This window comes from Pontibacter litorisediminis, assembly GCF_029360645.1.
Lineage (GTDB): Bacteria > Bacteroidota > Bacteroidia > Cytophagales > Hymenobacteraceae > Pontibacter > Pontibacter litorisediminis.
Map to the genome: position 1 here is coordinate 572211 of NZ_JARDUA010000003.1, position 230686 is coordinate 802896.

198 protein-coding genes, 3 tRNA genes and 1 pseudogene (2 of these 202 only partly in view) are annotated in these 230686 nt (G+C 53.0%); 122 read left to right on the plus strand and 80 right to left on the minus strand.

What is annotated here, in order from left to right; all coding sequences use genetic code 11:
• Both PXG97_RS12415 and PXG97_RS12420 read left to right on the plus strand, forming a co-directional pair.
• Nucleotides 1-880, plus strand: partial view of a vWA domain-containing protein gene (locus PXG97_RS12415; RefSeq protein WP_276498068.1) — the 3' portion only. 218 nt of this gene lie to the left of the window's left edge; 880 of the gene's 1098 nt are visible here — the last part of the coding sequence; its start codon lies off the left edge, out of view; it ends in the stop codon at nt 878-880.
• A gap of 254 nt (nt 881-1134) precedes the next feature.
• Entirely contained in the window at nt 1135-2655 is a 1521-nt protein-coding gene (locus PXG97_RS12420; protein ID WP_276498069.1) for a sigma 54-interacting transcriptional regulator, read from the plus strand.
• Nucleotides 2656-2784: 129 nt separating this feature from the next.
• On the opposite strand, the gene PXG97_RS12425 is transcribed toward PXG97_RS12420, so the two are convergent.
• The 5 genes from PXG97_RS12425 to PXG97_RS12445 all read right to left on the minus strand — a co-directional run bounded on the left by PXG97_RS12425 (nt 2785) and on the right by PXG97_RS12445 (nt 5409).
• Complete coding sequence (locus tag PXG97_RS12425) at nt 2785-3048, minus strand: hypothetical protein (protein WP_276498070.1); 264 nt, start codon at nt 3046-3048, stop codon at nt 2785-2787.
• A gap of 208 nt (nt 3049-3256) precedes the next feature.
• Nucleotides 3257-3748 (minus strand): hypothetical protein, encoded by a 492-nt coding sequence (locus PXG97_RS12430; protein ID WP_276498071.1) that lies wholly within the window; start codon nt 3746-3748, stop codon nt 3257-3259.
• 60 nt (nt 3749-3808) lie between these two features.
• Complete coding sequence (locus PXG97_RS12435; RefSeq protein WP_276498072.1) at nt 3809-4390, minus strand: hypothetical protein; 582 nt, start codon at nt 4388-4390, stop codon at nt 3809-3811.
• 91 nt (nt 4391-4481) lie between these two features.
• On the minus strand, nt 4482-4925 hold the full coding sequence (locus PXG97_RS12440) for a hypothetical protein (protein WP_276498073.1): 444 nt from the start codon (nt 4923-4925) through the stop codon (nt 4482-4484).
• A gap of 295 nt (nt 4926-5220) precedes the next feature.
• The gene (locus PXG97_RS12445; RefSeq protein ID WP_276498074.1) at nt 5221-5409 is read right to left on the minus strand and encodes a hypothetical protein; all 189 of its coding nucleotides are present in this window, start codon (nt 5407-5409) and stop codon (nt 5221-5223) included.
• 211 nt (nt 5410-5620) lie between these two features.
• Here PXG97_RS12445 and PXG97_RS12450 point away from each other — a divergent pair, with 211 nt between their 5' ends.
• Nucleotides 5621-6355, plus strand: a complete 735-nt coding sequence (locus PXG97_RS12450; protein ID WP_276498075.1) for a hypothetical protein — start codon at nt 5621-5623, stop codon at nt 6353-6355.
• On the opposite strand, the gene PXG97_RS12455 is transcribed toward PXG97_RS12450, so the two are convergent.
• Together PXG97_RS12455 and PXG97_RS12460 are read right to left on the minus strand one after the other, a co-directional pair.
• On the minus strand, nt 6333-7637 hold the full coding sequence (locus tag PXG97_RS12455) for a dicarboxylate/amino acid:cation symporter (protein ID WP_276498076.1): 1305 nt from the start codon (nt 7635-7637) through the stop codon (nt 6333-6335). The genes PXG97_RS12450 and PXG97_RS12455 overlap by 23 nt on opposite strands.
• Before the next feature lie 316 nt (nt 7638-7953).
• Nucleotides 7954-8412 (minus strand): peptidylprolyl isomerase, encoded by a 459-nt coding sequence (locus PXG97_RS12460; protein WP_276498077.1) that lies wholly within the window; start codon nt 8410-8412, stop codon nt 7954-7956.
• Nucleotides 8413-8550: 138 nt separating this feature from the next.
• On the opposite strand from PXG97_RS12460, the gene PXG97_RS12465 reads away from it, so the two are divergent.
• On the plus strand, nt 8551-9222 hold the full coding sequence (locus PXG97_RS12465; protein ID WP_276498078.1) for a fasciclin domain-containing protein: 672 nt from the start codon (nt 8551-8553) through the stop codon (nt 9220-9222).
• A 78-nt stretch (nt 9223-9300) separates the two neighbouring features.
• Here PXG97_RS12465 and PXG97_RS12470 read toward each other — a convergent pair whose 3' ends face one another.
• The 3 genes from PXG97_RS12470 to PXG97_RS12480 form a co-directional block, all read right to left on the minus strand.
• On the minus strand, nt 9301-10002 hold the full coding sequence (locus PXG97_RS12470; protein WP_276498079.1) for an SDR family oxidoreductase: 702 nt from the start codon (nt 10000-10002) through the stop codon (nt 9301-9303).
• Between the two features lie 746 nt (nt 10003-10748).
• Entirely contained in the window at nt 10749-11672 is a 924-nt protein-coding gene (gene rsgA, locus PXG97_RS12475) for a ribosome small subunit-dependent GTPase A (protein ID WP_276498080.1), read from the minus strand.
• Nucleotides 11669-12919 (minus strand): 3-deoxy-D-manno-octulosonic acid transferase, encoded by a 1251-nt coding sequence (locus tag PXG97_RS12480; RefSeq protein ID WP_276498081.1) that lies wholly within the window; start codon nt 12917-12919, stop codon nt 11669-11671. The genes rsgA and PXG97_RS12480 overlap by 4 nt, the downstream gene beginning before the upstream one ends.
• A gap of 219 nt (nt 12920-13138) precedes the next feature.
• On the opposite strand from PXG97_RS12480, the gene PXG97_RS12485 reads away from it, so the two are divergent.
• The 7 genes from PXG97_RS12485 (at nt 13139) to crcB (ending at nt 17978) form a co-directional block, all read left to right on the plus strand.
• Complete coding sequence (locus PXG97_RS12485) at nt 13139-13753, plus strand: hypothetical protein (RefSeq protein ID WP_276498082.1); 615 nt, start codon at nt 13139-13141, stop codon at nt 13751-13753.
• 78 nt (nt 13754-13831) lie between these two features.
• Nucleotides 13832-14287, plus strand: coding sequence for a DinB family protein (locus PXG97_RS12490; protein ID WP_276498083.1), 456 nt, complete (start codon nt 13832-13834; stop codon nt 14285-14287).
• A 154-nt stretch (nt 14288-14441) separates the two neighbouring features.
• Nucleotides 14442-15320, plus strand: coding sequence for a dimethylarginine dimethylaminohydrolase family protein (locus PXG97_RS12495; RefSeq protein WP_276498084.1), 879 nt, complete (start codon nt 14442-14444; stop codon nt 15318-15320).
• 97 nt (nt 15321-15417) lie between these two features.
• Complete coding sequence (locus tag PXG97_RS12500; RefSeq protein ID WP_276498085.1) at nt 15418-15900, plus strand: GNAT family N-acetyltransferase; 483 nt, start codon at nt 15418-15420, stop codon at nt 15898-15900.
• Nucleotides 15897-16523 (plus strand): class I SAM-dependent DNA methyltransferase, encoded by a 627-nt coding sequence (locus PXG97_RS12505; protein WP_276498086.1) that lies wholly within the window; start codon nt 15897-15899, stop codon nt 16521-16523. The genes PXG97_RS12500 and PXG97_RS12505 overlap by 4 nt, the downstream gene beginning before the upstream one ends.
• 399 nt (nt 16524-16922) lie before the next feature.
• Entirely contained in the window at nt 16923-17354 is a 432-nt protein-coding gene (locus PXG97_RS12510) for a VOC family protein (RefSeq protein WP_276498087.1), read from the plus strand.
• A gap of 252 nt (nt 17355-17606) precedes the next feature.
• On the plus strand, nt 17607-17978 hold the full coding sequence (gene crcB, locus PXG97_RS12515; RefSeq protein WP_276498088.1) for a fluoride efflux transporter CrcB: 372 nt from the start codon (nt 17607-17609) through the stop codon (nt 17976-17978).
• 3 nt (nt 17979-17981) lie between these two features.
• On the opposite strand, the gene PXG97_RS12520 is transcribed toward crcB, so the two are convergent.
• The gene (locus PXG97_RS12520) at nt 17982-18296 is read right to left on the minus strand and encodes a winged helix-turn-helix transcriptional regulator (RefSeq protein ID WP_276498089.1); all 315 of its coding nucleotides are present in this window, start codon (nt 18294-18296) and stop codon (nt 17982-17984) included.
• 120 nt (nt 18297-18416) lie between these two features.
• Here PXG97_RS12520 and PXG97_RS12525 point away from each other — a divergent pair, with 120 nt between their 5' ends.
• Together PXG97_RS12525 and PXG97_RS21495 are read left to right on the plus strand one after the other, a co-directional pair.
• The gene (locus PXG97_RS12525; RefSeq protein ID WP_276498090.1) at nt 18417-19328 is read left to right on the plus strand and encodes a ClpXP adapter SpxH family protein; all 912 of its coding nucleotides are present in this window, start codon (nt 18417-18419) and stop codon (nt 19326-19328) included.
• Between the two features lie 206 nt (nt 19329-19534).
• Nucleotides 19535-19786 carry a DKNYY domain-containing protein gene (locus tag PXG97_RS21495; protein ID WP_476745345.1) on the plus strand — a complete coding sequence of 84 codons (252 nt, stop codon included), beginning with the start codon at nt 19535-19537 and terminating at the stop codon, nt 19784-19786.
• 69 nt (nt 19787-19855) lie between these two features.
• Here the strand turns inward: PXG97_RS21495 and PXG97_RS12530 are convergent, their stop codons facing one another.
• The 4 genes from PXG97_RS12530 to PXG97_RS12545 all read right to left on the minus strand — a co-directional run bounded on the left by PXG97_RS12530 (nt 19856) and on the right by PXG97_RS12545 (nt 23248).
• Entirely contained in the window at nt 19856-20485 is a 630-nt protein-coding gene (locus PXG97_RS12530; RefSeq protein ID WP_276498091.1) for a peroxiredoxin, read from the minus strand.
• Nucleotides 20486-20517: 32 nt separating this feature from the next.
• The gene (locus tag PXG97_RS12535; RefSeq protein WP_276498092.1) at nt 20518-20973 is read right to left on the minus strand and encodes a Fur family transcriptional regulator; all 456 of its coding nucleotides are present in this window, start codon (nt 20971-20973) and stop codon (nt 20518-20520) included.
• A gap of 161 nt (nt 20974-21134) precedes the next feature.
• Nucleotides 21135-21908: an enoyl-CoA hydratase-related protein gene (locus PXG97_RS12540; RefSeq protein ID WP_276498093.1), complete on the minus strand. Its 774-nt coding sequence runs from the start codon at nt 21906-21908 to the stop codon at nt 21135-21137.
• A gap of 65 nt (nt 21909-21973) precedes the next feature.
• The gene (locus tag PXG97_RS12545; protein ID WP_276498094.1) at nt 21974-23248 is read right to left on the minus strand and encodes an aspartate kinase; all 1275 of its coding nucleotides are present in this window, start codon (nt 23246-23248) and stop codon (nt 21974-21976) included.
• 85 nt (nt 23249-23333) lie between these two features.
• Here PXG97_RS12545 and fbp point away from each other — a divergent pair, with 85 nt between their 5' ends.
• Nucleotides 23334-24341: a class 1 fructose-bisphosphatase gene (gene fbp / locus PXG97_RS12550; RefSeq protein ID WP_276498095.1), complete on the plus strand. Its 1008-nt coding sequence runs from the start codon at nt 23334-23336 to the stop codon at nt 24339-24341.
• An 83-nt stretch (nt 24342-24424) separates the two neighbouring features.
• Here the strand turns inward: fbp and PXG97_RS12555 are convergent, their stop codons facing one another.
• The 4 genes from PXG97_RS12555 to yihA form a co-directional block, all read right to left on the minus strand.
• Complete coding sequence (locus PXG97_RS12555; RefSeq protein ID WP_276498096.1) at nt 24425-24733, minus strand: hypothetical protein; 309 nt, start codon at nt 24731-24733, stop codon at nt 24425-24427.
• A gap of 139 nt (nt 24734-24872) precedes the next feature.
• Nucleotides 24873-25373, minus strand: a complete 501-nt coding sequence (locus tag PXG97_RS12560; RefSeq protein ID WP_276498097.1) for a DUF5606 family protein — start codon at nt 25371-25373, stop codon at nt 24873-24875.
• 20 nt (nt 25374-25393) lie between these two features.
• Entirely contained in the window at nt 25394-25798 is a 405-nt protein-coding gene (locus PXG97_RS12565; RefSeq protein WP_276498098.1) for an energy transducer TonB, read from the minus strand.
• A gap of 75 nt (nt 25799-25873) precedes the next feature.
• Nucleotides 25874-26482, minus strand: a complete 609-nt coding sequence (gene yihA, locus PXG97_RS12570; RefSeq protein ID WP_276498099.1) for a ribosome biogenesis GTP-binding protein YihA/YsxC — start codon at nt 26480-26482, stop codon at nt 25874-25876.
• Nucleotides 26483-27048: 566 nt separating this feature from the next.
• Here yihA and PXG97_RS12575 point away from each other — a divergent pair.
• The 4 genes from PXG97_RS12575 to PXG97_RS12590 all read left to right on the plus strand — a co-directional run bounded on the left by PXG97_RS12575 (nt 27049) and on the right by PXG97_RS12590 (nt 31388).
• On the plus strand, nt 27049-29040 hold the full coding sequence (locus tag PXG97_RS12575) for an OmpA family protein (RefSeq protein ID WP_276498100.1): 1992 nt from the start codon (nt 27049-27051) through the stop codon (nt 29038-29040).
• Between the two features lie 156 nt (nt 29041-29196).
• Entirely contained in the window at nt 29197-29919 is a 723-nt protein-coding gene (ubiE, locus tag PXG97_RS12580; RefSeq protein ID WP_276498101.1) for a bifunctional demethylmenaquinone methyltransferase/2-methoxy-6-polyprenyl-1,4-benzoquinol methylase UbiE, read from the plus strand.
• Nucleotides 29868-30632, plus strand: coding sequence for a type IX secretion/gliding motility protein PorT/SprT (gene porT, locus PXG97_RS12585; protein WP_276498102.1), 765 nt, complete (start codon nt 29868-29870; stop codon nt 30630-30632). Before ubiE ends, porT begins: the two co-directional genes overlap by 52 nt.
• 3 nt (nt 30633-30635) lie before the next feature.
• Nucleotides 30636-31388, plus strand: coding sequence for an SDR family NAD(P)-dependent oxidoreductase (locus PXG97_RS12590; RefSeq protein WP_276498103.1), 753 nt, complete (start codon nt 30636-30638; stop codon nt 31386-31388).
• Nucleotides 31389-31508: 120 nt separating this feature from the next.
• Here the strand turns inward: PXG97_RS12590 and PXG97_RS12595 are convergent, their stop codons facing one another.
• Entirely contained in the window at nt 31509-33137 is a 1629-nt protein-coding gene (locus PXG97_RS12595; RefSeq protein WP_276498104.1) for a hypothetical protein, read from the minus strand.
• 51 nt (nt 33138-33188) lie between these two features.
• Nucleotides 33189-34781, minus strand: coding sequence for a hypothetical protein (locus tag PXG97_RS12600; RefSeq protein ID WP_276498105.1), 1593 nt, complete (start codon nt 34779-34781; stop codon nt 33189-33191).
• A 297-nt stretch (nt 34782-35078) separates the two neighbouring features.
• Between PXG97_RS12600 and PXG97_RS12605 the strand changes: the two genes are divergently transcribed.
• Complete coding sequence (locus tag PXG97_RS12605; RefSeq protein WP_276498106.1) at nt 35079-37565, plus strand: DUF5686 and carboxypeptidase-like regulatory domain-containing protein; 2487 nt, start codon at nt 35079-35081, stop codon at nt 37563-37565.
• Between the two features lie 127 nt (nt 37566-37692).
• On the opposite strand, the gene PXG97_RS12610 is transcribed toward PXG97_RS12605, so the two are convergent.
• The 5 genes from PXG97_RS12610 to typA all read right to left on the minus strand — a co-directional run bounded on the left by PXG97_RS12610 (nt 37693) and on the right by typA (nt 46115).
• Nucleotides 37693-38796: a PepSY-associated TM helix domain-containing protein gene (locus PXG97_RS12610; protein WP_276498107.1), complete on the minus strand. Its 1104-nt coding sequence runs from the start codon at nt 38794-38796 to the stop codon at nt 37693-37695.
• Between the two features lie 4 nt (nt 38797-38800).
• On the minus strand, nt 38801-41143 hold the full coding sequence (locus tag PXG97_RS12615) for a TonB-dependent receptor (protein WP_276498108.1): 2343 nt from the start codon (nt 41141-41143) through the stop codon (nt 38801-38803).
• A gap of 215 nt (nt 41144-41358) precedes the next feature.
• Nucleotides 41359-42567 carry an OmpA family protein gene (locus tag PXG97_RS12620; protein ID WP_276498109.1) on the minus strand — a complete coding sequence of 403 codons (1209 nt, stop codon included), beginning with the start codon at nt 42565-42567 and terminating at the stop codon, nt 41359-41361.
• Nucleotides 42568-43004: 437 nt separating this feature from the next.
• Nucleotides 43005-43967: an aldo/keto reductase gene (locus PXG97_RS12625; protein WP_276498110.1), complete on the minus strand. Its 963-nt coding sequence runs from the start codon at nt 43965-43967 to the stop codon at nt 43005-43007.
• Between the two features lie 336 nt (nt 43968-44303).
• Nucleotides 44304-46115, minus strand: coding sequence for a translational GTPase TypA (gene typA, locus PXG97_RS12630; RefSeq protein WP_276498111.1), 1812 nt, complete (start codon nt 46113-46115; stop codon nt 44304-44306).
• Between the two features lie 216 nt (nt 46116-46331).
• Between typA and msrB the strand changes: the two genes are divergently transcribed.
• From msrB to PXG97_RS12645, 3 genes are all read left to right on the plus strand, one after another.
• Entirely contained in the window at nt 46332-46886 is a 555-nt protein-coding gene (gene msrB, locus PXG97_RS12635) for a peptide-methionine (R)-S-oxide reductase MsrB (protein WP_276498112.1), read from the plus strand.
• Nucleotides 46887-47046: 160 nt separating this feature from the next.
• A complete protein-coding gene (locus tag PXG97_RS12640) occupies nt 47047-47316 on the plus strand; it encodes a hypothetical protein (RefSeq protein ID WP_276498113.1) in 270 nt (89 codons plus the stop codon).
• A 241-nt stretch (nt 47317-47557) separates the two neighbouring features.
• Nucleotides 47558-47881, plus strand: a complete 324-nt coding sequence (locus PXG97_RS12645; protein WP_276498114.1) for a hypothetical protein — start codon at nt 47558-47560, stop codon at nt 47879-47881.
• A gap of 56 nt (nt 47882-47937) precedes the next feature.
• Here PXG97_RS12645 and PXG97_RS12650 read toward each other — a convergent pair whose 3' ends face one another.
• Nucleotides 47938-48168 carry a hypothetical protein gene (locus tag PXG97_RS12650; RefSeq protein ID WP_276498115.1) on the minus strand — a complete coding sequence of 77 codons (231 nt, stop codon included), beginning with the start codon at nt 48166-48168 and terminating at the stop codon, nt 47938-47940.
• A 141-nt stretch (nt 48169-48309) separates the two neighbouring features.
• Here PXG97_RS12650 and metG point away from each other — a divergent pair, with 141 nt between their 5' ends.
• Complete coding sequence (gene metG, locus PXG97_RS12655) at nt 48310-50349, plus strand: methionine--tRNA ligase (protein ID WP_276498116.1); 2040 nt, start codon at nt 48310-48312, stop codon at nt 50347-50349.
• A gap of 96 nt (nt 50350-50445) precedes the next feature.
• On the opposite strand, the gene PXG97_RS12660 is transcribed toward metG, so the two are convergent.
• Complete coding sequence (locus PXG97_RS12660; RefSeq protein WP_276498117.1) at nt 50446-51630, minus strand: Pycsar system effector family protein; 1185 nt, start codon at nt 51628-51630, stop codon at nt 50446-50448.
• Between the two features lie 181 nt (nt 51631-51811).
• On the opposite strand from PXG97_RS12660, the gene PXG97_RS12665 reads away from it, so the two are divergent.
• The gene (locus PXG97_RS12665) at nt 51812-53797 is read left to right on the plus strand and encodes an adenylate/guanylate cyclase domain-containing protein (RefSeq protein ID WP_276498118.1); all 1986 of its coding nucleotides are present in this window, start codon (nt 51812-51814) and stop codon (nt 53795-53797) included.
• Between the two features lie 40 nt (nt 53798-53837).
• Here the strand turns inward: PXG97_RS12665 and PXG97_RS12670 are convergent, their stop codons facing one another.
• The 6 genes from PXG97_RS12670 to purL form a co-directional block, all read right to left on the minus strand.
• Entirely contained in the window at nt 53838-55100 is a 1263-nt protein-coding gene (locus PXG97_RS12670; RefSeq protein WP_276498119.1) for an MFS transporter, read from the minus strand.
• Nucleotides 55101-55235: 135 nt separating this feature from the next.
• Nucleotides 55236-55799 (minus strand): aminoacyl-tRNA hydrolase, encoded by a 564-nt coding sequence (gene pth / locus PXG97_RS12675; RefSeq protein WP_276498271.1) that lies wholly within the window; start codon nt 55797-55799, stop codon nt 55236-55238.
• Between the two features lie 283 nt (nt 55800-56082).
• Nucleotides 56083-56670: a 50S ribosomal protein L25/general stress protein Ctc gene (locus tag PXG97_RS12680; RefSeq protein WP_276498120.1), complete on the minus strand. Its 588-nt coding sequence runs from the start codon at nt 56668-56670 to the stop codon at nt 56083-56085.
• A gap of 116 nt (nt 56671-56786) precedes the next feature.
• Entirely contained in the window at nt 56787-57716 is a 930-nt protein-coding gene (locus PXG97_RS12685) for a ribose-phosphate pyrophosphokinase (RefSeq protein ID WP_276498121.1), read from the minus strand.
• A 167-nt stretch (nt 57717-57883) separates the two neighbouring features.
• A tRNA-Gln gene (locus PXG97_RS12690) sits at nt 57884-57956 on the minus strand.
• A gap of 108 nt (nt 57957-58064) precedes the next feature.
• Nucleotides 58065-60281 (minus strand): phosphoribosylformylglycinamidine synthase subunit PurL, encoded by a 2217-nt coding sequence (gene purL / locus PXG97_RS12695; RefSeq protein ID WP_276498122.1) that lies wholly within the window; start codon nt 60279-60281, stop codon nt 58065-58067.
• 240 nt (nt 60282-60521) lie between these two features.
• Between purL and PXG97_RS12700 the strand changes: the two genes are divergently transcribed.
• The 6 genes from PXG97_RS12700 to PXG97_RS12725 all read left to right on the plus strand — a co-directional run bounded on the left by PXG97_RS12700 (nt 60522) and on the right by PXG97_RS12725 (nt 66468).
• Complete coding sequence (locus PXG97_RS12700) at nt 60522-60758, plus strand: hypothetical protein (protein WP_276498123.1); 237 nt, start codon at nt 60522-60524, stop codon at nt 60756-60758.
• 124 nt (nt 60759-60882) lie between these two features.
• Nucleotides 60883-61353: a hypothetical protein gene (locus PXG97_RS12705; protein WP_276498124.1), complete on the plus strand. Its 471-nt coding sequence runs from the start codon at nt 60883-60885 to the stop codon at nt 61351-61353.
• Nucleotides 61354-61553: 200 nt separating this feature from the next.
• Nucleotides 61554-63065 carry a F0F1 ATP synthase subunit beta gene (gene atpD, locus PXG97_RS12710; protein WP_276498125.1) on the plus strand — a complete coding sequence of 504 codons (1512 nt, stop codon included), beginning with the start codon at nt 61554-61556 and terminating at the stop codon, nt 63063-63065.
• 92 nt (nt 63066-63157) lie between these two features.
• Nucleotides 63158-63403: an ATP synthase F1 subunit epsilon gene (gene atpC, locus PXG97_RS12715; RefSeq protein WP_276498126.1), complete on the plus strand. Its 246-nt coding sequence runs from the start codon at nt 63158-63160 to the stop codon at nt 63401-63403.
• Between the two features lie 335 nt (nt 63404-63738).
• Nucleotides 63739-65154 (plus strand): S8 family peptidase, encoded by a 1416-nt coding sequence (locus PXG97_RS12720; RefSeq protein WP_276498127.1) that lies wholly within the window; start codon nt 63739-63741, stop codon nt 65152-65154.
• A gap of 183 nt (nt 65155-65337) precedes the next feature.
• The gene (locus tag PXG97_RS12725) at nt 65338-66468 is read left to right on the plus strand and encodes a trans-sulfuration enzyme family protein (protein ID WP_276498128.1); all 1131 of its coding nucleotides are present in this window, start codon (nt 65338-65340) and stop codon (nt 66466-66468) included.
• Nucleotides 66469-67229: 761 nt separating this feature from the next.
• On the opposite strand, the gene PXG97_RS12730 is transcribed toward PXG97_RS12725, so the two are convergent.
• Nucleotides 67230-68423, minus strand: a complete 1194-nt coding sequence (locus PXG97_RS12730; protein WP_338088607.1) for a DegT/DnrJ/EryC1/StrS family aminotransferase — start codon at nt 68421-68423, stop codon at nt 67230-67232.
• 184 nt (nt 68424-68607) lie between these two features.
• Between PXG97_RS12730 and ispE the strand changes: the two genes are divergently transcribed.
• A complete protein-coding gene (gene ispE / locus PXG97_RS12735) occupies nt 68608-69414 on the plus strand; it encodes a 4-(cytidine 5'-diphospho)-2-C-methyl-D-erythritol kinase (protein ID WP_276498129.1) in 807 nt (268 codons plus the stop codon).
• On the opposite strand, the gene PXG97_RS12740 is transcribed toward ispE, so the two are convergent.
• The 3 genes from PXG97_RS12740 to tgt form a co-directional block, all read right to left on the minus strand.
• Nucleotides 69370-70314, minus strand: coding sequence for a DMT family transporter (locus PXG97_RS12740; RefSeq protein ID WP_276498130.1), 945 nt, complete (start codon nt 70312-70314; stop codon nt 69370-69372). The two genes, ispE and PXG97_RS12740, sit on opposite strands and share 45 nt — an antisense overlap.
• Nucleotides 70315-71391, minus strand: coding sequence for an LptF/LptG family permease (locus tag PXG97_RS12745; RefSeq protein WP_276498131.1), 1077 nt, complete (start codon nt 71389-71391; stop codon nt 70315-70317).
• Nucleotides 71392-71518: 127 nt separating this feature from the next.
• The gene (gene tgt, locus PXG97_RS12750; protein WP_276498132.1) at nt 71519-72649 is read right to left on the minus strand and encodes a tRNA guanosine(34) transglycosylase Tgt; all 1131 of its coding nucleotides are present in this window, start codon (nt 72647-72649) and stop codon (nt 71519-71521) included.
• A 357-nt stretch (nt 72650-73006) separates the two neighbouring features.
• On the opposite strand from tgt, the gene PXG97_RS12755 reads away from it, so the two are divergent.
• The 5 genes from PXG97_RS12755 to PXG97_RS12775 all read left to right on the plus strand — a co-directional run bounded on the left by PXG97_RS12755 (nt 73007) and on the right by PXG97_RS12775 (nt 76364).
• Complete coding sequence (locus PXG97_RS12755; RefSeq protein ID WP_276498133.1) at nt 73007-74107, plus strand: glycosyltransferase; 1101 nt, start codon at nt 73007-73009, stop codon at nt 74105-74107.
• Nucleotides 74098-74706 (plus strand): RNA polymerase sigma factor, encoded by a 609-nt coding sequence (locus PXG97_RS12760; RefSeq protein ID WP_073853209.1) that lies wholly within the window; start codon nt 74098-74100, stop codon nt 74704-74706. Before PXG97_RS12755 ends, PXG97_RS12760 begins: the two co-directional genes overlap by 10 nt.
• 161 nt (nt 74707-74867) lie before the next feature.
• The gene (locus tag PXG97_RS12765) at nt 74868-75089 is read left to right on the plus strand and encodes a hypothetical protein (protein WP_276498134.1); all 222 of its coding nucleotides are present in this window, start codon (nt 74868-74870) and stop codon (nt 75087-75089) included.
• 36 nt (nt 75090-75125) lie between these two features.
• Nucleotides 75126-75776 carry a 16S rRNA (guanine(527)-N(7))-methyltransferase RsmG gene (gene rsmG / locus PXG97_RS12770; RefSeq protein ID WP_276498135.1) on the plus strand — a complete coding sequence of 217 codons (651 nt, stop codon included), beginning with the start codon at nt 75126-75128 and terminating at the stop codon, nt 75774-75776.
• 18 nt (nt 75777-75794) lie between these two features.
• Entirely contained in the window at nt 75795-76364 is a 570-nt protein-coding gene (locus PXG97_RS12775) for a DUF4269 domain-containing protein (protein ID WP_276498137.1), read from the plus strand.
• Here PXG97_RS12775 and PXG97_RS12780 read toward each other — a convergent pair.
• Nucleotides 76342-77298, minus strand: coding sequence for a YheT family hydrolase (locus PXG97_RS12780; RefSeq protein ID WP_276498138.1), 957 nt, complete (start codon nt 77296-77298; stop codon nt 76342-76344). The two genes, PXG97_RS12775 and PXG97_RS12780, sit on opposite strands and share 23 nt — an antisense overlap.
• A gap of 132 nt (nt 77299-77430) precedes the next feature.
• Between PXG97_RS12780 and PXG97_RS12785 the strand changes: the two genes are divergently transcribed.
• Both PXG97_RS12785 and rpsT read left to right on the plus strand, forming a co-directional pair.
• Nucleotides 77431-77850, plus strand: coding sequence for a hypothetical protein (locus PXG97_RS12785; protein ID WP_276498139.1), 420 nt, complete (start codon nt 77431-77433; stop codon nt 77848-77850).
• Between the two features lie 269 nt (nt 77851-78119).
• Complete coding sequence (gene rpsT / locus PXG97_RS12790; RefSeq protein ID WP_266050887.1) at nt 78120-78377, plus strand: 30S ribosomal protein S20; 258 nt, start codon at nt 78120-78122, stop codon at nt 78375-78377.
• 1009 nt (nt 78378-79386) lie between these two features.
• Here the strand turns inward: rpsT and pyk are convergent.
• Nucleotides 79387-80814: a pyruvate kinase gene (pyk, locus tag PXG97_RS12795; protein ID WP_276498140.1), complete on the minus strand. Its 1428-nt coding sequence runs from the start codon at nt 80812-80814 to the stop codon at nt 79387-79389.
• Between the two features lie 2 nt (nt 80815-80816).
• Nucleotides 80817-81245 (minus strand): IPExxxVDY family protein, encoded by a 429-nt coding sequence (locus PXG97_RS12800; RefSeq protein ID WP_276498141.1) that lies wholly within the window; start codon nt 81243-81245, stop codon nt 80817-80819.
• A gap of 154 nt (nt 81246-81399) precedes the next feature.
• Here PXG97_RS12800 and PXG97_RS12805 point away from each other — a divergent pair, with 154 nt between their 5' ends.
• Genes PXG97_RS12805 through nadE form a run of 5 tightly spaced genes read left to right on the plus strand, consistent with a single transcriptional unit; the run spans nt 81400 to nt 85805 of the window.
• A complete protein-coding gene (locus PXG97_RS12805) occupies nt 81400-81636 on the plus strand; it encodes an acyl carrier protein (protein ID WP_276498142.1) in 237 nt (78 codons plus the stop codon).
• A gap of 58 nt (nt 81637-81694) precedes the next feature.
• Nucleotides 81695-82948 carry a beta-ketoacyl-ACP synthase II gene (fabF, locus tag PXG97_RS12810; RefSeq protein ID WP_276498143.1) on the plus strand — a complete coding sequence of 418 codons (1254 nt, stop codon included), beginning with the start codon at nt 81695-81697 and terminating at the stop codon, nt 82946-82948.
• On the plus strand, nt 82948-83688 hold the full coding sequence (gene rnc / locus PXG97_RS12815; protein WP_276498144.1) for a ribonuclease III: 741 nt from the start codon (nt 82948-82950) through the stop codon (nt 83686-83688). The genes fabF and rnc overlap by 1 nt, the downstream gene beginning before the upstream one ends.
• A 37-nt stretch (nt 83689-83725) precedes the next feature.
• A complete protein-coding gene (locus PXG97_RS12820; RefSeq protein WP_276498145.1) occupies nt 83726-83881 on the plus strand; it encodes a hypothetical protein in 156 nt (51 codons plus the stop codon).
• A gap of 37 nt (nt 83882-83918) precedes the next feature.
• The gene (gene nadE, locus PXG97_RS12825; protein ID WP_276498146.1) at nt 83919-85805 is read left to right on the plus strand and encodes an NAD(+) synthase; all 1887 of its coding nucleotides are present in this window, start codon (nt 83919-83921) and stop codon (nt 85803-85805) included.
• Between the two features lie 51 nt (nt 85806-85856).
• On the opposite strand, the gene PXG97_RS12830 is transcribed toward nadE, so the two are convergent.
• Nucleotides 85857-86186, minus strand: a complete 330-nt coding sequence (locus tag PXG97_RS12830) for an SdpI family protein (RefSeq protein ID WP_276498147.1) — start codon at nt 86184-86186, stop codon at nt 85857-85859.
• Nucleotides 86187-86293: 107 nt separating this feature from the next.
• Here PXG97_RS12830 and lgt point away from each other — a divergent pair, with 107 nt between their 5' ends.
• On the plus strand, nt 86294-87133 hold the full coding sequence (gene lgt, locus PXG97_RS12835; RefSeq protein ID WP_276498148.1) for a prolipoprotein diacylglyceryl transferase: 840 nt from the start codon (nt 86294-86296) through the stop codon (nt 87131-87133).
• Nucleotides 87134-87204: 71 nt separating this feature from the next.
• Here the strand turns inward: lgt and PXG97_RS12840 are convergent, their stop codons facing one another.
• A complete protein-coding gene (locus tag PXG97_RS12840; protein WP_276498149.1) occupies nt 87205-88047 on the minus strand; it encodes an NHL repeat-containing protein in 843 nt (280 codons plus the stop codon).
• A 115-nt stretch (nt 88048-88162) separates the two neighbouring features.
• On the opposite strand from PXG97_RS12840, the gene PXG97_RS12845 reads away from it, so the two are divergent.
• Nucleotides 88163-88561, plus strand: coding sequence for a VOC family protein (locus tag PXG97_RS12845; RefSeq protein WP_276498150.1), 399 nt, complete (start codon nt 88163-88165; stop codon nt 88559-88561).
• 104 nt (nt 88562-88665) lie between these two features.
• Nucleotides 88666-89880 (plus strand): sensor histidine kinase, encoded by a 1215-nt coding sequence (locus tag PXG97_RS12850; protein ID WP_276498151.1) that lies wholly within the window; start codon nt 88666-88668, stop codon nt 89878-89880.
• A 9-nt stretch (nt 89881-89889) separates the two neighbouring features.
• Here PXG97_RS12850 and PXG97_RS12855 read toward each other — a convergent pair whose 3' ends face one another.
• Nucleotides 89890-90537, minus strand: coding sequence for an alpha/beta hydrolase (locus tag PXG97_RS12855; RefSeq protein WP_276498152.1), 648 nt, complete (start codon nt 90535-90537; stop codon nt 89890-89892).
• 155 nt (nt 90538-90692) lie between these two features.
• On the minus strand, nt 90693-91175 hold the full coding sequence (gene cdd, locus PXG97_RS12860; protein ID WP_276498153.1) for a cytidine deaminase: 483 nt from the start codon (nt 91173-91175) through the stop codon (nt 90693-90695).
• A 128-nt stretch (nt 91176-91303) separates the two neighbouring features.
• On the opposite strand from cdd, the gene PXG97_RS12865 reads away from it, so the two are divergent.
• Both PXG97_RS12865 and PXG97_RS12870 read left to right on the plus strand, forming a co-directional pair.
• Entirely contained in the window at nt 91304-92653 is a 1350-nt protein-coding gene (locus PXG97_RS12865) for a saccharopine dehydrogenase C-terminal domain-containing protein (protein ID WP_276498154.1), read from the plus strand.
• Nucleotides 92654-92732: 79 nt separating this feature from the next.
• Entirely contained in the window at nt 92733-93119 is a 387-nt protein-coding gene (locus tag PXG97_RS12870) for a nuclear transport factor 2 family protein (RefSeq protein WP_276498155.1), read from the plus strand.
• 46 nt (nt 93120-93165) lie between these two features.
• On the opposite strand, the gene PXG97_RS12875 is transcribed toward PXG97_RS12870, so the two are convergent.
• From PXG97_RS12875 to aroQ, 5 genes are all read right to left on the minus strand, one after another.
• Complete coding sequence (locus PXG97_RS12875; protein WP_276498156.1) at nt 93166-93882, minus strand: tRNA1(Val) (adenine(37)-N6)-methyltransferase; 717 nt, start codon at nt 93880-93882, stop codon at nt 93166-93168.
• A 158-nt stretch (nt 93883-94040) separates the two neighbouring features.
• A complete protein-coding gene (gene rnhA, locus PXG97_RS12880; protein WP_276498157.1) occupies nt 94041-94505 on the minus strand; it encodes a ribonuclease HI in 465 nt (154 codons plus the stop codon).
• A gap of 84 nt (nt 94506-94589) precedes the next feature.
• A complete protein-coding gene (locus PXG97_RS12885; RefSeq protein WP_276498158.1) occupies nt 94590-95150 on the minus strand; it encodes a MarC family protein in 561 nt (186 codons plus the stop codon).
• Between the two features lie 118 nt (nt 95151-95268).
• Nucleotides 95269-96330 carry an aminotransferase class V-fold PLP-dependent enzyme gene (locus PXG97_RS12890; RefSeq protein WP_276498159.1) on the minus strand — a complete coding sequence of 354 codons (1062 nt, stop codon included), beginning with the start codon at nt 96328-96330 and terminating at the stop codon, nt 95269-95271.
• A gap of 80 nt (nt 96331-96410) precedes the next feature.
• Nucleotides 96411-96857, minus strand: a complete 447-nt coding sequence (gene aroQ / locus PXG97_RS12895; RefSeq protein ID WP_276498160.1) for a type II 3-dehydroquinate dehydratase — start codon at nt 96855-96857, stop codon at nt 96411-96413.
• Between the two features lie 174 nt (nt 96858-97031).
• On the opposite strand from aroQ, the gene xerD reads away from it, so the two are divergent.
• The 17 genes from xerD (at nt 97032) to PXG97_RS12980 (ending at nt 114150) form a co-directional block, all read left to right on the plus strand.
• Nucleotides 97032-97931 carry a site-specific tyrosine recombinase XerD gene (gene xerD, locus PXG97_RS12900; RefSeq protein ID WP_276498161.1) on the plus strand — a complete coding sequence of 300 codons (900 nt, stop codon included), beginning with the start codon at nt 97032-97034 and terminating at the stop codon, nt 97929-97931.
• Between the two features lie 248 nt (nt 97932-98179).
• Nucleotides 98180-99157: a YjgN family protein gene (locus PXG97_RS12905; protein ID WP_276498162.1), complete on the plus strand. Its 978-nt coding sequence runs from the start codon at nt 98180-98182 to the stop codon at nt 99155-99157.
• Between the two features lie 8 nt (nt 99158-99165).
• Nucleotides 99166-100233 carry a M48 family metallopeptidase gene (locus PXG97_RS12910; protein ID WP_276498163.1) on the plus strand — a complete coding sequence of 356 codons (1068 nt, stop codon included), beginning with the start codon at nt 99166-99168 and terminating at the stop codon, nt 100231-100233.
• A gap of 202 nt (nt 100234-100435) precedes the next feature.
• On the plus strand, nt 100436-101467 hold the full coding sequence (locus tag PXG97_RS12915) for a quinone-dependent dihydroorotate dehydrogenase (protein ID WP_276498164.1): 1032 nt from the start codon (nt 100436-100438) through the stop codon (nt 101465-101467).
• 75 nt (nt 101468-101542) lie between these two features.
• A complete protein-coding gene (locus PXG97_RS12920; RefSeq protein WP_276498165.1) occupies nt 101543-104161 on the plus strand; it encodes an FtsK/SpoIIIE family DNA translocase in 2619 nt (872 codons plus the stop codon).
• 28 nt (nt 104162-104189) lie between these two features.
• Entirely contained in the window at nt 104190-104834 is a 645-nt protein-coding gene (lolA1, locus tag PXG97_RS12925; RefSeq protein WP_276498166.1) for an outer membrane lipoprotein periplasmic chaperone LolA1, read from the plus strand.
• A 185-nt stretch (nt 104835-105019) separates the two neighbouring features.
• A complete protein-coding gene (pyrF, locus tag PXG97_RS12930) occupies nt 105020-105847 on the plus strand; it encodes an orotidine-5'-phosphate decarboxylase (protein ID WP_276498167.1) in 828 nt (275 codons plus the stop codon).
• A 138-nt stretch (nt 105848-105985) separates the two neighbouring features.
• The gene (locus PXG97_RS12935) at nt 105986-106486 is read left to right on the plus strand and encodes a hypothetical protein (protein WP_276498168.1); all 501 of its coding nucleotides are present in this window, start codon (nt 105986-105988) and stop codon (nt 106484-106486) included.
• Between the two features lie 109 nt (nt 106487-106595).
• Entirely contained in the window at nt 106596-107048 is a 453-nt protein-coding gene (locus PXG97_RS12940; RefSeq protein WP_276498169.1) for a hypothetical protein, read from the plus strand.
• Nucleotides 107049-107139: 91 nt separating this feature from the next.
• Nucleotides 107140-107481, plus strand: coding sequence for a zinc ribbon domain-containing protein YjdM (locus PXG97_RS12945; RefSeq protein ID WP_276498170.1), 342 nt, complete (start codon nt 107140-107142; stop codon nt 107479-107481).
• Nucleotides 107482-107511: 30 nt separating this feature from the next.
• Complete coding sequence (locus PXG97_RS12950) at nt 107512-107922, plus strand: VOC family protein (protein WP_276498171.1); 411 nt, start codon at nt 107512-107514, stop codon at nt 107920-107922.
• Between the two features lie 45 nt (nt 107923-107967).
• Nucleotides 107968-108435, plus strand: a complete 468-nt coding sequence (locus PXG97_RS12955) for a YehS family protein (protein ID WP_276498172.1) — start codon at nt 107968-107970, stop codon at nt 108433-108435.
• A 169-nt stretch (nt 108436-108604) separates the two neighbouring features.
• Nucleotides 108605-109885 (plus strand): DUF2851 family protein, encoded by a 1281-nt coding sequence (locus tag PXG97_RS12960; protein WP_276498173.1) that lies wholly within the window; start codon nt 108605-108607, stop codon nt 109883-109885.
• The gene (locus PXG97_RS12965) at nt 109882-111177 is read left to right on the plus strand and encodes a hypothetical protein (protein ID WP_276498174.1); all 1296 of its coding nucleotides are present in this window, start codon (nt 109882-109884) and stop codon (nt 111175-111177) included. The genes PXG97_RS12960 and PXG97_RS12965 overlap by 4 nt, the downstream gene beginning before the upstream one ends.
• Before the next feature lie 59 nt (nt 111178-111236).
• Entirely contained in the window at nt 111237-111866 is a 630-nt protein-coding gene (locus PXG97_RS12970; RefSeq protein WP_276498175.1) for a NeuD/PglB/VioB family sugar acetyltransferase, read from the plus strand.
• A 232-nt stretch (nt 111867-112098) separates the two neighbouring features.
• Nucleotides 112099-113067 (plus strand): oxygen-dependent tRNA uridine(34) hydroxylase TrhO, encoded by a 969-nt coding sequence (gene trhO, locus PXG97_RS12975; RefSeq protein ID WP_276498176.1) that lies wholly within the window; start codon nt 112099-112101, stop codon nt 113065-113067.
• Between the two features lie 225 nt (nt 113068-113292).
• The gene (locus PXG97_RS12980) at nt 113293-114150 is read left to right on the plus strand and encodes a nucleoside phosphorylase (RefSeq protein WP_276498177.1); all 858 of its coding nucleotides are present in this window, start codon (nt 113293-113295) and stop codon (nt 114148-114150) included.
• 106 nt (nt 114151-114256) lie between these two features.
• Here the strand turns inward: PXG97_RS12980 and PXG97_RS12985 are convergent, their stop codons facing one another.
• From PXG97_RS12985 to PXG97_RS12995, 3 genes are all read right to left on the minus strand, one after another.
• Nucleotides 114257-114556, minus strand: a complete 300-nt coding sequence (locus PXG97_RS12985; RefSeq protein ID WP_276498178.1) for a hypothetical protein — start codon at nt 114554-114556, stop codon at nt 114257-114259.
• 131 nt (nt 114557-114687) lie between these two features.
• On the minus strand, nt 114688-114987 hold the full coding sequence (locus PXG97_RS12990; protein ID WP_276498179.1) for a hypothetical protein: 300 nt from the start codon (nt 114985-114987) through the stop codon (nt 114688-114690).
• An 84-nt stretch (nt 114988-115071) separates the two neighbouring features.
• A complete protein-coding gene (locus tag PXG97_RS12995; RefSeq protein WP_276498180.1) occupies nt 115072-116082 on the minus strand; it encodes an acyl-CoA reductase in 1011 nt (336 codons plus the stop codon).
• 115 nt (nt 116083-116197) lie between these two features.
• On the opposite strand from PXG97_RS12995, the gene PXG97_RS13000 reads away from it, so the two are divergent.
• The 3 genes from PXG97_RS13000 to PXG97_RS13010 all read left to right on the plus strand — a co-directional run bounded on the left by PXG97_RS13000 (nt 116198) and on the right by PXG97_RS13010 (nt 119965).
• Nucleotides 116198-116548, plus strand: coding sequence for a 4Fe-4S dicluster domain-containing protein (locus tag PXG97_RS13000; RefSeq protein WP_276498181.1), 351 nt, complete (start codon nt 116198-116200; stop codon nt 116546-116548).
• Nucleotides 116549-116628: 80 nt separating this feature from the next.
• A complete protein-coding gene (locus PXG97_RS13005; protein WP_276498182.1) occupies nt 116629-117201 on the plus strand; it encodes a pentapeptide repeat-containing protein in 573 nt (190 codons plus the stop codon).
• 130 nt (nt 117202-117331) lie between these two features.
• The gene (locus tag PXG97_RS13010; protein WP_276498183.1) at nt 117332-119965 is read left to right on the plus strand and encodes a valine--tRNA ligase; all 2634 of its coding nucleotides are present in this window, start codon (nt 117332-117334) and stop codon (nt 119963-119965) included.
• Between the two features lie 82 nt (nt 119966-120047).
• On the opposite strand, the gene PXG97_RS13015 is transcribed toward PXG97_RS13010, so the two are convergent.
• Nucleotides 120048-122780 (minus strand): S8 family peptidase, encoded by a 2733-nt coding sequence (locus PXG97_RS13015; RefSeq protein ID WP_276498184.1) that lies wholly within the window; start codon nt 122778-122780, stop codon nt 120048-120050.
• Nucleotides 122781-123215: 435 nt separating this feature from the next.
• On the opposite strand from PXG97_RS13015, the gene PXG97_RS13020 reads away from it, so the two are divergent.
• The 10 genes from PXG97_RS13020 to PXG97_RS13065 all read left to right on the plus strand — a co-directional run bounded on the left by PXG97_RS13020 (nt 123216) and on the right by PXG97_RS13065 (nt 130206).
• Nucleotides 123216-123974 (plus strand): ThuA domain-containing protein, encoded by a 759-nt coding sequence (locus PXG97_RS13020; RefSeq protein ID WP_276498185.1) that lies wholly within the window; start codon nt 123216-123218, stop codon nt 123972-123974.
• A gap of 132 nt (nt 123975-124106) precedes the next feature.
• On the plus strand, nt 124107-124559 hold the full coding sequence (locus PXG97_RS13025) for a hypothetical protein (protein WP_276498186.1): 453 nt from the start codon (nt 124107-124109) through the stop codon (nt 124557-124559).
• Nucleotides 124560-124568: 9 nt separating this feature from the next.
• Nucleotides 124569-125039, plus strand: coding sequence for a hypothetical protein (locus PXG97_RS13030; RefSeq protein ID WP_276498187.1), 471 nt, complete (start codon nt 124569-124571; stop codon nt 125037-125039).
• A gap of 25 nt (nt 125040-125064) precedes the next feature.
• A complete protein-coding gene (locus PXG97_RS13035) occupies nt 125065-125889 on the plus strand; it encodes a carboxypeptidase-like regulatory domain-containing protein (RefSeq protein ID WP_276498188.1) in 825 nt (274 codons plus the stop codon).
• A gap of 146 nt (nt 125890-126035) precedes the next feature.
• Nucleotides 126036-126120, plus strand: a tRNA-Leu gene (locus PXG97_RS13040).
• A 226-nt stretch (nt 126121-126346) separates the two neighbouring features.
• Nucleotides 126347-127336 (plus strand): enolase C-terminal domain-like protein, encoded by a 990-nt coding sequence (locus tag PXG97_RS13045; RefSeq protein ID WP_276498189.1) that lies wholly within the window; start codon nt 126347-126349, stop codon nt 127334-127336.
• Nucleotides 127337-127476: 140 nt separating this feature from the next.
• On the plus strand, nt 127477-127926 hold the full coding sequence (locus PXG97_RS13050; protein WP_276498273.1) for a MarR family winged helix-turn-helix transcriptional regulator: 450 nt from the start codon (nt 127477-127479) through the stop codon (nt 127924-127926).
• Between the two features lie 28 nt (nt 127927-127954).
• On the plus strand, nt 127955-128605 hold the full coding sequence (locus tag PXG97_RS13055; RefSeq protein WP_276498190.1) for a YceI family protein: 651 nt from the start codon (nt 127955-127957) through the stop codon (nt 128603-128605).
• Nucleotides 128606-128655: 50 nt separating this feature from the next.
• Nucleotides 128656-129321 carry a YceI family protein gene (locus PXG97_RS13060; RefSeq protein WP_276498191.1) on the plus strand — a complete coding sequence of 222 codons (666 nt, stop codon included), beginning with the start codon at nt 128656-128658 and terminating at the stop codon, nt 129319-129321.
• A 123-nt stretch (nt 129322-129444) separates the two neighbouring features.
• Nucleotides 129445-130206, plus strand: a complete 762-nt coding sequence (locus PXG97_RS13065) for a DUF6503 family protein (protein ID WP_276498192.1) — start codon at nt 129445-129447, stop codon at nt 130204-130206.
• 275 nt (nt 130207-130481) lie between these two features.
• Here the strand turns inward: PXG97_RS13065 and PXG97_RS13070 are convergent, their stop codons facing one another.
• Nucleotides 130482-131027 carry a hypothetical protein gene (locus tag PXG97_RS13070; RefSeq protein WP_276498193.1) on the minus strand — a complete coding sequence of 182 codons (546 nt, stop codon included), beginning with the start codon at nt 131025-131027 and terminating at the stop codon, nt 130482-130484.
• 331 nt (nt 131028-131358) lie between these two features.
• Entirely contained in the window at nt 131359-133524 is a 2166-nt protein-coding gene (locus tag PXG97_RS13075) for a S9 family peptidase (protein ID WP_276498194.1), read from the minus strand.
• A gap of 230 nt (nt 133525-133754) precedes the next feature.
• Between PXG97_RS13075 and PXG97_RS13080 the strand changes: the two genes are divergently transcribed.
• The 7 genes from PXG97_RS13080 (at nt 133755) to PXG97_RS13110 (ending at nt 142203) form a co-directional block, all read left to right on the plus strand.
• On the plus strand, nt 133755-134042 hold the full coding sequence (locus tag PXG97_RS13080; RefSeq protein ID WP_276498195.1) for an ATP-dependent Clp protease adaptor ClpS: 288 nt from the start codon (nt 133755-133757) through the stop codon (nt 134040-134042).
• 19 nt (nt 134043-134061) lie between these two features.
• Nucleotides 134062-134670: a recombination mediator RecR gene (gene recR / locus PXG97_RS13085; RefSeq protein ID WP_276498196.1), complete on the plus strand. Its 609-nt coding sequence runs from the start codon at nt 134062-134064 to the stop codon at nt 134668-134670.
• Nucleotides 134671-135091: 421 nt separating this feature from the next.
• Entirely contained in the window at nt 135092-136963 is a 1872-nt protein-coding gene (locus tag PXG97_RS13090) for a T9SS type B sorting domain-containing protein (protein WP_276498197.1), read from the plus strand.
• A 15-nt stretch (nt 136964-136978) separates the two neighbouring features.
• Nucleotides 136979-137980: a PorP/SprF family type IX secretion system membrane protein gene (locus tag PXG97_RS13095; RefSeq protein ID WP_276498198.1), complete on the plus strand. Its 1002-nt coding sequence runs from the start codon at nt 136979-136981 to the stop codon at nt 137978-137980.
• A 209-nt stretch (nt 137981-138189) separates the two neighbouring features.
• Nucleotides 138190-139404 (plus strand): pyridoxal phosphate-dependent aminotransferase, encoded by a 1215-nt coding sequence (locus tag PXG97_RS13100; protein ID WP_276498199.1) that lies wholly within the window; start codon nt 138190-138192, stop codon nt 139402-139404.
• Nucleotides 139404-140423, plus strand: coding sequence for a bifunctional heptose 7-phosphate kinase/heptose 1-phosphate adenyltransferase (locus PXG97_RS13105; RefSeq protein WP_276498200.1), 1020 nt, complete (start codon nt 139404-139406; stop codon nt 140421-140423). The genes PXG97_RS13100 and PXG97_RS13105 overlap by 1 nt, the downstream gene beginning before the upstream one ends.
• Complete coding sequence (locus PXG97_RS13110) at nt 140404-142203, plus strand: TrkH family potassium uptake protein (protein WP_276498201.1); 1800 nt, start codon at nt 140404-140406, stop codon at nt 142201-142203. The genes PXG97_RS13105 and PXG97_RS13110 overlap by 20 nt, the downstream gene beginning before the upstream one ends.
• A gap of 77 nt (nt 142204-142280) precedes the next feature.
• On the opposite strand, the gene PXG97_RS13115 is transcribed toward PXG97_RS13110, so the two are convergent.
• The 4 genes from PXG97_RS13115 to PXG97_RS13130 form a co-directional block, all read right to left on the minus strand.
• On the minus strand, nt 142281-143381 hold the full coding sequence (locus PXG97_RS13115) for a porin (RefSeq protein ID WP_276498202.1): 1101 nt from the start codon (nt 143379-143381) through the stop codon (nt 142281-142283).
• A gap of 8 nt (nt 143382-143389) precedes the next feature.
• Nucleotides 143390-144430 (minus strand): uroporphyrinogen decarboxylase, encoded by a 1041-nt coding sequence (hemE, locus tag PXG97_RS13120; protein WP_276498203.1) that lies wholly within the window; start codon nt 144428-144430, stop codon nt 143390-143392.
• Between the two features lie 168 nt (nt 144431-144598).
• Nucleotides 144599-145225 (minus strand): MarC family protein, encoded by a 627-nt coding sequence (locus tag PXG97_RS13125; protein ID WP_276498204.1) that lies wholly within the window; start codon nt 145223-145225, stop codon nt 144599-144601.
• 133 nt (nt 145226-145358) lie between these two features.
• Entirely contained in the window at nt 145359-146180 is an 822-nt protein-coding gene (locus PXG97_RS13130) for an NYN domain-containing protein (RefSeq protein ID WP_276498205.1), read from the minus strand.
• Between the two features lie 258 nt (nt 146181-146438).
• Between PXG97_RS13130 and PXG97_RS13135 the strand changes: the two genes are divergently transcribed.
• Nucleotides 146439-147437 carry a DUF1028 domain-containing protein gene (locus PXG97_RS13135; RefSeq protein WP_276498206.1) on the plus strand — a complete coding sequence of 333 codons (999 nt, stop codon included), beginning with the start codon at nt 146439-146441 and terminating at the stop codon, nt 147435-147437.
• Nucleotides 147438-148316: 879 nt separating this feature from the next.
• Nucleotides 148317-149744, plus strand: a complete 1428-nt coding sequence (locus PXG97_RS13140; protein WP_420851783.1) for a M20/M25/M40 family metallo-hydrolase — start codon at nt 148317-148319, stop codon at nt 149742-149744.
• Nucleotides 149745-149941: 197 nt separating this feature from the next.
• On the opposite strand, the gene PXG97_RS13145 is transcribed toward PXG97_RS13140, so the two are convergent.
• The 3 genes from PXG97_RS13145 to PXG97_RS13155 are packed head-to-tail and all read right to left on the minus strand — an operon-like array spanning nt 149942 to nt 152171.
• Entirely contained in the window at nt 149942-151153 is a 1212-nt protein-coding gene (locus PXG97_RS13145) for an S-adenosylmethionine:tRNA ribosyltransferase-isomerase (RefSeq protein ID WP_276498207.1), read from the minus strand.
• A 57-nt stretch (nt 151154-151210) separates the two neighbouring features.
• Nucleotides 151211-151612, minus strand: a complete 402-nt coding sequence (locus PXG97_RS13150) for a DUF2721 domain-containing protein (RefSeq protein ID WP_276498208.1) — start codon at nt 151610-151612, stop codon at nt 151211-151213.
• Nucleotides 151613-151625: 13 nt separating this feature from the next.
• The gene (locus PXG97_RS13155) at nt 151626-152171 is read right to left on the minus strand and encodes a hypothetical protein (protein WP_276498209.1); all 546 of its coding nucleotides are present in this window, start codon (nt 152169-152171) and stop codon (nt 151626-151628) included.
• A gap of 801 nt (nt 152172-152972) precedes the next feature.
• On the opposite strand from PXG97_RS13155, the gene PXG97_RS13160 reads away from it, so the two are divergent.
• Both PXG97_RS13160 and PXG97_RS13165 read left to right on the plus strand, forming a co-directional pair.
• Complete coding sequence (locus PXG97_RS13160; protein ID WP_276498210.1) at nt 152973-161675, plus strand: T9SS type B sorting domain-containing protein; 8703 nt, start codon at nt 152973-152975, stop codon at nt 161673-161675.
• Nucleotides 161676-161701: 26 nt separating this feature from the next.
• Nucleotides 161702-162649 carry a PorP/SprF family type IX secretion system membrane protein gene (locus PXG97_RS13165; protein WP_276498211.1) on the plus strand — a complete coding sequence of 316 codons (948 nt, stop codon included), beginning with the start codon at nt 161702-161704 and terminating at the stop codon, nt 162647-162649.
• Nucleotides 162650-163310: 661 nt separating this feature from the next.
• Here the strand turns inward: PXG97_RS13165 and PXG97_RS13170 are convergent.
• Nucleotides 163311-165908 carry a M14 family metallopeptidase gene (locus tag PXG97_RS13170; RefSeq protein ID WP_276498212.1) on the minus strand — a complete coding sequence of 866 codons (2598 nt, stop codon included), beginning with the start codon at nt 165906-165908 and terminating at the stop codon, nt 163311-163313.
• Between the two features lie 696 nt (nt 165909-166604).
• On the opposite strand from PXG97_RS13170, the gene PXG97_RS13175 reads away from it, so the two are divergent.
• Nucleotides 166605-174491 (plus strand): Ig-like domain-containing protein, encoded by a 7887-nt coding sequence (locus PXG97_RS13175; RefSeq protein WP_276498213.1) that lies wholly within the window; start codon nt 166605-166607, stop codon nt 174489-174491.
• Between the two features lie 543 nt (nt 174492-175034).
• Nucleotides 175035-176810 (plus strand): T9SS type A sorting domain-containing protein, encoded by a 1776-nt coding sequence (locus PXG97_RS13180; protein WP_276498214.1) that lies wholly within the window; start codon nt 175035-175037, stop codon nt 176808-176810.
• 955 nt (nt 176811-177765) lie between these two features.
• Here the strand turns inward: PXG97_RS13180 and PXG97_RS13185 are convergent.
• Complete coding sequence (locus tag PXG97_RS13185) at nt 177766-179655, minus strand: CocE/NonD family hydrolase (RefSeq protein WP_276498215.1); 1890 nt, start codon at nt 179653-179655, stop codon at nt 177766-177768.
• Between the two features lie 184 nt (nt 179656-179839).
• Here PXG97_RS13185 and PXG97_RS13190 point away from each other — a divergent pair, with 184 nt between their 5' ends.
• The 3 genes from PXG97_RS13190 to PXG97_RS13200 all read left to right on the plus strand — a co-directional run bounded on the left by PXG97_RS13190 (nt 179840) and on the right by PXG97_RS13200 (nt 181337).
• Nucleotides 179840-180094, plus strand: coding sequence for a hypothetical protein (locus PXG97_RS13190; protein WP_276498216.1), 255 nt, complete (start codon nt 179840-179842; stop codon nt 180092-180094).
• 216 nt (nt 180095-180310) lie between these two features.
• Nucleotides 180311-180463: a hypothetical protein gene (locus PXG97_RS13195; RefSeq protein ID WP_276498217.1), complete on the plus strand. Its 153-nt coding sequence runs from the start codon at nt 180311-180313 to the stop codon at nt 180461-180463.
• Between the two features lie 85 nt (nt 180464-180548).
• Entirely contained in the window at nt 180549-181337 is a 789-nt protein-coding gene (locus PXG97_RS13200) for a TerB family tellurite resistance protein (protein WP_276498218.1), read from the plus strand.
• 61 nt (nt 181338-181398) lie between these two features.
• Here PXG97_RS13200 and PXG97_RS13205 read toward each other — a convergent pair whose 3' ends face one another.
• Nucleotides 181399-181995: a DsbA family oxidoreductase gene (locus tag PXG97_RS13205; protein ID WP_276498219.1), complete on the minus strand. Its 597-nt coding sequence runs from the start codon at nt 181993-181995 to the stop codon at nt 181399-181401.
• Nucleotides 181996-182107: 112 nt separating this feature from the next.
• Between PXG97_RS13205 and PXG97_RS13210 the strand changes: the two genes are divergently transcribed.
• Nucleotides 182108-182740, plus strand: a complete 633-nt coding sequence (locus tag PXG97_RS13210) for a hypothetical protein (RefSeq protein ID WP_276498220.1) — start codon at nt 182108-182110, stop codon at nt 182738-182740.
• Between the two features lie 12 nt (nt 182741-182752).
• Nucleotides 182753-183292: pseudogene (locus tag PXG97_RS13215) on the plus strand (serine hydrolase domain-containing protein); the annotation flags it as partial.
• Nucleotides 183293-183407: 115 nt separating this feature from the next.
• Here the strand turns inward: PXG97_RS13215 and PXG97_RS13220 are convergent.
• On the minus strand, nt 183408-186710 hold the full coding sequence (locus PXG97_RS13220) for an amidohydrolase family protein (protein ID WP_276498221.1): 3303 nt from the start codon (nt 186708-186710) through the stop codon (nt 183408-183410).
• A gap of 209 nt (nt 186711-186919) precedes the next feature.
• Here PXG97_RS13220 and PXG97_RS13225 point away from each other — a divergent pair, with 209 nt between their 5' ends.
• Nucleotides 186920-187657 (plus strand): SDR family oxidoreductase, encoded by a 738-nt coding sequence (locus PXG97_RS13225; RefSeq protein WP_276498222.1) that lies wholly within the window; start codon nt 186920-186922, stop codon nt 187655-187657.
• 61 nt (nt 187658-187718) lie between these two features.
• Here the strand turns inward: PXG97_RS13225 and PXG97_RS13230 are convergent, their stop codons facing one another.
• From PXG97_RS13230 to rpsF, 5 genes are all read right to left on the minus strand, one after another.
• Complete coding sequence (locus PXG97_RS13230) at nt 187719-189785, minus strand: thioredoxin domain-containing protein (RefSeq protein ID WP_276498223.1); 2067 nt, start codon at nt 189783-189785, stop codon at nt 187719-187721.
• A gap of 190 nt (nt 189786-189975) precedes the next feature.
• Nucleotides 189976-190956: a GSCFA domain-containing protein gene (locus PXG97_RS13235; protein ID WP_276498224.1), complete on the minus strand. Its 981-nt coding sequence runs from the start codon at nt 190954-190956 to the stop codon at nt 189976-189978.
• A 93-nt stretch (nt 190957-191049) separates the two neighbouring features.
• Nucleotides 191050-191493 (minus strand): 50S ribosomal protein L9, encoded by a 444-nt coding sequence (gene rplI, locus PXG97_RS13240; RefSeq protein WP_276498225.1) that lies wholly within the window; start codon nt 191491-191493, stop codon nt 191050-191052.
• A 12-nt stretch (nt 191494-191505) separates the two neighbouring features.
• Nucleotides 191506-191757, minus strand: a complete 252-nt coding sequence (gene rpsR / locus PXG97_RS13245; RefSeq protein ID WP_007652662.1) for a 30S ribosomal protein S18 — start codon at nt 191755-191757, stop codon at nt 191506-191508.
• Nucleotides 191757-192125, minus strand: a complete 369-nt coding sequence (gene rpsF / locus PXG97_RS13250) for a 30S ribosomal protein S6 (protein WP_276498226.1) — start codon at nt 192123-192125, stop codon at nt 191757-191759. The genes rpsR and rpsF overlap by 1 nt, the downstream gene beginning before the upstream one ends.
• A 560-nt stretch (nt 192126-192685) precedes the next feature.
• Here rpsF and PXG97_RS13255 point away from each other — a divergent pair.
• The 18 genes from PXG97_RS13255 to PXG97_RS13340 all read left to right on the plus strand — a co-directional run bounded on the left by PXG97_RS13255 (nt 192686) and on the right by PXG97_RS13340 (nt 216547).
• On the plus strand, nt 192686-193966 hold the full coding sequence (locus tag PXG97_RS13255) for a c-type cytochrome (protein ID WP_420851787.1): 1281 nt from the start codon (nt 192686-192688) through the stop codon (nt 193964-193966).
• 44 nt (nt 193967-194010) lie between these two features.
• Nucleotides 194011-196998, plus strand: a complete 2988-nt coding sequence (locus PXG97_RS13260) for a TAT-variant-translocated molybdopterin oxidoreductase (protein WP_276498228.1) — start codon at nt 194011-194013, stop codon at nt 196996-196998.
• A 20-nt stretch (nt 196999-197018) separates the two neighbouring features.
• Nucleotides 197019-198449, plus strand: a complete 1431-nt coding sequence (nrfD, locus tag PXG97_RS13265; protein WP_276498229.1) for an NrfD/PsrC family molybdoenzyme membrane anchor subunit — start codon at nt 197019-197021, stop codon at nt 198447-198449.
• Nucleotides 198442-198966, plus strand: a complete 525-nt coding sequence (locus PXG97_RS13270; RefSeq protein ID WP_276498230.1) for a DUF3341 domain-containing protein — start codon at nt 198442-198444, stop codon at nt 198964-198966. Before nrfD ends, PXG97_RS13270 begins: the two co-directional genes overlap by 8 nt.
• Entirely contained in the window at nt 198966-199631 is a 666-nt protein-coding gene (locus PXG97_RS13275) for a c-type cytochrome (protein WP_276498231.1), read from the plus strand. The genes PXG97_RS13270 and PXG97_RS13275 overlap by 1 nt, the downstream gene beginning before the upstream one ends.
• A 25-nt stretch (nt 199632-199656) precedes the next feature.
• Nucleotides 199657-200928, plus strand: coding sequence for a quinol:cytochrome C oxidoreductase (locus PXG97_RS13280; RefSeq protein WP_276498232.1), 1272 nt, complete (start codon nt 199657-199659; stop codon nt 200926-200928).
• A 24-nt stretch (nt 200929-200952) separates the two neighbouring features.
• Entirely contained in the window at nt 200953-202026 is a 1074-nt protein-coding gene (locus tag PXG97_RS13285) for a cytochrome c oxidase subunit II (protein ID WP_276498233.1), read from the plus strand.
• A 20-nt stretch (nt 202027-202046) separates the two neighbouring features.
• Nucleotides 202047-203873 (plus strand): cytochrome c oxidase subunit I, encoded by a 1827-nt coding sequence (locus PXG97_RS13290; protein WP_276498234.1) that lies wholly within the window; start codon nt 202047-202049, stop codon nt 203871-203873.
• Between the two features lie 8 nt (nt 203874-203881).
• Complete coding sequence (locus PXG97_RS13295; protein ID WP_276498235.1) at nt 203882-204955, plus strand: COX15/CtaA family protein; 1074 nt, start codon at nt 203882-203884, stop codon at nt 204953-204955.
• Nucleotides 204956-204957: 2 nt separating this feature from the next.
• Nucleotides 204958-205854, plus strand: a complete 897-nt coding sequence (cyoE, locus tag PXG97_RS13300) for a heme o synthase (protein WP_276498236.1) — start codon at nt 204958-204960, stop codon at nt 205852-205854.
• A gap of 3 nt (nt 205855-205857) precedes the next feature.
• Nucleotides 205858-206448 carry a cytochrome c oxidase subunit 3 gene (locus PXG97_RS13305; protein ID WP_276498237.1) on the plus strand — a complete coding sequence of 197 codons (591 nt, stop codon included), beginning with the start codon at nt 205858-205860 and terminating at the stop codon, nt 206446-206448.
• A 23-nt stretch (nt 206449-206471) separates the two neighbouring features.
• Nucleotides 206472-207218, plus strand: coding sequence for a cytochrome c oxidase subunit 3 (locus tag PXG97_RS13310; protein WP_276498238.1), 747 nt, complete (start codon nt 206472-206474; stop codon nt 207216-207218).
• A gap of 69 nt (nt 207219-207287) precedes the next feature.
• Entirely contained in the window at nt 207288-207629 is a 342-nt protein-coding gene (locus tag PXG97_RS13315) for a cytochrome C oxidase subunit IV family protein (protein WP_276498239.1), read from the plus strand.
• 14 nt (nt 207630-207643) lie between these two features.
• Nucleotides 207644-208303: an SCO family protein gene (locus PXG97_RS13320; RefSeq protein ID WP_276498275.1), complete on the plus strand. Its 660-nt coding sequence runs from the start codon at nt 207644-207646 to the stop codon at nt 208301-208303.
• Complete coding sequence (locus tag PXG97_RS13325) at nt 208281-208835, plus strand: DUF420 domain-containing protein (RefSeq protein ID WP_276498240.1); 555 nt, start codon at nt 208281-208283, stop codon at nt 208833-208835. The genes PXG97_RS13320 and PXG97_RS13325 overlap by 23 nt, the downstream gene beginning before the upstream one ends.
• Nucleotides 208836-208863: 28 nt before the next feature.
• On the plus strand, nt 208864-209130 hold the full coding sequence (locus tag PXG97_RS13330) for a hypothetical protein (protein ID WP_276498241.1): 267 nt from the start codon (nt 208864-208866) through the stop codon (nt 209128-209130).
• Nucleotides 209131-209358: 228 nt separating this feature from the next.
• Nucleotides 209359-213069, plus strand: coding sequence for a sensor histidine kinase (locus tag PXG97_RS13335; RefSeq protein ID WP_276498242.1), 3711 nt, complete (start codon nt 209359-209361; stop codon nt 213067-213069).
• A complete protein-coding gene (locus PXG97_RS13340; RefSeq protein ID WP_276498243.1) occupies nt 213059-216547 on the plus strand; it encodes a hypothetical protein in 3489 nt (1162 codons plus the stop codon). The genes PXG97_RS13335 and PXG97_RS13340 overlap by 11 nt, the downstream gene beginning before the upstream one ends.
• Here PXG97_RS13340 and PXG97_RS13345 read toward each other — a convergent pair.
• From PXG97_RS13345 to rfaD, 4 genes are all read right to left on the minus strand, one after another.
• Nucleotides 216544-217281 (minus strand): LytR/AlgR family response regulator transcription factor, encoded by a 738-nt coding sequence (locus PXG97_RS13345; protein ID WP_276498244.1) that lies wholly within the window; start codon nt 217279-217281, stop codon nt 216544-216546. The genes PXG97_RS13340 and PXG97_RS13345 overlap by 4 nt on opposite strands.
• A complete protein-coding gene (locus PXG97_RS13350; protein ID WP_276498245.1) occupies nt 217278-218336 on the minus strand; it encodes a sensor histidine kinase in 1059 nt (352 codons plus the stop codon). The genes PXG97_RS13345 and PXG97_RS13350 overlap by 4 nt, the downstream gene beginning before the upstream one ends.
• A gap of 479 nt (nt 218337-218815) precedes the next feature.
• Nucleotides 218816-219274, minus strand: coding sequence for a YciI family protein (locus PXG97_RS13355; protein WP_276498246.1), 459 nt, complete (start codon nt 219272-219274; stop codon nt 218816-218818).
• A 123-nt stretch (nt 219275-219397) separates the two neighbouring features.
• Nucleotides 219398-220363, minus strand: a complete 966-nt coding sequence (gene rfaD, locus PXG97_RS13360; protein ID WP_276498247.1) for an ADP-glyceromanno-heptose 6-epimerase — start codon at nt 220361-220363, stop codon at nt 219398-219400.
• Between the two features lie 76 nt (nt 220364-220439).
• Between rfaD and PXG97_RS13365 the strand changes: the two genes are divergently transcribed.
• The 5 genes from PXG97_RS13365 to PXG97_RS13385 all read left to right on the plus strand — a co-directional run bounded on the left by PXG97_RS13365 (nt 220440) and on the right by PXG97_RS13385 (nt 224165).
• Nucleotides 220440-221333 carry an ABC transporter substrate-binding protein gene (locus PXG97_RS13365; RefSeq protein WP_276498248.1) on the plus strand — a complete coding sequence of 298 codons (894 nt, stop codon included), beginning with the start codon at nt 220440-220442 and terminating at the stop codon, nt 221331-221333.
• Nucleotides 221330-222340 carry a FecCD family ABC transporter permease gene (locus tag PXG97_RS13370; protein WP_276498249.1) on the plus strand — a complete coding sequence of 337 codons (1011 nt, stop codon included), beginning with the start codon at nt 221330-221332 and terminating at the stop codon, nt 222338-222340. The genes PXG97_RS13365 and PXG97_RS13370 overlap by 4 nt, the downstream gene beginning before the upstream one ends.
• Nucleotides 222341-222763, plus strand: coding sequence for a 6-pyruvoyl trahydropterin synthase family protein (locus PXG97_RS13375; protein WP_276498250.1), 423 nt, complete (start codon nt 222341-222343; stop codon nt 222761-222763).
• Between the two features lie 68 nt (nt 222764-222831).
• Entirely contained in the window at nt 222832-223953 is a 1122-nt protein-coding gene (gene lpxB, locus PXG97_RS13380) for a lipid-A-disaccharide synthase (protein WP_276498251.1), read from the plus strand.
• A gap of 83 nt (nt 223954-224036) precedes the next feature.
• Nucleotides 224037-224165 (plus strand): hypothetical protein, encoded by a 129-nt coding sequence (locus tag PXG97_RS13385; protein ID WP_276498252.1) that lies wholly within the window; start codon nt 224037-224039, stop codon nt 224163-224165.
• 84 nt (nt 224166-224249) lie between these two features.
• On the opposite strand, the gene clpX is transcribed toward PXG97_RS13385, so the two are convergent.
• The 4 genes from clpX to PXG97_RS13405 all read right to left on the minus strand — a co-directional run bounded on the left by clpX (nt 224250) and on the right by PXG97_RS13405 (nt 228105).
• Nucleotides 224250-225473: an ATP-dependent Clp protease ATP-binding subunit ClpX gene (gene clpX, locus PXG97_RS13390; RefSeq protein ID WP_276498253.1), complete on the minus strand. Its 1224-nt coding sequence runs from the start codon at nt 225471-225473 to the stop codon at nt 224250-224252.
• Between the two features lie 355 nt (nt 225474-225828).
• Nucleotides 225829-226527 carry a ClpP family protease gene (locus PXG97_RS13395; protein ID WP_276498276.1) on the minus strand — a complete coding sequence of 233 codons (699 nt, stop codon included), beginning with the start codon at nt 226525-226527 and terminating at the stop codon, nt 225829-225831.
• A gap of 91 nt (nt 226528-226618) precedes the next feature.
• Entirely contained in the window at nt 226619-227941 is a 1323-nt protein-coding gene (tig, locus tag PXG97_RS13400; protein WP_276498254.1) for a trigger factor, read from the minus strand.
• A gap of 82 nt (nt 227942-228023) precedes the next feature.
• Nucleotides 228024-228105, minus strand: a tRNA-Leu gene (locus PXG97_RS13405).
• A 256-nt stretch (nt 228106-228361) separates the two neighbouring features.
• Between PXG97_RS13405 and PXG97_RS13410 the strand changes: the two genes are divergently transcribed.
• Both PXG97_RS13410 and PXG97_RS13415 read left to right on the plus strand, forming a co-directional pair.
• Nucleotides 228362-230554 carry a RelA/SpoT family protein gene (locus PXG97_RS13410; protein WP_276498255.1) on the plus strand — a complete coding sequence of 731 codons (2193 nt, stop codon included), beginning with the start codon at nt 228362-228364 and terminating at the stop codon, nt 230552-230554.
• A 30-nt stretch (nt 230555-230584) separates the two neighbouring features.
• A protein-coding gene (locus PXG97_RS13415) for a Fur family transcriptional regulator (RefSeq protein WP_276498256.1) crosses the window boundary here: on the plus strand, nt 230585-230686 show its beginning. Its footprint extends 399 nt past the window's final position; the window shows 102 of its 501 coding nt (coding positions 1-102); it begins with the start codon at nt 230585-230587; its stop codon lies beyond the right edge, outside the window.

Sequence of the window (230686 nt, forward strand, 5' to 3'; positions counted from 1 at the left end):
GGACGAGAACCCGCAGGAGCGGGGCGCCTTCCAGCTCACGGCCAAGAGCGAGCAAAGCATACGGAGGAGTGCGCTGGAGGAGATTTTCGGGAAGCTGAAGAAAGGTGGCAAGGGCAGTCATGCCACACCCCACACCGGCATTGGCGATGAAGCCAGCACCGACCGCCGCGAGTACCGTTTCGGAGACACGCTGGAGCAAATCTCCATGACCGAGTCGCTGCGCAATGCCCAGATCAACCACGGCATCGGTGACCTGCGCTTGACCGAGCAGGATTTGGAGGTAACCGAAACCGAGCACAAGACGCAGGCCTCCACGGTGCTGATGATCGACATCTCTCATTCCATGATCCTGTATGGTGAGGACCGCATCACACCCGCCAAGAAGGTTGCCATGGCCCTGGCCGAACTCATCAAGCAGAAGTACCCGAAAGACACGCTGGACGTAATTGTGTTTGGCAACGATGCCTGGCAGATCGAGATAAAGGACTTGCCATACCTGGAGGTAGGGCCCTATCACACCAACACCGTAGCGGGCCTGGAGTTGGCCATGGATATTCTGCGCAAGCGCAAAACGCCGAACAAGCAAATCTTCATGATCACCGACGGCAAGCCAACCTGCCTGAAGGAGGGGCTGCGTTACTACAAAAACAGCTTCGGACTTGATAGAAAGGTGGTGAATAAAACACTGAACCTGGCAGCCCAGTGCCGCCGGATCAAGATTCCGATTACCACCTTTATGATCGCGTCAGACCCTTACCTACAGCAATTCGTAGACGAGTTCACAAAAGTAAACAACGGACAGGCCTACTACAGCTCCTTGAAAGGACTGGGCCACCTGGTGTTCCGCGACTACGGAAGAAACCGCAAGAAAAGCTTTTAAACAGCGCTGTCCCCTTAAGTGGACTATAAGGACGCTTCATACTAATAAGATGGGGAAAAGGCCCCTGTCATGCTGCTAAGAAACTTGTTTGAAGGAAGCTCAAACTATCAGCTACCAGGACCCTTCCAGGATGACAAAAAAAGTATGACTACACCCTTGTAGTTCCCTCAAGAGGAAAGTTGTTAGCAAAAATGAAACTCAACTATCATCAATTCAACTGGTTGCTGATAATTGTTAACTGATAACTGTAACAAATGAATTATAGAGACATACCAGCCGAAAAGCTGCAGCAGATAAAAACACTGGGCCAACTGAAGGCCGCCGGATACGAGCCGGAGAGCGTAAAGCAGGAGCTGCGCCGTAACCTGATCAAAAAGCTGCAGCACAAGGAGGAGGTGTTCCCCGGTATCTGGGGCTATGAGGAGACTGTGATCCCGGATATGCAGCGGGCCATCCTTTCGATGCACCATATTAACCTGCTGGGCCTGCGCGGGCAGGCCAAAACCCGCATCGCGCGGCAAATGATCGACCTGTTGGATGAATTTATACCAGTACTGCAGGGCTCTGAGCTGAACGACGACCCGTTGCACCCGCTCTCGCGCTATGCCAAGGACATGGTGCACGAACACGGCGACGACACGCCGATCACCTGGCTGCACCGCTCCGACAGGTATACCGAGAAATTAGCCACACCCGATGTGTCAGTAGCTGACCTAATCGGGGATGCTGACCCTATTAAAGCAGCTACGCTCCGGTTGCCTTACTCTGATGAGCGCGTGATTCACTTCGGCCTGATTCCTCGCTCGCACCGCGGCATTTTTGTGATTAACGAGCTGCCCGATTTGCAGGCGCGCATCCAGGTGGCGCTGTTTAACATCCTGCAGGAAGGCGACATACAGATTCGTGGTTTTAAGGTACGCATGCCACTGGATATTCAGTTTGTGTTCACCGCCAACCCAGAGGATTATACCAACCGCGGCTCTATTGTAACGCCGCTGAAAGACCGCATCGACTCCCAGATCATCACGCATTACCCGAAGACCATTGAAACCGGTAAGAAGATCACACAGCAGGAAGCGCGCTTGAAAGATGGGCAGGGTAATCTGGTGCAGACGAACGACATTATTGGTGATCTGATCGAGCAGGTGGCCTTTGAGGCTCGTGAGAGCGAGTACGTGGACCCTAAAAGCGGTGTATCGGCCCGACTGACGATTTCTGCCTATGAGAACCTGATGAGCGCTGCCGAGCGGCGCGCCCTGCTCAACGGCGAAAGCAAAACGTATGTGCGCGTGTCGGATTTCCTGAACACGATCCCTTCCGTAACCGGTAAAGTGGAACTGGTGTATGAAGGCGAGCAGGAGGGAGCGGGCCATGTGGCGCAGGTGCTGATGGGTAAGGCTATCCGGACGCAGTTCCTGAACTACTTCCCTGACCCTGATAAGGCCAAGAAAGCCAAAACAGGTAACCCCTACAAAAAAATAACCGATTGGTTTGGCGATGGCAACACGATAGACATCCTAAACGACGCGCCTGCAGGTGACTACAAAGCAGCCTTGCAGCGCATACCCGGGCTTGCAGAACTGGTAGAGAAGCAGCTGCCAAACACCAAAGGCGACGAGAAACTGTTCATGATGGAGTTTGCCCTGCACGGCCTGGCCGAGCACAGCCAACTTAGCAAGAGCCGCCTCAGCACTGGGCTGCAGTTCAAAGACCTGCTCAGCGGCATGTTCTCCATGCCGAGCTTCGGAGATGAGGACGAGGACGAAGACTTTTAGGAGGTAAAGAGTGGAGGAGTAAGCGAGTTTAGGAGTTATTTCATCCAGGAGAGACGCAATTCGTTGCGTCTCTTTTCTTTTGGTATACCTGGGTTATACTTCCTCCAAAAAGGCCTTGGCTATACTTTGCTATTCTTCCTCCAGCGTTTGCTGTGGCCGTTTCTTGCCTGCGCGGCGGTACCAGTAGTCTGCGTTCCACGTGTCTCCTTCCTGGCGGTGCAGGTAGGCGTGTATCCAGGCGGCGTTCTGGTCGGGCAGGTCTTGTATAAGCACATGCGCTTTGTCCCAGTTGCCCTTCGCCTCGTGCCACAGCGCCTGCAGGTAAACATTGGCTTCCGGTGGAGGAGTGGGAGCAGAGAGGCTGGCTTTGAAAGTGGTGAGGTTGAGGTTCATGGTTGTTAAACGGGCTTGTGTAGACGATGTGCAAGGCATAAGCCGAAGCATAAAGTATACATGTGTTGGCAGAAGTTATTCTCTTTTTAGTTGATTTTCAAATAAACTGACGATTGTGACGTAATCCTTCAACTCTTGCACATCGTCGTAGAAGTCAGAATAGGTTTTAGGGTTGTGGAATCTGTAAATTCGAAATTTATCTCTAATCTTAAATTCCACAGCATAGCTTTATCTTCTGCTCTGCTCTTCCCCTTACAGTATCAGTATACTTCTTCATCTTTGGTTCAAGCTCTGCTTGGTTGGGCAAATAGGCCAAGTTGTGATTTAGAAGCAACCGCATTAATGACCTTAGCTGACCTTGCTCAGCTTTAAGCTTGTACTTCTTTATTTTCACTGGCTTATTCTGCTCGGCATACTCTACTGCTGTCCATACAGAGTCTTTAACAGCAATTATTTTCAGATTCCTTGTCCCGCTTAATTCATCCAGCTTATAAAAACGGACTTCAGTAGCATTTGCAGATTTGTTAATTGGTGTTAGCCCTACCTTTTTCTCAAAGTCGCTGTTGGGAGATAAGTTGGTGCTGTCAGACGGTATGTTGTCTGTTTTTGAGAGTTGTATATCTAATATTTTCCTTCGCTGTGCATAACCACACATGCTGTAGAGAAGAGTGAAGATTATCATCAGACTATACCTTTTCATTGTTTACACTTACACACAAGGGCGTAGCTACTTTATAGGTGTTGCTGGCAGCAGTAGTTTTTATTTTCTGTATAAGCTGTCGTAAGGTACACTCACTGGAGCAGGAGGTGGAGGGAGCAGTACATCTTCAGTAGTGCTAAAATGCCTGTTCTCACTCTTAGTTAGATTCTGCTTGTCGATTAGCATAAGGAGCTTATATACTTTCTTCCAATAGTCATCGGGTAAAGTGCCTTGCATCTTCGCCTCTCCATCAAGGAAAACAAACTGCAGGGAGAACCAAGCTGCGTCTTCAGTGTCGTAATAAAAATTCTTCAAGCTGTTAAAGTCTGTAGAATCAAGAAAACCGTAGACTCTCCCCATACCAACAGAATCAAGCTTTGCTTTATAATTTTCGACTACAGTTCCGCTTTGCCTCTCTCTTAAGCGATAGTAAAGTACACTGTCTGGAGTAATTTCAACATCTTTTGCATACTTATCTCGGCTCCACTCAGGCTGAACAGAAAAGTTAATTTTTTTAAAACTAATGTCCTCCTTTTCCGCAGGAGCTTCTTCTGGAGTCATTACTGCTAACTGTTGGCCCTCTTTTCGACTTCCACATGATATAAGTAGCACCAGAAGTATCAGTAAAAAAGAACTTTTCATAGTTTCTATTGCTGTCAACGTTACTCGTGCAGCCGAAGCCCTAAGCGTAGCTTGGGTTAAGGCTGAACTTTGTTAGGTGATTTTGTTCTTCTTATTCTTCGCTACCAATACGCTGAAAAGTGTCTCTTGCTTCAATGGCTTTTTGCCTGTTGATGTTTTTCTCCAGGCATTCTTCCCAAAAGTCAGGCGCGTAAAAACTTAGAACCTTAACACTTCCTTTGGTAATCAAGTAGAATGTGCTTGTGTTACCGTGTTCAATCATACAGCTGCCAATAGACTTCAAGGTATACCTATCGTCTTTGAGCTCCCATAGCTTTGATGCCTGCAGTTCATCCCAGTGCTTGCTTAAAGTTGTGTGCAAAATTCTTTTAGGGAGGAAATAGCGGTTTGTGTCAGGCACCGTTCTGTCAAACTTACTTTCTTCTTCCCTGAATTTCTGCGAAAGATTTCCAGGGAAAGGTCTTCCAAACAAATTCTTGTAAGGACTTGTGTAAGTGAAGAAATAGAGCTTATCCTTCTCCTTTGCTAGTATCATATAGTTCGGTGCGCTATACGAATTGGACCAGCTGTGGTAAATGATGGTGCTATCATAGTTTACTTGAAAGAACTCGTGCAAGGGTGTGATTCTTTCATTCTGTTGCGCAATGATTGGATGGCAAAAAAAGAGTATACTCAAGGCTAATAGTAGAACACCTTTCTGAAGTTTCATCGGCACTTGAGTGAATCTCATTTATTCTTTTTCTTAATTAGCAATACCACCTAACAGTAGATAAACACAAACATACGCTTATCTGCACTATATGCGAAGCTACAGTTTTCTACTTACACCATCACACCACCAACCTCTCCTTTATACTTCCCTTCCGCTTCCACGCCAGCACAACGGTTAGCACCACCAGTGCGCGCACAATGGTAAAGATCAGCGCACCGGTGGGGGCCAGGTTGGTTGGGGAGGCCGTGTTGGCGAGTAGGTGCAGGACGATAGCATTGGGAGCGTTAGGCTGGGAGGCATAGGTCAAAAGAGCATGGCGCCCCACACCACCCATGAGAAAACAAAGCTTAGTGTAAAGACCCCCAAATACTGGTCTGCCAGTTCTGCTGTATTGCTGCTGGTGTCATGGTTATACTTTGATAAACCCTTAGAGCAGTGCTACTAGTTTTAAATATACCTATTTCTATATATAAAATGCAACCACAACTTGTATGCTCCAAACATAGTAGCTCCTATGTATGGAACATCATGTATCGATCTGGCCGGTGTTAGTGCTGGCTGTCATTCATTTCTTTGGTACGCGCCTGCGGTTTCTGGGCGGCGTACCGCGCAGTGTGTGGTTGTCGGCGGCGGGGGGAGTGTCGGTGGCTTACGTTTTCTTGCTCCTGTTCCCGGAGCTAAGCGAAGGGCAGGAGCACGTGGAGCAGCTAAACTGGGCAGAGGCCTTCTTAAGCCACCACGTATACTTGATGGCACTGATCGGGCTGGCCGTTTTCTATGGTCTGGAGCGCGTTGTGGTAGAGGAAAAGCATAAGCAAAAGAAAGAGGCGCTTAAAGAGGAGCCCCATCAGCAGGGCGTTTTCTGGCTGCACATCGGTTCGTTTGCCATCTATAACGCGCTTATCGGTTACATCCTTTTTCAGCGGGAAGAAGGTGCGCTGCAGAACTTGCTGCTGTTTTCCATTGCCATGGCCCTGCACTTTATTGTGAACGATTTCGGTCTGCAGGAGCACCATCACGACAGCTACCGCCGCATAGGCCGCTGGGTATTGGTGGTTGCCCTGGTGGTGGGCTGGGGCGTAGGATATGTGGTAGAGCTGCCCGAGGCGCTGGTCGTGCTGGTAATGGCCTTTGTGGGCGGGGGCGTTATAATGAACGTGCTGAAGGAAGAACTGCCCGAGGAGCGCGAAAGCCGCTACTGGGCCTTCACGCTCGGGGCAGGGCTGTATGCTACCTTACTGTTATCTCTGTAGGGGGGTGTAGTTGCCCCTCTGTGCGGGCCACCATCATCGACACAGTGGCGTCGCCGGTTACGTTTACGGTGGTGCGGAGCATGTCCAGGAGCCTGTCCGGGGCAAGTATAAGCGCAATGCCCTCTATGGGAATGCCTGCCTGCTGCAGCACTATCACTAGCATCACAATGCCGGCGCCCGGTACGGCCGCCGCACCAATAGAGGCCAGAGTGGCCGTCATCACGATGCCCAGCTGGGCCGTCAGGCTTAGGTCGATGCCATAGGCCTGGGCAATGAACACAGCGGCTACGGCTTGGTACAGGCTGGTGCCATCCATGTTGATGGTGGCGCCCAGCGGCAGCACGAAACTGGTAATCTCTTTGTTGATACCCAGGTTTTTCTCGGCGCACTCCATGGTAGCCGGCAAAGTGGCGGCGCTGGAAGAGGTAGAGAAAGCCAGCATCTGCGCTGGGAAAATTCCCTTCAGGAAGTGCCCATACTTTGTTTTGCCCACCGTCATGACAAGGACAGGGTACACCACAAAAATCATCAGGGCAAGGCCAAGTGCCACCACAATGCAGTAATAGCCCAGCACCAGCAGCAGTTCTACGGCCGCGCTCGGGTCGTTACCGGCAAAATCGACCACCAAGCCTGCCAGCAGGGCAAAAACACCATAAGGGGCAGTCATCATGATGATATCCACGATCTTGAGTATGGCCATGTTCACGCCCTCGAAAAAGTCGTTGACGGGTTGGGCCTTATCGGGAGGGATGAGGATGAGCGCGATGCCGAAGAGCAGGGCGAAGAAGATAACCTGCAGCATGCTGCCATTGTCGGTCATGGACTTGAAGATGTTGGCAGGCACGATGTCTACGAGTGGCTGTAGCGGGCCCTGCTGCTCCACAGCGGCAGCGGCAGAAGACCTTTCGGTGGTGGTGGAGGCAAACTGTTCTTTAAACTCCTCCCGCTTTTCAGGTGAGAAGGCTTTGCCAGGCTCAAACACATTGACTAGCACCAGGCCCAGCATTACGGCCAGCACCGTAGTGCCCAGGTAAATGCCTATAGTTTTGGAGCCGATGCGCGACAGGCGGCTAATATCACTGAGGCTGGCTACCCCCGTTACCAGCGATACCAGCACCAGCGGCACGGCAATCAGTTTAAGCAGGTTGATGAAAATGGTACCGAAGGGGCTTATCCAGTCTGTGGTAAAGCTGTTGAGGCCAAGAGAGCTGGCCGTCATCCCCCAGGCTACGCCAAGGGCCATACCAATTAGGATTTGCCAATGTAGAGCGAGTTTCTTCATACGTAATCGTGCGGGCGGGTGTGGGTGCAAAGCTCCGCCTGAGTTATTGCTGTAAAGTGTTTATGGCGTTGCTGAAGCGGCATAGGCTGGGCAGCGAAACTTCAGCTGGCGCAGTTGCCGAACAGGTGTTAGGTAAAAATAAGCATAATTTATGCAGGATAGGTGGTTCAGCCGCGAAAAATAGGCGCAAAGCCTTTAATTTTTAGAGGTTAACCTTGGTCTTGCCTGCAAAATTAAGTGCAATTTAACGAAAAAAGCCGGCCCCACGCATAGGTGGGGCCGGCTTTATACTGAGGCAGCAAGGCTGTAAAAGGGCCTATTCTTCGTTCACCACGATTTTTTCGATACGGTCGTTAGCGCGGATCTGGTCGATCACGTCCACGCCCTCCACCACTTTGCCGAACACAGTGTGGTTACGGTCCAGGTGAGCAGTGTTTTTGCGGCTGTGGCAGATAAAGAACTGCGAGCCGCCGGTGTTGCGGCCGGCATGCGCCATGCTCAGCACGCCACGATCGTGGTACTGGTTCTCGCCTGTCAGCTCACAGTCGATCTTATAGCCCGGGCCGCCTGTGCCAGGCACGCCTTTAGCGCCCTCACGGGTATTAGGGCAGCCGCCCTGAATCACAAAGTCAGGAATGACACGGTGGAACGTAAGGCCGTCGTAAAAGCCATCCTTGGCCAGCTTTATAAAATTGTCTACGGTTTTAGGAGCGTCTTTCTCATAAAACTCAACTTTCATTACACCTTTGGGAGTATGGATTTCTGCGGTTCTCATGTACGGTTATGGTTTAGCTTAAACATTGGTACAGATAACAAAAGTACGCAAAATATAGTTTAAGAGAGCAATACGGCTGGCTTTGAGGCCGGCCGTTGTTGATAACCATAAATCAAGCACAAGTTTAAAACTAAGACTATGATAGCAATAAAGAGAATAGGATATGCGCTGGCCCTGTGCTGTAGCGTGATAATACTGGCAAGCTGTGGTACAAACGACGAGAACGCGAGCAACGAGATGCAAGATGAGGCCGGAACCAACCTGCGCGAGGAGCCCGGTGCTAGGGGCACCGACCAGAATACGCCTGGAAGACAGGCCGGGGAAGGGCAGTTAGGGAATGATGATGTGGATGCCGGGATGACCGGCTCCAGGATCGGCGGCGAAGAGATGACGCCTTCTCAGAGTGTGGTGGAAAACATCAGCGCCAACAATAACTTAACGGTGCTGATGGGAGCGCTGCGCCAGGCAGAGCTTATAGAGGCGCTGAACGGCACCGGCCCTTACACCGTGTTTGCCCCTACCAATGAGGCTTTTGAGGCCCTGCCGGAAGGCACCCTGGATAATCTGATGCAAACCGAGAACAGAAAGCGCCTTGTGGAGCTGCTGAATAACCACGTTGTGGCGGGCAAGTTAACCGCCGCCAATCTTACTGACGGGGCCACCTTAAAAACAGCTTCTGGTAAGCAGTTGAATGTTACCAAGAGAGGGAACGATGTGATGGTGAACGGCGCTAAAGTACTGCAGGCAGATATAGAGAGTAAGAACGGGGTGATCCATATAGTTGAGAAAGTGATGGTCGGTGAAGGGTAACTCCCAGCTAGCATCCCCAAAAAGGCAGGTACTATTTACAGTTTACAGTGCCTGCCTTTTTGCGTTTTACCGGATGCTTTAGAAAGGATTTGTGGCCCAGACGCTCAACTCCGGAACAAAGCCGCGGTCATCCATCTGCAGGGCGCTTTTAATGGCCCAGGCAATTTCCTCGCTGCGCAGTTTGTTGGGCCGGTTCTCTCGCTCCTGCCGGTCTGCCTGGCCGAAGGCGGTGGTCACCTCGCTAGGGTTTATCAGCATCACACGCACGTTATACTTGCGCAGTTCGGCCTGCCAACTCTGTGTCATACTTCGTAGTGCCGCCTTCGACGAGGCGTAGACTGAACCACCCTCATAGCCCTTAAGCGCTGCCGTAGAGCCAATGTTAACAATGTTGCCGTAGTTTTGCTTTTTAAAAATCTCAGCTGCGCGTGCGCCCATCATGGCAGCGCCAAACACGTTCACGCTGTAAATGCGCTGAAAGTCCTCTACCGTCAGTTCCTCTACCCGCTTCGAAATGCCAATGCCGGCGTTGTTGATCAGCACATCTAACCGACCATACTCGTTCATGAAAGTTTTGAACGTATGCCTCACATCATCCGGGTTAGCCACATCGGCCGTGATGGGCATGGCGCCCAACTCGCGGGCGGCTCTGTGTGTGCGTTTCTCATCGCGGCCTGTGATGGCTACGTTTGCGCCGGCATTTACAAGGATTTCGGCGGTAGCCCGCCCGATGCCCAGCGTACCGCCGGTAATCAGGATGTTCGCGTTTTCAAGTTTCATAGTTATGCGGCGTTTGATAAGGAGAAGTATAGCCTGTGTAACGGAGCGGGTACGGATTGGTTGGAAGCTGGATAGGGCAGGAGGTTATTCAACCACCCCTGCCCCTCGGAGCTGCGCTCGCTACCTTCAAACCCGCATTCTCGGTAGTCCAGGGAGGGGAGCCTGTAAATGCTGTAGCCCAAGTACAAGTATAAGATCTATTGCTGTTGGGGCAGCATCAGCAGAAGTGCAAACCCATCCCAACCCCTCCCAGGAGGGGAATCTCCGCAGGCGATTGCATCCCTATGGTCCCTTCAAAAGGGGACTATAGGGAAAGGCGAGGCTATCGAACCAGATCCCAGTCTTTGGGTTGAGCGCCTATGCGAGTTTTTCCGGTGCCGAGCGCCAGTGAGGTAGCCCGAGGTACGAGGGCAGGAAAAGCTCCCAGCGCGATGCCCTGATCGAGGGCCCCTACCCCCACGACGAGCCCTCTCGGGCTGGAGAGTACCAAAGCCAGAAATGAAAAGAGCCGCTCGTAAAGCCGTGGATGAACGGCAGCTAGCAAAGACAGCTTGTGTCGAGTTGCGGGAAGCAGTAGCGATAGGGAAAGTACGAGCTATAAGCTCGCACTAGCGGGGGGCATTTGTAAGAAGCTAAAGCTAAACGAAAGCACAAGCGGACGCTTGCGCTAAAGATTCGCCAATCCGGTGGCAAAAGAAAAAGGCGCAACGAATTGCGCCTCCACAAGCATGAGTTTCTGACTTTCCCTACTTCCTGTTATCGCCGCCGTGCAGCATGCTTAGGTAGCTTTCGTAGCGGGAGAGGGAGATCTCGTTGTGGCGCACGGCCTCAATCACAGCGCAGCCAGGCTCGTTAAAATGGGTGCAGTTGTTGAAGCGGCACTGGTTCAGGCGCTCGCGCATCTCCGGAAAAAAGTGGCTCAGCTCCGCCGGCGGAATATCCACAATGCCCAGCTCTTTTATACCCGGCGTATCGATGACATAAGTATCCGGATCTATTTCAAACATCTCGGCAAACGTGGTGGTGTGTACGCCTTTGTCGGAGAAGTCGGAGATCTCAGAGGTCTTCAGCTCCAGGTCGGGCACGATGAGGTTGATGAGCGTGGACTTGCCCACGCCGGAGTGGCCGGAGAGGAGGGTGGTTTTGCCGTGCAGCAGCGCTTTCACCTCGTCTATGCCCTCGTTGTTATGGGCGGACACCGCCAGGCTCGGGTAGCCGATCTTTTCATACATGTGGCTGATCTGGCGCTGGTACTCCTTCACGTCCTCATCATATAAATCTGTTTTGTTAAAGATAAGCGTGGCCGGAATGTCATAGGCCTCGGCGGTAACCAGGAAGCGGTCTATAAAGCCAAAAGAGGTTCTTGGCGACACCAGCGTCACGATAAGCAGGGCCAGGTCTACGTTGGCGGCAATGATATGGGAGTAAGCCGTTTTGTGCGTGCTCTGGCGGATGATGTAGTTCTCGCGCTCCGTAATCTTATGGATCACAGCCGTATCCTCGCCTGTAGTCTCTACGTCAAACTCCACGCGGTCGCCCACGGCCAGGGGGTTGCTTACCTTCAGGCCCTTTATCTTGAACTTGCCGCGCAGGCGAGCCCGGTGCAGTTTCCCTTCCTCGTCGCGCACCAGGTACCACGATCCTGTTGATTTTACTACTACTCCTTTCATGTATTCTTTTTAAGCAGGGAGCTGATGTCGGCCATGATCTTAGCCGTAGCGCCCGCCTGCTCTTCTACGTATTCTTTTTCTTTGCTGGTTATACTTTGGCGCAGCCCCGGTATGGTGTGCACCCGCTCAAATACCTGTAGCAACTCCCCGGCGTTCTGCACCGGAAAAGCACAGCCCCGCGCCACCAGATCCTTCGCCTCCTGAAACTTGTCATACTTCGGGCCGAAGAACAGCGGCAGGCCAAACACGGCCGCCTCCAGGGTGTTGTGCAGCCCCTTGCCGAAAGCCCCGCCAATGTAGGCGTAGGTGCCGTAGCTGTAGAGCGAAGAGAGCATGCCGATGTTGTCGATCACCAGCACCTTATACTTGGCCGCATCTGCCTCAGAAGTCTGAGAGAAGCGCACGGCTCCCTCGCCCAGAGTCTGCATCACGGCGTTTATACTTGCCTCGTTCACCTCGTGCGGCGCGATGATGAACTTTATACTTGGTGTATACTTTCGGATCAGCGGCAGCAGTACCTCAATATCCGCAGGCCAGCTGCTGCCTACCATAAACACCTCTTGCCCGGCAGCGAAGGTCTCTACCAAAGGTATGGTTTTAACCGAGGCAGCTGTCTGCAGCACCCTATCAAAGCGCGTGTCGCCGGCTATACTTGCGTTAGGTATATTTATACTTTGCAGCAGCTCCAGCGAGCTTTGGTTCTGGGTATAGATATGCGTGAAGCGGCGCAGGATGTGGCGGTAAAAATCGCCATAGCCTTTAAAGAATACCTGCTCCTGCCGGAAAATAGCGGAAATGGAAAGTGCAGGTATACTACTGTGCTGCAGCTCCTGCAGGTAATAGTGCCAGAACTCATACTTCACGAACACGGCTAGCTTGGGCTGGGTGATGCCGAGAAACTTGCGGGCGTTGGAGGCGCTGTCCAGTGGTAGGTAGAAGATGTAGTCGGCCCCCGCGTAGTTTTTGCGCACCTCGTAGCCGGAAGGGGAGAAGAAGGTGAGCAGCACTTTATACTTCGGAAAGGCCTCCCGGAATGCTTCTATCACCGGCCGCCCCTGCTCAAACTCGCCCAGCGAGGCGCAGTGGAACCACACCAGCGGCGCCTGGTTCTGCTGCAGCGCTTGCTGCAGCTTCCCGAACTGCCCCTCGCGCCCCTGCCGCATCAGCTTCGCCTTCTCGTTAAAAGGGGCAGCTAGGGCAATGGCTGTACTGTAAGCCTTCAGGCCGATGTCGTAGAGTAGCTTCAAACTTATACTTATTTCCAAGAGCTCGCAGCGTGCGCAGCTCTTGAGAGTGTCTGGTTCTGCTGCAAATATAGCGCTTTGCGGAGGGATAGTTGGTAAAGGAGCTATACTTTGTGGGTAGGGAGGCTTTGTTTACTTGGTGAGTTACTGTTATCTGCTATATTTGGTGGGGTAAGCGTAGGTTATTACGTTTAACCTAAGTTTGTGGTATTCGCAAGAAACATGGAGAAACTAGAAATATATCATCCATACAAGTTTTACCCAAGTCGTACATTAATCATATATTCGGCAGTAGCATTGTTGCTGTTTCTAAGCTTTATTCTTCAAGAATTAGGATTTGACCATAACACTGCCATTTATGACAGCGTGGTTTATCTAGCTTTGTTTTGTTTTATATGCGGAATGGTCATTAAGTTATTTTCTCTTGGTAAGTACAAGCCTCTTTATGGTAAACTAGTTGGGGGAATAACTTTTGAAAAAGAGAGTGTTGGGATTCATGGAGCAACAATCTCGATTGATAAAATCACAAAGCTGGAATTCGAAGGATCAGACTGGATAGGCCTGTATGAACATAATCGATTTTCTTTTGAAAATGGCCTGTCAAATGGGACAAAGAACTGGCTTATCATTCACTTAGTTGATTCTTCACAAAGAAGAATTAGATTTCAAAAATATGAAGCTTGTCAGCTGGTACGGTTTAAAGAGGTCTTGTTAGATTACTACGTCAAAGGGAAAATTAGTTATTTACAGATCGTAGACAACTTATGCCTTGAAACTCCTGAAGAATGGAATACTTTGAAAAGTATGAAGAATAGAACCACCGTTAACAACATCTAAACTTTAGCCTTCGGCCGACGACCTCGCCCGTCATTGAGCAAAAAAACGTTAACCACACCTCCATCACAAACCAACCAAATGGAATCAGCCTTCAAGATCTGGGAAACCAGCAGAAACTTATACCTGGGCTTTCTGGAGAAGTATACTTTAGAGCAGCTCAACAAGGTGCCGGAAGGGTTCAGTAACAACCTGATCTGGAACATCGGGCACATTATTGTAGCACAGCAAGGTCTGGTTTATAAGTCGTCCGGCCTGCCCGGATATGTGCCCGACGAGCTGTTCGCGTTATACAAGCCAGGCACAAGGCCTACCGGAACTACCTCGGAAGAAGAGGTGGCGGAGTTAAAGGAGCTTTTGATCTCGTTGATAGCGCAGACAAAAACGGACTATTATGCCGGTAAGTTTGTGACGTATAATGCGCGTATGACAGGCACGGGCTTTCAGGTAGCCTCTTTAACAGACGCCATTCAATTTAACAATTACCACGAAGCGCTCCACTTGGGGGTTATGATGGGCATCAGGAAGTTTGTTTAAGGCCCTGAAGGAAAACCAGCCCCTTCACCTCCGTTCCGTGCAGCTGCCTCCTGCCGACGCTGATCTGCCAAGCCTTCCGCAAGTATAAAGTATAACAAATCCAATTTAAGGCCTTATTTTTGCACCGCAGAAAGCACCCTTAGCTAGTATAGAATTGAGTAAGAGCATAAAGCAGTACAGCGAGACCGATACGCTGCAGAAGGTTATTATCGGCAGGTACGAGAACTACAGCGAGGCGCCGGCCTATGTGGAGCTGGTGAACGAGGATCAGAAAAACGGGCTGCCGCAGAAGGAACAGCTGAAGGAAGAGTTCGACACCTTCCGGCAGGTGCTGACGGAGGCGGGCGTGGAGGTGCTGGTGCCGGATTATGTGGGCAAGTTTGTCTACGATCAGCTCACGCCGCGCGACCTGGGCATGGTAATCGGGGAGAAGTTCCTGCTCTGCAACATGGTGAAAAGGAGCCGCCGCTACGAGAGCGCCGGTATTTTCCGCTACCTGCACGACATCCCTGGCCACGAGGCCAACATCGTCATTCCCGACTCACCCACCTGTTTTATAGAGGGCGGCGACATACTGGTAGACAAAGGAAACATCTTTGTAGCCGTGTCGCAGCGCACGAACCAGGAGGGCGTGGCTTTTCTGGAGGAGCAGTTTGGCGATGCGTTTAATGTGGTGCCGATAGAGGCGCGAACCTTGGCAGAAGGCGAGAACGTGCTGCACCTGGACTGCATGTTCAACCCGGTAGGAGGCAAGGCAGCGCTTATCTATGAGGAAGGCTTTAAACAGGTTCCACGTGAGATTCTGAATAACTACGACCTGATCCGGGTGAATAAGGAGCAGCAGCGGGAGCTGGCCACCAACATCCTTTCCCTGTCGCAGGACCGGATCATCAGCCGCGACCATCCGCTGTGCAGGCCAATCAACGAGGAGATCCGGAAGGCGGGTATAGACGTGACGGAGATAACGTTTGATGCGGCCCCGGCCACAGGCGGCTCGTTCAGGTGCTGTAGCCTGCCACTGCGGAGAGGGTAGCTGGAGTATAAAGTAGCTGGAGTATAAAATTGAGCGCTGGCTAATATCAAACAGAAGCAATTTTGATTAGCTTAAGGCTTCCAAGTATAAGAACCTCATGTCACTCCACATCCGGCCTATTCAAGCATCCGACAACGAGCCGCTGGCAACGCTGATCCGCACTGTTTTCCGGGAGTTTAAAATCGATAAACCCGGCACCGTGTATACCGATCCCACCACCGATGCGCTGTATCAACTTTTCCAAAACCCGGGCAGCGCCTACTTTGTTGCTGAAGAAAATGGAGTGATGATAGGCGGTTGCGGCGTGTTCCCTACTGACGGACTGCCGGAGGACTGTGCCGAGCTGGTGAAATTTTACCTCACTGCCGAGGCCCGGGGCAAGGGTGTTGGCAACAAACTGATGCAGGAAAGTATAGCAGCCGCCAAGGCGCTCGGTTATAAACAGTTATACTTAGAGTCGTTTCCGGAGCTGGCTAAAGCCGTATCTATGTATGAGAAAGCAGGCTTCAGGCCTTTGCCGCAAGCACTCGGTAACTCCGGCCACTATGCCTGCACCATATGGATGCTGAAAGAACTATGAGCATACAACAAGCCTATAACCATTGGGCCCCGCAGTACGACACCAACAAGAACCGCACCCGCGACCTGGAGGCTGTGGCTCTGCGCGCCACGCTGAAAAGTATAAGTTTTGAGCGATGCCTGGAGATTGGCTGCGGCACGGGCAAAAACACCGAGTGGCTGGTACGGAAGGCCATGCACGTAACGGCCTTAGACCTGTCGGAGGAGATGCTGGAACGGGCCAAAAAGAAGGTGAGCTCCAACAAGGCGGAATTTATACTTGCCGACATCACCCAGAACTGGAGTTTTGTTACGCAGCCGTACGACCTCGTGGGCTTTAGCCTGGTGCTGGAGCACATCGCGGACCTGGAGTATATTTTTAAGCAGGCGGCCCTTGCGCTGAACCACGGCGGGCACGTGTACATCGGCGAACTGCACCCTTTTAAGCAGTACAGCGGTACCAAGGCCCGCTTCGACACGGAGGAGGGAAGGCAGGAAGTGGAGTGCTACACCCATCATGTGTCGGATTTTGTGCAAGCCGCCCGGCAGAATGGCCTCCGGCTGGTGGATGTAAACGAGTACTTCGACGGCAACGACCGCACCACCATACCCCGCATCCTGACTATACTCTTACAGAAAGTATAGGCCCGAATTTTAACTGCCTTTTTAACACGAGGTGCGACTGAGACATCAACTGAAAGCCTTCCCCCTCTAACGCCTGCTTAGTGGGGATTTTTGAATAAAGCACTAAAAGCTTTAGCCACTGTGGTCCTCTCATGGAGTAGTTTGCGCAGGAACCTAACGGCCCTACCTGCTGGGAGGAGCCGGGATAAGCACAACTTCAGCTTTTTAGGTAAGGGTATTTCCCCAATGTATACTTCGGATCCAGGGAAAATAGTAAAGCGCCATGTGTAGCGGCAAATGCTTTATTATCTTATATTTGGCGAGGACTATATACGCAGCAGATACTGGCAAGGCTTCGGAAGCGCGAAGGTATACTGCGGCACTTTACTTGTCTGAACTCTAACCTAATAAACCAATAACATGGCATCTATCAGCCCTTACCTAACCTTTGCAGGCAACTGTGAGGAAGCTTTCAGCTTTTACCAATCCGTATTCGGGGGCGACTTCCCCTACGTAGGCCGTTTTAAAGACATGCCTTCCGAGACCCCGATCCCGGAGGAAGAAGGAAACAAGATCATGCACATTTCCTTGCCGATCAGCAAGGAAACCACGTTGATGGGCAGCGATTCTTCAGAGGCATTCGGGCATGCTACTGTGATGGGCAACAACTTCTCCATCTCCATCAATGCAGACAACGAAGACGAAGCCAAGCGTTTGTTTAATGGCTTGTCAGAAGGAGGCAAGGTAACGATGCCGCTGAACAAAACTTTCTGGGGCGCGCTGTTCGGTATGTTTACCGATAAGTTCGGCATCCAGTGGATGGTTAATTATGATTATGAGCAGAAGCACTAAATAGCACAAATTGCAATCAAACCACTCCTAACCCCTCTTAGGAGGGGAACTTTATACCTTTGGCGCGGGCATTCTCGTTCGCGACCAGCTACAGGGTGAGCCATCGACCCAGCCTAGTCACAGATGCGATAGGTTACAAGATGCGGCACTAACGCCCGCGCCGGAATCTAGCAAGTGAAATTGCCTTTCTCAGCGGAATGGGTTTCATTTTAGAAGTATTATTATCGCAACTTAAGTTACGTACCCATTTTGATGAAAATACTTTTAGTTGTAGGGGCCGGCAGCTTTATAGGCGGCGTACTGCGTTACCTGCTCACCCTGTTTATCCAAACCCGTGCTGCCATTGCTTTTCCGTTTGGCACCTTAGGGGTCAACCTTATCGGCTGCTTTCTGATGGGGTTGGTTTTTGCGCTGATTACAAGGGGAGATATATCCGGGGAGTGGCGCCCGTTCTTGGCTACCGGCATACTTGGGGGCTTCACTACCTTTTCCGCTTTCTCGCTGGAGTCGGTTAGCCTGTTGCAGGCAGGGCAGTACGGGCAGGCTGTACTTTATATTCTGGCCAGTGTAATGCTGGGCCTGCTGGCTACTTCTGCCGGTATATGGCTGGTAAAGCTGGCGTAAGCGCTAGCTCAGGAATCCTTCCATACTTCGGAACACCGTCACCATCGCCCGCCCTCGCTCCGACAAAGTGTACTCTATGTGCAGGGGCTTTTCTTGCACCACCGTCTTCACCAGAATATCTGCTTCCTCCATCTCTTTCAGCGCCGTCGCCACCGATTGCTTGTTGGAGCCCGGCAGCTGGCGCAGCAGAGCGTTAAACCGCACCGGCCCGTCCAGCGCCAGCCGGAAAATCTGCGGCTTCCATTTCCCCGATAGTTGCTTCAGGATGCTTTCGGCGGGGCAGTTCGCCTCCTCCTGCTGTAAATTGTTGGTGGTCATGTTTTTTTGACTAATTGACTCTCCTAAAGTATAGCCTGACCTTTGTGAAAGAATTTCAAGAGGACCAGTTGCTTTGCTAACAGGCCGGCTTTTACAAAGTTTAACTAAGATAAGAAGACCATGGAGACGAAACCAACGATGCATTGTGATATGGAGACCGGTGTTTGCGAAATACCGGCAACACAGGCAACCACTGAAGACAATACCATTGCCGCAGACCGAAAGCCGATCAAGCTGCTATACTTTACCGACCCGATCTGCTCTTCGTGCTGGGGCATCGACCCGCAACTAAAGAAACTGGCGCTGGAGTATGGGCCATACTTTGAGGTGGAGTACCGTATGGGTGGGCTATTGCCTAGCTGGGAGACCTACGGCGGTCGCGATGTGAACGGCCCTGCCAGCGTAGCCCAGCACTGGGAAGAGGCCGGTGCCCACTACGAAATGCCCATAGACGGCGACCTGTGGCTGGAAGACCCGCTGCCGTCTTCTTACCCGCCTTCCATCGCCTTTAAGGCAGCCCAACTGCAGGGCGAGGCCAAAGCTGTGAAGTTCCTGCGAAGAATCAAGGAGATGGTCTTCCTGGAGAAGAAAAACATTGCCCGCTGGGAAAATCTGGCGCTGGCTGCCGAACAAACCGGTTTGGATGTAGCAAAGTTTAAGGCTGATTTTGAGGGCAAAGCTGTGGAGCTCTTCCAGCAGGATCTGGCGCTGGCGCGTCAGCTGGGCGTGCGCGGTTTCCCGACCATCTTTGTGACTGACGAGAACGATAACCGCGTGCTGGTATACGGCTCCCGCCCTTACGAGCAGTATGAGCAGGCGCTGCTGCAGCTGCACCCGGAGGCAAAGAAGCAGGTGTACGAAACGGCCTATACAACCCTTTTCGCCAAGTATAGCACGCTTACCACCAAAGAGTTTGCCGTAATTTCCGGAATGAAAACCGGTGAGGCGGAAGCTTACCTGCAGGAGCTGCACGCACAGGGCAAGATCGGGAAGTATGCTTCCAAGAACGGTGCGCTGTGGTTGAAGCAGTAAGCCGGACAGAGCAAAGTATAAAAACAAAAAAGCCCCGGCACATGCCGGGGCTTTTTTGTTTATGGAAGACTCTTCCTATACTTATACCTTACTTGCGCAATGGATATTAATGAGTATGTTCCCTTTGCTCTTCGGGATTTGCAATCCCGAAGTTCCTGTTACAAGGATTTGCAATCCGCCTCTTTACGTTTGCCGCAGCTCGGCAACTGGCAAAGAATAAAAACCGGATTATAAATCCTGATAGTAACTTACTTTCGGATTGCAAATCCGAAAGAGCGGTGGTAAGAACCTATAAGCCGTTGGAGCTAGGTTTTGGTAAAGACGCCAAGCATGTATTCCACGAGTCCAAACTATTGAAAGGAGTAGATCCAAATAGCTTTAGAAAAGTCAGCAAGTTTGGAATAGAGTATCAAGATGATCTTGGAAATAAATTTGACTGGGAGGGTAACAGATTGTAAAGTATGAATCCATAAACAAAAAGCCCCAGCAATTTGCCGGGGCTTTTCTATCAATAAGTCGCTTAAAGCTTAGTGCTTTGCCAGGTAGTTAGAAACACCTTCTTTAGTAGCCTGCATGGCTTCTTTGCCTTCAGACCAGTTGGCTGGGCAAACTTCGCCTTTCTCCTCAAAGTACTGCAGGGCGTCTACCATACGCAGGGCCTCATCAATAGAGCGGCCAAGCGGCAGGTCGTTCACAACCTGGTGACGAACTACGCCTTCTTTGTCGATCAGGAACAGACCGCGGTAAGCAACGGGCTCACCTACGAAAGTAACCTCACCTTCCTCGTTGTACTCGTAGTGACCAGCCAGCACGTCGTAGTTCTGGGCGATAGTCTTAGAAGCATCTGCTACAAGCGGGTAGTTTACACCCTCGATGCCACCCTGCTCGCGCGGAGTGTTCAGCCATGCGAAGTGAGAGAAGTGCGTGTCGGTAGAGCAACCTACTACAGCTACACCTTTGCGCTCAAACTCTTCCATTTTGTCCTGGAAGGCGATGATCTCTGTTGGGCACACAAACGTGAAGTCCATTGGGTAGAAATAGAAAAGTACGTGCTTCTTGCCAATGTACTGCTCCAGTGAGAAGTTCTCTACAAATTCTCCGTTCTCTACGGCTGTTGCTTTGAAAGAAGGTGCTTTTTTACCTACTAATACTGCCATGTGTTATTTGGTTTTTAGGGTTTTTGAAAAATCTATTTTGAAACTCGTGTAATGCTGATTTGTTTGTCGGGCTCCACTTTATTGCCGGTTAGCTGCACCGAGACTCCTTTTATCTCAAAGTTTTCCAGCTTTCGCTTGCTGAAGAACTCCGTTAGCAGCTGCTCCAGCTCCTCATCCTCGAAGTCCACAATCTCTTTGGTTTTGCTGCAGAAGATGTGGTTATGCACGTGCGTATTGGCATCGTAGCGCTTGCCACCTTTCTCCGAGAGCGCCCGCTTGATCAGGCCGGTTTCTACAAACGTGTCGAGCGTTTTGTAAACCGTGCCCAACGAGATAGTGGGATTAGCGGGCTTCAGATGCTGGTGCACATCCTCGGCGGTAGGGTGGTGCCCATGCAGCGCCGTCACCGACTCGAGCACCACAATGCGCTGGTGCGTAGCCTTCAGGCCACCCTCCGTCAGGCGCTGTCGTAGTTCGTCTCGTGTCATGTTTTGCTGCATACTAGATAAGAATGTTTCTTAACTAGGAAAAGTTCCTGCAAAGGTAGGGATGATAGTTAAGAGTTAAAAGTGAAAAGTTATGAGTTTTGATGACGAATGCTATACAAGTATAACTCTTCACTCATAACTTTTAGCTCTCAACTAATGGCCTACCGGCCTTTAAAATCCGGCCTGCGCTTCTCCACAAAGGCATTCATGCCCTCGGTCTGGTCTTCAGAGGCGAAACAGAGGTAGAAGTTCTTGCGCTCAAAGTATAAGCCTTCATCTAGGTTGGTCTCGAACGAGCGGTTCACGGCTTCCTTGGCCAGCTTGGCCGCCACCGGCGACATCTGCGCTACCTCAGCGGCCAGCTTAAAGGCCTCGTCTAAGTATAGCTCCACCGGCACCACGCGGTTTATCAGGCCGTGCTTCTCGGCTTCTACAGCACTCATAAACTTGCCAGTCAGCACCATTTCCATGGCTTTGGCCTTGCCTATGGCCTTGGTCAGGCGTTGGGTGCCGCCGGCGCCTGGCATCACGCCGATCTTGATCTCCGGCTGTCCAAACTGCGCCGTTTCAGAGGCCACGATCATGTCGCAGGTCATGGCCAACTCACAGCCGCCGCCCAGGGCAAAGCCCGACACAGCCGCAATGATCGGTTTCTTGGTTTTGCGGATCTGGTCCCAGGTAGAGAACTGGTCGATGTTGAGCATGTCGATGGCGGTTTTGCCGGCCATTTGCTTGATGTCGGCGCCGGCGGCAAAGGCCCGCTCGTTACCCGTGATGATGATGGAGCGTACCTGGTCGTTTTCGTCCAGCTCTTTCAGCGCGTCGCGCAGCTCGCCCATGAGCTGCAGGTTCAGGGCGTTCAGCTCCTTGGGGCGGTTCAGTTGGATAAGCGCCACGTGCGGCTGCGCCTGCGGGGTTACAAGTATAAATTCCATAGTATGAGATTAGTTTCTGTTGATAGTTAAAGGTAGCTTTTTATAGACGGCCGCCAAAGTATAAACTACCGGCTCACGATCTGGAAAGTGGTGCGCGTGCGCTGCTCCAGCAGCACCTCCTTGCCTTCCAGGATGCGGTTTATACTGGCCGTATCGTAGTTCTTGATGGTATAAAGCTGCAGGTTGGTGTTGTAATGGATCACGAACTGGTCTTGCAGGGTTTGCATGAGCCGCTCCAGGCGCTCCTGGTTGTAATCCGTGCAGATGGAGAAGGAGATAGCCGAGTTCTGCATCAGGTTGATCTTGATCCGCAGCTCCGACAGTGCGTTAAAGATCGTGCCGAGGTTCTTCTCCGAGATGAAAGTAAAGTCCTTCACCCCAAACGACACCAGGCACTGCCTCTCTTTAATGATATAGGCCGGAGCCTGCACCTCAAAGCGGCAGTCGCATATTTTGGTGCCTTCGCCCTCTGGGTCCAGGAAAGACTTCACGTAGAGCGGTATCTTTCTGTTGGCAAGCGGCTTTATGGTTTTGGGGTGAATGACAGAGGCGCCGTAGTAAGCCATCTCCACCGTTTCCTGGTAGGATATCTCCGGGTAGCGCACCGTGTCGGGGAAGTACTTGGGGTCGGCGTTGAGCAGGCCGGCCACGTCTTTCCAGATCACCATTTCCGAGGCCTGGAGGCAGTAGGCAAAAATCGCGGCGCTGTAGTCGGAGCCCTCCCGGCCCAGGGTGGTGGTGAGGCCGTTGTTGGTGCCGCCCAAGAAGCCCTGTGTTACCACCAGCCCCTCCTGCAGCAGTTGGGGCACATCGCGGCGTATCAGCCGCTCGGTCCAGGCCCAATCAACCTTGCCTTCGCGCCAGTTGGTGTCGGTTTGGATGTACTTCCGGCTGTCTATTAGGGTGTTGTGTAAATCCTGTTCCGCCAGAAAATAATGCAGTATGGCAGAGGAAAAAAGTTCGCCAAAACTGACGGTTTGATCGTATACCCTATCAAAATTGTCGTTCGGGGTAATTGCCTGCAGCTGATGGTGCAGTAACTCAAACAGGTGCTCCAGCCGCTGATACACCTGGTGCTCCTGATCTGCGAACAGCTCGTGCAGCACCTGCAGGTGGTAGGCCTTCAGTTGCGCGACATCTGCGCTAAAGTCCTGTTGCTGGTAAGCCAGTCCGAGTGCTGCCTCCAGGGCATTGGTGGTTTTGCCCATGGCCGATACCACTACCAGCAGTTGGCGCTTGCCGCCCTGCGTTTTGATGATGCGGGCCAGGTTGCGAAACGATGCGGCGCTTTTAACGGATGCGCCCCCAAACTTGTATATTTTTATCCTTTCTATACTCATATAGTGTAAAATTAGGCATCATTCGGAATATAGCCTAAAAATGATATTTTTGTAAATTATAAGCTATAGTAAAATCTCACCACTTATGAATGAAAAACTCGGACTGCCTGTAGGCACCACGCTCGACAGGTTTATCATGAGAAAGCAAGAGGACTTCCCGTTCGCAACGGGGGAGTTGTCTCAGTTGCTTCGCGACATCGCGCTGGCGGCCAAGATCGTGAACCGCGAAATTAACCGTGCAGGCCTGCTGGATGTAACCGGCGCCTACGGCCAGCAGAACGTGCAGGGCGAGGACCAGCAGAAGCTGGACGTGATCGCAAACATCCGCTTTATACGTGCCCTGCGCAACGGCGGTGAGGTTTGCTCTATCATTTCGGAGGAAGAGGACGACGTGATCCAGACAGGCAACGTTCGCGGCAAGTATGTCGTGGCCATCGACCCGTTAGACGGCTCCTCCAACATCGATGTGAACGTGTCTATCGGTACCATCTTCTCGATCTACCGCCGCCTTTCCGACCAGGGCAGCGATGGCACCATGGAGGACTGCCTGCAGCCAGGCATGCGCCAAGTAGCGGCCGGCTACGTTATCTACGGCTCTTCTACGATGATGGTGTACACCACCGGCAACGGCGTAAACGGCTTCACCTACGATCCTACCCTGGGTGAGTTCTTCCTGTCGCACCCGAACATCTGCACACCAAAAACAGGTAAGATCTACTCCATCAACGAGGGAACCTACAACCTGTTTCCGGAAGGGGTGAAGCAGTATGTGCAGTATTGCAAGGACAACGAGTACTCGGCGCGGTATATCGGCTCGCTGGTAGGTGATTTCCACCGGAACCTGCTGAAGGGCGGTATTTACATCTATCCGTCTACGGCCAAGGCGCCCAAAGGAAAGCTGCGCCTGATGTACGAGTGCAACGCCCTGGCATTTATTGTAGAGCAGGCCGGCGGAAAGGCTACCAACGGGGCGGAACGCATCATGGAGCTTACGCCAACCGAACTGCACCAACGCTGCCCGCTGTTCATTGGATCTCCGGAGATGGTGGACAAGGCAGAGGAATTCCTGAAGGCCGAAGTGGCCGTGAACTAACCCAACACTAGCACATCTGGAATTAGTAATCAACAACAGTATCACAAAGGCAGAGGGCGTAAAGCTCTCTGCCTTTCTTGCTTTTAGCGGCCGCTGTACCGCAGCCTGAGCTCGGCCTTTTGTATCTCGCGCTTGAGTACAAGGCGGGCAATGCGCGTGGCGATAATCTCCTCGTCGGCATCCACCATGGCTTGTTTTACCTTGTGCTCATCCACATCAATGCGGTAAAGGATGTGCAGCAGCCGGTTGAAATCGTTGCGGAGCAGCTGCTGTATGATGTGCGCCAGCTTAAACTCCAGCGCCTCCAGGTTGGTGGACGGCAGGTTCTCCACCTCAAAAATGCGCTGCAGGTGGTTGGTGGTACCGGTAAGAATGGCAGGGGAGTGTGGCATAGGGCAAAGGTACTATACTTTAAAGGAAGTTGCTGAAAGTATAAATGACTACCTGCGGGAAAGGTTTACATGTGTATACTTAGGCAGCAAGAAAATTGGCTGCAAACAAAAAGCCCTCCGGTGTGGGAGGGCTTTTTGCTTATGCTTCTTTCTCTGATTTTTTCTTGGAAGCTTTCTTCTCGGCAGGGGCTTTCTCTTCGGCCGCCTCCTTGCCTTCCGTAGCCTTTGATTCAGACTTAGGCGCCTCGGTAAAGCCAACGTGCTTTCTCACGATGGCGTACCAGCTCACCAGCTTTTTCATATCGGATACATAAACGCGCTCCTCGTCGAAGTTTGGCAGCACATTGCCCATAAACTCCTTATAGTCTTCGTTTGTCGGCTTGTCGCCCAGCGGCAGGTTCTCGCCATACTTCTCGTTCACGCGGTCAAACACCTCGGCCAGCGGCACCGTGCCTTCTCCGTCTGTGGTGTAGATAGAGATCTCGTCGAGCAGCGACATGCGGTGGCGCGCCTGCGCTACCATTGTCTTAGGGGTGTCCTCCAGGCTCTCCAAGATCACGCCGGTGCGCGTAGGCTTCACTACACGGTAAAGGCCGCTCTGGCCCGAAACTGCTGCAACTTGTCTTAAATCAATAGGCATAGGTAATATGTCTGTTACGTTTATAATTTAAATACGATTGGGATGCTGGCGTCCACGCCAAAACCCGGCGCCTTGAACTTCAGCAGCTTGGCCACACGCAGGGCCTCCTCGCCGGTGCCGGCGCCAGCGTTGCGCAGCACCTTAAAATTAGAGGTAGAGCCGTCCGGGTTTAGGGTGAAGCTGACGATGCAATCGCCCTGCACACGGTTACGCTTGGCCAGCATAGGGTACTGCAGCTCTTTATAGATGGCCTGGTACATGGCTTCCTGGCCGCCTTCATAATACTCTGCCACCGGTATAGGCTTGTCCGGCGTCCAGATTTTGTCTTCTGCTGTAGCCTGAGCCTTGCCGCTGCTCTGTGCGTTTGCCGCCGTTACGGCAAGCATGGCAAATAAAATAAACAAAAATGAAATTCTGGTTCTCATAAGGGTAAACATTTAAAATTTTCTACATCACGGGGTCTGCTGCCACACTAGTAAATGCTAACCTTCCAGGGTTCCTCAGGGCTGGTTCTGCACCTGCGCGTTCACCTCATCTATAAAGGAAAGGATCTCGTCGCGGCCGATCTGCTTTTCTGAGGAAGTGCGGAACATCTGGGGCAGTTCTTCCCATGTTTCCCGCAGTTTACGCTTCCAGGCGGCTATGGTTGAGTCTGTCTTGATGGACGACTGCTTGTCGAGCTTGGTGAACACGATCACAAACGGCACACCCATGTTGCCGAGCTGGTGGATGAACTCCAGGTCCTGTGCCATAGGGTCGTGGCGGCTGTCTATCAGCACAAACACGCAGGTCAGGTTCTCCCGCTTCTGCAGGTAATAGTTGATCATGCGGCGCCACTCATCGCGCGAGCTCTTGCTCACTTTGGCGTAGCCGTAGCCCGGCAGGTCCACCAGGTACCACTCCTCATTGATAAGGAAGTGGTTGATGAGTTGGGTTTTGCCCGGCTGCCCCGAAGTTTTGGCAAGTTTCTTCTGCTCGGTAAGCATGTTGATGAGCGACGACTTGCCCACGTTCGAGCGCCCGATGAAGGCGTACTCCGGCTTGTCGGGGGTAGGGCAGGCCTCCACCTTGGTATTACTCATCAAGAACTTCGCTTCCTTAATAACCATGCTATAGCGTTTTGTGGTTGTGGTAAGGTTTACCCCGTTGTTGCCTTCAGCAAGCGAGGCGCCCCTCAGGCCTCCCTTTCTAAGGGAGGCGCAGTATATAAACCCCAAAGGTAGCAAATAAATTCGCCATGGCCGGCCACTCCTCTAACGCCGGCTGCTGGTCTAACGCATAAACAGGTAGAACATTTTACAGGCACACTTCCCTGTCCAGCACTTATATAGCCTGTGGCTTAGTTAAAGTTGTCTGATTTTTGGAAAAAAATATCGTTTGTTAATATAATATATTGTATATATTTGCTCTTGATTCAATTTCGTGTGAGTAACTTTATACCTACGCCTGCTTAGTTGGCAGGTCGCCGAAGAGCCCGCTTACTCTTTCTCGGCGGACAGAACGTGCACAGGCCAAAAGTTTTATGGGGGAGATATAAATTTGACATATACTAAAATTTATATATCTCGTATAGATGCTGGATAATCTTTGTCAGCCTGCTAGAGGCTACACCGTATCCGGGAGATTTTTACAATCACCACTAACATTAAGGAAAGTATAACAAACCCTTTTTCACATGAATTATTTAGCCAAATCGCTCTCGCGGGGTTCTCTGATGCTTGCCATGGCCTGCCTTATGGCAGGGTCTGTATCTGGCCAAAGCACCAGAAAACAATTGCGAACTGCCAACAAGTTTTTCAAACAGGAAAACTACCGTGCTGCGCTCCCTTATTACGATCAGGTGCTGACGGCCGACCCTAACAACGCCAAGGCTCTTTACTTTGCCGGTATCAGCTACCTGACCTTCGACAAGGAAAAGTCGGCGGACTACCTGTACCGTGCTGCAGAGCTGAACCCGAAGGTAGACAAGGAGCTGGAGTACTGGCTGGGCCGTACCGACCACATCAACTACCGTTTTGATAACGCTATTGAGCATTTCCAGAACTATCAGAAAACCATCAAGCCTCGCAACGTAGAGCGCAAGGAGGAAGTGGCGCAACTGATCCAGTACGCGAAAAACGCGAAGCGTGAAGTGGCTAACCCGAAGGATGTGTTTGTTAAAAACCTGGGCGGTGATGTAAACACCGCTTTCTCGGAGCACAGCCCGGTAATCTCCTCTGACTATAACTACCTGCTGTTTACCTCCCGCTCAGAGGAGGCTACAGGCGGCAAGGCCGCTGCAGACGGTGAGTACTACGAGGATATTTTCGAGACCACCCGCACCGGGGAAGACTCCTGGGAGAAGCCGCGTATTGTGCCTGGAGCCCTGAACAGCGCCGGCCACGATGCCTCTATCCAGCTGTTCGACAACGATACAAAGCTGCTGCTGTACCAATCAGTTAACAACGGCGACATTATGGTGTCGGAGCGCCAGCCGGACGGAAGCTGGGGTACACCTAAGAGCATCAGCGATAAAGTGAATACCCGCGACTTCGAGTCTGACGCCTACATTACGCCAGACGGCACTACGCTGTTCTTCTCTACCAGCCACTACTCCGAAAACGGTGACCTGGACATTTACATGGTGCAGCGCGACAAGAACGGTAACTGGGGTAACCCGAAGAGCCTTGGCAAAACCATCAACAGCCGCTACGATGAGGACAGCCCATACCTGTCTGCTGACGGCACGCTGTTCTTTGCCTCACGCGGACACAACAGCATGGGAGGCTACGATATCTTCGCCTCTAAGTATGACTCGGTGGCACGCCGCTGGGCCAGACCTGAAAACCTAGGCTCTCCGATCAACACGCCGGATGACGATACCTACTACCGCCTGGCTCCAGACGGAAGCTACGCCTACCTGTCGTCTTACCGCATCGGTGGCTACGGCGAGAAGGATATCTACACCATCAACTACATAAAGAACGCACAGGTGAAAGGCCGTGTGCTGGTGCAAGGCGACAGCACCCTGGCGTTGCCGGGCGTAGAGCTGACGTTTAACGGGCAGCAGGCGGATAACCGCCCAATCTCTTACCGTGACGTGAGCAAGCCGGATTCTGCCACATACAGTGTAAACATGCTGTCTGGCCGTAACTACCAGGTGCAGCTGTCTTTGGACGGCCAGGTGCTGGAGACGCAGGAGTTTGAGGTGCCTGTGGTGCTGGACGACACGACCACGATCAGGAAAGACTTCTTCGTGACGCTGGAGGACTCTACTGCCGCCCGTATCGCGAAACTTACACCGAGTGCCACTGTGGGCGACATCAAGATGGAGAACATCTACTTCGCTACAGACAAGTATGACCTGCGCCCAGAGGCTGTTCAGGAACTGGACAGAATCGCCGAGATCATGAAGGCTAACCCGACGCTGAACATCAGCATCGAAGGCCACACCGACTCTCGCGCCAGCGACTCTTACAACATGACCCTTGGCCAGAACCGTGCCGACGCCGCCTTCGACTACCTGGTGGGCAAAGGCATCTCTGCTAAGCGCATGGTAACCGTGAGCTACGGCGAGAGCAGACCAGCTGTGCCGAACACATCGGCTGATAACATGCAGCTGAACCGCAGAACGATCTTCCGTGTGCTGAAGCGCGACGAGATCCAGCAAGGACAGGAAGTGCAATAAGCAGAATCAGTTTGGCCTGAGTGCCGAAAGAACTATACTCCAGAAGCAGGCCGGGCAATTGCCCGGCCTGCTTTTTTTACATTTTGGAACATATTCTGCGGATTATAGTTTTAGGTACAGTATTTTTGCCTTATTACACTCATTTTATCCCAACCCATGGCGGTAGTTCCTTATAAAGACCAGAACGAGAACAAGAAGTCGCAGGTGGCCACGATGTTTAACAACATCGCCGGCAAGTATGATTTCCTGAACCACTTCCTGAGCGCTGGCATAGATATTATCTGGAGAAAGAAGGCCGTAAGCCTGCTGGCTCCCCAAAAGCCAAAGCAGGTGCTGGACATTGCCACCGGCACCGCCGACTTTGCCATCGAAACGCTGCGCCTGAACCCGGATAAAATCACTGGGGTGGACATCTCGGAGGGCATGTTAGCCGTAGGACGGGAGAAGCTGGCCAAGCGTGGCCTCACCAACAAAATCGAGCTGCAGTACGGCGACTCAGAGAACCTGCCGTTTGAGGACAATACCTTTGATGCCATCACGGTGGCCTTTGGCGTGCGCAACTTTGAGAACCTGGAGAAGGGCCTGGCAGAAATGCACCGCGTGCTGAAGCCGGGTGGAATGGCCGTGGTGCTGGAGTTCTCCAAGCCACGCAGCTTCCCGATGAAGCAGCTGTATCAATTTTATTTCAAGAATATACTACCAGTGGTAGGTAAACTCGTTTCTAAGGACAATGCTGCCTATACGTACCTGCCGGAGTCGGTGCAGGCATTCCCGGATGGGCAGAATTTCTTAAACATATACCAGAAAGTCGGATTCAGAAGCACGAAATGGCATTCACTCACATTTGGCATAAGCTCTATCTACACAGGCAAAAAATAGCTTTTGGCGGCCTGTTCCTACTTGCGTTGCTGCTTGGCGGCACTGCCCAGGCCCAGCAAAAGGTAAATGCCATCAACAAGCCCGGCTACGACGAGCGGCCCGTGCATTACGGGTTTTACCTGGCCCTGCCCCTCACTAAGTATAACCTGCAGCATTCGCAGGAGTATGTAGACCGTTTGCGGAACGGCAGTGAGGAGGCGATCAATCCTAAAAATGATATCGGGTTCTATACAGGCCTGGTGCTGAACGTCCGTTTGGCAGACTATCTGGATGCGCGCTTCGTGCCCGGTGTCGGCTTCTATAGCCGCACGATCGAGTTCAAGAACGTTGATATTGCGGAGGAGACGGCGGATGTGATGTTTGAAACGATCAGCAATACCATGATTGAGCTGCCGGTGCTGCTGAAGTACAAGGCCAAGCGCCGCTCTAACTACAGGCCCTACATGGTGGCGGGAGTAAAGCCAGGCATTGATTTGGGTAAGGGCAACAACGGGGCTAAAACGGATAACTTCCTGGAAGTAGAGAAATTCGACCTGGCGCTGGAGTACGGCATCGGCATCGATATCTTCTATCCTTACTTTAAGTTTGCCCCGGAGCTGCGCTTTTCGCACGGCCTCATGAACCAGCATAAGGTTCTGCCAAACAGTACCTACAGCAGGTCCATCGATAGACTAACCCACCACAACGTTTCACTCATACTTTTCTTTGAATAAGAGATGACCAGGATTGCATTTGTTACCGGGGCTACCTCGGGCATTGGGCTTGCCACTGCCATAGAGTTGGCGCAAAAAGGATACCGCATCATCGCCACGGGCCGCCGTCAGGAGCGCCTGCAGGAACTGCAGCAGAAACTGGGCGCCGACAGAGTATACCCGCTTGTATTTGACGTGCGCGACAAGGAAGCCATTGTGGAGGCCGTTGCTTCGCTGCCGGAGGCGTGGAGGCAGGTGGAGGTGCTGGTGAACAATGCCGGTAACGCTCACGGCCTGGCGCCGGTACAGGATGGCTCCCTGGACGATTGGGATGCCATGATCGACATCAACGTAAAGGGGCTGTTGTACGTGACGAAAGCCGTGCTGCCGTTGATGCAGGAGCAGGGCAAGGGCCACATCGTAAATATCGGATCTATTGCCGGTAAAGAAGTATATGCAAATGGCAACGTGTATTGTGCCTCTAAACATGCCGTGGATGCGCTTTCCAAAGCCATGCGCATCGACCTGGTGCAGCAAGGCATCAAAGTATCAGAGGTGAACCCGGGCCTGGTGGAGACTGAGTTTTCCGAGGTGCGCTTTAAAGGGGATACAGAGCGAGCGGCCTCCGTGTATAAAGGCTTCGAGCCGCTGCAGGCCCAGGATATTGCCGAGCTAATCAGCTTTATTGTGACGCGCCCTGCCCATGTGAACCTGGCGGAGGTACTGGTGCTGCCAGCCGCGCAGGCCTCATCTACCATTGTAGTGAAAGAGCAGTAAGCTGACAAAATATAAAGTATAGATCCCCGCCTCCCTGAAGTATAAAGTTCAGGGAGGCGGGGATTTGTATTTTTTGCAAAGCTCCGAGCCTTTCAGCCTCTCCCTAGCTTGTGTACTTGTTTAATCTAGGTAGTACCGCAGCAGCCAGCCTTCGGCATCAAAGTCCTTGGCTTTTTGGTCGTTGTCCAGCTTCACCTTTGCTTTTGGCGGCACATCCAATGTGTTGCGGTATTTTGTGTCCAGGATGTGCAGGCGTGGAGCAAGTTTGGTGCTGTTGGCCTCATACTTGTCTTCCCCAGCTCCACCCCATGCCTTTATCCTCAGCTTTGGTTTGGTGTCGCCGGTAAAGATTAACATGTCGTCCCCATTCAGCCCGTACAACTCCAGGAGCTGCGTTTCGGAGGGGTGGAAGAGGCGCCTGTAAATGAGTTGCTGCTCCTCGCCGTTCTTCAGTATCTTATACACCTGCACCAGCACAAGGCCATTGGGTTGCACCTCTACTACAAATCGCTCGTGCTTGTCGGTGCCCACTACCTGCACATGCCTGGCCAGGGTGGTGTAATAGTCGCGGGCCATTCGCGGCAGCTGATCGCGCCGGGCCTTTAGCTTGCTAATGAGAGGGGCAGCCGTGAGGTCCGCAATGGTGTCGGGCAGGGCCGTGAAGGCTTGCTCGATCACCTCATCCGTCAGGGCCTGCTGCAGGCTGTCTGCTATTTCCTGCCAGTCCTGCCACTCCAGCTGTGCCAGTATGAGTTCGTCCAGGTTGCGGCCGCTGCGGTTAAGCTTTTCCAGCTGTTTGGCGCTAACCGTCTTCTTAAACGATTGGAAGTGGGGTTTTACTCCAAAACGCTGCAATAGCCAAAGCACAGGGCCATCATCGATCTTGTAAAAGATGTTATCGCGGTCGCGCGGAATGGCTTTGTAAGTATAAGCGTTCTCATAGTGTTCCATCTCGGCCCAGCGCCAGTTGTCTTCGTGGCGGCTCCAGTCGCCAAGCAGCATGTCGAAGAGGCGCGAACGGAGAAACAGCCGGGCATCGAAGTGCGAGTCGTTGTCGGTGAGGCGTTCCTTTAGGGCGGAGCGGGAGCTCTTGACCTTGGGTGCGTTGCCCATGGGGCCATAATCAGACTGGTCGCTGGTGGGGCGGCGCTCCATCAGGGCCATGGTGCCACCCATCTGGTCCATGAACTCGCCCAGGCGCGGGTCGTGCGGCACATACACCAGCTCCGGCTCCAGGTAATGTATGCCTATCGCCTTGGCCATTGTGGGTAGTGCCAGCGGGGCGTAAGGGTTCGTCGCCGAGGTGGCGTCACGGACAAAGTCTGCCAGGTAGCTCTTCTGTAGCTTGGCGGGCAGTGCGCTGGCAGGTTCCTTATCCAGGGAGCGCACCACGTACTCGGTGCCCGTGCTGTCTTGCAGGCGCATGTTGATGGTCTGGCGGCTACCGCCCATCTGCAGTGGCTCGAGCCCTCCATAGGCCGTACCGATGTCCAGCACCGGCACCTCTACTGGGGTGGTCCAGGCGGAGCGGTAGTGTTTGCCGAAAAAGAAGGTGTGCAGGCGGCTGCGGCCATAGTGCTCGCCGGCGGCCAGGGTAAGGGTGCTGTCCGCATAGTTGGGCACAGTGGCGGGCATATGAGGTGGGGCAGGAACCTGTTGCACACTGTGGGTAAAGCGCTCACTACAGGCAAGCAGGCTCGTGAAAGCCAGCATCCAGAGTAGAAAATGTTTAATCCTTGTGAAAGCCATGCGTGTGCTTTAGGGTGCTGTAGCCTCTATCAGGCTTTGTTAAATGACATGTTAAAAACCTTCACGGTCGAAGGCGTGTACCCGTACGTCGTTGGTGCGCTTGTCTTTGGTGTCGGGCCCGGCCTCCAGTTCTGTGCCGCGCTTTGTGTCATATACCCAGGTCTTTTTGCCCCAGCCGCCCACTTCTGACTCATCTTTGATCTCATCTTCGCCACGGCCCCCTACGATTTTCACTTTGATGCCTTTCTTGACCTTTCCGCTGATCTTAAACTCGTCGTCCTCAGCCAACCCGTGCAGGGTAATCAATTCTGTTTCGGAGCGCTTAAAGATACGGTGGTACAGCAGGTGGCCGTCTGCTTTGCGCCGCACGGTTACCTCCGTTTCCTCATCGTTGAGGCGCTTTACCTCAAACTGATCCTCCTCGTCGGTGCCCACCACCAGCACCTCTTTGGCCAGAATCTCATAAAACTCAGCGGCGGCGGTACGCAACTGGTCCCGCCGGCTCATGAGCTTTTGCTTTGTCCGTTCCCCCTCAAGCTCATACACAGCTGCCGGGTACTGCCGCGCCGCCTGCGCTATTACCTCGTCAGTGATGCTTTGCTGCAGCACCACAGCGAGCGAGTCAAACTGCTCCCGCGTCACCTGGGAGAGCGCCCGTTGGTCTATGAACTGGGAGTTGATGGTGAGGGCATACACATCGTTGAAATCCTCATCAAAAGACTCAAACTTGCGGATGGCCCAGTTGCGGCTGAATATCCAGGGGATGACGCCATCCTGAAAGCGGTAAAAGGCATTGTCGCGGTCTTTGGGGATGGGGCGGTAGTAGTGGTTGCCTCCTGTTTCGTGCTCAGCCCATTCCCACTGGCCTTCATGGCGGTCCCAGTCATGGATCAGTAAGTCGAGAAGGCGCGCGCGGGCAAAGGCCAGCTGGTCTATAAAATGGTCGTCCTCCTCGTAGCGCCTGTTCAGCATCTTGCCGCTGCCCACGATGTCCGATGGGCCTCCTGCCACTTCAGAGACCATGCGCTCGTCGTTGTACTTCTCTTCCAGCATGTATACCTTGTTGCTGGCCACTTCCTCGTGCTCCCCGAAGTCGGCGTCGTTTGGGCGCACATACACCAGCTGCGGCGTGGCGTGCGGCACCTTGGCGGCCTCTGCTAGAGGGGGAATAATGAGCGCCCCGTAAGGGTTGACTGCCGAGATCTGATCACGGAGGATGTTTACGACAAACGTCTTGCGCCACACTTTTGGCAGCACCTCCGATGGCTCCTTGTCCAGGGAGCGGAGGGCGTAGGTTTTGTTGTTAGGCCCAACCATGGTAAAGCTGGTGGTCTGGAATCCGCCGCCTATCTTCTCTATCTCCAGCCCGCCCCAGGTGGTATCCATCTCAAACACCGGAACGGTGACGGGTGCCGTCCATACATGGCGGTAATGCTTTCCCCAGAAGATGCGGTGCAGGAAACCGCGCTTGTAATGCGCCCCGGCTTTTACGGTCACGCTGTCCGCCGTCTCCGCACCGTTTTGCAGGCGTTGGTATACTTCAGCGTCTACCACCGGCGTTGGGGCGTAGAAGTTCTTCCTGGCACAGCCAGCTGAAGTAATCATGAAAAGGGCAAGTATAACTTGCCACCAATATAGCTTCATAGGTATATAAAACCGTGTTTACTGTCTATTTAACGTAAATCAGGTGTAATGTTTTCAGGTGAACGGCAGGTATAGCTTAGGCAAGGGGTAGTAGTGGCCTGTAAAGAGAAGCTACAAGTATAGCTATACTTATAAAGCCCGGTCTGTTTTCTGTAGGTTCACACCGCCTAGAGCCAGACGCAGCCGTTGCAGGAAACCGAGTACAAAACCAGTGCTTTACTTTGATTGTTGTCTAAACAAGTGTTGTGGTAAATCAAGGAAAACATACTACCTTTGCTCGCTTTTAAAAATATTGCTTTGCAAAGATATATTTTCTTATCCCTGCTGCTGGTTGCCTCGTTGGTAAGCCATGCGCAGACCCGCGTCTCGGGGCAGGTAACAGACGCCGCCACGGGCGAGGCCCTCCCTTTTGTGGGGATCTTCGTGAAAAACTCCTCCATCGGCACCTCCACCGATGTGGAAGGGAAGTATAAAATCCGCCTGGCCACCACCCCCGACTCGCTTACGGCTGCCTTCGTCGGCTACCTGCCGCTCACGCTGCCCGTGCAGAAGGGCGTGGCCGTGCAGACACTGGACTTTAAGCTGACCACCAACGCGCAGCAGCTGCAGGAGGTGGTGATACGCCCCGGTGAGAACCCGGCCTGGCCCATCATGCGCCGCGTAATGGAAAACAAAAACGCCAACGACAAGCGCAAGCTTACCGCTTACCAGTACGAAGCCTACACCAAAATGCAGTTTGACGTGGACAACGTGGGGCAGCAGAAAGGCAAGGGCGTAGTGGGCAAGGCCATTACCTCCCTGGTAGACTCGCAGATGTACCTGGCCGGCGAGGACGGCAAAAAGCTGCTGCCGTTCTTTCTCTCCGAATCCCTCTCGGATGTATTCTACACCCGTGACCCGAAGCGCAGCAAGGAGATCATCAAAGCCTCCAAGGTCACGGGCATCGGCCTGCAGGACGGTACGCTGGTGTCGCAGGTGATCGGCAGCAGCTACCAGGACTATAACTTTTACCAGAACTGGGTGAGCGTGCTGCAGAAGAACTTTGTCAGCCCCATTGCCGACGGCTGGAAAGGCTACTATAACTACGAGCTGGAGGATAGCACCTACATCGGCGATGACTGGTGCTATGAGCTGTCGTTTAAGCAGAAGCGCCCGCAGGACCTGGCCTTTAATGGCCGTATGTGGGTCACGGCGGATGGTTACGCGCTGCGCAAGCTGGACGCCACAGTGAGCAAATCGGCCAACATCAACTTTGTGGAGAGCATCGCCCTGAAGCAGGAGCTGCAGCAGGTGGGGGAGAAGGCCTGGATGCCGGCCGGCACCGAGGTAAAGATAAAGATCGTGGGCCTGACGCCGAAGCGGCCAGGGATTTTGGCCAAAGTGTATACCTCCTACCGGGAGGTGGTGGTGAACCAGCCGGAGAAGCCGGACTTCTTCGATAAGCCGGTGGAGCTGCTATCGGGAGCCAGTAAACAGGCCGAGAGCTTCTGGGAAGAGCGTCGCCACGACACCCTCAGCCTCGCCGACCAGCAGGTGTATGCCACCATCAACGCCATCCGCGAGACGCCAAAAGTAAAGCGCTTTACCGAGATAGCCACGGTACTGGGCACCGGCTACAAAAGCTTTGGCAAGGTGAGTTGGGGGCCGTGGCCATATACCTATGCGTATAACGACGTGGAGGGGCACCGCTTTCAATTGGGCGGCAAAACCAACATCAACTTCAGTAACAAGCTGGAGCTGCGCGGCTATGCGGCCTATGGTGCAGAGGATCAGGAGTATAAGTACAGCCTGGGCGGGCGCTACATCCTGAGCCGCAAGCGCTGGAGCGAGGTGGGCTTTACGCACCAGGAGGACCTGCAGCAGGTGGGGCTGATGTCGGACAAGCTGGCGTCGAGCCCGTTCTTCCTGGGCTTCTCCAGGTTCGGGGAGCTGCGCCGCCCGATCATGGTGCGCGAGACAAGCTTATACTTGCAGCGCGATGTGCTGCGCGGCGTAACCGAGCGCATCAGCCTGCGCAAACGCCACTTCGACCCGCAGTACGACTTTGCCTACTACACACATGGGCCGGAGCAGCCGGATAAAATTGCCAGCAGCTTTACCGCCACGGAGGTGAGTTTCCTGACGCGCTACGCCAAGGACGAGGTGTACGTGGAGAATGACAACGAGCGCATCAGCCTGGGAAGCGGCAGCTATCCGGTGCTGAGCCTGAAGTATACGTTGGGCCTGAACAACGCCTTGGGCGCTACGGTGGATTACCAGCGCGTGGACCTGGGGGTGGAGCAGGAGTTCGTGATGGGCCGCTTGGGCAATGCGCTCTACAGGCTAGAGGCGGGCAGGATCTTCTCGCCGGTGCCTTACCCGCTGCTGGAGGTGCACACCGGCAACGAAACCCCCTTCTACTACGACGCCACCTACAACCTGATGGGCTACTTTGAGTTCGCCAGCGACACCTATGCCTCGCTGCACTACGAGCAGTACTTCGAAGGGCTGCTGTTTAACCGTTTGCCGCTCATCAAAAAGCTCAAGTGGCGTGTGCTTGGCTCAGCCAACGTGCTCTACGGCAGCCTCAGCCAAAGCAACCTGAACCTGATGCCGGAGGTAACGCCCGCCGGTTATGTGCAGGAGTCGTTTAAAGGATTGGGGAACACGCCGTACGTAGAGCTGGGCTATGGTATTGAGAACATCTTCAAAATACTGCGCGTGGACGCCTTCCACCGCCTGACGCACCTAGACGAAGGCACCCGGAAGTTCGGGCTCAAGTTCTCGGTGCAGTTTAAGCTGTAAGCAAGTATAAAAGTATACTTAAAAAAGCCGGCGCCGCAGGTTTATGCTTGCGGCGCCGGCTTTTTATATGCTGTTGGTTTATCTGAACTCCCCTGCTCAGAGGGGGCAATCAACATGGGGCAATTATCTACCGCATCACCTTCATCGCCTTCTTTCTTACCTGCTTGGATTCCTGCTGCGGCTGCTGGCGGTAGTACCAGATCACGAATCCCGAGATGGACAGGACACCCGGCATCAACCCGAAGAAAGCATAAAGCAGCTGCACAAAGAGGCCGGCAAAGTCGCCAAAGTGTATGGGGTGCAGCGAGGTGAGGAAGCGGTCGAGCCAGGGCTGGTCGCGGACAAAGTAGGGCGCACCCAGCTCGCCGGTGGTGTAGTCTGCCTGCAGTTTGCTGTAGAACTTGCCGTAATAAGCAGGGTCGGAGTGCAGGCGGCCGAGCAGCTGAATCTTTCCCTCCTCGCTAACCGGGAAGCGGAGGTAGGTGATGTCGAACTCAGGGTAAGTGGCGCGTGCCTCCGCCATGGCGGCATCTACAGAGGTGGTGATCTCTGGCACAGAAACCTCTTTTGTCCCCCCTTTAAGGGCAGTGTTTACCACGGTAATCGCCAAAGATAGCCCTGTGACGCACATGAGCAGGTTAAAGGCCAGCGCCCACACGCCTATAACGCGGTGCAGGCCGGAGAACATGCTGCGGCGGCTGTTAAGACTGATCTTCTGCCGGAAGGTGAGCACCTTAACTATAGACCGACGGTAAAGTATAAAGCCCGTGATGGTGAGCAGTAGCAGCGCCACCCCTACCAGCAGCACCACTATCTTACCAGGCGTGCCCGACAGCAGGTTATAGTGGATGTTGAGCACCACGTAGGAAAAGCGGTTGTGCGCCTGCCCCACGGTAGAAAGCTTTTCGCCCGTCTCAGGGTGCACGAACAGCCACCTGCGCAGCTGCCCCTGCCGCAGCTCGTACAGGAGCGCCTCATCTGCCGTGGCCGGTAGAGCAGGCACCCTGATGTCCCAGCCCGGGTTCTCTGCCCTTACCCAGCCAATCGATTTATCGATGTGCAATGCGTTGGCAGGTGTTTCCAGTTGTGAGTGGCTGGCGTACGCGGCCGCGTCGATGTCATCATCAAAGACAAGTATAACGCCAGAAAGGCTGATAACCAGGATGAACATCCCGGCTATCAGCCCGCACCAATGGTGAATGGAAAAGGTTTGTTTTACGCGTTTCTTCAAGGTCTTACCACTTATAGGCTGCACCAAGCTGGAATCTGGCCCCGTTGGCTCTTGTAAAATTGTCGTTGCGGCCGTACCAGTAAGCCTGTGGCAGGTAGTAAGCCTTATCCAGCAGGTTCTCCACGCCCAGGTTCAGGCTAAGCTTCTCGGTGGCCTGGTAAGAGGCTGCCAGGTTAAACACATCGAATGCCTTCACCGGGCCCTGGCCAGAAGTATAGCCTCCTTTGGCGTTTGGCTCGAAGCGGTCGCGCTCGCCGGAGTAGATCCACTGCAGGTTCACGCTAAGGTTGCTCACTGGCTTCAGGTTAAGGTAAGAGGTAAACTTAAAGGGAGGGATGCGCAGGCTGGTCAGGTACTTGTCTTCGCTGTCGTAGTAATCATCGTTGTTGTTGATGTCAGCCTTGCCCTCGCTGTAAGAGGCATTGGCCCCCAGCGTGATTTTCTCGGAGATAAACAGGTCTACCAGCGCTTCGAATCCTTCCACGCGCTCCGGGGCACGCTCAATCTCGTATACGCCGGCTTCGTTGGCAATAAGGTTGGCGCCCAGCTTGGAGGTGCTCACAAAGTAGGCACCGCTGAAAGAGGCAATACCAACCTGGCTGTGGAAACCTACCTCATAGTTGTTCACGATCACCGGCTCCAGGTCCATCTGCGTCAGGAAATCCTCTTTGGCGCTGCGCACATAGCGGCCCACATCAATCATAGAGAAGCCCTGGGAGTAACTCACGAAAGGCTTGAAGTACTCCAGCGCGGAGTAGCGCAGCCCGGCGTTAAAGGTGCTGGCGTTAAACTTCAGCTTGCCACCCTGCACGTAGTCGCCGCCGGCGCCACTGGCCAGTACCAGCTGCTGGAAATCATCCACGTTGATAGACACATTATCGAAGCGGTAGCCGGCCTTGAAGTTCAGGTCCTGCAGAATGTTGAGCTGCAGCTGTACGTAAGGAGCCATGTTCTTCAGGTCCATCTCCGGCACCCAGGTGCGGCCGTCCACCAGTGGCTGCGAGGTCTCATCGTTCAGGAAATCGGCACCGTACACCATGTTACCTTCCACCTTGTCGCTGATTCTGAAAGGCGTGTTCAGGTTCAGGCGCACCCCTGTCTTAGCAGATTTGATTGTAGACTGCCCGCCGCCCTCGAAGTAGGGGGTGTAGCCGTAAACGGTGTAGAAGCTCTGCAGGTAAGCACTCAGCTCCATGCTGGTGTTCAGGAACAGGTTCTTGCCGATGTAGCGCAACTGGGCGTTGTGGTTATACTTGGTGCCCTCCGGCTCGCCCTGTACCTCGCCCCTCACGCCGATAGAAGGGGTTACGCCGTAGACGCCTTCCTGTATCACGTAGTCTGAGTTCTGGCGGCTACCAAAGTAGTTGTACATACCTTCCACGCGGTGATCGGAGCTGAAGTTATAGCCTGCCTTGGCAAAACCGTTGTACATCTTCGTCTCGCCCAGGCCATACACCGGCGAAATGACCTCGCCGTCGCCATCGCGGAGCACACCTGTTTTCTCGTAAGTGCCGCTGGCTACGTAATCAAAGTTCTCTATTTTGCCGGTAAACTGCTGTGAAATGCGGCCACCGAAGGTTTCATCGGAATGGAAAAGGTTGCCTGTACCCATCAAGGAAGTGGAGGCGCTGAAAGATTTGCTGGTATTCGGCTGCTTGGTGATGTAGTTGATCAGACCGCCGTCGGCGCCGTTACCGTAAACGGCCGTGGCTCCTTTCACAATCTCTACACGCTCAATGGCACTTGGGTCAATGGTGCGCACATCGCGGCTGCCGTTTCGCAGCGGGGTCGACTGCGGGATACCGTCTACCATAATAAGGGCATTACGACCGCGCAGGGTCTGGCCCACGTTGCTGGTGGTATTGCTGTTAAATGCCAAGCCAGGTACGGTGTTAGCCAGTACATTGGAGAGGTCGGTGCTGATCTGCGACTGCAGCTGCAGCGTGCGTGAGTCCAGCACATACACAGAGGCTGGGGTCTCATCTAGGGTCTCTACGGAGCGGCTGGCCGAAACTACCACCTCATCCAGGGAGCTGGTGCTGGGCTCTACCGTGAAGCTCAGGTTCAGGTTATCGCCGGCACGTAGAGTTACAGGCTGACGCACGGCCCTGTAGCCCACCCCGCCCACACGCAAGGTATAGCTGCCCGGGTTAACATTGCTAATCGTAAACTCACCTGCCGCATTGGTGTTCGTGCCAAGCACTGTCCCCTCCAGGGCTACTGTCAACAGCTCCAGCGCCTTGCCGTTCGGAGAGGTTACCTTGCCGCTGATGCTGGCGTTTTGACTTTGTGCCTGCCCAGCAGCCAAGGCAAAAAGACACAGGATCAGGAGTAAATACTTTTGCATGTATGTATATTTTTTATTTAGACTGATTATAGATAAGGCAAAAGTATAAGGTAATTCTATAGCAGGCAAGAGCTATTTAAATTTAATCTAAATAAGGTGACAACGTTAATGGCAACGGGTAAAAGCGGCACTGCCTGCCACGGGATGTAGCAGGCAGTGTTACAGATGTATAGATTAAGAGGATGGCAGATCCTGGCCAGGAACTGCCGGCGTGATTATAGTTTCACAAATTCAACGCGGCGGTTATTCGATTTGGCCTCCGGGGTGCTGTTCTTGTCAATAGGCTTGGATTCGCCCATGCCCTTGGCGGCCAACCTTTCTTCGGCTATACCTTGCTCTACCAGGTATGTCCTCACTGCTTCGGCACGCTGCTGGCTCAGCTTCACGTTGGCGCTCTCATCACCGTCGCTGTCGGTATGGCCCTCCACGGTAAACTTAAGCGAGGGCTCCTCCTGCATCAGCTTAACTATACTTGCCAGCGTGCCCACTGACTCGGGTCGAATGGTTGCCTGGTTCACGTCGAACTTGATGCCGTAGGTCACGATCTTGCCGTCTGCCATTACCTGGTCGTAGAGCTTTTTGCCCCCCTGGGCAATCATCACGTTTTTCACCATGGTGTTGGCGTCCACCCGCTTGTCCACCTCAATGCGCAGGCCGGTGGGTTTGCCGTTTACGTTGGGTATGTTGATCAGGCGGTGCTCGTCCAGGTATACTTTCATGCTGCGCTTGTTAAACGAGATAGCCACGTGCCGCCACTGGTTCTTCACTTCCTTAGCCGCCAGCTCCTCCGACTCTGAGCCAAAGGTTTTATGCTTTACTTGGGTTGCCCTTACATCAATAGGGTCCCAGAAATCGCCGTTTATCTCTGTCTTATAGCTTTTCATGTCATCCACCAGAAATATGTAATAGGCCACGTTCGGGTTATCGCTGTCGAAGAACACATCCATTTCTATGGTAAAGGTTTCCGGCAGCCACTGTTCTCCCTTCATCAGCGGGTGAATGCTGGTGCCCGACTGCACCAGGTTGATGACCTTTTCATCGCCCAGTACGGCTACCTCAGCATTGCCCTTGTTCAGGTCCCAGCGCGACGGGAACTCGCCCACTTCCTCGCCAGCCAGGTTATCGGAGAACATCATTTTATCGCCCGGCACAAAATCATACTTCGTCCAGGCCTTTACCCGGCCCTCTTTGGGAGAGCCCACAGCGGCACCGCTTTCTCCTTCACCAGCCTCTTCTGCAGCAGTAGCAGTCGCTTTTTTATTCTTTCCGTCCAGCGATTCATCAATCGTTTTGTCGATCTTCTGATCTACCTTCTGGTTCAGCTTATTTTTGATCTTGTTGCCGATATCGAATTGGGCATGGGCAGGCAGAACAAACAGAGCCAGCAGAAGAGCGCAGGCAGGAACAAATACTGTTTTTTTCATAGTAGTATGATTTTAAAAACATAAAATTACATTATGTTATTATTCTTGTAAAATTTTGGATTGGTTTAAGCTGCTCTACTTAAGAGAGCTTAGCAAATGGCTGGAAGGAAAGGGTGGAAGCACACCTGGTGCCGGCGTAGAGAAGCAGGATTGTACTGCTACGAAGGCAGCTGCAGGGAAGTATAAAAACCGGCACCAGTCCAAGGCCGCCAAACTCGTTAGCTCCTGGCTGGTGCCGGTTTTATTTTTGGCCGAAAGGGCCGGGCTTTACGTGCCAATCGATTTTTCTATCAGGATGCGCCACACATTCATGTGCAGCCACTCGTCATACTTCTTCAAGTGCCCGTATTGCGGCAGTCTCACCTGCTGCGGTATACCGAAGAAGGGTGGTTGTTTTGAAGTTCCTTGTCCACAGCGGCATAAAGGTCGTCGAAGTGCTATACTTTCTGCGTGTAGTCCGAGGCCTTCTCCAGCTGCTGCATGTCCTCCTGGCCCAGGGTTATCTGCACGGCCTCTTTAAACGCCTGCACGTGCTTCCGTTTGGTGGCGCTGGCGATAGGGGCCGTTACCAACGGGTTGTTCACCAGCCAGGCCAGGGCAATGCCGGCCTGCGACACGCCGTGTTTTTCTGCCAGCTCATCCAGTGCGGCAAGTATGCGCTTGCCCCGTTCGTCGAGGTACTTCTTCACGCCGCCGCCCCGAACGCTCTTGCTCAGGTCGTCCTCGCTGCGGTACTTTCCGCTCAGGAAGCCGCTGGCCAGGGAGTAGTAGGTTATCACTCCCAAGCCTTCCTTTTGGCAAATAGGGGCGATTCCCGCCTCATACTCCTCACGGTCGTAGAGGTTATACCCTGGCTGAAACACCTCATAGCGTGGCAGCCCCTGCTGCTTGCTGGCCTCCAGTGAGGCACGCAAGCGCTCCGGCGAAAGGTTAGAGGCGCCTATAAAGCGCACCTTGCCAGCCTCTATCAGCTTCTGGTAGGCACCCAATGTTTCTTCAACGGGTGTCTTGTCATCATCCCAGTGCGTTAGGTATAAATCGATCTGGTCCACCTGTAACCTCCTTAGGGAGTCCTCTGCCGCCTTAAGGATGTGTTTTTCAGAGATGTCTTTATGGCCTTGGCCCATATCGGAGCCAACTTTGGTGATGACTGTAACCCTGTCGCGGTTGCCGCGCTCTTTCATCCACTTGCCGATGATCGTTTCTGACTCACCACCCTGGTTGCCTTCGCCCCAGCGGGAGTATACATCGGCTGTGTCCAGGGTATCGAAACCGGCCTCGTATACTTCATCCAGTATCCCAAAAGACTCTTTCTCATCCAGTGTCCAGCCAAAGACATTGCCGCCTACCACGATAGGGGCTGTATATAATGCTGTGTTTCCTAGCTTGCGTTTGTTCATATTGTACATGGTTCGTTTTAATTAGCTTACCCTTTACGATTCCTCAATGTTGCCGTGGGGCAGCCAATAAGCTCGGCAATGGGCAGCACCAGGGAGAATATGGCCTCAACCATACTTGCTGCGCGCCGCGCGAGGTTGGGGGTATACCCTGGCCTATGGGCAAAGAGAACATGTACTTCTTTGTGGGCAGCCTTGCTGTACTGCCCGGGTAACAGCGGCTTTATACCAGCAACTGATGCCGTGGTAAGTATTTCTTAGCCTTCCGGCACGGCCCCAAAGCAAAAAGGCCTGCCACTTTTCAGCGGCAGGCCTTTTATAGTCTATAGCGCGTTATACTTACGCTACTTCTTCTTTATTACGCATGCGGTTACGCTCGTTCTCGTCTAAGTAGATCTTGCGCATACGCAGGCTCTTTGGCGTTACCTCCAGGTACTCATCCTTCTGGATGTATTCCATGGCCTCCTCCAGCGAGAAGTTTTTAGCCGGAGCGATCTTGGTGTTATCATCAGAGCCGGAAGCACGCATGTTCGTCAGCTTCTTACCTTTCTGGATGTTCACCGTGATATCGTTCTGGCGGTTGTGCTCACCAATTACCTGACCCATGTACACATCTACACCCGGATCAACGAAGAATACACCTCTGTCCTGCAGTTTATCGATAGAGTAAGCAGTTCCAGGGCCTGTCTCCATAGAGATGATAGAACCGTTGTTACGTCCAGGGATAGCGCCTTTGTACGGCTCGTAGCTCTGGAAACGGTGGTTCATAATGGCCTCGCCAGCTGTTGCAGTCAAAACGTTGTTACGCAGGCCGATCAGGCCACGCGCCGGAATGTTGAACTCCAGGTGCTGCAGGTCTCCCTTAGGCTCCATGATCGTCAGTTCACCTTTACGCTGCGTTACCAGCTCGATTACCTTACCGGCTGTTTCTTCCGGAACGTCCACCACCAGGTGCTCGATTGGCTCGTGGCGCTGGCCGTCAACTTCTTTATAGATTACCTGTGGCTGACCTACCTGAAGCTCGTAGCCCTCACGGCGCATCGTTTCGATAAGTACAGACAAGTGCAGGATACCACGACCAAATACCAGGAAAGTATCTTCACGGTCGGTCTCCTGTACGCGCAGGGCCAGGTTTTTCTCAGTCTCTTTGAACAGACGATCGCGCAGGTGACGCGATGTTACGAACTTACCCTCTTTACCGAAGAAAGGAGAGTTGTTGATCGTAAACAACATGTTCATCGTTGGCTCATCGATAGAGATACGAGTCAGTGCCTCAGGGTTCTCCGCATCAGCAATGGTATCGCCAATGTCAAAGCCTTCGATACCTGTTACAGCGCAAATCTCGCCGGCTGATACTTCCTGAACTGTTTTCTTGCCAAGGCCTTCAAATACCTGCAATTCTTTGATACGACCTTTCTTGATAGAACCGTCTGCTTTCATCAAGCTGATAGGCATACCTTCTTTCAATGTTCCACGGTGAACGCGACCGATCGCGATACGACCTACGAAAGAAGAGTAGTCAAGCGACGTGATCTGCATCTGTGGAGAGCCTTCACGGAACGGAGCGGCAGGGATCACATCAATGATAGCATCCAATAAAGGCGTGATGTTGTCAGTTGGCTGCGTCCAGTCAGTGCTCATCCAGCCCTGCTTGGAAGAACCGTACAGCGTGGTGAAGTCCAGCTGGTCTTCTGTCGCGTCCAGGTTAAACATCAGGTCAAACACCTGCTCGTGCACCTCGTCCGGACGGCAGTTTTCCTTGTCTACTTTGTTTACCACCACGATTGGCTTCAGGCCAAGCTGGATGGCTTTACCCAGTACGAAACGGGTCTGTGGCATGGCGCCCTCGAAGGCATCCACCAGCAGGAGCACACCGTCGGCCATCTTCAGCACGCGCTCTACCTCACCGCCGAAGTCGGCGTGGCCAGGGGTGTCGATGATGTTGATCTTTACGTCTTTGTAGCGAACCGACACGTTCTTAGAAACGATCGTGATGCCACGCTCGCGCTCCAGGTCGTTGTTGTCCAGAATAAGGTCGTCGAACTGCTGGTGCTCAGCAAACAGCTTAGAGGCGTGGATGATCTTGTCCACGAGCGTGGTCTTGCCGTGGTCTACGTGTGCGATGATCGCAATATTTCGAATATTTTGCATTGAATAGATTTTTCGAGCCGCAAAAGTACTAAAAAGGCTTCAGACTTTCACTAGTTCGCTCGAAATAAACAGGTTATGATAGTATTAATTTACGCTGCGGCAGTTTTTGGCACAGGTTATGAGGCAAACATTAAATTGTTGTGTATTGTTTCCTAGGTAGTTAGTAAATTTTAAAGTGGTAAGGCCAGGCAGGCATCCACACCGTAAGTATAAGGTATGAAGAAGTTAGAGATTTTTTTGATGATCGTGCTGGTGGGCTTTATGGCCTGCACCCAGCAGGAGGCGTCGGCGGAGTTTACGGCCACCACGGCAGCTGCCGGCGACGAGCCGCTGGAAGAGGAGGTAGTGCAGGCCTTAAACAGCAAGACGCTGCAGGACACGGTAGTGAAAACAGAGGCACAGTGGCGAAAGCAGCTAACCCCGGAACAGTATTACGTGCTGCGGCAGGAAGGCACGGAGCCGCCCTTCAAGAACAAGTATAACAGCAACAAAAAGAAAGGCATCTACGCCTGTGCCGCCTGCGGCAACCCCATGTTCAGCTCTAAAACCAAATTTGAGTCCGGCACAGGCTGGCCCAGCTTTTACGCCCCCATCGCTAAAAAACAGGTAAAGGAGGTCGAGGACAGGTCGTTTCCGGGGGAGGTGCGGACAGAGGTGGAGTGTGCCCGCTGCGGTTCCCATATCGGGCACGTGTTCCCGGACGGGCCTAAGCCCACCGGCTTGCGCTACTGTCTTAACTCGGCCGCCCTTAGCTTTAAGGAGCAGCAGTAAGATCTAATTGTTGGTTTATACTTTACAGGAGGGCGACTTTGTTGCAGAAAGCCAGCCCCCACAGGTCGTGTTTCTATTATTGAAAGGCTGCAACGGAAAGCGAATAACGAACCACCACCCTCCGCCGTACTTTAAGTTCTAAACCAAACCGAGTCATACTATGGCAGAACTACATTCCGAAGCTGAAAATATAGAAAACACCGCACAGTGCATTATTGAGGCCTTCAAGCAATTCGACATTCAGGAAGGAAATGTGCTGACTTACCAGCAGCTGTACCCGTTCCTGCAGGAGCGTTACCCTCACTACAAGGATGTGCAAAAGGAGGCCGAACATCACCTGACCAAGGAGGGCTATGTAAACCCCGCCCCCGATGGGCTGATGCTGACGCAGGTCGGCCACTCGCGGGTGTGGGGCGATGAGAGCGAATAAACCAAGGCCTGGGTAACAGCCGAGGTAACGAACAGTCCGAAAGGACCGGCATGCCAGGGAACCACAGCCAAAGAAGATAAGATCCTTCGGCTGTGGCTCCTTTTCGTTTAGGCTATCTTTCGGGGGTGGCCCTGCGGATTCTGTTTCGGTGCGTATACAGAAAGTAGAAGCCTGTATTAGCGGGCAACGTACAACCATAGCCCCAGAACCAATGCATATACACACATTATACAGATACAGCATGAGCCTGCTGTGGGCGGGTTTGGCCGGTTGCACCTCCCTGAGCGAGGGACAGGAGCGCTTGCCGCCCCCCGTGCCGGCCAACGAGCGGGTAACGCTCCGGCAAAACCCCAATGCTACCTTATTAGAGCGTATGGATAACCAGGCCAGCGAAATCAACCGGAAGCGCAACATCGAGCAGTTCGACAGCAACAGCCCTGCCATGACGCCAACCACGCTGCGCCCGCTGCTGCTCCCGCTGGCTCCCATCGACTCGGCCAGGCATTTCCTGTATTGGCCGATGCAGCGGGAAGTGCAGCCGCTTCCACCAGCCAACAAGCCATAAAAGCGGCCCAAAGTATGTGGGTATACTTTGGGCCGCTTTTATGGAATGCCGGAGCCTTATTTTTTCTTCTTCTTTTTATCGCTCACCTCCTCCGGCTGCTCCTCGTCGCTCAGGTGCAGTTCGTCCGGCTCCAGGTCCATGTATACTTCGTTTTCGGGTGGCGTATTCTGCGACTCACGGTCCGCTTCGCGAGGGGCGGGTTTTTTCGTTACCTTGTTCTCATGGTCCTTCTTGCCCAAATTCTCCCCATCGTCTCTTCTCGACTTCAGGCTATCATTATGTCTCATATATAAGTATACTTTAGGTGATGCTCTGTCTTACGGAAAAGCAAGTGCAAAGTCATGGGCTGTTCATGATTTTGTGAGATCGGCAGCCGGTGGCGGTTCATTCCGCAACCTATTCGTATATTTGTTCTTTAAATAGATAAGATGACAAACAACCCCAAAAGATATACTGTAACGGCTGCGCTGCCGTATGCCAATGGCCCCGTGCACATTGGCCACCTGGCGGGTGTATACTTGCCTGCTGATATTTATGTGCGTTACCTGCGCCTGCAGAACCGTGATGTGAAGTTTATCTGTGGCTCCGACGAGCACGGGGTGCCGATCACGATCCGCGCCAAGAAAGAAGGCATCACGCCGCAGCAGGCCGTGGACAAGTATCATGAGCTGATCAAAAAGTCGTTTGCTGACTTTAACATCTCCTTCGACATTTACGACCGCACCTCCTCTGCCATACACGCCGAGACGGCCGGAGGTTTCTTTAAGAAGCTGTACGAGGACGGCAAGTTCATCGAGCAGACCACGCAGCAGTACTACGACGAGAAGGCACAGCAGTTCCTGGCAGACCGCTACATTGTGGGCACCTGCCCTAAGTGCGGAAACGAGAACGCCTACGGCGACCAGTGCGAAAGCTGCGGTACCTCCCTGAACGCCACCGACCTCATCAACCCCAAAAGTACGCTGAGCGGTGCTGTGCCGGTGATGCGCGAAACCAAGCACTGGTACCTGCCCCTGAACGAGTATGAGCCCTGGCTGCGCGAGTGGATCGTGGAGGGCCACAAAGGCGATTGGAAGCCGAATGTGTACGGCCAGTGCAAATCCTGGATAGACCAGGGGCTGCAGCCCCGCGCCGTAACCCGCGACCTGGATTGGGGCGTGCCGGTGCCGGTAGAGGGAGCCGAAGGCAAGGTGCTGTACGTATGGTTCGATGCGCCGATCGGCTATATCTCGGCCACCAAAGCGCTGACAGACGATTGGGAGAAGTACTGGAAAGACGAGGAGACGAAGCTGGTGCACTTCATCGGAAAGGACAACATCGTGTTCCACTGCATCATTTTCCCGAGCATGCTCAAGGCGCACGGCGATTATATCCTGCCGGATAACGTGCCGGCCAATGAGTTCCTGAACCTGGAGGGCGATAAGATCTCTACCTCCCGTAACTGGGCGGTGTGGCTGCACGAGTACCTGGAGGAATTCCCGGGTAAGGGCGACGTGCTGCGCTATGTGTTGGCTGCCAACGCCCCTGAGACAAAGGACAACGACTTTACCTGGAAAGACTATCAGGCCCGCAATAACAACGAGCTGCTGGCTATCCTGGGCAACTTCATTAACCGCGCCGTGGTGCTCACGCAGAAGTATTACGAGGGTGCCGTGCCTGCCCGTGGCGAGCTGACGGAGTATGATAAAGTGGTGCTGGAAGACCTGCAGGGAATGCCGATGGTGATCGCTGCGCATATCGAGCGGTACAAGTTCCGCGATGCCCTGGCTGAGCTGATGAACCTGGCGCGCCTGGGCAACAAGTACCTGGCCGACACAGAGCCGTGGAAGCTGATCAAGACAGACGCCGAGCGCGTGAAAACGATCATGAACATTGCGCTGCAGATTTCCGGTAGCCTGGCCATTCTGATGGAGCCGTTCCTGCCAGCGTCTGCCGCCAAGCTGCGCGGCATGCTGAGCATGAGCCCGGGAACCTGGGAGAGCGCAGGATCAGCGGAGCTGTTGCCGGTAGGCCATGTTATCGGTAAGCCGGAACTGCTGTTCGAGAAAGTAGAGGATGCCGCCGTAGACGCGCAGGTGCAGAAGCTGCTGGACACAAAAAAGGCGAACGAGGCCGCTAACGCTACGGTGGAGCCCGCCAAAGAAGACATCACCTTCGAGGACTTCACGAAGATGGACATCCGGATCGGAACCATCCTGGAGGCAGAGAAAGTGGCGAAGACTAAAAAGCTTCTGAAGCTGAAGATCGATACAGGTATTGACCAGCGCACGGTGGTCAGCGGCATTGCCGAGTTCTTTACCCCGGAAGAGATCATCGGGCAGCAAGTGAGCATCCTGGTAAACCTTGCCCCACGCGAGATCAAAGGCATCACCAGCCAGGGCATGATTCTGATGGCCGAGAATGCGGATGGCTCCCTTGCTTTTGTGCAGCCGAGCAAAGCGATAAAGAACGGCGGAACCGTAAGCTAAAAATACAGCCGGTTTCAAGTCTGAACCCTCACTTGCCGATAAGGCAGGTGAGGGTTTATGTTTTGTAGCTCCTGAAGCCGGGAAAACGCGTATGGTTTAGCCCTGGTTTAGAAACAACCACGCAGCAAGGTAGCTGACCAGCACTACCCCAAGGCCAATTGCAAACACAGTATAAGAGAGTTTCAGCAGATGATACTTTTTGGACAGGACCTTGCCCTGTAAATAGATGTTGTCGGCCATGCTGTTGTAGAGCAGGTTGTGGTCGCGCATGATGTTACGGATGCCATCCCTGTACGTATCAGGGTCGAGCTGGAGATAGTCGCCGAAGAACAGGAAATCTATTTTATTGTCCGGAGAAGCCGAGTTCTTGATGTTTGGCCGGGTGGAAAGTATGGCCAGGATAACGGTTACCAGGCACACCACCGTCAGCAGGATGGCAGGGAGAAGTAAATGGGGCACACTCTCAAACCTGTTGAAGAAAGAGGAGATCATGATGGAAGCGATAATGGCGTTGACAGAAATCATCATGTTCGCCTTTCTATCGGCTATGACGCTCAGCTGCAGATGGCTGTGCATGGAAGTTCTGAACATTGTCTCTATCCCCTTGCTCACCTTCTGCTCCCTCTCCCTTCGCAGGCTTTTCTTCAGGCTCTTGTTTTCCTCCCAAAGCTCCTCCAACTCGGCATTTTCCTTGCCCAACTCTTTCCGCTTCTTCTTTAGCAGCTTCAGGTTATTTTCCTTTCCGCTGGAGAAGGCGCGTTTGGCGTATTTCGTAAAAAAGTAGTGCTTCTTCAGCAGACTTATGTGCCGGTCTATCCAGTCGTACTGGTTAACCTTCGAGCTGGATCCCAATACTTCCTGCTCCGCCTTCGCCACATAGTCGTCTGCCGCCAGAAAGCTGGAAACGGCATCGCAGAGCGCCTCCTCCAATAAATCCTGAGGAGCCTGTGGGTATCGTGTCGCGGCTATGCAGTGGTACAGTTTAAGTATCTCTGCTTTGCTCAGGCCGCAGTCCGCCAGAAAACCGGTAACATGATGGCGCTTGTGTTCATCCAGCAGCTCTCCTGACTCTGTGCAGCATACGTCATGGAGCCATGCAGCCAATAGCACCAGCCGGGTCTCCGCCTCATTAAAATCGCAGAACCTACAGATAGCGTCGGCTATGGCCACCAATGTCTTAGTGTGTTGGAGCGTAACGCCTGCGGCTTGGCCCGCACCGTCTCCTAATAGCTGATGCCCAACAAACAGGTTTGCCCTATCTAAAGTGTCTTCCTCGATCATAACCGTTGCTATTTAGGACCGCTGTTGCTTATTTATACGGATAATATTAAACTTTATCTTCTGATAATTAATATTTGTAATTCAGAGGTTTTGTTACACGATGTGCTGAGCGCCGTTATTCCTTTTATTTCCGTTGCCGTAATTATAAGGGAAAGGCAGGATACCACTAAGATTAGAGACTATGAGCCAACGTCGCCTACTTGCTGCTATTATGTTCACGGATATTGAGGGGTACACCGCTGTTATGCAGCAGAGTGAGCAGCAGGCATTGGCGCTTAAGAACCGCCATCGCCATGTGCTGCAGCACGAGCACCGGCAGCATAATGGCCGTATTGTGCAGTACTACGGAGACGGAACGTTAAGCAAATTCCAGAGTGCGGTGGAGGCAGTGGAGTGTGCCCTGGCCATGCAGCTGGCTTTCCTGCAGGAGCCGCAGGTTCCTGTCAGGATCGGGCTCCATATGGGCGATGTGGTGATGGATGATGACGAGCAGTTGTTCGGTGATGGGGTAAACGTCGCCTCCCGCATCGAGTCTTTAGGCGTGGCGGGCAGTGTCTTGATCTCAGACAAAATTCGGGATGAGCTCCTTAACCACCCGCAGCTAAGAACCTATTCGGTAGGTGTTTACCAGTTTAAGAATGTGGAGCGTGAGGTGGAGGTGTTTGCCCTTGATCACCCGGACCTGGTAAAGCCTGCTGCTAACTCGCTTCGCGGTAAAACGGAAGAGAAGAGGAAAAAGCCTGCTCTGAGAACATCCAAGCGGACTCCTGCCAAAAGTATAGCCGTGTTGCCCCTGGTTAACTTAAGCAACGATCCGGAGCAGGATTACTTCAGTGAGGGGGTTGCCGAGGAAATCATCAACTCATTGTCTAACCTGAAGGACCTGAAAGTGGCAGGCCGTACGTCCTCCTTTAAATTTGACAGGCGAAACATAGACCTGAGGGAAGTGGGAGAGAAGCTCGGTGTGAGCACTGTGCTGGAGGGAAGCGTGCGGAAGCAGGGGAACCGCCTCAGGATCACCGTTCAGCTTACCAAGGTAGATGACGGCTTTCATGTGTGGTCTGAGCGGTACGATGGCAGTATGGATGACATTTTTGCCATACAGGACGAGATCGCCGTGGCAATCACCGAAAAAATGAAGGTGACCTTTCTGGAAAAGAGCAGGAACAGGATAAGCAACAACTCTTCCCTGAACACCGAGGCGTATGAACTGTACCTGAAGGGCAGGTTTTGCCTGAACAGGCGGGGCACCTACATCTTAGAAGGTATAAAGCTGCTGCAGCAGGCAATTGCGCTAGACCCCGGCTTTGCCTTGGCTCATGCCGACTATGCCGATGCAAACCTGCTGGCGGGGCTGTACGGCTTGGTGCCGCCAAATAAGGTAATGTACAAGGCAAAAGAGTCAGCCGAAACAGCTTTAAGGCTAAACCCGACCCTTTGTGAGACCCACTGCGCGCTTGGCTCCTACTACTGCTACATCTGGAACATGCCAGAGGCAGAGAGGCACTTTCAGAGGTCTTTGGAGCTAAACCCCAACTATGCCCAGACCCACCTAAGGTATGGCCTGAATTACCTGGCCTGGATGAAAGGCGATTTTGCCAAGGCCGAAGAGCACGGCAGGATCGCCATCAAGTTAGAACCGCTCAGTGCGATATGCTTTGGCATATATGCGCAGATCCTGCACACGGCCGGAAAGTTTGAGGAGGCACTGCAGGCATGTAAAACAGGGCTTGAGCTTGACGCCAACTCGTTCCTTTGCCATCTGTACGAAGGGTACTCCTACCTGTTTCTGAAGCAATACGAAGAGGCTGTGGCTGTATTTGACCGTCTAATGAAGCTCTCTAACAGGCATAACTTTGCGCATGGCGCCCTGATTATGGCACTTTGCCAGATGGGCAATAAAAGCAGGGCCAAAGCAGAGCTCCAGGACCTGAAGGCAAGGACAAAAAAAGAGTACGTTGTTTGTACGGTGATAGGGATTGCGGCATCCTGGTACGATGACAATCTGGATGAGGCCTTCAAGTATCTGGAGAAAGGGTACCGGGACCATGACCCACTGCTTGTCTCACTTAAGCATGAGCATTGGGTACCTGCCGCGCTCCGGCAAGACCCACGCTACCAGCGCCTGTTGGCGAAGATGGACTCTACCCAACACGTTACGGCCTGATGGGCGGCGGGAACCGTTCCTGTGCCTGTGTCCGGGCAGCTTACCCTACCGCCATCCCCTTCGCCTCTGACGCGGCGATCGTTTCCTTGGCTATTCGCTCCTGCTCGATGCGCTGCACCACAAAGAAGGCGCCTATGGCCGTAACCACAGACAGTGCCCCCACAAACCACCATAGGGTGTCAAAGCCATACTTGGAAGCCAGGGTGGTGCCCAGGTAAGGAGCCACCACATGCGCTGCGGCATAGGATATGGTATAGAGCCCCATGTAAGCGCCGCGGTTGGCGGGGCCGGACCGCTCCACAGTGATGGTCGCCATAAAGGGCATGGCGAGAATCTCGGCTATACTTAGCAGGAGCATGGCCACAAACAGGATGCTCAGGTGCTGTGTCAGGTTAAGCAGCACGAAGGAGAAGCCCAGCACCAGTATGCCGGTGGCGATCAGCCATGCCTTGCGCACCCGCTCCCCGATCAGGTATACCACGATCATCTCCAGCAGGAACACGATAAGCCCGTTCAGCCCCAACAGTAAACCAATCTTTCCCTCCGGTAGGGCATACACCTGCCGGTAGTACAGAGGCAGCGTGGAGAGCAGCTGGAAAAAGATCATAGCAAAGAGGCTGCAAAGCACAGCGAACAGCAGATAGTAGCGGTCGCGGTAAGGGGAGCGGGTTTTGGGCATGGGGGCAGCGGAGGCACTTGCTTGCGGCGGCGTGTGCCCTTGCTGGTTGCGGAAGTAGAAAAAGAAGAAAAGCCCCGCCATGATGCAGGTAAAGCCATCGGCAATGAACAGCCAACGGTACGAAAGAGCCGCCAGCAAGCCTCCCAACGCCGGACCAATAGAGAAGCCCAGGTTAATGGCCATGCGGTTAAGGGAAAAGGCGCGCGTAACGTTCTCAGGCCGGGCATAGGAGGCGATGGAGGACGCGTTGGCAGGGCGAAGCATGTCGTTCACCAGGCTGAGTATGAACACGCCGGCCATCATCGCTTCCAGCTGCCGAAGGGTCAGCAGGAAGAAGTATAAACTACCGCCCACCGTCAGGCTCAGGAACTGAACTTTAAAATGGCCGATCTTATCGGTGAGCCACCCGCCGAGGAATGCGCCGCATACTGCGCCCAGCCCATACATGCTCAGCACAATGCCTGTCTCCCGTAAGGTGTAGCCCAGCACCTCTGTCAGGTACACGCTCAGGAAGGGGGTAACCATGGCGCCGCTGCGGTTAATCAGCATCACCAAGGACATCATCCAGGCAGGGCGGGAGAGGCCCCCAAAGGCATTGCGGTAGAGCAGGAAGACACGTTTCATAGCTGTGGCCGGAAGTGCGGCGAAAAGGCAAATGTATGCTTTCGGACCGAATTTTTTGTTGCTGCCCACCCAAAAGTGAAAGCCCCTCACAAGTATAAACCAGGAGGGGCTTTCACTAGGTTTTCACCAACGGTGTTACTTGGTGTTAAACTGGTTCATGGTGCGCTCCAGCCCGATGGTGCCAAAAGCGATGACAGAATCAGCGGCCTTTTCGATCAGTGTCTGCAGCTCTGCCTCCTCATCCTCGCCGAACTTGCTCAGCACGTAATCCACCTGCTTGCCTTTATGGTAGTTGTCCCCCACGCCAAAGCGCAGGCGCGGGTAGTTGTTGTGGCCCAGCGTCTGCTCAATGTGCTTCAGGCCGTTGTGCCCGCCGGCACTGCCCTTAGCCCGTATGCGGAGCTTCCCGAAAGGGATGGCGATGTCGTCGGTGATGACCATCATCTGCTCGGGCGTCAGCTTTAGGGAGTTTAGCCAGTGGCCCACGGCTTTCCCGCTCAGGTTCATGTAGGTGGTGGGCTTTACCAGCACAAAGGTGCGCCCCTTGGATTTGATCTCGGTAACAAAGGCGTGGCGCCCGGAGTCGAAGCTGGCGTCATGCTTTTTGGCCAGGTAGTCCAGCACCATAAAGCCGATGTTGTGGCGGGTGTCTGCATATTCAGGGCCGATGTTGCCAAGGCCCACGATCAGGTATTTCATACTTGTATCTTCGGTAGCGGCGGCCCCGGCAGCGGAGAGGCTCAGCCACTTTTTTATACTTTGGATTGTTGATTGGCTCAAGGTTTTGATTGTTTATGGCTAATTGGATGGAAGGACTTGGAGCTGACGACGTGTAACAGTCAGCATCTGACAACCACAATTAATGTGGCAATTTAGCCATTTAACAATTAAACGGTTTAACCTTTAATCAGAAACAAAAAATCCTGCCCTGCACGCGGCAGGACAGGACTCTTGAGCATATTCTGAGCTGTGGCTCAAAAAATTACTTTTTACCACCACGAGCTTCTTCAGCCTGCGCGCTCTTAAGGGCACGCGGAATAGTTACTGTAGCGATTGGAGCACTTGGGTTTGTCAGGATCTCGTAATTATCCGGCTGGATTTTAGAAACCTTGATAGACTTACCAAGTTCCAGGTCAGAGATGTTTACCTCTACGTAGTCTGGCAGGTTAGCAGGAAGCGCCTTGATCTTGATAGAACGCAGCTTGGTTACAAGCTTACCACCAGCCAATACACCTGGAGAAACACCAACGAACTTAACTGGAACGTCAATTTTCACTGGCTTGTCTTCCTGCAGTTCCAGGAAGTCAACGTGCAGCAGCATTTCGTTTACCGGGTGGAACTGAGAATCCTGAAGGATGGCGCGGTAGTGCGTACCTTCAATGTTCAGGTCTACCTCGTGTACTTCCGGCGTGTAGATCAGGTCGCGGAACAGGATAGCTGGAGCATAGAAGTGCACTTGCTCCTGGCCGCCGTACAGTACGCCTGGTACGTAAGACTCATTACGCAGTTCTTTCGACTGCTGCTTGCCGAGATTTGCTCTTTTAAACCCTATAATCTCTAACGTTTTCATAAAAGTGTTTTGTTAAAATATATTGCTACAAAAGTATAGCCTTGTTTTGTTAAGCGTTGTTAGTTAATCGTTGATCGTATTCTGAAGTCGAACAACGGGTAACAAGTAACGAACAACTAAATAAACAGCGAGCTGATCGACTCGTGTGTGACCACGTTGTTGATCGCCCGGGCGAACAGGTCTGCGAAAGACAGCACCTTGATTTTCGAGCTCTCTTGCTTCAGCGGAATGGTGTCAGACACCACCAGCTCTTCCAGCACAGATTTCTCGATACGCTCGTAGGCAGGGCCTGAGAGCACCGGGTGCGTGGCAATGGCACGTACTGTTTTCGCCCCTTTGTCTTTCAGCAGCTCGGCTGCCTTGGTAATGGTGCCGGCTGTGTCCACCATGTCGTCCACCAGCACCACGTCCATCCCTTCCACGTCACCGATCACCTGCATGGAGGCGATCTCGTTGGCGCGTTTGCGGTGTTTGTCGCAAACAACCATTTCGGCGCCAAAGTTCTTGGCAAACGACCTGGTTCTTACCACACCCCCTACGTCAGGCGATGCGAAGATCAGGTCTTCTCCCAGGTTCAGGCTGCGCAGGTAAGGCACAAAGATGGCAGAACCATCCAGGTGGTCCACCGGAATGTCAAAGAATCCCTGTATCTGGCCGGCGTGCAAATCGCAGGTCATCAGGCGGTCTGCGCCTACCGACTGGATCGCATTGGCTACTACCTTAGAGCCTATGGCTACACGTGGCTTGTCTTTTCTATCCTGCCGGGCGTAGCCATAGTATGGCACCACTACAATCACCTTGTGGGCCGAGGCACGCTTGGCGGCATCCACCAGCAGCATAAGCTCCATCAGGTTGTCAGCCGGCGGGAAAGTAGAAAGTACGATAAACACCTCTGCGCCACGAACCGACTCGTTGTAATGTACACCTATCTCGCCGTCGCTGAAGCGGGATATGGTCAAGTCGCCGAGGGTAGTGCCATAGGAGGCGGCTATTTTCTCAGCCAGGTAACGGGATGCTGAACCAGAGAAGATTTTAACGTGTGGCATAACGGGGCTAAAACTAAATAACGGTTGTTTAGGGTTTAGTTGATTATGCCTGCAAAGCTACCAAAATTCCTGATGGCAGTCATCAAATATTTCTGATTTTTAAATACTTACACCTGCCGTATAAGCAAAAAAAGAACAACACCCAGTGAGTGTTGTTCTTTTTAAAGTTGTCCGACCAGGGCTCGAACCTGGACTCTTCTGAACCAAAATCAGACGTGTTGCCAGTTACACCATCGGACAATCTCCCTACTTGACTTTAGAACTTTCGTCCTGTTGTCGTTTGGTGATGCAAAGATAGAGAGACGATTTTAAACTGCAAACAATTGCTCTAAAATTTTTCAGAAATTTTTAGTCTAAAATCTGCTCCAGGGCCGTGTCATAGTGCTTTTTGGCCACTGTGATGCCTCCGAAAAGCTCCCCGTCGATATGGCAGTCATGGGCAGTTACCTTACCTAATTTCGTGAAATTCACGCCCTTATTCTGCAGTGCTTTCTCAAAAGCTGCCTGCTTCTCGGGAGCGACAGAAACCACCACGCGGCTCTGGCTCTCGCCGAACAGGAAGGCATCTTTTCTGAAATTTTTATCTGTCTCGATATCGAAACCCAGTTCCTTCGGCATCGCCGACTCCAGCAGCGCGATATACAGGCCGCCGTCTGCTACGTCGTGCGCTGAGTTTACGAGCTTCTGCTCGATCACCTCCTTTGTCGCCGCCTGCAGCTGCAGTTCCTCGTCCATGTTAAAGTATGGGGCTGGGGAAAGCTTTACGTTATGGTAGGAGTACAGGTACTCAGAGGAGGCGATGTCGTTCTGCGCATCGCCAATCATATAAATAGCGTCGCCGGCGTTCTGGAAGGCTAGCGTCATCTTGTTGTCTTTGTCTTCCAGGATGCCCAGCATACCGATGGTCGGGGTCGGGAATACCGGGCCCTCGTCGGATGACTGGTTGTAGAAGCTCACGTTGCCACCTGTTACTGGCGTGCCGAAGGCCGTGCAGGCCTTGCCCATGCCTTTGATAGCGCCCACAAAGTGCCAGTATACTTCCGGTACGTAGGGGTTGCCAAAGTTCAGGCAGTTGGTAATGGCCACCGGCTCAGCTCCCGAGCATACTATATTACGGGCCGCTTCGGCTACCGCAATTGCAGTTCCTTCCTCAGGGTCGGAGTATACGTAGCGGCTGTTGCAATCCACTGTTACGGCAATCGACTTGTCGGTGCCTTTCACTTTCACAATAGCGGCATCCGAAGGGGCGTTGGTGCTCATGTTGGCCGTGCCTACCATGGAGTCGTACTGGCGGTACACCCAGCGCTTGGAGGCGATGTTCGGGTGCGTGGTCAGGAACTCGGCCACAGTCTGGTAATCCTCCGGCTCCTGTACCTGGTCGATGCTGAATTTCTTGCTTTCGGCAAAGTAGGCCGGCTCACGGTACTCCCGGTGGTACACCGGAGCGCCCCCGCCCAGTACCAGGTCGTTGGCGGGTACTTCGGCTACTAGCTCATCGTTCTGGTAATAGCGCAGCATGCCGCCCTCCGTTACCACGCCTATCTGCTCGCAATACAGGTCCCACTTGTCGCAGATGTCCTTAATGGTCTGCTCGTAGCCCTTCTTCATCACGATCAGCATGCGCTCCTGGCTCTCAGAGAGCAGGATCTCGAACGGCACCATGTTGGCCTGGCGCGTCGGCACTTTGTCCAGCCAGATGTCCATGCCGTGCTCGCCCTTGGCGCTCATCTCGGAAGTAGAGCAGGTGATGCCGGCAGCACCCATGTCCTGCATGCCGATCACGTGGCCCGACTGGATGATCTCCAGCGTCGCCTCCAGCAGCAGCTTCTCCTGGAACGGGTCGCCTACCTGAACAGACGGGAGGTCCTTGGCAGAGTCTTCGGTAATATCCTTGGAGGCAAAGGCCGCTCCATGTATACCGTCCTTGCCGGTGGCAGAACCTACTATGAATACGGGGTTGCCTACACCGTAAGATGTAGCAGAGGCTGTCTCGCCCACCTTCACGATACCTGCCGAGAAGGCGTTTACCAGCGGGTTGATGTTATACGTGTCGTCGAAGAAAAGCTCGCCGCCCACGGTAGGGATGCCAAAGGCATTGCCGTAATCGCCGATGCCTTTTACCACCCCGCGCAACAGGCGCTGTGTTTTCTCGGACCTTGGGTTGCCGAAGCGGAGCGAGTTAAGCTGTGCGATCGGGCGGGCACCCATGGTGAAGATATCTCTGTTGATACCGCCCACGCCGGTAGCTGCGCCCTGATACGGCTCAATGGCAGATGGGTGGTTGTGCGATTCGATCTTGAAGCTGCAGGCGTAGCCGTCGCCGATGTCCACGAGCCCGGCGTTCTCCTCACCGGCCTTGGCCAGCATGCGCGGCGAGTCTTTAGGCAGCGTTTTTAGCCAGACAATGGAGTTCTTGTATGAGCAGTGCTCCGACCACATTACGGAGAAAATACTGAGTTCGGTAAAGTTCGGGGTGCGTCCCAGGATTTGCTTGATGCGTTCAAACTCCTCTTCCAGAAGGCCAAGCTTCTGAGCGGTTTCTACGGTAGTGAGTTGTTGTTCCACGTTTTATCTGGCTTTTGTAACGGATTAGCAAAAGTAGGAACTTATACTTTAAGAGTACAAGTATAAAGTTTGGCTTTTTGCCTGTGCCTGAAATCTGTTCCAGTTGCAGCGGTGTTTTTGGATTTAATAGGAGGTAGGTTGCATTGTGGGGAGAGTATTGAAATATCTTGGTTTTTCTTTGCTAGAAGCGTCACCCGGCCGGCATTTATGCGTAAAGAATCCCGCAACAGCCTAATATCTATGCTCCAGCTTATGAACACCATTAACCCCGACATGATTACCACAACCTGCGGACGCGAGTTGGACCTGAGTACTACTGAACTGGTGATAGAGCGCTCTAACAGCCTGTTTAGCTACAACATCCATAAGCTGAAGACGGGGGAGTATGTGATTGCGGAGAAGTTCTATGCCAATCCCTTTAACAACCGCTATATCCTGCTGAATGACGAGCAGATAGATTTGCTGCGAAATTTGTAAGCGAAGGCGAAGGATTTGTGAGGCTATGGCTTCATAATCAGCAAAGTAAGTTGTACATTGGTCTGTTTTACCATACCCATGTGCCGTGTTACGATATTTCCTGCTCGTTGGCCTGTGCTGTAGTATGAGCACAGCTGACAAACCCGCCAATGCCTCTTCTGATAGTGCTGCTGCCACCGTGTGGGCAGTGAGACAGGGCCAAACTGCAAGCCCCCAGCAAACGGCCACCGCGAAAGAGCGGAAGAAGAAGATTAAGCCCAAAAATGAGCGGAGACCTGCAGCGGCAGCTGTTACTTCTACACGCAACGTGGCAAGGGCCTCCATCTCCCAGCGCAGCGCCGATGGCTATTACGCCGAATTGGTGATCATGGACAGCGGCCTTGCCTTGCGGAACCCGCAGGACCTGCTGATGGTGGGCAGCAGCGGCAGCCAGACCAGCGATGGATCCCGGATAATCTTCGAGAATTTTGTGCTGCCCTTTGAAGGGACCGTGCGCTTTAAATCACCTAACAAGATGAACACCGTTATCTACGAACGGGTGGTGAACTTTAAAATCAACGAGGCGGGACGTTGGGTGGTGCGCATTGACATTTGACGCAGGCGCCGCTGCCCTAGTTGTGGCGCCATCACCAGATATGGCAGGGGTGCGGTGCGTGTCTTTCCTGTGCCTGGCTGGCAAGCCTTCGTACACAGTGCAAAACTTTTTAAATCCTTGTATGGATATAAGAGATTTATACATTAGTTTTGCACCCTGAAATAACTCCGTTATACAAGTTAATCAATATAAAAAGTCAAATGGCGAATATTGGCAGAATTACCCAGGTTATCGGTCCGGTGGTGGACGTTAGCTTTATGGGTGAAAACTCAAAGCTACCAAATATTTTGGATGCCCTTCAGGTGACGAAAGACAACGGCCAAGTAGTAGTGCTGGAAGTTCAGAACCACCTTGGCGAGGACCGTGTGCGTACAATCGCCATGGACTCTACGGAAGGTCTTACTCGTGGCGCTGAAGTAATTGACCTGGGTGGCCCAATCAAAATGCCGACAGGCGAAGGCATCAAAGGCCGTCTCTTCAACGTTATCGGCGAAGCCATTGACGGTATTCCGCAGCCAGTAAGCACCGGTGGACTTCCAATCCACAGACCGGCTCCTCGCTTCGAAGACCTTGCTACTTCTTCTGAAGTTCTTTATACAGGTATCAAAGTAATCGACCTGATCGAGCCTTATGCAAAAGGTGGTAAGATCGGTTTGTTCGGTGGTGCCGGTGTAGGTAAAACTGTATTGATCCAGGAGCTGATCAACAACATCGCGAAAGCACACGGCGGTCTTTCTGTATTTGCCGGTGTGGGTGAGCGTACGCGTGAAGGTAACGACCTGCTGCGCGAGATGATCGAGGCTGGTATCGTTCGTTATGGTAAAGAATTCCTGGAGTCGCTGGAGCACGGCGGCTGGGATCTTTCTAAAGTGGATCAGGAAGAACTGAAGGAGTCTAAGGCTACCTTCGTGTTCGGCCAGATGAACGAGCCTCCTGGGGCGCGTGCACGTGTGGCGCTTTCCGGCTTGACAATGGCGGAGTACTACCGCGACGGTGAGCCTGGCTCAAGCGACTCTGGTCGTGACATCCTGTTCTTCGTGGATAACATCTTCCGCTTTACACAGGCGGGCTCTGAGGTGTCGGCCCTTCTGGGACGTATGCCATCTGCGGTAGGTTACCAGCCAACGCTGGCAACGGAGATGGGTGCCATGCAGGAGCGTATCACGTCTACCAAGCGTGGTTCCATTACGTCGGTACAGGCCGTTTACGTACCTGCTGACGACTTGACTGACCCGGCTCCGGCGACAACATTCGCCCACCTGGATGCCACTACTGTACTTTCCCGTAAAATCTCTGAGCTTGGTATCTACCCTGCGGTAGACCCACTGGACTCTACGTCGCGTATCCTGACGCCAGACGTGGTTGGCTCTGAGCACTACGACACAGCGCAGCGTGTGAAAGAGATCCTGCAGCGCTACAAAGAGCTTCAGGATATCATCGCCATCCTTGGTATGGACGAACTGTCTGACGAGGATAAGCTGGTGGTGCATAGAGCGCGCCGTGTGCAGCGTTTCCTGTCTCAGCCGTTCCACGTGGCCGAGCAGTTCACAGGCCTGAAAGGTGTATTGGTAGACATCAAAGACACCATCAGAGGCTTCAACGAGATCATGGACGGTAAGCACGACCACCTTCCGGAGTCAGCCTTCAACCTGGTAGGTACCATTGAAGACGCAATGGCCAAAGGTGAGAAAATGCTGGCCGAAGCAAAATAGGTTTAATTAGTTAAGAGTTAAAAGTTTAAGGTTATGAGTTGTACTCCAATTCTAACTCTGAACTTTTAACTCTAAACTCTTAACTAAAAAGAATGTATTTAGAGATAATCACACCTGACAAGAAGGTTTACGCCGGTGAGGTAGAGGCCGCTCAGTTCCCGGGAGCCAACGGCTCTTTTGAGGTGCTGGACATGCACGCCCCGCTCATCAGCACCCTTGACAAAGGAAGCATCCGTATCACTACCAACAAAGGGCAGGAGTTCTTTACCGTGGACGGTGGTGTGGTAGAAGTGCTCAACAACAAGATTATTGTACTGGCTGAGTCTGTAACAGAATAACAGCACATAACAAAGTATAAGCCAAGGCCCCCTGTTCTTCGTGAGCAGGGGGCCTTAGCCGTTTTATAAGGCGTAATAATACAAAGTCTCTTCCGGATGGCGCTTAGGGTGTAAACAGGTATAACACCGCCTGTAGCGCATGCCGGGATCCCATTTCAAGCTGTTCGCATATTAATTCAGGCCGTTACTCCTGCCACAGCTGCCGCTCACTTACTTACTTACCTCTACAGCAGGTATTTGTCAGCTAACCAGAATTATTGTACGTATCTATTTCTTGTTTGAACTGTTTCAATAACACATCCAATCAATTAAGTCTCACCAAAACAAATTTACTTATGAGAAGAAGCTATGTACAATTGGGGCACTTGCTCAATTCCGGGAGAAAGGTGCGTCTGGGAAAGTTATTCACCCTCTTCACAGCTGCATCCTCACTTACGCTGCTAACAGCATGCGAGAAGGTGGACGATGCCGTAGAACCCGTAACAGAACTTAGCCAGGATGTAAGCATGCAGGCAAAAGGGATGTTGGGAGTTAATGTTTTGCTCAAAGCACCAGTAACAGATGCCATTCTGAGTGAGCTGGGTATGCATGGTACAGTGTTGGATGTGATTCCGGAGATAAACGCCCTTACCATGAGGATAGCAAAAGACAAACTAACCGTTGTTCAGGGGCTGTCTTTTGTGGATACTGCCAACCCCGATGCGGAGCGCAAGGGAGCACCTGTGGACGCGGTGTCCGTTGCAGACTTTACTACTGGGCTGAGCACATGGAACCTGGATGCCATAAACGTGACGGAGTTTGGTGCAGGCCGCACGGTGGCGCAGGATGCAACAGGTGTTTATATTGGGGTTCTGGATACAGGTTTACTGGATTCCTGGAGACAGTATTTCCCGCAGGAGCGAATTGCAACCCAGTACGCCAAGTCGTTTGGAGGCGGCGGGGGGATGAGCGGAAACGTGTCGGAACAGCCGAACAAATGGGAGCACGACCAGAACTCGCATGGCACCCACGTAACCAGTACGATCATCGGATTTGATCTGCGTGGTACAGCCATCAACGGAGTTGCCCCTAAAGCAACCATTGTGCCGGTGAAGGTATTGAACCAAAATGGCTCCGGCTGGTCTTCTGTGATTGCACGCGGCATTGTGCACATGGCCAACTTAAAAGCTGGTCCTCTGAAAGGCTCACCAGTAGTTGTTAACATGAGCTTAGGCGGTGGAGTGCTGGATGCTGTTGAAAAGGCTGCCATTGACTATGCTGTTGGCAAAGGAGTGATCATTGTGGCTTCAGCCGGAAACAGCGGAATGGCCGGCATGGGCTATCCGGGGGCGTACGCGCCTGTCATTAGTGTAGCAAACGCTGGGTTGAAGGCTGAGTTTACGCTGCCGGCCTGGTGGTATGCCTACAATGTGCCGGATCCGACAGATCTGAATGAGTATTACATTGCCCCATCCTCTAGCCGTGCAAGAGTTGGGCAGGATCTTGATGTGATGGCTCCCGGATCCAATATTGTAGGCCCTTACCAACTGAACAGTGGCCAGCTGTCTTACTACTACCTGACTGGTACTTCTATGGCCAGCCCGCATGTGGCAGGTATTGTAGCGCTGATGGCACAGAAGAACCCTTCTCTGACGGCAGCTCAGGCAGAAAGTATCCTGGAGTCTGTTGCTGTTTCTAAGCCTGAATGGAAAGCGCAGGAGGTGGGACATGGGTTTGTGACTGCCGATGCAGCACTTGGCCTAGTTCAGTAGCCGTATCCTGCAAGTATAAAAGCCGAGCGCTGTTCCTGGTCCAGGGACAGCGCTCGGCTTTTATACTTGTGCATAACTGGTGTGAGGTTGGCGCAGCGGCTTCTTACAGAACAATTTTAACCTCTGCTTACTCATTGTAAGAAAACCTGCTTACCTTAGAGTATAGATACATACTTACCACCCATGCCGAACATCCACCCTAAAACCACCCCGATCTACCAGACTTCTGTTTTTACTTTCGACGACCTGAACGAGCTGGAGTTATACTTTGGGCAGCCGGGGCAAAGCTACATGTACACCCGCTACGGCAACCCCAACACTGATGAGCTGGCGCAGGAAGTAAACAGGCTCGAAGAAGGTGTTGGCGCGGTCGTAACCTCATCAGGCATGTCGGCGATACTGGCGGCAATACTGGCCGTTTGCAAGGCCGGCGACCATGTGCTGTGCGCGGAGGAGATTTACGGCGGCTCGTCTACCCTGCTGGCGCAGGAGCTCACGCGGGTGGGCATAGCGGTGGCATTTGTCCCTTCGGCGGATATCTATACTTTGGATAACTACGTGCAGCCAAACACCCGCCTGCTGTTGGCGGAGACCATGAGCAACCCGCTGCTGCAGGTGTTTGACATAGCCCGTTTGGCCCAGGAAACGAAGCGGAAAAGCATCAAGCTTGTTATCGATAATACCTTTGCCACACCCATACTTACCAAGCCCTTAACCTTAGGTGCCGATATCGTGATCCACAGCGTGACCAAGTACCTCTCCGGCCACAGCGACGTAACGGCTGGAGTGGTTATATGCAGGGAGCAGGAAGACCTGCAGCGGGTGCAGAAGGTGATGATGGTGTATGGCCTGAACCTGAGCCCGTTTGAAGGCTGGCTTGCTGCCCGTGGTATGAAGACATTGCGCCTGCGCATGAAGCAGCACAGCAGCAATGCCCTGCAACTGGCTCGTTACCTCCAGCAACACCCAAAGGTGGAGAAAGTGTGGTACCCGGGTTTGGAGGAGCACCCGCAGCACGAGCTGGCAGGAGAGCAGGGGCGGGGACTGTTCGGAGGCATGCTCAGCTTTCGAATAAAGGATGATACCGAGGCCGTGAACCGTTTTATGCAGGCGCTGCCAAGTATACCTTTCGCTCCTTCATTGGCTGGGGTGAACACTTCTATCTCTTACCCGCTGGGTACTTCACACCGTGCACTTACGGCAGAACAGCAGCAGAAGCTAGGTATAACCGTGGGTGTGATCCGCTTCTCGGTAGGTATTGAGGAGCCGGAGGAGTTGATTGCAGAGTTGGAGACAGCACTGGCAGCGGTGTAACAGGATGGTGTTTATACTAGTGCGTCTCTATCGCTGTTCCGGGCATCCTTGTCCGGAACCTTCGCTGCTGCGGATTTCCTATTCAGCTTGAGCCATACTTGCGCTGCCCATGTTTTATATTTTATCTGGCGCAAGCGTCCGCTTGTGCCTCTCTTAGCCGCTGCCCCGCTAGCGCGAGCTTATAGCTCGTGCTTTCTCTATTGCCGCTGCTTTCCGCAACTGGATACAAGCTATCTTTTCTAGCTGCTGTTCATCCATAGCCTTACGAGCGGCTCTTTCCATCGCTGGCTTTGGTGCTCTCTAGCCCGAGAGGGCGCGTCTTCGGGCATCGCGCTGTCTACATTTCCTTTGCTGTCGCAATGCCCTTGCGGGCACCGGAAATCTAGAAGGCGCTCAACCCAAAGACTGGGTTCTGGTTCGATAGCCTCGGCTTTCCATATAGTCCCCCTTTGAAGGGGGCAGGGGGATGACAAATGCCAGCTAATTCCCCTCCTCGGAGGGGCTAGGGGTGGGCAAATCGTTTCTACAAAAATTTCTCTACTCTGACTAACCAAAACACGGGTTTAAGCTAGCAGGTGTGGCGCTTAGTGGTGGGTATATACTTATAGGATCAGGTCGCAGCTTGGCTGCACGGGAGTAGCAACAATGAAATCATACTTCACCAAAAAGAATTGCAGGATCCGCCTCCTTGGTGAAATCACGTATTCCAAGCTAATTTGGGGAGAGCAGGGGCAGTACCTTTTCAAAGGAGAAGGCAGCTGCTACACTACCTCCAGCAAGCGCCTCAGGTGTTTTATCACTTTATCCAGCTCTTCTTCTGTCAGGCTGCTGCTGCTGGGCAGGCAAAGGCCGCGCTCGAAAAGTTTTCCGCTTAAGTTGTTGCCCACGTACGGATGATGCTCGAAGAGCGGCTGTAGGTGCATCGGCTTCCAGAGGGCACGCGTTTCGATGTTCTCTTCCTCCAGGGCCAGCCGTATATTTTCAGGTGTGTGCGGCTCAGGGAGCAGCACTGTGGTGAGCCAGCGGTTAGAGAAGCAGGCCTTCGGCTCCACTACAAACTCCAGCCCCTCGATATGCCCCAGCTGCTGTCTGTAGAAGCTAAAGATCTCCCGCCGTTGTTTCACCCGCTTTTCCAGCACCTCCATCTGCCCGCGGCCAATGCCTGCGCTGATGTTGCTCATGCGGTAGTTATAGCCCATCAGGGAGTGCTCATAGTAGGGTGCCGGGTCTTTGGCCTGGGTGGACAGGAACCGCGCCTGCTCCACCAGGTGCGCATCCTCTGAAATGAGGGCACCGCCCCCGGATGTAGTGATGATCTTGTTGCCGTTGAAGGAGAAGACGCCTACACGCCCGAAGGTGCCAACTTGGTGGCCGCTGTAGCGGGATCCCAGCGCCTCGGCCGCATCCTCCACCACCGGAATCCCGAACTCATTGGCGATGCTCATGATCTCCTTCAGCTTGGCGGGCATACCGTAGAGGTGCACCAACATGATGGCTGCAGGGCGCCTGCCCAGGCGCAGTCGGTCGGCAATGGCTTCGTGCAGGGCCTCGGGACTCATGTTCCACGTTTCCGGCTCGCTCTCCACGAACACAGGTGTTGCACCCAAGTATAAAATAGGGTTAGCCGATGCCACAAAAGTAAAGGTAGAGCAGAGCACCTCGTCGCCGGGCTTTACGCCAACCACGCGCAGGGCCAGGTGCAGGGCTGCTGTGCCGGAGCTAAGCGCAACGGCGTGGCGGGCGTTGGTGTGTTGGCAGATGTCGTGCTCAAAGCCGGCCAGGTTAGGCCCGGCAGTGGTCACCCAGTTGTCCTCTATCGCTTTCAATGCGTAGTTCTTCTCATGCCCGCCCATGTGCGGCACCGAGAGGAAAATTCGTCCTGGCCTGTAGATCATATAGTTTAACGTGAGGTGGGGCTTCTTTGGCTGCGACGCCTCCGATTCAGATGCTATCATACGGTACTGGAGCCGTTTTGGCTATCCCTTGGAGGCGAAGATGCTGTATTCCTGTCCTTTAATATACAATTTTTCGGCAAAGGATAACAGTATTGTCCTATACTTTTTTAGAAAGCAATCTGCCACGACCGTGTTTTCAGCGTAAATTCATAGATTGCAATTTCAAAAACCACTACGTCAGACGATGCTCGATTTCCCGAACGCAAAGATTAACCTCGGCCTGTACATCACGGAAAAGCGCCCCGATGGCTTCCATAACCTTCAGTCGTGCTTTTACCCGGTGCGCTGGTGCGACGCCCTGGAGATCCTGCCGTCGGAGCAGCTGCAGTTCGATATGACAGGCCTGCCGGTGCCGGGAAACCCGGAAACGAACCTGTGCCTGAAAGCCTTTAAGCTGTTGCAGCAGGACCATAACCTGCCGCCTGTGCACATGCACCTGCACAAGGTCATACCCATGGGAGCGGGCTTGGGGGGAGGCTCTGCGGATGCGGCCTTCACGCTACGGCTGCTTAACCAGCTGTTTGAGCTACACCTGAGCGCGGAGGCACAGGAGAACTACGCCCGCCAACTCGGCTCCGACTGCGCTTTCTTTGTGCAGAATAAGCCGGTGATTGCCACGGAGCGGGGGGATGTGTTTGAGCAGATTACGCTGGACCTGAGCGGTTACACGTGTGTGATTGTGTACCCAGGTATCCACATCACCACGGCAGAAGCCTACGGAAGTATAAAGCCGCAGCAACCCACCTGCGACATGCAGATGCTGCTGAAGCAGGATGTGGAGGTGTGGAAAGAAGTGCTGAAGAATGATTTTGAAGAGGCCCTGTTCCCGAAGTATCCGGAGCTGCCGCAGCTAAAGGAGCAGCTCTACGAGGCAGGCGCAGCCTATGCCGCCATGACCGGCTCCGGTTCGGCTATCTATGGCCTGTTTAAAGAGGCGCCGGCCAACTTAGTCTTTCCCGCTCGTTACACTGTTTGGCAGGGGCTGTTGTAGGCGTCTTTTGCGGCGCTTGTCCAGCATCTCCAGCACAGGGTAAATAAACACGCTCAGCAGGATCACCGCAGCGCCAGTATAGAAGCCCTGTGACATCTGCTCGCCCTCGTTAAAGATAAACCAGGCCAGGATGATGCCATACACCGGCTCGAGGTTCACCGTCAGGTTTACCGTGTAGGCCGAGATACGCTGCATCAGGCGTACGGAGGCGGTGTAGGCATACACGGTGCAGGCCAGCGCCAACACCAGCAGGTACACCCAATCCATGCTGGTCATGGCGAAGTTCAGGCTGCCGCTTTCGGTAAAGTATAAGGTATAGATCGGGAAGAACAGCACCGTGCCGAGGCATGCGCCACCCATTTCATACATGGTGATGGTAGTAGACGGTATCTTTTTTACCAGGTTGGCATTGATGATGGTGAAGATGGAGCCTAACAATGCCGCCCCGATCGCCATGCTGATGCCGAGCACGCTGTCGAAGCTGGTCTCGTGCTGGAAGATGATGTACAGGCCCATGATAACGAGCAGGGCCAGGAAGATCTCGTGCGGCTTTACCTTGCCTTTGTTAAAGAGCGGCTCCAGGAAAGCGGTCCAGAGGCTGCTGGTGGAGAGGCCCACCAAACTGATGGACACCGATGACACCCGAGCCGCAGCAAAGAACAGAATCCAGTGGGCGGCGATCACAATGCCTACCGCCATTAGCTTGAGCATTGTTTCGCGCCCAACCCAGAAGGGGGTGCCACGCCGGTAAATAATGGCAGCCAGGGCCAGTGCTGTAATCAGCGTACGCAGGGCCACCAGCTCCACGGCCGGTATGGTTATCAGCTTGCCAAGTATGGCCGTAAAGCCCCACAGGAAAATAACAAAGTGGAGCTCAATAAAATCTTTAAGACGTGGCATTTAACGCGGAATGTAGCGGTACAGCAGGAAGCCGACACCAGTAAACACAATAGTCGGAATCCAGGCGGCAATCTGCGGTGCAATATCGCCAACCTGCGCCAGACTTCGGCTCGTGATCACGAAGATTATAAAGATAAACGCCAGCAAAAAGCCCAAGGCGATCTGGAAACCCACGCCCCCGCGCGCCTTACGGGCGCTCACGATCACGCCGATCACAGTCAGGATGATGATGGCGAAAGGGTAACTGAAGCGCTCATACTTCTCGATGAGGTAGATCTCGATGTCGTCGGCGCCACGTGCCACCTTCTCGTTTATGTAGTTGTTGAGTTGCGTCAGCGTCAGGGTTTGCTCCAGCTTGTAGGTGCTCTCGAAATCCTTTGGCCACATGTTTAGCGTGGTGTCCAGGTTGGTGCCTTTGGTGATGGTTTCCTTTTCGCCGTCGAAGGTGCGCAGGGTGTACTGGTTGATGTGCCACTTCTCTTTCTCGGCGTTCCAGGAGATGCTGCTGGAGCTCAGTTTCTGGCGCAGGTTGGTGCCTTTGATCGTTTCCAGGGCAAAGTTGTAGCCAATATGCGCTGAGTTGTTGTAGCTCTCCATGTACACATAGGTCTCCGGACCGATCTTGATATGGATGTTGCGGCTGTCGTAGGTGAAGGGGCTTTTGATGTACTTCACCTGGAAAGCCACGCTTTCTTTGTTGGCGTTCGGAATCACCCAGCCGATGAGCACAAAGATGGTGGCCCCAATGATGGTGGCCCCGATCAGGTAAGGCACCAGAAAACGCTTAAAGCTGATGCCGCTGCTCAGAATGGCCACAATCTCGGTATGCGAGGCCAGCTTGGCGGTGACAAACACCGTGGCGATGAACACCGTGATGGGGCTGAGCATGTTGGCATAGAACGGGATCAGGTTGAGGTAATAATCGAAAATGATCTCGCCTATACTTGGGTTGGTCTTGATGAAGTCGTCGTTCTTCTCCGTGAAGTCAATCACGAGAATAACGGCCACCATGATCAGCACCGTGAACACGTAAGTGGTCAGGAACTTCTTGAGTATGTACTTATCGAGGAGCTTCAACGCTTCGCTTTAGTTTAGAGTTAAGAGTTATGAGTTAAGAGTTTCTAAAGTGTAAGGTTAGTTAGAAGCAGGCAAAAATATAATAAACCAACTTTTAACTTTAAACTCTTAACTTTTAACTGGCTCCTTAGAGCCTCGTCATCAGTTTCTTTACCATCAGGTCTTTCCAGTCGCGGAAAGTTCCGTTCAGGATTTGCTGGCGCGCCTGCTTTACCAGCCACAGGAAGAACGTGAGGTTGTGCACGCTGGCAATCTGCCCGGCCAGGTATTCTGTGCTGTGAATAAGGTGGCGCAGGTACGCTTTGGTGTAAAATGTACTTACGTAGCCGCCCAACTCCGCATCAATCGGGCTGAAGTCATCGGCCCATTTCTTGTTCTTGATGTTCACGATACCCTGCGTGGTAAACAGCATGCCGTTGCGGGCATTGCGCGTTGGCAGCACGCAGTCGAACATGTCCACACCCAGGGCAATGTTCTCCAGGATGTTGGCCGGCGTGCCCACACCCATCAGGTAACGCGGCTTGTCCTTCGGCAGTATGTCGCACACCACCTCCGTCATCTCATACATCATTTCGGCCGGCTCGCCGACCGACAGGCCGCCAATGGCATTGCCCTCGCGGTTAAAGCTGGCGATGGTCTCTGCCGACTGCACGCGGAGGTCTTTGTAAGTGCTGCCCTGCACAATCGGGAACAGCGTTTGATTGTAGCCATACTTGGGCTCGGTGCTGTCGAAGCGGTCCACGCAACGCTGCAGCCAGCGGTGTGTGCGCTCCATGGAGTGCTTGGCATAGGTATAATCGCAAGGGTAGGGGGTGCACTCGTCGAAGGCCATGATGATGTCGGCGCCGATGGTACGCTGCGTGTCCATCACATTCTCCGGGGTGAAGTTAAGCGTGGAGCCGTCGATGTGCGACTTGAATTTCACGCCTTCCTCCTTGATCTTGCGCGTGCCAGCCAGCGAGAAAACCTGGTAGCCGCCGCTGTCGGTAAGTATAGGCCGGTCCCAGCCGTTGAATTTGTGCAGGCCTCCTGCCTGTTCCAGAATGTCCAGGCCCGGGCGCAAGTATAAATGGTATGTGTTGCCAAGTATGATCTCGGCTTTGATGTCTTCTTTTAGCTCGCGCTGGTGCACGGCTTTTACCGTACCGGCCGTGCCCACAGGCATAAAGATAGGCGTTTCGATGGCGCCGTGGTCGGTTTGCACCACGCCGGCGCGGGCTTTGGACTGAGGGTCTGTGGCTACTAAGTTAAACTGCATATTTGTATGGTTGCCGGCGCATCATCTTGCAAAAACAACACCAAAAGCCGGCTTGCCCACAAGGGCTTCTATTTCTTTTAGTTCTGTAAAGTGTTAATTAACCGGCAAAGATACGAACTCCACTAGCACAAACCATAGCTTGACTGGCGCACGGGGCTAAAAATCCTGCGGGGCAAGGCTATTTAGCCGTGCAGGGCCGGGTGCAGCATGTTTTGCCTGAAAAAGCCGGACATTATTGTACTTTAATAGCCGCACATGCTTCTAAAATGGCGCTAGTTTAGCTAATTTTGGAGGGAGGCCCGGGTGCAGTTCGTTGCGCGGCAGTTTTTCAATCCAGGTAATCAGTTATAGAATTTGGTGACACTACTACTTTTAGGGGTGCTGGCCGCTTGCGTGCTGGTGCAGATATACTTTGCTTTTTTTCGGTTCTTGCCCCTGAGCAAGCACCAGGACCCGGAACCCGACACGCTGCGGCCGGTATCGGTGGTAGTGGCTGCGCACAACGAGCAGGCGAACCTGTTTGAGTTGCTCCCGCAGCTGCTGGACCAGGATTACCCGGAGTTTGAGGTGCTGCTGGTAAACGACCGCTCCGACGACGACACCGAGTTCTATACCTATGAGCTGGAGCGGCAGTACCCTAATTTCAGGGTAGTGACCGTGAAGAAAACACCGGAGTACCTAAATCCGAAGAAGTACGCGCTGGCGCTGGGCATACGCGCCGCCAGGTACGAGCACCTGCTTTTTACCGATGCAGATTGCCGCCCCAACAGCCAAAACTGGATAAGGAAAATGCAGGCTGGCTACAATACGGGGGCAGAAGTAGTACTTGGCTATTCTCCGTATGTACAATTAAAAGGATTTTTGAATCAGCTTATCCGGTATGAAACCTTACTTACCGGATTTCAGTATTTGTCTCAAGCAAACGCCGGTCACGCTTATATGGGGGTAGGCCGAAACTTATCATACACCAAGACTTGTTTCTTTAAAAACAAGGGGTTTGCATCTCATATCAGAGTAACAGGCGGCGACGATGATCTTTTTGTCCGCGATGCCGCCAACAATAGTAACGTTAGTATTGTTATCGACAAGGAGGCGCAGACTGCCAGCATTCCCAAAAAGACGTTTCGGGAGTGGGTCGTTCAGAAAAGAAGGCATTTGTCGGTCGGAGGGCGCTATAAGACAACAGACAGGAGAAGGATAGGGGCTTTTGTAGGATCGAATATACTTTTTTACATACTTTTCTTGATTCTTCTTGTTCTAAATAGCCATTTAGCTATATTAGGAGCGCTTGTAGGCGTGCGTTATCTCACGGTCTTCCCGGTTTACGTGGCGGCCGCCCGCAGACTCGACGATAGGATTCCTTTATTACTGATGCTCGTGCTGGACGTGGTTTACTTTGTGAACTACCTACTCCTTGGGATATCTGTGGTACTGTATAAAAAAATCAGATGGAAGTAAATAAACAATTCTCTGCGAAAGCAAAGCACGATTTCAAATTAATACAGGCAGCGGTAGAAGAGAAGGATGAGAAGGCGTATGCCGAGCTCATGAGCATATACAAAAAGCCGGTGTACCACGTGGTGCTGAAAATGGTGCGCAACGCCGATGATGCAGAGGACCTGACAATAGAGGCTTTTGCCAAGGCTTTCAAGAACCTGCACAAGTTCAACCCGGAGTACGCCTTCAGTACCTGGTTGTTCCGCATCGCCACCAACAACTGCATCGACTTCATCCGCAAGAACAGGATCAAGACCATGAGCATCGACTCTGCCATCAAGATCGACAACGGCGATGAGATCACCATCGATTTCAAGGACAAGAACCTGAACCCGCAGGAGGAGGCCATTAAGAACCAGAAGATCGAGATCATGCAGTACGTGGTGGCCAAGTTGCCGGAGAAATACCAGCGCCTGGTAACGCTGCGCTACTTCAACGAGCTAAGCTACGAGGAGATTGCCACGGAGCTGAATGCCCCGCTTGGCACGGTAAAAGCGCAACTGCACCGCGCCCGCGAGTTGCTCTATGACATGGTGAAGAACAAGAAGCACCTCATTTAACTGTTCAATCAGTAAGAGTGCCTTTAACAAGCATTAAATTAAGGTTAATATATTGATTACGTTAAAAGCCCCTGTTGCCCGTAAGCAGCAGGGGCTTTATACTTTTGCGCCACATCCCGTACTTATTTTATACTTTTGCACCCATAAATATTTTACTTCAGATGAAGGCGACGCTAAGCGACAGGCTGCTGGAAAAGATTGGCCGGCTATACCTGCACTGGAGCCTGCGCCACCCCGAGCAGGTGCAGCGTGAGCTGCAGGTAAAGTATGAGGGGCGCTACCGCAATGCCGGCCTGGTGCTGCTTTTCGACCTGCTGATGGCTTTGGCCGTGGTGGTGCTTGTAGTTGCCGTCGCAGCCCTGCTATACTTTGTGGTGGCCTGAAATCACTTTTTTACTTTGAACTCTCTAACGCAAGACATGCCGCATTCTACCGCCATCCGTACCCTGCTCTCCGGATACTTTCCGGAGCTTACCGAAGACCAGTTGCAGAAGTATGAGCACATGGGCGAACTGTACCGGGAGTGGAACCAGAAAATAAACGTGGTTTCGCGGAAGGACATGGACCAGATTGGCCTGCACCACATCCTGCACTCGCTGGGCATTGCCAAAGTGGTCTCCTTCCCGGAGCATACGTCGGTGATGGATGTGGGCACCGGGGGCGGCTTGCCGGGCCTGCCGTTGGCAGTGATGTTCCCGGAGGTGAAGTTCCACCTGGTGGACTCTATCGGCAAGAAGATACACGTGGTAAATGAGATTGCGCGCGAGCTGCACCTGCAGAACGTAACCGCCAGCCACACCCGCGCCGAGCAGGTGCGCGACAAGTATGACTTTGTTGTGAGCCGCGCCGTTACCCGCCTGGCCAACTTCTGGCCCTGGGTGATGAACAGCTTCAAGAAAACAGGGCTGGAGCAGGAGGGGCTGTATTACCTGAAGGGCGGCGACCTGGAGGAGGAAATCGCCGAGTCGGGCCTTATCACCAAAACCTTTGACCTGAAGGACTACTTCAGCGAGGAGTTCTTTGAGACGAAGAAGGTGGTCTACGTGCCGCTGAAAAAGCTTAAGAAATAGCAGCCTTAGCCTTTGCCCATGACGCGCTTCGAGACCATAGACTACCTGCAGCACGGCAATGAACGGCAGCGGGCAGCTTTCCAGGTGCTGGTGAAGTATAACGTGATGGGGAAACTGGCCGCCTTCGATCCGCTGTTGGCCGGCACCATCCCGATAGGGGTGGATGTGGCGCAAAGCGACCTGGATGTGATCTGCTGTTGGAGCGATAAGGCCAAGCTGCGCGAGGCGCTGCTGCGGTACTTCTCTGGCTGCGCCTGCTTCAGGCTACATGATACTGAGATCAAGGGGCAGGAAAGTATGGTGGCTACCTTCAGATTAGATGGTTTCGAGGTGGAGGTGTTTGGCCAAGGCATCCCGTCACGGGAGCAGGACGCTTTCAGGCACCTGCTGGTAGAGTACAGGCTGCTGCAAAAGTATGGGGAGCCGCTCAGGCAGCAGGTCGTGCGCCTAAAGCAGCAGGGCTTGAAAACGGAGCCCGCCTTTACCAGAGCGCTGCACCTGCCCGGCGACCCCTACGAGGCCTTGCTGCAACTGGAGTTGGGCTGCGGCAGCTCTAGCCGCAGCCTTAAACCTGATCCGAAAGTATAAACCGGAGCGCCCGCTCCTCCGAGTAATACCTGTCTTTCCTGAAATTCTCTGCAAAGCCTACGTGCCCTCCCTCTTCGGGCATCTCCAGGTAGAAGTATGGATTCTCCTTCGCCTCCTGCACGGGGTAGCACTCTGGCGCCAGAAAAGGGTCGTTCTTAGCGTTTACCAGCAGAGTGGGCACCCGTATGTCTTTTAGGAACTGCTTGGAGCTAACACGGGCGTAGTACTCCTCCGCGTTCTTAAAACCATGGATCGGCGCCGTGTAGCGATCATCGAACTCAGGGAAACTCCAGAAAATGCTGTAGTCAGTCAGGTCCACCTCCTCGGGGTACATTTGCTGCTTTTGCTCCAGTTTCTCGCCCAGCGTTTTCAGAAAGCGCTGCGTGTATATCCTGGAAATGCGCTGCGCAGAGCTCTTGAGGTCTATGGGTGTAGAGAACACGGTGGCGCGCTTTACCTGCTTTGGCACCTGCTTCGGATCTTCGCCGAGGTACTTTAGCGTAATGTTGCCGCCGGCGCTGAAGCCCACGAGGTACACATTCTCATACTTGCCGGTAGCTAATGCGTGCCGCAGCACGAAGTCCAGGTCGTCGGAGGCGCCCAGGTGGTAGGAGCGGAGCAGCTTGTTAGGCTCGCCACTGCAGCTCCGGTAGTTCCAGGCCAGGGCGTCCACTCCCTCGGCGTTAAAGGCTTTCACCATTCCGGTGATGTAGGGCCTGCTGGTGTCGCCCTCCAGCCCGTGCGAAAGCACCAGCAGCGAGTCGCTCCCAACTGCAGACCAGTCTACATCTATAAAATCGTCATCGGGTGTCATCAGGCGCTCGCGCTCATACCGGACGCCATCTACGTGCCTGAACAAGCTGGGAATAATGGTTTGCAGGTGCCCGTTAAAAAGGTAAAAGGGTGCCCGGTGCATGGATGGAAGTAAAGGCATGGTTTTAAAGAACTTATAATTGGCTATTAATAAATACGATAAAAGCAGGAAAAATGGCAGGTTGTAGCGTGTTATATATCAATATTCTGCTTATATCGTATAAAGTACTAAACTAGACACAAGATTAGAACTATGGAAATTACATCAAAGTTTAAAACTATAGGATTTGCGCTTGCCTTAGGTTCATTTATGTTTGCCTGCAGCCAGGAAACACAGAACGAGACAAACGCAGAGGTAAACGAGGCCCAGGCTGAAATGAATGATGCGAACGCAGAGGCCAGAACCTCTTATGACGATTTCAATGCCTGGGTAGAAACAAATACCAATAACGCTGAGACGGTAACCGAGGACGAGTACCGCGAGATGCGCGCCGAATACCAGCGCCGCGAGGCTGAGCTGGAGGCCGAGTCTGCGGACTGGGACAACGAGACGCGCCAGGCCTGGGAGAACACCAAAGCCGATTGGAACGAGTTTGAGAATAAGGTACAGGAGCGCTTAGGGAATATTGATGACGTGGATGTGGATGTAGACGTGAAGCGCGAAAATAATTAAGCTGATTACACAGAAAGTGAGAAACCGCTGCGGCACCTGCCGCAGCGGTTTTTTTGTGCCGGCTTCCCGCCCGGAGCAGGGGCTGGCCGGCTTCTAACCTTTTTTCGTAGCCCAAACAGTAGGTTAAACCTGCTGTATTTCTTATCTTTGCAGGCAAGCCTCGATAGAAAATATTTTTGGGAGAGGTGTTTTGGAAATTAATGCTAAAGGGTTTACCTTTGCAGACTCATTCAGAAAAGCATCAGAAAGAATTAATATTATAGAATAACATGGCTAACCATAAGTCGGCATTAAAGAGAATCAGAGCGAACAACGCTAAACGTCTTCGTAACAGATACCAGGCGAAAACTACTCGTACTTTCATCAAGAAGCTGAGAACTACAACTGACAAGGCCGAGGCGCAGGAACTGTACAAGACAGTTTCTTCTATGCTTGACCGTCTGGCTAAGAAAAACATCATCCACAAAAACAAAGCGGCTAACAACAAGTCTAAACTGGCTAAGTTCGTTAACAGCATCGCTGCTTAATTTTTGAGGGAACTCATACTTCACAGAAGCCCTGCACTCACCGTGCAGGGCTTCTGTGTTTGTGACCTCTGAAGTGTGTGGATGCGTTGTCGTGTCTGTGCTGAGTAAACACATCAAAGGCATCCGCCCACCTATTGCGCGTTTGGACTACTGGATTGCGTTACGTTTTACATCAAGTTTAGCTACACAGTAAGTATAAAACCCAAGTTGCGGTTAACCCACTCCTCTCCCGATACAAGTTCAGCATACTAGACTTGGCTTTGTCAAGGGCCGCTAGCCCCAGGAGGGGAGCCCTGTTTTGCTGTGGCTGAAGTATAAGTTGCGCAGCTTGTGTCCTTGCGGCAGAAGTATAAACCCACCCCTAATCCCTCCAGAGAGGGGAATTGTCTGCAGACGATTACATCCCCCTGCCCCCTTCCAAGGGAGACTTTGGCTGAAGCTCCATTAGCAACAGCTATCGAACCAGATCCCAGCTCTTTGGGTTGAGCGCCTTGTGAGATCCGGTGCCGCGTGAGCGGCAGCGCCCTGGCGCAGGAGGAAACACAGCGCGATGCCCTTAACGAGGGCCCCTACCCCCAAGACGAGGCCTCTCGGCCTGGGAGGGCAGAAAGCTGGCTATGGAACAAGACGTTTGTGGGAACAAGAGGGTCAGCGGTGTTTTAAAAGGTTAGCTTGGTTCAAGAGGAAGAAAGCGGTGGCTCTAGGAAGTACAAAGCATAAGGCACAAGCGGACGCTTGCGCCAGCAAAGTGTAAAGTATAGCAGTAAGTATAAAGTGTAGCCAAAGTATAAACTATGGCTTTTAAGCCACTCAGATTGCAAATCCGAGAAGATAGGAAGGCATGGGTTGCAAACCCACGCCAGCAACGGGGAATAGCTCACGCATGGCAGAGGCGAGCAAGGGCGCTGAAGTATAAAGTATAGCCTGTACTCATGCACAAGTACAAGTAAACAAAAACGCCCGGAGCTGTAGCCCCGGGCGTTTTTGTTTACTGTCTAAAGTATAGCTGTTAGGCCACGCTCAACTTGATCATGTTCGTGCGTTTCTGCTCGTTTATCGGCATGCTGGCTGTGTTAATGAACACATCGCCTTTTTGGATGTGGCCTTCTTTAAGCAGCGTTTCCTTGATGTCTGCAATGGTGTTGTCGGTAGACTCAAACTTGTCGTAGAAGAAGCCGCGTACGCCCCACACCAGGTTCAGGGTGTTCAGTAGGCGGTGGTTCTCTGTGAAGACAAAGATGTGCGCCTGAGGGCGGTATTTAGCTAGCTGGAATGCCGTATAGCCCGACTTGGTCATGCCGATGATGGCCTTGGCGTTGGTGTCGCGGGCCAGGTTGCAGGCGTTGGCCACCAGAATGTCGCTCAGGAAGGTCTCGCAGTCAGGGTTCGGAGAGTATACTTTATGGAAGCCCTCCTGGTGTTCTTCTACGGTGCGTATGGTAAGCGTCATGCTTTGGATTGTTTCAATCGGGTACGCTCCCACGGCTGTCTCAGCGCTCAGCATCAGGCAGTGCGCCCCATCGATCACGGCGTTGGCCACGTCGTTTGTCTCAGCGCGCGTTGGGCGAGGGTTCACGATCATGCTTTCCATCATCTGGGTAGCCACAATCACCGGCTTGGCGGCTATGTTGCACTTGTCGATCAGCATCTTCTGGATCATCGGCACCTTCTCCATACCAACTTCCACGCCCAGGTCGCCGCGTGCCACCATGATGGCATCCGTCGCCTCTATAATCTCGTCGATGTTCTCGATGGCCTCCGGCTTCTCTATCTTTGCGATCACACGGGTGTCTTTGCCGCGCTCGCGGATGATGCGCTTGATCTCGTGGATGTCCTGTACCTTGCGCACAAACGACAGCGCCACCCACTCCACATCATTGTCCAGGCCAAAGTGCAGGTCTTTGATGTCTTTCTCTGTAAGCGATGGGGCCGACACGCGGGTGTTAGGCAGGTTGATGCCTTTGCGCGGTTTCACGATGCCGCCATACCTTACCCTGGCCTCCACCTCATTGTTTTTATCGGTCTTGGTTACGATCACCTCCAGTTTGCCGTCGTCCAGCAGGATGGCGTCGCCCGGATTTACGTCTTTTGCCAGCTCTGTATAGTTGGTGGCAAGCTGCCCCGGAACGCTCAGGGAGCCATCGCAGAGAATCTTGATGATTTCGCCTTCTCTTATTTCCACGCCGCCATTCTCCACATCACCTACCCTGATCTTTGGCCCCTGAAGGTCCTGCACCAGGCAGATGTTGGTGTTGTGCTGGCGGTTCACCTCACGCACATTGTCTATCACCTGCTTATGCACCTCATAAGCGCCGTGCGAGAAATTGAGACGAAACGCATTAACACCTGCCTGCACAAGAGCCGTCAGGCGCTCGTACGAATCGCTGGCAGGCCCTACGGTAGCCAGAACTTTGGTCTTATTAAATGTAACTTCCATACTTAGAAAATCAGGTTCTCCTTAAATTTTAAAGTGAGCGGGTCAAACTGTTTTACGTACTGCACCAGCGGGGTTCGCATCAGCTTCCTGGCGAGTTCCTGTGGGTGCAGCTGCTGCATGGCCCCGGTTATCTGCAGCACGTAATCGTATTCTTTAACGTCTGGCAGCAAAAAAGCTTTCTTCAGGGTGGGGCTGCCAAGCGCCCTGTTCCGGAAAAGGCGCACCTCGCTGTGCTCGGCCACGTGCCTGTAGTTGGCAATTAGCAGGCGGTCCCTCCCCAGTAGTTCGTAGCATAGGTCTTTTTGCCTGGTCAGGTGCAGGTTCAGCAGCCTGTTCAGCGCCCAGGCTAACTTATAATCTTTTACTGACGTAACCAAGCCATACAAGTCAAAGCTATAGTCGTACTCTATTTGCAGGTGATGCGTTTTCATGATTCTGAACGAGACGCTAAAATAAGAACCTCAGGCTGTAAATGGGAGCCTAAGGTATAAAACTTTTGTTACGCAGCGAATAGAGTAATTTTTTTTGACATTGTCTGTTAAAAGCTATTTCTTTGCACAGTGTTTTAATTAACTATAAGATAAAATGTCAGAAATCGCAGAAAAAGTAAAAGCTATCATCATCGATAAGCTTGGTGTTGAAGAGTCAGAGGTTACTCCAGAGGCGAGCTTTACAAACGACCTTGGTGCTGATTCACTGGATACAGTTGAGCTTATCATGGAATTCGAAAAAGAATTCAACGTATCTATTCCAGATGATCAAGCTGAAAACATTGCTACTGTAGGTCAGGCTGTTACCTACCTGGAAGAGCACGCGAAGTAATATACCCTTCCCTTAGTTTATTAAGAATTTCTACTATCTATCCCTCTACTAGCAGCTTATGGAGCTTAAGAGAGTCGTAGTTACTGGGCTAGGCGCACTCACGCCACTTGGAAATACCGTTGCAGCATACTGGGACGGTCTGATCAATGGCGTGAGTGGCGCTGCACCTATCACACGCTTTGATGCGAGCAAGTTTAAGACCCAGTTTGCCTGTGAGGTAAAAGGATACGATCCGGAGAATTATTTCGACAGGAAAGAGGCCCGCAAAATGGACCTTTTTTCTCAGTTTGCTATGGTGGCGGCCGACGAGGCCGTAGCCGATGCTAACATGACTGAGGGAAGCTATAATCCTGACCGTGTAGGCGTTATCTGGGGGTCTGGCATTGGGGGGTTGCGCACCTTTCAGGAAGAGTGTGTGAACTTCGCCAACGGCGACGGCACACCGCGCTTCAACCCGTTCTTTATCCCTAAGATGATCGCCGACATCAGTGCCGGCCACATTTCTATGAAGCACGGCTTCCGTGGGCCTAACTTCGTTACCGTTTCTGCCTGCGCCTCTGCCACCAACGCCATCATCGACTCCTTTAACTATATCCGCTTGGGTATGGCTGATGTGATTGTGACGGGCGGCTCGGAGGCGGCTGTAACAGAGGCCGGTATCGGTGGTTTTAACGCCCTGAAAGCCCTGTCTGAGCGCAACGACTCTCCGGAAACCGCTTCCCGCCCATTTGATGCAGACCGCGACGGTTTTGTGTTAGGGGAAGGAGCTGGTGCTCTTATCCTGGAAGAGTATGAGCACGCCAAAGCGCGTGGTGCTAAAATCTACGCCGAGATTATTGGCGGCGGCATGTCTGCCGACGCTTACCACATCACGGCTCCTCACCCTGAAGGCTTAGGCGCCCTCAACGTGATGAAAAACGTGCTGCGCGACGCCAACATCAAGCCCGAGGAAGTTGACTACATCAATGTACACGGCACCTCCACGCCGCTAGGCGACATCAGCGAGGTGAAAGCGATCGAGTCTGTGTTTGGGGAGCATGCCTACAAGCTGAACATCAGCTCTACCAAATCCATGACAGGCCACCTGCTGGGTGCTGCCGGTGCCATAGAGGCGGTTGCCTCTATCATGGCTGTTCGTAACAACATCGTGCCGCCAACCATTAACCACTTCACCGACGATGAGAACATCGACAACCGCCTGAACTTTACGTTCAATAAGGCGCAGGAGCGTGAAGTGAAAGTTGCCCTGAGCAACACCTTTGGCTTTGGTGGGCATAATACCTCTGTTATATTCCGTCAATTCAACGATTAGTGTTTGGGCCATTTAAACCAGTTCGGCGCGCTTACCACAGGTTATTCAACAAGGACAAAGCATTAGTACGCTCGCTCGCTGGGATTATTGGCAGCACACCCGATAACCTGCGGCTGTACAGGCTCGCCCTGACCCACACGTCCTTTGCCAGGCAAACCTCTGCCGGCAAGCACGAGACGAATGAGCGCCTGGAGTTTTTGGGGGATGCCATATTAGGTGCCGTGGTGGCCGAACTCCTGTTCAAGAAGTTCCCCTACGAGGACGAAGGCTTCCTGACGGAGATCCGCTCGCGCATCGTGAACCGCGAGTCGCTGAACCATATTGCCGTTAAGATTGGGCTGAACCTACTGGTGAAAGTAGATAGCGGCAACCACAGTATGCGCCATAAATCAGTGAACGGAAACGCGCTGGAGGCATTGGTTGGAGCGATATACCTGGACAAGGGGTACAACACGACGCGCCATTTCATCCTCAGCAAGCTTATCCGTCCGCACGTAGACCTGCACACACTGGTTAACACCACGGCCAATTTTAAGAGCAAGCTCATTGAGTGGGCGCAGAGCCAGAACCTGGAGATCCGCTTCGATATTATCAAGCGCAAGCAACAGGGCAACACCACCGAGTTTACCTCTGAGGTGTACATCGACGAAAAGCCGATTGCCATTGGTGTCGGCCTCTCGAAGAAGAAGGCCGATCAGGCCGCCGCTGAAAAAGGGCTGGAGTTCCTGAACATCTCCTAACTTCTTGTTATTCGTTAGTCATTGCCGGCCGGGAAGCATGCTTCACGGCCTTTTTGTTTTATACCTGTTTCCGTGGCAGCAGCAGAAAGCCAGTGAAGCTTCTGTGACGTGCCTACGCACCACCCATCCGGCCGCCACGGCCACCCACCACCAACAATTAACCAAAGGGGCAGTGGAAGAGTTGGGCAGATAGATTAACTTGCCTTGGTATACATGCGTTATAAACCACTATGGAAGAAACAAGACTCATGCTGGCAGCTGCCGCCCTTAACCAGACACCAATGGATTGGGACGGAAACCTGCAGCACATAAAAACTGCCATCACGGAGGCAAAGCAAAGCAACACCCATATCCTGCTCCTGCCCGAACTCTGCATCACCGGCTACGGCTGCGAAGACATGTTCCTGAGCCCCTGGCTGTCGGAGATGGCCTTCAACCAGTTGCTAACGGTAAAAGAGTGGTGCGACGGGATCACCGTGGCCGTAGGCGTACCCATTTTCCTGGACGGGAGTGTCTACAACACCGCCTGCGTTATCAAGAACAAGGAAATCTTAGGCTTCACGGCCAAACAGTTTTTGGCCAACGATGGCGTGCACTATGAGCCGCGTTGGTTCACGCCGTGGCCGGCAAACGAGGTAAAAGAGTTCGAGATGCTGGGCCAGAAGTATAAGATAGGGGACATCATTTATGAGGAGCAGGGCGTGAAGTATGCCTTTGAGATATGCGAGGATGCCTGGAGGCCGAACCGCCCTGCCGAGCGCCATATGGGCAAAGGCGTGCAGCTTATACTTAACCCCAGCGCCAGCCACTTTGCCCTGAGCAAAACAGATGTGCGCCACAGGCTGGTGGTGGAGGCCTCCAAGAAATACCAGTGCGCCTACATGTACGCCAACCTGTTGGGCAACGAAGCTGGCAAGATGATCTACGATGGCGAGGTGCTGATCGCGCAGAACGGAAAGCTGATCCGCCGGAACGACCTGCTCTGCTTCAAGGATGTGGACCTGGAGTGTGCGGAGGTATGCTTCTCCGCCAACCCCGAGATTGCCGAGGTGATCGAGTATCTGCCGCCGATCGATGAGAACAAGGAACTGATCGCTGCACTTAGCCTGGCTCTGTTCGACTACATGCGCAAGAGCCGCAGCCGCGGTTTTGTTCTCTCCCTGAGCGGCGGCGCCGACTCCTCGCTTTGCGCCGTGGCCGTGGCCGAGATGGCACGGCGCGGGGTGGAGAGCATCGGGCTGGAGAACTTCATGGAGAAGGCGCTTCTCTTCTCGGAAGAGGACAAGGCGCAGTTCAGGCAACTGCCGCCGGAAGCGGCGCAAAAGGCCATGATGGGCAAACTGCTGACTTGTGCCTACCAGGGCACGATCAACTCCTCGGACGACACTTATACTTCTGCCAGGGAACTGGCAGAGTCCATCGGTGCTACGTTTTACAACTGGACTATTGACGAGGAGGTGGTTGGTTATACTGCTAAGGTAGAGCATGCCATTGGCCGCAAATTGACCTGGCAGCAGGACGATGTGACGCTGCAGAACATACAGGCCCGGGTGCGTGCCCCCGCTATCTGGATGCTGGCCAACATCAGGTACGCCCTGTTGCTGGCTACCTCTAACCGCAGCGAGGCCTCCGTGGGCTATGCCACCATGGATGGCGATACGGCCGGCAGTATCTCACCGATCGCGGGCATCGACAAGGCATTCATCCGCCAGTTCCTGGTGTGGGCGCAGCAGGAGTTAGGGTACACTGGTTTGCAGTACGTCAACAACCTGCAGCCGAGCGCAGAGCTTCGCCCGCAGGAAGAGGCACAAACCGATGAAAAAGACCTGATGCCCTACGAGGTGCTGAACATGATCGAGCGCCTGGCTTTCCACGACCGCTACGCACCGGAGGAGGTTTATGACATCTTGCTGGAGCAGAAAGTAGGCACGCCAGAGTTGCTGAAGTCCTGGATCACGAAGTTTTATACTTTGTGGAGCCGCAACCAGTGGAAGCGCGAGCGCTATGCCCCGGCCTTCCACCTGGATGACTATAACGTGGACCCACGCAGCTGGCTGCGCTTCCCGATCCTGAGCGGCGGCTTTAAGGAGGAGCTGCAGCGGGTGCAGGCAAAATAAGGACTAAGTATTAAAGGGGCGCTACGATAAAGGTATCGCCCCTTTTATACTTTACCAATCCCCATACTTCTGCTTCAGATGCTTATTGGTCATAAGGATGCTGCCCATCAGCAGCAACAGCATCAGCCCCACCAGTGCCAGCATGCTGGCCGGGGATGCCAACAGCAGAAAGAAGAGCCAGCCAGCGAGTGTAGAGAGGAAGCCTACGCCTAGCAGCAGACGCGCATAGTAGCGGTTGGCCTCACGCCAGTTTTCCAGGCTGCGCATGGAGTAGTGCGTACGGAAGCCATAGAACCAATTGATCCGTTTGGGTGGCCTTAACTTTAGTGTCAGGCCGATCAGCAGTACCAGTAGGCCAGGAAGAAGGTGCAGAAACAGCATCTAAGAAAGTATAAATAGTGAGGCTAGCGGGCGACAGCGGTACAGCGCCAGGGGGCCGTTTTTTCGGTGGCTGATTTATCTTACCTTTGTAGGATAACACCACCCTTATGAACTTACTGAACTACATAACTTGGAACGTTGATCCGGAGATCTTCCATCTCGGCCCCTTAAGCATCCGCTGGTACGGTCTGCTCTTCGCGCTGGGCTTTATCATCGGGCAACGCATCCTCACCAAAATATACGTAGCCGAGGGCCGCACCGAGGGCGACGTGGATGTGATTACCATTTACATGATTGTGGGTACGGTAGTGGGCGCGCGCTTGGGCCATACCTTGTTTTACTCACCAGAGTATTACCTGAGCAACCCCATCGAGATCCTGAAGATTTGGGAGGGCGGGCTGGCCAGCCATGGCGCCACGATCGGTATCCTGCTGGCATTGTGGTTGTTTAGCCGCAAGTATGAGTTCGACTATATGTGGGTGCTGGACCGCATCGTGATAGTGGTGGCTTTGGGCGGCGCCTTGATCCGATTGGGCAACCTGATGAACTCGGAGATTTTCGGCCACCCCACCGACCTGCCGTGGGGCTTCATTTTTGAGCGTCAAAATGAATACTCGCATGTGCCGCGCCACCCCACCCAGCTGTACGAGTCGCTGAGCGTGTTCCTGCTGTTTGTGCTGCTTTACTGGCTCTGGAAGAAGTATAAAGGGGCTCTGCCAAGGGGGCTGCTCTTCGGCATATTTGTGACGGCGCTGTTTACTTTCCGCTTCCTGGTAGAGTTTCTCAAAGAGGACCAGGTGGCCAAAGAGGCGACGATGGCCCTCAACATTGGCCAGTTGCTGAGCATCCCGCTGATAATTGCCGGTTTGTTTATACTTCTCAGGGTATGGCAAAACCCTAAGCCGGCACTACCAGGCGGCCGGCCGCAGGCAAGCAGCAAAGCTTAAATAAGTATAAAGTATAAAAGCATCAGAGAACCTCCCCTCGGGCAAACCGCAGAAGGGGAGGTTTTTTCTTGCTACAGTGCGTAGCGGTAGAGGTTGCCCCCCTCGCTGGTGATAACCAGCACCCCGTCGCCCTCGAAGGCAACGGCCTCTGTCTGGCCAGCGCCCTTCAACGAGCGTTTTTCATACTTCCCTTCATAGAACCTGTCCGGGCTACCGAAGTCGCTGAAAAGATGCAGGGCGCCCTCGCTAAGCAGCACCACTGTGCCATTGTCCGGACTGATGGCGGCCCCGGTCACCGCTGCCTCCAACCTATGGCTACCGATAAGTTTTGCTTTGTATGTGCCGGCCTGGTCGGGCACCTGGTATACTTTGGCTGTTTGGCCGCGCCCGCGGTCTTTGGAGATAATGTAGAGCTTGCCGTCGCTCCAAAAAAGGGCCTCGGAGTCGAAGTTGCGGTCTTTCTTCTTTGGCGGAAATTCCTTCTGATCCTCATAAGTAAAGCGGATGGCCTGCACCTGCTCCGGCTGGCTAGGGTTTAGTTTGTACACAGCCAGCTCGCGGCGGTCGTTGTCGTTGTTGCCCGTATCGGCTATGTAGATGTTGCCCGCCCCGTCCTGCGCCAGGTCTTCCCAGTCCACGTTGGGGAGCTTCAGCTGAATGGTTTGCTGTATTTTGCCTTTCGTGTTTATTTTATACAGGTTAGGGGCGTTGCCAGCATCGTTGTGCGTGAGGTATTCGCCTTTGGCCAGTACAGCTATTCCGGAGCTCTCTTGCAGCTCACCCGAGAGCGGGGCCAGGAGCTGCAGACCGGCGGGGCCCGCGGGAGCTTCCCCAAACAGTGTGTCACGGAAAAAATAGGTGGCCAGCCCAATGATCGCCAGGAAAATCACCGAAATCTTTATCATTAGCTTCATGTTGTAAAAAATGGTGCGGTGCTAGTATTAACGGGAAGTGCCGACACACGTTAAGACAAAAAAATATAAAAACGCACGTGTTCCGGGTGCGTGCCTGTTATAAGAGCTAAAGCAAATGGAAATCAGTAAGATAAAGGAGACCTGCCTGTATGTGAGGGACCTGGGGGCAAGCAAGGACTTTTACCACCACAAGCTCGGACTCCCGGTGATTGGGGAGGTAGAGGGGCGGCATGTGTTTTTCCGGGCGGGGGCGTCGGTGCTGCTGTGCTTCAACCCCGAAGCCTCCAAAGTAAGCAAGAGCCTGCCGCCACACTTCGGGTCGGGGCAGCTACACCTGGCCTTTGAGGTAGGGAGGGAGCAGTATGAGCCCTGGAAGCAGAAGGTGCAGGAACTTGGGATTGCCATAGAGCAGGAGTTTGACTGGGGCGGCGGCTTTCTGTCGTTTTACTTCCGCGACCCTGACGAGCACCTGCTGGAGGTGGTGATGGAGGGCATGTGGGAGCGGGGAGGGTGATTGTTGTCGTAACGGAGAACTGCCGGGTGTTGATTTTCTTTTATACTTTATTTAATTAACTTGGAAATTCTCAAGCACCCTCCAAACCCATAGCTCTCCCCTCAATGCTCAGTAGCCACGACAATTTATTTAAAGACCTGGAAGCGGTAAGGCAGATTCCGGTTGTGCCCACCATGCTTAAAGTGATTTGTCAAACCACAGACATGGGCTTTGCTGCCGTTGCGCGGGTAACCCAGGACAGGTGGCTGGCCTGCAGCGTGAGAGATGAGGTACAGTTTGGCTTGGAGGAGGGAGGAGAGCTAAAGGTGGAGACCACGCTTTGCAACGAGATCAGGGACCACCGTGAGCCGGTGGTGATCGACTGTGTTGATGAGGATCCCGTGTACAAGCATCACCATACCCCCAGCATCTACGGGTTGCAAAGCTACATCTCTGTTCCCATTATACTTAAAAACGGTGCTTTTTTCGGAACACTTTGTGCGATTGATGCTAAACCGGCCAAGGTGAACAATGACAAGGTGATAGGCATGTTCACCATGTTCGCCGAGTTGCTGGCCTTTCACCTGCAGAGTCTGGATTTGCTGGAGCGTAGCCAGACGGCAACTGCTGTGCTACATGATAGGAACAAGGCTTTAACGCAGGAGAACTTTGATCTGGAGAACTTTGTGTACACCGCCTCCCACGACCTGAAGTCCCCTGTAGCCAACATAGAATACCTGCTGGATGAACTGGCGGAAGTTATAGGCAGGGAAAAGCCGGACAAAGAAGAAGTCAGGCAGGTAATAGGTATGATGCGGTCTTCTCTGAAACGCTTTGCTGTAACGGTAAAAGACCTTACCACCATTGTGGAGGTTGATAAGAACAGCGATAGGGAGGATGTGGAAGAAATAAACCTTCATGAGGTAGTGGAGCAGGTAAAGCATGACCTCAGTAGCCTGATAGTATCCTCTGACGCCAGAATAAAGGTGGATTGTGAGAGGGAGTTAGGCATCAGCTTCTCCAAAAAGAACTTTAAGAGCATCATCTATAACCTTCTTAACAATGCCATCAAGTATAGATCACCGGAAAGAACACCGGAGGTACTGCTAAAGATGGCCAGTGTTGATGGGAAAGTGCTCCTGTCCGTTTCGGATAATGGCATGGGGATTCCGGTTGATAAACAGGACAAGGTGTTTACTATGTTCAAGCGCTTTCATGACCATGTGGAAGGGAGTGGCCTTGGGTTGTACATCGTAAAAAGAATCCTGGATAACAGCAAAAAGGAGATCCGGTTAGAGAGCACTTTGGAGAAAGGCACCACCTTTACGATCACCTTCTAGCATTTTCCTTTACAGCTCCCTGTCCACCAGCGCCAGCGTTTCCGGGTGCAAGGTATGGCCGCCATCAAACGTATAAACCCTTGGGGTGATGTGTAGCTCCTGCATCAGTTGCTGCTTGCGCTGCAGGGTTTCCGGCGTGATGAACTCGTCTTGCGTGCCATACACCATAGCTACGGGCAAATTGGCAAAAGCGGCCTTTCCGGCGGCAAAGTCTATATCTTCGGGAAAGGAGGCGGCCCAGAGAACGAGGCGGTGCACGGGCACCTGCTGCGTGGCCAGCCAGCGGCTAACCGTGGCGCCGCCCTGCGAAAAACCAAGCACCGTCACGCGCACGTCCTGCGGCAACTGGCGCAGCTGCTCCTGCAGCAGCAGATTCAGGTAGCTGGCCTGGTCATCAATTTCAGACAACCTGTCCTCCTTGGTCATCCAGGTGGCGCCCACCCGGCCCGAGAACCTCTCCAGGTAAAACCGCGACAGCGCCTCGGGGGCCACTACCAGCGTCTGCCCGTTGTCCAGCACACTGAAGTGCCGCAGAAAGAAGCGCGCCAGCTGCCCGTAACCGTGGCACACGATCCAAAGGTCTTTGATGTTTTCTGAAGGTGTGCCCAGGGTATAGTAACGGGCGGTGCGGGGTACGGTAAGGCTGTGTTCGATCATGGCTCAAAGATAGGCACATTCGGGTTTATATGCCTGCTGTCTGTGCACCTGGTCGCGTCCTAAGTACAACGTATGCCTGCTCCTCCGGGCGAGTCGAGTTCGTGATCCAACGTCCTGTAAAGGCACAAACTGCCTCCTAACCTCTCTCCAACTTTCTAGAGGCTGTCCGGCGTGAACTGGAAGGGCAGCAGGTCGCTAACAGATCTAAAGCGGTAAAACTTGCCATCAGCGGCCTGCAGCAGTACCGGTATCGGCTCTTGCTGCTTAAACTCGTACTCCGACATTACCTGGCGGCAGGCACCACAGGGCATGGAGGGAAGAAAGTCCTGCTCCTGACGGCGGCGCGCGGTTACGGCCAATAGTTTTATCCTGGCTTTGGGGTGATGCGCACTCAGGGCAAAAAGGGCGGTGCGCTCGGCGCAAAGCCCGGAAGGATAAGCGGCATTTTCCTGGTTGCTGCCTTTAAACAGGGTGCCGTCTTCCAGCAGCAGGGCAGCGCCCACCAGAAAGTTGGAGTAGGGGGCATAGGCGTCGTTGGCCGCCTCCTGGGCAAGTTGCATCGCTTGCTGCTCCTCCGGCGTCAGTTCCTGAGGCTCCAGCACATCCACACTAATCTCTATATTCAGTTTACTTGCCATTTCGTATTAAGTAGGTTCAAAAAACGGAAAAGGGCTATAAATTTAAGGTAATATTCTGATAAAACCATACTTAACCTTTGCCTTGCACCATGTAATTTCTAACTTATGGGCAAACCCGAAACCCTACTATGAAAAAGATCCTGCTACTAGGGGCTGGCCGCTCCGCCTCGTCGCTCATCAAATACCTTTTCGACCATGCCACCGCAGAGCACTGGCACATCACCATTGGCGATATTTCGGTAACGCACCTGGCGCCGCTGGTAGAGCCGATCTCCTTTGCCGAAACGATCACTTTTAACGTGCATAACTCCGAACAGCGCGCAAAGGAAGTGGGCAAAGCTGATCTGGTGATCTCGCTGCTGCCGGCCATTTTTCATATCGAGGTGGCGCGGGAGTGCCTGAAGCAGAAAAAACACCTGATCACGGCCAGCTACGTATCGCCGGACTTTCTGGCGCTGCATGCGGAGGCACAGCAGAAGAACCTGACCGTGCTGATGGAGTCGGGCCTGGACCCGGGCATCGACCACATGTCGGCCATGCGCGTGATCAGAAGTATAAAAGATGCGGGCGGCAAGCTCACGTCCTTTAAATCGTACACGGGCGGCTTGGTCGCCCCTGAATCAGATAACAACCCCTGGAACTATAAGTTTACCTGGAACCCGCGCAACGTGGTGCTGGCAGGGCAGGGCACGGCCAAATATATCAAGGAAGGGCAGTACAAGTATATCCCGTACCACAAGCTGTTCCAGCGCACGGATGAATTCTACGTGGGAGGCTACGGCCATTTTGAAGGCTATGCCAACCGCGACTCCCTGAGCTACCGTGAACCCTACGGCTTGCTTGATATTCCCACCATGCTGCGCGGCACGCTGCGCCGCAAAGGCTACTGCGAGGCCTGGAACGTGTTCGTGCAGCTCGGCCTGACAGACGATAGCTATACCCTGGATGGTTCGGAGCGCATGACGTACCGCACCTTTGTGGAATCCTTTTTACCGCCTGCCGCCACTCCTGAGCAAAGCATGGCCGAGCGCGTGGGGTTATACTTGGGTATGCCTGCGGGGAGCGAGGTGCTGCAGAAACTGGAATGGCTGGGCCTGTTTGAGGAAACGCCTGTTGGCTTGGAGGCTGCCACGCCAGCGCAAATTCTGGAGAAGATCCTGAAGGAGAAGCTCTGCCTGGCGCCCGGCGATAAGGACATGATCGTGATGCAGCACCAGTTCGGGTATGAACTGAACAGCGAACTGCGCGAGATCACCTCTACCTTGGTGGTGCTGGGCGAAGACGAGGTGCAGACGGCCATGGCCAAAACCGTAGGTTTACCGGTGGGCATACTGGCCAAGCTGCTGCTCCAAGGCAAGATCACGCACCGCGGCGTGGTGATCCCAATCCACCCGGAGCTGTACGAGCCGGTGCTGGCAGAGCTGGAGGAGTATGGTATCCGCTTTGTGGAGACGGAAAGGGTAGTGGAGCGGAGATAGGCAGCTGCATTAAAATCATTGCTAACAAAGAAGCAGGTGAGGGTTTGTTCCTTGCCTGTTCTGTTTTAACCTTACAAGAATGGATAACGAATCGCGCCAGCGGCAAATCATAGAAGACTACATCCAGGCCTATAACACTTTCGACGTGGCCGGAATGGTAAAAAACCTGCATCCGGATATCGTTTTTGAGAATATTTCTGACGGTGCCACCAACCTGAGGATACAAGGTATTTCCGGTTTCCGGCAGCAGGCGGAGAATGCGGCGCAGTACTTCCGGGAGCGGGAGCAGCGGGTAAAGAGTCTCCGCTTTCAGGACGGCGTGGCCGAGGTGGCCATTGCTTACGAGGGCACGGTGGCCGTAGACCTGCCCAATGGCATGCAGGCGGGCGACAAGGTAAGTATGGAGGGCAAGTCCCTTTTCCACTTCTCCGGCGATAAGATCATCAAACTGCAGGATATCAGTTGATGCCTGACAGCCTCGCAGTGTCTGGAGGTGCTGCGAGCGCCTGCTGCTAGAAAGCCAGGTAATACTCCCGCAGCAGCTCCGTAAACGCGGAGGTATAGGTTACCTTATCCGCTTCCCTGATAAAGAAGTCTTTGAGGGTAGGCGCTGCAACAGGCGCAAACGTGTACGTTTGAATGTGGCGGATGCACTTGCCGCCGTGGTACGTATGCACCTGCAGCTCCTCCTGCAAGTATAAATCAGAGGCCCTGGCCAGGCCGGCAAAGTATGAGGCCTCGGTCGGGGGCAGCAGCAAGTATAGCTTCCCGTGCTCTGTCAGGTGCTGCTGGGCAAAGTATAGAATGTCCTCAAAAAGCAGCTCCCCAGTGTGTTTGGCCGTGTTCTTGGCCGCGTCCGGGGATTTGAGCGAGCTCAGGAAAAAAGGCGGGTTAGAGAGTATAACGTCATACTTCGGGCGCTCCTGCCTGGCAAACTCCTGCAGGCTCTGCGGGTGCAGCTGCAGTTGGTTGGCCCAGGGGCTGGCGGCAAAGTTTTCCTGCGCCTGCTGCTGCGCCTCCGGGTTGATTTCCACGGCATCTATACTTGCCTTGCTGCGCTGCGCCACCATGAGCGAGAGCAGCCCGGTTCCCGCGCCAATATCCAGTATCCGCTGCGCCGCCCCAACTTCCACATAGGCCCCAAACACGCAGGAGTCGGTGCACACCTTCATGGCGCACCTGTCCTGCTCCACCCGGAACTGCTTGAACTGAAAGTAGGTGTTTGGCATGGGAAGGTTGTTGTTGGTTAACCGTTGTTCGTTAATAGTGATGGTGTTGTGGAGACGAAGTACGTTGTGCCTCTCGTGTGCAGCTTTGCTTTTTGTCAGAGAATTTGGCTTCTCCACATATTCGAATAACGAACAACGATTAACGAAAAACCAAACTATCAGCTCGGCAGGTAGGCACCCGACTCAAAGCCCTGGTCTTCGAGCAGGTTGGGGGAGAGGGCGCTGGCTACAGCCAGCTGGTCGCAGCGCTCGTTCTCGGGGTGGCCGGAGTGGCCGCGTATCCAAACGAACTTTACCTTGTGCTTCGGGTACACGCGCAGGAAGCGGGCCCACAGGTCAGCGTTGGCCTTGCCTTTAAAGGCTTTTTTCTGCCAGCCGAACACCCAGCCCTTCTCCACGGCATCCACCACATACTTGGAATCGGAGTAAACGGTAACCGGCATGCCCGGCTTGGTGATCGCCTCCAGCCCCTTGATCACGGCCAGCAGCTCCATGCGGTTGTTGGTTGTCTTCCGGAACCCCTCCGTCAGCTCCTTCTCATGCTGCTTCCAACGCAGGATAGTGCCGTAACCACCTGGTCCTGGGTTTCCGCGTGAGGCTCCGTCAGTGTATAGTTCGATCATGTATTTCAATGAGTGAATGAGTGCGTGAGCGAATGAGTGATTTTTTATTCTATATCACTCATCCACTCACGCACTCATTCAAAATTATAAGTTAGTCTTAAACAGTTTGATGGCGATAGCCAGCAGGATGATGCCGAACACCTTGCGCAACACGTTGGCGCCGTCTTTGCCGAGTTTACGCTCTATCCAGCTGCTTGCTTTTAGTACAATGTACACGAAGACCAGGTTCAGCACGATGCCAACCAATACGTTGGGCAGCGAGTAGGCGGCACGCAGCGAGAGCAGCGTGGTCATGGTGCCGGCCCCCACAATGAGCGGGAAGGCCAGGGGCACAATAGAGCCGCTCTTGGTTTCCGGGTCGGTATGGAAAAAGTCCTTGCCCAGGATCATCTCCAGGCCGATCAGGAAAATGATGATGGCACCGGCCATGGCAAATGACTCAAAGTCGATGCCGAAGAGTTTCAGGATAGACTGCCCCAGGAACAGGAACGCGATCATCAGGATACCCGAGATAATGGTAGCCTTCTCCGACTCTATTTTGCCCTCGCGCTTGCGCAGGTCGATGATGATCGGAATGGAGCCGATGATATCAATCACGGCGAACAGCGTGAGCGTAACCGACGCTATCTCTTTGATGCTAAACACGGTAAGTTAGAAAATTAAAGAGTTAAAAAGTTGAAAGCTGGTTATGGTCTGGGAGCATTTGAGCTTTCCATGCAAAAGAACTCCTAAACGCTCTAACTCCCAAACTCCTCCACTTCAATTATGCGTAATAATGCAGAAAGAAGCGTTTCAGCTCCTCGTACTCCTCATCCAGTATGGCCGGGAAATTGGCGATGCGGAACGTGTTGCGCGCCCAGGGGCCGTAGCCGTTGCCCAGGCGGATGTTGTGGTGCAGTGCGCGCTTTTTAGCATCCTCCACCAGTTTCTCGTTGCCTACCAGTGTAACCACAGTTTTAGAGCGCACCTCCTCATTCTCCACCAGCGGCCTGAAATCCACGAACTGCTCAAAAAAAGTATACAGGTCCTGCGCGCGGTCGGTCAGGTGCTGGTCTATGCCCTTTATAAACGGCCTGTCTTCGAGCATGCGCTTGAGCAGGTAAATGTTCAGTTCGTTGGGCGTATGGGTGGTCTGGTAGTTCAGCATTTTCTCATACATCGGCACCAGGCTGTTGTAGTGGCTGCGCTCGGCCATCTTCTTCGCCCGAAAGATCGCGCGCGGCGAGCAGGCCATCACCGCCAGCCCCGGCGGCAGGCCAAAGCACTTCTGCACGGAGGCAAACCAGATATCGGCTTTAATCAGCTTCAGGTTCAGCCCCGCCATCGACGAGGTGGCATCCACGGCGATCAATGTGTCGCGGAAGCGGTTGTGCAGGTTTAGGATGGTGGTCGGGCCCACCTGGGTGCCATTGGAGGTCTCATTCTGCGTAAAGCAGATCAGTTCGGTGTCGGAGCTGATCTGCAGCTCACTCACCGGCATCGGCTCGTTCAGGTCATACTTCACACCGTCTGACTGTGGCCGCAGCTTCTTGGCATACTCAAACCACTTTTCTCCGAAAGAGCCGTTGTAGATGTGGAAACTCTTGAGTTTTGTCAGGCTCTGGATAAGGATCTCCCAACACTCGGTGGCCGACGAGGCGAAGAAAATATAATAATCCTGCGGGATGTTGAGCTTGCGCTTGATAGAGTTCACTACCGCCCGCGACATCTGCACGAACTGCTCGCCCCGGTGCGGTGTGTTCAGGATGCCCTCGTCATACGCATCTGCCAGGTAGGTGCGCAGCTCGGGGTATACTTTGGATGGACCAGGATAGAAGTTGAGCATGGGCGAAGGTTTTATATAGCTGTTGCGCTATATTATAAAATTTGTATTTAACGAACCTATAACGTCGCGGGTTGCAGATTTTATACAGTAAAGCCGATCTGTTTTGGCTTTAGCCGCTCAAAGTACTGCAGCGCCAGCCGGTAGCTCTCCAGCCCGAAACCGCTGATGCTGCCCTTACAGTAAGGGGCGATCATGCTTTTCTGGCGCCAGGCCTCTCGGGCGAAGATGTTGGAAATATGCACCTCCACCACGGGCGTATCTATGGCCCTGATGGCATCGGATATGGCTACCGATGTATGGGTGTAGGCACCGGCATTAAAGATAATGCCTTTGTAGCTAAAGCCCACCTCGTGCAGCTTATCGATAAGCACGCCCTCTGTGTTTGACTGGAAGTACGACAGCTCCAGCGCCGGAAAAGCCTGCTTCAGCTCCTCAAAGTAGTCCTCAAAAGAGCGGCTTCCGTACACCGACTTCTCGCGCACACCCAGCAGGTTCAGGTTTGGGCCGTTCAGGATAAGTATCTTCATAGTTCTGCGTATACAACTTTCCAAAGCTACAAAGGTAAGGATTAACTATCTTTGCTCTATTCTTTGACAAAAGAATTATAGACGAAGGAAAAATGACTTCAGCAATTATACTTTATTGAGGAAGGATCTTTTACAAGGATAGTCTTTTGTACAATAGTCTTTCTTCCCCAACATATGAACTGGCGCATCTGTATCAAGCAATTCGAGGAGTACCTGAAACTGGAGAAGTCGCTCTCGCGGCACTCGGTAGAAGCCTATGGGCGTGATGTGCGCAAGCTGATCGAGTTTTTGGATGCGAAGGGGCTACAAGTTGCGCCAGAGGACGTGTCGCCGGCCATACTACGGGATTTCCTGGAGTGGATAAACGAACTGGGAATGACGCCCCACTCGCAGGCGCGGACGCTGTCCGGCATCCGGGCTTTTTACAAGTTCCTGATCATGGAGGACATGATGCAGACGGACCCGACCGATACGATTGAAGCGCCAAAACTCAATCGCAAGCTGCCTGACACGCTGGAGTTTCATGAGATAGAGCAGCTCTTGGCGGCCATAGACCTTTCCACGCCCGAAGGCACCCGCAACCGCGCCATGCTGGAAACACTCTACAGTTCCGGCCTCCGGGTGTCGGAGCTGCTGGACCTTCGCATCAGCAACCTATACGCAGATGCGGGCTTCCTGAAGGTTGCCGGTAAAGGCGATAAGGAGCGCCTGGTGCCGATTGGCCGGGATGCCCTGAAGCACATCCAGCTGTACCGCGAGGGTATCCGTTGCCACCTCAACATCAAGAAAGGGCACGAGGACGTCCTGTTCCTGAACCGGCGCGGCGCCAAAATGACCCGCGTGATGGTGTTCACGATCATCAAGGACCTGGCGGCTAAGGCCGGAATCCAGAAAACTGTGAGTCCTCATACCTTTCGGCACTCTTTTGCCACACACCTAATTGAGGGCGGTGCCGACCTGCGGGCCGTGCAGGAGATGCTGGGCCACGAGTCCATCACCACCACCGAAATCTACACCCACCTCGACCGCGATTACCTGAAGCAGGTGATCAAGGATTTTCATCCAAGAAGTTAGACAGGTCGCATCCAGGCCGCCAAGGCTTAGGGAGCTACCGATTGGCTGGGCATAGCAAGGTAGCGGCCGTGCTGCCTTCTTCGCTGGCATTTCTCCAGAGAACCTGCTCTGGTGGCTCCCGGCTCTTTGCCATACTTGCCTCTGAGGAAGACACTGGCTTTCCTGCTATTTTTTGGGGAGATGTTTTGTAAGTATGTAAAGTGTTATATATTTATCGGTCAAAATATATTAATACTTACATACAAGTTATGGAACAAACTTCTACTGTCCTGGAAACGCCTGTTTCCACCCCAACCCTGTTCTTTAAAGGAAAGGGCTCCGAACTCTTCAGTATCCAGATCGTGAACATCGCGCTGATGCTGGTTACCCTTGGCCTTTACTACCCTTGGGCCAAAGCCAAAAGCATGCAGTACGTTTACCGGAAAACGGAGCTGGCCGGCAGTCCCTTCAATTTCCACGGCACCGGCAAAGAAATGTTCATCGGCTTCATCAAAGGCATTGCCATGATAGCGATCCTGTATACCATCTTGCTGTATGGCATGTTTAGCTACGACCCAATTACGTACCTGTATTGCGTGCTCGTTTTCTTTGCCGGGGTAAGTGTGCTGATACCGCTTGCCCTGCATGGCATGATGCGCTACCGCACGTCCCGCACCAGTTGGCGTGGCATCCACATGGGCTACAGAGGCTCTCTGGGTAGGATGTACAAAGTATACTTCCTCAATACACTGCTGACCATCGTTACGCTTGGCCTCTATACCTCCTGGTTTACGGTGAACCTGCGCAAGGAGATCATCGGCAACATGCGCTTCGGAAATGCCCGTTTTAGTTATGAAGGCGAAGGCAGTGAGCTGTTTATGCTGCACCTGAAAGGCTACTTCCTGTCCATGTTCACATTGGGTATCTACCTTTTCTGGTACGCCAAAGATTTGATAAACTTTTACATCAACAACATCTTTATAGAGCAGGACGGCAAGTATAGCCGCCTCGACTCCTCCCTTACCGGCTCGCAGTACTTCGTGCTGGCGCTGGGTAATCTGCTGATCATGGTATTTACGCTGGGCCTGGGCTACTCCTGGGTTATTACACGCACCATGTCTGCCCTGGTGAACAACTGCGAGATTTTAGGGGATTTCAACCCCGATGCGCTGGCCCAGACGGAGGAAGAGTATAAAAACGCTACTTACGAGGATGTTGCCGACATGCTGGACATCGGCATTGTATAGTATAAGGTATGTTTGAAGGAAAATTTTACAACGGGCGTACCTCCAAAGGTATGCCCGCTTTCATTAAGCTGGAGCCGGGCCGTATCTGCATAAACTGGCACACGGAGGAGGAAAGCGGTACCGAAGCCTGGAACCTGCAGGATATCCACAAGCTGGAGTTTAACGACGCCACCACCGTGCTGGAGTATGGCAAGTTTCCCCGCCAAAGTATAGCCGTGTTTGAGCAGGGCTTTGCAGAGGCGCTGGAGCAGCAGTACCGCGGGGCAGCCTTCCTTTCCTCCAGGTATAACTCCTTTCTGAAGACGGGTGCCAAAGGGATCATCATCGGCGGCCTGTGTTTGCTGCTTTTGGCGGTGGCGCTGTTTTTCTGGGGCGTGCCTGCCCTGGCCGAAAGAGTGGCCGCGCATTTCCCCAAGGACTACGAGCATGCGATGGGGCAGAAGCTGTATGCTCAGATGCTGGACGGCTACACGGTGGACTCCGCCAAAACCGAGGCACTGCAGCAGTACCTGAGCGCGCTGGACGTGCAGTCGGATTTCCCGATCCGCGTGACGGTGGTGGAGGACGACATGGTAAACGCCTTTGCCCTGCCGGGTGGCTTTATCGTGGTGCACGATGCCATACTGGATAAAATGGAGCACCACGAGGAGCTGGCGGGTTTGCTGGGGCACGAGATCGGGCACGTGCAGCTGCGGCACTCCACCAAAGCCATTGCCCGTAGCTTATCGCACTACATGCTGCTGTCGGTGCTGTTTGGCGATGTGAGCGGTATTGCTGCCGTGATCGTGGACAATGCCTCCTCCATGTATAGCCTGGAGTACAGCCGCAAGGCAGAAACGGAGTCGGACAGAGCGGGGCTAGAGCTGCTGGCGCAGAATAACCTGAACCCGCAGGGCATGGTGCTGCTGATGGAGCGCCTGAATTCTGACGAGCCGGAGTTCCTGAAGTTTATCAGCACCCACCCCCGCACCGAGGACAGGATACAGGAGCTGAACAAGCTGATAAAAGAGGAAACGTATGAAACCGCTCCCAACCCGGCTTTGGAGGCAGCCTGGGAAGAGTTGAAGAAGGAGTAGCTGTTGCCGCCACAAAAGGCCTCGCAGTGGGCGCACTTGCCACGGAGCGTTTCGGGGAGAGCCTGATAGACGGCAACGCTGTAGCGCATGCCCCGCGGTGCTGGGAGACAGGGCGGGGCATGCGTAAAAAATCCACTTCCCGCAGCAATCATTAAATCCTAATCCTATCTTTGCAGGCAAGTATAACCTAACCCCATACACTGTGTACAAGAGCCTCCTGCGCCCGCTGCTTTTCCAGCTCGACCCCGAGAAAGTGCATTACCTCACCACCGATGCCCTGCGCACCTCGCTTAAGCTGCCTTTCGCCAAAAGCATTACCGAAAGCATGTTTAAGGTGGAGGACCCGAGGCTGGAGCGCGAGCTGTTTGGCCTGAGGTTTCCGAACCCGGTGGGCCTGGCCGCAGGCTTTGATAAGGACGCGATGCTGGTAGATGAGCTGGGCGAGCTGGGCTTCGGCTTTGTGGAAATAGGCACGCTGACGCCCAAACCGCAGCCGGGCAACGACAGGCCGCGCCTGTTCCGCCTGCCGCAGGACCAGGCCATCATCAACCGCATGGGCTTTAACAACAAAGGCGTGGACGCGGCCGTGCGGAGGCTGGAGAAACGCAAGAGCAACATCATTGTGGGGGGCAACATCGGCAAGAACAAGGTGACGCCAAACGAGGAGGCGCTCAGCGACTACCTGTACTGCTTCAGGGCGCTGTTCCACGTGGTGGATTACTTTGTGGTGAACGTGAGCTCGCCGAACACCCCGGACCTGCGCGCGCTGCAGGACAAGGAGCCGCTGCAGAAGCTGTTGGTGTCGCTGCAGGAGGAGAACCAGAAAATGGGCACGCCCAAGCCACTTTTGCTCAAAATCGCCCCGGACCTGAACCTGGACCAGCTTAACGACATCATCGAGATTGCCCAGGAAGCCAGGCTCAGCGGTATTATCGGCACCAACACTACCGTGAGCCGCGCCGGCCTGCAAACACCGGAGGCACGGGTGCAGGAGATAGGTATGGGCGGCCTGAGCGGCAAACCCCTGACAACCCATTCCACCCAGATCATACAGCACCTGCGCACTTACCTGCCGCCCGAGATTCGCCTGATTGGCGTGGGAGGCATCATGACGGCGCAGGACGCGGTTGACAAGCTGAACGCCGGCGCTGACCTGGTGCAGCTCTACACAGGCTTCATCTACGAGGGCCCATCCCTGATTAGCCAGATCAATAAAAAATTACTTTCCCGGTAAGGTATATTCGGGCACATAGGCTAAGGCATTGCCACGAAAAAGTGTAAATTTGGGATTCTAACGATAGCTGAGGGTATGGCCAAGAACACTTACAGAGACGACACGCTGCAAGCAGGGCGAAGGAACGAGGTGCGTGGTAAGAATGAGCCGCGTGGGGCAAATGTGCCAAAGGGGCAGAAGCCGAAGAAAGAAAAGAAAAAATGGTCTTTCCGGATTCCGACTCCCCGGATTAATCTAAGAATCGGGTTTCTGCACGACCGCCGCTTTAAGCTGACGGTGGGCTTCACGTTCCTGCTCTTCTCCTTTTTCCTGACCATTGCCTTTGTGTCTTACCTGTTCACAGGCAACGCCGACCAGAGCGTGGTGGAAACCGTGAGCGGCACCGGCCTGAAAGAGTCGGGGCAGGAGGCGGAGAACTGGCTGGGGTTGTTCGGGGCCTGGCTATCGCACTTCTTTATAAACGATTTGGTGGGCATTGGCGCCTTTTTCCTGATCCCTGTACTCTTCTTCACCGGCTCCAAGATCGTATTCCGGAAAGTTAACGTGTCGCTGAGTTATGTGCTGGGGCTTTGCAGCTTCTGCATGCTGTGGCTGAGCCTGGCCATGGGCTATATCGTGTTCTCTGCAGGCGCCATCGGGCCTTACGGTTTCTTAGGCGGTGCTGTGGGCGTGGAAGCGGCGCTGTGGCTGAACAGCCTCATCGGCTGGGGCTCCTGGCTGCTGCTGGGCTTCCTGTTGCTGGTGTTTGTCGTAAGCTTCTTTAACGTTACAAGTATAAACTGGAGTAGCTCCAAGGCAGCCGGCATGGCTGCAGCCAAGGCCGGGGCCGAGAAAAATTATGCCGAGAGCCTAGGTGATGTGATGGGTGGTAAGACGAACAGCATCAACCATAACGCGGATCCTACTGCCTCTCTGGAGTATGAAGAGGAGGAAGAGGTGCCGTTTTATGAGGAAGATGAGGAAATAAACCGCGCCCTGGAGATGGAGCTGAGTTCGCTACAGGAGCAAAAAAAGCCGGAGCCACCTGCCGCCCCTCCTAAAAACGACACGCCATCGCTGGAACTGGACATAGACCTACCGGAGGATACTTACCTGGATGATGCCGTAGCCAATGAGGAAGAAGAGCCGGAAATGGCCCTGCAGATAGAGGAGACACCGGAGGAGGAGGTAGCCATCGGCGACATGGAAAACTATGACCCCACGCTGGACCTGGCCCGCTACCAATACCCGCACCTGGACCTGCTCAACGACTATGGTGCCAACAAAGTCTCTGTGACCAAAGAAGAGCTGGAGGCTAACAAAGATAAGATCGTGGAGACGCTGGCTAACTATAACATCGGTATCGCCAGCATTAAAGCCACCATCGGCCCTACAGTTACGCTTTACGAAATCGTGCCGGATGCCGGCGTGCGTATCTCCAAGATCAAGAACCTGGAGGACGACATCGCCCTGAGCTTAGCGGCCCTGGGTATCCGTATCATTGCCCCGATTCCGGGCAAAGGAACCATTGGTATCGAGGTGCCGAACACCAAGAAAGAAATGGTGTCTATCCGCTCCATACTTTCCACGGAGAAATTCATGAAGAGCGACATGGACCTGCCGATCGCTTTCGGTAAGACCATCACCAATGAGGTATTTGTGACGGATTTGGCCAAGATGCCGCACTTGCTGATGGCGGGTGCCACCGGTCAGGGTAAGTCTGTTGGTCTGAATACGATCCTTACCTCGCTGCTCTACAAGCGCCACCCATCGCAGCTCAAGTTCGTGCTCGTGGACCCGAAGAAGGTGGAGCTCTCGCTGTTCAACAAGATAGAACGCCACTTCCTGGCTAAATTGCCAGACACCGACGAGGCCATTATTACCGACACCAAGAAGGTTGTGAACACGCTGAACTCGCTGTGTATGGAAATGGACATGCGCTACGACCTGCTGAAGGATGCCGGCTGCCGCAACCTGAAAGAGTATAACCGCAAGTTTGTGGAGCGCAAGCTGAACCCGCAGAAGGGCCACCGCTTTATGCCCTACATCGTGCTGGTGATAGACGAGTTAGCCGACCTGATGATGACGGCAGGCAAAGAGGTGGAAACGCCGATTGCCCGTTTGGCGCAGCTGGCCCGCGCCATTGGCATTCACCTGGTGGTGGCCACGCAGCGTCCGTCCGTAAACGTGATCACGGGTATCATCAAGGCTAACTTCCCGGCCCGTATTTCCTTTAAGGTAACCTCCAAGATCGACTCCCGCACCATTCTGGATGCCGGCGGGGCGGATCAGCTGATCGGTCAGGGGGATATGCTCTTCTCTATCGGTTCCGACATGATCCGTATTCAGTGTGCCTTTGTAGACACGCCGGAGGTAGACCGCATCTGCGACCACATTGGCGAGCAGCAGGGCTACAGCGATGCTTACCTGCTACCAGAGTTTGTGGGTGATGACGGTGGTAACGAGAAAGCCGATTTTGACCCGAGTAACCGCGACCCATTGTTTGAGGAAGCCGCCCGTGTGATCGTGCAGCACCAGCAGGGAAGCACCTCGCTGCTGCAGCGCCGCCTGAAGCTGGGCTACAACCGCGCCGGCCGCCTGATTGACCAGCTGGAGAGCGCCGGGGTAGTAGGCCCGTTTGAGGGAAGCAAGGCCCGCGAAGTTTTAATTCCGGACGAGTACAGTTTGGAACAGTTATTGAATACACTCGGTTAGACAACGAAACAAGTACTTTTACAAAGACATGAAAAGAATATTCTCTCTACTGCTGGTGGTGCTGATGTTTGTATCTGTGGCGAATGCCCAGCAAGACCCGGAGGCATCCAAGATACTGAATGCCATGAGCCAGAAGTACCGCTCTATGAAGGCCTTTAAAGCTGATTTCGCCCAGACGCTGGAAAACCCATCGGCGAAGGTGAAGGAAACCATGAACGGAAACATTACCGTGAGCGGCGACAAGTATAGATTGGGTGTGAGTGGCCAGGAAATCATCAGCGACGGCAAGACCATGTATACTTTCCTGAAGGATGCCAACGAGGTAACCATTACCGAGGCAGACGAAGAAGCAGAGGCTATGGCGCCAAGCAAGATCTTCGACATGTATAAGAAAGGCTATAAGTATGCCTATGCCGGCACCGAGACAGTGGGAGGCGTAAAGCACGACGTGATTGAACTGGCGCCGGAAGACCGTAAGAACCCGATCTACAAGGTGCGCCTGTACATCAGCCAGAAAGACAAGACCCTGAAGAGCTGGCAGATGTTCCGCAACAACGGCAATCGCTATACTTATACCATCAGCAACTTCCAGGCGAACCCATCGCTTGCCTCTGATGCCTTCACCTTTAACAAGGCCAAGTATAAAGGCGTGAGTGTGGTAGACTTAAGATAAAGCCAACCAATTTATGATACTAGGAAAGGCTGCCCCTGATTGGGGGCAGCCTTTTTATTTTAACCGTACATACTAGAAGGAGTTAGCCGAGCAAGCATAACAGAGCAGGCAGGAAAAACAATGTAAAGTTTCGACCTCTGAAGCAAATTTATACTTTTGTAGAAACCAATCATCCCCCGCAAGCCATGACTAGAGAGCAGCTTTTCGAGCAGATCATGAATAAGAAATCATACCTGTGCATCGGCCTCGATACCGACCCGCTGAAGCTACCGCAGCACCTGCTGGAGCTGGAGGACCCGGTGTTTGAGTTTAACCGGCAGATCATCGAGGCTACCGCTGACCTTTGCGTGGCTTACAAACCCAACATCGCCTTTTATGAGGCGCAGGGGCCGCAGGGTTGGCTAAGCCTGCAGCGCACGCTGGAGGTGATTCCGGAGAATATCTTTACCATTGCCGATGCCAAGCGCGGTGATATTGGCAACACCTCCGAGCTCTACGCCCGTGCCTTTTTCGAGAACATGGATTTTGACTCCGTGACGGTTGCCCCCTACATGGGCGCTGACTCAGTGAAGCCCTTCCTGACGCAGGCGGGCAAATGGGTGATTCTGCTGGCCCTTACCTCCAACGCCGGCAGCCAGGACTTCCAGATGCTGCGCCTGGAGGATGGCAATGAAGAGTATCTGTTTGAGCAGGTGCTGCGGACAAGCCAGGAGTGGGGCGCTCCGGACAACATGATGTATGTGGTAGGCGCCACACAGGCGGAGTATGTGCAGCGCGTGCGCCAGATAGTTCCAGACCACTTCCTGCTGGTGCCAGGGGTTGGGGCGCAGGGCGGCAGCCTGGAAGAGATCTCCCGCCTGGGTATGAACCGCCAGTGCGGCCTGCTGGTAAACTCAGCCCGCGCCATTATCTACGCCTCCTCCGGTTACGACTTTGCCGAGCGCGCCCGTGAGGCTGCCTTTGCTGTGCAGCGGGATATGGAGAAGCTGCTGGAGGAGATACTGGTGGGGTAGTATTTTCCGACCTATTGGACTAATATATATGTATTTTATTATATAGTATATTCGTTAGTCCGGTTCCGTATATCCGCCGGATCTGGGTGTATAAACGGAGTAATTCCTTATATACTATAGTTGGCGTGCATTGATAATATGAAAAGTAAAGAAATTGGGCGGAAAACTCTTATAAGATACTGCATTATCTCAATGCTGGTCTTTCTTGCTGCACCCATATTTATCGATATTTTCTTTCAAATATTTTCAGATTCACCAAAAAGTGCGATAACATTCTTTAAAAACTTAACGACTGAAATAATAGATAATAAAGTATTCTATGTGGTTCAGGCAATTTTTGTATCTATAGCAATTTGGCTTTTAGGAGGGGCAGCAGGTAGATTAATAATTGAAAAAGAGAAATCAAAGTCTTTGGTAGGTGCACTAACTCTTTTTCTTTTATGGGTAATATTATTCTTGAGTTCGACATTAACTGCCGCTTTTCAGAATTACTTGATTTGGGGACAAGAGGGATTTAAGTCCGTCGTTACAAAATGGATTATCTATGGATTACTTGCTTACCTGATCCTCGGAGCTATTCACGGACTTTTATTCGGGTATTTTGTTGGAAGGGATATAAAAAATAAAGGAAGAGTTTAAAAAGACAACAACACGCCAACAAAGCACATGAGCAAAGCTGCGGCTGACGCCTCGCTCACCTCATGTACGAGCCCGTTAGCCACAACTTAAATTACAGTAATAATAAAGTATGTTTCCATTCTCTTTTACATATACAAATAAGCTTACAGAGCCGATTGAAAAACATGAAATCATTAATCTGTTAGCTCAGTATGTGGAAGATAATAAAGGGCAGGATTTAGTTATAAAATATGACTCGCTTTCATTTACTATGAACTTAATGAGTTCTTGGAGCTTCAGCAAGTTTGTTTTTATCGAAAAGGGTGTATTCACTCTGAATGATGATAATATTTCATTTAAGTTCTATATGTATCGACTCCTAATAATAGCTGCTTTGATGTCGATTTTGACAATTATACAGACTCATGAGTTATGGTTGGGTCTCTTCTTTTTTACAGTTATAGGCTTAGGAAATTGGGGTTATGCTCTTTTTAGGTATAACCGAATGCTGAATCATATTACAGCCAGCATTAATAAAAGTATAGAAAGTAAAGAGATTGGTAGTAAGAAAAGGTTCGGCTAACACGGCACAGGCTCTATACTCGGCTACGCCTCGTTCAAAGCCTGTCCTAAACGTTCAATCTAAAACAAAAACATTACAATCATATACCACGATGTCAGAAGAAATGAAACAATGCCCCAAATGCAACTCGCCTTATGGCTACGCAATGGGTGAGGAAATTTACGCTTGCCCGGAGTGTGGGAATGAGTGGAACCCGAGTGAGGTGGAGGAAGAGGCAGGCTTAAAGGTGGTAGATGCGAACGGGAACGTACTGCAGGATGGGGATACGGTTGTCGTGGTTAAGGACCTTCCAGTAAAGGGCGCTCCCAAACCTGTAAAGGCCGGCACAAAAGTAAAAAACATCCGATTGACCGAAGGAGATCATAATATCGACTGCAAGATCGATGGCTTCGGCTCCATGGGCCTGAAGTCTGAATTCGTGAGAAAGGCATAACACACCAGCAGCCCCCAACGCTCTACCTTCATGCAAAAGACAACCACCTATCTGCTGTTCGTCGGCGAGCAAAGCGGGAAAGCGGCAGAAGCCATCAACCTGTATACCTCGCTCTTCCGTAATTCAGGAATAATGCACCTGGAGTACTTTAAGGCAGGCGAGCCCGGCGGAGAAGAGGGCACCGTGAAGCAAGCTGTCTTTACGCTGGCAGGGCAGGAGTACAGGGCCATGGATGGAGGAGTTGGGCACCAGTTCAGTTTTACGCCGGCTGTTTCCATCTTCGTTAACTGCGAGAGCGAAGAAGAACTGGACACACTGTTCCAAAAGCTAGTGGAGGGTGGAAGCGCTTTGATGCCCTTGGGTAACTACGGCTTCAGTAAGAAGTTTGGTTGGTTGAACGACAAGTATGGCGTATCCTGGCAGCTTAACCTGGAAGTATAAACACACCAAAACATGGCCGAACATAGGCCGCATCACAGATAAATAATGACCAATAACGACATACTCCGCCGCATCCGCTATACCTTCGATTACGGTGATGATAAAATGATTGCTCTTTTCGGCTCAGGCGGAAAGCAGGTAACGCGGGCCGAGGTAAGCGACTGGCTGAAGAAAGAGGATGACCCGGAGTACAAGGAGCTGAACGACGAGCACCTGGCGGCCTTTCTCAATGGCTTCATCAACGAGAAGCGCGGCAAAAAGGAAGGTCCGCAGCCGGAGCCGGAGAAGAAGTTAAACAATAACATCACCCTGCGCAAACTGAAGATCGCCTTAAACCTAAGAGATGAGGATATTCTGGAGATACTGGAGCTGGCGAACTTCCGGTTAAGCAAACACGAGCTGAGCGCTTTCTTCCGCAAGCCCGACCACCAGCATTACCGCCCGCTCAAGGACCAGATCCTGCGCAACTTCCTGCACGGCATGCAGATCAAGTACAGAGGGAACGACGAATAGAAAGTTACCTCCACCCCGCCTCTCTCTCAAAACCGAGGAAGGGGTAACAGCGATCGAAGTACAGCCACAGCAAAGTATATACGCCTGCGCCGGGTTTACGGGGCAGGCGTTGCTGTTAAGGCTTGATTTTGTACCATACTTTCCGCATCTTGAGGTATAAACCCGCCTCATGAAAGAAGATTTTCTGCACTACATCTGGCAGCATCAGTACTTCGACAAAACCGCCCTGGTTACCACCGATGGCGAGCCGCTGCAGGTGCTGCGGGTGGGGTATTACAACACCGATGCCGGCCCGGATTTTAGGGAAGCCATACTTCGGGTGGGGGAGGTGGAGTGGTTGGGCAGCGTGGAGGTGCACCTGCAGGCCTCTGATTGGCACCGCCACCAGCACCAGCACGACCGAAAGTATGACCAGGTGGTGCTGCACGTGGTCTGGCAGGCGGATGTGCCGGTGGTGCGAACTGACGGTACCCTGGTGCCGGTGCTGGAGCTGCACAACCGCATAGACCTGCGCCTGCTGCAGACGTACGAGCAGCTGCAGAAGTCGAGGCATGCAGTTCCCTGCGCCCCTCTCTGGCCGGAGGTGCCGGAGGTAACCAAGGCCCTGATGCTGGAGCGGGCCCTGGTAGAGCGGCTGGAGGAGAAGGGGGAGGAGGTGCTGCAACTATACCATGGCTACGGCAACGATTGGGAACAGGCTACTTACCACACACTGCTGCGCGGCTTCGGCTTTAAGATAAACCAACAGGCTTTTGAGCAATTAGCTCAGTCGCTGCCGTTCCACGTGGTGCGGCGGCATCAGCACAACTTACCCCAACTGGAGGCCCTGCTGCTGGGGCAGGCAGGATTTTTAGCGCAGGCCGAGGATGCGTACGCACAACAACTGCAGCGGGAGTATACTTTCCTGCAGCACAAGCATAAACTGCAGCCCCTGCCGCGCCACCAGTGGAATTTCCTGCGCATGCGCCCCGCCAACTTTCCGACAGTACGGCTGGCACAGCTGGCGGCGGCGCTGCACCAGCATTCTTCCCTTTTTACTAAAATGCTGGAGGCAGACACGGTAAAAAGGTATGAGCAGCTGTTTGCCGCAACTGTGTCAGAGTATTGGCAAAAGCACTACCTGTTCGGGCGCGAGAGCAAAGCGGCCTCAAAGGGCATGGGCAAAAGCAGTGCGCAGAATTTGGTGATCAACGTGGCCGTGCCTCTGCTTGCCGCCTACGCCAGCCACAGCGGGGAGCGTGTTTATCTGGAAAAAGCGGTAAGTTTGCTGGAGCAGCTGAAGGAGGAGAGCAACAAATACACGCGCCTTTACCAGGAGCTGGGCTGGAAAGCTAAATCAGCTGCTGATAACCAGGCGGCACTGGGGCTCTATAAGCGCTACTGCCATCCTGTAAACTGCATGCGCTGCGCCGTAGGCAACAAGATCATGAAAAACAGCCCTGTCCTGTGAGTGTCCTTCTCGTTTACCTCTTTAACCTGCTTGTGCTCGGGGGGCTTTCCTGGTGGCTATACCGGCAGGAGTGGGCGCAGCAGCTCAAGCCGTATTTCTGGCCGGCGCTGGGGCTGAAAATTGCCTTTGCCCTGGGCTTCGCCGTGTTTCGCTATACCTTAGTCGGCCACAGCGATACCCATGTATACCATGCCGCCGGGCTTCAGCTGTTGGAGTATGCGCAACAGAACCCGGCAGGCTACCTAAGGCTATTGCTGTTTAACCATTTCGAGACTAATGTCTTACGTGCTTCGCTGCCTTTTACCGAGCATCCGGACTTTACCAACTCCTTTTTCTTTATTAAGCTGCTGAGTGTGCTCAACCTGGCAACAGCCGGCCAGTATTACCTGAACAACCTGTGGCTGGCGCTTTTCAGCTTTTGGGGAGCAGCGTATGCCGTAGCAGCCTTGGCGCGGGTACTTCCAAAGTATAAACCGGCGGCGGCAGTGGCCTTTTTGTTTTTCCCGTCGGTGGTGTTCTGGAGTGCCGGTGTGATGAAAGAGCCGGTGATGTTCGGCAGCATGTGCTGGCTTGTCGGCATGGCGCTGACGGTAGCGCACAGGTACAGGCTGAGCGCCTGGAGTTGGCTGCTGCTTCCCCTGCAACTGTACCTGTTCATCAAGATAAAATTGTTTTACGCGGCCTTGCTGCTGCCCCTGCTGCTGGCCTACGTGCTGGTGCAGCGCCTGAAAGTATACTTCGGGCCGTTGGCTTTGCTGAGGGTGCAGCTGCTGCTGTTGCTGGCTTTGGCGGGTATGGCGGTGCTGGTGGTGGTATGGCAGAAAAGCATCTTCAAGCCTGACTTTATACTTTGGAACCTGGAGAGCAATTATACTTCCCTGCTGCACCGGTCGCAGCACGCCCCACACATATACCTCGGCGACCTGGAGCCAACTGTGCCCAGCATGCTCCTGAATTATCCGGAAGCGGCGCTAAGTTCTATATATCGCCCCTTCATCGGTGAATCCTGGAAGCCTTTATACTTGCTGGCTGGGTTAGAAAACCTGCTGCTCCTGCTGCTAACCGCTTTGGCCGTTGCCTCCATGTTCAGGAAAGAGGCAAGTATAAAGGTGAAGCTGCTGCATGTGTTGCTGCTCGTGTTTATACTTTGCATGGCGGGCATCACCGGTATCTCCACCCCTAACTTTGGCACCCTGAGCCGCTACCGCATTGTGTACCTGCCCTTTCTGGTGTACCTGCTGCTGCAGAACGTGTACGCACAGCGCCTGCTGCAGCGCTTGCGGCTGCAGTAGCCATACTTTTAAACTCCCTCGCTTTTTCGTACCTTTGCGCCTTATTTAAGACTGAGTTTATGCAAAATCCGGTAATCATATTAGGTGCCCAGAAGTTGGGTACCACCGCATTGGATATCTTTAACAGCAACAGCGTGATGGTGTACTGCTTCCTGGACGACAAGCTGCAGCAGGAAGAGGTGAACAACGTGGCGGTGATGAGCAACACCGAGGACAACGAGTTCCTGAAGCTGGTTGGCAAGACCTGCGACGTGTTTGTGGCCGTAGAGGACTCCGCAGCACGCAAGGGCTTGATCAAAATGCTGAAAGACGAGCATAAGGTAGTGCCGGTAAACGCTATCCACCGCTTTAGCGCCGTGTCGGAATATGCCTGGCTGGGCCACGGAAACCTGGTTGGCGCCGGCGCCGTGATCAGCAACAATGCCAAGGTAGGGGATAACAGCATCATCCATGCCAGGGCGCTGGTGGACACCAAGGCAGAGATTGGTAATAATGTGGAGATCGGTGCCGGAGCCATTATCAATGCAGAGGCAGTGGTAGAAGACGGAGCCTTCATCGGTACGGGAGCCATCATTGTGTCCGGGGTGAAGATTGGCAAGAACGCGCGCGTTGGCGCCGGCTCTGTGGTAGTGGCCAATGTGCCGGCCAAAGCCACTGTGTTCGGAAACCCGGCGGCCCCGGTAAAGTAAACTTTTATACTTGCCCTTGCTGTTACAGAACTGACAAAAGTCATTTTGCGGCAGCACGGCAGCCTATATTTTTGCGGAAGAATTTTGAATGAGTGATGGAGTGGATGAGTGAATAAGAAAGAGGGATAATCCTGTTTATCATACTTCATCCTGAAAATCCTGCATCAAATAACGGACAACGATTAACGAATAACCAAAATAAAGTCAAACACTTAGTTGAACCTAAGCAGTTATGAACAAACCCTACAGCATACTACTGTACTATTGCTACACGCCGATCGAGGACCCGGAGGCGTTTCGTGAGCAACACCACCTGATGTGCCTGGAGCTGAACCTGCTCGGCCGCATCATTGTGTCGAAGGAGGGCCTGAATGGCACGATTTCCGGTCTGAAGGAAGACTGCGACAAGTACATGGCCGCCATGCACGCCGATCCGCGCTTTGCCAAGATCGACTTTAAGGTAGACTACTCCGATAAGCATGCCTTTGCCAAGCTGCACGTGCGTACTAAATCAGAGATCGTACACTCCGGCCTGTTGCACATCGACCCCAACGCCCGTACCGGCAAGCACCTGGCGCCGAAGGAGTTTAAGGAGATGAAAGACCGCGACGATGTGGTGGTACTGGACGTGCGCTCCGACTACGAGCACAGCGTGGGCCGCTTCAAGAACGCCGTGACGCTGGACATCGAGAACTTTCGCGAGTTCCCGGAGAAGGTGCAGGAGCTGAAGGACAAGTATAAGGACAAGAAGATCCTAACCTACTGCACCGGCGGCATCAAGTGCGAGAAAGCCAGCGCTTTTCTGCTGGAGCAGGGTTTCGAAGACGTGTACCAGCTGCACGGGGGCATTATCAAGTATGGCATGGAGGCCGGCGGCGAGGACTTTGAAGGCAAGTGCTATGTGTTCGATAACCGCGTGGCCGTGGATGTGAACAGCGTAAACCCTAAAGTGATTTCCCACTGCCACGTGTGCGGCACCGAGAGCGACCGCATGGTGAACTGCGCCAACCCGGTGTGTAACCTGCATGTGCCGATCTGCGAGAAGTGCGGCTGGGAAATGGAGGGCGCCTGCTCTACAGAGTGCAAGGAGCACCCGGAAAAACGCCCTTACGATGGCACCGGTTACTACCAGAAAGAGCTCAATGGCTATAATCCGCTGAAAGGATTCAACCGCAAAAAGAAAACTGACGTACAAGTATAAGTATTCTCTAAAGCTCAGAAAAGCGTGTGCTCAAAAAGCCACGCTTTTCGTGTTTAACTAACCCCGTATCACGTACCACGACACACGTAGCACGGCTTTTTGACAAAAGACTTGCAGGCCTTCTTCAAAGCTTTCTGAGTCCTTTGTCAAGTAGTCTCTTGTCATATGGTCCAGGAATCTGGTCTTGATACATGCTACGTGCTACGTGATACGCAAAAAAGAACCATGGCCTACATTCCTGAATCAGAACTGATCATCAACCCGAACGGCACGGTATACCATCTCAACCTGCTACCCGAGCATATTTCCGATACCATTATTACCGTAGGCGACCCGGAGCGGGTGGCGAAGGTGAGCAGGCATTTCGATGCGATGGAGGTGGAGGTGGCCAAGCGCGAGTTTGTTACGCACACCGGCTACTACAAAGGCAAACGCCTCACGGTCATCTCTACCGGCATGGGCACCGATAACATCGATATCCTGATGAACGAACTGGATGCGCTGGTGAACATTGACTTCCGGAGCCGGGAGGTGAATGAGGAGAAGATAAAGCTCAGCATCGTGCGCATCGGCACCTCGGGTTCGCTGCAGGAAACGGTGCCGCTGGGCTGCCACCTGGCCTCCCACACCAGTGTAGGCCTGGATACGCTGATGGAGTTTTACCCGCTGCAGCAGTCGGAGGAGGAGACAAGTATAACCACGAAGCTGCAGCAGGAGCTGGGGCTGGGTTTCCGGCCATACTGCGTTTCAGGCTCGCAGCGCCTTATCCAAAGAATCGCTTTTGATATGGTACCAGGCAACACGCTGACCTGCCCGGGCTTTTATGCGCCGCAGGGGCGCGTGCTGCGCGGCGGTTTGCGCAACCAGCAGTTGCTGCAAACCTACCATAACTTCCGCCACCAGGATTACATGCTCACCAACTTTGAGATGGAGACGGCCGGCTACTACAGCATGGGCCGTATCCTGGGGCACGAGATGCTCTCGCTGAACGCCACTGTGGCAAACCGCATCACGCAGCAGTTTGCCGATAATGCCGAGCAGGTGATCGACGACCTGATCGTGAAGGTGCTGGAGCGTATATAAACTTCTGATTCCCCTTAAAACAAAAACAGCTTGCTCAGATCTTCTGGGCAAGCTGTTATACTTTATACTTACAACGTATAAGGGGCGCGGGTTTGGGTTTCATGTCTTAGCAGTAGTTGATCTCTATGATGGAGCGCAGCGGCAGAAACATTCCTGACTTCAGCAATACAAAATCCTTGTCCAGGCCCCAGAGTGCGGCTTCCACGCGCTTCTTCTCGCCGGTGTCTGTTTTAAACGTGATCATAGACTTTGTACGGAAGGTGTTGCTGAGTATAGTGGCGCGGTTGGCGGCATAATAGCGACGGCTTTTGGCAACCGGGTCCTGCAGCACGTCTTTCTTGCTGAACTTAAGGGTAGGGATTCGCTCTTTGTTGATGAGTTGGGTGTCTTTCTTTTGATTTAGCATAGTTATGTATTTGGTTCAGAATATATAGTGCAGATATCGTGCCGAATGTTGTTTAAACATGCTTGTGGCGCGGCTGCAAAAAAAGCAAGTACCAAGTATACTTGCCGGAAGCATTAAGGATAGCTGTCGTCTTAAAAGAACTCTATGCCGATAATAGAGGTAACAGGTATGGAGCAGCCCGCCTTCAGGGTCATGAACTTTTCATCCACGGCCCAAACCGTGGTGTCCACGCGGTGCAGCTCACCGTCGGCTGTCTGAAACGTGATCTCGACCTTGCCGTGGTACACATTGCCAAGGGAGGTGGCGCGGTTTAGGTCCCACATGCGTTTCTTGCGGGCTTCCGGGTCTGTGAGTACGTCGTTCGTTCCGAAACGGAGAGCGGGAATTTGCTCCTTCTCCATCATCGGGATAGGGTTTACATAAGTTTCCATGGTGCGGTTAGTTTAAGTTAACTAAGACCTAATATAGGAAACGGGTATATGAATTGCAATGTTTTAACGCTGATTTTTACCGGGCTACAGGTGCTGCAAAAATGCCAGCGTGTCCACACCATCGGCATAATCCCACACCATCGGGCACTGCGCTTCACCAAAGGGTATGCTTCCCTCCAGCCAGCCGTGCGCCGACACCACCACCTGCGTCTTGTCCTTTACCTCGTGCAGCTTGTGGCGCAGGTCCGCTAAAGAGGAAAAGGTATCGTAGAAGAGCACCGAGATAGGGGATACCAGCTTCTCGCTCTGCTGTACCAGCATAAAGCCGTTGTCGAAGTGCGGGACGCGGTTCACCAGCAGGATGGATTTGTTGTAGTCGTAGTTGTTCTGGTACTTGTGGTGGTCCAGTATGTTGGCCCGCTCTTTATTCGCCTCGAAAAACTTATCAAAGGTATAGCCCTCCGGCACGAACACCTTAGACACGTTGCGGCAGCCGAGGCCGTAATAGCGGAAAAAGTCCTCGCCCAGGGCGCGCAGGTCGTCCGCTTCCTCGTGGCCGGTTAATATGCCTATGCTAGTGCGGTTCTTGCGGATGATGTGCGGGCGCTTGGCAAAGTAGTACTCAAAGTAGCGGGCCGTGTTGTCGGAGCCGGTGGCGATAATGGCGTCTGCCTCTTTCAGCAGGTCCACAAACTCGATACGGGTGCCGAAGGCGGGCTCTATAGCGATGAGCATGTTGGCGATGCGCTTCATCAGGGCGTCGTCGCTGGAGCTGAGCTTGGCCAGCAAAGTATGGCCACTGATCAGCACGGCCAGAAGATCGTGGAACCCCACCATAGGAATATTGCCCGCCATCACCACGCCAACCTTCTTGGGTGTAACCTGTTTGAGGTGGTACGGGTAAAGCCACTCACGGAGGTACTGCTCCTGCAGCATGGTAATGATGCCATTCAGAGCGCTGGATACGTTCTCCTCTGTGAACCATGGGTTACGCGAGGCGGCCGAGAAGGCCCATGCCTGCCGCTCTTCCGGCGTCAGGTTCTGCAGCTGTTTCCCGAGTTCTACAAAGGCTTCTATCCTGTTCTCTAATGTCATGGCAAATTGCGTGGCTTGTAAAAAATAACTTGATAGGGATACTGTTTGTTCCTAATTTTGTTCGTTAAAAGAAACAGAAGTACAAAAGTATAAAAAATATACAGGAGATACGACTATGGCTATAATGATAACCGATGAGTGTATAAACTGCGGAGCCTGCGAACCAGAGTGCCCGAACACCGCTATTTACGAAGGCGGCGCGGAGTGGACCTGGGGCGGTGGCACGGCGCTGAAGGAAGTGGAGATAGACGGAGGCGAGATCGTGCCTGGCGATGCCCCGCAGACACCGATTTCAGATGAGTTTTACTACATCGTTTCAGATAAGTGTACCGAGTGCATGGGCTTCCATGAGGAGCCGCAGTGCGCTGCCGTTTGCCCTGTGGATTGCTGCGTAGACGACCCAGACTACCGCGAGACAGAGGAAGAGCTGCTGGCCAAGAAAAGCTGGCTGCACCAGGAGGCGTAAGAGTAAAACATCACGACTGCATAAAACCTGTCTGTTAAGGGCAGGTTTTTTTGTTGAGGCCGGTAACAAAGTATAACACTATGGAAGGAGCAACACACGAAGGCAAGACCTTCGAAAAGGTTATTTATCCAAACAAGCCCATCAAAAACCGGGAGTTCGAGCATTGCACGTTCAGGGGCTGTGATTTCTCAGAGAGCGATTTCTCCCTTAACCGCTTCACCGACTGTACCTTTATCGGGTGCAACCTGCCCATGTTGAAGCTTAGCGGCTCCACGTTGAACAACGTGGTGTTCCGGGAGTGCAAGCTTGCGGGCGTAAACTTCAGCGAATGTGAGGAAATGCTGTTTACCGTACGCTTCGAGGACTGCCTGCTCGACTATGCCTCTTTCCAGAACCGGAAGATGGCCAAGACCCAGTTTATCCGTACTTCCCTGAAAGGAGCTGAGTTCTCCAACGCCAACCTTTCGAACGCGGCTTTCACGGATACAAACCTGGAGCGGGCTGTTTTTAATCGTACAAATCTCTCCGGAGCCGACTTTTCTACAGCCTTCAATATTGAGATAGACCCGGAGCAAAACACCATAAAAAAGGCGAAGTTCTCCAGCTATGGGCTGCAGGGGCTGCTCACCAAGTATAACCTGCAGATCGTCTGATGCCTCCCAGATAAAAAGCAGGCCGGCAGCTGCTTCGCAAAATGAAGCTTCTTGCTGCTACATCATTCGTAATTGCAGCAAATTCCCTAATTTTGCTAATTCGCCATAACGCAGGAAATTAAAGTACAAGATGTCGATTTCAACGAAATATAACCCCAAGGAAGTAGAGAAGAAGTGGTATGAGAGCTGGATGCAGCGCGGCTTCTTCCACTCAGAGCCTAACCCCAACAAAGAACCCTACACCATCGTGATCCCGCCGCCAAACGTGACCGGCGTGCTGCACATGGGCCACATGCTCAACAACACCATCCAGGATGTGCTCATTCGCCGGGCGCGTATGCAAGGCAAAGAGGCTTGCTGGGTGCCAGGCACCGACCACGCGTCCATTGCCACAGAGGCGAAGGTGGTGGCCATGCTCAAGGAGAAAGGCATCAACAAAAGCGACCTGACGCGCGAGGAGTTTCTGACCTATGCCTGGGAGTGGAAAGAGAAGTATGGCGGCATAATCCTGGACCAGCTGAAAAAACTCGGCGCCTCCTGCGATTGGGAACGCACGCGCTTCACGATGGAGGACGACATGAGCGCCGCTGTGATAGAGGTATTCGTGGACCTGTACCGCAAAGGCCAGATTTACCGCGGCGTGCGCATGGTAAACTGGGACCCGCAGGGCAAAACCGCGCTTTCCGACGAGGAGGTTATTCCAAAAGACACCATGGCCAAGATGTACCACCTGAACTACGAAGTAGTGGCAGACGGTGCAGCAGAGCCTACTTATATTACCGTGGCCACCTCTCGCCCGGAAACGATCATGGCCGACGTGGCCGTGGCCGTGAACCCGAACGACGAGCGCTACACGCACCTGCATGGCAAGGCTGTTCGCATTCCGTTGCTGGGCAAGGAGATTCCGGTGATACTGGACGAGTACGTTAGCATCGACTTCGGTACGGGCGCCCTGAAGGTAACGCCCGCCCACGACCTGAACGACTACGAGTTGGGCCAGAAGCACAAGCTGCCGACCATCGACATCCTGAACAACGACGGCACCCTGAATGAGAAGGCCCAGCTGTACGTAGGCCAGGACCGCTTTGAGGCACGCCGCAACATCGTGAAAGACCTGAAGGAAGCAGGCCTGCTGGTGAAGGTAGAGGAGTATGCCTCGGTACTGCAGACCTCTGAGCGTACGGGTGCCGTAATTGAGCCGCGCCTGTCGATGCAGTGGTGGTGCAAAATGGATAAAATGGCTAAGCCGGCGCTGGAGGCCGTGATGAACGACGAGATTCGCCTGCACCCGCCGAAGTTCAAGAACATGTACCGCTCCTGGATGGAGAACGTGCACGACTGGTGTATCTCGCGCCAGCTGTGGTGGGGCCAGCAGATTCCGGCTTACTACCTGCCGGATGGTTCTTTTGTGGTGGCAACCACGGCTGAGGAAGCGCTGAAGCTTGCCCGCAAGGAGAGCGGCAACGAGCACCTGCAGCCGGAGGACCTGCGCCAGGACCAGGACGTGCTGGATACCTGGTTCTCCTCGTGGCTGTGGCCGATCTCTGTTTTTAACGGCTTCAAAGACCCGGACAACAAGGATATCCTATACTATTACCCGACCAATGACCTGGTGACGGCTCCGGAGATCCTCTTCTTCTGGGTGGCGCGTATGATCATGGCCGGTTTTGAGTTCCGCAACGAGTTGCCGTTCAAGAACGTGTACCTGACCGGTATCGTGCGTGATACACAAGGCCGCAAAATGTCGAAGCAACTTGGTAACTCACCGGACCCGCTGGACCTGATCGAGCAGTATGGTGCCGACGGGGTGCGTGCGGGTATGCTGTTCAGCTCACCGGCCGGCAATGACCTGCTGTTCGACGAAAAGCTGGTGGAGCAGGGGCGTAACTTCAGCAACAAGATATGGAATGCCTTCCGCCTGATCAAAGGCTGGGAGGTAGACGAAAGCCTGCCGTTCCCGAACGAGACGGCCGTCAACTGGTTTGAGTCACGCTTCAACGAGGCCTTTGTGCAGATCGAGGACCACTTCAGCAAGTTCCGTATCTCGGATGCTTTGCTGGCGGTGTACAAGCTGGTGTGGGACGACTTCTGCTCTAACTACCTGGAGATGATCAAGCCGGCCTACCAGCAGCCGATCGACAAGCAGACGATAGATGCCACCACGGCTTTCCTGGAGAAGGTACTGAAGGTGCTGCACCCGTTTATGCCGTTTATTACCGAGGAAATCTGGCATGAGCTGAAGGAGCGTAAGGATAAGGAGTACCTGATCGTTTCAGCGTGGCCTAAGAAAGACAAGTTTGATAAAGAGATCATCGAGAAGATGGAGAATATGCTGAATGTGATCGGCTCTGTCCGCAACATTCGCAACTCCAAGAATATCCCGAACTCTAAGCAGCTCGACCTCTACATCAAGGTGATGAACCAAGATCAATATGAGCCGTTTGTGGCCGTACTGCGTAAGTTAGCCAACCTTGATGAGGTACAGTTTGTGCAGGAAAGCATCGAAGGGGCTATCAGCTTTATCGTGGCCGGAGACGAGTTCTTCATCCCGATGGAGGGCAACATCGACGTAGACGCAGAGCGCGACAGGCTGACCAAGGAACTGGAGTATACCAAAGGCTTCCTGGCCTCGGTAGACAAGAAGCTGAGCAATGAGCGTTTTGTGAGTGGTGCCCCTGAGGCCGTGATCGCCAACGAGCGCAAGAAGAAGGCCGATGCAGAGGCTAAAATCAACGCAATTGAGCAAAGCCTGGCGGCATTATAAGCCTGGTTCCTGACCATAAAACAGCAAGGGCTGCTCCTGTGAGGGGGCAGCCCTTGCTGTTTTATACTTTCTTGCCGGTGGTTTAGTGCACTAGCATCATTCTGTTAGAAGACACCTTGCCGTTCGCTTTCACCCGGTAAATGTAGGTTCCGCCCGGCAGGCTGCTTCCGTCGAACTTCAGGCTGTGGTTACCGGCAGGCTTATTTTCCGCAACAAGGGTCTGCACTTTGTTGCCAAGCACATCGAATACCTCAACCGTTACAAAAGCATCCTTCTCCACTCCATAGTTGATGGTGGTCACCCCATGGAACGGGTTAGGGTAAGAGAAGCTCTTCTCCCACAGGGCCGGTTCCGCTTTCAGCTCGGAGGTGCTGGAGGTGGCGGCAACAGGCTGTGTGGCTGCTTCCCAGTTGGTGTGCGTGCGGGTAACGACCACGGCAAACTCTGCACGGGTAACGTTCTGCAGCGGTTTAAAGGTAGCATGTGTTTTTGGCAGCAGGTCGAATGGCCCCTGCGTCACAGAATAGAAGGCATTGATCAGGCCCATGTCCAGGGCTACGCTTACGTACCCTTCCAAACCCGCCGGAATATCCTTGGCGTCCTCCACCGGGATGGCCTTGCCGTCTACAGTAACCGTCACTGCTTTACCATTGCGCTGCAGTGCCTGCTCCTGCAAACCGAGGCTCTGCACAAGCGAGTAAGCCAGCTCAGCACGGTTTACGTTGCCTTTGGGGTTAAACTTGCCTGAGCCATCAGCTCTCATCACGCCGTTGTAGGTGTGCATGCGGTCTCTGAGGGCCGCACCTTTGGCTGTCAATGACTCTGCCAGGAGCAACTCGCTGCCGCTTACGTCCCGGTAAGACACGGCGCCATTTGTGGGGAAGTACTGGCGTACAGCCTGTCCCATCATCAGGTAGTCTGCCAGCTGGATTCGCTTCAGGGTTTCGTCTGGTTTAAAGCCACCTGCTACGCCGTCTGCCAGTCGCGCACTCACGGCCATTTTGATAGAGGCCTCTGCCGGGTGGCCGGCAATATCGCTCAGGCCGGCTGTGCCCGTAACCCGCATGCTGGAGATCGTGCCGGATATGCTCTCAGGCAAGGCAATGCCTTGCAGGCCTTCTACCTTCAGGGTCCAGGTGCCGGGGGCAGGGTTGGCTACGGCCATGCCTCTGTCGAAGGTTTGGGCAAATAGAACCGGGATGCCAGAACGATACTCCGCGCCATCAGGGGAAAGAAGTATGAGGTTAACAGGGTTGCCTGTCAGGCCGGCCAGGCCGCCCGATGTAAACTTGGCCTCTATGCCTGTGGTGCCTTCAGCCACAGAAAACTTCAGCTGGTTGCTGGCCGTCAGCAGTGGGTTATAGTCTATGGTGAAGTCTACGGTCTCCTTCGAGGTGTTGACGCTACTGTTAAACCTTCTGTTCAGGTTCAGCGAAGTGCCGAAAGGAGTGTTCCTAAAGATATGGTCCACCGCGGCGTAGGCGTTTACGTAGCCTGCGCCTACTTCCCAAGGCTCACGGTTCGGCATGTTGGTGGCGGTTTTCTGCAGGATATCCTTTACCTGGGCAGGAGATAGCGAAGGGTTAGCCTCCAGCATCAGGGCTACGATGCCCGCCACGTGCGGGGTGGCCATGGAGGTACCGCTCATATGGGTGTAGAAGGGCACGTGGGCCGGGTCCAGGTTCTCTATGTCCTGCTGTATGGCCAGGGAAGCCACGGGTCCTAATACGCGGGTAGAAACGATGTCTACGCCAGGTGCGACAATCGTGGGTCTGTTCTCGAAGGTCCAGGTCTCGCCGTCGATGCTAAACACACCGCCTTCTCCCTTCACGCCTCTGGAAGAGAAGTCCGCCAGGCGGCCATACTTGTCGCCGGCGCCCACAGAGATAACCCAAGGGGCAATAGCGTATGGGTTGTGCGTGTTAGAGCCTGGCCCCTCGTTGCCAGCGGCAAACACCGAGATGATTCCACGGTCGTACGCCTTTTTGGAGGCGATGTTCACAGGGTGGCTCGGGTCAAAGTCGCCGGAGGTGCCCCAGGAGTTGCTGATCACCCGGATACCATACTCGTACTGGTGCGTTAAGGCATAGTCGTATCCGCCAATGGCATCCAGAACGAATAACGCGGCGCCGGAGCCGTAGCCGATCAGGTCTGCACCCGGGGCCGCGCCTTCGTACAGGCCACCGGATTTGGCGCCATTGCCGCCCACGCTGCCAGCGCAGTGCGTACCGTGGCCGGAGTTATTGTCGGTGTTCGGCACGTTCTCCAGCCAGGTTACCGGAAGCATGCTATCCAGGCTGTTGAGGTTGGTGGAGCCCAATACGTTCTGCACCAAGTGGGTGCCCAGCTTAATGTCGTCGTGGGTGCCGTCCACGCCGCTGTCGTTGATCATGACACCCACGCCCTTGCCTGAAACAGGCATGCCGTTGTTGCGGGCGGTGAATTCCTTGTCTGTCCTCAACCTTTGCACCCCCGTCAGGTTGGTGCCATTGTAGTTGAAGTAGGTAAGCCTCTTGTTCAGGTAAACGGACTTCACGGCCGGGTTGCTGGCCAGTTTTTCTATCTGCAGAGCGGTGGCCAGCACGCCCGCTATGGGCAAAGATTTGAAGGTAATCCCTTTGGTGATGCCTAACGAGTTCAACACGGAGATGTCGGCAGGAGTGGGGGCTCCGTTGCCGTGGAAAGTGACAACCACCCCCAGCGAGCCTGTGGTAGATGGTAGCAGCTGTTTCAGCTCTTTGTCAATGGTTGCCTGTGCCATTGCAGACCCGGCAAACATCACAAGGGCTACAACTAAGGTAACGAGTTGTTTCATGGTGAGATGTATAAAAGTGTTACATATAAGAATTGTGTTTAATAGGGTAATCTTGAAAACGGGAATTGCACCGGCCGGAAACAGCAGGAGCTGGCATAACTGTGGTTGTAGTCTGGTGTGAGTAGGTGTGGTAGCGGGAATAATTGGATTATACTGAAATAAATATGCTTTGGTTGCTTGCGGTATGTGTTTGTTGTGTTGGGATTTAGGATGTTGTAACACGCTTGTTGCTGCAGGTAGCTTACTGGTCTGAAAAAGTATTGCACCTGCTTTGTATGAAGTATAGCGTTTTGCGTTTAAATTATTGCACTTTTATGCTTTTCTGTTGAGGCCTTTCAGTAAGGGGCAACGCCATACATACTTGTGTTCCAGGTGTTGCTCCCTTTTAGTTTAGCCGCTTATATCCTATATTTAAAGTATAACCCACAGATCAACATGAAAAACAAGCCTGCACTTTCTGCTTTATTACTGCTGCTTGCCTTCGGCGTCTTTTCCTGTTCATCGGCAGATTCTGACGCTGCTGCCGATCAGGCACAGAAGCGTGAGGAAAAGATTCTGGTGTTCTCTAAAACCAGCGGCTACCGGCATGAGTCCATCCCGGCAGGCAAGGCGGCGCTGCTGCAGCTAGGGAAAGAGCACCAGGTGAGGGTGGATACCACCGAAAACGCCGCCGTTTTTACAGCCGATTCGCTGGCACAGTATGCCGCCGTAGTGTTTTTGAACACCACCGAGGAGGTGCTGAATGCGGAGCAGCAAAGAGCCTTTGAGAAGTATATCAGGTCGGGCAAAGGGTTTGTGGGGGTGCATGCCGCCACCGACACCGAGTATGACTGGCCCTGGTACAACAAACTGGTGGGCGCCTATTTCGCCAGCCACCCCGAAGTGCAGCAGGCCGCAATCGATGTGCTGGAGAAGAACCATCCCGCTACCGCACACCTGCCCGACCGCTGGGAGCGCCAGGACGAGTGGTATAACTTCAAAAGTATGAACCCGGATGTGCATGTGCTGGCTAACCTGGATGAGAATAGTTACAAAGGAGGCGGGAACGGAGCGCAACACCCCGTTGCCTGGTACCACGAGTACGATGGCGGGCGCTCGTTTTACACCGCGCTTGGCCATACCCAAGAGAGCTACAGCGAGGAACTCTTCCTGCGGCATTTATGGGGCGGCGTTAGGTATGCCATAGGCGATTAGTTGCTGCCAATGGCTTGTTTGATGGAGAAGGATGTAAGCTGGATCCAACCGCAGCAAACATAAATTGCTTTCGCCTTGCAACCCTTCCCCATAGTTTAGGGCTCTTTCTGGTAAAGCAACCACACCAGAACCATGGCCAATTACCTTCTTCCCTTTCTGCTGACACTGCTAACGGTGACCCAATGCCAGCGCGACGAAGTGCCGCCGCAGGAAACCAGGCTGGGAGAGGCCTTTGTACTGGAGCAAGGGGAGCAGCTGAAGCTGACTAGCGGTGAAACCATCCTGCTGGAGCTGAAAGTGGAGGAGGTAAGCGACTCGCGCTGCCCCGAGGATGTGGTATGCGTGTGGTATGGCAATGCGGCTGTGAAGCTGAAAGTATACGGCAGCAGTGGGAGGAGCCAATCCCTTAGCTTCTGCATCGGCGACTGCAAGCCAGAGCCACTCCGCAACAAGCACACCTTAACGGCCGAGGTAAACGGGCAGGAGTACGAGATCACACTGCTCGATGTGCTTCCTTTCCCGAACACCGAGCAGCAACAAGATGCAAACAAGCAGGTGAAGCTGCTGGTGAAGAAAACTGACTGACAGCTGCCCATGTTATACCCGCTACTTATCGCCCTGAACCTCTGCTTTTCTGTTGTAAGTGCCCCTTCGCCGCGGCAGGTACAGGTGGGGGAGAGTTTCATGTTGCCGCTACGTGGCCAGGTGCAGGTGCACGACAGCCTCTCCGGAAGTATAACCACCCTCACCCTGACCAAGCTCACCGACAGCCGCTGCCCCACAGACGTGCTGTGTGTGCAGGCTGGGGAGGTGGTGGCGCAACTGCAGGCAAGTGCAGGCGACGCAGCTCCGGTGCAGACGCTGGACATTGCCAGGGCGGCCACGCCTTATGCCGAGGGAAGCGCCCCTGCCACATCAAGTATAGCAGAGAAGTATGAACCGGCGGCAGGCTTTGGCAAAGGCTATAAGCTGCTCTTGCTGCAGGCCCTGCCGTACCCCGAGGCAAAAACCGCTTCTAAAGCCAACCAGGTGCTGCTGCGCGTCGTGCGCGTGGGCACTAACTAAGTATAATCACCCTTCTTCTACAGCAATGAAAAACAAACTTACACTCCTCCTGCTCCTGTTCGTTTTTACGGCGGAGGCACAGCACATCCAACTTCAGGGCCGGGTATTGTCCGGTGAAAGCCAGCAGCCATTGCCTTACGTCAACATCGGGATCCGAAACAAGAACATTGGCACCGCCTCTGATGGGCAGGGCCGGTTTATACTTTCCCTGCCGCAGCAGCACGCACAAGACACGCTCACCTTTTCGGCGGTTGGCTATCACGAGCTTTCGGAGCCGGTGCAGGTGCTGGCAAGCAGGGAGCCGCTGGAGTTAAGGCTGCAGGAGAAGGTGACCAGCCTGCAGGAGGTGGTGGTGCAGCCCCGAAAGCTAAAGATCAGGAAGCTGGGGGTGACAGGCCGCCTTCCGGTAATATGGGGAAACCCTGACCAGAAAGAAGCCAAAGACGTCTACGAGTTCGCCAATTACATCGCGGTCAAAGAGACACCATCCAGGCTGCTGTCGGCGCACTTTTACCTCACCAGTTCCAAGCTGGACTCCGCGTTGTTCCGCATCAACCTGTACAAGTCCGAAAATGGCCTGCCCGGCGAGCGGCTGGTGGAGCAGCGCATCATGCAGAAATTGTCTACCAAACAGGGGTGGATAAGCATAGACCTGGAGGCTTTTAACATACACACGGGGGAGGACTTCTTTCTGGGCATCGAGTATCTGCCTGCTGAGGGAGTGGACAAATCGGCCATCATGCTGGGCGGCAAGCTAGGGGGCTCCAGCTACTCCCGCAAAGCAAGCCTGGGCACCTGGGAGAAGTTTGTGGGGGCCAGCCTGAGCGGCTATGTAACCGTGATGCAGTAAAAATGCTGGTTAACAGGATGTTGTGTGGTATTTGAAGGTGGCTTGTACTTTATGAAAAAAATATCCTCCTCAAGAGGTATTGCATATAAAAAACTGCTTAGTATATTTGCAGTACCAATCCTTAACCGCTGGTTGAGGGGCGAAATGCGCAAGTGGCGAAATTGGTAGACGCGCTGTCTTCAGGCGGCAGTTCCGCAAGGTGTGAAGGTTCGAGTCCTTTCTTGCGCACCAAAAGAGGCTAATCGGAAACGGTTAGCCTCTTTTTTTGTCCCTATCCCTTTTACCTCCCTTCTCAAGCAAAGCCTGGCACCTGCTTCTGCAACCGTGCCTTCTCCTGCCCCGCAAGGCATGGCTAGGGCCAGCATAGCTGCGTTTTGAGCTATATCTGCAACAAAAGTGGCAATATCGGGTTAAAAAGTGCAATTTAAGCGACACAACACCCAAACCCCTATACTCTATGCTAAAGTGGCACATCGAAGTACTGCATCTAAAGCTTAAGCCTGTGGCCGCCCCGGCCAATGGTACCCCGGCTACCAGGGTAAATTTTCTGGTGCAGGTATCGGACGGGGAGTTTAGCGGCTTTGGAGAGGCGGCCCCCGATGCGCGCTACGGCGAGACCCCTGAGCTGCTGCTGCAGCAGTACAAGGTGCTGCTGATGGGTGGGCTGCCACAGGTGCAACGCATGGAGGAGCTGCTGCAACTGCTGGAGGAGCACCCGCCGATCAATGCGCTGCGGTTTGCCATAGAGGCGGCTTACCTGCATTATTTCTGCCAGCACAAAGGCATACCGGTGCACCAGCTGCTGGGCCAGCCAGTGCCGCAGCCGCAGGCTACCTGCTTTTCGCTTCCTACCCTGGAGCCGGAGGAGGTGCATGCGTACCTGGCAAAGTATGATCTGACCCGCTTTCGCTACCTTAAGCTGAAAGTGGACCCGGAGCAGGGGCTGGACCTGGTGGAGGAGGTGGTGCGCGCCACAGAGCAGCCGCTGGTGCTGGAAGGCCACGAGAGCTGGCTGGACCCGGAGGAGCTGCTCGACTTCCTGCACTCCCTGGAGCGCGGCCGCATCCTTTTTATGGAGCAGCCTATGCCGGTAGCCAAAGCCGCCGCTTATGCGCAAATCAAAAACATTAGCCCTATCCCGCTTGTTGCCGATGAGTCGGTGACGGACATTGCCGACTTTGAGCTGCTGCGCACGCAGTTTCATGGCGTAAGCATAGCCCCTATGCGCGCCGGAGGCTACCTGAACACGGTGCGGCTGCTGCAGGAGGCCAAAAAGAACAGCCTGATGACGGTGCTTAGCACTGGCATTGAGACCTCTCTGGGTACCTGGAGCGCCATGCAGCTGAGCAGTGCCTTTAACTTTGTGGTGCTCGATGGCTTCCTGATGCTGGAGGATGAACCGTTTGGGCTGGTGCTGGAGCGGGAGGGCATCCTATACTTAAAGTAGCCGGATCGGGGCCGAAGGGCTGTCACGGTTCTTGCTAATCAACACCTTATCGAAACTTTTCTGAATTATTTTTGTTGATGTGTTTGTACATTAAATGTATGTACATATATTTGCAACGCGATTCAGAAGTATTAGCCGTGATGAAGATAGAAGACGAAATAAAACAAAGCGCTTTTAAGAACGAGTACCAGAAGGTTTACATCAACCTGGTGTACACGGCTGGTTTCCTGGAGCAGAAGCAGGCGGCGCTGTTTAAGCCCTATGGCATAACGCTGCCGCAGTACAACATCCTGCGCATCCTTCGGGGGCAGCACCCAAAGCCGGCTACTATCAGCCTGTTGATAGAGCGCATGCTGGATAAAACCTCCAATGCCTCCCGCATTGTGGACAAACTGGAGGCGAAGGGGCTGGTAACGCGCAAGCAGTGCCCTGCCGACCGCCGCACCGTGGATGTGCTTATCACGGACAAAGGCCTGGAGCTGCTGCTGCAGATGGATGGCCTGGAGGGAGGCAAAGGAACCGGCGTCATGAACCTGACCGAGGAGGAGGCCATGCAGCTAAACACGCTGCTGGACAAGATCAGAGACTAAAAAACAACTATATCCCAAACCTAAACCGATGAAAAAGTACGTTATTCTTGCCTCTCTTGCTGGTACGCTGTTCTATACGGCCCACGCCGGCAACACAAACTCAGGGGCAACTGCTGCCGAGGTGGCAGCCCCAGCCAAGGCTCGTGCTTACAAAGTAGACGTGGCTACCAGCGACCTGAAGTGGCACGCCAAAAAAGTAACCGGTGAGCATCTGGGTAACCTTGCCCTGCAGTCCGGCGAGATGTTGGTGAACGGGAACAAGATTGTGGGCGGCACCTTCGTGATCGACATGAACGCCATTACCTGCACCGACATCAAGGATGCCGACTACAACGCCAAACTGGTGGGCCACCTGAAGTCCGACGATTTCTTCAGCGTAGACAAGCATCCGACGGCCACTTTCAAGATCAGCAGCGTGAAACCGATCGCCAATGCTGCGGCCGGTAAGCCAAACGCCACCGTTACCGGCGACCTGACCATCAAGGGCATCACGAACCAGGTTACTTTCCCGGCCACTGTTTCAGTGAAAAACGGGGTTGCCTCTGCCAAGGCCGATGTCACCATCGACAGAACCAAGTATGATGTGCGCTACCGCTCCAACAGCTTCTTCGAGAACCTGGGCGACAAGGCCATCTACGACGACTTTACGGTAACGCTGGACGTGACAGCCAAGCAGTAACCGATCACATAGTTAAATCAATCCTTCCCATACTTTTAGTAAAATTGAAAATGAAAAGAACAGCAATCTATGCATCTTTTGTTGCAGCCTTGTTTTTCACGGCTTGCGGCTCTGAAACAGATAACACAACCACTGAGACAACTGCCGTAACTTCTGAGGCTCCTGCTACTGCCGAGGGCGAGACTTACCAGGTGGCGCAGGACCAGAGCAACGTGAAGTGGCACGGCACCAAAGTGGGTGGCGAGCACATGGGCGAGATCGAGGTGCAGAGCGGTGAGCTGATTGTGAACGGCGACCAGCTGACTGGCGGTACTATCGTGATCGACATGAACACCATCACGAACACCGACCTGGAGGATGCTGAGTACAACGGCAAGCTGGTGGGCCACCTGAAGTCGGATGACTTCTTCGGCGTGGAGAAATTCCCGACGGCTACGTTTGAGATCACCAGTGTTTCCCCTGTTGCTGACGCCGCTGCCGGCCAGCCAAACTACAACGTAGAAGGTAACCTGACGATTAAGGAGACAACAGAGAAGGTGAGCTTCCCGGCCACTGTTACTGTTAACGAAGGCACTGTAAACGCCAAGGCTGACGTGAAAGTGGACCGCTCTAAGTACGATGTGCGCTACGGTTCTGAGACCCTGTTGGGCGAGCTGGGCGATAAGGCCATCGCTGACGAGTTCACCATCACCTTCGATGTAACCGCCAAAAAATAAGTTTAAGTATTGCATTGTCCCTAAAACCGTTCCGGCCCTGGTTGCCGGGGCGGTTTTTCTTTTTAAACTAGCCGCTGCTGCCTACCTTTGGAGGCAGTATGGTTCTCACCCCAAGCACACCCGATGACAAAGTATACTTTTCTGCTGCTAGCCTTAGTGGCACTTTTCTTTACAGCCTGCTCCTCTCAGGAGAAACTGGAGGGCTCTGAGGCGCAGGCCATCGTGGACGCAGCCATTGCGGCCCATGGCGCCCAAAAACTGGATAAAAGTGTGGTCTCCTTTAAGCTGCGCGACATACAGTACCGTGCCCTGCGCGATAACGGCGCCTTTGTGTACAGCCGCACCTTTACCGACTCCACTGGCCAGCGCATCCACGATGTGCTCAGCAACAGCGGCTTTAAGCGCACTGTGGGTGATGTGGAGGTGAACCTGCCGGAGGAGAAGCAGCAGGCCTACAGCAACTCCGTGAACTCTGTTGTATACTTTGCGCTGCTGCCCTACTTCCTCAACGACCCTGCCGTGCAGAAGACTTACATCGGCGAGGCGAACGTAAAGGGAGAGCCGTACCAGAAGATAAAAGTTACCTTTGCCCAGGAAGGCGGCGGCGAAGGCTACGAAGACCAATACGTGTACTGGTTCCACAAAGACCGCCATACCATGGACTACCTGGCCTACAACTTTAAGGAGAATGGGGGCGGGTCCCGCTTTCGGGAGGCGACTGCCGTGAACGAGGTGGGCGGCGTGCGCTTCCAGGATTACAACAACTACAAGACCAGCGACCTAGACTTCCCGATCGATAACTACGACAGGGCTTTTGAGGCCGGCAAGCTGGAGAAGGTATCCGAGATAAACCTGGAAGAGGTGCAGGTGCGGGAGCTGGAGTAGTATACCTGAGCCGGTTTTCCGGAACTTATACTTGTAGAGGCGCAAAATTTGCGCCTCTTTTTGTTTTTGAGATCCGCCTGCGCACTTGCTTCTGGCGAGTGCGGGCTACACCACGGCCTCTGGCCGCTAGAGTTTATACTTTATGCTTCAGCCTATACTTTATACTTGGTTTGTAACACGGCGGGCCACCACAAAGCACCGCACATCCCGAAAGCGTTCGGGACGAGGGTAGTTTTATTCACTCATGCACTCAGTCACTCATGCAAAACTCAGTCCTACTCCACCTCGAACTCCTTGGGCAGGGCCACCGTCAGGTGCTTGGGGCGGCTATGGATTTGCTGCAGAAACCCGTCGAGCTCCGACTTATACTCCAGGTGGTAGTCTTCGTGCAGGTTTTTGCGGATGAGCTGTAGGGTGCGCAGCAGCAGGCGTGCCGTGGCCGTGTAAAAGCCTTTGTAGTAGCTGTCGAACTGGCCGGTGAAGTTCTCGAAGATGAGGCGCAGCGTGTACAGGTGCAGGTCTACCTCGGCTTTAGGCTCTTTGGTGATGCGCTTGAAGCGGGCAATTTCCTTGGCCGACTTGCGCAAGGCCTTGGTAAGTGCTTTGCTCAGGCTGCGGCCGCTGGCGTTGATGAGGAGCTCGTGAATCTTGTCGGCGGCCTCCTCATACACCTCCTCCAGCGTAACCTCCTCCAGGAGCTCATACTTCAGGATATCGTACAGCTCAGCATCGCGGCGGGCGGCACGAAGTATAATGGCTTCTTTTTCTTTATCGCTCAGTTGCTTTACGGCCTGGCGAAAGGCGGGTGATACGGCTGGCATAGGGTAAAGTATAAATCTGCTGCAAAGGTACGCAATTCAGCGGTTTAGGGGAAAGTATACTCTGGATAGGAGATAAGCTTAAACTCAATTGTACAGTGCCTGCTAAACGCCCCCGCTCACCTGCAGCAAGTACGCGGAATGGCGCGGTCTCCGGCTGCTATAAGTATAAGTATGAGTATAAGTGGCGAGACGTCACCAGATAGTGCTCGCTCGCTGTAGACGAGCGGGGGCACCGGTGCTTGTAAAGTCTTTTGTCCTTTGTCTAAATGTCCTTCTTCCTAAGTATAAAAAGAAAGGGCGCCGATACATGCAGCGCCCTTTCTTTTTATACCTATAAATTGTCATCAAAGTACTGCGTGACCTTGCGCATCAGGTGCACCCGGTCTTTGCCCCGCACGTTGTGGGGGTGGCCCGGGTACACGAAGTAGTCGAGCAGGATGCCTTCGTCCACCGCTTTTTTCAGGAACTGGAGGCTATGCTGCCACACCACCACATCGTCTACCGTGCCGTGGATCATGAGCAGTTTGCCCTGCAGGTTTTTTACGTGGTTAAGCAGGTTGGCATCCTCGTAGCCTTTGGGGTTCTGCTCCGGCGAGTCCATGTAACGCTCGGTGTACATCACCTCATAATATTTCCAGTCGATCACCGGCCCGCCGGCCACGCCTACCTTAAACACGCCCGGGTGGCGCGTCATCAGCGAGGTGGTCATAAAGCCGCCGAAGCTCCAGCCATGCACGCCCAGGCGCCCGGTATCCACGTAAGGCAGCGACTTGAGGTACTCCACACCGCGCAGCTGGTCCTGCATCTCCACCGTACCCAGCTGGCGGAACGTTGCCTGCTCAAAGGCCAGGCCTCTGTCCGAAGAGCCGCGTGAGTCGAGGGTAAAGACGATGTAGCCTTTCTGAGCCATCAGGTGCATCCAGAGGTTGGCGCCGCCCAGCCAGCTGTTTGACACCAGCTGCACATGCGGGCCGCCATACACATACACTACCACCGGGTACTTCTTGTTCTTGTCCAGGTTCGGAGGCGTGATCATGCGGGCGTACAGTTCGGTGCCGTCCTCAGCTTTAATCGGGAAAATGCTCGTCTCGCCCAGGTTATAGGCGGTAAGCGGGTTAGGGGCCGTCAGCAGCGTTTGCTCTACTTTGCCGTGCGTGTTGAGCACCATAATTTTGCGCGGCACCTCACGGCTGCTGTAGTTGTCCAAAATATACCTGGCGTCGGGGCTGAGCTGGGCGCTGTGCACGCCGCTGCCCTGCGAGATACGGCGGCTTTTGCCGTTACGCAGGCTTACCGCGTAGGTGTGGCGCTCCAGCGGGCTCTCGGCCGTGGAGGTATAGTATAGCTCGTCGCCTTTCTTGCTGAAGCCATGGATGTCGGTTACCATCCAATTGCCTTTGGTGAGCTGGCGCAGCTGCTTGCCGCTGGTGTCGTACAGGTATAAATGGTCGAAGCCGCTGCGCTCGCTTACCCACACAAACTGGTCGGGCTTGCCCGGCACAAAGTATAACCCGTGCTCCGGCTCCACATACTTCTCCTGCTTCTCTTCAAAGAGCGTGCGCTCAAAGGCGCCGGTCTGGGCGTTGTAGCGATTGAGCTTCAGGTGGTTCTGGTCGCGGTTGAGCACGGCGATGTAGATATGCTTCTCGTCCGGGCTCCAGGTGATGTTGGTCAGGTACTGCTCGGCCGGCTCACCGGTTTGCAGGTAAATCGTTTTGCCGGAGGCCACATCGTACACGCCCACTGTCACGTGGTGGCTCTTGCCGCCCGCCATAGGGTACTTAATGTTGTTGAGCTGCGCCGGCAGCGGCGCTACATCCACCAGCGGGTAGTCGGTGACCATACTCTGATCCATGCGGTAAAAGGCCAGTTTGCTGCCCGTTGGCGACCAAAACGTGCCCTTGGTGATGCCGAACTCAGAGCGGTGCGCCGCCTGCCCGTTCACAATGGCGGCGTCTTCCTCCTGTGTAATGGCCACGTCCTCCTTGCCCGGCACCGACAAGTATAAATTGTTGCCTTTGGTGTAGGCCAGGCGCTGCATGGTCGGGTCCAGTTCCTTGTACTCCGCTTCTTTGGCGTAGGTCATCACAACGCGCGCCTTGCCCGATTTGAGGTCATAGCCGATGATGCGGTTCTGCACGTCCATCACCATATTGCTGCCGTCGCGCCAGTACAGGGTCGGAAAGGTACTGAGCTTCTCCGCGCCTGCGGCCGTTACGGCGGCGTTCAGCTGCTCCAGCGTCAGGATGTCCTGCTGCCTGTCGGAGGTGGCGTTGCCGCGCACGAGCGCCTGGTTGCCGTTGTCTGCCTTGATGTAGGTGAAGTCGCTGGTGCCGGCTACCCACTGCAGCTGGCGCAGGTTCTGGGGCTGCAGGGCCGGGTTGACAACGGCATCCTCCATGGTCAGCACCTTGTCCTGGGCCTGTAGCTGCGCGGTGGCTACCACCAAAAGCAGGAGCAGGCACAGCCGCTTTTGCAAGTATGAAATATTCATCATTTGTAAGTATAAACAGTGTGAAAATAAGGTATGCAAGAAACGCTTAATCTGCCTTTTAAACAAAGACCACAGCCCGGTAGCCGCTAAAGTATGAACGGAAACAGGGAATCATACCTGCCCGCATTTTGTTAAAATCCATGCGCCTTGCACGTACAAAAAGGCGGCGGAACAGGCGGTTATACTTAGCCGCCACACTTCTTTTAGTGGGTAAAATTTAGTAATTTTGCAGTATGAATTGGGATACAGATATTTTTCATAAAGAGGAGTTTGACGTTGAATTGCTCGAAGAAACCACCGACCTGCGCAACCTGGTGGTCTACAACGACGACGTGAACACGTTTGACCATGTGATTGACACGCTGATCAAAGTATGCGGCCACACGGCCGAGCAGGCGGAGCAGTGCACCATGCTGATCCACTACAAGGGCAAGTGCACCGTGAAAGTAGGTTCTTTCGAGGAATTGAAAGGCATGTGCACGGCGCTGCACGACAAGGACCTTTCAGCGGATATAGAGTAGAGGAGGAGCTGCAGGATTAATGGAATTTCCTTCTAAACTTATTGAGAACGCCGTTGAGGAGCTGGCGAAGCTTCCCGGTGTGGGCAGAAAAACTGCGCTCCGCCTGGCCTTGCATATGCTTAAACGGGAGTCTGAGGATACGCTCTCGCTGGCAGAGGCGCTGGTGAAAATGCGCACCGAGGTGAAGCACTGCAAGGAGTGCCACAACATCTCCGATACAGAGGTCTGCTCCATCTGTGCCAACCCGCTCCGCGACCGCACGTTGCTGTGCGTGGTGAGCGACATCCGCGATGTGATTGCCATCGAGAACACCTCCCAGTATAAAGGCCTGTACCATGTGTTAGGTGGCGTTATCTCGCCTATTGAGGGTGTAGGCCCATCCGACCTCTACATTGAGTCACTGCTGGAGCGCCTGCCGCAGTCGGAGGTAAAGGAGATACTGCTGGCCATTAGCCCGACCATGGAGGGCGATACCACGGCCTTCTACCTTACCCGCAAGCTACGCGACTTTAACCTGCGCATCACCACCATTGCGCGTGGCGTGCCGGTGGGAGGCGAGCTGGAGTATACCGATGAGGTGACGCTAGGCAGGAGCATCGTGGAGCGTACGGCTTACGGTAAAGTATAAGATCAATACAAAAGTGTAAAAAAGGCTGCAGCTAAACGCTGCAGCCTTTTTTTGTGCCTGCCTTTCTACAAACATACTCTCATATCTTAATATATAGATTAAATTTTTGCAACATTTTTTAGACTAAACCAAAGCACCCTTGGAACCAAATATAATATAAATAAGTATGTGTAGGATAAAGTTGTAGTAATAGCCATCGGTGCCTATGAAAGCATCACCTTTACCAAAAAGTAAACTTATTGTTAGACAGCCGAAGTACTTGCCTGCTACGCTGCTGCTGTTCCTTTGTTTTTACACATTCGCCGCCCCTGCGAAAGCAGCGGGAGGCATTCCCCTGTCATTAGAGGTTGCTCCCTGTTCAACTGCCGTAAAGCCCAAAATTAAACTTAACGGCCCATCCACCATCTGTGCTGGCGGTAGTGTGCTGCTCACGGCCAGCCCGGGCAAAAGCTATAAGTGGAGCAACGGCGCTACCTCACAGTCCATTACGGTTACCCAAACGGGAGAGTATGCCGTGGAGGTGGTAGACGATAATGGCTGCGTGGGCAAATCGGATGTGGTGAAGGTGGAGGTGTCTGCAAAGTTGGCCGCTCCCAAGATTGAGTACACGGAGCCACTCATCGTGTGCGGGAAAGGAAGCTTAAAGCTGCGAGTGTCCGAGCAGGAGGGTGCGGCCTATGTCTGGAAAAAGGATGGCGTGCCGGTGCACGACAGGTCAAACGAGTTCACAGCCACCGAGGCTGGCGTGTATACAGTGGAGCTCTCAAACTTCTGTGGTTACGTGCGCAGCTCAAACAAGGTGGAGTTTGTCATCCAGCAACCCTTGCCTGTCTTTGAGGTGGCCGCGGCCGGTAAGCTGGTGTTCTGCAGGGGAGGCAACGTGAAGCTGTCGGTGCCGGAGTACAAGAACGTGACGTATGCCTGGTTTTTAGATGGCAAACCCATTAGTGGCAGCAGCCACACGCTACAGGCCACCGAGGCAGGAGCTTATACGGCAGCCATCACGAGCGAGTGCGGCACGTTTAAGAGCAGCAACAGCCAGCGGGTAGAACTGCTGGGGCTGCCCGAGCCACCTGCTGCCGAGCATGTGGTGGGTTGCACCAAGTCTTCCCTCACTTTAAAGGCCTCTGGAGGCAAGGACGGCATGTACAGGTGGTATACCGCTGCGAAAGGCGGGGATGCCATACCAGGTGCGAATGGGGCATCCTTTACCACCCCGGTTCTTTCTGCATCAGCAACTTACTATGTGGCTGTTACCAACGGGCAGTGCGAGAGCGAGCGTGTGCCGGTAGAGGCGGTGATTGGCACGAAGCCAGAAGTGGCTACCATAGAAGCAAAAGGAGAACTGGAGTTTTGTGAAGGTGGCGCAGTAGAGCTTTTCAGCACAAAGGCTCACAAAGACGTGGAATATATTTGGCTGCGCGACGGAAAAGAGTACGCCAGCGGATCCAATAGCTTGCAGGCCACAGAAAGCGGTGTGTATGCTCTAAGACTACAGAACAAGTGCGGGGCGACGATCTCCTCCAACAGTATAAAAGTGAAAGTATGGCCAGCGCCTGAGGCGCCTGTGGTGCACGATGGCGTTTCCTGTGGGGCTGGCAAGGTGCTGCTTTCTGCTATTGGCGGCACTGACGGGGAGTTCCGGTGGTACGAGGATGCCACCTCTGCCACAGCCATAGCCGGCGCTACAAAAGCTGCGTTCGAGACACCGGCACTCCAAAAATCGCGCACATACTATGTCGCTATCGTCCGGAACGGCTGCGAAACGGAGCGGGTGCCGGTGCAGGCGTTTGTGTACCCTGTGCCTGTGGCCTCGGCCAGCGTGCAGAACCCGGAGATAAATGCCGGCGACAGCACCAGACTGAATGGCAGCGGCGGCGCAAGCTACAGCTGGAGCCCGGCGGCAGGGCTGAATGACCCGACCAGCGCCACGCCCGTAGCTACCCCGGAGAAGACCACCCGTTACACCTTAACGGTGCGCAACGAGGAAGGCTGCGAGGACACGGTAAGCGTGGTGGTGAACGTGCGGCAGCTGCTGGAGATACCCAACGCCTTTTCCCCGAACGGCGACGGCGTGAACGATACCTGGGAGATTAAGAACATAGAGTACTACCCACAGGCCAAAGTCGAGATTTACAACCGCTGGGGCAACCTGGTGTTCGAGCAAACCAACTACCGCAACGAATGGCACGGTACCTACCGTGGCGCGGCGCTTCCCGTCAGTACATACTTTTATGTGGTTACCGTGCCCGGCAAAGCCAAATTCACTGGCTACCTGAATCTTGTGAACTAAGTGATACCTGCCCCTATGAAGCAACTTATACCATTTCTTCTGATCTGCCTTTTGCCCTTGCCAGTGCTCGCGCAGCAGAAACCGCAGTACAGCCAGTACACCATTAACAATTATTTACTAAACCCGGCTATAGCAGGCATCGAGGACTACGCCGATGTGAAGGTAGGCAGCAGGTCGGCTATGTCGGGGGTGGAGGGGGAGCCTGTTACCCACTACCTGAGCGCACATGCCCCTATTGGTTACACCTCCCGGGGCGGGCGCAAAAGCACAGGCCGCAGGGCTCCGTCCTTCGGGGGGAGCAACCGGGGCGGGCGCGTCAGCGAGCGGTTCAGGCCACACCATGGCATCGGTATACTGGCCGTGCACGACAGGTTGGGGGCCTTTTACAGAACAGAGGCAAGTATGGCCTATGCCTATCACCTGGCCCTGTCGCGGGAGATACGGCTCTCAGGAGGCATCGGTGCCGGGCTGATCCAGCAGCAGCAGCGTGCCAGCGAGCTTGCCTTTGCCAATCCTGGCGATGCGGCTAACACCAGCTGGAACATGGTAAAGCCTAACCTGTCGGCTGGGTTGTGGCTGTATGGTAGCAATTTCTACATCGGCACGTCTGGCACGCAGTTGCTGGGCAACTCAGTGAATTTCGACAACTCTGTGGAGGACCGGAACCTGCTGTACGAGCACTATTTTCTTACGGGCGCGTATCGTTTTAACGTGACGGAGGAGATAAGCCTGGTGCCTTCCATGATGCTGATGTGGCTGCAAACCGTGCCGGGTTCCGTTGACTTCAACTTGCGGGCCATTTACCAGGACCGGCTCTGGGTCGGCGGCTCCTACCGCCAGAACGGCAACTTTGGGGTGCTGGCGGGTGTCACCATCAACCACATCTTCGATTTAGGCTACGCCTACGATAGGGGCGTGGAGGCAAACTACGGCATGGGCAACGGCAATCACGAAGTGGTGCTGGGCATGCGCATCTTCAACAAGGCCAAAGTGCTCTGCCCGCAGAACCTGTGGTAAGGCCGGTCGGGCAACGCTATACTTATATGGGCAGGCCACAAGCTCCTGGGCAGCGCCTTCCCCTGCAGCCGGATATTGTATCGGCTATGCACATGTGTTGCATCCATGCTGAAAATACTGGGGCAGAGAAACTACAAATTTTGATATTCCCTTCTGTTACTGGAAAGTCTGTGGCATTATGAGTAAATTGCCGGCTTAACACGAAGCATATGCAAGAAACAGAAGAAGCGAAAGCAGTCCTTTCTGATAGAATATTATCCCTGGCTGAGTCTCAGACCATTGCCATGGCCAAAAAGGCCCGGGAGTTGGCAGCCAAGGGTTACGATGTGATCAACCTGAGCTTTGGCGAGCCTGATTTCCAGACGCCGCAATACATTAAAGACGCAGCCAAGCAAGCCATCGACGATGGGTTCACTTTCTACACGCCGGTGCCTGGCTACCCGGAGCTGCGCGAGGAGATATCCAAAAAGTTTAAGCGCGACAACAACCTGGACTATGCCCCGGACCAGATCGTGGTGTCCACGGGCGCCAAGCAAAGTATCGCCAATGCGGTACTGTGCCTGGTAAACCCCGGCGACGAGGTGGTTATCTTTTCGCCCTACTGGGTGTCGTACGAGGAGATCGTGAAGCTGGCCGAGGGGGTGCCCGTGCCGGTAATGGGCCGCCTGGAGAACGACTACAAGGTGACAGCCGAGCAGTTGGAGAAAGCTATCACAAGCAATACCAAGTTGGTGATGTACTCTTCGCCCTGCAACCCAACAGGTGCCGTGTTCGATGAGGAAGAACTGATGGCCATTGCCCGCGTGCTGGAGAAGTACCCGCAGGTGCACGTGATCGCGGACGAGATTTACGAGTACATCAACTTCGGCGGCAAGCACTTCAGCATGGCCAACATCGATTTTATACGCGACCGCGTGGTGACAGTGAACGGCTTCTCGAAAGGCTATGCCATGACGGGCTGGCGCGTGGGCTACCTGGCTGCGAGCCGTGAGATTGCCTCCGCCTGCGATAAAATGCAGAGCCAGATTACCTCCGGCACCTGCTCTATTGCCCAAAAAGCCGCCGCTGCTGCCCTGAAGGGTGGCAACGCCAGTGCCCTGGAGATGGCCGAGGCCTACCGCCGCCGCCGGGACCTGGTGCTGGACCTGATGAACGAGATCCCTGGCTTCAAAACGTACCTGCCCAACGGGGCTTTTTACATCTTCCCGGATATCAGCGCCTATTTTGGCAAGCAGTATGAGGGCAAAACCATTGAGAGCGCCCTGGACCTGAGCATGTTTATACTTAGCGATGCCCATGTGGCCGTGGTGAGCGGTGAGGCGTTTGGTGCCCCACAGTGCATCCGCTTCTCGTTTGCCACTTCCGACGAAAGACTGAAAGAGGCGCTGCGCCGCATCAAGAACAGTCTCGCAAAACTGCAGTAATGAATCAATATAATAGCTTAGAAGGCATTTTTGAGGCTTTCAACAGCCTTAAAGTGCTGGTGGTGGGCGACGTGATGATCGACTCCTACCTTTGGGGCAAGACCTCCCGCATCTCGCCAGAGGCTCCCGTGCCGATCGTAAACGTGGTGAAGCGGGAGAAGCGCCTGGGCGGTGCGGCCAACGTAGCCCTGAACGTGCAGGCCATGGGTGCCCTGCCGCTGCTGTGCTCCGTTATCGGGGATGACCAGGACGGGGCCGATTACCTGCGCCTGATGGAGGAGAAAAGCTTGCCGACAGAAGGCATTGTGCAGAGCCCGGAGCGGGTAACCACCATCAAGCACCGTATTATTGCCGGGGCACAGCAGCTGCTGCGCGTAGACTCCGAAATAGAGCACAACCTGACGGATTATGAGGAGCGCCACCTGGAGGAGCGTTTTCTGCACCTGCTGGGGCAGGCTGATGTGGTGATCTTTGAGGACTACGACAAGGGCGTCTTTTCAGAGCAGAACATCAGGCGCTTCCTGGAGCTGGCCAACCAGCGGGGGGTGCCGAGCGTGATCGACCCGAAGAAAAAGAATTTCCTGAGTTATGTGGGCTGCACGCTGTTTAAGCCGAACCTGAAAGAGCTGAAAGAGGGCTTGAAAGCTGACTTTGCCGATGAGAACCTGCCTGCCTTTGAGGATGCCGTGGAGGAGCTGCAGGAGCGCCTGCAGGTGAAGCAGGTGCTGGTAACCTTGTCCGAAAGAGGCGTGTTTGTGGCCGATGGCAAAGAGAAAACGTACATCGAGGCGCACCGCCGTTCTATTTCTGACGTATCAGGTGCTGGTGATACCGTAATCAGCATCGCAGCGGTATGCATGGCGCTCAAGACTTCAGTACAATTTATGGCCGGCCTTAGCAACCTGGGCGGAGGCCTTGTTTGCGAGCAGGTAGGCGTGGTGCCCATCGACAAGCAGCGGTTGTATGAGGAGGCACAGCGTATAAAGCTGTTTGAAACACATGAATACAGAAACGCTTAACCGGGTATTGTATGACAGTAAGCTGACCGCGTATAAGATTATGCGCCGGACAACTTACGTTCTAACCATTCTGGCTATCGGCTTGCTGGTGCTGGCGCACGGGGTGGTAGAGGATCCGACGCAGCTTCGGTTCCTTTTTTATGCCATCGATGGCATCCTGGCCGTTTTTGTGATCATTTATTTTCTCCGCATACTTTACACGTTTGAGCGGGTAAAATTTCTGCGGCGCACCTGGTTCGAAGGTGCTTTAATGACGATCGTGTTCCTGAACCAGGTGTTTACCTATGGCTTTGGGATACCTCTGATCTACAACGTCTTTGAGGGCGTGGGCATTCCGCTTTCGGTGGAATGGTACCGGGTGCTGGTATCCATGTACATGCTGGTGTTCCTGCTCGTAGAGCTGCTCGAGACGCGGGTGCACCTGAAAACCCTGCAGCTTAAGCCTTCCATCACCTTCCTGCTGAGCTTTATATTCCTGGTCCTGTTGGGCACCGGGCTGTTCATGCTCCCGAAGATGACGAATGCCCCCGATGGGATTCGGTTTCTGGATGCCTTGTTCATGGCCACCAGCGCTTCCTGCGTTACGGGCCTGGCTGTAGTGGACCCGGGTACTTATTTTACCTTCCCAGGCCAAGTGGTGCTGTTGTTGCTCATACAGATGGGGGGCTTGGGTATCCTTACCTTCGCCACCTTCTTTGCCTCGCTCATGCGGCAGGGTATTGGCGTGAAGCAACACGTGGCCATGCATGAATTACTGGATAGCGAGTCTTTGTTTTCCGCCAAGGGCCTGCTGCGTAACCTCATCTTGCTTACGTTAACCATAGAGGGAATGGGGGCCGTAATGATTTTTATGAGCTGGGGGCCGGAGGTGCCATTCGTTAACCTGGGCAGCAAGATCTTCTTTTCCGTGTTTCATGCCGTGTCTGCGTTTTGCAATGCCGGTTTTTCCTTGTTTCCGGAGGGGCTTTACACTAATCCTGTGCGGTTTTCTTATGTGCTGCATTTAGTGGTGTCCCTGCTTATTATCTTTGGCGGGCTGGGTTTCCCGGCCATTATTGATATATTCTCGCCAGCCGCTATGCGTGCGCGTATGGCGGCACCATGGAAGAACTGGAAAATGCTGACCCGGGTGATTGTTTATACTTCTGTTGTATTAATTGCTGTGGGTACAGTCGGCTTTTTTCTGTTGGAGTACTTCAACACCTTGTCGCAGTTAACCTTTGCCGAGGCCTTGATCGTCTCCTTCTTCCAATCAGTAACTACGCGTACCGCAGGGTTTAACACAGTGGATATTTCCGCCTTGAGTGTGCCAACTTTGGTGATGTTCATGTTCCTGATGTTTATCGGGGCATCGCCCGGGTCTACGGGTGGGGGCATCAAAACCACCACGTTTACGGTTGTGCTTTACGCCGTGGCCGCCACCGTGCGGAACAAGCGTAATATGGAGATCGGGCACCGCACCATTCCGCATTCTGTGGCCTATAAGGCCTTCACCGTGTTTATATTCGCCTCCATCGTGAACATTGTGTTCATCTTCATCCTTTCCATTTCAGATCCGCAGTACGACATCATTAACCTGGCTTTTGAACAGGTGTCGGCTTTTGCCACGGTGGGCCTGAGTACGGGTATAACGGCAGGTCTTTCGGATGTGGGCAAGAGTGTGATTATCCTTTCGATGTACATCGGCAGGGTGGGGACCCTAACCTTGGCGCTGGCGCTGAGTACCAGGGCGTCCTCTACCGCCTACAAGTACCCGGCGTCGCACCTGGCCATTGGCTAAGGGGAAGTGCCACGTGGCAGGACAGGAAGCTTAAACTAGAATAGAGAGGTCCGGTTGTGTGCTGCAGCCGGACCTCTCTATTTGGTGATTTTGAGTGCGATGGAGCTGGTAATGAAAAGGTTGGTCTCCGTTAAGGAGGCTCCTTCCGAAAATGTTGGCTTGCTGCCGTTCAGCCACCTGCCTTCGAGGCGACAGATTATATTGGGTCTTGGAGCGTAGTCTGTGTTCAGCGAAAAGCCGCTTACCTGGAAGCCTGCTGGTGAAGGTATGATCACTCCTTTTTTATCCTGATAATACTCTGCCCTGCCTGCCACGGACCAAGCGCTGCTGAGTTTATACTTTGCTATCGCTACCGGGCTGTACCAGACATCATAGTGGTTGCTGCCTTTCTGCTCCTGTTGCAGCCCAATGTCAAAACCAGTTATAAGTATAAGTTTTTCTGAGATGCCGAGCTGTGCGTAAAGGTTATTAAAGTAGCGCATCCTCCTGTTGCTGTCGGGATCGTCGGTGCCAATAAAGGTGCTCCAGTTAAGGGCAAGGGCTTGGGATGGTGAGTAGTTTACCTGCGTGCCGAAGGAAGGGAGAGAGTTGCCCGGTACCCGCTTTATCCGCTGCCAACCATTCGCCACTACTGCCGCCACGGTCCAGGCAGGAGTTGGGGTGTAGGTAAATTTCGCACCAGAAAGAAAGTAGGGCGAGTTCTCGGCCAGTAAGGAACGGGTAAGGGTAAGGTTGTCCGCTAAAACGGCACTCTCGAACCCTATGTGGGAGCCCAATATACCTGCGTCCAACCAAAGCCGCCGGTCCGGGGTGATGGCGATTCCCGCATTGGCCTCAAATACGTGCTGCAGCAGCTCCTCCTCTGCCGCATAGTTGTCCATGGCATAGGTACCCGCCTGAAGCGCTATGTTTCCGCGGTACCTCGGGTGGTTAACAGATACTTTAAGCAGAGCAAGGTTCAGGTTAAATTCATTGTGCCTGTTGTGGTTGTACAGGAACGGCTGTCGGTAACCAAGCGCTGGCTCATTAAAATCATAGGCATAAAAAATGTCGGCAAACCCGGTGAAGCTAACTTCTGGGCTTGCCGACGCTGTTGTATCCGTCTGAGCAGATGCGGGCAGGAAGAGCAAAAGAGCAAGAAGCAACGTGAAACTCTGCCGTATTTGCCTGCTGCCCATTTCCGCTGTTATTCTTTGATGATCGGGCTGAACTCCTTCACGGTCTGCACAAAGCATTTCACTTTCTCGGGGTCCGTATCCGGGTAAACGCCGTGGCCCAGGTTGGCGATGTGGCGCTGCGGGCCAAACTCCTTCAGCATCTTGATCGTCTCTTCCTGGATGGTCTCGAAGGAACTGTAGAGCAGGCATGGGTCCATGTTGCCCTGCAGCGTTTTGTTGGGGCCTACCTGCTGGCGGGCCTTGCTCACCTCCATGTTCCAGTCCAGGCCAATGGTCTCGCAGTTCAATTTGCTGAAGTCCTCCATCGCGAAGAAGGCGCCTTTGGCGAACACCGTTACCGGCACATTGCGGATGGCGTTGCAAATCTCAGAGATGTACGGCAAGGCAAACTCCCGGTAGTGCGCTGGTGAAAGTATACCTGCCCAGGAGTCGAACACCTGGATCAGGTTAGCACCCGCCTCGACTTGTGCCTTTAGGTAAGCGATGGTGGTGTCGGTGATCATGCGCAGGAGCTGATGCGCCAGCTTCGGGTTGGTGTACAGCATGCCGCGGGCATGGGAGAACGTTTTGGAACCGCTGCCTTCCACCATGTAAGCCAGGATCGTCCAGGGGGCGCCGGCAAAACCGATAAGCGGCACGCGCCCGTTCAACGCCTTTTTCGTGATCTTGATGGCATCCAGCACGTAGTGCAGGTGCTCGTGCGGGTCGGCCACCCGCAGCTTTTTCAGGTCTTCCTCTGTGCGCACGGTGTTCGGGAAAATAGGCCCGCGCTTCTCAATCATCTCATAGGTGCAGCCCATGGCCTCCGGCACCACCAGTATATCCGAGAAGATGATGGCAGCATCCACGTCCAGGATATCCACGGGTTGTATGGTTACCTCAGCGGCCAGATCCGGTGTCTCCACCAGTTCTTTAAAGCCACTCAGGCTCTCGCGTACGGCACGGTACTCAGGTAAAATACGGCCAGCCTGGCGCATCAGCCAAACGGGGGTGCGCTCCACGGCCTCACCACGGGCAGCTCTCAATAGCAGATCGTTCTTCAGTTGCATGGCGCAAAGATACGTTAAAAATACCGACTGAAGGAAGATGATTGTTATCACCAAAGCGACAGCCGCAAAACCTCTTATTGTGTGTTAAAAGCTTTGTACTGTGCTTTGCGCCGCGTGGTTGGGGCAGGCCAAAAAAACATCCGCTAGGCCAAGCAGTAAGGGAGTGGCTTATCTCCCTTCAAAGAACACTGCAAGTATGCCAGTCGTTACAAAGTTTACGCCGATGGAAAGCACGATAAAGCCCATGATGCGCGAGAGTGCCGACAGCCCGGCCTTGCCCAGGTAATTGACCAGCTGGTGCGAGAAAGCAAGTATGACAAAAGTGGCGGCGGCTACCAGCGTAATAGCCAGAAGTATAAGGCTGATGTCAGAGTAGGAGAGGGCGGAGGTGAACATGCCAATGCTTACGGCAATGGAGCCCGGGCCCGAAAGCATGGGCATGGCCAGCGGCGTAAAAGAGATGTCGTCTTTCTCCAGCCCCTCCCTTAGCACACCTTTGGATACTTTCTTGCCCCGGTGCGCCTTGCTGGTAAGCAGCCCAAAGCCTGCCCGCATGATCATCAGCCCGCCGGCAATCCTGATGTCGGTAAGCCTGATGCCGAAGAAGTTGAGCACATACTGCCCTGCCAGAAAAAAGACCGAAAGGATGAGCGCCATGTAAATACAAGCCCGCAGCGCCTGCTGGGTACGGTTGCCGGCAGTGTCGTCTTGGGTGAGGGTGATAAAGACCGGCATGGCCCCGAAAGGGTTTACCACCGTGAAAAGCGCCGTGAAGGTGGCCAGTACTAATTCCATAGTTGCTGTAGTAGAGGCCACAAAAGTAGAAGGGGAATGTTAAGGCATGGTTACAGGTGTATTGTGAGATGGTTAAGGCCATAAAAAAGGACAGCCCGAAGTATAAGGCTATACTTCGGGCTGTCCTGTGTCTTTACGTTTGCGGGGGGTATTTCTTGTCGGCGGCTGGCTCAGCCGTGGCTTTTTTTCGGGATGTGCGGCGGCTGTTTTCCTTGCGCTTCACGTACACGGCCGAACGCCCTTTGTCCTCCTCTTTGCGGATGGTGAAGATATCTTTATAGGCGTTGATGAGCTGCAGCAGCTGGCCGTACCCAAAGGTCCGCGGGTCGAAGCTGGGGTCGAGCTGTCGCAGGTTCGTGCCCATCATGCCCAGGTGCGCCCATCCGTCCTCATCGGCCGACATGGCAAAAGCCTCTTTCAGGAGCGGCACCGGGTTTGGACGCTGCTGGTTGCTGGCGTTATCGCCGCTGCGTTCGGCTTCGTCTATCTTCGCATCAATGTCATCCCGCAGGTTCTCGGTAAAGATGAACACGTTGCAGGCATTTACGAAAGGTTTTGGCGTTTTGCGCTGGCCAATGCCCATCACAAAAATGCCTTCTTCGCGGATGCGGGTGGCCAGGCGGGTGTAGTCGCTGTCGGAGGAGACGATGCAAAAGCCGTCGGCCAGGCCGGAGTGCAGCAAATCCATGGCGTCGATGATCAGGGCACTGTCGGTGGCGTTTTTGCCCACCGTGTAGCGGAATTGCTGGATGGGTTGAATGGCGTGGTTGTTCAGGCAGTCTTTCCAGCCGTTCATCTGGGGGGTGGTCCAGTCGCCGTAGATGCGGCGGATGGTGGGGGAGCCATACTTGCCGGCTTCGGCCAGCAGTTTGGTGATGAGGCTGGGCTGGGCATTGTCGCCGTCAATCAGCATCGCCATCTTGTCAATCTTATTGTTTCTTGGTAAATTTTTCATTTATAAGGGATTAGGGGCCTAGGTTGATGCAGGCCTGCACCGGCATTTTTGCCATACATAGTTATACTACTATTTTTGGAGGAGGTTGTTGCTGCCAAACGCGGGCTAGCTTAAATATAAATAGCGATATTTATTAGTCGCTGGTATACAAGAGGCTATAAATGTAAGTATAATATAGTTATCAGGAGCCAGTTATTATTTTTGCACTGGCGCGACCGCAGCAAAACCACTTATCTAAACTACGTATACATCATCCATATGAAAAAGTATAAAACCACACTTTTAGCGATGGGAGTAGCATTGTTGGCCTCACTGGGATCGGCCAAAGCGCAGGCGTTTAAGGCAGAGGAGCCGCTGGCGCACACATACTCAATAGTGGCCCGCGACCCGAAAACCGGCGAGATGGCCGTAGGGGTGCAGAGCCACTGGTTCTCAGTGGGCACAGCTGTGCCGTGGGTGGAGGCTGGTGTAGGCGTGGTAGCCACACAGTCGTTCACCAACAAATCGTTTGGCCCGCGGGGCCTGGCGCTGCTGAGGGAGGGGAAGACGCCGGAGGAGGCGCTGGCCATACTTCTGGCGGATGATGAGGCCCGCGAGGTGCGCCAGGTCGCCATACTTGACACCAAGGGAAACGTGGCCACGCATACCGGCAAGCAGTGCATCCGCTACGCTGGCCATATATCGGGGCAGAATTTCTCGGTGCAGGCTAACATGATGCTGACCGATAAAGTATGGCCGGCCATGGCAAAGGCCTTTGAGCGGAGCGAGGGGCAGCCGCTGGCAGAGCGGGTGCTGTTGGCCATGCAGGCCGCCGAGCGCGAGGGCGGCGATATACGGGGCAAGCAGTCGGCGGCGCTGGTGGTGGTAAAGGGCCAGAAAAGCGATCAGCCCTGGGATGACAAGACCATTGACCTGCGCGTAGACGACCATCCCCGGCCGCTGGAAGAACTGGAGCGGCTACTGAAAGTGTACCGTGCCTACGAGTACATGAACGCCGGCGACCTGGCCATAGAGAAAGGGCAGATGCAGCAGGCTATGGAAGCGTATGGCAAAGCAGAGGAAATGTTTCCGGACAATCTGGAGATGAAGTACTGGCACGCTATTGGTCTGGCTAATAGCGGGCAGGTAGAGGAAGCCTCCAAGTTGCTGCGCGAAGTGTACAAGAAAGACCCGAACTGGCGCGAGCTCACCAGCCGCCTCCCCGAAGTTGGTCTGCTGGACGTAAGCCGCCAGCAGATGGAGAAGCTGATGAAATAAAAGCAAGGAAAGTATAGAACGTAAGGAGCAACGGTAGAAATGCCGTTGCTCTTTACGTTCATGGTTGCACAGTCTAAGCTTTTGAGCCCAAGGCTTTCTCTGCTGCAAAGGCTTCTTGCTGCGCTTCTGCGGCACCGGCTCCGACTACTCCTGCCCTCTTTAACTAAGGAGGGGAGCTCTTGGAAACGATTAGCCCTCCCCTAGCCCCTCCGAGGAGGGGAATTAGCAGGCGATTATCATCCTCTCACAACTTTGCTGAATCTACGTCAGCACTCGCTATTGGAATGATACCCAGTCTTTGGGTTGAGCGCCTATGCGAGTTTTTCCGGTGCCGAACGCTAGTGAGGCAGCCCGAGGCACGAGGGCAGGAAAAGCTCCCAGCGCGATGCCCGAAGACGAGCCCGCTCGGGCTGGAGAGCTCCAAAGCCAGAGCTGAAACAAGCAGGTGGTAAGGCTATGGATGAACAGTGGCTAGCAAGGATAGCTAGGTTCAGATTAAGGGAAGCTATGGCTAATAGCGGCACAAGCGGACGCTTGCGCCAGAGAAAGTATAAAGTATAGCCCAAGTATAAGGCATGGCTTGCGTGGATTAAGAGATCCGCAGCAGGGAAGGCTCCGGACAAGGATGTTCGAAACAGCGAGAGAGGAAGTAATCAAATACGCACTACAAGCTCGCGGCAACGGTTTAAAGCCGATAATCAGCAGTGTCTACCAGGTATAGCTTGTTTCAAAACAGCCAAAGCTGCGTCTATAGAAGTAAGCGTTTGCGGATTAAGAGGTCACTCATGTACAACCAGAAGGTGTCTGTGACAAGCAACTCTGAAATAAAATTCTTAAATTAAAGGCCTCTAACTAAATCCTATTTCACCTTTAACTGAAATGCTGAACAAAAAGAACTTACGTTGTCTGCTGGCGGCAGCTGCCACTACGGTGTTAACCCTGCCGGCGATGGCGCAAAACTATGCCCAGGACTCGGCCACGATCAAAAGGATCTACGACAATGCCCTCACCAGCTACGAGAGCTACGAGAACCTGCGTTTTCTTACCAAGAACATCGGTGCCCGCCTGAGCGGATCGCCACAGGCCGCTGCCGCCGTGGAGTGGAGCCGCCAGGTAATGGAAAAGATGAACCTGGACACAGTTTACCTGCAGGAGGTGATGGTGCCGCATTGGGTGCGTGGCGATAAAGAGATCGGCCGCGTGATCAACTCCAAACTGGTAGGCACTGCAGACATGAACATCATGGCACTTGGTGCTTCGGTGGGTACCGGCAAGCAGGGGCTGAGCGCAGAGGTAGTGGAGGTTCACAGTTTTGAGGAACTGGAGAAACTGGGTAAAAAGAAGGTAAAAGGCAAGATCGTGTTCTTCAACCGCCCCTTCGACAACACACATATTGTAACGGGGGCAGCCTATAGCGACGCAGTAGACCAGCGTGGCGGTGGCCCGGTAGCGGCGGCCAAATTGGGAGCTGTAGGGGTGCTGGTGCGCTCCATGACAAACGATATCCAGGATATTCCGCACACTGGTAACACGCGCTATCAGGACGGGGTGGAGAAGATCCCTGCCGCCGCCATCAGCACGAAACACGCAAACGAACTGAGCCAGCTGCTGAAAAATGATCCGAACCTGAAGTTCTACATGCGCATGACCTCCGAAGTGCTGCCGGATGTGCTGTCCTACAACGTGATCGGGGAGATAAAAGGCACGGAGAAACCGGATGAGATCATCGTGGTAGGCGGCCACCTCGACTCCTGGGACGTGGGGGAAGGCGCACATGACGATGGCACAGGCTGTATGCAGTCGATAGAGGTGCTGCGCCTGTTTAACGACCTGGGCATTAAGCCAAAGCGCACGATCCGGGCGGTGCTGTTTATGAACGAGGAGAACGGCCTGCGCGGTGGCAGCAAGTATGCCGAAGTGGCCAAAGCGAAAGGCGAAAAGCACGTTGCCGCCATTGAGTCGGATGCCGGTGGTTTTACCCCGCGTGGCTTTGGGCTGGACGGTACCAAAGAGCAACTGCAGGCAGTGCTGGCATGGAAGCCTTTGCTGGCGCCTTACGGCCTGCACGATATTGCCCCTGGCTACGGCGGTGCTGACATCGGCCCGTTGAAAGGACAGGGCTCAGTGGCGCTGATCGGATTTAAGCCGGACTCCCAGCGCTACTTCGACTATCACCACACCGAGATTGACACCTTTGAGCAGGTGAACCGCCGGGAGATGCAGTTAGGAGCTGCTTCCATGGCCTCGCTGGCTTACCTGATCTCTGAATACGGCCTTAACGGCGGCGTGGCAAAAGTGCAGAAATAGAAGCTAACATATATTACAAACATAAAGGGCCGCTCAATTGGGCGGCCCTTTATGTTTTATACCAGCAGAGTTGGTTCATGCTGGTTTATGTTGCGAGCGTTCAAATCTTCGGCCGGCTATAGCTAAAACCCTGGCCCGGTTGAGCTGTGAATGTGGCATAAGCGGGTCTAAAGAACCACGCCCGAAATTTTAGTCTGCTATGGCAGCAGCAGCGAGCTATCGCCGTAGCTCAGGAAGCGGTAGCCGTGCTGCAGGGCATGCTGGTATACCTTGCGCCAGTTCTCCCCAATTAGCGCCGAAACCAATAGAAGCAAGGTGCTTTCCGGCTGATGGAAGTTGGTTACCAAGCCGTGGCACATCCTGAAGGTATAGCCCGGTGCGATGATGATCTGCGTGCTGGCGTGCAGGTGGTCTATATTTAGTTGCTCCATGAAATGCAACAGTGCCTGCAGTGCCTCCGAGGCAGCTGGCGGATTTATACTTTCGTAGGCTTGCCACTGGCTTACGTGCAGCTCCTGCTGTGGCAGGTCGGGCTGCGCCAGTACTTTAGCTCCTAACCAGTAGATGCTCTCCAGGCTGCGCATGCTGGTGGTGCCCACCGGTATCACCGGGTTGCCTTGCTGGTGCAAAAGCCTCTCCAGTATGCTTTTGGTAAGGTAGAGCTGCTCGGCATGCATCTCGTGCGCCTCCATGGTGTCGGCTTTTACCGGTTTAAACGTGCCGGCACCCACGTGCAGCGTCAGGTAAGCCGTATCTGTACCTTGGGCCTTCAGCGCTTCCATCACGCGGTCGGTAAAGTGCAGGCCGGCAGTCGGAGCGGCCACGGCTCCCTGTTGGTTCGCGTAAATGGTTTGGTAGCGGGTGTGGTCGTCTGGGGTGAGGTCGCGGTTAAGGTAAGGAGGCAGGGGCAAGCGGCCACAGCGCTCCAGCACCTCGGCAAAGGGAAGCTCGGCTGGTTGCCACGTGAAACGTATCAGGAAATGCCCTTCCTGCTGCGCCTCGCGCACTGCCTGCAGCTCACCTCCATCAAACTGTAAGACTACAGGGCCGCTTTTCCAGCGCTTGTTGTTGCCTACCAGGCATTTCCAGGTGCTGCCGCCTGTTTGCTGCATGGCCAGCTGCACCTCCCGGTGCGGGGCCACGGGCTCCAGGCAAAAAATCTCTACCAAACCCCCGGTTTCTTTCTGCATCAGCAGCCTTGCCTGCACCACCTTGGTATCGTTAAACACCAGCAATGTGTGCGGGGGCAGCAGTTGTGGCAGGTCAGTAAAGGTATGATCCGCTATCTGGCCCTGGCGGTAGAGCAGCAGCTGAGACTGATCGCGCTCCGGTAGCGGAAACTTAGCAATGCGCTCCTCGGGCAGCTCATACACAAAATCCTTTATCGCCAGTTTCTTCGGGTCGGTCATGTAATCAGTTAAGAGTTTAGAGTTATGGGTTAAGAGTTGCTACGGAGGCTTTTGCTGTTACTTTTCAGCGCTCCCCTCGAGGTCGTTCAGCTCCAGCTCCAGCGCCTTCACCGAAATCTGGATTTCGCGGATGGCCAGCGCCAAAGAGATCAGCATCATAAGCAAACTGAAGGCAAAAACATACTTGCCGGCCTCCTGGTAGTCGGCAAACAGCAGGAACATACAGAGCACGCAGCCAAACATGCTCAAAGTGCCGAAGGCCTGCATGTTACGGATCAGGACAAGCCGGTTGCGGAGGTTCTCGATCTGACTGAAAACTAACTGACTGCGGGACGAGGCATAGCGGTCTTTGAGGTTGCGGATGAGCGTGGCCAGACCCAGAAAACGGTTGGTGAAGGCCAGCAACAGCAGCGACAGCGCCGGGAACAGCAAAGCAGGTGTGGTGAGCGTGATCTCCATGCCTTGTACTTGATCAGAGGCTTTTCAGGAAGTCCTCGTCCAGCGGCTCCGCGTCATCATCGTCCTCTTCCGGGTTTTGGGGGGCGTCCCAGTCCACCTCGGCCAACAGCTCCAGCCCGTCCAGAATCAGCTCGTCCAGTTCCTCCTTCGTGCCGGCATCCAGCGTCTGCTCAAACAGGTGCAATATCTCCTCACGCTGCGGGTTCACGAAAATCTCGTGGTACAGGTTGTCAAACGTAGCGATGCGCTTCTGCACGACCTTATCTATCTCGCGGGTGTTTTTCGCTTGCACCGCTTCCTGTAGCACCTCCAGCACCTCCTTGCTCTTCTCGTTGTCGGCCAGGCGAATGAAAGCCTTTACAAACGCAATGGCCACTCCCAGGCGCAGGCGCTCAAAGCGGTAGCTCAGTTGCTCCCGGCTGCCGCCTCTCGAGGTCTTGGCCTCCCGCAGGGCGCGCTCCAGGTCGGTGTACACCGTAGCGGCTCCTTCCTCAAAAACGTGTGGGGAGGGGCTGTCGAAGGCGGTTTCTAATAGCAGTTCAAAGCTTCTGGCGCTCATAAGGTATCTGGTTTAGCTACTGGATAAATAAGTCTACAAAGGTAATGATTATACTTTCTTTCTCCACGCCTTGTTAGGAGCACCGCCCACGGCCAAAGTCTTGCACCGGTTTGGGAGGTTAGGACTGTTTTTCCGCTGCAAAGTCTAGCTGTATAAAGGGGTGATATTGGATTTAGGCCAGTGTTGCAACAAGTGAGCAAGAACAAGAGACTTAGATAAATTCACACTTTGGTGAAAATGAATTTCAGGAACCGTGCACCGTTCATGTTATTCAATATAAGCTATGTTATATATACATTGTTATGGGTAAAATTATAGTTACAGAATGGCTATATATTGGATTGCTATAAATATTTTAATTGTATTGTTTGCCAATGCTGTACTTGCTTTATTTGTCTGGATATTATAAAAAATCGAAGTGTCTTATATTTGTGCCAGCTTTTGCTGTTTTGAATGTTGGATTAAAACCAAGAGGTTGTTTTTCATCATATTGCTAATAAAACAGCATTGAAAAAGGTTCTAAGCAGCGTTAGCTAAGGCCGATCGATTAGAAAAGTATAATAACCAGTTTTGGGATAGAGAGGTGTGCAGCTGAATGGCTACAGAGACGCCTGGTAACCTGTGAATGAAAAGTCGGAATGGTGGAGGGTGCAATGGGTGGGGAAAGGGTAAATGCGCTGATTATAACTATACACATACTCTTTGTGAAAAGAGCAAGCCTCTTGAATAGTACTGAATTTTTATCAACCATACTTAAGGATATCCATAGTTGAAGATCAACATAGTTTTAATAGGTAGCTTATGAAGAAAACCTTTACCCGAAAACTCTCCTTCCTGTTCGCCATCTGCCTGTTAGGGGTGTTGCAGTTCGCAGCATCCCTTGGTGCGTTTGCGCAGAAGAACAATGAGGTGCCGATCTATAGAGTGGATCTGCGCGGGAAACCCAACGGTGTTTGGAATTCCGGAGAGGTGGCCAGGAACGGCCAGTTGTGCGGTGCTCCTAACAACGAAAACTGTGTGCAGTTCGAGATCCTGCTGGATCAGAATGCGGAGCAGATGGAATTCGATATTGTGAGTGGACCCGTGCCATCCGGTTCTATGGGCTATCAGATTGATTGCGGCCCCCAAACCCCGGTGGGGCAGCCGATCTGTGTGGACGTATCAAAACCGATTACGTTGACGCTCTGCATGCCGGGCAACGCGAAAGGCGTCTTTGAGGTTAGGTCGCTTGCTGCTTTCAACCCTCAGGCTGATATCTCAGTTACGTCAGGTTGCTCGGCTACTTTAAGAGCGCCGCAGACTTTTGAGGCAGGCTCCATCACTTGGCGTGATATTACCTACAATGGCACTTATAACAAGTACCTGAGCTTCCCGAATGGGGACACGGCGCCCATCATCACGCCAGATAACAATGCACCTGCGTACGTGGACTATGAGGTGTCTGGTACTACAGTGGCCACCAAGTGCCCCGGCAGGTTCTTCTCGGATGTGGTGCGGGTGTACTTTTATCCGCCGCCGACTGTCACTATCGGCCCCAACCCTGCCATTATCTGCCCCGGAGGCAGTGGCGTTACCCTCACAGGCCAGGTAACAGGCGGTGACGGTAATTGGGAGTATATCTGGACAGACCCTTCCGGAAACGTGGTGGGTAACCAGCTGACTTACACAGCCACTACAGTGGGTACGCACAAGTTTGAGGTAAGAAACATCAACTACCCTAACTGCCGCGAGTTCTCCGCGTCGGTGGATGTTGTCTCCAATTTGGCGGCGAATGCGGGACCAGACCAACTGGTTTGCTCGCAGAGCCCTGTGCAGTTGGCAGGAACAATAACAGCAGCCACGGGAGGCATCTGGAGTGGGGGCGGCGGCACCTTCAGCCCAAGCAACACGGCCCTTAACGCCGTTTACACCCCAACTGCAGCCGAAATAGCGGCTGGCTCGGTAAAGCTCCGGCTTACCTCTACCGGCAACGGCTCGTGTAGCGCCGTGCAGGATGAGGTATTGATCACCTTTTACCCAATCGATGTGGAGCTGACAGGTACGCCCGTCATCTGTAGCGGTACCATGGGTACGGTTACGGCAAAGGTAACGGGTGGCAACGGCACCATCTCCTATAAATGGAGCTCCGGCGAGACGACGGCCACCATTACGGGCAAGCCCGCCGGCACTTATACCGTCACCGTTTCCGACGGCCAAAGCTGCGCTGTTACAAAATCGTTTACGGTAACAGAAGTGCCCGGCCCTACAGGCTTTACCGCTACCACAGCCTCCGAAACCTGCGGCAGCAGCAACGGCAGTGTAACTGTAAGTAACGTGACGAGCGGCACAAGCCCTTACAAGTATAGTGCGGACGGCACCAATTACCAGGACTCCCCGGTGCTGGAAGGACTCGCCGCCGGCGACTATGTGATCTATGTAAAAGACGCCAACGGCTGTACCGTTACCAAAAGCGTTACCATTGCGAACATTGCCGGACCTACGGCTGTAATGGCCTCTGCGGTGGCGGCATCCTGCTACAACAACGATGGTAGCATTACGGTTGGGAACGTTTCGGGAGGAACAGCTAATTATACTTACTCTCTCAACAACTCCGTTTACCAGAGCGCTACCAGCTTCACAGGCCTGGCTGCCGGTACGTATACTGTTTATGCCAAAGATGCCAATGGATGTATCGTCAGCACTTCGGTATCGGTAGCCAAGCAAACCCTGACGGCCTTTACGGCTACGGCGGCTTCCTCTACCTGCGGAGCCAGCAACGCGAGCATTACCGTGAGCAACGTGCAGGGAGGCATCGCACCTTATGCTTATAGCACCGACGGCGTTAACTTCCAGGACAACGCCACGCTTTCAGGCTTAGCGGCCGGCCCCTACACGGTTACCGTTCGGGATTCGAGAGGCTGTACGCTTACAAAATCAGTTACGGTAGGTAACATTACCGGCCCTACAGACCTTACGGCTACAGCCAAGCCATCCTCCTGCGGTAACAGCAATGCCGAGATTCTGGTAACGAACGTGAGCGGTGGCACGGGTACTTATACCTATAGTTTAGATGGCACTAACTTTCAGAGCGCCGCAAGCTTTACCGGCCTGGCTGCCGGCAACTATACAATCTATGTGAAAGACGGCAACCGCTGTGTTTATACAGAGGCCATTACCCTGACGGATATTGCCGGCCCTGATTTCACGGCTACGGCACAGGCTTCTACCTGCGGGGCCAGCAACGGTCGTATCACTATCAGCAACATAACCGGCGGAGTTACTCCTTATAAGTATAGCAAAGATGGCGGCGCAACCTTCCAGGACACGCCAAGCTTTAGCGGATTGGCCGAAGGCAGGTACCAGGTCATGGTGCAGGATGCCAACGGCTGCTCCCTGGTAAAAGCAGTGGACGTGACCAACATGGCCGGACCGAGCGATCTGGCGCTGGCAAGCACGGCATCCACCTGCGGCGATAGCAACGGTGTGATACGCATCAATGGAGTAAGCGGCGGCACGAGCCCTTATACTTATAGTATAGACGGGAAAACTTTCCAGGAGTCGCAGACCTTTGGGGCAGTGCTGGCCGGCGAATACACCGTAACCGTGAAAGACGCCAACGGCTGTACGTTTGCGAAGCAGGTTGTGGTGGGCAACGTTGCCGGACCAACCAACTTGGCCGCAAGCACCCAGGCCTCTACCTGTGGCGGCAGTAACGGTGAGATTATGATAACCGGTGTAACCGGTGGCGCCGGCGACTACACCTACAGCAAGGACGGCGTGAACTATCAGGCTTCTGCCACGCTTACAGGCTTTGTGGCCGGTACGCACACGGTTTATGTGAAAGACAGCAATGGCTGTACCTTCTCCAAGGCGTTTACTGTGTCAGACATTGCAGGCCCAACGGCTGTAGCGGCCACCGCCCAGCCGGCCAGCTGCCAGAACAACGACGGCAGCATCACGGTAGGCAGGGTAACCGGGGGGACCTCGGGCTATACTTACGCCATCGACGGCACGAACTTTCAGACCTCCACTAGCTTTACCGGCCTGGCCTCTGGCAAGTATACCGTGACGGCAAAGGATGCAAAAGGCTGTATCGTTACTACCACAGTAACGGTTGGCCAGAATGTGCCTACCGCCTTCGCCAGCACCACGGTAGCGGCCAGCTGCGGCAGACCGGACGGGGAGTTGACAATCGGATCAGTGACTGGAGGCAAGGCTCCTTATACCTATAGTATAAACGGCGGCGGTTTCCAGGCATCAGCAACCTTCACCAACCTCGTGGCTGGCACCTATAGTATTACAGTGAAGGATGCCAAGGGCTGTACATTTACCGATGAGGTGGGGGTGCAGAACGTGGAAGGACCATCATTCAGCGCTACCGTTGCGGCCACCACCTGCGGCGCCGCGAATGGAAGCATAAAGGTAGGAAACACCACCGGTGGCGTAGGTCCTTATACCTATAGTATAGATGGGCAGAACTTCCAGGCGGCTACTACCTTTGAGAACCTGTTGGCGGGCAGCTACACGATCACGGCGAAAGATGCTAATGGCTGTTTTGGCACCACCCAGGTGGTAGTGGCAGACATTGCCGGTCCAGAGGACTTCACGTTAGCAGGGGCTTCCTCTACGTGTAGCGGCAGCAACGCCACCATTTCTGTGAGCAATGTGGACGGCGGCACGGCACCTTATACCTATAGTATCAACGGCGGCGGCTTCCAGGTATCAGCAACTTTTGCCAACCTGGCTGCCGGCGACTACACCATCACGGTGAAGGACGACAATGGCTGTACCATCAGCAAGGCGATCAAGATCAGCGATATTCCTGGCCCAAGCGGCATCAGCCTGGCCGCTACGGCCTCTACCTGTGGCGAAAGCAACGGCAAAATAGAGGTAGGCGGCGTAACGGGTGGCACGGCTCCTTATACTTTCGCGCTCGACGGCAAAACGTTTCAGCAGGGCACGACCTTCGCCGCAGTAGCGGCAGGGGCCTACACGGTAACCGTGAAAGACGCCAACGGCTGTACGTTCGCAGCAGAGGTTGTGGTGACAAACATCGGCGGTCCTTCTGACCTTACGGCCAGCGCTACGTCCTCTACCTGCGGTAGCAGCAACGGCAAACTGACAGTGACAGGCGCCACCGGAGGTGATGCCCCTTACACCTATAGCAAGGACGGGGTGAATTTCCAGGAGAGCCCGGTGTTCGAAAACCTCCTGGCCGGCTCCCACACGCTCTACGTGAAAGACAGCAATGGCTGTACCTTCTCAAAGGCGTTTACTGTGTCAGACATTGCGGGTCCAACGGCCGTAGCGGCCACCGCCCAGCCGGCCAGCTGCCAGAACAACGACGGCAGCATCACGGTGGGCAGGGTAACCGGGGGAACCTCGGGCTATACTTACGCCATCGACGGCACGAATTTCCAGACCTCCACCAGCTTTACCGGCCTGGCCTCTGGCAAGTATACCGTGACGGCAAAGGATGCAAAAGGCTGTATCGTTACTACCACAGTAACGGTTGGCCAGAATGTGCCTACCGCCTTCGCCAACTCAACGCTAGCCTCTACCTGCGGCGCGCGCAACGCTAGTATCACAGTAGGTACGGTAACGGGCGGCACGGCACCTTACACCTACAGTGTAAACGGGTCCGCCTTCCAAACATCGGCTACTTTGGCCAACCTGGCAGCTGGCACTTACACGGTCACCGTGAAGGACGCCAAAGGCTGTACTTTCAGCCAAGCCGTAACGGTAGCAGACATTGCCGGTCCGTCCGCGTTAGCCTTGGCCGGGAAAGCCTCTACCTGCGGCAGCACGAATGCCGCCATTACCGTGAGCGGTGTAACCGGTGGCACGGCTCCTTATACCTTTGCGCTTAACGGAGGAGAATTCCAGAGTGGCACAAGCTTTGGCGCACTGCCGGCCGGCGAGTACACGGTAACGGTGAAGGACGCCAACGGCTGTACCTTTGTACAGGCTGTTACCTTAACAGATATCCCGGGGCCGTCTGCCTTTACGGCCACAGCCACTGCTTCTAGCTGCGGTCGCGCGAACGGAAGTATAACGGTGAATGGCGTAACTGGCGGAACCGCGCCTTACACGTATAGTGCCGACGGTGCAAGCTTCCAGGAGGCTGCCACACTTACCAGTCTCTTGGCCGGTAAGCACACAGTAACAGTGAAGGATGCCAACGGCTGTACCGTGACCATGGATGTGGTAGTAGAGGATGTGGCCGGCCCGAACGGACTGGAGCTGGCCTCTACGGCCTCTACCTGCGGCGCGAGCAACGGCAGCATCGCAGTGGGGAAAGTATCCGGGGGAACGGCTCCATATATGTACAGCCTGGACAATACCAGCTTCCAGAGCGGGCTAACCTTCGAGGGCGTGCGGGCAGGCAACCACACCGTAACGGTGAAAGACGCCAACGGCTGTACCTTCTCCGCAAGTATAACGGTAACAGACATCGCCGGACCGGCTAACTTTACCGCCTCAACAAAGGCAACTACCTGCGGCGCCAGCAACGGCGAGATCAGCATAACAGGTGTAACCAACGGCACAGCGCCTTATACCTATAGCATAGACGGGAAGAACTTCCAGGCTGCTGCTACCTTTGCCGGTCTGGCTGCTGGTTCGCACAACATCACCGTGAAAGATGCCAACGGCTGTACGTTCGTAAAAGCCGTGGAGGTTACCAATATTGAGGGGCCAGCTTCCTTGGCGGCTACGACCAAAGCTGCCAGCTGCGCCGATAACGACGGAGGCATTACGGTGGGTGCCGTAACCGGTGGCACAGCGCCCTATACGTACAGTATCAACGGCACAACGTTCCAGGGCAGCACGAGCTTCACAGGGCTGGCTTCCGGAGAATATATCCTTACAGTAAAAGATGCGAATGGCTGCCAGACCACTGAAACCGTGAAGGTGCGCAAGGATGGGCCGGCAAGCTTTGCCAGCACAACCGCCGCCTCTACCTGCGGTGCTGAGAACGGACGCATCACGGTAGTTTCTGTAGATGGGGGCAAGGCGCCTTATACCTACAGTATAAACGGCGGCAGCTTCCAGAGCTCCGCAGCGTTTACGTCGCTCCTGGCCGGTGCTTACAGGGTAACGGTGAAAGACGCCAACAACTGTACTTACATACAGGAAGTGGTGGTAACGAACATCGAAGGCCCATCGGACCTGACAGTTGCTGCCAACACCGCTACCTGTGGCAACAGCAACGGGCAGATCAGCATTGCAGGAGTAACCGGCGGCACGGCACCTTACACCTATAGTGCAGACGGCGTGAACTTCCAGGCTTCTGCTACCATCTCTGGGCTTGCCGCCGGTGAGTACCAGGTAACAGTAAAAGACGCCAACGGCTGTACCGCCGTGAAAGCAGTGACTGTGGGCAATGCCTCGGGTCCGGAAGGATTTACGGTGGCAGGCAAAGCAGCCACTTGCGGCGCGGCGAACGGCGAGGCTACGGTAAGCGCCGTGGTAGGGGGTAAGGCTCCTTACACCTACAGCGCCAACGGCACCAGCTTCCAACCGGAGGCTACGCTGAAAGGCCTGACTGCCGGCACGCATACCATCACGGTAAAAGATGCCAACGGCTGTACCTTCACAAAACAAGTAGTAATCGAGAACGTTGCCGGGCCAGCCAACTATGAGCTGGCGACCGTGGCCACCACCTGTGGTGCAGCGAATGGCGTGATCACGGTAAGCAACATGACGGGCGGCACGGCACCTTATACCTATGCTCTGAACAACGGCGACTATCAGGCGGCAGCAACATTTACCGAGGTGGCTGCCGGGGAGTACGCCATCACGGTGAAGGATGCCAATGGCTGTACGTTGGTGAAGCAGGTGGAGGTAAGGGATGTGGCTGGACCTACAGAGGTTGCGGCTTCTACAACGCCAACTGCCTGTACCGCCAACAACGGCACCATCACAGTAACCGGGGTAACGGGTGGCAAAGCGCCTTATACCTACTCGCTGGATGGCAGCACCTACCAGGCGGCGGCTACTTTCGGAGCGCTGGCGGCTGGAGAGTATGAGGTTTATGTGAAAGACGCCAACGGGTGTAGCACTACTGCCAAAGTTACAGTAGGCATAAAAGGGCCGAAAGAGGCAACCGTTGCGGCTACAAAGGCTACCTGCGGCGAGGAGAATGGCTCCATCACCATCACTGCTGTAACAGACGGCACCAAACCGCTTGCCTATAGTATAAATGGCGGCAGCTTCCAGGCCTCAGCCTCGTTTGCCAACCTGGCGGCCGGGGTGTATACCATCATCATCAAAGATGCAGAGGGATGCACGCTGGAGGTGACACAGGAAGTAAGCAACAGCGGTGCCGCTACCTTTACGGCCACCGGCTCGGACGCCAGCTGCGGTGCCGAGAATGGCCGAATCGTAATCAGCGGCGTGAGTGGCGGGGTGAGCCCTTACACGTACAGCGTGGACGGCACTAACTTCCAGGGTTCGCCTGAATTTACCGGCTTGGCCGAGGGTGCCTACCAGGTGAGCGTGAAGGACGCCGCCGGCTGCCTGAGCTTCCAGCCAGTGACCATCGGCAACACCCCACCGATCACCAACCTGCGCGCTACGGTAACCTCGCCAACCTGCGAGCAGCCTGCGGGCCAGGTGGCGATCGACGAGGTGAGCGGCGGCACGGCTCCTTACACATATTCGCTGGATGGGTCTAATTTCACAGCCTCCACCACCCTTGCTGACGTTGCTCCAGGCAACTATACCCTGACGGTGAAAGACGCCGCCGGCTGTACTTATAGTATAGAGGTGCAGGTGGAAGAAGGTGTGAGCAGCAAGCTGGACTACGTGCACCACCTGGCCTGTACCGGCGGCAACACCGGGGAGATCGCTTTTACCTCAACCGGCGCCACCGACCAGACGCAGTACAGCATCGACAACGGCAAGACCTTCCAGAAGAGCGCGGTGTTCTCTGGCCTGGCTGCAGGCACATACCAGCTCATCGCTAAGTTCTCGGCCACATGCACCATTAACGTGGGCACCGTGGAGGTGAAGGAGGCACAAGAGATGGAGGTGGAGGCAACGGCGCTGACCAAGGCTATCGGGTTCGAGAAGTCAGGTAGTGCCGCCGTGACGAAGATCGTGGGTGGGGTAGGACCTTATACCTACTCGCTGGATGGCGGTGCCTTCACGTCTGATTCGGTGTTCACCAACCTGAGCGCCCGCGAGTACACGGTGACGGTGAAAGACAGCAGAGGCTGTACCGCTACAACGACATTCGTGATAGAAGGGCAGGGAGATATTGACATCCCGAACGGCTTCACGCCAAACGGCGACGGTATCAACGACACGTGGGTGCTGAAAAACCTGCCGAGCCTCTTCCCGGGCAACAGGGTGACGGTGTACAACCGCTGGGGCAGCGAGGTTTTCTCGTCCAGAGGCTACAGCAAGCCATGGGATGGTACCTACAAAGGCAAACGCCTGCCGGATGGCACCTACTACTGCATCATCGAGCTCGGTGACGGCTCTGCTCCGATTAAGACCTCTGTGACCATTATGCGCTAACTGCCCATTACCAAACAACACGTGTTATGAAGAATTACATCCTTATATTTTGCTTTCTGCTCGTAGGTTCGGTAGCTGTGGCACAGCAGAAGGCGCTTTACAGCCAGTACATGACCAACTACTATCTCCTGAACCCGGCTGTGGCCGGGGTGGAGAAAGACTGGAACATAAAGGCCGGCTACCGCAACCAGTGGACAGGTTTTGAGGGGGCTCCCCAAACTTATTACCTAAGTGCCGAGACGGCTTTGTTTAAACGCACCATCGGAAGGCGCAAGTCCATGCCTTACCACGGTGCCGGCGGCTATATATACACAGATAAGACAGGCCCTGTCTCACAAACAGGTTTGCTGCTGTCGTATGCTTACCATGTGCCGCTAAACAGGAGTTTATACTTGTCTTCGGGAGTGTTTGCCGGGGTGCAGCAGTATAAGTTCGACGAGAATAAGATTCACCTGGCAGATGGCTCCAACGAGCGCGACCCGGTAACTCAACAGGGAAGTATAAATGCCTTTATGCCGGATCTGAGCGTGGGCACTTACCTGCACTCCGAGGAGTTCTTTGTGGGGGCATCCTTATTCCAGGTGCTGGGCAACAGGATCACCAAGAACAGAGGAATTGAGGACCCTGCCCGCCTGTCGCGCCACTTGTTTGTGTCGGGAGGGTACAACTTCGATGTGAATAGAAACATTACGGTTACGCCTTCCGTGCTGCTGAAGTACGTGAACCCGGCCCCCATACAGGCTGACTTTAACGTGCGGGGAGAGTATCACTTTACCAAGCGCCGCAAAACAGTGTATGATGACATGGTGTGGGCAGGTATCTCCTATAGAACTCAGGACGCCATCGTTGGTTTGGTAGGTGTGCAGTTTAAAGAGCAGTACCGCCTGAGCTATACCTACGATATCACCGTGTCGCCGATGCGCCACCACAGCGCCGGTTCTCATGAGATCGTACTTGGCTTCCGGATGCCATAGTGAGAGTTTAGTAGTATAAAAGAGAAGAGCCAGTGCAATTGCACTGGCTCTTCTCTTTTATACTTTCTCTGGCACAAGTATCCATACTCAGACTGGTATAAGCTTCCGCTTGTGCCTTTGCCTCTTTCCTGGCGCAAGTCTCCAGACTTGTGTCCTACTATGGTGTCGGGTCTGTGACTCGACTGGCTCGCAGAGCCATACCTTATACTTGGGCTATACGTTATACTTCTCTGGCGCAAGCGTCCGCTTGTGCCGCTCTTAGCTGCTGCTTTCTGCCACAGGAAGCAAGCTATTCTTACTAGCTGCCGTTCATCCTCAGTCTTACAACCTGAATTGTTGCATCTCTGGCTTTGGTGCTCTCAAGCCCGAGAGGGCTCGTCCTCGGGCATCGCGCTGTGTTCCCTCCTGCGCCAGGGCGCTGCCCTTCGGGCACCGGATCTCACAAGGCGCTCAACCCAAGGACTGGAAACAGTTTTCGATAGCCTCTGCCTTTGCTATGGGACAAGTATAACTCCCCTCCTTGGACTACCGAGAACGCGAGTTCGAAGGTAGCGAGCGTAGCTTTGAGAGGCAGGGGTGGTTGGACCCGGTACTATAGGAAGCTCCCTCCCCTGTTCTTAGGGAAAGGTTGGGGAGGGGTGAATTCCCCTCCCCAACCATCTTAATGGGCATCCTCTTCTGCGCGGGCAGAGCTGCCGCTGATGATCTGGCCGAAGAAGATGCTGTTCAGGAACAGCTTGTTGGTGCCGTACCAGAAGGCGCGGAAATTCGGGTTGTCCGGCATGGCGATCACCTTGCCTGCTCCCAACGCCGATACATCCACGGCCGCCGTGTTCTTCACTTTCTCCAGGTTTGGCTTCGAAATGTAGCCAGCCATGAGCGGATTAGCAGTATACATCACCGGGTTGGCGTAAGGGCTCTTCGAGCGCTCCATAAACAACGCGTTGCTGCGGAAGATCGGCAGTTGGGCATCGGTGTAGCCGTAGGCCAGCGGGTGTGTCAGGTCGAGCGTGGTCTCAAAAATAGCTCCTCCAATCACCTGTGCTCCCTCGCTGTTGGCCATATCGGCGTATGCTTTCTGCGCAGCTGCGTTAGCCTGAGCCTCTCCGTTTTTGAACGTGATGTTGCCAATGCCGTTATCGGAGAGCCATTTTGCGGCTGTGCCCATACCTATCACTGTGCCGCCCCGTTGCACCCAGCTGCGTAGCTTGTCTTTGGAGATGCTGCTGTACGAGCCCTCTGCCATCACCAGCACGTTATACTTGTCTATGGATGCGCGGTTAAAATCATTTGTTTTGATGAGCACCGGACGCATGCCGAAACGATCGTCCATCAGGTGCCAGGCTTCGCCAGCGTCATAGCTATTCACGCCATCACCGATCAGCATCATAATCTTGGGCTGCTCCAGGCTACGCATCATCGGGCTGCCCAATTTTATGCCCTGCGGCGTGAAGCCGGTGTTCATGGCGTATACTTTCAGGGCATTTTGCTGCGCTACTTCCTGCAGCACCTGGTGCAGCTCCTCGGCATTCACTCTTTGCCCGGCCACAGGTATCAGGATGGTGCCATAGTCGTACTGCTTGCCATCGGGAGTGCTGAACTTGTCGGTGGCCACACGCGTCGCAATACCGCGGTCCATCAGTTGGTTAAGAGCACGCGGGGCATAGTAGCCGTGCCACTCAAAGGTATAAGCGTAGTCGCTTTTGCCGCCTATCACTTCGCCGTCCGGGAAAGACAGGTCTTCTACCTTCTGGCCCAGCTGGTTGCCCTTAAAGTTACGGGAGGAGAGGGCGGCGTGCTCCAGGTCAAAGGCAAGCGGGAAGGTCCAGGCCGAGATGTCGTAGAAAAGGCTATCCTGAAAAGTGGTGCGCTTCTCAAACATTGCCTCAATCAGCCTGTGCTGCGGCTGCTCCGTCGGGATGACATAGGCGTTCTCCGGCGTATAGGTGACCCCGTTGATCGTCATGTTTTCCTTCGGGCGGTACACGTCGATCTGGTGCTGCTTGATGATCTCAGCCAGGTGGTACGCACGCGCTTTGTCCTTTTCCGATCCGAACACATACGCTTTGGTCTTCGCCTGCTTCGCCTCATTGAGGGCGTTCTTATAGAAGTCGCGCTGGTGCGCCAGCAGCTCCTCGCGCATGGCCTGCGCCGCCTCCAGGGTAGAGAGGGTGGTGGTGAACTGGTTTCTGATGGTGAACGGGAAAGTCAGCACGCCATTTACGCTCTCCTGCGCATGGCCGCGGGAGCTGGCCTGCTCAAACAGGATCCCCACGGCTCCGTTCACATCCGGGTAAGTGGAGCCTTTGCCGTAGTAGAAGTCGTCGTAGCTTTCCTCGGTGTAGTAAAAGGAGCCGATCTTATCGAGTGCCTTGGCGTGGTAGGTGCCGATCTTCTGCGTCAGTTTAAAGTTGCTCTCCGGCGTGAGCGGGTTGTTGCGGCTTGGGATACCCGGCTGAAAGAAGAAGGTCGCGTTGGTGCCCATCTCGTGGTGGTCCGTCAGCACGTTCGGCTTCCACTCGTGGAACTTGGCCAGCCTGCCTTTCGACTCCGGGTGCTGCAGCGGCAGCCAGTCGCGGTTCAGGTCGAACCAATAGTGGTTGGTGCGGCCGCGCGGCCACACTTCGTCAAATTCAGCACTGTTGTTGTCGGTGATCAGGTTCTTGCTGCGGTGCGAGTTTACCCAGCTGGCAAAGCGGTTCATCCCGTCCGGGTTAATGGATGGGTCGAGAAGTATAATCGTCTCGTCCAGCAGTTTCTCTATTTCCGGCCCCTGCGCGGCGGCCAGGTGGTACACGGCCAGCAGTGAGGCATTGCTGCCGCTGGGCTCGTTGCCGTGCACGCTGTAACCCATCCATACCACGGCCGGCATCTCCTTCAGATTCAACTTCCCTGATTCGGCAGGATTGGTGAGCTGCACATGCTGCTGCTTCAGCTGCTCTATGTTCTGGTGGTTCTTGGGCGAGGTGATGGTGAGCAGGTACAGCGGCCGGTTTTCGTGGGTGCGGCCATACTCTGTCATCGTGATGCGGTCGGAGAGGGAGGCCATCTGCCGCATGAACATCACCAACTGGTCGTGGCTCGCGTGCCACTCGCCCACGTTGTAACCCAAAATATCTTTAGGGGTTGGAATGCTGCTGTTGTAGGTTACCTCGGTTGGCAGGTAGTAAGAGAGCGGAGCCTCGGTTTGCTGCGCCACTGCTACCGGACCAAGGCCCAGCATGGCCGCTACAGCGATTACGCGTAGGTTTTTCTTCATGAGTAAGGGTGAGGAATAGGTTAGATGTTTGGTTATACCTGCAATTTCCTGTTTTGCGGAGGCTTTTGCAAGTATAAAAATAGCTTGCCGTTGACACTTGAGAACTTAGAATTATGGTCAGGCCTTACAAGTAAGTATGGCTTCTTCTGCTGAAAATGCTGCTTATAAATACTGTCGTTTTTGTCCAATTTTTAGCTACGGGATTTAGCTATTTTATCTCTGCAGCGCAATAAGGAGGTTTTGTGTCTATGCTCTACTAGTTAAGAAGCTTCTATAATAGTGCAATTCTATAAGTTTATATATAAAATATTAGATAAATAGTGGTAGTTGAATGTAACTATTTATAAGCAATAGGGTATATGTTCTTTAAATAGTAAAACAAACTATAGGAAAAGATCAGTTATGACTATGGATTTAGCTTTACACTATAGGCGTGGTGCCCCATAAGGCTCCAGGTATTGTGAAGTAGCCATGATAATACGCATTTCCCACGCTCCTTCAGCCACCTAACAAAGGTTAATGTGATTTAACCTATCTGCAATAGGGTTTTAGCTGCCTTTGGCGGTTGATTAACCTATTGCCCAGCCATGTTTTGCCCTACTGTAAAGTATCCAGACTTTCGTTTCACCTGACCCAATCGATCAACCAAGGCCAAAGCGACACAGCCTTAAACCCAAACCTTATCCCCTAAGTTTTATGAAACAAAGTTTTACCCAATTGATTGCGCAGGCAGTGCAAGCCCGGCGTGTTCTCATTTCATCCTTAGCAGTGGTCATGTTATTGGCTGCTGCTGTTTATGTTTATGCCGCTGTCGGTGTGACAGTAACAGGCGGAGCAACTTTCCCCATTTCTGCCGATTTAGCTGCGAACGCAACGCAGTCTACGCCTGGTTATACTTTGGTGGGAGATATTAATATCACTGAAGAGTCTGCTGGTGATGTGTCTGCAAGTGGCAACATCGTGTTAACTGCACCAACCGGTTGGAGATTTAGAACAGGTGCAACCGCTAGTGTAGAACTTGCACCAGGAGAAACTGGAGGCAATAATAGTGCAAGTATAAGTGTTGGGACTCCCGTAACGTCTGGGGATGGCTCTCAAATTACGATCCCACTTACATACAGTAATAACAATAAAAGGGAAAGAATAGTCATAAGTGGTGTTGCTGTTCAGGCCTTAAACGGAGGCAACATACCTGGTACTGGAAGTATAGCAATTAGTGCGGCGAATGGTGCAGTGGTTTCTGGTTTACCTGCGACGGTTAGCAAGGCTCTATCACAAAGCCCGGGAGCCATTAGAAGTTTAGCTTTCCGGGTTCAGCCACCCACAGTTGACGTTGGTGCAGCTATGTCACCTGCGCCTCGTGTAGCTGTAGTAGATCAATTTGGCAACACTGTTACGAGCGTCAATACAGGTACTATTGGTCTGGTACTTTCCGGAACACCAAACACAGCCCTAATTAATCCTTCCTCCGGTGCTACAGCTTCTATTACAAATGGAGTTGCTATATTCAATAGTATCAGAATAGATGAGGGGGGAACCTTTCAATTGCTTGCTACTTATTCTGGAAACTCTAGTGCGCAGGGTACAAGTAACCCCTTTACAGTAAATAACCTTACACCAACTGTCTCCAGTGCACTACCCTGTATAACGGCAGGTAGCACCCAGAGAACTGTAACGGTTACAGGCACAAACTTTGTACGTGGGTCTGTGGTCAGAATAAACGGTGCTAGCAGAACAACAACCTATGTAAGTTCTACTTCGCTTTCTGCAACACTACTGTCTGAAGATGTAAATACGGCACGAACTCTAAGTGTAACCGTATTTAACCCAACACCAGCTGGCGGCTCATCTAATGCGGTGGACTTTGTGATTCATCCGGTTTATGAAGCAAGCGGAATAACAGGCGATACGGAGGTTTGTGAAGGTGCGCAAGATGTTACTTACTCGGTTGCAAACATAGCGGGGGCAACCTTTAACTGGCAGGTTGGCCCTGGAGCAACTATAGTTTCAGGGGGAACATCAAATACTATTACAGTTAGGTTTGGTAGCACAGCTTCTACAGTAAATATCTCAGTGCAGGCTTTAAATGCCTGTGGTGTAGCAGGACCATCCTCAAATCTTCCGGTTACTGTAACTCCCTACCCTACAGGAATAAGCGCAGGCCCAACAGAAGGAGTATTTTTCTGCACCGGGCAGTCAGCCACCTTGGGTTCCGGAGAGCCTGCAGTAGCTGGCTACACGTATAGCTGGTCCCCAGTTACAGGCTTGTCAGATCCAACCGATCCCAATCCTACGGTTTCATTAACGAACAGCACCTCAGTTGCTGAATTTTATACTTATACCTTAACCGTTACAAACGGCGAGGCCGAGTGTGCCGTGACAGACCAGGTAACAGTTACTGTTTACCCTGAACTGGTTATAGCAGCTGATGATGTCGAGCCAGTATGTATAGGAAATAGCATCGAATTAAGAGTAACGGGGAGCCCTAGCTATACTTACGCCTGGACCGGCCCTAATGGCTTTACATCTACCGAGCAAAATCCTATTATTCCCAATGCCACAGAAGATAATGAAGGTACTTACACGGTATTGGTTACAAACCAGCAAGGCTGCCAGGCTACAGCAGAAGTAGATGTTGACATAGCGCCGCTACCTACTGCCAATGCTGGACCTGACCAGCGTTTGTGTACACAGGGGGCTTCCACTTCGTTTACAGTAACAGGTATCCCCTCTGCCGGCGCGGCTGGCGAGTGGAGTGTGGTAGCAGGTACTGCCACTATCGCTTCTGAGACATCGCTTGAAACAGAAGTAAGTGTTACCAGTGCCAGTGCTACTTTAAGGTTTACCGCTGAGACACCGGATGGATGCCAGGCATTCGATGATGTGGTGCTGACAGTGGACCCTCTTCCTGTGGTTACACTAGCACCATTCGGTGATATATGCGAGAGCGATCCGTCGTTTACACTGACTGGTGGCTTGCCGGCAGGTGGTACCTATTCAGGCCCGGGCGTGGCAAACGGCGTATTTAGCCCTGCAGCCGCTGGTGGTGATGGCACTTACACTATAACTTATACTTACAGAAATGGCAACGGCTGTGAGAACTCAGCCGCCCGAACAATAACAGTTAAGCCGCAGCCGGTGGTATCCGTTACTCCGGATACAGAAATATGCGCGGGGGAAAGCATCACGTTAACGGCCAGTGGAGCCACAACCTATCGTTGGGAACCAGCGGCGGGCCTTAGCGCTACTACGGGAGCATCTGTAACGGCCAGCCCAACGCAAACAACAACCTATACTGTGTATGGTACAACCAATGGCTGTGAGTCAGTGGCACAAACTGTTACAGTTACGGTAAATCCGCTTCCGGTCGTAACAATTACACCTACTGGCCCAACTGAGTTCTGCCCTGAGAATTATGTAGAACTCCGTGCCGTTGAGAACTCTACGTATACTTATGCTTGGTTTAGAACCGGCAACAGCACTTCAGTGGGCTCAGCAAGCTCTTACCAAGCTACAGAAACAGGCAGCTACTATGTAACCATTACTACCGATAAAGGCTGTACGCTTACATCAGAGACAGTGGCAGTAAAAGTGGCCAATGTGCCTACTGTGGCTACTATAACCACTACTGGTGCTACTACATTCTGCGAGGGTGGCTCGGTGCTCTTCGGTGCTAACCAGGCACCGCCCGGACAGACATATGTATATGAGTGGGAGCGTAGTACGGATGGTGTGAACTTCACAACGATTGAAGGTGAAATTTCCAGAACCTATGAGGCCGAAGAGACTGGTTTCTACAGAGTACTTGTAAGTAATACGGTGGAGGCAGATGAAGATACGGAGCAGTGTACGAAGATATCAGAAGCTGTACAGGTAACGGTACTGCCACAGCCAACGGCAGATATTACTTCAAGCAGCGAAACACAGTGTAGAACCGAAAGTGGTGCCACCACCTTTACAGTAACCGGTACCTTCTCAGGAGGAACTGCTGCCTGGACATCCAGTAATGGCAGCTTTGTAATCAGCGACAGAAGTGATGTGACAAATCCTTCAACAGAAGTAACTACTTCCACGGTTACTGTGACTGTATCTGCAGCCAATACAAGTATTGTCAACTCAACTATTACATTAAGAACCACGAATGGAGCCGCATCCTGTGATCCGGCAAGTGAATCTGTAACACTGACAGTGCAGCCGCTGATAGCAGGAAACACTATCACAGGAACAGCTGAATACTGCCAAGGAGCAACAGCAAGTGCATTAAGCTCCGGCACTCTTACTGGCGGTAACGGCAGTTACACCTATCAGTGGCAGAGCGGTAGCAGCGCAACGGGTTCCTTCACCGATATTGATAGGGCCACTGCGGCTACCTATACTCCATCTACTGCAACAGGCGGTACCATTTACTACAGACGTGTGGTTAGATCTGGCGAGTGTTCTAATACCAGTGCAGCTTTTGCTGTAACGGTTACGCCAAGCATCACAACCAACACCATTGCAGGTACACAGAGCTACTGCGAGAATGAACTAGCTACAGCACTAGGTGGTGCGGTTGCGGGTGGTACAGGAAACTACACTTTTCTATGGCAGCAGAGCCCGAGTGGTACTGGCTCCTGGACGAGTGCAGCGGGTACGAATAATCAGGATAGCTACACGCCATCTACAGCAACTGGAGGCACAATTTATTACCGCCGTTTAGTTACTTCGGGAGAGTGTGCAAACAATGCAAGTAACGTGATTGCTGTAAGGGTAACTCCGGCTATCACGGCCAATGTGATTACCGGTGCTGCCACTTACTGCCAGGGCGCTACAGCCGCTGCACTAGGTGGAACGGTAACTGGAGGGGTAACTGCAAAAACATACCTGTGGGAGCAGAGCCCGAATGGTACAAGTTCCTGGACAAGTGCAGATGGCACAAACAATCTGATCAGCTATACTCCTCCTACAACCACTGCAGGTACTGTATATTATCGCCGTGTAGTAACCTCTGAAAACTGCTCTAGCACTAGTAATGTAGTTGCTATTACCGTCACACCGTCTATCACGGCCAACACGATCTCTGGTGGCGCCACATACTGCGAGGGTGCTGTGGCAGCTGCTCTTGGAGGTACAGTTTCAGGTGGTTTGGATTCAAAAACATACCTGTGGCAGCAGAGCCCGAGCGGTACTGGCTCCTGGACGAATGCTGCGGGTACGAATAATCAGGATAGCTACACTCCGTCTACAGCAACTGCCACTACGACGTACTACAGACGAGTGGTTAATTCTGGAGAGTGCTCCTCTACCAGTAACGTGGTGGCGGTGACCGTGACCCCAGCTATCACAGCCAATACGATTTCCGGTGCAGCAACGTATTGCCAGGGCGCCACGGCTGCTGCTTTAAGTGGTACAGTGACAGGTGGTGTGACTGCAAAAACATTCCTATGGCAACAGAGCCCGAACGGTACTGACCAATGGATCACCGCAATAGGCACAAGCAATCAGGCGAGCTACACTCCGTCTACAGCTTCTGTGGGTACTATGCACTATCGCCGTATAGTTACATCCGGAGAGTGTTCTAGCACCAGCAATGTGGTAGCTATCAGAGTGAACTCTCCAATTGCAGGTAACCAGATTTCCGGTACACAAACTGTGTGTTCAGGTGGGGCTATAGCACCACTTGGGCAGGCAAGCGGTACCAGCTTGAGTGGTGGCAGCACGCCATACACCTATCAGTGGCAGAGCAGTACTACTTTGAACGGAACGTATACAAATGTAACTGGAGGAACCGGTGCGACCAGTGCATCCTATACTCCAGCAACTAGAACAGTTACTTCGCAAACAACGGTATATTATAAGCGAGTTGTAAATGGTGGGCAATGCTCAAGTGTCAGCAATGCAGTGTCTGTAACATTTAATCCAGTAATAGCTAGCAATACTATTTCTGGAGCACAGACTGTTTGCGCAGGTGTAGCACCTAGCCAACTTACTGGAAGTGCGCCAACTGGTGGATCTGGAGCTTATACCTACTTATGGGAAAGCAGCACGATTTCTGCAACTGCTGGTTTTAGTGCAGCAACTGGAACGAACACTAATAGTAACTATAGCCCAGGAGCATTGCAGCAAACTACCTGGTTCCGAAGAGTAGTCACCTCAGGAGGCTGTTCTAACACAAGTACTGCAGTTCGGGTAACTGTTACACCAATTACTACATACACGCTTGTATTAACAGCTAACCCATTCCCAGTTTGCCAGGGTGTTAATACTACTTATGTAGCTACTGTGTTGGCTAACGTTACTTCTGTTAACTACCCTGCCAATCCAAGATATGAGCAAATTACCTGGGTAGGTGGCACAGATGTATCAGACCAATTTGATTTTGATTGGTGGAAAAATGATAATAATGATAGGGCTGAAGGCCAGACAGGTAGAACCGTAAGCTTAGCAGGTCTGTCATCAACAGATTACTATACTGTAAGAGCCGCTCCGAAAGCTGGTGCTAACTTAGGTTGTGCTGAGTTTGTTAACAGACCTGAACTCACGCCAGGAAATCCAGGAACAGCAAAGCTTTTCTCCAACAGGATTTATCTAGGCAGACCGGATAACTATGGCGTCTCTATTAGCAGAGTTCCAACTGGTTCTATATGCCAGGGTACATCGGTAACTTTCACAGCTACGCCAAATGCGGACTATGTAAACCTTAGAATGGAGTGGATTGTGAGAAATAGTGCGGGTGCTATTGTTGCTAGCACACCATTCAGTGCGAGTAGAACATACACAACCAACTCACTGAATAATGGAGATGTAGTAAGTCTGAACTTCACATCAGAAGAGAATAAGTGTTCTCCAGTAGCATCAAGTAACTCCATAACAATGGTGGTGGTTATTCCGCAGACTATGGCAGGAGGTGGTGCTTATTGTGCTGGTGGCACAGGTGTACCAATAAGTATAACCAGCTCACAGCAAGGAGTAACATACCAATTGCTGCGTACGGTTGGCTCCAACACAGTTACAGTTGGCTCACCAAGAAATGGTACCGGAAGTTCTGTTAGCTTTGGTAACCAGACCATAGCCGGTACTTACACAATACAGCCAATATCTGCTAACGGAACATGTTCTCCGGTTTATGGCCCAGTAGAAGTAGTTATTACTCCTAGACCGATAGCATACAATGTTACTACTCCTAATGGTCCTTCATACTGTGTAGGGGGGGCTGGAGTACAGGTTGGTTTGTCTAACTCACAGGCTGGAGTTACTTACAGTCTGTATAGAAGTGGTACAAGTACAGCGTTGACATCTGTTGGTAGAACCACTACCGGACCTTTCACTTTCCCTGGTAGCTATACAGCAGGTACATATTCTGTGATTGCCACACCTACTGGTTCACAGCCAACTGTGGCAAACTGCCCGCAGAACATGCTGAATACGGTGACAATAACTACGGATCCATTACCAACAGCAGTTACAGCCACTGGCGGCAGCTACTGCAGGCCTACAGCACAGCGTCCAAGTGATGGTGCTTTGGTTACAGTGACCAATTCACAAAGTGGAGTTTCGTACCAGCTTCTTAACTCCTTAGGGGAACCTATCGGCAATCCAGTATCAAGCACAGGAGGGCAAATCACACTAGGACCTGTCCTTGCTGGCACGTACAGCATACGTGCAACTAATAACACTACAGGTTGCACGAATACGGTAGGGCAGGCTACAGTAACTATCGATGAGCGGGTTGAGCCTCTCGGAGACATCATCATCACGAATGAAAGGGGAGAGGTGATTACTGAGGAACAACTCGAAATAGGACAGCTTGCCCGCTTTACAGCCGATAACACTTTCGAAGATGACCAAACAGCTGAATCCTATACTTGGTACATTGGAGACGGTACTGAAGCAGGTTGGGAAGTAGTGGAAGGTGTTAATGGCCCTGTACTTACCATACAGTCTATCCCAAGTGGAGATTTCGCTGTAAGGGTGATAGTTACTGCGAGTGAAAGCGGTTGCTACACTGCATACATTGGCATTTACTCCACAGAGCCTGTAACCCCACTACCAGTAGAGATCATCTACTTCACGGCGGCCAAGCAAGGGCACAATGTGCTGCTGGAGTGGGCCACGGCTTCTGAGGAGAACAACACTGGCTTCGAGGTGCAGGTGTCGCAGGACGGATTCAACTTCCGTAAGCTGGACTTTGTGCCGAGCAAGAATGGCAACACTGCCATCAAGCAGGTGTACCAGTATACGGACAAGGAAAATGGCAAGCGTGGCACCCGCTACTACCGCCTGAAGCAGATTGATGAGGATGGCAGGTTCGAGTACTTTACCACCAAGGCCGTAACCTTTACTCAAGTGGCAAGCAAGGTGAAGGCGTTCCCGAACCCATTCACCACGAACGTCACACTGGATATAGCGGCTGAGAACGGTGGGCAGGTGCAGGTAACCCTGTGGAATGCCGTAGGTCGTCAGCTCATGGAGCGCACCGTTAAAGTGGAAGAAGGCTTCAATACGGTTAACCTCGACATGAACGGAGACTTGCCACATGGGGTATACTTCCTGCGGGTTTTCCTGGACGGCAAGATGCACCAGCTCAAGCTGCTGAAAGAGTAACAACAGAATTTAATAGGGTTTAAAGCTGAAAGAGCCGGGTACTTTACCCGGCTCTTTTGCATTTATTTGAAAATATTTTGGTGCAATATAACAGGGGGTAATATTATATAGAGTTTTAGGTATAAATCCTATGGATGCTATATAGTTAGCTAGTGTTATGTTAGAATAATTATACTATAAATAAGCTTGTTATTTTTTAGCAACGACTATTTGTTAGTGCAATTTTAAGTTTGATTTGTTAAAAATTTAAACACGGCTATATATATGGTTTCACTTTTTTGCTTTATACTTGTCTCATTAATAGACTATTTCTGTAGAAGATAATTAGAACTTTCAGGTATCTGGGTGCAGAGAACGGCAGCAAACCGGTGCAATGGAGCAAAGAGATAGCTCTGCCACCAGTTAGCTTATAAAGCTGGTAATATCTCAGAGTAAAATAGCACGCCCAAAAGCGTGGGTGGATTCCTATTGCCTAAAAAGTACTGAAGTAAAAGCAGACATACACAACTAACCAATACAACCAAACCCTTTAAACCCCTTTTTATGAAACAAATTTTTACTCGATCCGCCTGTTTGTTTTGGGCTCTACTGCTGATTGCTGTCTTTAATGGTGGAGCTGTGGTTGCGCAGACTTATGACTTTAGAAATACTACTGTCTACAATTATCCTTTTGAAGAAACTAGAATATCAAGAGAAATTACACCAAATACGACAACTAAAGGTATAGACTTTTTAACGGAGGGTCAAGGGAATACCAAGACTACTTTTTTGAAAATTCAAGCAGATCCAGGAAAAGGAAAAGGCACCTACTCAGGTATGGTGTATATAACTGAGCCAATTATTTTTGAAAAAGGCTATTATTATACTATTTCTCTCGATGCAAAATCTTATGTAGGTACAGGTCAAGTATACGCTAGTCCAGGCTCAATAAAGTTTTTGAAAGGGACTACTGTCACAGATTTAAGAACAGCGGGAAACTCTCAGCAACACGCTGATTTGTTAAAAACAGTAACTGTCAATACAATAGATTCTAAACCATTCTCAGCTAATATAAGATTAGGAGATATAGTAACACAACCCACAACATTATATATTGGCTTAAGGTTAGATGGTTTAACTGACGGAACAGAGCAGAATAAACCAATAATGGAAATTAGAAATCTAAGTATTACTAAGTATGCTTGTCAGCCAATTAATGCCCCTATACTTCTCGCCTCTAGCTACGAGAGATGTGGTACAGGACCTATAGATCTCGTTAGTAGTAATTCAGATGTCAATGTTCAGAGTAGATGGTACAATAAAGCTGGACAATTAGTCTATAGCGGCAACACATATCCTTTTGTGGTGAATGATTTTAATCTTCATGAATTCACTGTTAGAGCATATAATACAGTAACTGGGTGTACTAGCGAAGAAGCAGTTAAAGTAACAGCCCAAGCTAAAAGTAAGATTACTGCATACGGTGAAATTATTACTGATCCATCGTCTATAGAGGTTAATGTACCCGTAACGTTCAAGGCAACTTCGAATATAATTTCAAATCAGCATACAGATGTAAGCTCTATTAGATGGTGGAAGAAAAAACTCGATGAGGCGGGAGTAGAAGTTAGTAGAGAAAAGGTACAGGATGGAGGTACTACCTATACCATGACACCTACAAACAAAGAGCCATTCGAAATATTGTGTGAGATATTTCCTAGCTCAGCTTCGTGTTACGATGTAACAAAGCAGGAATTGTCTACCCAAAAGATACTACCCCTCCCAGTAGAAATCATCTACTTTAACGCAGCCAAGCAGGGCAACAACGTGCTGTTGGAGTGGGCCACGGCTTCTGAGGAGAGCAATACCGGCTTTGAGGTGCAGGTGTCGCAGGATGGCTTCAACTTCCGCAAGCTGGACTTCGTGCCGAGCAAGAACGGTAATACTGCCATCAAACAAGTATATACTTACAAAGACACTGAAAACGGCAAGTATGGCACGCGCTACTACCGCCTGAAGCAAATAGACATGGATGGTAAATTTGAGTACTTCACCACCAAGGCGGTAAGCTTTGGCGAAGTGGGCAACTACAGCCTGAAGGCTTTCCCGAATCCATTCGAGAGCGAGGTAAGCCTGGAGCTGAACGCAGACGCGGCCGGCAAGCTGAACGTGCAAGTGCTGGATGCCATGGGCAGATCCGTACTGACACAGCAGTTTGAGGTAAGCAAAGGCCGCTCGCAGGAGAAAATAACATTATGGCAGTCTCTGCCGAAAGGTATCTATTTCGTCCGCACCGAAATGAATGGCATGGCCAATAATTTCAAGCTTTTGAAGAAATAGAGTAATAGGGTTTAAAGAAAAAGAGCCGGGTTATTAGCCCGGCTTTTTGCATTTACAGAGGTGCGTAGTATTATGTAGGGATAGGGCGACACTTATTTGCGCGGCAGGCTTATCCTATTCATACTTGGAGAGCCTACACTCTTTTTATCTTTAAATCAATATATTAACACCCTTTTCTGGCGCAAATTTCTTTTTATGCATTTTGAAGTACCGGGGCTAATCATCCCTGACCCTCTCCGAAGTAAGTTCGAGATTCGAGCTTTGGCTAAGGAGGGAAGTTCTATAGCAGTTATTTCAGAAATATAAATTCCATAGTGAAGGTACTTTCAGGTAAGCCCAACCCTAAAGTGTTCCGCTCGCAACCTTCGAACTCGCGTTCTCGGTAGTCCAAGGAGGGGAATCTGGGAACGATTATATCCCCCTGCCCCAATCCAAGGTGAACTTGGTTGATGCTCCGTCAGCGGTGGCTATCGAAAGCTGTTTCCAATCCTTGGGTTGAGCGCCTTCTAGATTTCCGGTGACGAGCGAGAGCGAGGCATTGCGACAGCAAAGGAAATGTAGACAGCGCGATGCCCTTATCGAGGGCCCCTACCCCCAGGACGAGCCCTCTCGGGCTTGAGAGCTGAAAGTATACTATGCAACTGTAGTCTCGTAAGGCCGTGGATGAACAGTGGCTAGCTAGTATAGCTTGTCTACAGTTGCAGAAAGCAGCTGCTAAGCGAAGGCACAAGCGGACGCTGGGCGCTTGTACCAGTAGAAGTCCGAAGATCTGAGCCAGAAAAAAGGACAACGTAGCAGCTGTCTTCTCCAAGCAGGGGAGCGCCTGCAAACTTTGAAGTCCCATAACGAATGGGTCAATTGATGTTGGCCTAACACAGCCTTTGTACTGTAAAGCAAAAGAGTCCGCTACTCCTGGAAGCAGCGGACTCTTTTGCTTTATACTTGTTAAGTATACTTACAGCACCTTCACCTTCAAGCTGGTGGGCTGCTGCGGGGAGTGGTATACTTTGTGCGTGGCCTTGATGAAGTCCTCCTCGTTGGCTTCATAAATATTGTCCACATACTTCTGCGGGTTGCGGTCTACGAGCGGGAACCAGGTGCATTGGATCTGGACCATTACGCGGTGGCCTTTTTTAAATGTGTACAGCACATCCTGCAGCTCCACGTTAACGGGCGTTGCCTGGTTTGGGGTGAAGGGCTCCGGCTTCTCGAAGCTGTTGCGGAAGCGGCCGCGGAACACCTCGCTCCGTACCATGGCCTGATAGCCGCCCATCGGCTTGTTTGGCTGGTGCGGGTTGGCTTGGGCGGTGTCAGGATATACGTCAATGAGCTTCACTATCCAGTCGGCATCAGAGCCGGTGGTGGCTACTTTTAGTTGGGCCAGTATCTCGCCCGCCAAAGTCAGGTCCTCCGTTAGCACCTCCGTCTGGAACGTCAGTACATCCGGGCGGCGGCTGGCGAAGCGCTGGTCATCGGTCATGTACTCGCGCGTCATACCAGTGGCTACGGCCTCCGTGAAAGGCACCGGTTTTGCCGGGTCGGAGATGAATTCGCTGGCCTCTGCCTCGCCCGCCTGCGGAGCTTCAAAGCTTAGTTTGCCGTTGGCGTGCAAGTATAAGGTGCGCTCCTGTGCCTGCTTGGGCGGCCATACCTCAAACTCGCGCCAGGTGTTGTTGCCACCTTCAAACATAACCGCCTCTGGTAGCTTTACCGGCTGCTTGGCCTCATTTTTCAGGTAGTGGTTAAAGAATCTGGCCTCCACTTCCTGCTGATACCAGGCAGAATTATTCTGACCAAAGTACACGTTGCCGATGTTGGAACCGTCGGTGCGTGCCCAGCCGCCGTGTACCCAAGGGCCCATCACGATCATGTTCGTCAGCTTCGGGTTGTTCTTCTCAATCGTCTCGTAAATCTTGAGCGGACCGTACAGGTCTTCGGCGTCGTACCAGCCGCCTACCGTCATCACGGCGGGGCCTTTGATATTCTTCAGGTGGGGGAGCAGGTTGCGTGCCTGCCAGAACTCATCGTAGTTAGGGTGCGCCACCATGTCGTTCCAGAAGGCCACGTTGCCTTTCAGGTACTTTTCGTTGGCGTTCTTCAGCGGGCCCAGGCGCATGAAAAACTCGTAGCCATCGGGAGTGCCGTGCTCGAAGCGTGGGTTGCGCTCGGTGGTAGGCTCTGGGCGCGGCAGGCCAAAGCTGGCTAAAAAGTTAAACGCGTGCGGCAGGAAAAAGGCGCCATTGTGATGGAAATCATCCCAGAACCAGTCGGCGATAGGGGCCTGCGGCGAAACGGCTTTCAGGGCAGGGTGGTTGCTCATGAGCCCGGCGGCGGCATAAAAGCCCGGGTAGGAGATGCCCCACTGGCCCACGCGGCCGTTATCATTATCAAGCTTCTTCACCAGCCAGTCCACGGTATCATAGGTGTCGGTGCTCTCGTCTGTATCTTTCTTGCCTTTCTTTTTAGCCAGGTGCGGCGTCATGTTCACGAACTCGCCCTCCGACATGTAAGTGCCGCGCACATCCTGGTACACAAAAATATAGCCTTCGCGCAGCAGGGTGGGGCTGGGCCCTAGGCTGGTTTTGTAGCCTTCGCCGTAGGGGCCAACCGAGTAAGGCGTCCGGTTCATCAGGATCGGATATTTCTTGCTCTTGTCTTTCGGCGCATACACCACCGTAAACAGCTTTTTGCCGTCGCGCATCGGTATCTGGTATTCCGTTTTCTCATAGTTTTGCCGGATGTACAGCGAGTCTTGATTTACCTGCTGCGCCATACTTTGCAGGGCACACAGGCAGAGAGCCAGCAGCAGCGCAAATGGCCGTAGCAGGACTTGAGTTCTGGTCATAGGTTAGGTTTTGTAGTGAATGTTTAAAGTTCAGACCCTGAAGGTAAGCAATTTGCACTATAAATGGTATGGTGGGGCAGCAAGAGTAGCCTCAAGTATAAATCAGGAAATATATAGTGTCGGTTTAATGATTTAAGGCAGATTATGTTATATTGAAGGATGTTTTATTTCTAAAGTATCTTCTATGAAAACAAAAAGTATACTTCCTAACCTCATCCTGGGAGCTTTGGCAGCTGCCGCGCTGACCTTCATCTACTTTATCGGTAAAGATTTTGGCCATTTTCTAGCAGGGCTCAGAGGAGAGCCAGAGTTGTCGGCTTCTGATGTTGTTTATAATATAGGCTACAGTCTTGGCTACATTGCGATACCTATAGTTACGCTGCTGGCGCTGTACATCGCTTACCGCTTTTCCAGAAAGCGAAGGAAGAGCCACGCGTAAGCTTGCGCATCAAAACAAGTAATTACATAGATAACATCTGTAAATTAAGCTTAACCGCATGCTGCTCAGAGTACTGTCTTCTAAGGAGCACTTCCTCTGCTTGCCTTGGCGGTAACAATTGATTGGGAGACGCCTAAGCAGGGATTCTTAGATGGCTACGGGTTGGCTCAAGAAAATTTAGCAAGAGACAAGTGATCAGATTTTTAACACATCGACATGAGAACAAGAAAGAAATCAAACTTGCGCTACCTACTGCTAGGTGGTGCTGTGGCAATCGCAGTATATGTTATTTCTGGTTGGGATGACCTGGTGAGGGGCTTTAAGGATGCCCAGGCAGATAAGCCCTATCAGTATGAGCAGGCAGAGTAAAGTATAGATCCAGCTCCTGTGGCGGTGGTGCTAACATAGCGCTGTACTTAGCCGTTAAAGCAGAGCACAACAAGCATGGAAACAAATGGAGCAGGAACAAAATACATTGCTAAAAGACTACCCGATACAGGAAAAGGGGGCATACTTTTGCGCCCTGGCTACGATGGCCTCCGCCGACGGGCATGCCTCTGATGAGGAACTGGAGTTTTTATACATGATGGGCGAGGCGGCCGAGCTGCCGGAGAATCTGCGGCAGGAGGTGGAGTCAGTGGCAAAGAACCCATCGCAGGTAAGCCTGCAGAAGTGTCTGGATGTACTCAAGGACAGTCCACTCCGGTTCTCGTTGATCACCGATATCATCAGCTTTGCCAAGGCGGACGGCCAATATACTTCTGACGAACAGAAACATATCGAGGAAATGGCTACTTACCTGGGCGTAGACCAGAAGCAGTACAGCATTCTGGAAGACTATGTGCAGAAGGCCGACGACGCACAGCAGCATGGGGAGGACCCCACGTCCCAGAGCTTCATGAGTAAGAACGGCTTCAGCGATACGTTCAAGAAAGCGGGCATCTCGCCGCAGATGGTGCAGGGCATGCTGGGCATCCTGGCACCCATTGTTATTGCCAAAATGATGGGCGGGCGCAGGCACCGGCGCTATGGCGGTGGCATGATGGGAGGCCTGCTGGGCGGCTTACTCGGTGGCGGAATGATGGGCGGGGGGGCGTACCGCTCGCGGGGCGGCATGGGCTCCATGATGTCGATACTCGGCGCGCTGAACGGCCGCAGGGGCTACAGCAGTATGGGTTCCGGCGGATTAGGCAGTCTTTTAGGCGGCATACTGGGCGGCGGCAAGCGCCGTGGCGGCTGGTAGACCTGGTCTTTTCATCAAAGCAAAAGGTACAGGCTACATTCACCTGTACCTTTTGCTTTTACTACAGTAGTTCCAGTTGTATAAGCCTGCGAAGGTCCTCCTCTCGCAGCAGTCCCCGTACTTGTTTATCAGCGATCATGAAAGTCGGTACGGCCGTAACGCCTACTTCCTCATATGCTTTTCGCAGCTCCCGTTGGTGCGCCTCTTTATACTTTCGGGTGTCCAGTGCCTCGCGGTAAGCTTTTTCATCCAGGCCCACTTCTTTTGCCAGTTTTACCAGCACCTCCACATCGCCAATGTCCTGCTCCTCCTGAAAGAACGCCCTGAACATACGGTGGGTGTAAGCCTCGCCCAAGCCGTGCTCCTTAGCAAACTGATAGCCCTCAAAAGCCAGGTGCGTGTAGGGCTGCGGCGACACCTTGGGCAGCACGATCGGTACATCCAGCTGTTTTCCCATGGGGTACACCGAGTTGGCCCAGGTAGTCTGCAGGTAATCTTCCGCTGGTTTCAAGGTAGGTGTTGGGTAGGGGCGGAGTTCGAAGGGCATCCACTCTACCTGCACCTTGTCTTCCAAACCTTTTAATGCCCGCTGCAGCACCACCTCCCCAAAGAAGCAGTAGGGGCACACATAATCGGAGTATACTTGTATCTGTAGCATAGGATTTATACTTCTGCTTAAATAGTTTCTTACAAGTAACAGGCTACTTTTGTTTACCTAGCCCTCAAGAGTGGGTGATTTTTTATAGATTAGAGGAGGAACTCATATAATTATGCTGAAACATACTTACATGGCGCTGGTGCTGGCTTTAAGCTTAGCCGCCTGCCAGCCGCAGCCACAAACTTCGCCTGCCGTTGCAGAACAAGAGCAGAAAGCCGACACACCTTACTACTACCCGGGCGATGGAGACAACTGGGAGCGCCGAAGACCGGAGGAGGTGGGACTCGACGCCGCCAAACTGCAGGAGGCGGTAGATTGGGCGAAGCTCCAGGAGACAACCCAGATCGAAAAAGACTTCTCTACTCAAAAGGAGATTTTCGGGGAGCCGCTGGGGCCGCTGCCAGCCACCAGGGCCAACACCAACGGCATCATCCTGAAAGACGGTTACATTGTGGCAGAGTGGGGCGATACCAAAGCCGCTGACCCTACGTACAGCGTGGCCAAGAGCTTTCTTTCCACCATTCTCGGGCTTACGCTGGACAGGGGCATGATCGAAAGTATAAACGACCCAGTAGGCAAGTATGTACAGGACGGGGGCTATACTTCGGAGCACAACAGCAAGGTAACCTGGGAGCACCATGCCCGCCAAACCAGTGAGTGGGAGGGAGAGATGTGGGGCAAGAACCACGATTTCATAGGCAAGGAGGCCTTCGGCCGCGGCGAGCGCAAGCCTCGCGAGCTGTAGGCACCGGGCACTTTTTACGAGTATAACGATACGCGCATCAACCGTTTCGCGCTGTCGCTGCTGCGCGTTTGGGAGAAGCCGTTGCCAGAGGTGCTGGAGGACGAGATCATGGACCCAATCGGCGCCTCCGAAACCTGGCGTTGGGTGCCTTATAGAAATTCCGTGGTAGAGATCAGCGGACAGCAGATGCCATCAGTGAGCGGCGGTACCCGCTGGGGCGGTGGCCTTTGGATCAGCGCCCGCGACGAAGCCCGTTTTGGCTACCTGTTTCTGCGTAACGGCCGCTGGAAAGATAAGCAGTTGATTTCGGAGGAATGGGTGAAGGAGGCTACTACCAGCCGCGGCGCTGTGGGGCCAGACTACGGCTACCTCTGGTGGCTGAATACTGGTGGCGAGGCTTGGCCAGATGCGCCCAAAACAAGTTATGCCGCCTTGGGCGCCGGGCAGAACACGGTGTGGGTAGACCCGGAGCACGATATGGTTATAGTATGGCGCTGGCATGATGGCAAGCAAAATGAGCTGTTTAAGCGGGTGCTGGAGGCAGTGAAGTAACTGTTGTTGTTGCAGAACGAGCGTGGTCGCTCGCGTCATACTTCGCAATTGCTAAAACAAAAAAGCGGCTGCCCCATCCGGAGCAGCCGCTTTTTTGTACTTTATACTTTGCTATTTACTGGCGGCAAGTGCAATGCTCACCGGCAATACCTTCGAAGCGGGTATTGGTGCCTTCGTGCCAATCGAAAGCAGTGGCATACTTGTCGTTCTCCCACCAGAATTTGCCCGGCTGCTTGTTGTAGTTGCCGATCTCGGCCATGGTAGCGGCATCGTACAGGCGGCCATTCACCATTGTGTACTTCACCTGCTCGGAGTTCTGGATGTTCTCCAGTGGGTTAGCGTCCAGCACGATCAGGTCGGCCAGTTTGCCTGTTTCCAGCGAGCCCAGCTCCTGGCCCATGCCGATGTACGCAGCACCGTTGATGGTAGCCGCTTTCAGCGCCTCGTGGTTCGTCATACCGCCTTGCTGCAGCATCCACAGCTCCCAATGAGCTCCAAGGCCCTGCAGCTGTCCGTGCGCACCCAGGTTCACTTTCACACCACTGTCTGACAAGGCTTTAGCTGCTCGCGATGTAGCCATAAAACCGTTTTCATACTCCTCGTCCGGCACCTGCGTCACAAAGCGGGCACGGCCATCGATCACGGAGCGTGGCGTGAACTTCAACAGGCGGTCTTTCTCCCACACGTTGGTTTTCTGGTACCAGTAGTACTCACCGTTGGTGGCACCGTAGTTCACGATCAGGGTTGGGGTGTAGCCTACGTTAGAGGCTTTCCATACTTCCAGCACATCCTTGTAAAGCGGCGCTACCGGAATGTTGTGCTCAATGCCGGTGTGGCCGTCCAGGATCATGCTCATGTTATGGAAGAAGGTAGAGCCACCCTCCGGGTACACGCTCATGTCCAGCTCGCGGGCTGCCTGAATAACCTGCTGGCGCTGCTCGCGGCGCGGCTGGTTGTAGCTCTTCACCGAGAAACCTCCCACTGCCTTAATGCGGCGCAGGTGTGAGCGGGCGTCGTCCAGGCTGTTGATTTCCGCTTTGAAGTTGCCGTCGGCGCCGTACAGGATCGTACCCGTAGAGTAAATGCGTGGACCTACCATAGCCCCTGCTTTCACCGCCTCCGACTGGCTGAACACCATTTCGGTAGTAGAAGAAGGGTCATGGGTGGTGGTGACTCCGTAGGCCAGGTTGGCGAAGTACGACCACTGCTTCTGCGGGCTCATGCCCAGGCGGAACGTGCCCAGGTGCGCATGTACGTCTACAATGCCCGGCATAATGGTTTTACCGGCCGCATCGATCACTTTCGCGTCTTTCGGTACGTTTACCCCTTTGCCAACGGCCACAATGCGGTTGCCGTCTACTACAATGGTACCGCCTTCTATCACCTCATCACCCTTCATGGTGATGATACGGGCATTGGTGAAGGCTACCTTGCCTTCCGGCATGTCTGTCTTCAGCTCCAGACCGATTTTAGTGCCTGTCGTGTCGATAGCCGGCAGTTCCTCTGGCGCACCCGGCACAAAGGAGAAGCGGTTTTTCAGGTCGTTGGTAAAGTACTCATCGCCCAACACCCAGTTGATCTTCTTGCTGTCGGCTGACCAGTGGATGCTGGTACCGGCATCTCGCGTGAAGCGGGCCACCGGAACAGCCTTGGTGTCCTTGCTCAGGTCCAGGCCGGAGCCATTAGCCGTAAATGGTGCGATATAGCCGTTAAACAGCTCTGCAAACGCTATCCACTTATTATCCGGGCTTGGGTAGAACTGATCGGTATACTTGGAAGTATAGTGCGTCTGTTCATTCTTACCATTCATATCCACACTCTTAAAGGCATACTTGTCGCCCTCGCGGCCGGTAAAGAAAATACGGTCTGAGGTGGCGTTGAACTGCGGGTTAGAGCCACGCTCGTGCACGAGGGTAGCTTTGCCGCCGTTGGCTGGCATGTAGAAAATACCTTTCTCTTTGCCGTGCGCGTAGCCCATGTGGTTGTTGCCGCCCTCTTTAATGTACACAATGTACTTGCCGTCTGGCGAGAACTGAGGCACAGCGTAGTAGCCTTTCTCCGTCGTCAGCTTGGTTGGCTTGGCGTTTTTCTTGCGAATGTCGAGCTTGTACAGGCCGCTGAGGTTGTCGTCGTTCCAGGTAGCGTATACTATGGACTTGCCATCAGGGGAGAAGGTAGGGTAGAACTCAAAATCCTGCCCTTTGGTGATGCGCTCCGGTTTGCCGTTTGGCAGGTCTTTCTTATAGATATAGCCAGCCGCGTTAAACACCAGCGTCTTGCCGTCCGGAGAAGTTACTGCATGGCGAATGGCCTTGGCTGTAAACTCTTTCGGTGAAACGCCGCCGTTCTTGCTGTGGTCGTGGCGCACGGCATCCGTCAGGTAATGCGTGGCGGTAGCCTCAAAAGGAATATTGGCCACCTGCTTTGTAGCCACATCCACTTTGTTGATCTTGCCATCAGCCCAGAACACAAGGTGCTTGTTGTCCGGCGTCCAGGAGAAGTAGGGGTAAACGCCAAAAATGGCCCAGGCCTCTTGCTGGTCGTGGCTCAGCTTATCGTATACAGGCCACTCTTCACCGGTTTTCAGGTCGTGCACAAACAGCACCGACTTGGTACGCACACGGCGCACAAAAGCCACATACTTGCCATCTCTGGATACAACCGGCCGCACGGCGCCACCGTTTCCTGAGACCACGTTCTCGATCTCACCGGTGTTGCGGTCTACGCGGCGGATCACGTAGATCTGGCCGTTCGGGTCTTTGTTATACTCAAAGGTAGAGCCGCCGCTCATGTCCTCGGAGAAGTATACGTACTTTCCGTCCGGAGAGGCAAACGGCTCCCCGGCGTCCTGCTGGTCGTTCTTGCGCTTGGTCAGCTGCACACCCGTACCGCCTGTGCGGTGGTACATCCACATCTCGCCGGCACCCAGCGAGCGGGTGTTAGTAAAGTGCTTGCGGGCAATCAGGTACTCTCCGTCCGGTGTCCAAACGGCGTTGTTCAGCAGTCGGAAGTTCTCGTTCGTGATTTGCTTGACATCGGAGCCATCGCGCTTCATTACCCAGATGTTGTCGCCGCCACCTGCATCAGAAGTGAAGGAGATGTACTTGCCATCGGGGCTAAAACGCGGCTGCACCTCGTAAGGGCGACCGGTTCTCAACAGCTTGGCTTTGCCACCGGAAATGGGCATGATGTAAATGTCGCCCAGCATGTCGAAAACGATCTCTTTGCCGTCCGGGCTCACATCCACGCTCATCCAGGTGCCTTCGTTGGTTGTAAAGGAGACTTCCTTCTGAGGACCGCGCTCGGCGTCCACCTGCCATTTGGTGTCTTCTTTCTTTTTGTCCTGAGCATGTGCCGCGCCGAAAGGGAGAGCAAGCGCCGCAGCCAGTACCATACTCAGGTAGGTACGTTTAGTCATGATTTGCTATAAGGTAGAAGATTAGTAAACGCCTCTAATTTAAGCATTACACGCCACAATGCGAAAACTAATCCTGTGGCCGCTAAAAGTCGGGAGTATAGCAAACCCAATCTGCTGAATTTGGAGTACAAACATTAATCTTGCCACGGCAGTTTATACTTGCCTGGTAGCAGAAGCAGACAGAGCAGTAACAGTTTTAAAGAGAAAGTATGGATTTAGCAGGAAACACAGTGCTGATAACAGGAGGTGCCACTGGGATAGGCCTGGCTCTGGCAGAGCGTTTTATAAAAGCCGGAAGCGAGGTGCTTATATGTGGCCGAAGAGAGGACAAGCTGCAGGAGGCCAAGCAAAAATACCCGTCCCTGCATACCAAAGTATGCGATGTGGCAGACGAAAAACAGCGTGAGGCGTTGTATGCGTGGGCAATCCAGGAGTTTCCGAGGCTGAACGTGCTGGTCAATAATGCCGGTATCCAGCGCAGGGGGAGCTTTCTGGATGACCAGGAGCCGTGGGAGGTGCGGAGACAGGAAATCGCCATCAATGTAGAAGCGCCTATTCACTTATCGGCGCTGTTTATCCCTCATTTGCAGCAGCAGGACAGTGCTGCCATCATCAATGTGTCGTCGGGGCTTGCGTTTACGCCGGGTACGTTTGCCCTGGTGTACAGTGCCTCCAAAGCCGCTATCCATTCCTTCTCCATGACGCTGCGCCACGAGTTGGCCCACACCAGCATCCGGGTAATAGAGGTTGTGCCACCGGCAGTGGACACAGATCTGGGAGGGGTGGGCATCCATACGATGGGAGTGCCGGTTGGCGAGTTTGCCGACAGCGTGATGAAGCGCATGCAAGCAGGCGAGATGGAAATTGGCTATGGCAGATCTGAGAAAGCCAGGCTGGCAAACCGGGATGAGATCAATGAGATGGTACGGGTGATGAGCACACTGTAGCCGGTTATAGCGCTTGCATGCCGGCAGAATGGGCAGGGGCGTTCCTGCCCATTCTGCCGTACTAAAGCGTTGGAAATTTTGGCTCTGCCTGCCCCCCTTTTAGTTGCTTTAGCACCTCGGCAGCAGTGAGCACCGGCAGCTGACATGTTTTGTTATAGCACACGTACACGGTAGTCTTTCCGTTGGTGGAGGTCCTGCCTTGCAGCAGCGGCAGGGTGCTGTTGCTGGCATCGGCAGCGCCCGCCAGTAGTACATTGGGCAGGTAAAAGGAGGTGAGCTCGGCACGCATTTCCGGTGCCTCCGGGCCCACCATGACCACCTCAGCCGTGGGAGTAAGCTTGTGGAAGTATAAAGAGGCCCAGTTACTCAAGTGAGAAGGCTCCTTCAGCAGCAGTTCCTTCACGCTGGCCAGCATATCCTCCGAAAGGGAAGTATAGCGCTCTTCATCAAAGTATAAGCCCAGGAAGTGCAGGTTAACGGCCATCACAGAATTAGAGGAGGGGACTACGTTGTCCAGGATTTCCTTTTTACGGGCAATGAGCTGCTCGGCGTTTCTGTCGGTGAAGAAGAACAGCTTTTCCCCCTCATCCAGGAAGTTCTCCAACGTATAATCCGTTAGCCGCTTTGCCTCCAGCAGCCACTGCTCCTCAAAGGTGACCTCGTAGAGGCGGGTGAGGGCGCGGATAAGAAAAGCGTAGTCATCCAGAAATCCAGCTGTGGTGGCCTTGCCTTCTTTGTAGTTGTGGTAGAGCTTGTCTCCGTCTTTCAGGTTCTGAAGTATAAACCTGGCATTCTTGAGGGCCAGGTCCAGGAAATGTTTGTTGCCGAACACCAGGTATGCATCGGCAAGCCCTTTTAGCATTAGCGCGTTCCACGACGTCAGGATTTTGTCATCCAACCCCGGGCGTGTGCGGGTAGCCCGCACTGCCATCAACATCTCTTTCCAGGTTTTCACCATCTCCTCCAGCACGTCCATCTCCAGTTCGTTTTCCTTGGCAAAGGCCTCGTCAGGAATGCGGCGGTGCAGAATGTTACGGCCGTGCTCAAAGTTGCCTGTGGCGGTGGCATGGTAGTACTTGGAGAAGAGCGGCTCCTCGTCGCCTAGCATCTCCTGCAGCTCCTGCTTGGTGAAAGTATAGAATTTACCCTCCTCTCCCTCACTGTCGGCGTCCAGGGAGGAGTAGAAGCCTCCTTCCGCGTTCATCAGCTCCCGCTCCACAAAAGCAATGGTCTCATACACCACATCGTGGTACAGCGATTCGTGGGTGGCCTGGTAAGCCTCCGCATATAGGCTGATGAGCTGGGCGTTGTCGTAGAGCATCTTCTCAAAGTGCGGCACCAGCCATTCAGCATCCACGGAGTAGCGGGCAAAGCCGCCGCCCACCTGATCATAGAGGCCGCCATAGGCCATTTCCCGAAGCGTGAGGTGCAGGTGGTTCAGGATGGTTTGGTCGTTGGTATGGTGGTGATAGCGGAGCAGGAAAAGGTAACTGGCTGGTATCGGAAACTTGGGCGCGTCGCCCAGGCCGCCGTTTTTTCTGTCGAACCGCTGGCTCAGGTTATGGCCGATCAGTTTAAAATCATCCTCCCGCACATGGTAGCTCTTTTGCTGCAGCCCATACTTTTCCAGCTCGCTCTTGTTCAAGTGCTGCACAAACTGCTCCGCCGATTCATCCAGTTCAGCGCGGTTCTGCTCATACGCCTCGGCAATGTTACTCAGCAGTGCTTTCCACTGCTTGGGAGGAAAGTAAGTGCCCCCGTAAAAAGGCTTGGCATCGGGGGTTAGGAATACGTTTAGGGGCCACCCGCCCTGCTGCCCCATGGCTTGCAGGGCTTCCATGTAAACGGCGTCCACATCCGGGCGCTCCTCCCGGTCTACTTTTATGCACACGAAGTGCGTGTTCATCAACTCGGCTATGCTTTTCTGCTCAAAAGCCTCCCGCTCCATTACGTGGCACCAGTGGCAGGCGGCGTAGCCAATGCTAACCAGTATCGGCTTGTCTGCCTGTTTAGCCATTTGCAGTGCCTCCTCGCCCCAAGGATGCCAGTCTACGGGGTTATAGGCATGCTGCAGCAGGTAGGGGCTGCTCTCGTGTATGAGTCGGTTGGGTTTCTTGTCTCCTGCCATGGCAATAAGGGTTAGCGCAAGGCACGGGTACTGCTTTACCTCAGCCGCGCGCGAAGCGCCTTACGTTGTAAATATTCTGGTAACAAAGTATAAACAGCCGCCGCTGAAGTCTAAAGCTTGTGCCTTTGGTTTGAACTCTGATTCCGTTTTACGAGCGCGGCAGGCAAAAGTGTTGTGCCGGTGTGCTGTGTTACGCCAGAAGCTGTTTTTCCAGCAGTTCCTTTTCGCTGGCGATGCTGATGCCATACTGCTGCCCCAGGGCCTGTAGCTGTTGCAGGGTGCTTTTCAGAAACTTCTGGTGCGCCTCCGACTGGGGGTGGAAGGGCTTATGGGCCACGGCACGCTGAAGTTTTTCCCACTTCTCCATAAACTGGCGGAACTCAGGCGCATAGTAGCCCTCTACAAACTTCTGCCAAATATACTCCTCCGCCAGTGGGGTGGGGTGCAGCATGTCTTCCTTGTAGAATCGGTAGTCGCGCAGGTCATCCATCATAATCTCGTAGGCTGGGAAGTACAGTACCTCCGGGTGCTCCTGCTGCAGCTGGTGGCACAGCACGCGCAGGCTGGCTTTGCTCACGCTGTTCAGCTCGATCGTTTCTTTGATATGCCGCACCGGGCTAACCGTTAGCAGCACTTTCAGAGCAGGGTTTTGTTGCCGCAGCTGCGCCAACAGCTCCTCAAAGGCGCTCTTCATCTCCTCCACTGACAGCAGCTCGCGCCTAAAGTGGCTGGCGGGCAACTTATGGCAGTTAGCTACCAGCTTTCCACTTTCCTGCAGGCGGTAAGCAATCGCGGTACCCAAAGTCACGACCAGCAGCGAGGCCCCCTGCAGGTATAGCCTTGTCTGCTGCAGGCGCGCCTCTAGGGTTTGCAGCAGCTCTTCCTTGTTGGTGCTGGAGAGGGAGGAGTGGAGGTCGTAAGCGTACCAGATGCCGTTTTGCCGCACCAGTTGCTCCTCAAAGGCGTGGTGCCGGCCAATGGCGGCCTGCAGCAGCAGGCTCACGGAAACAGGGTTGAAGATCGTTCCGAAGGGGTTTACCAGCACATCCACCTTGTTCTGCCGTAGCTTACTTCCCATTACCTCGGCAAAGCAGGAGCCAATGGTCAGCACTTTCTGCTGCAAGGTTAGGCCTAGGCCGGCGCTGGGAACATGTACTTCGGTTCGGAACATGGCTTCAGGAGTTGTTAGTTATTACGTGCAAGATATAAAAAAAGCGTCCTGCCGGTGGGGCAGGACGCTTTCCTCGATTATTTTCTGCGGGGCTTATTCAGCCACTACGTTGAATTTAACCTGGTGCTTCACCTCTTTGTGCAGGTTCAGGGTAGCAGTATACTCGCCGGCTGTTTTCACGTCCTGGTCAAAAGAGATACGCTTACGGTCTACATCAAAGCCTTTGGCCTTCAGGGCCTCAGAAAGCTGCAGCGTAGTTACTGAGCCGAAGATCTTTCCAGTCTCGCCTACTTTTGCAGGAAGGTCAACCGTGATGTCGCCGATGTTGTTTGCCAACTCCTGTGCATCGTTCTTGATCTTCTCAGCTTTGTGCGCAGCCTGGCGGATATTCTCAGCCACAACTTTTTTGCTTGATTTGTCAGCGATAACCGCCAGCCCCTGAGGGATCAGGTAGTTACGGCCATAACCTGGCTTTACGTCAACAATGTCGTTCTTGTAGCCGAGGCCTTTAACGTCGTCTTTAAGTATTACTTCCATCGTTCGACCTCCTTATTTTAAAGAATCCGTTACATAAGGTAAAATGGCAAGGTGTCTTGCGCGGGCAACCGCCTGCGACACTTTGCGCTGGAACTTCAGGCTTGTACCTGTCAGTCTTCTAGGAAGGATCTTGCCTTGCTCGTTCACGAACTTCAGCAGGAAGTTGCCATCCTTATAGTCGATATACTTGATACCGCTCTTCTTGAAACGGCAGTATTTCTGACGGTTCTCTTGTTTGTGTACTCTTTCGTTAACTAAGCTCATTATCCTTTAACCTCCTCTTTTTTAGCTTGTGATTTGAACTCGCCGTTTCTTCTGCGCTCGTTGTAAGCCACAGCGTGCTTATCAAGGGCAGTTGTCAAGAAACGAACTACTTTTTCATCACGGCGATAAACCAGCTCCAGTGCGTCAACTACGTTAGTAGGCGCCTTGAACTCGATCAGGTGATAGAAACCTGTTGATTTCTTCTGGATAGGGTAAGCTAATTTACGAAGACCCCAGTTTTCTTCGTGGATAATGTCGGCGCCATTTTCCTTTAGCACCTCTCTGAACTTCTCGACCGTTTCCTGCATCTGAGTCTCGTTGAGCAACGGAGTCAGGATGAAGACAGTTTCGTAATTTCTCAATTCCATCGGTTCGATTTATGGTTATAATTTTAGCCTGCAAAGGTAAGGCGCAAATTTATAAATAGCAATAGCCGCCCCTATAAATAAGTGAAACCCAGTAGAACGGGTGGTCAAGGGGAGAGGTGGCTGGCTATGGTTACTCCTTTATATATAGGTATAAGAATAGATCGAGAGCTTAGAGGGACTAAAGATTTAGGGTAAATAAAATAATGCAATTTTGCCTGGTTTAAATATAGGAAATATGAGGGAGTTCATGCAGTTAAAAACTAGTGTCATGTATATATAAATTATGAAATTTCTGATGCAAAACAAGAGGTAAGGAAGAGGGGTCTTATTTAGAACAGTTATAAATAAAATGGCCCAAACAGTAGCTAAAAGAGGTTTTCAGAAGGAATTCTGAGGCAAAGCAGGAGGGGCTGCAGCCGAGGGGAAATAATAAACTTATTCTGTTTGATTAATGGAATTCGCATAGTAGATTTGTGCCCGTAAAGTAAATTCACCATATCATATACTAAACACAAGTGATCTTGGCTATGATTAGCTGTATACTTAAAACTCAATCCAAAATTTTGTACACCTTCCTGTTAGCCCTGGTGGTTTCATTCGGTGCATTTGCACAAGCCAGTGAGCAGGCTGAGGTGGCCCAAAAAGGGGTAGACCCTGGTGCCACTGAAGGTGCGGAAGTGTCTACCGGGGATCCTGCTGTGCTTTCGGCAGGTGAGGCGCTTTTCAAGAACAACTGTGCTGTGTGTCACTCTGCTGGCAACGACGTTATTGTGGGCCCAGGCTTACAAGGTGTTACTGACAGAAGAAGCGAGTCATGGCTGATCAGCTGGATCAAAAACTCTCAGGCCCTAATCCAATCTGGGGATGCAGATGCCGTAGCGGTTTACAACGAGTACAACAAGCAGGCGATGCCTTCTTTTGCCTTCTCTGACGATGAGGTGAAGTCCATTCTTGCCTACATCGAGTCGGGGCAAGGTGTTGCTTCGGCTCCTGCCGCCGGTCCTGCCGGCGCTACTGCCGGCGAGAACGTGGGTACTGAGGCTATCGGGGCCGCGAGCGCCATAGGCGGCTACCTGGATATCGTGCTGGTGGTGCTGATCATCGTGCTGATAGTGCTGGTAGTGACCTTGTTGCTGATCACCTCGCTGCTGAAAAACTACCTGAATAAAAACCGTCAACTGAACGAGTATGATCAGGAGGTGGTGAACCAGCGCTTCGACTTCTCCAAGGTATACAAGTCTAACGCGGTGCGCACGCTGGTGGTGCTGATATTTGTGGTTGTGCTGCTGGACCTGACGATAGACAAGGTGATGGGCATCGGTATCCAGCAAGGATATGCGCCGAAGCAACCAATCGCTTTCTCGCACAAACTGCACGCTGGGGAGCACCAGATCGACTGTAACTACTGCCACACAACTGTTTACGAAAGCAAGAGCGCGAGCATTCCTTCGGCAAACATCTGTATGAACTGCCACAGCCAGATCAAAACAGAGTCTGCTGAGATACAGAAGATTTACCGTGCCATCGAGCGCAACGAGCCTATTCAGTGGGTGCGCATTCACAACCTGCCAGACCTGGCTTACTTCAACCACTCTCAGCACACGCAGGTGGCTGGCGTAGAGTGCCAGACCTGCCACGGCCCGATCCAGGAAATGGAAGTGGTTTACCAGTATTCTCCACTAACTATGGGCTGGTGTATAGACTGCCACCGCGAAACACCATTGAACACAGAGGGCAACGGCTACTATGATAAGCTGGTGGAGCTGCATGAGGCTTCTTCTAAAGGCGCCTTCACAGTGTCTTCTAACGGTGGTACAGAGTGCTCTAAGTGTCACTACTAATCAATTGCTATTTCAATTAAGTATTCGAGTTTTCTAGATATAATATGCAAGACAGAATAAAATACTGGAAAGGGATTGAGGAGCTTGAAAACACTCCTGAATTCGAAAAGCATGCTCATAACGAGTTTCCAGAATTCCTGCCGATAAACGAAACGGAAGGGGAGAAGTCTGCTTCGAGCGGTAAAACACACCGCCGTGACTTCCTGAAGCTGTTAGGCTTCAGCATGGCTGCTGTGTCGCTGGCTTCCTGCGAGGCACCTGTGCGTAAGGCAATACCTTACCTGAACAAGCCGGTGGACGTGGAGCCAGGTATCGCTAACTGGTATGCCTCTACGTACTACCAAAGCGGCGACTACAACAGCATCCTGGTAAAGACGCGCGAAGGCCGACCGATCAAAATTGAGCCAAACCCAAGCTCTAGCCTTACCCCACTTGGTACAAGCCCTAGAGCGCAAGGCTCGCTGCTTGGCCTGTATGATACTAACCGCCTGCGTTACCCGCTGATTGCTGGAAAAGAGGCGAAATGGGAAGAGGTAGACAAGCAAATCAAGGCTCGCCTTGCCGGAGTGAACGGCAAAGTGGCTTTTGTTTCTTCTACGATCATAAGCCCTTCCACTAAAAAACTGATTGACGAGTTCGGGGCACGCTTTGGCAACTTCGAGCACGTGACATACGATGCCAACTCTGCATCTGGTCTGCTGCAGGCTAACGGTGGAGTTATCCCAGGATATGACTTCAGCAAGGCCAACATTGTTGTAGGCATCAATGCTGACTTCTTGGGAACCTGGATTGCACCGGTACCTTTCGCTAAGCAGTACATTCAGAACAGAAAGCTGAATCCTGATAACCCAGCCATGTCGCGCCACTACCAGTTCGAGACAGCCCTGTCTTTGACTGGCTCTAACGCTGACGTGCGTGTGCCGATCAAACCTTCCGAAGAGGCTGCTGTGGTGACGGCGCTGCATAACGCAATCACAGGGCAGGGAGCTTCTAGCTCTGCTGTGGATGCCAAGATAATGGCGGCCGCTGTGAAAGACCTGCAGGCAAACAGAGGCAGAGCTCTGGTAGTCTCAGGTTCGAACGATCCAGGCATACAGGCGATGGTGAGAGCCATCAACTCGGCGCTTGGTGCTGAAGGGGCGACTATCAACACAGATGCACCATACTTCACCAAGCAGGGGAATGATGCAGCCATGATTCGCCTGATTGAAGAGATGAATGCTGGTACTGTAGGAGCGGTGTTCTTCTATAATGCTAACCCAGTATACAGCCACCCGCTTTCTCCAAGAGTAGCCGCTGGCCTGAAAAAAGTAGGCCTGAAGGTTTCTTTTGCTGACAGAGTTGAGGAAACGGCCAAGCTTGCTGATTTCGTTACCCCAGACCACCACTACCTGGAGTCTTGGAACGACTTTGAGCCGAAGAGAGGCTTCCTGAGCCTTTCTCAGCCGGTAATCAGCCCGATCTTTACAACACGCCAGATGCAGGACAGCCTGCTGGTGTGGAGTGATCAGAACACAGACTTCTATGAGTACCTGCGTAACAACTGGAAATCAGTAGTAAGCGGTGACTTCGAAGGAGGATGGGAAAAAGCCTTGCACGACGGTGTGCTGGAAAATGGCACAAGCTTGCTGCGTGTAAGCACATCAGCAGCAGCGGCCTCTACAGCGGTAAGAAAAGTACAGCCAGCCGCAATTGAGGCAGTGCTATATGAAAAGGTAAGCATTGGTGCTGGCGAGCACGCGAACAACCCGTGGCTTCAGGAGCTCCCTGACCCGGTGTCGAAAGCCACTTGGGGGAACTACGTAGCCATGCCTCGTCTGATGGCCGAAGAAATGGGTGTAGTGCAGGGGAATGTGCTGAAGGTTACATTCGCGAACAACGAAAGCATCGAGCTTCCGGCGCTGATCCAGCCAGGGCAGGCAAACGGTACCGTGGCTATTGCCATGGGATACGGCCGCGATCTGGAAGCTATGCCGGTTGCAAAAGGCTTGGGTGCTAACGCCTTCCCTATTGCAACGGTGAACGACAACGTGGTATTGTATACTAGCGGTGTGAAGCTTGAAAAAACAGATGCGACCTCACCAATTGCACAAACACAGACGCACCATACGATCATGGACCGTATTGTGGTGCAGCAGAATACCCTAGCTAAGTATAAAGAGAACCCGAAAGAGGTAACGGAGTATGTGCGCATTGCCACACACGAAGGACCAGCCAAGCCGGCAACTATCTCTCTTTGGGATGATTACGAGTACAAGAACCACCACTGGGGTATGGTAATCGACCTGAACTCTTGTATTGGCTGTGGAGCCTGTACCATGAGCTGTAACGTCGAAAACAACATTCCGGTAGTTGGTAAAGCAGAGGTGCTGAACCGCCGCGAAATGCACTGGATGCGAATCGACAGGTACTACAGCGCAAAAGAGCACGAGGAGAAGGATTATGCGGAGATGGAGCATCCGGCAGATAACCCATCGGTTATTTTCCAGCCAATGCTTTGCCAGCACTGTAACCACGCTCCATGCGAGACTGTTTGTCCGGTTGCTGCTACCATGCACAGCTCAGAAGGTATCAACCAGATGGTGTACAACCGCTGCGTAGGTACACGTTACTGCGCTAACAACTGCCCTTACAAAGTACGCCGCTTCAACTGGTTCGCTTATGCCAACAACGACAAGTTCGGCTTCAATGAGCCAATGAACAACGACTTGGGCAAAATGGTGCTGAACCCAGACGTAACCGTGCGTGGCAGAGGTGTGATGGAGAAATGCTCTTTCTGCGTTCAGCGTGTGCAGCTTGGTAAACTGGAGGCGAAGCGCGAGAACAGAAGACCACAGGACGGTGATATTGTGACAGCTTGTGCGCAGTCTTGCCCTACTGAAGCGATCATTTTCGGTGATATGAAAGATCCTGAAAGCCGTATCTCTAAGATTCTTGCACGTCAGCAGGGTGAGCGCGCCTTCCACGTACTGGAAGAGCTGAACACACAGCCTAACGTGACGTACCTGACCAAAATTAGAAACTTAGCTTAACATTAAATACTGAGAGCTTTATGCAGCATGTATCTCCGATAAGAGAGCCTCTGGTAACGGGGGGTAAAACATACCACGACATCACCAATGATGTCTGCAGACAAGTGGAGGCTAAGCCCAACGCACGTTGGGCCGCCGCCCTTGCCGTTGCACTGGTAGGCTTAGCTATATTTATCTACTCCGTATACCGCACCCTTTGGTATGGTATCGGTGAGTGGGGATTGAACAAGACAGTAGGTTGGGCATGGGATATCACCAACTTCGTGTGGTGGGTAGGTATCGGCCACGCCGGTACGCTGATCTCGGCCATCCTCCTGCTCTTCCGTCAGAAGTGGAGAACTTCGATCAACCGCGCAGCAGAGGCGATGACTATCTTCGCCGTTATCTGTGCCGCGATGTTCCCGGTTCTGCACATGGGCCGCCCTTGGCTGGCATACTGGGTACTCCCTTTGCCAAACACCTTCGGCTCGCTTTGGGTTAACTTTAACTCCCCGCTTCTTTGGGACGTATTCGCGATCTCAACCTATTTCTCGGTATCGCTGGTGTTCTGGTACATCGGTCTGATTCCTGACTTTGCTACCATCAGAGACCGCGCCACTGGTCCAATTGCCAGAAGAGCTTACGCTGTTCTGTCGTTCGGATGGACAGGCTCTGCGAAAGCCTGGTCTCGATATGAGACGGTTTCCCTGATCCTGGCTGGACTTGCTACCCCACTGGTACTTTCAGTACACACAATCGTATCCATGGACTTTGCAACGTCTGTAATTCCTGGATGGCACACCACGATCTTCCCTCCATACTTTGTGGCAGGTGCGATCTTCTCAGGCTTCGCGATGGTACTTACCCTGATGATCATCACCAGAAAAGTGTTCTTCCTGGAGGATTACATCACCCTGGAGCACGTGGAGTCGATGAACAAAGTAATCATCCTGACAGGCTCTATCGTGGGTATTGCCTATACCACGGAGTTCTTCATCGCATGGTACTCAGGAGTGGAGTATGAGCAGTACGCCTTCATCAACCGCGCCTTCGGTCCTTATTGGTGGGCATACTGGTCCATGATGACGTGTAACGTGATCACACCACAGCTCTTCTGGTTCAGAAAGATCAGAAGAAGCCTCACAGCCACCTTCATCATCTCCATCTTCGTGAACATCGGTATGTGGTTCGAGCGTTTCGTGATTATCGTAACCTCGCTGCACAGAGACTTCCTGCCATCTTCATGGGCCATGTTCTCGCCGACTATCATTGATATCGGAGTATATGTAGGAACCATAGGCCTGTTCTTCACGCTGTTCCTGTTGTTCTGTAAGTTTTTCCCGGTAGTGAACATGGCCGAGGTGAAAGCTATCCTGAAGTCGTCTTCAGAGGTTACGCACCACCATGGCAAAGCTGCTACCATGCACGCTACTGACAAGGATTTGAACTCTAATACACATCGCAATGAATAAGAAGTTTGTTCTAGGTATTTATGATGATGAAGATGTGCTGTTGACAGCCATCGAGAATATCCGCGCTGCCGGAACTAAGATTTATGACGTTTTTTCTCCTTATCCTGTTCACGGCATTGACGATGTGTTAGGTATCAAGCGTTCAAGGCTGCCAATCGTGGCCTTCTTCGGGGGCCTGGCCGGTATGTCGTTCGCGCTGTGGATGCAGATCTGGATGATGGGCTTTGATTGGCCGATGATCATTGGTGGTAAGCCGCACATCGCCCTGCCATCCTTTATTCCAGTAACATTCGAGTTAACGGTGCTCTTCAGCGCCTTCAGCATGGTGATCACGTTCTTTATCGTGTCGAAGCTGAAGCCGTCGCTGCGTGTCAACGTATTCGACAAGCGCTCTACAGACGACAAGTTTGTGATGGCAATAGAAGTGAAGGAAGGAGTAACAGACATGAACGCCCTAAACAACCTGCTTCGCTCTAACGGTGCTATAGAAGTTAATGAGAAGGAGGTCGTAAAATAATGAAAAGATTCATCCAAACAGGCTTTAAAGCCTCCGCTATACTTTTCTCTGCTGCAGTCCTCATTTCCTGTAGCAACGATCAAGATCCAGGGCTGGAGTATGCCCCGGACATGTACCACTCCATTCCGCTTGAACCTTATTCTCAGATAAAGGAGAACAAGTTCAACCCGGCTGGCATGAACATGCGTGAGCCTGTAAAAGGCACCGTGGCCCGTGGCAAGCTGGGCTATACCATGCACCTGACCGAGAATAATGCTGAGGCAGCAGGAGTTCAGTTAAAGAACCCATTGGCCCGCACAGCAGAACACCTGGCAGAAGGCAAAGTGCTCTACACACGCTTCTGCTCACCGTGCCATGGTGCCGAAGGTGACGGACAAGGGTTAGTTGGACAGAAGTTCAAAGGTGTGCCTTCTTATACTGCAGGCCGTGTAGCCGAGCTTCCTGGTGGCCACATTTACCACGTAATCACCTATGGTAGAGGTCGTATGATGCCTCACGGTTCGCAGGTAAGCCCGGAGGAGCGCTGGAAGATCGTAATGTATGTACAGCAACTTCAGAAAGGCGAAACTGGCACTGCCGTATCAGACGATGCTACGGAAGAAGCTGCACAAGAAGCAAACGAGTCCGGAACTGAAAACCCTGTAACCGGAACTCCTAATAACTAAGACAAAGGCATTAAATAAAGGGATAATGACAGAAGAAAGACTCATCATTTCCAGAAAAACGAATAACAAGTTTTTCTTAATGATAGCTATAGGTGTAGTGCTGCTTATAGCAGGCATCATTATAATGGCCGCAGGCGGGGGAGCAGAGCATCATGCAGAAGGCCATGGTGAGGCCGCTGCCGCAGGTCATGAGGCTGCTTCATGGACAAAACGCCTGTTCGTGAACCTATGGCTAAACAACGTATACTTTACGGGCATAGCCCTTATCGGTACGTTCTTCGTGGCAGTACAGTACGTAGCCTACGCCGGTTGGTCAGTATTGATCAAAAGAATTCCGTTGGCGCTAAACTACTTCCTCCCGATTGGAGGTGTAATTATGCTGCTGACCTTCCTCCTCGGTGGGCATGACATCTTCCACTGGACGCACGAGTACCTGTACGATGTAAATGATCCGCGTTACGACCCGATCATCGCCGGTAAGTCTGGCTACCTGAACACAGCCTTCTTCCTAATCCGTATGGCCATTTACTTCGGCCTTTGGATCTGGTTTTCACTCTGGCTGAGAAAAGAATCCCTGAACGAAGACCTGAACGGTGGAACTAGCTATTACCACAAGAGCATTCGCATCTCGGCTATTTTCCTGGTAATCTTCGGTATTACTTCTTCCACATCTGCCTGGGATTGGGTGCTTTCAATTGATACACACTGGTTCTCGACCATGTTCGGCTGGTATGTATTTGCTAGCTGGTGGGTATCAGGTCTTGCTGCCATCACCCTTACCGTAATCATCCTGAAGCAGAACGGCTACCTGAAAATGGTGAACTCAAACCACCTGCACGACTTAGGAAAGTTTGTGTTTGCTTTCTCCATCTTCTGGACATATATCTGGTTCTCGCAATTCTTGCTTTACTGGTATGCCAACATTCCGGAAGAGTCTATTTACTTCATAGAGCGACTGAGCGGAAATCACGGTCAGTTTACATGGATTTTCTTCTTTAACCTGATCATAAACTTTGTGTTCCCATTCCTTGTTCTTATGACAAGAGATGCGAAGCGTCAGATGATCATGCTGAAGATCGTTACAATTGCCATCCTGATTGGTCACTGGTTTGATTTCTACCTGATGATGATGCCAGGAACATTGCGTACGGATGCAGGTTTTGGTTTCATTGAAATCGGTACAGCACTTACTTTCTTGGGTATATTCTTGCTAGCCTTCACTAAAGGACTTACAAAAGTATCTTTGGTGCCAGTAAACCACCCGTTCCTGGAGGAGAGTGTTCACCATCATGTTTAGAGACTGTACTAAAAGCGTTATATAATGATTACGATCGCCATTGGTTTATCCATTCTTCTATTACTGGTAATCCTGTTCCTGCTTTTCAGGATAGGAACGCTCGCGTCGATCTTCCGAGGTTCATCGGAGCGTGCAGCTGGTACTACAAAAGTCAGTAACCGTGTAAACGGTACGCTGATGTTGCTCTTCCTGTTCGTAGGCGGAGCTGCTTTTGCCTGGTCGTTTGTAGATGCCTGGGACACGATGAACCTGCCGCTGGGTTCGGTACATGGTGAGTGGACAGATAACCTGTTCTGGACAACCATGATCATCATCGGTATTGTGTTTGTGATTACGCAGGTCCTGCTGTTTATCTACTCTTACCGGTACCAGCACAAGGACAGCAAGAGAGCCTACTACTACCCGCATAACAACAAGCTGGAGATTGTTTGGACAATGATCCCTGCTGTTGTGATGGCCTTGCTAGTATTCGGCGGCTGGCAGACCTGGACAAAAATTACAAGTGCGGCTCCGGCGGATGCCGTAGTAATTGAGATTGTCGGAAAGCAGTTTAACTGGATGGTGCGCTACCCGGGTGCCGACGGCAAATTGGGTGTAGCCAAGCATACCTTGATTGATGCCACAAATGAGTTAGGCGTTGACTTTAGTGATCCTAACTCACTGGATGACGTGATCAACCCGCTTCAGATTCACGTGCCTAAAGGCAAGCCTGTGCTGCTGAAGATCAGATCGAGAGACGTAATTCACAGTGTGTTTATGCCGCACTTCCGTCTGAAGATGGACGCAGTGCCAGGTATGCCAACCAAATTCTGGTTTGTTCCTACAAAGACTACGAATGAGATGGCAAACGAGACAGGCAATCCAGACTTTAAGTATGAGCTGGCCTGTACAGAGGTTTGTGGCCGTGGTCACTTTGCCATGCGCTATGTGATTGTGGTGGATGAGCCGGAAGATTACGAAGCATGGGTAGCCAGCCAAACACCGTTTGCTGAGCAGAACCCGCAGGTACTGGCTAAATTCCAGAGTCAATCTTCTGAGGCTTTAGTAGCTGAGGCAAAGCAAGAGGAGAAGGCCGAAGAAGTAAAAACTGAATTGTAGCATTTAAATTCTTAATGAATATGTCGAGTACAGATATTTCGATAAATCCGGATGTACATCACGCTCATGAGGAGCATGATCATCATCACGATCAGAATTTTTTTGAGAAGTACATCTTCAGCCTTGACCATAAGGTAATTGCTAAGCAGTTCCTGTTCATGGGTGTGTTCTGGGCTTTTGTGGGAGGCTTTCTTTCAATCCTCTTCCGCATGCAGCTCGGCTGGCCAGAGGCTACCTTTACCTTCCTGGAGCCAATCCTGGGGGGCTGGATCGAGAACGGCAAGCTGAACCCGGAGTTTTACCTGGCGCTGGTGACCATGCACGGCACCATCATGGTGTTCTTCGTGCTGACCGCTGGCTTGAGCGGTACCTTCAGTAACTTCCTTATCCCGCTGCAGATCGGAGCCCGCGACATGGCTTCCGGCTTCATGAACATGCTTTCCTTCTGGATCTTCTTCCTGGCAAGCATCATCATGTTCTGGTCTCTGTTCATTGAAACAGGACCCGCCGCAGGTGGCTGGACAGTTTACCCGCCGCTGAGCGCTCTCCCTGAAGCTATTCAAGGGTCAGGTGATGGTATGACGATGTGGCTGATCTCTATGGCCTTGTTTATTGCTTCGCAGCTGTTGGGTGGTGTGAACTACATTTCTACCGTAATCAACCTGCGTACAAAAGGTATGTCGATGACGAAGCTTCCGCTGACGATCTGGGCATTCCTGTTAACAGCGATTCTTGGTTTGCTGGCGTTCCCTGTGTTGTTCTCAGCAGCACTGTTGCTGATCTTCGACCGTAGCTTCGGAACGAGCTTCTTCCTGTCTGATATTTACATTGCCGGTCAGGCTTTGACCAACACAGGCGGTAGCCCGATCCTGTTCCAGCACCTGTTCTGGTTCCTGGGCCACCCTGAAGTATACATCGTAATCATGCCGGCCTTCGGTATCGTGTCCGAAGTAATCGCTACAAACTCTCGCAAGCCGATCTTCGGCTACCGTGCCATGATCGGCTCGCTGATCGGTATCTCGGTGCTGTCGTTTGTGGTATGGGCGCACCACATGTTCGTAACGGGTATGAACCCGTTCCTGGGCTCGGTGTTCATGTTCCTGACGCTTATTATCGCCGTGCCGTCGGCTGTGAAGGTGTTTAACTACATTGCAACTTTGTGGAGAGGCAACATTCGCTTTACGGCTGCCATGATGTTCGCTGTTGGTTTCGTTTCCCTGTTTATTTCAGGTGGTCTTACGGGTATCATACTGGGTAACTCCTCGCTGGATATCCAGCTGCACGATACTTACTTCGTGGTGGCTCACTTCCACCTGGTGATGGGTGCCGCAGCTTTCTTCGGTATGTTTGCCGGTGTATACCACTGGTTCCCGAAGATGTTCGGCCGCATGATGGACGAGAAGCTGGGTTACGTGCACTTCTGGTTTACCTTCACCTCCGTGTACTTGGTGTTCATGCCAATGCACTACATCGGTATTGCAGGTTTCCCAAGAAGGTACTACAACTGGACAGGCTTCGAGACGTTCAACATCTTCACAGACCTGAACACCTTCATCAGTATTGCGGCAATCCTTGGATTCACAGCGCAGTTCATCTTCCTGTTCAACTTCGTCTACAGCATCTTCCGTGGTAGAAGAGCCTCTGCTAACCCATGGCACTCTAACACACTGGAGTGGACGACACCGGTTCTTCCAGGTCACGGCAACTGGCCAGGTGAGATCCCTACAGTGTACAGATGGCCTTATGATTATAGCAAGCCAGGTGCTGCTGAAGATTACATTCCACAGACAGTACCTTACTCGCAGACGCAGTCGTCAAACCTGCCAAGCGAGAGGGATTTTGAATAACATAATTAATGGCTAGCAAATCTTTTAAATACAAAAGATTTAGAAATATTGGAGCGTTGACAGTTTTTGCTGTCTACTTCCTAATATTGGTCGGAGGAATCGTTCGAAGCACGGGGTCAGGAATGGGCTGCCCTGACTGGCCTAAGTGCTTTGGAAGTTGGGTTCCTCCGACTGATGTTAGCCAATTGCCAGATGATTACCTGGAGGTATATAAGCAGCAGCGGATTGAGAAGAACCAGAGGCTAGCAGGGGTTCTAGATAAACTAGGTTTTGAGCAGGTCTCAAATACCATATTCTCACACCCAAGCCAATATTTGGAAACAGAGTTTAATGTTTCTAAGACCTGGATTGAGTATGTGAACCGTTTAGTTGGCGCACTGATAGGTATTCTTATTTTTCTGACGGTGGTATACGCCATACCTTACCTGAAGAAAGACAAAACAATCTTTTACCTCTCCCTCGCAAGCTTCATTCTGGTAGGAATACAGGGTTGGTTAGGTTCCATCGTTGTGTCCACCAACCTATTGCCTGTTACCATTACCATCCATATGGCACTGGCGCTGGTTCTTGTTGCGATGTTGCAATATGCAGTGGCACGGGCCAATAAAGAGGCTTTTGTACCTTCATACAGCTTCTCACCTAAAATAAACATCCTGATCTGGGTGCTGGCGATTTTGACCTTTGGTCAGATCCTGCTGGGTACGCAGGTAAGGGAAGAGGTTGATCTGATTTCTTTCATGACTGGAGGGGCTGAGAGAGAAACCTGGGTGGACAAGCTAGGAATGAGCTTTTACATTCACAGGTCGTTTTCAATTTTTTTAGCGGCCTTGCATGTGTATGTGGCCCTGCTGCTTTACCGGTTACATAACCGTCAGCTTACCAAGCTGACACATGTAATGCTGGTGATGGTCGGGGCAGAGATAGTGTTTGGAGTTATCATGGCCTATTTTGCCATACCTCCAGTGCTACAACCCCTGCACCTTACGTTTGCTGCTTTGCTGTTTGGGGTGCAGTTTCAGATACTTATTGTTTATTACTACGCCTCTCGTAAGGCAAAAACTTCGCAAGTAGTTGTTCATTAAAAATGTACACTAGCAAAACAGAGACGCTACTGCACGCTTCTACCATGGCCAATAAAGCAACGGCATACTTTCAGTTATTAAAGTTTCGATTAAGCCTGACTGTTGCTTTTTCTAGTGCCATAGGTTTTATACTTGGTTACCCGAATAGCAGATGGTATGACATTGCAATGGTGATGTTGGGAGGCTTACTGGTGACGGGGGCTGCCAACATCATTAACCAGATTCTGGAGAAGGACCTGGACAAGTTGATGAAACGTACTGCAAAGCGGCCGCTTCCGACAGGGGCGGTATCGGTGACAGAAGCCGCTGCCTATGCCGTTTTATTGGCCATAGCCGGTACGTTGCTGCTAGGCCTGTACTTTAACCCATTGGCTGCCGCTTTGTCGCTGTTGTCTTTGGTGCTGTACGGGTTTATTTATACACCACTGAAGCGCATAAACCCGATTTGTGTGTTTGTGGGAGCCATTCCGGGAGCCATGCCCCCACTTATTGGATGGGTAGCGGCAACGGGAGCCTTGGAGATAGAAGCCATCATTCTTTTTGGCATACAGTTCTTCTGGCAGTTTCCACACTTTTGGGCTATCGCTTGGGTGCTGGATGATGACTATAAAAAGGCAGGATTCAAAATGTTGCCTATGGCAGGCGGCAAAAACCTGAAGACGGCGATTCAGATCATGACTTATACTTTGGTCCTCATCCCGATGAGCCTGCTGCCGCTGCAGTTTGGTATGACAGGGATTACCTCGGCCATGATTGCGGTAGTATGTGGGGTGCTTTTTTTGGCCCAAACATTTTACCTGATGCGCACCTGTTCCAAAAAGGCAGCCATGAGCATTATGTTTGGATCATTCTTATACCTGCCTATCGTGCAGATCGCCTTTGTTTTAGATAAAATTTAAAAAATGGCCATGGCTAATTTACCAATAGATGAACATAACAGCCGCGGCGGGGTGCACCCGCTGAAGTTCTCGCTGTGGTTGATTATTATAAGTATTATCATGATGTTTGCAGCTTTTACGAGCGCCTACATCGTAAGAAGGGAAGAAGGCAACTGGCTTGAGTTTGACCTGCCAAATATCCTTCTCATCAATACAGTAGTTATTGTTCTGAGCTCTGTTACCATGCAACTGGCGTATAACTCCGCCAAGGGCAACAGCATGAGCAGACTAAAGATGATGCTGTTGCTGACGCTTGGTCTCGGGGTCGCTTTCTTAATTGGGCAGTGGTACGGCTGGGCAGACCTGGTGCAGAACAACATCTATTTTGGGGGTACAGGAAGCAACCCTTCCGGCTCATTTTTGTATGTTCTAACAGGGGTGCACGGTTTTCACCTCATTACAGGGCTCATATTTGTGCTGATAGTATACATGAATAGCCTAAAATACAAGGTTCATTCCAAAAGCCTGCTGCGGATACAATTGTGCACCGTGTACTGGCATTTTTTAGGAGGACTTTGGCTATATTTGTACATATTCTTAAGAGTAAATCACTAAACACGTTTTTCAATACATAAACTATGTCTACTTCAACTACGCTGGAAGCACCTAATACAGGTACATGGGACGGTGGTAACGAACCAATGAAAGCGAGCTATGGTAAACTCATGATGTGGTTTTTCCTGCTCTCAGATGCGTTTACTTTTGGTGCTTTCCTTATTGTTTATGGCTTGGCCCGCCATGCCCACACCCCGTATACCGGTGAGGCGGAAACATTCACGTTCTCCACAGAATGGTGGCCGATCCCGGAAAAAGTATTCAATGCCTTCCCTGGTTTCCATGGGGTAGACCTGCCGCTTGCGTTCGTGGCTTTGATGACGATGATTCTCATCTTTAGCTCCGTAACCATGGTGTTGGCGGTAGAGGCCGGACACCGTATGGACAAAAACGCTGTGCAGAAATGGCTGCTGTGGACAATCCTGTTTGGTGCTACTTTCCTGGGTTGCCAGGCTTGGGAGTGGACGCACTTTATCGTGGGTACCGATGAGGGCATGATTTTGGCCGACGGCACCAGAGTGTTTGGCGCAAACATGACAATGAACCAGTATGGCCCGCCATTGTTTGCCAACCTGTTCTTCTTCATTACGGGCTTCCACGGTACACACGTGTTTATTGGCTGGATCCTGCTGTTGATCGCCTTTTTCAGTACCGTTAATGGGGTGTACCACAAGCGTGGGCACTATGAAATGGTGGAGAAGATCGGCCTGTACTGGCACTTTGTGGACCTTGTGTGGGTATTCGTGTTCACTTTCTTCTATCTTATCTAATAAACCAGAAACTTATATAACCGCACCGCCTGTCAGGTAGTGCGGCTATACAAAACATATCATTGGATTATGGCACATCATACAGAAAACGATTTTCATCAAACAGGCGAAATCCCTAAGGCGCAAACAAAGGCTATCTGGAGAACGTTTTTCATACTTGTGGGACTAACTGCCCTTGAGTTCCTTATTGCCTTTACCATGGATGCCGGTACGGCACGTAATGCCATCTTCATCATCCTGACTATCTTCAAGGCGTTTTACATTGTGGCGGAGTTCATGCACCTGAAGCATGAGACGAAGTCGCTGATCTGGTCTATTATAATTCCGCTTGCGTTGGTGATTTGGCTGATGGTGGCACTTCTGGCAGAAGGCAGCTACTACTACGAGTCTATCAACAACTACTTTAAATAAAGCAAGGACTCTTGATGAAACCTGTAAAGGCACTAATACTAGGTCTCCTATTATTAGTGCCTATTCTTATTTTTATATTCATCAGTGTCTTCGGCACCCACCACTTCACCCTTAAAACCTATTACCCGAAATTAGACGATGCAGGGAAAGTGGTGTATGATGTAGCCGGCGACACTGTGTTTGAACAGGTGCCATACTTTAAACTACAGTCTCTGAAGGGGGATAGTTTGGCACAGAGTGATTTGGATGAGCATATCTATGTAGCCGGATTTTTCGGCTTACCTTGTGGTGCGGCTTGCGGCAAGATGTTCTCACAGCTTGTGCGGGTGCAGGAGGTTTTCGCGAACAATCCGGAGCTCAAACTTGTTTCCATTGGGGTAGGGGAAGGCCAAGATAAGGCGCAAACCCTGCAGGAGCTGGCAGAGGAGTATGGTGTAGAGCACCGTAAATGGCTGTTGCTAACAGGAGATAAAGCTACCGTGCAGTCCTTAGCGGAAGATTTTCATGAGCCTTTTGCCCTAAAGGAAGATACAGTGGAGCCAAGCCAGCGGCTAGTGCTGGTAGACAAAGAGAAGAAGATACGGGGTGTCTACGAGGGGACAGATCCCGAAGATGTAGACAGGCTCATACTTGAGATAAACGTTTTGCTCGATGAATACAGTAAAAGAAAGTAACCTGACAAACGAGCGGGATCGCAAATTCCTAACCCTGATTGCGGTGCTTTCCGTTGCCATTCCTGTAGTGGTCGCTTTGTTGTTCTTTATGCCCAAGTCAGGTGTAGCGAATGTGGATGTGTCGTATCTGCCGGGCTTCCATGCCACTCTAAACTCCTTAACGGCCGTCTCCCTGGTGATAGGATATACCCTGGTGAAGCGCGGCAATACCAGGGGCCACAGAGCAGCAATGCTATTCGCTTTCGGCCTGTCGGCTATATTTCTGGTGTCGTATGTTACCTATCACTTCCTAGGAGAGCGCACCATCTATGGCGGTGAAGGCCTGCTGAAGTATTTTTATTACTTCATTCTGCTGACACACATCGTGTTGGCGATCGTGATCGTGCCGCTGGTGTTGTTGTCGGTGTACTATGGAATCACGAATCAACTGAAACGCCACCGCCGTATCTCTAAATGGACGTTCCCTATCTGGCTTTATGTGGCTGTGACAGGGGTTCTTGTTTACCTGTTGATTTCCCCATATTATGCATAAGTTACTTGTTAAGAAAGGATCGTAAGTGATGAGACAAAGTATAAAAAGAATATTGTCAGTTGTTGCGTTGGTATTCGTGTTGGTTTTTGCTTCATCGGATGCTTATAGCCAGTGCGCCATGTGCCGTGCCACGGTGGAGTCTAACGCAGGTACAGGCAGCGATGCCTCTGATAACGAAGTTGGTACCGGATTGAACATGGGAATCCTTTACCTGATGGTGGTGCCATACCTACTGATCGGAACAGTTGGCTTCCTGTGGTATAAGAACAACCGCAAAAACGCCAACAAAGCTTAAAACAAGACATTCAGTAATTTTGAAAAGCCTTTGCACTGCTGCTGTAGCCGTAGTGCAAAGGCTTTTATGCGTTAGGCAGCCATCACAAAAGATAAGCCTGGGCAAGACCGGGGCACGCTTTCTGGCTCTGGCCCACAGACCACCGGGGGGCGCAATTTACTAGCATAATTCTTGAAGGGTAGCGCTTATCCTGCGTTTTGCTTACATTCGTAGATAAAAGCCTCTATTTTGAACCGCAAGCTGACCCCTTTTTTTCTGCTGATGGCCTCGGTGCTGTGCTTTGTTGCCATGGCAGCACTGCACTTCAATTTGTTTTCGTCCGTGCGGACGGAGCAAGAGCATCAGGATGAGGCAAAAAAGATTGCGGAGCGCGTCCACCACTGCATTGATAAAGCAAACCAGCAGGTGGAGGAGTTGGCTTCGAGCCTGGGCGAAAATACAGTTTCTTTCTCAAAGCTATTGGGGCAGGCTGACTACCCCGTGTTCATATACCGTGGCGGGAATCTTGTTTTCTGGTCTAACCATACTATTTCGCCGCAGCTGGATGCGCCAGAGAAGGTGCAGGGGACTTTTGCCATCGAAAACGAGTACGGCCGCTTTATAGTGGTGCGGCAGCAGCGGGAGAAGTACAGGATAGACATCTATATCCCGCTGCAGGTAGACTACCGCATCAAAAATGCCTACCTTACCCCAAAGCTGCACGAGGAGGTGTTCCAACAGGCAAACCTGCAGCTCATCCTAAATCCCGATGCAGCGCTCCCGCAGGTGTTCACCCGCGATGGGCAGTTTTTGTTCGCCCTTAACTTTGAGGAGGCGCACAAAACGGCTGGGTACGTTAGGCTTCAGATGTCGCTGTTCATTTTTGGCGTTCTTTTCTTTGTCTTCTTTGCCGTAAACCTGAGCCAGTTCTACGTGCGGCGGAAAGCCTATAGCCAGGGCGTGTTATGTTTGCTTTTATTGCTGGCCACGCTGCGGGTGGCGCTACTGCTGCTGAACCTGCCGTTTGCGGTAGTGGAGGTGGAGCTATTCGACCCAAAGTTGTATGCCGCCTCGTTCTGGTCCCCGTCTGTCGGAGACCTGTTGCTCAACGTGCTGTTGCTGGTGGGGGTGGCCGGGTCAGGGCTGTACCTTTTCAGACGGAACAGGGTGGCAACACAACTGAAGGCGCTGCCCGCGGAGCGAAGCCGCTACATAATGACAGTCAGTGTGCTGGTATTCTTTTTCCTGCTACTGCTGCTTTTCCGCTTCTACTACAGCATCTACCATAACTCCCCGCTGCTGCTGGATGTAACGCAATCGTTGAGTTTTACTAAGTATAAGGTGGTGCTCTATGGCATCATGGTCGTTAACACGGTGGCCTTGTGTATGTTCACGTACTTGCTGGCAACCGTTGTGTCGGTGTTGGTGCCGCGGGAGCAGAAGCTGTGGCCTTTTAAGATGCTGCTGGTATTGGCGGCGCTGCTGCTGCTGTTCACGGCTGTTTTCGTGACTGAGCTTTTCGCGGTGGTATTCATCGGTGTTATATTCTGGGCTGTCATCATACTGGCCGCACAGCACCAGCACGCCATCAGTTTTGCCTACCGCACTTACCTACTTTTCTTTCTGGTCGTGATCGTGAGTGCCCTGACGGGAGCCGTGGCGCAGTTTACGCATTACCACAACGATCTAAAAACCTATAAGCAGAACCTGGCTTTTAATATCCTGCAGGACAACGACATCCTGGGGGAGTATCAGTTGAACCAGGTGGCCTCCCAGATCGCCTCCGATGAGCTTATCCGGATGAAGATGATGGGGCCCTATGTGGACGCCTCCTTCATCAGGCGCAAAATCACCCGCCAATACCTCAGCGACTACTTTGACAAGTATGAGATATCAGTGATGTTGTTCGATGGGCAGGGTAGAACGCTGGAAAGCGCCGATACAACGGCTACCACGCTACAGCAACTACGGCAGCTGTTTGATCAGCCCCAGACCCGCACCGAGCACCACGAGCTTTACCTGATGAAGGACCCTGCCCGCTTTAACGCCCGCACGTACCTTAAGCTGATTCAGGTGCCGATCAGCAGCACGCAGTATGGCACGATCGCCCTGCAGCTTACGCTGAAGCGGCTGCTACCTAACAGCGTGGTGCCCGAGTTGCTGGTAGAGCAGAAATACAACCAGCCCTTTGGCCTCGACAGGCTGAGCTATGCCATTTACCAGGGCGGCAAACTGCGCTACAGCGAAGGCGAGTACGACTATGCCACTAACTTTAACCGCCACCTGCTGGACCGCTCTGAGCTTTACCGGTTGGGCCTGCCACAGGACGCCTCCCACCATTACGGGGTGCAGAGCGGCAACGACCAAACACTCATCATCACCACCGATAAGTATGGGGGGCGTGAGCTGCTGTCCAACTTCTCCTTCCTGTTCCTGGTGTTTGTAGGCGGGCTGCTACTTTGCGGGTTGCTGTACCTGTTGCTGCAGCGCCACAGGCTGCGGGAGTTTAGCCCTAACTTCAGCACCAAGATCCAGCTGTTCCTGAACTTCGGTATTCTGCTGCCGATGCTGCTGGTAAGTATAGCCACGGCCAGCCTGGTGACTGCCTCCTATAAAAAGGACCTGATGAGCATGTATGAGCAACGTGGCGAGGCGATACAGGAGCACCTTTCCAAGCAACTGAGCCGACGGCTGCTGCAGCGCCGGCGCCAGTTAGAGCGAAGTATAACCGAGATCGCTTCCATAGCAGAGGCCGACGTCAACATCTATGACCGCAACGGGAAACTGCTGGTAACGAGCCAGCCGCTCATTTTTGAGGCAGGCCTGTTGTCTAAGCTCATAAACCCGGAGGCTTTCGCAGCGATTTCAGAGCGCCAGGCGTTGCGGGTGTTGCTGCAGGAGCAGGCCGGGAACCTTAGCTTTAACTCTATCTACCTGCCTTTACGCGACGAAGACCATCCGGCAGAGCTGGCGGGCTTTATCGGCATTCCGTTCTTTGATTCTGAAAAGGAGCTGGACCTGAAGCTGATTGAGTTGGTCACCACCACTATGAACATCTTCTCTGTTATGTTCATCACCTTCATGGTGCTGACCTTCTTTGCCTCCCGCGCGCTGACAGTGCCGCTGCGCATGCTGGCCGACAAGCTGAAGCGCACCTCCCTGACGGGCAAGAACGAGATGCTGGCCTATGAGGGGGCAGACGAGATCGGGATGCTGGTGAGCGAGTATAACCGCATGCTGCTGACGCTGGAGCAGAACAAGCAGGAGCTGGCGATGCAGGAGAAGGAGGCCGCCTGGCGAGAGATGGCACGGCAGGTGGCCCACGAGATCAAGAACCCGCTTACGCCGATGAAGCTTTCGCTGCAGTACCTGCAGAAGGCCATTGCCGAAAAGCGGCCGAACACAGAGCAGTTGATCGACAAGATTGCCCATACGCTCATCACCCAAATTAACATCCTCAACGATATTGCCTCCTCGTTCTCCAGTTTCACGGCCATGCCGGAGCCGAAGGCCGAGCCAATGGATGTGGCCGCTGCCCTGCACAAGGCCGCCGATCTGCACAACGACCCGGCCACAGCCAAACTCACCAAGCGGATTCCGGAGGGCGAGGTAATCGTGAAAGCAGACGAAAGCCTGATGGTGCGCACGTTCAACAACCTGCTGCTAAACGCCATTCAGGCGGTGCCGGCCAGCCGCAAGCCGCAGATACAGGTGCGCCTGGAACTGCAAGGTAACCGGCAAGTGTTGATTTCGATCAGAGACAATGGCAGCGGCATTCCAAAAGAGATCCAGGGCAAGGTGTTTGTCCCGAACTTCAGTACCAAGTATACTGGCTCGGGGATTGGGCTTGCCGTGGCCAAGCGGGGCATCGAAAATGCCGGAGGAAAAATCTGGTTCGAGACAGAAGAAGGGCAGGGCACAACCTTCTTTATACAACTGCCGCTGGCGGATGAGCGCTAAGGGGCTGGGCATACTGCTGTTGCTCTGGCTGATGGCCCTGCCACTGCTAGCCCAGGTGCCTCTTAGCAACAAGCGCTGCAGGTGGATCCCTGTATCCGGTACGCCGCAGCAGCTCGACTCCCTTACGCTGATGCCCAGCTCCGTCACCCTGCAGCACCCCAAAAAGGAGTTGTTCAGCTACGACTATAACTATACCACAAACGAGTTCACGCTTACGAGCTTTCCCGCTCCTGACTCGGTGGCTACAGATTCGCTAGGCACCATGCAGCCATTGCCCGACTCGGTGTTGGTATGTTTCAGGGTGATGCCGCTGAGCCTGGCGCGGCCGGTGTTTAAGCGCGACATCACAAAGCTGCAGCTCCGTTCCTCGCACGATGCTTTCTACCAGGAGGACGTCAGTACGAGGGAGGAGATTTTCCGCACACCGGGCCTGAACAAAACGGGCAGTATCTCCAGGGGCGTGTCGTTTGGCAACACCCAGAATGTATTTGTGAACTCTGCCCTAAACCTGCAGCTGGATGGCAAGCTCACCGACGACATCAGTATAACCGCCGCCATCACCGACCAGAACATCCCGTTTCAGCCGGAAGGCAACACGCAGCAGCTGCAGGAGTTCGATAAAGTATACATTACGCTGCAGCACCGGCTCTGGCAACTCACGGCCGGCGACGTCGTGCTCAAAAGCAAGCCGTCCTACTTTATGCAATTCTACAAAAACGTGCAGGGCGGGGCTTTTAGTTATCTGACTGGTAAGGACCCGGAGCGGCAAGGCGTCACGACAGTGGCGGCGTCGGTGTCGAAGGGTAAGTTTGCCTCCCAGACCATAAAGCCGCAGGAGGGGGTGCTGGGGCCGTATCGCTTGCGCGGGCCCAACAACGAGCTGTTCATCATTGTGCTGGCAAACTCGGAGCGGGTTTTTCTGGATGGCGTGCTGCTGCAGCGGGGCTACGACTATGACTACGTGATCGACTATAACCAGGCAGAGATCACCTTTACCACCCGCCACGTCATCACCAAGAACTCGAGGGTGCGGGTGGACTTTGAGTACTCGGACCAGAACTACAGCCGGGGCATTTACCACCTAAGCCACTACCAGAACCTGGGCAGGCTGAAAGTATACGGCAACTACTACAACGAAAGCGACAACCCCAACAGTCTGCTGAACCTGAGCTTGAGCACAGAGCAGAAACGCTTGCTGGCAAGTATAGGCGACAGCCTGAACCAGGCTGTTTCCTCAGGGGCCGACAGCGTGGCTTACGATCCGGGGCAGGTACTGTACGCACGCGTAGACACGGCCTACAACAATGGGCAGAATCTGGACCGCATCTACGTTTACTCTACCGATCCCGAGGCAGCGCATTACAGCGTGAGCTTTACGAACGTGGGCCCGGGCAACGGCGACTATGTGGCCGTGAATGGTGCCGTGAATGGCCGTGCCTACCGCTGGGTGGCACCTGTAAACGGGGTGCGGCAGGGAAGCTATGCGCCGGTGCGGGTGTTGCCTACGCCGCGCAAGAAGCAGCTCATTACCTTTGGCGTTAACTATGAGTTGCAGAAAGGCATCAGTTTCTTCGCCGAGGGAGCCGCCTCGCAGCACGACCTGAACCGCTTCTCGGATAAAGACGCACAGGATGACGATGGCAAAGGCCTGCGGGTGGGGTATGTGGTACAGGATAGGCCGGTATCATTCCTGGGCAAGTATAAACTAAACAGTACCCTGAACTATGAGTATACCGATGAATACTTTGAGCCCATCGACCGTTACCGCCCTATAGAGTTCGACCGGGACTGGAGCCTGACCAACACCAAAAAGGCAGAGGACCATATCTTCAACTTCTCGATAGGGGCTGCACAGGATGCCGCCAACCTGTTTAACTACCGCATCAGCCGCCGGAGCCGCGAGGAACAGCTGGACGGGGTGCAGCACCACCTGGATGTATTGAAGAAAGTGGGAAAGCTGGCGCTGCGCAACCGCTTCTTCCTGCTTAGCAGTACAGAGGGCATCCGGGAGTCGCAGTGGTACCGGGGGGATATGAACGTGGAGTACAACCTGGGCAAGCTCTCACCCGGCTATACCTACAGCTTCGATAAAAACAGGCTTACAGCACTTAACTCTGACTCCGTGGTAGGCTCGGCGCAGTATTTTGAGCAGCACATGTTCTATCTTGAAAGCGGTGACACCACCAAAACAAAGTTTCGGCTGGACTACGCCCACCGCAGCGACCGCTTTCCGACGGGCGTTGGCACCATGGGCAATTTGGAGGTGGGGCAGACCTACAACGCCATACTTCAAAAAAGAATAAACCAGGACCACACGCTGGCCGTGCAAGCCACTTACCGCAAGCTCCATGTGAAGAAGGGAAAGGATGAGGAGACCATACAATCCAGGGTAGACTATAACGGCAGCTTTGCAGATGGGGCTTTCCGCTCGGAGCTCAGCTATGCCACGGGTACAGGCCGGGAGCTAAAGCGCATTTACGTTTTCCAGGAGACGTTGCCGGGGCAGGGCACACACTACCTGCGCGATGGCGGCGACCCAAACAACCTGAACGATTACCTGGAGGCGCAGACAGTGGACCAACGGCGCTACATCAAAATTTACCTGCCCACCGATGAGTATGTGAATGCCTACACCAACACCTTTACCTATCGGCTAACCACCAGCACCCCCCGCAGCTGGCGCAACGAGTCCGGCATAAAAGCCACGCTCTCTAACTTTTCGATGCTCAGCTTTGTCAGCATCAACAAGAAAACAACCGATAACGACCTGAGCCAGCGCTTTAACCCCTTTAGCGAGGAGGTGGAGGATGCGTTCCTGATCTCCCTGGTAAAGCAGCTGCGCCACACGGTATACTTTAACCGCAGTAGCCCCAAGCATGGCATGGAGTACACGGTGCAGCAAAACGAGCAGAAGCAGCTGCTAACCAATGGCACCGAAACCCACAATGTGCTGAGCCATGCCGTAATTGGGCGCCTTAACCTGAACGAGGTGCTGAGCTCGCAACTGAACCTGGGCTATAATGTGCGCGAGAACCAATCGAACTTCCTGAGCTCAAAGAACTTTAAGATCCAGTCGCGGGAGCTGTCGCCGGAGCTGGCGTACCAGCCCAATGCCAAGCTGCGTTTTACGGGTAAGTACCAGCTGTCGCTGAAGCAGGATGTGCTGCAGGCGGCGGAGGTGGAGCAGGAGGGGACATTCCACGAGTTAGGGCTGGAGACAAAGCTGAGCCAGGTAGGCAAGCGCACGGTCACCGGCAACATCAAGTATGTGAACATCGCCTTTGACGGAGACGAAACCTCTTATGTGGGGTACGAGATCCTGAACGCCCTGCGCCCCGGCAACAACATGACCTGGTCTTTGGTGATGCAGCAGCGCCTGAGCAACGGCTTGAACATCTCCCTGAACTATGACGGCCGCAAGGCTAACGGGGTAGGGGCCGTGCACACCGGGCGAACGCAGGTATCGGTGCTGTTTTAAAGGGTGCGCTTGCTTTTTAGAAGTTTTGCGTTGATCATTTCCAGGAACGCTGTCCGGTAGCTGGGGCCTAGTGTCACCGTGCTTTCATCGGTCAGGGTAATCTGGTTTCCCTCCACCGATTTTACCCTGGCATTATGCACGATAAATGACTTGTGCACCCTGGTGAAGTCACCGGATGGCAGGTGCTCCTCAATTTCCTTCATGCTGAGGTAGGTGGTCAGCTTCTCGGAAGGAGTGCTAATGCGCACGTAGTTCTGCATCGCTTCTACAAAGATGATATCCTCTAGGATTACCTTCACAAATTTGCCTTTCACATCTGCCTTAACAAAAAAGTAGCCGCTGTCCTGCTCCACCGCTGCTGCAGTTTGCCTTGGCTTCAAGGTTTCTTTTACCTTGGCGATGGCGCGCAGGAACCGCTCGTAGGAGATAGGCTTGAGCAGGTAATCCACCGCGTTCTTGTCAAATGCCTGGTAGGCATAGTCAGGGTAGGCGGTTGTGAACACCACTGTCGTGCAGCTGTTAATGAGCCCAGCCAGGTCTATGCCTGAAAGCTGCGGCATGTCTACGTCCAGGAAAGTGATGTCTGCCGACACCTTGCCGGAGGTGATGGCATCGAGGGCGCGCAGCGGGTTTTCTTCCGCACCCTTCAGTTCAAGGCCGGGCGTGTTCTGTATGTAACGTGCTAGCACATCCAAGGCGTGCCGCTCGTCGTCCACTACGTAGCAAGTTGTCATGTCAGCTTGATTTTTAGATTAACGCTGTGTTGCTGCTCGTCTTCCTGTATAGTTAAGGTATAATCTTTTTCGCTGTAAAGTTCGTTGAGCCTGGTTTTAGCATTTTGTATGCCAATGCCATACCCTCGCCCGGCGTGATGCTTCCGCTTTTTGTTGTTCGTGCTGAAGTGGAGCTGCTGATGGCTGCCCGAAAGCTGTATGGTGGCAGCATGAGAAGAGTCGGTCAGGTCGCCGTGCTTGAAAATGTTCTCTACAAAGGTAAGCAGGAGCAGCGGTGGAATCCTGCCCTGCAGCTGACCGGCATACTTCAGCTGCAAGTGCAGCGGATAACTGAACCTGAGTTGGTTAAGGGCGATATAGCGTTCGATATGCTCCACTTCGTGTTGGAGCTCCGTTTTGCCGTCTTCCTGCACCCGCTGCAGCGCGTAATGCATTACTTCTGAGAGCAGCAGTACACCCTGAGACGCCTTCGGAGATACATCCTGCACGGAGTTGTAGATAAAATTGAGCGTGTTAAAAAGCAGGTGCGGGCTGATCTGGGCCTGGAGCAGGGCGTTTTGTGAGCGGGCCAGCCCTTTGGTGAGCTCTGCCTTTTCCCGCTCGGCCTGCAGGCGCTGCAGCTCCATATAGTTGATATGCTTGTGGTGCTTGATGGTTTGCCGGGTAAACCAGTAAGCTGTGCTAAAGCCGATAAAGTAGATACACCGCCAGATCGATCGTAGTAAAAAGAAACTGTTGAGGCTAAATGGTTTTGGCTCATCACGAAACAGGTTCATCGCGTTTTCCAGGCCCACCTGAATAGTAATATAGCCGGCAATGATTGCCGGTATCAGTAATGGAAGCAGCAGGAGTTTCTCACGCGTAACGGTATACTGAAGCACCCCATGGCCGAAGAAATAAAACAGGCAGATATTAACGGTGTACCAACAGGCCCATTCCCACCAGGCGGTATTGCTCGGGCTAATAAGCTCTACCAGCAGCACTTCATAGGTGATAAAGGCCGCCCAGGCAAGTATGTGGTATAGGATAGTACGGTATGAGGTGCTGTTCGGCATGCCTAAAACAACGCATTCCTTTCTTAACTCGCAACACGTTTCGTCTACAGCAACAGCCTGTTCGTGTAAAATTTTTCTCTTGGCATGTACCTGTTATTACATTAGGGCCATGGTTAATTAGTAAAGAGATTAAGGAAACAAGTGATAGCCTGCCGTGCCCAATACCCCTATTCTCCGATTCCTACGCTTGATGGTAACAAACTTAATGAAAAGGCTATTGCTTGTTTCTTTGATGCTCTCCTTCTGCTTTCTCTGCAAGCGGCAGGATAAGATTGTTTCCCTGTCGCATTTCAGTTTAGAGAACTCTGTAGATTAGTGTCAAAAGTTTATTGGATAAGGAGGAAGCTTCTTCTTGCCTATTATCAAAAAAGAGTGGTGGTAAACAGGTTGCCCGGTAACCAATCAGCCCCATCTGCTTCACTAAAGGCAGATGGGGCTGATTGGTTTGTAGTAGTTCGCCAAGTGTAAGATATAGTATACTACGGTTTCTGCTGCTCAATCTTGCTGTGCGTTTCCAGGTACACAGGTAGCGCGGCTGATCCGTACCACGGGTAAAGCTCCACGTCAAACACCTTCGCCGCAACGGCCGGGTCCGTTTCCACCATTTTCCGGGCTTCCTCCACGGTCTTGGCATCCAGTATAAAAATGCCGCGGTAGTTTTTGTCGTTCTTGCCCAGCGGGCCGGCCACGATCAGTTTCCCCTCTTTCGCCAACTTGCCGATGTTCTCCATGTGCCCCCGGAAGTATGCGTTCAGCTTTTCTTTGTCGGTGGTAGTGTTGGAGCCGGTTTTAAGGATGGCCAGCACATACTGCTTCATGCCGTAAGCATCAGCCCCCAAAGAGTCTGCCAACGCTTTGTCATAGCTCGGGTTCTGTGTTTGCGCCTGGGCGGCGTAGCCGAAGCAGCAAAGTAGGGCAAAGGCAAAGAGGTGTTTCATGGTTATAGATCATGTATAAGGAGCCTTCAAGATAAGGCATCAAAAGAAAAGCGCAAGTATAGAAGCTAAACTATACTTGCGCTGATTTATTTTGGAAGCGGAGTTACAGGAAGATCACCCGGTCTAGTAGTACCTGCCTGGGATCAGGTAGTTCTGCACATAATCCCTCACGCCCTCTTCTAAAGTATAAAAAGGCTTCTCGTACCCGATGGAGCGCAGCTTGCTCATGTTGGCTTCCGTGAAGTACTGGTAGTTATCGCGCAGGTTCTCCGGGGTATCCATAAAGTCGATGTTTGGTGCTATGCCCATTGCCTCGAAGGTGTTTAGTGCCAGTGCCATAAAGGTGCGGGCCTGGCCGGAACCCAAGTTGTAGATGCCGGAGTTCTTGCGGTGGTGCATCAGGAACATGCACACGTCCACCACGTCCTTCACATACACAAAGTCGCGCATCTGTTCGCCGTCGGCATAATCCGGGTTGTGCGAGCGGAACAGCTTCATGCTGCCATGGTCTTTTATCTGGTTATAAGCGTGGAAGATAACGGAGGCCATTTTACCCTTGTGGTACTCATTGGGGCCATACACGTTAAAGAACTTCAGGCCAGCCCAGAAGAACGGCTTAGCCGTCTGCTCCAGCGCCCAAATATCGAAATCGTTCTTCGACTCGCCGTAGGGGTTGAGTGGCTGCAGCAGCGGAATGGTCGCTTCGTTGTCGTCGTAGCCGAGGGTGCCGGAGCCGTAGGTGGCCGCTGACGAGGCGTACACCAGCGGAATCTGGTACTCGGCGCAGGCGTTCCACATCTGCTTGGAGTAGTTTAGGTTCAGCAGGTCGAACACGTCCTTGTTAAACTCCGTGGTGTCGGTGCGGGCGCCCAGGTGGAAGACAAACTCCACGTCCTCATAGTGCTCGTCCAGCCATTCAAAAAAGTTGTCGCGGTCCACGAACTCCTTTATTTTCTTTCCTTTCAGGTTGTCTTCCTTCTTGGCAACGGAAAAATTGTCCACCACCACAATATCGTTAAAGTTGTCCTGGTTTAGCCTGCTTACGAGGCAGCTGGCAATAAAACCGGCGGCACCTGTTACTACTATCATGTTTCTTTGTTAAGCCTGTATCTAAAATTGCGTTAAATTTACGAAAATAAACTGAGCCGCCTGCGCCAACTGTACCTTGAGACAAGCCAGATTTATACTACATACCCTACTTTGCCTGCTCCTGTTGTCGTGCCGTGAGCAAGAGAACCAAACACAGGAGAAGGCGCTCGTGTTAAAAGACGACCTGGGCCGTGAGCTGACGCTTCAGGGAAAGCCGGAACGCGTGTTCTCCTTTGCCTCCTCCATGACCGAGATGCTGTATGCCGTGCTCGACACCAGCACCATCATCGCCCGCACCCCCACCGACGATTACCCGGGAGCTGTGTACCAGAAGCCGCTGGTGAGCAATTACCCGGTAGACTACGAGCAGGTGCTTGCCCTGAAGCCGGACCTGATCTTTACCGTGGAGGGCATTACGCCGCTGGAGGTGGCCGAGCGGTTGCAGCAACTGGGCGTGCCGGTCTATTACCAGAAGTACAGAACGGTGGAGGATATCTTTACGGGGCTGGAGGACATTGGCCGCATCATGGGCCGGGAACAACAGGCGCGCGAGCTGACCGACTCGCTGCGGCAGGAGGTGGCACAGCTGCATCAAAAGTATAAACTCCGCAAAGAGCCGCAGCAAGTGCTGGCTATTACGTGGAGTGACCCGATCTATGTGTATGGGCAGAACACCATCTTCACCGATAAGCTTCGTATACTTGGGGCTGAAAACGCCGTGCAGGAGGTTTTTGAGCAGCCTTACCCGGCGCTCACGCGCGAGTATGTGCTGAAGCTGAACCCGGATGTGCTGTTAGGCGGCACGAAGGAGGAGCTGGACGAGAGGTTTTTCAGTCTGTACCCGGAGCTGCGGCGCATCAACGCGTATCAGAACAACCGCATCTATAAACCGGACGATAACCTGATGTCGCGGCCCAGCCCGCGGGTAGTGGAGTCGCTGCGGGAACTGGAGGGCTTCCTATACCCATGATGCGGCGCGGCTTATACTTTGTACTTGCCCTGCTGCTGATCCTGGTGGTGCTCCTGCTGGGGCTGCAGATCGGCTCTTTCGATACCGACGCGGCAACCATCTTCAACGCCCTTTTTCATTATGCCCCCAGCGATACCACACACTTTGCCATACTGCACCTGCGCCTGCCGCGGCTTATACTTGCGCTGGTGGTAGGAGCCTCCCTGGCCTTTTGCGGGTACCTGATGCAGGCCATGGTGAACAACGGGCTGGCTGACCCCTACTTGCTGGGCACGGCCTCGGGCGCATCGTTGGGTGCGGTGATCGTGTTCTTTGGTTTTGTGCCCATGACCGTGGCCGGTTTATACTTGCCGCCGGTGTTCGCCCTGGCCGGCGCCTTTGTGGTGACGCTGGTGGTGGTGGTGCTTGGCTACCGTAAGCGGCAGATCATTCCGGCGCAGCTGCTGCTGGCGGGCATTGCGCTGAGTTCTTTGGTAACGGCCATGGTGGGGCTGCTCACATTCTTATCAGATTCCGAAGGGAAGCTGCGGTCGGTGGTGTTCTGGTCGATGGGTAGCTTTGAGCGGGCCAGCTGGGACATGGTGCCTTACCCGGCGGCGGCCTTGCTGGTGGCGCTGGGACTTTTCGCTTTTTACCAAAAGCAACTCAACATCCTGCTGCTAGGCGAGGAGCGGGCGCAGGCGCTGGGCATACGGGTGGCGCAAACGCGCTGGGTGATACTGGCCACCGTGTCGGTCGTGACGGGTTTTGCCGTGGCCACTTCCGGGCCGATCGGCTTTGTGGGGCTCATCATCCCGCACGTAACCCGCGGGTTGCTGGGCGCGATGGGCCGCGGCAACCTGCTGCTGTGCGCTTTTATCGGCGGTTTGTTCATGCTGCTCTGCGATTTGCTCTCCCGTATTATTTATCCGCCCGCCGGGCTGCCAATCGGAATTATTACATCGTTCTTTGGTGTTCCTTTCTTTGTATATTTGCTGTTCAAAAAGAATTACAATTTTAGAGGATAAATGATTTACGTTAGCAGGTTAGAGCACTTTAACGCAGCTCACAAGCTATTCAACCCGAACTGGTCGTTGGCTAAGAATAAGGAGGTTTTCGGGCCGTGCGCCAACACCAATTGGCATGGGCACAACTACGAGCTGATCGTGACGGTAAAGGGCAAGCCCGATCCGGACACTGGCTTTGTGATCGACCTGAAAAAGCTCAGCACACTCATCCGTACGCACATTATTGAGAAAGTAGACCACAAGAACCTGAACCTGGATGTGGCCTTCATGGAGGACAAACTGGCCAGCACCGAGAACCTGGTGGTGGAGTTCTGGAAAATCCTGGAGCCGCGCGTGAAGGAGATCTCCAATAATATTGCAACCCTGCACAGCCTGAAGCTTTACGAAACCCCACGCAACTACGTGGAGTATTTTGGAGAATAATTTAGCGAGCGGTTTATACTTTACAATCGCTATACTTATTTTACAAGCTCCAAAAGAACCCTTACCCCATGAAGTACTACATTATTGCCGGGGAGCGCTCCGGCGACCTGCACGCCTCCAACCTTATCAAACAGCTCCGCAAGCAAGACCCGGAGGCACAGGTAAGGGGCTGGGGCGGTGATATGATGCAGGCTGCCGGCATGGACCTCGTGCGCCACTACCAGGAAATGGCTTTCATGGGCTTTGCCGAGGTATTCAAGAGCCTGCGCAAGATCCTGGGCTTCCTTAGTGAGGCGAAGGCAGACATCAAGAAGTATCAGCCGGATGTGGTGATCCTGGTGGACTATGCCGGCTTTAACATGCGCATCGCCCGCTTCGCCAAAAAGCAGGGCCTAAAGGTTTTCTACTATATCTCGCCCAAAATCTGGGCCTGGAACCAGGGGCGCGTGCACGGCATCAAAAAGGTGGTGGACCGCATGTTCGTGATCATGCCGTTTGAAGAGGACTTTTACGGCAGGTTCAACTATAAAGTGGACTATGTGGGCAACCCGGTAAATGACTCGGTGTCGGACCATGTGCCTACCACTGATTTCCGGACCAAGAACAAGCTCTACAACAACAAGCCCATCATTGCCATACTTCCGGGCAGCCGGCGGCAGGAGATTGAGAACATGCTGCACGTGATGCTGAGCGTATTGCCCAACTTCCGCGATTTTCAGTTTGTGGTGGCTGGTGTGAGCAACTTCTCCAAAGAGTACTACGAGCAGTACAATAAGGACCCCAACATCAAGATCATCTACGACCAAACCTACGACCTGCTCTCGCAGGCCAAGGCGGCGCTGGTCACTTCGGGCACGGCTACCCTGGAGACGGCCCTGTTCGGGGTGCCGCAGGTGGTATGCTATAAAACCAGCCCCATCTCTTACACTATCGGCAAAATGGTGATCAAGGTGCCGTATATCTCGCTCGTGAACCTGATTGCCGATAAACCTGTGGTAACGGAGCTGATACAGGATGATTTTACGGCCAAGCAGATTACGGCGGAGCTGAAGCGGGTGCTATTCGACCAGCATTTCATGAAAAAGCAGCAGGAGGGGTATGCGCTGGTGCGCAAAAAGATTGGCGACTTTAGAACCGCCGAGCGTGCCGCCGAGCTAATGGTGAAGTACCTGCAGGAGGAGAAAGTCTAAACCTACCCATGGTTTCTGCGCGTATAGATGTAAATCCTCTTCTGTGGAGGAGCAAATCGCTGTGTACTTTAAAACCAGGAACTATGAAACCGCTGTTTATTGCCTTAGGACTTACTGGCTTGATGATATCCGTACTGTTAATCCGCGCCGCCTCTAACGGCCCCTTACCTGAAGATGATTGGGAAGGGGAGGGCGACCTGCTGGACGGATAACGGTAAGGTGACTTTAGGAAAAAGAAGAGGGGCTAGCCTGTTGCAGGCTAGCCCCTCTTTTATAGTATCGTTATCTATACTTGCTTAAGCTACCTTCAGCTGCTTCAAGCTAGATTTTTCGAACTTCTCACGGGCATAGTCGCCGGTGATCACCAGCTCCTTGGTTCCTTCCTCAGACGGTAGCTCGAACATGGCGTCCGTCATGATGCCCTCGCAGATGGAGCGCAGGCCGCGGGCACCTAGTTTATACTCCGATGCTTTCTCTACAATATATTCCAGGGCGCTATCGTCAAAGCTCAGGTTGATGTTCTCCATCTCAAACAGGCGCTTGTACTGCTTCACGATAGAGTTCTTCGGCTCCAGCAGAATCAGGCGCAGCGTCTCTTTGTCCAGCGGGTTCAGGTGCGTGGCAACCGGCAGGCGGCCGATGAGCTCCGGAATCAGGCCAAAGTTCTTCAGGTCCTGCGCTGTCAGGTACTTCAGGAAGTTCTCGCTTTCCTCCGCCTCGTCCATTTTAGACTTGGAGAAGCCGATAGGGCGCGTGTTCAGTCTGTTTTTGATCAGCCTATCGATGCCTACGAAAGCGCCGCCGCAGATAAACAGGATGTTCTCCGTGTTCACCGTGATCATTTTTTGCTCTGGGTGCTTACGGCCGCCTTGCGGTGGCACGTTTACGGTAGTACCCTCCAGCAGCTTCAGCAGGGCCTGCTGCACACCCTCGCCGCTCACGTCGCGGGTAATGGATGGGTTGTCGCTCTTACGGGCAATCTTGTCAATCTCGTCGATGTACACGATGCCACGCTCGGCTGCCTCCACGTTATAGTCGGCTGCCTGCAGGAGGCGGGTAAGTATACTTTCCACGTCTTCACCCACGTAACCGGCCTCGGTAAGCACGGTGGCGTCGGCAATACAGAAAGGCACCTGCAGGATACCGGCCATCATACGGGCAAGGTAGGTCTTGCCTGTGCCGGTTTCACCCACCATGATGATGTTTGACTTCTCGATCACCACGTCATCGTCGGTAGGCTGCTGCATCAGGCGCTTGTAGTGGTTATACACCGCTACCGACATTACCTTCTTTGCCTCATCCTGCCCCACCACGAACTGGTCGAGGTAAGTCTTCATCTCCTTCGGCTTCATCAGGTTAAACTTCGGAGTACGGCTGCTAGCGCGAATCTTGTTCTCCTCGTTCAATATCTGCTGTGCCTGCCCGATACAACGGTCGCAGATATGCGCGTTGATACCGGAGATCATCACCGATACATCCTTCTTGTTTTTGCCGCAAAATGAGCACGTAATTTCTGCCATAAGAAACGATTGGTCCAGAGTAGTTTACGCATCTTCTGCAAATGCGTAAAGCAAAGGTACAAAATTGAATACTTATACAAGTAGAAAAATTTTAATCCAACTGTACAAGTACGGCTTAAATGCGGCTAAAGATTTTAAGATAAATATTTTGCTATTTTTAGGTAAGCGACTGTAGTATAAACGGTTGTGATGGGGCGGTATGCACAAAGGCCTGTGGAAAACTTTTTTGCCGATACGCAGTTTTGCGGCACCGATGCTAGCCCTGCGGGTCTTTTATTAGTGCAAAACAAGGCATATAAAAACCCGCAGCAGGTTGTGTTGCGGGTTTTTATACTATATAAGTTATACTTTATACTTATGAGGTTTTGCGGGTAAGCACCTCGTCGATCAGGCCGTACTCTTTGGCTTCCTCGGCACGCATCCAGTAGTCGCGGTCTGAGTTGTCGTACACTTCCTGGTAAGACTTACCGGAGTGCTCCGCCAGGATCTCGTACAATTCTTTCTTCAGCTTCAGGATCTCACGCGCTGTGATCTCGATGTCAGAGGCCTGGCCTTGTGCGCCGCCCATAGGCTGGTGGATCATGATGCGGGCGTGCGGCAGGGCAGAGCGCTTGTTCTTGGCGCCACCGGCCAGCAGCACAGCACCCATGGAGGCCGCCAAGCCAGTACAGATCGTAGCCACGTCCGGGCTCACATACTGCATGGTGTCATAAATGCCCAAACCGGCATACACAGAGCCACCTGGGCTGTTGATGTACAGCAGGATGTCCTTCTTGGCATCGGCCGACTCCAGGAACAGCAGCTGCGCGGTGATAATGTTGGCGATGAAGTCGTCTACCTGGGTGCCCAGGAAGATGATGCGGTCCATGATCAGGCGGGAGAACACGTCGATCTCACGGAAGTTGGTGGGGCGTTCCTCAATCACAGAGCGCGTCATGCTTTCGATGGTGTGCATGGCCCTGCCTTCTATATGGTTGATATATTGGTCTACGCCCAGGCTGCTCATGCCCTGGCCTTTCACGGCAAATTTGCGGAACTCGTCTTTGTTAAACATCATGTTGTTTAGGTTTACGGTTTTCTCAAAAATAAAAAAGTCCTTCTGAAATCGAAGGACTTTTTTATAAAGTTATATACGTGCGTTCTGCTTAGAACGACATATTTCTGAAGTCCTCTGATGTGATTGTCTTCTCCACAACAGTCATCTTCTCCTTAAGTTTAGCGAGCACCTTCTCGGCCAGCAGTTGCTCGTACTCATTAATATAGTTACGGCCGTTGTCCTGCTGCAGATACTGCTGTGCATAACTATTCATGCTTTCCATCAGCTCCTCCGGCACCTCCGGCATGTTAAACTGGGCCAGCATCTTCTCTTTGGTGGCGTCCACTACCTCCTCGTTCGATACCTTCAGCTCGTTCTCCTCCACAACCTTGTTCTTGATCATGGACCACTTCAGCTCGCGCACGTACTTGTCGAAGTTCTCTTCAATCTGCTCGGCAGTCAGCTTGCCTTCGTTCGTTACCTGAATCCAGCGCTTGAAGAATTCTGTTGGCAGTTCTACCGTTACGTTGTCTACGAGTGTGTCGATGATGTTGCGGAACAGCAGGTTGTCGGCCTCACGCTCATAGTTCTCTAGGATCGTTTCACGGATCTTGGCGTCGAACTCCTCCTCTGTCTTTACCTCGTCTTTGCCGAAAAGCTTGTCGAACAGCTCCTGGTTCAGCTCGGCTGGCTCCGTGCGGTTGATCTTCTCCACGATGAACTCGAACTCACCATTCAGGTCGGCCACCACCTCTTTGCTCAGGCCTGTCACGTGCGCCAGGGCAGCGTTGTCGTCGCCAAACGTCTTGCGGATATCGAAACGGATAACGTCGTCTACCTTCGCGCCTTCAAACTTGTCGAGGCCCTCTACGATACGGCTGGTAGGGATAAGCGTTTTAGACTGGAACTCGCCGTCTACCTGCTTCAACTCACCCGATACGAAGTCGCCTTTGGCTACGGTCTCCGGGTTGGTGGTCTTGCCGAACTGGCGCTTCAGGTTTTCGTAAGCCTCGTCTATTGTCTTCTGGTCCAGCTCAACTTTGTAGCCCTCTACGCTTTTATCCAGCGGAAGGTTGAAGTCTGGCAGCAGGCCTACCTGATAGGTAAACTCAAAGGTCTTTTGGTTATCCCAGTCAATCTCTGGCTGATCTGCCTCTGGCAGGGGCTCACCCAGCAGCTTTACGTCGTTCTCACGGATGTACTTAGAGATCTCCTCCTGCAGCGTCTTGTTGATCTGCTCCACCAGGATGCTCTTGCCGTACATTTTCTTTACAAGCCCCGCAGGCACTTTGCCAGGTCTGAAGCCTTTGATTTGGGCTTTTTTGCTGTATTCTTTTACCTGCTGGTCTACCTTCGGTGCGTAGTCCGCCTCTTCCAGTACCACCTTCAGTTGCGCATTGGTGCTGTCGGTTTGGTTTAATGTAATATTCAAGGCTTATAAAAATTTAAGATTTTAGAAATACCTACTAAAAACAAACCCCCAACAGGGTATGTTGAGGGTTCGTTGTTGTTTGTGCGGATGGAGGGACTCGAACCCCCATGCCTCGCAGCGCTAGATCCTAAGTCTAGTGCGTCTACCAATTTCGCCACATCCGCTTGATTGTGCTCGTTTTAGTGATGCAAAGGTAAGCAACGATTTTTTAAATGCAATATGTGAGCTTAAAATTTCGCAAATATTTTTTAACCTGCATATAGCTTTGTTGCCAAGGGGCAATGAGCAGGGCGGTGTATTGGTTGCATCTTATAATAGCTTATATTTGAAACTTATAAAGCCTTTAGCTTATTTATAGTTATAAAGCAGGTATAGTGCGCACCGGCCAAACCGGTGGCTATCTATAGCAAGATGCACAAAATGATCGATCTAGAAGCAGAACGCAAAGAGATTCTCAGGCATTATAGGAGACTACTTCGGCATGCGAAGCCTTTTCTGAAGGACAACGATGCCAAAATCATTAAAAAAGCCTTCAACACCTCGCTGGAGGCACACAAGGACATGCGCCGCAAATCCGGCGAGCCCTACATTCTGCATCCGTTGGCTGTGGCCCAGATCGCCGTGGAGGAGATTGGCCTGGGTACTACCTCTATTGTGGCGGCCCTGCTGCACGATGTGGTGGAGGATACCGACCTGGAGGTAGCCGACATTGAGCGGGAGTTCGGGCCGAGCGTAGCCAAGATCATCGAGGGGCTCACCAAGATCTCCGGCGTGTTCGACTACGGAACCTCGCAGCAGGCCGAGAATTTCCGGAAGATGCTGCTCACCCTGAGCGACGATGTGCGGGTGATACTTATAAAGCTGGCCGACCGCCTGCACAACATGCGTACGTTGGGAAGCATGCCGCGCCACAAGCAGCTCAAGATCGCCTCCGAAACGATGTACCTGTACGCGCCGCTGGCGCACCGGCTGGGCCTGTACGCCATCAAATCGGAGCTGGAGGACCTTTACTTAAAGTATACCGACACCGAAACATACAAGGACCTCTCGCGGAAGGTGCGGCAGACGCGCGCTGCCCGCAACAAGTTCATCAAGGACTTTATCCACCCGATAGAGGATGAGCTGCGCAAGTATGGCTTTAAGTTTAACATCAAAGGCAGGCCGAAGTCCATCTACTCTATCCTGAAGAAGATAAAGAAGCAGAACATCACCTTTGATGAAATCTACGACCTGTTTGCGATCCGGATTATACTGGACGTGCCGCTGGAGAACGAGAAGGCGGCCTGCTGGCAGGTGTACTCTATTATAACAGACTTCTACCAGCCCAACCCCGACCGCCTACGCGATTGGGTGAACACGCCGAAGTCTAACGGGTACGAGTCGCTGCATACGACCGTGATGAGCAAGTCGGGGCAGTGGGTGGAGGTGCAGATACGCACCAAGCGCATGGATGAGATTGCCGAGCGCGGCTACGCGGCCCACTGGAAGTATAAAGCGGAGGGAGCGGCCTCGGCAGAGTCGGCGCTGGAGCAGTGGATAAACAAGGTGCGCGACATGCTGGAGAACAACACGGCCAACGCGCTCGAGTTCATGGATGAGTTCCGCAAAAACCTTTTCGTGGAGGAGGTGTTTGTATTTACGCCGAAAGGCGAGCTCATCATCTTGCCGGACAAGTCCACCGCGCTGGACTTCGCCTTTGAGATTCACTCGCAGATAGGGCTGCACTGCCTGGGCGCGAAGGTAAACCAGAAGCTGGTGCCGCTGAGCTACAAACTCAAGAACGGAGACCAGGTGGAGATCCTGACCTCGCAAAAGCAGAAGCCGAACGAGGAGTGGCTGCAGTACGTGGTTACCTCCAGGGCACGTACCCGCATCAAGGATGCGCTGCGCGAGGAGCGGAAGAACAAGGCCGAGCAAGGCAAGGCCATGCTTGAAGCCAGGCTGCAGTACATTGGGGTGGCCGACACCCAGCAGAACCTGAACAAGCTGCAGGCTTTCTTTAATGTGGCCACGCTGCAGGACCTATACTATAGAATCGCCACCGGCCACATCGATATCAAGAATATTAAAGAGGTTATCTTCTCAACCGCCGCAGACAAGGCTGCCTCTATGCTCGATCCGAAGTCCTTCGACAGAGAGGTGCAGAAGATCAGGGGCGTGAACTCGGACATGCTGGTGATCGGGGAGACAACCTCGAACTGGGAGTACAGCATGTCTAAGTGCTGCAACCCGATTCCGGGCGATGACGTGTTCGGCTTCCAGACCGAGGATGACGGCATAGAGATACACCGCACCAACTGCAAGCGCGCCATGGAACTGATGTCCAACTACGGCAACCGCATCATCAAAACCAAGTGGACGGAGCAGAAGGAGCTGGCCTTCCTGGTGGGCATCCGCATCAAAGGAACCGACCGCGTGGGGCTGGTGAACGACCTGACCAAGGTGATCTCGACGAGCTTGAAAGTGAACATGCGCTCGATCACCATCGACTCCAACGACGGCATATTTGAAGGCAACATCATGGTATTCGTAAACGATACAAGCCACCTCGACAAGCTCATCCAGCGCATGAGCAAGGTAAATGGTATACTTACCGTGGAGCGCTTTGACTAAGGGGAGGCCTTATTTATACTTTAGAAGAAAATGGCATTAGATAAAAGGAAGTTCGAAGAAGTAAAAAAGATCTTCACGGCATACTTAGAGAGCAAGGGATTACGTAAAACTCCTGAGCGCTATGCAATCCTG

Bases quoted from the DNA above. Each gene is read 5' to 3' on its own strand.
- PXG97_RS12420 (WP_276498069.1), top strand. From the start codon at position 1,135: ATGAATTATAGAGACATACCAGCCGAAAAGCTGCAGCAGATAAAAACA.
- PXG97_RS12425 (WP_276498070.1), bottom strand. From the start codon at position 3,048: ATGAACCTCAACCTCACCACTTTCAAAGCCAGCCTCTCTGCTCCCACT.
- PXG97_RS12430 (WP_276498071.1), bottom strand. From the start codon at position 3,748: ATGAAAAGGTATAGTCTGATGATAATCTTCACTCTTCTCTACAGCATG.
- PXG97_RS12435 (WP_276498072.1), bottom strand. From the start codon at position 4,390: ATGAAAAGTTCTTTTTTACTGATACTTCTGGTGCTACTTATATCATGT.
- PXG97_RS12440 (WP_276498073.1), bottom strand. From the start codon at position 4,925: ATGATACTAGCAAAGGAGAAGGATAAGCTCTATTTCTTCACTTACACA.
- PXG97_RS12450 (WP_276498075.1), top strand. From the start codon at position 5,621: ATGGAACATCATGTATCGATCTGGCCGGTGTTAGTGCTGGCTGTCATT.
- PXG97_RS12455 (WP_276498076.1), bottom strand. From the start codon at position 7,637: ATGAAGAAACTCGCTCTACATTGGCAAATCCTAATTGGTATGGCCCTT.
- PXG97_RS12460 (WP_276498077.1), bottom strand. From the start codon at position 8,412: ATGAGAACCGCAGAAATCCATACTCCCAAAGGTGTAATGAAAGTTGAG.
- PXG97_RS12465 (WP_276498078.1), top strand. From the start codon at position 8,551: ATGATAGCAATAAAGAGAATAGGATATGCGCTGGCCCTGTGCTGTAGC.
- PXG97_RS12470 (WP_276498079.1), bottom strand. From the start codon at position 10,002: ATGAAACTTGAAAACGCGAACATCCTGATTACCGGCGGTACGCTGGGC.
- rsgA (WP_276498080.1), bottom strand. From the start codon at position 11,672: ATGAAAGGAGTAGTAGTAAAATCAACAGGATCGTGGTACCTGGTGCGC.
- PXG97_RS12485 (WP_276498082.1), top strand. From the start codon at position 13,139: ATGGAGAAACTAGAAATATATCATCCATACAAGTTTTACCCAAGTCGT.
- PXG97_RS12490 (WP_276498083.1), top strand. From the start codon at position 13,832: ATGGAATCAGCCTTCAAGATCTGGGAAACCAGCAGAAACTTATACCTG.
- PXG97_RS12500 (WP_276498085.1), top strand. From the start codon at position 15,418: ATGTCACTCCACATCCGGCCTATTCAAGCATCCGACAACGAGCCGCTG.
- PXG97_RS12505 (WP_276498086.1), top strand. From the start codon at position 15,897: ATGAGCATACAACAAGCCTATAACCATTGGGCCCCGCAGTACGACACC.
- PXG97_RS12510 (WP_276498087.1), top strand. From the start codon at position 16,923: ATGGCATCTATCAGCCCTTACCTAACCTTTGCAGGCAACTGTGAGGAA.
- crcB (WP_276498088.1), top strand. From the start codon at position 17,607: ATGAAAATACTTTTAGTTGTAGGGGCCGGCAGCTTTATAGGCGGCGTA.
- PXG97_RS12520 (WP_276498089.1), bottom strand. From the start codon at position 18,296: ATGACCACCAACAATTTACAGCAGGAGGAGGCGAACTGCCCCGCCGAA.
- PXG97_RS12525 (WP_276498090.1), top strand. From the start codon at position 18,417: ATGGAGACGAAACCAACGATGCATTGTGATATGGAGACCGGTGTTTGC.
- PXG97_RS12530 (WP_276498091.1), bottom strand. From the start codon at position 20,485: ATGGCAGTATTAGTAGGTAAAAAAGCACCTTCTTTCAAAGCAACAGCC.
- PXG97_RS12535 (WP_276498092.1), bottom strand. From the start codon at position 20,973: ATGACACGAGACGAACTACGACAGCGCCTGACGGAGGGTGGCCTGAAG.
- PXG97_RS12540 (WP_276498093.1), bottom strand. From the start codon at position 21,908: ATGGAATTTATACTTGTAACCCCGCAGGCGCAGCCGCACGTGGCGCTT.
- PXG97_RS12545 (WP_276498094.1), bottom strand. From the start codon at position 23,248: ATGAGTATAGAAAGGATAAAAATATACAAGTTTGGGGGCGCATCCGTT.
- fbp (WP_276498095.1), top strand. From the start codon at position 23,334: ATGAATGAAAAACTCGGACTGCCTGTAGGCACCACGCTCGACAGGTTT.
- PXG97_RS12555 (WP_276498096.1), bottom strand. From the start codon at position 24,733: ATGCCACACTCCCCTGCCATTCTTACCGGTACCACCAACCACCTGCAG.
- PXG97_RS12560 (WP_276498097.1), bottom strand. From the start codon at position 25,373: ATGCCTATTGATTTAAGACAAGTTGCAGCAGTTTCGGGCCAGAGCGGC.
- PXG97_RS12565 (WP_276498098.1), bottom strand. From the start codon at position 25,798: ATGAGAACCAGAATTTCATTTTTGTTTATTTTATTTGCCATGCTTGCC.
- yihA (WP_276498099.1), bottom strand. From the start codon at position 26,482: ATGGTTATTAAGGAAGCGAAGTTCTTGATGAGTAATACCAAGGTGGAG.
- PXG97_RS12575 (WP_276498100.1), top strand. From the start codon at position 27,049: ATGAATTATTTAGCCAAATCGCTCTCGCGGGGTTCTCTGATGCTTGCC.
- ubiE (WP_276498101.1), top strand. From the start codon at position 29,197: ATGGCGGTAGTTCCTTATAAAGACCAGAACGAGAACAAGAAGTCGCAG.
- porT (WP_276498102.1), top strand. From the start codon at position 29,868: ATGGCATTCACTCACATTTGGCATAAGCTCTATCTACACAGGCAAAAA.
- PXG97_RS12590 (WP_276498103.1), top strand. From the start codon at position 30,636: ATGACCAGGATTGCATTTGTTACCGGGGCTACCTCGGGCATTGGGCTT.
- PXG97_RS12595 (WP_276498104.1), bottom strand. From the start codon at position 33,137: ATGGCTTTCACAAGGATTAAACATTTTCTACTCTGGATGCTGGCTTTC.
- PXG97_RS12600 (WP_276498105.1), bottom strand. From the start codon at position 34,781: ATGAAGCTATATTGGTGGCAAGTTATACTTGCCCTTTTCATGATTACT.
- PXG97_RS12615 (WP_276498108.1), bottom strand. From the start codon at position 41,143: ATGCAAAAGTATTTACTCCTGATCCTGTGTCTTTTTGCCTTGGCTGCT.
- PXG97_RS12620 (WP_276498109.1), bottom strand. From the start codon at position 42,567: ATGAAAAAAACAGTATTTGTTCCTGCCTGCGCTCTTCTGCTGGCTCTG.
- PXG97_RS12625 (WP_276498110.1), bottom strand. From the start codon at position 43,967: ATGAACAAACGCAAGCTAGGAAACACAGCATTATATACAGCCCCTATC.
- typA (WP_276498111.1), bottom strand. From the start codon at position 46,115: ATGCAAAATATTCGAAATATTGCGATCATCGCACACGTAGACCACGGC.
- msrB (WP_276498112.1), top strand. From the start codon at position 46,332: ATGAAGAAGTTAGAGATTTTTTTGATGATCGTGCTGGTGGGCTTTATG.
- PXG97_RS12640 (WP_276498113.1), top strand. From the start codon at position 47,047: ATGGCAGAACTACATTCCGAAGCTGAAAATATAGAAAACACCGCACAG.
- PXG97_RS12645 (WP_276498114.1), top strand. From the start codon at position 47,558: ATGAGCCTGCTGTGGGCGGGTTTGGCCGGTTGCACCTCCCTGAGCGAG.
- PXG97_RS12650 (WP_276498115.1), bottom strand. From the start codon at position 48,168: ATGAGACATAATGATAGCCTGAAGTCGAGAAGAGACGATGGGGAGAAT.
- metG (WP_276498116.1), top strand. From the start codon at position 48,310: ATGACAAACAACCCCAAAAGATATACTGTAACGGCTGCGCTGCCGTAT.
- PXG97_RS12660 (WP_276498117.1), bottom strand. From the start codon at position 51,630: ATGATCGAGGAAGACACTTTAGATAGGGCAAACCTGTTTGTTGGGCAT.
- PXG97_RS12665 (WP_276498118.1), top strand. From the start codon at position 51,812: ATGAGCCAACGTCGCCTACTTGCTGCTATTATGTTCACGGATATTGAG.
- PXG97_RS12670 (WP_276498119.1), bottom strand. From the start codon at position 55,100: ATGAAACGTGTCTTCCTGCTCTACCGCAATGCCTTTGGGGGCCTCTCC.
- pth (WP_276498271.1), bottom strand. From the start codon at position 55,799: ATGAAATACCTGATCGTGGGCCTTGGCAACATCGGCCCTGAATATGCA.
- PXG97_RS12680 (WP_276498120.1), bottom strand. From the start codon at position 56,670: ATGAAAACGTTAGAGATTATAGGGTTTAAAAGAGCAAATCTCGGCAAG.
- PXG97_RS12685 (WP_276498121.1), bottom strand. From the start codon at position 57,716: ATGCCACACGTTAAAATCTTCTCTGGTTCAGCATCCCGTTACCTGGCT.
- PXG97_RS12700 (WP_276498123.1), top strand. From the start codon at position 60,522: ATGCTCCAGCTTATGAACACCATTAACCCCGACATGATTACCACAACC.
- PXG97_RS12705 (WP_276498124.1), top strand. From the start codon at position 60,883: ATGAGCACAGCTGACAAACCCGCCAATGCCTCTTCTGATAGTGCTGCT.
- atpD (WP_276498125.1), top strand. From the start codon at position 61,554: ATGGCGAATATTGGCAGAATTACCCAGGTTATCGGTCCGGTGGTGGAC.
- atpC (WP_276498126.1), top strand. From the start codon at position 63,158: ATGTATTTAGAGATAATCACACCTGACAAGAAGGTTTACGCCGGTGAG.
- PXG97_RS12720 (WP_276498127.1), top strand. From the start codon at position 63,739: ATGAGAAGAAGCTATGTACAATTGGGGCACTTGCTCAATTCCGGGAGA.
- PXG97_RS12725 (WP_276498128.1), top strand. From the start codon at position 65,338: ATGCCGAACATCCACCCTAAAACCACCCCGATCTACCAGACTTCTGTT.
- PXG97_RS12730 (WP_338088607.1), bottom strand. From the start codon at position 68,423: ATGATAGCATCTGAATCGGAGGCGTCGCAGCCAAAGAAGCCCCACCTC.
- ispE (WP_276498129.1), top strand. From the start codon at position 68,608: ATGCTCGATTTCCCGAACGCAAAGATTAACCTCGGCCTGTACATCACG.
- PXG97_RS12740 (WP_276498130.1), bottom strand. From the start codon at position 70,314: ATGCCACGTCTTAAAGATTTTATTGAGCTCCACTTTGTTATTTTCCTG.
- tgt (WP_276498132.1), bottom strand. From the start codon at position 72,649: ATGCAGTTTAACTTAGTAGCCACAGACCCTCAGTCCAAAGCCCGCGCC.
- PXG97_RS12760 (WP_073853209.1), top strand. From the start codon at position 74,098: ATGGAAGTAAATAAACAATTCTCTGCGAAAGCAAAGCACGATTTCAAA.
- PXG97_RS12765 (WP_276498134.1), top strand. From the start codon at position 74,868: ATGAAGGCGACGCTAAGCGACAGGCTGCTGGAAAAGATTGGCCGGCTA.
- rsmG (WP_276498135.1), top strand. From the start codon at position 75,126: ATGCCGCATTCTACCGCCATCCGTACCCTGCTCTCCGGATACTTTCCG.
- PXG97_RS12775 (WP_276498137.1), top strand. From the start codon at position 75,795: ATGACGCGCTTCGAGACCATAGACTACCTGCAGCACGGCAATGAACGG.
- PXG97_RS12780 (WP_276498138.1), bottom strand. From the start codon at position 77,298: ATGCCTTTACTTCCATCCATGCACCGGGCACCCTTTTACCTTTTTAAC.
- PXG97_RS12785 (WP_276498139.1), top strand. From the start codon at position 77,431: ATGGAAATTACATCAAAGTTTAAAACTATAGGATTTGCGCTTGCCTTA.
- rpsT (WP_266050887.1), top strand. From the start codon at position 78,120: ATGGCTAACCATAAGTCGGCATTAAAGAGAATCAGAGCGAACAACGCT.
- pyk (WP_276498140.1), bottom strand. From the start codon at position 80,814: ATGGAAGTTACATTTAATAAGACCAAAGTTCTGGCTACCGTAGGGCCT.
- PXG97_RS12800 (WP_276498141.1), bottom strand. From the start codon at position 81,245: ATGAAAACGCATCACCTGCAAATAGAGTACGACTATAGCTTTGACTTG.
- PXG97_RS12805 (WP_276498142.1), top strand. From the start codon at position 81,400: ATGTCAGAAATCGCAGAAAAAGTAAAAGCTATCATCATCGATAAGCTT.
- fabF (WP_276498143.1), top strand. From the start codon at position 81,695: ATGGAGCTTAAGAGAGTCGTAGTTACTGGGCTAGGCGCACTCACGCCA.
- PXG97_RS12820 (WP_276498145.1), top strand. From the start codon at position 83,726: ATGCTTCACGGCCTTTTTGTTTTATACCTGTTTCCGTGGCAGCAGCAG.
- nadE (WP_276498146.1), top strand. From the start codon at position 83,919: ATGGAAGAAACAAGACTCATGCTGGCAGCTGCCGCCCTTAACCAGACA.
- PXG97_RS12830 (WP_276498147.1), bottom strand. From the start codon at position 86,186: ATGCTGTTTCTGCACCTTCTTCCTGGCCTACTGGTACTGCTGATCGGC.
- lgt (WP_276498148.1), top strand. From the start codon at position 86,294: ATGAACTTACTGAACTACATAACTTGGAACGTTGATCCGGAGATCTTC.
- PXG97_RS12840 (WP_276498149.1), bottom strand. From the start codon at position 88,047: ATGAAGCTAATGATAAAGATTTCGGTGATTTTCCTGGCGATCATTGGG.
- PXG97_RS12845 (WP_276498150.1), top strand. From the start codon at position 88,163: ATGGAAATCAGTAAGATAAAGGAGACCTGCCTGTATGTGAGGGACCTG.
- PXG97_RS12850 (WP_276498151.1), top strand. From the start codon at position 88,666: ATGCTCAGTAGCCACGACAATTTATTTAAAGACCTGGAAGCGGTAAGG.
- PXG97_RS12855 (WP_276498152.1), bottom strand. From the start codon at position 90,537: ATGATCGAACACAGCCTTACCGTACCCCGCACCGCCCGTTACTATACC.
- cdd (WP_276498153.1), bottom strand. From the start codon at position 91,175: ATGGCAAGTAAACTGAATATAGAGATTAGTGTGGATGTGCTGGAGCCT.
- PXG97_RS12865 (WP_276498154.1), top strand. From the start codon at position 91,304: ATGAAAAAGATCCTGCTACTAGGGGCTGGCCGCTCCGCCTCGTCGCTC.
- PXG97_RS12870 (WP_276498155.1), top strand. From the start codon at position 92,733: ATGGATAACGAATCGCGCCAGCGGCAAATCATAGAAGACTACATCCAG.
- PXG97_RS12875 (WP_276498156.1), bottom strand. From the start codon at position 93,882: ATGCCAAACACCTACTTTCAGTTCAAGCAGTTCCGGGTGGAGCAGGAC.
- rnhA (WP_276498157.1), bottom strand. From the start codon at position 94,505: ATGATCGAACTATACACTGACGGAGCCTCACGCGGAAACCCAGGACCA.
- PXG97_RS12890 (WP_276498159.1), bottom strand. From the start codon at position 96,330: ATGCTCAACTTCTATCCTGGTCCATCCAAAGTATACCCCGAGCTGCGC.
- aroQ (WP_276498160.1), bottom strand. From the start codon at position 96,857: ATGAAGATACTTATCCTGAACGGCCCAAACCTGAACCTGCTGGGTGTG.
- xerD (WP_276498161.1), top strand. From the start codon at position 97,032: ATGAACTGGCGCATCTGTATCAAGCAATTCGAGGAGTACCTGAAACTG.
- PXG97_RS12905 (WP_276498162.1), top strand. From the start codon at position 98,180: ATGGAACAAACTTCTACTGTCCTGGAAACGCCTGTTTCCACCCCAACC.
- PXG97_RS12910 (WP_276498163.1), top strand. From the start codon at position 99,166: ATGTTTGAAGGAAAATTTTACAACGGGCGTACCTCCAAAGGTATGCCC.
- PXG97_RS12920 (WP_276498165.1), top strand. From the start codon at position 101,543: ATGGCCAAGAACACTTACAGAGACGACACGCTGCAAGCAGGGCGAAGG.
- lolA1 (WP_276498166.1), top strand. From the start codon at position 104,190: ATGAAAAGAATATTCTCTCTACTGCTGGTGGTGCTGATGTTTGTATCT.
- pyrF (WP_276498167.1), top strand. From the start codon at position 105,020: ATGACTAGAGAGCAGCTTTTCGAGCAGATCATGAATAAGAAATCATAC.
- PXG97_RS12935 (WP_276498168.1), top strand. From the start codon at position 105,986: ATGAAAAGTAAAGAAATTGGGCGGAAAACTCTTATAAGATACTGCATT.
- PXG97_RS12940 (WP_276498169.1), top strand. From the start codon at position 106,596: ATGTTTCCATTCTCTTTTACATATACAAATAAGCTTACAGAGCCGATT.
- PXG97_RS12945 (WP_276498170.1), top strand. From the start codon at position 107,140: ATGTCAGAAGAAATGAAACAATGCCCCAAATGCAACTCGCCTTATGGC.
- PXG97_RS12950 (WP_276498171.1), top strand. From the start codon at position 107,512: ATGCAAAAGACAACCACCTATCTGCTGTTCGTCGGCGAGCAAAGCGGG.
- PXG97_RS12955 (WP_276498172.1), top strand. From the start codon at position 107,968: ATGACCAATAACGACATACTCCGCCGCATCCGCTATACCTTCGATTAC.
- PXG97_RS12960 (WP_276498173.1), top strand. From the start codon at position 108,605: ATGAAAGAAGATTTTCTGCACTACATCTGGCAGCATCAGTACTTCGAC.
- PXG97_RS12970 (WP_276498175.1), top strand. From the start codon at position 111,237: ATGCAAAATCCGGTAATCATATTAGGTGCCCAGAAGTTGGGTACCACC.
- trhO (WP_276498176.1), top strand. From the start codon at position 112,099: ATGAACAAACCCTACAGCATACTACTGTACTATTGCTACACGCCGATC.
- PXG97_RS12980 (WP_276498177.1), top strand. From the start codon at position 113,293: ATGGCCTACATTCCTGAATCAGAACTGATCATCAACCCGAACGGCACG.
- PXG97_RS12985 (WP_276498178.1), bottom strand. From the start codon at position 114,556: ATGCTAAATCAAAAGAAAGACACCCAACTCATCAACAAAGAGCGAATC.
- PXG97_RS12990 (WP_276498179.1), bottom strand. From the start codon at position 114,987: ATGGAAACTTATGTAAACCCTATCCCGATGATGGAGAAGGAGCAAATT.
- PXG97_RS12995 (WP_276498180.1), bottom strand. From the start codon at position 116,082: ATGACATTAGAGAACAGGATAGAAGCCTTTGTAGAACTCGGGAAACAG.
- PXG97_RS13000 (WP_276498181.1), top strand. From the start codon at position 116,198: ATGGCTATAATGATAACCGATGAGTGTATAAACTGCGGAGCCTGCGAA.
- PXG97_RS13005 (WP_276498182.1), top strand. From the start codon at position 116,629: ATGGAAGGAGCAACACACGAAGGCAAGACCTTCGAAAAGGTTATTTAT.
- PXG97_RS13010 (WP_276498183.1), top strand. From the start codon at position 117,332: ATGTCGATTTCAACGAAATATAACCCCAAGGAAGTAGAGAAGAAGTGG.
- PXG97_RS13015 (WP_276498184.1), bottom strand. From the start codon at position 122,780: ATGAAACAACTCGTTACCTTAGTTGTAGCCCTTGTGATGTTTGCCGGG.
- PXG97_RS13020 (WP_276498185.1), top strand. From the start codon at position 123,216: ATGAAAAACAAGCCTGCACTTTCTGCTTTATTACTGCTGCTTGCCTTC.
- PXG97_RS13025 (WP_276498186.1), top strand. From the start codon at position 124,107: ATGGCCAATTACCTTCTTCCCTTTCTGCTGACACTGCTAACGGTGACC.
- PXG97_RS13030 (WP_276498187.1), top strand. From the start codon at position 124,569: ATGTTATACCCGCTACTTATCGCCCTGAACCTCTGCTTTTCTGTTGTA.
- PXG97_RS13035 (WP_276498188.1), top strand. From the start codon at position 125,065: ATGAAAAACAAACTTACACTCCTCCTGCTCCTGTTCGTTTTTACGGCG.
- PXG97_RS13045 (WP_276498189.1), top strand. From the start codon at position 126,347: ATGCTAAAGTGGCACATCGAAGTACTGCATCTAAAGCTTAAGCCTGTG.
- PXG97_RS13050 (WP_276498273.1), top strand. From the start codon at position 127,477: ATGAAGATAGAAGACGAAATAAAACAAAGCGCTTTTAAGAACGAGTAC.
- PXG97_RS13055 (WP_276498190.1), top strand. From the start codon at position 127,955: ATGAAAAAGTACGTTATTCTTGCCTCTCTTGCTGGTACGCTGTTCTAT.
- PXG97_RS13060 (WP_276498191.1), top strand. From the start codon at position 128,656: ATGAAAAGAACAGCAATCTATGCATCTTTTGTTGCAGCCTTGTTTTTC.
- PXG97_RS13065 (WP_276498192.1), top strand. From the start codon at position 129,445: ATGACAAAGTATACTTTTCTGCTGCTAGCCTTAGTGGCACTTTTCTTT.
- PXG97_RS13070 (WP_276498193.1), bottom strand. From the start codon at position 131,027: ATGCCAGCCGTATCACCCGCCTTTCGCCAGGCCGTAAAGCAACTGAGC.
- PXG97_RS13075 (WP_276498194.1), bottom strand. From the start codon at position 133,524: ATGATGAATATTTCATACTTGCAAAAGCGGCTGTGCCTGCTCCTGCTT.
- PXG97_RS13080 (WP_276498195.1), top strand. From the start codon at position 133,755: ATGAATTGGGATACAGATATTTTTCATAAAGAGGAGTTTGACGTTGAA.
- recR (WP_276498196.1), top strand. From the start codon at position 134,062: ATGGAATTTCCTTCTAAACTTATTGAGAACGCCGTTGAGGAGCTGGCG.
- PXG97_RS13095 (WP_276498198.1), top strand. From the start codon at position 136,979: ATGAAGCAACTTATACCATTTCTTCTGATCTGCCTTTTGCCCTTGCCA.
- PXG97_RS13100 (WP_276498199.1), top strand. From the start codon at position 138,190: ATGCAAGAAACAGAAGAAGCGAAAGCAGTCCTTTCTGATAGAATATTA.
- PXG97_RS13105 (WP_276498200.1), top strand. From the start codon at position 139,404: ATGAATCAATATAATAGCTTAGAAGGCATTTTTGAGGCTTTCAACAGC.
- PXG97_RS13110 (WP_276498201.1), top strand. From the start codon at position 140,404: ATGAATACAGAAACGCTTAACCGGGTATTGTATGACAGTAAGCTGACC.
- PXG97_RS13115 (WP_276498202.1), bottom strand. From the start codon at position 143,381: ATGGGCAGCAGGCAAATACGGCAGAGTTTCACGTTGCTTCTTGCTCTT.
- hemE (WP_276498203.1), bottom strand. From the start codon at position 144,430: ATGCAACTGAAGAACGATCTGCTATTGAGAGCTGCCCGTGGTGAGGCC.
- PXG97_RS13125 (WP_276498204.1), bottom strand. From the start codon at position 145,225: ATGGAATTAGTACTGGCCACCTTCACGGCGCTTTTCACGGTGGTAAAC.
- PXG97_RS13130 (WP_276498205.1), bottom strand. From the start codon at position 146,180: ATGAAAAATTTACCAAGAAACAATAAGATTGACAAGATGGCGATGCTG.
- PXG97_RS13135 (WP_276498206.1), top strand. From the start codon at position 146,439: ATGAAAAAGTATAAAACCACACTTTTAGCGATGGGAGTAGCATTGTTG.
- PXG97_RS13140 (WP_420851783.1), top strand. From the start codon at position 148,317: ATGCTGAACAAAAAGAACTTACGTTGTCTGCTGGCGGCAGCTGCCACT.
- PXG97_RS13145 (WP_276498207.1), bottom strand. From the start codon at position 151,153: ATGACCGACCCGAAGAAACTGGCGATAAAGGATTTTGTGTATGAGCTG.
- PXG97_RS13150 (WP_276498208.1), bottom strand. From the start codon at position 151,612: ATGGAGATCACGCTCACCACACCTGCTTTGCTGTTCCCGGCGCTGTCG.
- PXG97_RS13155 (WP_276498209.1), bottom strand. From the start codon at position 152,171: ATGAGCGCCAGAAGCTTTGAACTGCTATTAGAAACCGCCTTCGACAGC.
- PXG97_RS13160 (WP_276498210.1), top strand. From the start codon at position 152,973: ATGAAGAAAACCTTTACCCGAAAACTCTCCTTCCTGTTCGCCATCTGC.
- PXG97_RS13165 (WP_276498211.1), top strand. From the start codon at position 161,702: ATGAAGAATTACATCCTTATATTTTGCTTTCTGCTCGTAGGTTCGGTA.
- PXG97_RS13170 (WP_276498212.1), bottom strand. From the start codon at position 165,908: ATGAAGAAAAACCTACGCGTAATCGCTGTAGCGGCCATGCTGGGCCTT.
- PXG97_RS13175 (WP_276498213.1), top strand. From the start codon at position 166,605: ATGAAACAAAGTTTTACCCAATTGATTGCGCAGGCAGTGCAAGCCCGG.
- PXG97_RS13180 (WP_276498214.1), top strand. From the start codon at position 175,035: ATGAAACAAATTTTTACTCGATCCGCCTGTTTGTTTTGGGCTCTACTG.
- PXG97_RS13185 (WP_276498215.1), bottom strand. From the start codon at position 179,655: ATGACCAGAACTCAAGTCCTGCTACGGCCATTTGCGCTGCTGCTGGCT.
- PXG97_RS13190 (WP_276498216.1), top strand. From the start codon at position 179,840: ATGAAAACAAAAAGTATACTTCCTAACCTCATCCTGGGAGCTTTGGCA.
- PXG97_RS13195 (WP_276498217.1), top strand. From the start codon at position 180,311: ATGAGAACAAGAAAGAAATCAAACTTGCGCTACCTACTGCTAGGTGGT.
- PXG97_RS13200 (WP_276498218.1), top strand. From the start codon at position 180,549: ATGGAGCAGGAACAAAATACATTGCTAAAAGACTACCCGATACAGGAA.
- PXG97_RS13205 (WP_276498219.1), bottom strand. From the start codon at position 181,995: ATGCTACAGATACAAGTATACTCCGATTATGTGTGCCCCTACTGCTTC.
- PXG97_RS13210 (WP_276498220.1), top strand. From the start codon at position 182,108: ATGCTGAAACATACTTACATGGCGCTGGTGCTGGCTTTAAGCTTAGCC.
- PXG97_RS13220 (WP_276498221.1), bottom strand. From the start codon at position 186,710: ATGACTAAACGTACCTACCTGAGTATGGTACTGGCTGCGGCGCTTGCT.
- PXG97_RS13225 (WP_276498222.1), top strand. From the start codon at position 186,920: ATGGATTTAGCAGGAAACACAGTGCTGATAACAGGAGGTGCCACTGGG.
- PXG97_RS13230 (WP_276498223.1), bottom strand. From the start codon at position 189,785: ATGGCAGGAGACAAGAAACCCAACCGACTCATACACGAGAGCAGCCCC.
- PXG97_RS13235 (WP_276498224.1), bottom strand. From the start codon at position 190,956: ATGTTCCGAACCGAAGTACATGTTCCCAGCGCCGGCCTAGGCCTAACC.
- rplI (WP_276498225.1), bottom strand. From the start codon at position 191,493: ATGGAAGTAATACTTAAAGACGACGTTAAAGGCCTCGGCTACAAGAAC.
- rpsR (WP_007652662.1), bottom strand. From the start codon at position 191,757: ATGAGCTTAGTTAACGAAAGAGTACACAAACAAGAGAACCGTCAGAAA.
- rpsF (WP_276498226.1), bottom strand. From the start codon at position 192,125: ATGGAATTGAGAAATTACGAAACTGTCTTCATCCTGACTCCGTTGCTC.
- PXG97_RS13260 (WP_276498228.1), top strand. From the start codon at position 194,011: ATGCAAGACAGAATAAAATACTGGAAAGGGATTGAGGAGCTTGAAAAC.
- nrfD (WP_276498229.1), top strand. From the start codon at position 197,019: ATGCAGCATGTATCTCCGATAAGAGAGCCTCTGGTAACGGGGGGTAAA.
- PXG97_RS13270 (WP_276498230.1), top strand. From the start codon at position 198,442: ATGAATAAGAAGTTTGTTCTAGGTATTTATGATGATGAAGATGTGCTG.
- PXG97_RS13275 (WP_276498231.1), top strand. From the start codon at position 198,966: ATGAAAAGATTCATCCAAACAGGCTTTAAAGCCTCCGCTATACTTTTC.
- PXG97_RS13280 (WP_276498232.1), top strand. From the start codon at position 199,657: ATGACAGAAGAAAGACTCATCATTTCCAGAAAAACGAATAACAAGTTT.
- PXG97_RS13285 (WP_276498233.1), top strand. From the start codon at position 200,953: ATGATTACGATCGCCATTGGTTTATCCATTCTTCTATTACTGGTAATC.
- PXG97_RS13290 (WP_276498234.1), top strand. From the start codon at position 202,047: ATGTCGAGTACAGATATTTCGATAAATCCGGATGTACATCACGCTCAT.
- PXG97_RS13295 (WP_276498235.1), top strand. From the start codon at position 203,882: ATGGCTAGCAAATCTTTTAAATACAAAAGATTTAGAAATATTGGAGCG.
- cyoE (WP_276498236.1), top strand. From the start codon at position 204,958: ATGTACACTAGCAAAACAGAGACGCTACTGCACGCTTCTACCATGGCC.
- PXG97_RS13305 (WP_276498237.1), top strand. From the start codon at position 205,858: ATGGCCATGGCTAATTTACCAATAGATGAACATAACAGCCGCGGCGGG.
- PXG97_RS13310 (WP_276498238.1), top strand. From the start codon at position 206,472: ATGTCTACTTCAACTACGCTGGAAGCACCTAATACAGGTACATGGGAC.
- PXG97_RS13315 (WP_276498239.1), top strand. From the start codon at position 207,288: ATGGCACATCATACAGAAAACGATTTTCATCAAACAGGCGAAATCCCT.
- PXG97_RS13320 (WP_276498275.1), top strand. From the start codon at position 207,644: ATGAAACCTGTAAAGGCACTAATACTAGGTCTCCTATTATTAGTGCCT.
- PXG97_RS13325 (WP_276498240.1), top strand. From the start codon at position 208,281: ATGAATACAGTAAAAGAAAGTAACCTGACAAACGAGCGGGATCGCAAA.
- PXG97_RS13330 (WP_276498241.1), top strand. From the start codon at position 208,864: ATGAGACAAAGTATAAAAAGAATATTGTCAGTTGTTGCGTTGGTATTC.
- PXG97_RS13340 (WP_276498243.1), top strand. From the start codon at position 213,059: ATGAGCGCTAAGGGGCTGGGCATACTGCTGTTGCTCTGGCTGATGGCC.
- PXG97_RS13345 (WP_276498244.1), bottom strand. From the start codon at position 217,281: ATGACAACTTGCTACGTAGTGGACGACGAGCGGCACGCCTTGGATGTG.
- PXG97_RS13350 (WP_276498245.1), bottom strand. From the start codon at position 218,336: ATGCCGAACAGCACCTCATACCGTACTATCCTATACCACATACTTGCC.
- PXG97_RS13355 (WP_276498246.1), bottom strand. From the start codon at position 219,274: ATGAAACACCTCTTTGCCTTTGCCCTACTTTGCTGCTTCGGCTACGCC.
- rfaD (WP_276498247.1), bottom strand. From the start codon at position 220,363: ATGATAGTAGTAACAGGTGCCGCCGGTTTTATTGCCAGCTGCCTCGTA.
- PXG97_RS13370 (WP_276498249.1), top strand. From the start codon at position 221,330: ATGATGCGGCGCGGCTTATACTTTGTACTTGCCCTGCTGCTGATCCTG.
- PXG97_RS13375 (WP_276498250.1), top strand. From the start codon at position 222,341: ATGATTTACGTTAGCAGGTTAGAGCACTTTAACGCAGCTCACAAGCTA.
- lpxB (WP_276498251.1), top strand. From the start codon at position 222,832: ATGAAGTACTACATTATTGCCGGGGAGCGCTCCGGCGACCTGCACGCC.
- PXG97_RS13385 (WP_276498252.1), top strand. From the start codon at position 224,037: ATGAAACCGCTGTTTATTGCCTTAGGACTTACTGGCTTGATGATATCC.
- clpX (WP_276498253.1), bottom strand. From the start codon at position 225,473: ATGGCAGAAATTACGTGCTCATTTTGCGGCAAAAACAAGAAGGATGTA.
- PXG97_RS13395 (WP_276498276.1), bottom strand. From the start codon at position 226,527: ATGTTTAACAAAGACGAGTTCCGCAAATTTGCCGTGAAAGGCCAGGGC.
- PXG97_RS13410 (WP_276498255.1), top strand. From the start codon at position 228,362: ATGATCGATCTAGAAGCAGAACGCAAAGAGATTCTCAGGCATTATAGG.